The organism is Halomonas sp. B23F22_3 (assembly GCF_043496965.1).
In the GTDB taxonomy this organism is placed as follows: domain Bacteria; phylum Pseudomonadota; class Gammaproteobacteria; order Pseudomonadales; family Halomonadaceae; genus Halomonas.
On record NZ_JBIEKG010000002.1, the window covers coordinates 56,952 to 282,183 of the forward strand.

Annotated in this window: 193 protein-coding genes, 9 tRNA genes, 1 other RNA gene, 1 pseudogene and 3 riboswitches (2 of these 207 only partly in view); of the genes and pseudogenes, 103 read left to right on the forward strand and 101 right to left on the reverse strand. The window is 66.9% G+C overall.

Annotation, left to right across the window (positions count from 1 at the left end; all coding sequences use genetic code 11):
- Positions 1 to 314, forward strand: partial view of a hypothetical protein gene (locus tag ACGTNG_RS03925; RefSeq protein WP_394575623.1) — the 3' end only. 811 nt of this gene lie to the left of the window's left edge; the window shows 314 of its 1,125 coding nt (coding positions 812-1,125); its start codon lies beyond the left edge, outside the window; it ends in the stop codon at positions 312 to 314.
- Between the two features lie 20 nt (positions 315 to 334).
- Positions 335 to 1,114 carry a capsular polysaccharide synthesis protein gene (locus ACGTNG_RS03930; RefSeq protein WP_394575624.1) on the forward strand — a complete coding sequence of 260 codons (780 nt, stop codon included), beginning with the start codon at positions 335 to 337 and terminating at the stop codon, positions 1,112 to 1,114.
- Positions 1,115 to 1,148: 34 nt separating this feature from the next.
- Here the strand turns inward: ACGTNG_RS03930 and ACGTNG_RS03935 are convergent, their stop codons facing one another.
- A complete protein-coding gene (locus ACGTNG_RS03935; RefSeq protein WP_394576165.1) occupies positions 1,149 to 2,528 on the reverse strand; it encodes a glycosyltransferase family 9 protein in 1,380 nt (459 codons plus the stop codon).
- A gap of 833 nt (positions 2,529 to 3,361) precedes the next feature.
- On the opposite strand from ACGTNG_RS03935, the gene ACGTNG_RS03940 reads away from it, so the two are divergent.
- Complete coding sequence (locus tag ACGTNG_RS03940; RefSeq protein ID WP_394575625.1) at positions 3,362 to 3,541, forward strand: transposase; 180 nt, start codon at positions 3,362 to 3,364, stop codon at positions 3,539 to 3,541.
- Between the two features lie 157 nt (positions 3,542 to 3,698).
- Here the strand turns inward: ACGTNG_RS03940 and ACGTNG_RS03945 are convergent, their stop codons facing one another.
- Complete coding sequence (locus ACGTNG_RS03945; RefSeq protein ID WP_394575627.1) at positions 3,699 to 4,319, reverse strand: tyrosine-type recombinase/integrase; 621 nt, start codon at positions 4,317 to 4,319, stop codon at positions 3,699 to 3,701.
- A gap of 285 nt (positions 4,320 to 4,604) precedes the next feature.
- On the opposite strand from ACGTNG_RS03945, the gene ACGTNG_RS03950 reads away from it, so the two are divergent.
- Entirely contained in the window at positions 4,605 to 5,408 is an 804-nt protein-coding gene (locus tag ACGTNG_RS03950; protein WP_394575628.1) for a hypothetical protein, read from the forward strand.
- A 118-nt stretch (positions 5,409 to 5,526) separates the two neighbouring features.
- Entirely contained in the window at positions 5,527 to 6,051 is a 525-nt protein-coding gene (locus tag ACGTNG_RS03955; protein ID WP_394575629.1) for a hypothetical protein, read from the forward strand.
- A gap of 280 nt (positions 6,052 to 6,331) precedes the next feature.
- Here ACGTNG_RS03955 and ACGTNG_RS03960 read toward each other — a convergent pair whose 3' ends face one another.
- On the reverse strand, positions 6,332 to 6,670 hold the full coding sequence (locus tag ACGTNG_RS03960) for a hypothetical protein (protein WP_394575630.1): 339 nt from the start codon (positions 6,668 to 6,670) through the stop codon (positions 6,332 to 6,334).
- Between the two features lie 119 nt (positions 6,671 to 6,789).
- Entirely contained in the window at positions 6,790 to 7,239 is a 450-nt protein-coding gene (locus tag ACGTNG_RS03965; RefSeq protein ID WP_394575631.1) for a YHS domain-containing (seleno)protein, read from the reverse strand.
- A 162-nt stretch (positions 7,240 to 7,401) separates the two neighbouring features.
- Here ACGTNG_RS03965 and ACGTNG_RS03970 point away from each other — a divergent pair, with 162 nt between their 5' ends.
- On the forward strand, positions 7,402 to 7,842 hold the full coding sequence (locus ACGTNG_RS03970) for a YtoQ family protein (RefSeq protein ID WP_394575632.1): 441 nt from the start codon (positions 7,402 to 7,404) through the stop codon (positions 7,840 to 7,842).
- A 122-nt stretch (positions 7,843 to 7,964) separates the two neighbouring features.
- Positions 7,965 to 8,939: an alpha/beta hydrolase gene (locus tag ACGTNG_RS03975; protein ID WP_394575633.1), complete on the forward strand. Its 975-nt coding sequence runs from the start codon at positions 7,965 to 7,967 to the stop codon at positions 8,937 to 8,939.
- Positions 8,940 to 8,952: 13 nt separating this feature from the next.
- On the opposite strand, the gene ACGTNG_RS03980 is transcribed toward ACGTNG_RS03975, so the two are convergent.
- Positions 8,953 to 9,768 (reverse strand): peptidoglycan-binding protein, encoded by an 816-nt coding sequence (locus ACGTNG_RS03980; RefSeq protein WP_394575634.1) that lies wholly within the window; start codon positions 9,766 to 9,768, stop codon positions 8,953 to 8,955.
- 268 nt (positions 9,769 to 10,036) lie between these two features.
- Between ACGTNG_RS03980 and ACGTNG_RS03985 the strand changes: the two genes are divergently transcribed.
- Together ACGTNG_RS03985 and ACGTNG_RS03990 are read left to right on the forward strand one after the other, a co-directional pair.
- The gene (locus ACGTNG_RS03985) at positions 10,037 to 10,855 is read left to right on the forward strand and encodes a MotA/TolQ/ExbB proton channel family protein (RefSeq protein ID WP_394575635.1); all 819 of its coding nucleotides are present in this window, start codon (positions 10,037 to 10,039) and stop codon (positions 10,853 to 10,855) included.
- Positions 10,848 to 11,690, forward strand: a complete 843-nt coding sequence (locus ACGTNG_RS03990; protein ID WP_394575636.1) for a flagellar motor protein MotB — start codon at positions 10,848 to 10,850, stop codon at positions 11,688 to 11,690. Before ACGTNG_RS03985 ends, ACGTNG_RS03990 begins: the two co-directional genes overlap by 8 nt.
- On the opposite strand, the gene ACGTNG_RS03995 is transcribed toward ACGTNG_RS03990, so the two are convergent.
- The 4 genes from ACGTNG_RS03995 to ACGTNG_RS04010 are packed head-to-tail and all read right to left on the reverse strand — an operon-like array spanning position 11,672 to position 15,330.
- Positions 11,672 to 12,301, reverse strand: coding sequence for a response regulator transcription factor (locus ACGTNG_RS03995; protein ID WP_394575637.1), 630 nt, complete (start codon positions 12,299 to 12,301; stop codon positions 11,672 to 11,674). The two genes, ACGTNG_RS03990 and ACGTNG_RS03995, sit on opposite strands and share 19 nt — an antisense overlap.
- Before the next feature lie 49 nt (positions 12,302 to 12,350).
- Positions 12,351 to 14,045, reverse strand: coding sequence for a PAS domain-containing sensor histidine kinase (locus tag ACGTNG_RS04000; protein WP_394575639.1), 1,695 nt, complete (start codon positions 14,043 to 14,045; stop codon positions 12,351 to 12,353).
- Positions 14,045 to 14,713, reverse strand: coding sequence for a 2OG-Fe(II) oxygenase (locus tag ACGTNG_RS04005; RefSeq protein WP_394575640.1), 669 nt, complete (start codon positions 14,711 to 14,713; stop codon positions 14,045 to 14,047). The genes ACGTNG_RS04000 and ACGTNG_RS04005 overlap by 1 nt, the downstream gene beginning before the upstream one ends.
- Positions 14,710 to 15,330, reverse strand: a complete 621-nt coding sequence (locus ACGTNG_RS04010; RefSeq protein ID WP_394575641.1) for a CoA pyrophosphatase — start codon at positions 15,328 to 15,330, stop codon at positions 14,710 to 14,712. Before ACGTNG_RS04010 ends, ACGTNG_RS04005 begins: the two co-directional genes overlap by 4 nt.
- A 103-nt stretch (positions 15,331 to 15,433) precedes the next feature.
- On the opposite strand from ACGTNG_RS04010, the gene ACGTNG_RS04015 reads away from it, so the two are divergent.
- Positions 15,434 to 15,991: an NUDIX hydrolase gene (locus tag ACGTNG_RS04015; RefSeq protein ID WP_394575642.1), complete on the forward strand. Its 558-nt coding sequence runs from the start codon at positions 15,434 to 15,436 to the stop codon at positions 15,989 to 15,991.
- Between the two features lie 107 nt (positions 15,992 to 16,098).
- Here ACGTNG_RS04015 and ACGTNG_RS04020 read toward each other — a convergent pair whose 3' ends face one another.
- Positions 16,099 to 16,854: an SDR family NAD(P)-dependent oxidoreductase gene (locus ACGTNG_RS04020; RefSeq protein WP_394575643.1), complete on the reverse strand. Its 756-nt coding sequence runs from the start codon at positions 16,852 to 16,854 to the stop codon at positions 16,099 to 16,101.
- Positions 16,855 to 17,298: 444 nt separating this feature from the next.
- Between ACGTNG_RS04020 and dctP the strand changes: the two genes are divergently transcribed.
- The 3 genes from dctP (at position 17,299) to ACGTNG_RS04035 (ending at position 20,206) form a co-directional block, all read left to right on the forward strand.
- Positions 17,299 to 18,315: a TRAP transporter substrate-binding protein DctP gene (gene dctP, locus ACGTNG_RS04025; RefSeq protein ID WP_394575644.1), complete on the forward strand. Its 1,017-nt coding sequence runs from the start codon at positions 17,299 to 17,301 to the stop codon at positions 18,313 to 18,315.
- A 68-nt stretch (positions 18,316 to 18,383) separates the two neighbouring features.
- On the forward strand, positions 18,384 to 18,911 hold the full coding sequence (locus ACGTNG_RS04030; RefSeq protein WP_394575645.1) for a TRAP transporter small permease: 528 nt from the start codon (positions 18,384 to 18,386) through the stop codon (positions 18,909 to 18,911).
- Positions 18,911 to 20,206, forward strand: coding sequence for a TRAP transporter large permease (locus tag ACGTNG_RS04035; RefSeq protein ID WP_394575646.1), 1,296 nt, complete (start codon positions 18,911 to 18,913; stop codon positions 20,204 to 20,206). The genes ACGTNG_RS04030 and ACGTNG_RS04035 overlap by 1 nt, the downstream gene beginning before the upstream one ends.
- Positions 20,207 to 20,261: 55 nt before the next feature.
- Here ACGTNG_RS04035 and ACGTNG_RS04040 read toward each other — a convergent pair whose 3' ends face one another.
- Positions 20,262 to 20,573 (reverse strand): YqfO family protein, encoded by a 312-nt coding sequence (locus tag ACGTNG_RS04040; RefSeq protein ID WP_394575647.1) that lies wholly within the window; start codon positions 20,571 to 20,573, stop codon positions 20,262 to 20,264.
- A 240-nt stretch (positions 20,574 to 20,813) separates the two neighbouring features.
- Between ACGTNG_RS04040 and ACGTNG_RS04045 the strand changes: the two genes are divergently transcribed.
- Positions 20,814 to 21,344: a fasciclin domain-containing protein gene (locus ACGTNG_RS04045; RefSeq protein WP_394575648.1), complete on the forward strand. Its 531-nt coding sequence runs from the start codon at positions 20,814 to 20,816 to the stop codon at positions 21,342 to 21,344.
- 185 nt (positions 21,345 to 21,529) lie between these two features.
- Positions 21,530 to 22,366 (forward strand): fructosamine kinase family protein, encoded by an 837-nt coding sequence (locus ACGTNG_RS04050; protein WP_394575649.1) that lies wholly within the window; start codon positions 21,530 to 21,532, stop codon positions 22,364 to 22,366.
- Positions 22,367 to 23,115: 749 nt separating this feature from the next.
- Here the strand turns inward: ACGTNG_RS04050 and ACGTNG_RS04055 are convergent.
- Genes ACGTNG_RS04055 through ACGTNG_RS04070 form a run of 4 tightly spaced genes read right to left on the reverse strand, consistent with a single transcriptional unit; the run spans position 23,116 to position 26,679 of the window.
- On the reverse strand, positions 23,116 to 23,763 hold the full coding sequence (locus tag ACGTNG_RS04055) for an ABC-type transport auxiliary lipoprotein family protein (RefSeq protein ID WP_394575650.1): 648 nt from the start codon (positions 23,761 to 23,763) through the stop codon (positions 23,116 to 23,118).
- Positions 23,760 to 24,698 carry an MlaD family protein gene (locus ACGTNG_RS04060; RefSeq protein WP_394575651.1) on the reverse strand — a complete coding sequence of 313 codons (939 nt, stop codon included), beginning with the start codon at positions 24,696 to 24,698 and terminating at the stop codon, positions 23,760 to 23,762. The genes ACGTNG_RS04055 and ACGTNG_RS04060 overlap by 4 nt, the downstream gene beginning before the upstream one ends.
- Positions 24,699 to 24,700: 2 nt before the next feature.
- Positions 24,701 to 25,555 (reverse strand): ABC transporter ATP-binding protein, encoded by an 855-nt coding sequence (locus ACGTNG_RS04065; RefSeq protein WP_394575652.1) that lies wholly within the window; start codon positions 25,553 to 25,555, stop codon positions 24,701 to 24,703.
- Complete coding sequence (locus tag ACGTNG_RS04070; protein WP_394575653.1) at positions 25,552 to 26,679, reverse strand: ABC transporter permease; 1,128 nt, start codon at positions 26,677 to 26,679, stop codon at positions 25,552 to 25,554. The genes ACGTNG_RS04065 and ACGTNG_RS04070 overlap by 4 nt, the downstream gene beginning before the upstream one ends.
- Before the next feature lie 257 nt (positions 26,680 to 26,936).
- On the opposite strand from ACGTNG_RS04070, the gene ACGTNG_RS04075 reads away from it, so the two are divergent.
- Positions 26,937 to 28,490 (forward strand): phospholipase D family protein, encoded by a 1,554-nt coding sequence (locus ACGTNG_RS04075; protein WP_394575654.1) that lies wholly within the window; start codon positions 26,937 to 26,939, stop codon positions 28,488 to 28,490.
- A gap of 64 nt (positions 28,491 to 28,554) precedes the next feature.
- On the opposite strand, the gene ACGTNG_RS04080 is transcribed toward ACGTNG_RS04075, so the two are convergent.
- A complete protein-coding gene (locus ACGTNG_RS04080; protein WP_394575655.1) occupies positions 28,555 to 29,472 on the reverse strand; it encodes an alpha/beta fold hydrolase in 918 nt (305 codons plus the stop codon).
- Between the two features lie 226 nt (positions 29,473 to 29,698).
- Here ACGTNG_RS04080 and ACGTNG_RS04085 point away from each other — a divergent pair, with 226 nt between their 5' ends.
- The 4 genes from ACGTNG_RS04085 to ACGTNG_RS04100 all read left to right on the forward strand — a co-directional run bounded on the left by ACGTNG_RS04085 (position 29,699) and on the right by ACGTNG_RS04100 (position 36,562).
- Positions 29,699 to 31,141: a TolC family outer membrane protein gene (locus tag ACGTNG_RS04085; RefSeq protein ID WP_507161320.1), complete on the forward strand. Its 1,443-nt coding sequence runs from the start codon at positions 29,699 to 29,701 to the stop codon at positions 31,139 to 31,141.
- Between the two features lie 81 nt (positions 31,142 to 31,222).
- The gene (locus ACGTNG_RS04090; protein WP_394575656.1) at positions 31,223 to 32,479 is read left to right on the forward strand and encodes an efflux RND transporter periplasmic adaptor subunit; all 1,257 of its coding nucleotides are present in this window, start codon (positions 31,223 to 31,225) and stop codon (positions 32,477 to 32,479) included.
- Positions 32,476 to 35,667 (forward strand): efflux RND transporter permease subunit, encoded by a 3,192-nt coding sequence (locus tag ACGTNG_RS04095; protein ID WP_394575658.1) that lies wholly within the window; start codon positions 32,476 to 32,478, stop codon positions 35,665 to 35,667. The genes ACGTNG_RS04090 and ACGTNG_RS04095 overlap by 4 nt, the downstream gene beginning before the upstream one ends.
- A gap of 205 nt (positions 35,668 to 35,872) precedes the next feature.
- Positions 35,873 to 36,562 carry a hypothetical protein gene (locus ACGTNG_RS04100; protein ID WP_394575659.1) on the forward strand — a complete coding sequence of 230 codons (690 nt, stop codon included), beginning with the start codon at positions 35,873 to 35,875 and terminating at the stop codon, positions 36,560 to 36,562.
- 19 nt (positions 36,563 to 36,581) lie between these two features.
- On the opposite strand, the gene ACGTNG_RS04105 is transcribed toward ACGTNG_RS04100, so the two are convergent.
- Positions 36,582 to 37,205: a TetR family transcriptional regulator gene (locus ACGTNG_RS04105; protein ID WP_394575660.1), complete on the reverse strand. Its 624-nt coding sequence runs from the start codon at positions 37,203 to 37,205 to the stop codon at positions 36,582 to 36,584.
- Positions 37,206 to 37,379: 174 nt separating this feature from the next.
- Between ACGTNG_RS04105 and ACGTNG_RS04110 the strand changes: the two genes are divergently transcribed.
- A complete protein-coding gene (locus ACGTNG_RS04110; protein ID WP_394575661.1) occupies positions 37,380 to 38,411 on the forward strand; it encodes a succinylglutamate desuccinylase/aspartoacylase family protein in 1,032 nt (343 codons plus the stop codon).
- 87 nt (positions 38,412 to 38,498) lie between these two features.
- Here ACGTNG_RS04110 and dusA read toward each other — a convergent pair whose 3' ends face one another.
- Both dusA and ACGTNG_RS04120 read right to left on the reverse strand, forming a co-directional pair.
- Positions 38,499 to 39,494 (reverse strand): tRNA dihydrouridine(20/20a) synthase DusA, encoded by a 996-nt coding sequence (dusA, locus tag ACGTNG_RS04115; RefSeq protein ID WP_394575662.1) that lies wholly within the window; start codon positions 39,492 to 39,494, stop codon positions 38,499 to 38,501.
- A gap of 191 nt (positions 39,495 to 39,685) precedes the next feature.
- Positions 39,686 to 39,889: a cold-shock protein gene (locus tag ACGTNG_RS04120; RefSeq protein ID WP_089847775.1), complete on the reverse strand. Its 204-nt coding sequence runs from the start codon at positions 39,887 to 39,889 to the stop codon at positions 39,686 to 39,688.
- Between the two features lie 297 nt (positions 39,890 to 40,186).
- On the opposite strand from ACGTNG_RS04120, the gene ACGTNG_RS04125 reads away from it, so the two are divergent.
- The 3 genes from ACGTNG_RS04125 (at position 40,187) to ACGTNG_RS04135 (ending at position 41,657) form a co-directional block, all read left to right on the forward strand.
- On the forward strand, positions 40,187 to 40,426 hold the full coding sequence (locus tag ACGTNG_RS04125) for a hypothetical protein (RefSeq protein ID WP_394575663.1): 240 nt from the start codon (positions 40,187 to 40,189) through the stop codon (positions 40,424 to 40,426).
- 249 nt (positions 40,427 to 40,675) lie between these two features.
- A complete protein-coding gene (locus ACGTNG_RS04130) occupies positions 40,676 to 40,999 on the forward strand; it encodes a TraR/DksA family transcriptional regulator (RefSeq protein WP_394575665.1) in 324 nt (107 codons plus the stop codon).
- Positions 41,000 to 41,060: 61 nt separating this feature from the next.
- Positions 41,061 to 41,657, forward strand: a complete 597-nt coding sequence (locus ACGTNG_RS04135) for a hypothetical protein (RefSeq protein WP_394575666.1) — start codon at positions 41,061 to 41,063, stop codon at positions 41,655 to 41,657.
- Between the two features lie 9 nt (positions 41,658 to 41,666).
- On the opposite strand, the gene ACGTNG_RS04140 is transcribed toward ACGTNG_RS04135, so the two are convergent.
- Positions 41,667 to 42,254, reverse strand: a complete 588-nt coding sequence (locus tag ACGTNG_RS04140; protein WP_394575668.1) for a helix-turn-helix domain-containing protein — start codon at positions 42,252 to 42,254, stop codon at positions 41,667 to 41,669.
- Positions 42,255 to 42,357: 103 nt separating this feature from the next.
- Positions 42,358 to 43,098, reverse strand: a complete 741-nt coding sequence (locus ACGTNG_RS04145; RefSeq protein WP_394575669.1) for an SDR family NAD(P)-dependent oxidoreductase — start codon at positions 43,096 to 43,098, stop codon at positions 42,358 to 42,360.
- A gap of 158 nt (positions 43,099 to 43,256) precedes the next feature.
- Between ACGTNG_RS04145 and gltX the strand changes: the two genes are divergently transcribed.
- From gltX to ACGTNG_RS04160, 3 genes are all read left to right on the forward strand, one after another.
- A complete protein-coding gene (gltX, locus tag ACGTNG_RS04150; protein WP_394575670.1) occupies positions 43,257 to 44,738 on the forward strand; it encodes a glutamate--tRNA ligase in 1,482 nt (493 codons plus the stop codon).
- A gap of 57 nt (positions 44,739 to 44,795) precedes the next feature.
- A tRNA-Ala gene (locus ACGTNG_RS04155) sits at positions 44,796 to 44,871 on the forward strand.
- 38 nt (positions 44,872 to 44,909) lie between these two features.
- Positions 44,910 to 44,985: transfer RNA gene (locus ACGTNG_RS04160), tRNA-Glu, on the forward strand.
- A gap of 847 nt (positions 44,986 to 45,832) precedes the next feature.
- Here ACGTNG_RS04160 and gltA read toward each other — a convergent pair.
- Complete coding sequence (gene gltA, locus ACGTNG_RS04165) at positions 45,833 to 47,119, reverse strand: citrate synthase (protein WP_394575671.1); 1,287 nt, start codon at positions 47,117 to 47,119, stop codon at positions 45,833 to 45,835.
- Positions 47,120 to 47,563: 444 nt separating this feature from the next.
- Between gltA and sdhC the strand changes: the two genes are divergently transcribed.
- The 9 genes from sdhC (at position 47,564) to sucD (ending at position 59,089) form a co-directional block, all read left to right on the forward strand.
- Positions 47,564 to 47,941, forward strand: a complete 378-nt coding sequence (sdhC, locus tag ACGTNG_RS04170; protein ID WP_211310892.1) for a succinate dehydrogenase, cytochrome b556 subunit — start codon at positions 47,564 to 47,566, stop codon at positions 47,939 to 47,941.
- Positions 47,935 to 48,282, forward strand: a complete 348-nt coding sequence (gene sdhD / locus ACGTNG_RS04175) for a succinate dehydrogenase, hydrophobic membrane anchor protein (protein WP_394575672.1) — start codon at positions 47,935 to 47,937, stop codon at positions 48,280 to 48,282. Before sdhC ends, sdhD begins: the two co-directional genes overlap by 7 nt.
- A gap of 3 nt (positions 48,283 to 48,285) precedes the next feature.
- A complete protein-coding gene (gene sdhA / locus ACGTNG_RS04180; RefSeq protein WP_394575673.1) occupies positions 48,286 to 50,058 on the forward strand; it encodes a succinate dehydrogenase flavoprotein subunit in 1,773 nt (590 codons plus the stop codon).
- Positions 50,059 to 50,070: 12 nt separating this feature from the next.
- Positions 50,071 to 50,781 carry a succinate dehydrogenase iron-sulfur subunit gene (locus tag ACGTNG_RS04185; RefSeq protein ID WP_394575674.1) on the forward strand — a complete coding sequence of 237 codons (711 nt, stop codon included), beginning with the start codon at positions 50,071 to 50,073 and terminating at the stop codon, positions 50,779 to 50,781.
- A 222-nt stretch (positions 50,782 to 51,003) separates the two neighbouring features.
- The gene (locus tag ACGTNG_RS04190; RefSeq protein WP_394575675.1) at positions 51,004 to 53,832 is read left to right on the forward strand and encodes a 2-oxoglutarate dehydrogenase E1 component; all 2,829 of its coding nucleotides are present in this window, start codon (positions 51,004 to 51,006) and stop codon (positions 53,830 to 53,832) included.
- Between the two features lie 42 nt (positions 53,833 to 53,874).
- Positions 53,875 to 55,422, forward strand: coding sequence for a 2-oxoglutarate dehydrogenase complex dihydrolipoyllysine-residue succinyltransferase (gene odhB / locus ACGTNG_RS04195; protein ID WP_394575677.1), 1,548 nt, complete (start codon positions 53,875 to 53,877; stop codon positions 55,420 to 55,422).
- Between the two features lie 49 nt (positions 55,423 to 55,471).
- The gene (gene lpdA / locus ACGTNG_RS04200) at positions 55,472 to 56,911 is read left to right on the forward strand and encodes a dihydrolipoyl dehydrogenase (RefSeq protein WP_394575678.1); all 1,440 of its coding nucleotides are present in this window, start codon (positions 55,472 to 55,474) and stop codon (positions 56,909 to 56,911) included.
- Between the two features lie 139 nt (positions 56,912 to 57,050).
- Positions 57,051 to 58,217, forward strand: coding sequence for an ADP-forming succinate--CoA ligase subunit beta (gene sucC, locus ACGTNG_RS04205; protein WP_394575679.1), 1,167 nt, complete (start codon positions 57,051 to 57,053; stop codon positions 58,215 to 58,217).
- Positions 58,217 to 59,089 carry a succinate--CoA ligase subunit alpha gene (sucD, locus tag ACGTNG_RS04210; RefSeq protein WP_394575680.1) on the forward strand — a complete coding sequence of 291 codons (873 nt, stop codon included), beginning with the start codon at positions 58,217 to 58,219 and terminating at the stop codon, positions 59,087 to 59,089. The genes sucC and sucD overlap by 1 nt, the downstream gene beginning before the upstream one ends.
- Positions 59,090 to 59,198: 109 nt before the next feature.
- On the opposite strand, the gene ACGTNG_RS04215 is transcribed toward sucD, so the two are convergent.
- From ACGTNG_RS04215 to ACGTNG_RS04230, 4 genes and pseudogenes are all read right to left on the reverse strand, one after another.
- Positions 59,199 to 61,064, reverse strand: a complete 1,866-nt coding sequence (locus ACGTNG_RS04215; RefSeq protein WP_394575681.1) for a cellulose binding domain-containing protein — start codon at positions 61,062 to 61,064, stop codon at positions 59,199 to 59,201.
- A gap of 415 nt (positions 61,065 to 61,479) precedes the next feature.
- Entirely contained in the window at positions 61,480 to 62,502 is a 1,023-nt protein-coding gene (gpgF, locus tag ACGTNG_RS04220; protein ID WP_394575682.1) for a glucosaminyl phosphatidylglycerol flippase, read from the reverse strand.
- The gene (gene gpgS, locus ACGTNG_RS04225) at positions 62,499 to 63,623 is read right to left on the reverse strand and encodes an N-acetylglucosaminyl phosphatidylglycerol synthase (RefSeq protein WP_394575683.1); all 1,125 of its coding nucleotides are present in this window, start codon (positions 63,621 to 63,623) and stop codon (positions 62,499 to 62,501) included. The genes gpgF and gpgS overlap by 4 nt, the downstream gene beginning before the upstream one ends.
- Before the next feature lie 138 nt (positions 63,624 to 63,761).
- Positions 63,762 to 63,953 (reverse strand): annotated as a pseudogene (locus ACGTNG_RS04230) (hypothetical protein); the annotation flags it as partial.
- 124 nt (positions 63,954 to 64,077) lie between these two features.
- On the opposite strand from ACGTNG_RS04230, the gene ACGTNG_RS04235 reads away from it, so the two are divergent.
- A complete protein-coding gene (locus tag ACGTNG_RS04235) occupies positions 64,078 to 65,007 on the forward strand; it encodes an META domain-containing protein (protein WP_394575684.1) in 930 nt (309 codons plus the stop codon).
- The gene (locus tag ACGTNG_RS04240) at positions 65,004 to 65,717 is read left to right on the forward strand and encodes a hypothetical protein (protein WP_394575685.1); all 714 of its coding nucleotides are present in this window, start codon (positions 65,004 to 65,006) and stop codon (positions 65,715 to 65,717) included. Before ACGTNG_RS04235 ends, ACGTNG_RS04240 begins: the two co-directional genes overlap by 4 nt.
- Before the next feature lie 86 nt (positions 65,718 to 65,803).
- Here the strand turns inward: ACGTNG_RS04240 and ACGTNG_RS04245 are convergent, their stop codons facing one another.
- From ACGTNG_RS04245 to ACGTNG_RS04265, 5 genes are all read right to left on the reverse strand, one after another.
- The gene (locus ACGTNG_RS04245) at positions 65,804 to 67,744 is read right to left on the reverse strand and encodes an exoribonuclease II (protein ID WP_394575686.1); all 1,941 of its coding nucleotides are present in this window, start codon (positions 67,742 to 67,744) and stop codon (positions 65,804 to 65,806) included.
- 144 nt (positions 67,745 to 67,888) lie between these two features.
- Entirely contained in the window at positions 67,889 to 68,329 is a 441-nt protein-coding gene (locus ACGTNG_RS04250; RefSeq protein WP_394575687.1) for a universal stress protein, read from the reverse strand.
- 81 nt (positions 68,330 to 68,410) lie between these two features.
- Positions 68,411 to 69,484, reverse strand: a complete 1,074-nt coding sequence (locus ACGTNG_RS04255; protein WP_394575688.1) for a TIGR01620 family protein — start codon at positions 69,482 to 69,484, stop codon at positions 68,411 to 68,413.
- Positions 69,481 to 70,875 (reverse strand): YcjX family GTP-binding protein, encoded by a 1,395-nt coding sequence (locus ACGTNG_RS04260; protein WP_394575689.1) that lies wholly within the window; start codon positions 70,873 to 70,875, stop codon positions 69,481 to 69,483. Before ACGTNG_RS04260 ends, ACGTNG_RS04255 begins: the two co-directional genes overlap by 4 nt.
- A gap of 143 nt (positions 70,876 to 71,018) precedes the next feature.
- Positions 71,019 to 71,237, reverse strand: a complete 219-nt coding sequence (locus tag ACGTNG_RS04265) for a hypothetical protein (RefSeq protein WP_394575690.1) — start codon at positions 71,235 to 71,237, stop codon at positions 71,019 to 71,021.
- 82 nt (positions 71,238 to 71,319) lie between these two features.
- Between ACGTNG_RS04265 and ACGTNG_RS04270 the strand changes: the two genes are divergently transcribed.
- The 3 genes from ACGTNG_RS04270 to ACGTNG_RS04280 all read left to right on the forward strand — a co-directional run bounded on the left by ACGTNG_RS04270 (position 71,320) and on the right by ACGTNG_RS04280 (position 73,380).
- Entirely contained in the window at positions 71,320 to 71,868 is a 549-nt protein-coding gene (locus ACGTNG_RS04270) for a DUF924 family protein (protein ID WP_394575691.1), read from the forward strand.
- A 120-nt stretch (positions 71,869 to 71,988) separates the two neighbouring features.
- A complete protein-coding gene (locus ACGTNG_RS04275; RefSeq protein ID WP_138180586.1) occupies positions 71,989 to 72,231 on the forward strand; it encodes a GlsB/YeaQ/YmgE family stress response membrane protein in 243 nt (80 codons plus the stop codon).
- A gap of 81 nt (positions 72,232 to 72,312) precedes the next feature.
- Positions 72,313 to 73,380, forward strand: a complete 1,068-nt coding sequence (locus ACGTNG_RS04280; RefSeq protein ID WP_394575692.1) for an ion channel — start codon at positions 72,313 to 72,315, stop codon at positions 73,378 to 73,380.
- A 31-nt stretch (positions 73,381 to 73,411) separates the two neighbouring features.
- On the opposite strand, the gene ACGTNG_RS04285 is transcribed toward ACGTNG_RS04280, so the two are convergent.
- The 3 genes from ACGTNG_RS04285 to ACGTNG_RS04295 all read right to left on the reverse strand — a co-directional run bounded on the left by ACGTNG_RS04285 (position 73,412) and on the right by ACGTNG_RS04295 (position 77,010).
- Positions 73,412 to 74,026: a hypothetical protein gene (locus ACGTNG_RS04285; protein ID WP_394575693.1), complete on the reverse strand. Its 615-nt coding sequence runs from the start codon at positions 74,024 to 74,026 to the stop codon at positions 73,412 to 73,414.
- A 206-nt stretch (positions 74,027 to 74,232) separates the two neighbouring features.
- Complete coding sequence (gabT, locus tag ACGTNG_RS04290; protein ID WP_394575695.1) at positions 74,233 to 75,531, reverse strand: 4-aminobutyrate--2-oxoglutarate transaminase; 1,299 nt, start codon at positions 75,529 to 75,531, stop codon at positions 74,233 to 74,235.
- Positions 75,532 to 75,564: 33 nt separating this feature from the next.
- Positions 75,565 to 77,010, reverse strand: coding sequence for an NAD-dependent succinate-semialdehyde dehydrogenase (locus ACGTNG_RS04295; RefSeq protein ID WP_394575696.1), 1,446 nt, complete (start codon positions 77,008 to 77,010; stop codon positions 75,565 to 75,567).
- 203 nt (positions 77,011 to 77,213) lie between these two features.
- On the opposite strand from ACGTNG_RS04295, the gene ACGTNG_RS04300 reads away from it, so the two are divergent.
- The 3 genes from ACGTNG_RS04300 to ACGTNG_RS04310 all read left to right on the forward strand — a co-directional run bounded on the left by ACGTNG_RS04300 (position 77,214) and on the right by ACGTNG_RS04310 (position 81,771).
- Positions 77,214 to 79,676: a DUF1266 domain-containing protein gene (locus ACGTNG_RS04300; RefSeq protein ID WP_394575697.1), complete on the forward strand. Its 2,463-nt coding sequence runs from the start codon at positions 77,214 to 77,216 to the stop codon at positions 79,674 to 79,676.
- A 208-nt stretch (positions 79,677 to 79,884) separates the two neighbouring features.
- Positions 79,885 to 80,502, forward strand: coding sequence for an NlpC/P60 family protein (locus ACGTNG_RS04305; protein WP_394575698.1), 618 nt, complete (start codon positions 79,885 to 79,887; stop codon positions 80,500 to 80,502).
- Between the two features lie 9 nt (positions 80,503 to 80,511).
- On the forward strand, positions 80,512 to 81,771 hold the full coding sequence (locus tag ACGTNG_RS04310; RefSeq protein ID WP_394575700.1) for an MFS transporter: 1,260 nt from the start codon (positions 80,512 to 80,514) through the stop codon (positions 81,769 to 81,771).
- On the opposite strand, the gene msrA is transcribed toward ACGTNG_RS04310, so the two are convergent.
- Entirely contained in the window at positions 81,693 to 82,322 is a 630-nt protein-coding gene (msrA, locus tag ACGTNG_RS04315) for a peptide-methionine (S)-S-oxide reductase MsrA (protein WP_394575701.1), read from the reverse strand. The genes ACGTNG_RS04310 and msrA overlap by 79 nt on opposite strands.
- 206 nt (positions 82,323 to 82,528) lie before the next feature.
- Between msrA and ACGTNG_RS04320 the strand changes: the two genes are divergently transcribed.
- Entirely contained in the window at positions 82,529 to 84,778 is a 2,250-nt protein-coding gene (locus ACGTNG_RS04320) for a dihydrolipoyl dehydrogenase family protein (protein WP_394575702.1), read from the forward strand.
- On the forward strand, positions 84,778 to 85,440 hold the full coding sequence (locus tag ACGTNG_RS04325; protein ID WP_394575703.1) for a CDP-alcohol phosphatidyltransferase family protein: 663 nt from the start codon (positions 84,778 to 84,780) through the stop codon (positions 85,438 to 85,440). The genes ACGTNG_RS04320 and ACGTNG_RS04325 overlap by 1 nt, the downstream gene beginning before the upstream one ends.
- 178 nt (positions 85,441 to 85,618) lie before the next feature.
- On the opposite strand, the gene ACGTNG_RS04330 is transcribed toward ACGTNG_RS04325, so the two are convergent.
- On the reverse strand, positions 85,619 to 86,101 hold the full coding sequence (locus tag ACGTNG_RS04330; RefSeq protein WP_108444778.1) for an FKBP-type peptidyl-prolyl cis-trans isomerase: 483 nt from the start codon (positions 86,099 to 86,101) through the stop codon (positions 85,619 to 85,621).
- Positions 86,102 to 86,337: 236 nt separating this feature from the next.
- Here ACGTNG_RS04330 and ACGTNG_RS04335 point away from each other — a divergent pair, with 236 nt between their 5' ends.
- Positions 86,338 to 86,616 carry a hypothetical protein gene (locus tag ACGTNG_RS04335; protein ID WP_394575705.1) on the forward strand — a complete coding sequence of 93 codons (279 nt, stop codon included), beginning with the start codon at positions 86,338 to 86,340 and terminating at the stop codon, positions 86,614 to 86,616.
- A gap of 173 nt (positions 86,617 to 86,789) precedes the next feature.
- On the opposite strand, the gene ACGTNG_RS04340 is transcribed toward ACGTNG_RS04335, so the two are convergent.
- From ACGTNG_RS04340 to ACGTNG_RS04385, 10 genes are all read right to left on the reverse strand, one after another.
- Positions 86,790 to 87,257, reverse strand: a complete 468-nt coding sequence (locus ACGTNG_RS04340) for an outer membrane lipoprotein (protein ID WP_394575706.1) — start codon at positions 87,255 to 87,257, stop codon at positions 86,790 to 86,792.
- Between the two features lie 283 nt (positions 87,258 to 87,540).
- On the reverse strand, positions 87,541 to 89,139 hold the full coding sequence (locus ACGTNG_RS04345) for an isocitrate lyase (protein WP_394575707.1): 1,599 nt from the start codon (positions 89,137 to 89,139) through the stop codon (positions 87,541 to 87,543).
- A gap of 396 nt (positions 89,140 to 89,535) precedes the next feature.
- Complete coding sequence (locus ACGTNG_RS04350) at positions 89,536 to 89,970, reverse strand: GNAT family N-acetyltransferase (RefSeq protein WP_394575708.1); 435 nt, start codon at positions 89,968 to 89,970, stop codon at positions 89,536 to 89,538.
- Between the two features lie 267 nt (positions 89,971 to 90,237).
- Positions 90,238 to 91,413 carry a JmjC domain-containing protein gene (locus ACGTNG_RS04355; protein ID WP_394575709.1) on the reverse strand — a complete coding sequence of 392 codons (1,176 nt, stop codon included), beginning with the start codon at positions 91,411 to 91,413 and terminating at the stop codon, positions 90,238 to 90,240.
- A 228-nt stretch (positions 91,414 to 91,641) separates the two neighbouring features.
- The gene (gene purB, locus ACGTNG_RS04360) at positions 91,642 to 93,006 is read right to left on the reverse strand and encodes an adenylosuccinate lyase (RefSeq protein WP_394576167.1); all 1,365 of its coding nucleotides are present in this window, start codon (positions 93,004 to 93,006) and stop codon (positions 91,642 to 91,644) included.
- A gap of 63 nt (positions 93,007 to 93,069) precedes the next feature.
- A complete protein-coding gene (gene hflD / locus ACGTNG_RS04365; RefSeq protein WP_394575710.1) occupies positions 93,070 to 93,711 on the reverse strand; it encodes a high frequency lysogenization protein HflD in 642 nt (213 codons plus the stop codon).
- Positions 93,708 to 94,820: a tRNA 2-thiouridine(34) synthase MnmA gene (mnmA, locus tag ACGTNG_RS04370; protein WP_394575711.1), complete on the reverse strand. Its 1,113-nt coding sequence runs from the start codon at positions 94,818 to 94,820 to the stop codon at positions 93,708 to 93,710. The genes hflD and mnmA overlap by 4 nt, the downstream gene beginning before the upstream one ends.
- 280 nt (positions 94,821 to 95,100) lie before the next feature.
- On the reverse strand, positions 95,101 to 95,550 hold the full coding sequence (locus ACGTNG_RS04375) for an NUDIX domain-containing protein (protein ID WP_138180554.1): 450 nt from the start codon (positions 95,548 to 95,550) through the stop codon (positions 95,101 to 95,103).
- The gene (locus ACGTNG_RS04380; RefSeq protein ID WP_394575713.1) at positions 95,547 to 96,149 is read right to left on the reverse strand and encodes a pseudouridine synthase; all 603 of its coding nucleotides are present in this window, start codon (positions 96,147 to 96,149) and stop codon (positions 95,547 to 95,549) included. The genes ACGTNG_RS04375 and ACGTNG_RS04380 overlap by 4 nt, the downstream gene beginning before the upstream one ends.
- Before the next feature lie 135 nt (positions 96,150 to 96,284).
- Positions 96,285 to 98,522: an NADP-dependent isocitrate dehydrogenase gene (locus ACGTNG_RS04385; protein WP_394575714.1), complete on the reverse strand. Its 2,238-nt coding sequence runs from the start codon at positions 98,520 to 98,522 to the stop codon at positions 96,285 to 96,287.
- Between the two features lie 181 nt (positions 98,523 to 98,703).
- Here ACGTNG_RS04385 and icd point away from each other — a divergent pair, with 181 nt between their 5' ends.
- From icd to clpA, 3 genes are all read left to right on the forward strand, one after another.
- Positions 98,704 to 99,960: an NADP-dependent isocitrate dehydrogenase gene (gene icd, locus ACGTNG_RS04390; protein WP_394575715.1), complete on the forward strand. Its 1,257-nt coding sequence runs from the start codon at positions 98,704 to 98,706 to the stop codon at positions 99,958 to 99,960.
- A 229-nt stretch (positions 99,961 to 100,189) separates the two neighbouring features.
- Positions 100,190 to 100,549, forward strand: coding sequence for an ATP-dependent Clp protease adapter ClpS (gene clpS, locus ACGTNG_RS04395; RefSeq protein WP_394575716.1), 360 nt, complete (start codon positions 100,190 to 100,192; stop codon positions 100,547 to 100,549).
- 138 nt (positions 100,550 to 100,687) lie between these two features.
- Entirely contained in the window at positions 100,688 to 102,964 is a 2,277-nt protein-coding gene (gene clpA, locus ACGTNG_RS04400) for an ATP-dependent Clp protease ATP-binding subunit ClpA (protein WP_394575718.1), read from the forward strand.
- Positions 102,965 to 103,109: 145 nt separating this feature from the next.
- Here clpA and infA read toward each other — a convergent pair whose 3' ends face one another.
- From infA to aat, 3 genes are all read right to left on the reverse strand, one after another.
- The gene (infA, locus tag ACGTNG_RS04405; RefSeq protein ID WP_040185975.1) at positions 103,110 to 103,328 is read right to left on the reverse strand and encodes a translation initiation factor IF-1; all 219 of its coding nucleotides are present in this window, start codon (positions 103,326 to 103,328) and stop codon (positions 103,110 to 103,112) included.
- A gap of 135 nt (positions 103,329 to 103,463) precedes the next feature.
- On the reverse strand, positions 103,464 to 104,204 hold the full coding sequence (locus tag ACGTNG_RS04410) for an arginyltransferase (protein WP_394575719.1): 741 nt from the start codon (positions 104,202 to 104,204) through the stop codon (positions 103,464 to 103,466).
- A 45-nt stretch (positions 104,205 to 104,249) separates the two neighbouring features.
- Complete coding sequence (gene aat, locus ACGTNG_RS04415) at positions 104,250 to 104,984, reverse strand: leucyl/phenylalanyl-tRNA--protein transferase (protein ID WP_394575720.1); 735 nt, start codon at positions 104,982 to 104,984, stop codon at positions 104,250 to 104,252.
- Between the two features lie 153 nt (positions 104,985 to 105,137).
- Between aat and ACGTNG_RS04420 the strand changes: the two genes are divergently transcribed.
- Together ACGTNG_RS04420 and lolA are read left to right on the forward strand one after the other, a co-directional pair.
- Positions 105,138 to 108,467, forward strand: a complete 3,330-nt coding sequence (locus tag ACGTNG_RS04420) for a DNA translocase FtsK (RefSeq protein ID WP_444875019.1) — start codon at positions 105,138 to 105,140, stop codon at positions 108,465 to 108,467.
- 114 nt (positions 108,468 to 108,581) lie between these two features.
- On the forward strand, positions 108,582 to 109,211 hold the full coding sequence (gene lolA, locus ACGTNG_RS04425) for an outer membrane lipoprotein periplasmic chaperone LolA (protein ID WP_394575721.1): 630 nt from the start codon (positions 108,582 to 108,584) through the stop codon (positions 109,209 to 109,211).
- A gap of 86 nt (positions 109,212 to 109,297) precedes the next feature.
- On the opposite strand, the gene ACGTNG_RS04430 is transcribed toward lolA, so the two are convergent.
- On the reverse strand, positions 109,298 to 110,635 hold the full coding sequence (locus ACGTNG_RS04430; RefSeq protein ID WP_394575722.1) for a replication-associated recombination protein A: 1,338 nt from the start codon (positions 110,633 to 110,635) through the stop codon (positions 109,298 to 109,300).
- Between the two features lie 237 nt (positions 110,636 to 110,872).
- On the opposite strand from ACGTNG_RS04430, the gene ACGTNG_RS04435 reads away from it, so the two are divergent.
- The 4 genes from ACGTNG_RS04435 (at position 110,873) to ACGTNG_RS04450 (ending at position 118,648) form a co-directional block, all read left to right on the forward strand.
- Positions 110,873 to 111,424, forward strand: a complete 552-nt coding sequence (locus ACGTNG_RS04435) for a hemerythrin domain-containing protein (protein WP_394575723.1) — start codon at positions 110,873 to 110,875, stop codon at positions 111,422 to 111,424.
- 230 nt (positions 111,425 to 111,654) lie between these two features.
- On the forward strand, positions 111,655 to 112,446 hold the full coding sequence (gene murI / locus ACGTNG_RS04440) for a glutamate racemase (protein WP_394575724.1): 792 nt from the start codon (positions 111,655 to 111,657) through the stop codon (positions 112,444 to 112,446).
- A gap of 66 nt (positions 112,447 to 112,512) precedes the next feature.
- Positions 112,513 to 113,619 (forward strand): tRNA (uridine(54)-C5)-methyltransferase TrmA, encoded by a 1,107-nt coding sequence (trmA, locus tag ACGTNG_RS04445; protein ID WP_394575726.1) that lies wholly within the window; start codon positions 112,513 to 112,515, stop codon positions 113,617 to 113,619.
- A 190-nt stretch (positions 113,620 to 113,809) separates the two neighbouring features.
- The gene (locus tag ACGTNG_RS04450; RefSeq protein ID WP_394575728.1) at positions 113,810 to 118,648 is read left to right on the forward strand and encodes an NAD-glutamate dehydrogenase; all 4,839 of its coding nucleotides are present in this window, start codon (positions 113,810 to 113,812) and stop codon (positions 118,646 to 118,648) included.
- A gap of 117 nt (positions 118,649 to 118,765) precedes the next feature.
- Here ACGTNG_RS04450 and mgtE read toward each other — a convergent pair whose 3' ends face one another.
- Positions 118,766 to 120,118: a magnesium transporter gene (gene mgtE / locus ACGTNG_RS04455; protein ID WP_394575729.1), complete on the reverse strand. Its 1,353-nt coding sequence runs from the start codon at positions 120,116 to 120,118 to the stop codon at positions 118,766 to 118,768.
- Between the two features lie 257 nt (positions 120,119 to 120,375).
- Here mgtE and ACGTNG_RS04460 point away from each other — a divergent pair, with 257 nt between their 5' ends.
- A complete protein-coding gene (locus ACGTNG_RS04460; protein WP_394576169.1) occupies positions 120,376 to 121,401 on the forward strand; it encodes a quinone-dependent dihydroorotate dehydrogenase in 1,026 nt (341 codons plus the stop codon).
- Between the two features lie 112 nt (positions 121,402 to 121,513).
- Here ACGTNG_RS04460 and rmf read toward each other — a convergent pair whose 3' ends face one another.
- Complete coding sequence (gene rmf, locus ACGTNG_RS04465; RefSeq protein WP_089847892.1) at positions 121,514 to 121,720, reverse strand: ribosome modulation factor; 207 nt, start codon at positions 121,718 to 121,720, stop codon at positions 121,514 to 121,516.
- Between the two features lie 320 nt (positions 121,721 to 122,040).
- Here rmf and rlmKL point away from each other — a divergent pair, with 320 nt between their 5' ends.
- Together rlmKL and ACGTNG_RS04475 are read left to right on the forward strand one after the other, a co-directional pair.
- A complete protein-coding gene (gene rlmKL, locus ACGTNG_RS04470) occupies positions 122,041 to 124,287 on the forward strand; it encodes a bifunctional 23S rRNA (guanine(2069)-N(7))-methyltransferase RlmK/23S rRNA (guanine(2445)-N(2))-methyltransferase RlmL (protein WP_394575730.1) in 2,247 nt (748 codons plus the stop codon).
- Complete coding sequence (locus tag ACGTNG_RS04475) at positions 124,284 to 124,643, forward strand: glutaredoxin family protein (RefSeq protein ID WP_394575731.1); 360 nt, start codon at positions 124,284 to 124,286, stop codon at positions 124,641 to 124,643. Before rlmKL ends, ACGTNG_RS04475 begins: the two co-directional genes overlap by 4 nt.
- A gap of 18 nt (positions 124,644 to 124,661) precedes the next feature.
- Here ACGTNG_RS04475 and ACGTNG_RS04480 read toward each other — a convergent pair whose 3' ends face one another.
- The gene (locus ACGTNG_RS04480; protein ID WP_394575733.1) at positions 124,662 to 124,943 is read right to left on the reverse strand and encodes a hypothetical protein; all 282 of its coding nucleotides are present in this window, start codon (positions 124,941 to 124,943) and stop codon (positions 124,662 to 124,664) included.
- A gap of 115 nt (positions 124,944 to 125,058) precedes the next feature.
- Between ACGTNG_RS04480 and pdxB the strand changes: the two genes are divergently transcribed.
- Positions 125,059 to 126,234: a 4-phosphoerythronate dehydrogenase PdxB gene (gene pdxB / locus ACGTNG_RS04485; protein WP_394575734.1), complete on the forward strand. Its 1,176-nt coding sequence runs from the start codon at positions 125,059 to 125,061 to the stop codon at positions 126,232 to 126,234.
- 155 nt (positions 126,235 to 126,389) lie between these two features.
- On the opposite strand, the gene htpX is transcribed toward pdxB, so the two are convergent.
- From htpX to msrB, 4 genes are all read right to left on the reverse strand, one after another.
- Positions 126,390 to 127,295 (reverse strand): protease HtpX, encoded by a 906-nt coding sequence (gene htpX, locus ACGTNG_RS04490; RefSeq protein WP_394575735.1) that lies wholly within the window; start codon positions 127,293 to 127,295, stop codon positions 126,390 to 126,392.
- 113 nt (positions 127,296 to 127,408) lie between these two features.
- Positions 127,409 to 128,638, reverse strand: a complete 1,230-nt coding sequence (locus ACGTNG_RS04495) for a pyridoxal phosphate-dependent aminotransferase (RefSeq protein ID WP_394575736.1) — start codon at positions 128,636 to 128,638, stop codon at positions 127,409 to 127,411.
- A gap of 70 nt (positions 128,639 to 128,708) precedes the next feature.
- Complete coding sequence (gene ylqF / locus ACGTNG_RS04500) at positions 128,709 to 129,692, reverse strand: ribosome biogenesis GTPase YlqF (RefSeq protein ID WP_394575737.1); 984 nt, start codon at positions 129,690 to 129,692, stop codon at positions 128,709 to 128,711.
- A gap of 92 nt (positions 129,693 to 129,784) precedes the next feature.
- A complete protein-coding gene (gene msrB / locus ACGTNG_RS04505; RefSeq protein ID WP_394575738.1) occupies positions 129,785 to 130,186 on the reverse strand; it encodes a peptide-methionine (R)-S-oxide reductase MsrB in 402 nt (133 codons plus the stop codon).
- A gap of 195 nt (positions 130,187 to 130,381) precedes the next feature.
- Here msrB and ACGTNG_RS04510 point away from each other — a divergent pair.
- The 8 genes from ACGTNG_RS04510 to ACGTNG_RS04545 all read left to right on the forward strand — a co-directional run bounded on the left by ACGTNG_RS04510 (position 130,382) and on the right by ACGTNG_RS04545 (position 133,427).
- Positions 130,382 to 130,457, forward strand: a tRNA-Glu gene (locus tag ACGTNG_RS04510).
- A gap of 24 nt (positions 130,458 to 130,481) precedes the next feature.
- A tRNA-Gly gene (locus ACGTNG_RS04515) sits at positions 130,482 to 130,556 on the forward strand.
- Positions 130,557 to 130,575: 19 nt separating this feature from the next.
- Positions 130,576 to 130,651, forward strand: a tRNA-Glu gene (locus ACGTNG_RS04520).
- 39 nt (positions 130,652 to 130,690) lie between these two features.
- Positions 130,691 to 130,765, forward strand: a tRNA-Gly gene (locus ACGTNG_RS04525).
- A 23-nt stretch (positions 130,766 to 130,788) separates the two neighbouring features.
- A tRNA-Glu gene (locus ACGTNG_RS04530) sits at positions 130,789 to 130,864 on the forward strand.
- A 26-nt stretch (positions 130,865 to 130,890) separates the two neighbouring features.
- Positions 130,891 to 130,965, forward strand: a tRNA-Gly gene (locus ACGTNG_RS04535).
- A 248-nt stretch (positions 130,966 to 131,213) separates the two neighbouring features.
- Positions 131,214 to 131,307, forward strand: a riboswitch (TPP riboswitch).
- Between the two features lie 33 nt (positions 131,308 to 131,340).
- Positions 131,341 to 132,117: a 3-oxoacyl-ACP reductase gene (locus ACGTNG_RS04540; protein ID WP_394575739.1), complete on the forward strand. Its 777-nt coding sequence runs from the start codon at positions 131,341 to 131,343 to the stop codon at positions 132,115 to 132,117.
- Entirely contained in the window at positions 132,114 to 133,427 is a 1,314-nt protein-coding gene (locus ACGTNG_RS04545) for an LLM class flavin-dependent oxidoreductase (RefSeq protein WP_394575740.1), read from the forward strand. Before ACGTNG_RS04540 ends, ACGTNG_RS04545 begins: the two co-directional genes overlap by 4 nt.
- Positions 133,428 to 133,499: 72 nt before the next feature.
- Here ACGTNG_RS04545 and ACGTNG_RS04550 read toward each other — a convergent pair whose 3' ends face one another.
- Positions 133,500 to 134,942: a sodium:solute symporter family transporter gene (locus ACGTNG_RS04550; RefSeq protein ID WP_394575741.1), complete on the reverse strand. Its 1,443-nt coding sequence runs from the start codon at positions 134,940 to 134,942 to the stop codon at positions 133,500 to 133,502.
- A gap of 83 nt (positions 134,943 to 135,025) precedes the next feature.
- Positions 135,026 to 135,146: riboswitch (TPP riboswitch) on the reverse strand.
- Between the two features lie 281 nt (positions 135,147 to 135,427).
- On the opposite strand from ACGTNG_RS04550, the gene ACGTNG_RS04555 reads away from it, so the two are divergent.
- From ACGTNG_RS04555 to ACGTNG_RS04580, 6 genes are all read left to right on the forward strand, one after another.
- Positions 135,428 to 136,369, forward strand: coding sequence for an ABC transporter ATP-binding protein (locus ACGTNG_RS04555; RefSeq protein WP_394575742.1), 942 nt, complete (start codon positions 135,428 to 135,430; stop codon positions 136,367 to 136,369).
- Positions 136,366 to 137,139: an ABC transporter permease gene (locus ACGTNG_RS04560; protein WP_394575743.1), complete on the forward strand. Its 774-nt coding sequence runs from the start codon at positions 136,366 to 136,368 to the stop codon at positions 137,137 to 137,139. The genes ACGTNG_RS04555 and ACGTNG_RS04560 overlap by 4 nt, the downstream gene beginning before the upstream one ends.
- A gap of 1 nt (position 137,140) precedes the next feature.
- On the forward strand, positions 137,141 to 137,977 hold the full coding sequence (queF, locus tag ACGTNG_RS04565) for an NADPH-dependent 7-cyano-7-deazaguanine reductase QueF (RefSeq protein ID WP_394575744.1): 837 nt from the start codon (positions 137,141 to 137,143) through the stop codon (positions 137,975 to 137,977).
- 108 nt (positions 137,978 to 138,085) lie between these two features.
- Positions 138,086 to 138,646, forward strand: coding sequence for a nitroreductase family protein (locus ACGTNG_RS04570; RefSeq protein ID WP_394575745.1), 561 nt, complete (start codon positions 138,086 to 138,088; stop codon positions 138,644 to 138,646).
- Positions 138,647 to 138,650: 4 nt separating this feature from the next.
- The gene (locus ACGTNG_RS04575; protein WP_394575746.1) at positions 138,651 to 139,151 is read left to right on the forward strand and encodes a YiiD C-terminal domain-containing protein; all 501 of its coding nucleotides are present in this window, start codon (positions 138,651 to 138,653) and stop codon (positions 139,149 to 139,151) included.
- A gap of 122 nt (positions 139,152 to 139,273) precedes the next feature.
- A tRNA-Ser gene (locus ACGTNG_RS04580) sits at positions 139,274 to 139,361 on the forward strand.
- Between the two features lie 92 nt (positions 139,362 to 139,453).
- Here ACGTNG_RS04580 and ACGTNG_RS04585 read toward each other — a convergent pair.
- From ACGTNG_RS04585 to ACGTNG_RS04625, 9 genes are all read right to left on the reverse strand, one after another.
- Entirely contained in the window at positions 139,454 to 139,918 is a 465-nt protein-coding gene (locus ACGTNG_RS04585; protein ID WP_394575747.1) for a tyrosine-type recombinase/integrase, read from the reverse strand.
- A 27-nt stretch (positions 139,919 to 139,945) separates the two neighbouring features.
- Positions 139,946 to 140,473 (reverse strand): tyrosine-type recombinase/integrase, encoded by a 528-nt coding sequence (locus ACGTNG_RS04590; RefSeq protein ID WP_394575748.1) that lies wholly within the window; start codon positions 140,471 to 140,473, stop codon positions 139,946 to 139,948.
- 241 nt (positions 140,474 to 140,714) lie between these two features.
- Positions 140,715 to 141,068 carry a hypothetical protein gene (locus ACGTNG_RS04595; protein ID WP_394575749.1) on the reverse strand — a complete coding sequence of 118 codons (354 nt, stop codon included), beginning with the start codon at positions 141,066 to 141,068 and terminating at the stop codon, positions 140,715 to 140,717.
- Between the two features lie 528 nt (positions 141,069 to 141,596).
- Positions 141,597 to 142,316, reverse strand: coding sequence for a hypothetical protein (locus ACGTNG_RS04600; protein WP_394575750.1), 720 nt, complete (start codon positions 142,314 to 142,316; stop codon positions 141,597 to 141,599).
- A 150-nt stretch (positions 142,317 to 142,466) separates the two neighbouring features.
- Positions 142,467 to 143,477 carry a hypothetical protein gene (locus ACGTNG_RS04605; protein WP_394575751.1) on the reverse strand — a complete coding sequence of 337 codons (1,011 nt, stop codon included), beginning with the start codon at positions 143,475 to 143,477 and terminating at the stop codon, positions 142,467 to 142,469.
- 54 nt (positions 143,478 to 143,531) lie between these two features.
- Complete coding sequence (locus ACGTNG_RS04610; RefSeq protein ID WP_394575752.1) at positions 143,532 to 144,137, reverse strand: toll/interleukin-1 receptor domain-containing protein; 606 nt, start codon at positions 144,135 to 144,137, stop codon at positions 143,532 to 143,534.
- A gap of 69 nt (positions 144,138 to 144,206) precedes the next feature.
- Positions 144,207 to 146,309, reverse strand: coding sequence for a type IV secretory system conjugative DNA transfer family protein (locus ACGTNG_RS04615; RefSeq protein ID WP_394575753.1), 2,103 nt, complete (start codon positions 146,307 to 146,309; stop codon positions 144,207 to 144,209).
- Between the two features lie 93 nt (positions 146,310 to 146,402).
- Positions 146,403 to 147,083 carry a hypothetical protein gene (locus ACGTNG_RS04620; RefSeq protein ID WP_394575754.1) on the reverse strand — a complete coding sequence of 227 codons (681 nt, stop codon included), beginning with the start codon at positions 147,081 to 147,083 and terminating at the stop codon, positions 146,403 to 146,405.
- 285 nt (positions 147,084 to 147,368) lie between these two features.
- A complete protein-coding gene (locus tag ACGTNG_RS04625; protein ID WP_394575755.1) occupies positions 147,369 to 149,309 on the reverse strand; it encodes a hypothetical protein in 1,941 nt (646 codons plus the stop codon).
- 299 nt (positions 149,310 to 149,608) lie between these two features.
- Between ACGTNG_RS04625 and ACGTNG_RS04630 the strand changes: the two genes are divergently transcribed.
- Positions 149,609 to 150,283 carry a hypothetical protein gene (locus tag ACGTNG_RS04630; RefSeq protein WP_394575757.1) on the forward strand — a complete coding sequence of 225 codons (675 nt, stop codon included), beginning with the start codon at positions 149,609 to 149,611 and terminating at the stop codon, positions 150,281 to 150,283.
- On the opposite strand, the gene ACGTNG_RS04635 is transcribed toward ACGTNG_RS04630, so the two are convergent.
- Together ACGTNG_RS04635 and ACGTNG_RS04640 are read right to left on the reverse strand one after the other, a co-directional pair.
- Positions 150,284 to 155,464, reverse strand: coding sequence for an ankyrin repeat domain-containing protein (locus tag ACGTNG_RS04635; RefSeq protein ID WP_394575758.1), 5,181 nt, complete (start codon positions 155,462 to 155,464; stop codon positions 150,284 to 150,286).
- Between the two features lie 483 nt (positions 155,465 to 155,947).
- On the reverse strand, positions 155,948 to 159,556 hold the full coding sequence (locus tag ACGTNG_RS04640; protein WP_394575759.1) for an NAD-binding protein: 3,609 nt from the start codon (positions 159,554 to 159,556) through the stop codon (positions 155,948 to 155,950).
- Positions 159,557 to 160,112: 556 nt separating this feature from the next.
- Between ACGTNG_RS04640 and ACGTNG_RS04645 the strand changes: the two genes are divergently transcribed.
- Positions 160,113 to 161,132: an IS30 family transposase gene (locus ACGTNG_RS04645; protein WP_394575761.1), complete on the forward strand. Its 1,020-nt coding sequence runs from the start codon at positions 160,113 to 160,115 to the stop codon at positions 161,130 to 161,132.
- Between the two features lie 336 nt (positions 161,133 to 161,468).
- Here ACGTNG_RS04645 and ACGTNG_RS04650 read toward each other — a convergent pair whose 3' ends face one another.
- Positions 161,469 to 161,654 carry a DUF4113 domain-containing protein gene (locus ACGTNG_RS04650; protein ID WP_394575762.1) on the reverse strand — a complete coding sequence of 62 codons (186 nt, stop codon included), beginning with the start codon at positions 161,652 to 161,654 and terminating at the stop codon, positions 161,469 to 161,471.
- A 142-nt stretch (positions 161,655 to 161,796) separates the two neighbouring features.
- Here ACGTNG_RS04650 and ACGTNG_RS04655 point away from each other — a divergent pair, with 142 nt between their 5' ends.
- The gene (locus ACGTNG_RS04655) at positions 161,797 to 162,750 is read left to right on the forward strand and encodes a LysR substrate-binding domain-containing protein (RefSeq protein ID WP_394575763.1); all 954 of its coding nucleotides are present in this window, start codon (positions 161,797 to 161,799) and stop codon (positions 162,748 to 162,750) included.
- A gap of 3 nt (positions 162,751 to 162,753) precedes the next feature.
- On the opposite strand, the gene ACGTNG_RS04660 is transcribed toward ACGTNG_RS04655, so the two are convergent.
- Complete coding sequence (locus ACGTNG_RS04660) at positions 162,754 to 163,638, reverse strand: LysR substrate-binding domain-containing protein (protein ID WP_394575765.1); 885 nt, start codon at positions 163,636 to 163,638, stop codon at positions 162,754 to 162,756.
- 128 nt (positions 163,639 to 163,766) lie between these two features.
- On the opposite strand from ACGTNG_RS04660, the gene ACGTNG_RS04665 reads away from it, so the two are divergent.
- Entirely contained in the window at positions 163,767 to 164,927 is a 1,161-nt protein-coding gene (locus ACGTNG_RS04665) for a 2-aminoethylphosphonate--pyruvate transaminase (RefSeq protein ID WP_394575767.1), read from the forward strand.
- Between the two features lie 90 nt (positions 164,928 to 165,017).
- Positions 165,018 to 165,845, forward strand: a complete 828-nt coding sequence (gene phnX, locus ACGTNG_RS04670) for a phosphonoacetaldehyde hydrolase (protein WP_394575768.1) — start codon at positions 165,018 to 165,020, stop codon at positions 165,843 to 165,845.
- A gap of 66 nt (positions 165,846 to 165,911) precedes the next feature.
- On the opposite strand, the gene ACGTNG_RS04675 is transcribed toward phnX, so the two are convergent.
- From ACGTNG_RS04675 to ACGTNG_RS04690, 4 genes are all read right to left on the reverse strand, one after another.
- Complete coding sequence (locus tag ACGTNG_RS04675) at positions 165,912 to 166,499, reverse strand: HD domain-containing protein (protein WP_394575769.1); 588 nt, start codon at positions 166,497 to 166,499, stop codon at positions 165,912 to 165,914.
- Positions 166,500 to 167,633 (reverse strand): TauD/TfdA family dioxygenase, encoded by a 1,134-nt coding sequence (locus ACGTNG_RS04680; RefSeq protein WP_394575771.1) that lies wholly within the window; start codon positions 167,631 to 167,633, stop codon positions 166,500 to 166,502.
- Positions 167,634 to 167,801: 168 nt separating this feature from the next.
- The gene (locus ACGTNG_RS04685; RefSeq protein WP_394575772.1) at positions 167,802 to 168,452 is read right to left on the reverse strand and encodes a hypothetical protein; all 651 of its coding nucleotides are present in this window, start codon (positions 168,450 to 168,452) and stop codon (positions 167,802 to 167,804) included.
- A gap of 2 nt (positions 168,453 to 168,454) precedes the next feature.
- A complete protein-coding gene (locus ACGTNG_RS04690) occupies positions 168,455 to 168,670 on the reverse strand; it encodes a hypothetical protein (RefSeq protein ID WP_394575773.1) in 216 nt (71 codons plus the stop codon).
- Between the two features lie 172 nt (positions 168,671 to 168,842).
- Positions 168,843 to 168,920, reverse strand: a riboswitch (SAM riboswitch).
- A gap of 211 nt (positions 168,921 to 169,131) precedes the next feature.
- On the opposite strand from ACGTNG_RS04690, the gene ACGTNG_RS04695 reads away from it, so the two are divergent.
- Positions 169,132 to 170,250 (forward strand): alkene reductase, encoded by a 1,119-nt coding sequence (locus ACGTNG_RS04695; RefSeq protein WP_394575774.1) that lies wholly within the window; start codon positions 169,132 to 169,134, stop codon positions 170,248 to 170,250.
- A gap of 84 nt (positions 170,251 to 170,334) precedes the next feature.
- On the opposite strand, the gene ccoG is transcribed toward ACGTNG_RS04695, so the two are convergent.
- Positions 170,335 to 171,771: a cytochrome c oxidase accessory protein CcoG gene (ccoG, locus tag ACGTNG_RS04700; RefSeq protein WP_394575776.1), complete on the reverse strand. Its 1,437-nt coding sequence runs from the start codon at positions 171,769 to 171,771 to the stop codon at positions 170,335 to 170,337.
- 228 nt (positions 171,772 to 171,999) lie between these two features.
- On the opposite strand from ccoG, the gene mapR reads away from it, so the two are divergent.
- A complete protein-coding gene (gene mapR, locus ACGTNG_RS04705; RefSeq protein WP_394576170.1) occupies positions 172,000 to 173,409 on the forward strand; it encodes a GntR family transcriptional regulator MpaR in 1,410 nt (469 codons plus the stop codon).
- Between the two features lie 153 nt (positions 173,410 to 173,562).
- Here mapR and ACGTNG_RS04710 read toward each other — a convergent pair whose 3' ends face one another.
- The 3 genes from ACGTNG_RS04710 to ACGTNG_RS04720 form a co-directional block, all read right to left on the reverse strand.
- Complete coding sequence (locus ACGTNG_RS04710; protein WP_394575777.1) at positions 173,563 to 173,850, reverse strand: hypothetical protein; 288 nt, start codon at positions 173,848 to 173,850, stop codon at positions 173,563 to 173,565.
- A gap of 102 nt (positions 173,851 to 173,952) precedes the next feature.
- Positions 173,953 to 174,366: a hydroxyisourate hydrolase gene (gene uraH / locus ACGTNG_RS04715; RefSeq protein ID WP_394575778.1), complete on the reverse strand. Its 414-nt coding sequence runs from the start codon at positions 174,364 to 174,366 to the stop codon at positions 173,953 to 173,955.
- Positions 174,367 to 174,438: 72 nt separating this feature from the next.
- Positions 174,439 to 174,948, reverse strand: coding sequence for a GlcG/HbpS family heme-binding protein (locus ACGTNG_RS04720; protein ID WP_394575779.1), 510 nt, complete (start codon positions 174,946 to 174,948; stop codon positions 174,439 to 174,441).
- A gap of 135 nt (positions 174,949 to 175,083) precedes the next feature.
- Between ACGTNG_RS04720 and ACGTNG_RS04725 the strand changes: the two genes are divergently transcribed.
- Complete coding sequence (locus ACGTNG_RS04725) at positions 175,084 to 175,755, forward strand: heavy metal response regulator transcription factor (protein ID WP_394575780.1); 672 nt, start codon at positions 175,084 to 175,086, stop codon at positions 175,753 to 175,755.
- Positions 175,755 to 177,164, forward strand: a complete 1,410-nt coding sequence (locus ACGTNG_RS04730) for a heavy metal sensor histidine kinase (RefSeq protein ID WP_394575781.1) — start codon at positions 175,755 to 175,757, stop codon at positions 177,162 to 177,164. Before ACGTNG_RS04725 ends, ACGTNG_RS04730 begins: the two co-directional genes overlap by 1 nt.
- On the opposite strand, the gene ACGTNG_RS04735 is transcribed toward ACGTNG_RS04730, so the two are convergent.
- Positions 177,115 to 177,606 (reverse strand): universal stress protein, encoded by a 492-nt coding sequence (locus ACGTNG_RS04735; RefSeq protein WP_394575782.1) that lies wholly within the window; start codon positions 177,604 to 177,606, stop codon positions 177,115 to 177,117. The genes ACGTNG_RS04730 and ACGTNG_RS04735 overlap by 50 nt on opposite strands.
- A 110-nt stretch (positions 177,607 to 177,716) precedes the next feature.
- Positions 177,717 to 178,622: a LysR family transcriptional regulator gene (locus ACGTNG_RS04740; protein ID WP_394575783.1), complete on the reverse strand. Its 906-nt coding sequence runs from the start codon at positions 178,620 to 178,622 to the stop codon at positions 177,717 to 177,719.
- A 215-nt stretch (positions 178,623 to 178,837) separates the two neighbouring features.
- Between ACGTNG_RS04740 and cuyA the strand changes: the two genes are divergently transcribed.
- The 10 genes from cuyA to acuI all read left to right on the forward strand — a co-directional run bounded on the left by cuyA (position 178,838) and on the right by acuI (position 189,450).
- Positions 178,838 to 179,851 (forward strand): D-cysteate sulfo-lyase, encoded by a 1,014-nt coding sequence (cuyA, locus tag ACGTNG_RS04745; protein ID WP_394575784.1) that lies wholly within the window; start codon positions 178,838 to 178,840, stop codon positions 179,849 to 179,851.
- Positions 179,852 to 179,963: 112 nt separating this feature from the next.
- Positions 179,964 to 181,280, forward strand: coding sequence for a histidinol dehydrogenase (gene hisD, locus ACGTNG_RS04750; RefSeq protein ID WP_394575785.1), 1,317 nt, complete (start codon positions 179,964 to 179,966; stop codon positions 181,278 to 181,280).
- Between the two features lie 10 nt (positions 181,281 to 181,290).
- The gene (locus tag ACGTNG_RS04755) at positions 181,291 to 182,499 is read left to right on the forward strand and encodes a DegT/DnrJ/EryC1/StrS family aminotransferase (protein WP_394575786.1); all 1,209 of its coding nucleotides are present in this window, start codon (positions 181,291 to 181,293) and stop codon (positions 182,497 to 182,499) included.
- Positions 182,500 to 182,556: 57 nt separating this feature from the next.
- A complete protein-coding gene (locus tag ACGTNG_RS04760; RefSeq protein WP_394575787.1) occupies positions 182,557 to 183,540 on the forward strand; it encodes a TRAP transporter substrate-binding protein in 984 nt (327 codons plus the stop codon).
- A 76-nt stretch (positions 183,541 to 183,616) separates the two neighbouring features.
- Positions 183,617 to 184,171, forward strand: coding sequence for a TRAP transporter small permease (locus ACGTNG_RS04765; protein ID WP_394575789.1), 555 nt, complete (start codon positions 183,617 to 183,619; stop codon positions 184,169 to 184,171).
- A 5-nt stretch (positions 184,172 to 184,176) separates the two neighbouring features.
- Positions 184,177 to 185,457 (forward strand): TRAP transporter large permease, encoded by a 1,281-nt coding sequence (locus tag ACGTNG_RS04770; RefSeq protein WP_394575790.1) that lies wholly within the window; start codon positions 184,177 to 184,179, stop codon positions 185,455 to 185,457.
- A 21-nt stretch (positions 185,458 to 185,478) separates the two neighbouring features.
- Positions 185,479 to 186,228 carry a cysteate racemase gene (cuyB, locus tag ACGTNG_RS04775; protein ID WP_394575792.1) on the forward strand — a complete coding sequence of 250 codons (750 nt, stop codon included), beginning with the start codon at positions 185,479 to 185,481 and terminating at the stop codon, positions 186,226 to 186,228.
- A gap of 157 nt (positions 186,229 to 186,385) precedes the next feature.
- Entirely contained in the window at positions 186,386 to 187,420 is a 1,035-nt protein-coding gene (locus ACGTNG_RS04780; RefSeq protein ID WP_394575793.1) for a YeiH family protein, read from the forward strand.
- A 348-nt stretch (positions 187,421 to 187,768) separates the two neighbouring features.
- Positions 187,769 to 188,401, forward strand: coding sequence for an acrylate utilization transcriptional regulator AcuR (gene acuR, locus ACGTNG_RS04785; protein ID WP_394575795.1), 633 nt, complete (start codon positions 187,769 to 187,771; stop codon positions 188,399 to 188,401).
- A gap of 65 nt (positions 188,402 to 188,466) precedes the next feature.
- Entirely contained in the window at positions 188,467 to 189,450 is a 984-nt protein-coding gene (gene acuI / locus ACGTNG_RS04790; RefSeq protein ID WP_394575796.1) for an acrylyl-CoA reductase (NADPH), read from the forward strand.
- A gap of 132 nt (positions 189,451 to 189,582) precedes the next feature.
- Here acuI and ACGTNG_RS04795 read toward each other — a convergent pair whose 3' ends face one another.
- Positions 189,583 to 191,631 carry a diguanylate cyclase domain-containing protein gene (locus tag ACGTNG_RS04795; protein WP_394575797.1) on the reverse strand — a complete coding sequence of 683 codons (2,049 nt, stop codon included), beginning with the start codon at positions 191,629 to 191,631 and terminating at the stop codon, positions 189,583 to 189,585.
- Positions 191,632 to 191,805: 174 nt separating this feature from the next.
- Between ACGTNG_RS04795 and ACGTNG_RS04800 the strand changes: the two genes are divergently transcribed.
- Both ACGTNG_RS04800 and ACGTNG_RS04805 read left to right on the forward strand, forming a co-directional pair.
- Positions 191,806 to 193,023, forward strand: coding sequence for an MFS transporter (locus ACGTNG_RS04800; protein ID WP_394575798.1), 1,218 nt, complete (start codon positions 191,806 to 191,808; stop codon positions 193,021 to 193,023).
- A gap of 165 nt (positions 193,024 to 193,188) precedes the next feature.
- Positions 193,189 to 193,614, forward strand: coding sequence for a DUF3617 domain-containing protein (locus tag ACGTNG_RS04805; RefSeq protein ID WP_394575800.1), 426 nt, complete (start codon positions 193,189 to 193,191; stop codon positions 193,612 to 193,614).
- Between the two features lie 93 nt (positions 193,615 to 193,707).
- Here ACGTNG_RS04805 and ACGTNG_RS04810 read toward each other — a convergent pair whose 3' ends face one another.
- Positions 193,708 to 196,821 (reverse strand): efflux RND transporter permease subunit, encoded by a 3,114-nt coding sequence (locus ACGTNG_RS04810; protein WP_394575802.1) that lies wholly within the window; start codon positions 196,819 to 196,821, stop codon positions 193,708 to 193,710.
- A complete protein-coding gene (locus ACGTNG_RS04815; protein ID WP_394575803.1) occupies positions 196,821 to 197,915 on the reverse strand; it encodes an efflux RND transporter periplasmic adaptor subunit in 1,095 nt (364 codons plus the stop codon). Before ACGTNG_RS04815 ends, ACGTNG_RS04810 begins: the two co-directional genes overlap by 1 nt.
- A gap of 239 nt (positions 197,916 to 198,154) precedes the next feature.
- Here ACGTNG_RS04815 and ACGTNG_RS04820 point away from each other — a divergent pair, with 239 nt between their 5' ends.
- The 3 genes from ACGTNG_RS04820 to ACGTNG_RS04830 all read left to right on the forward strand — a co-directional run bounded on the left by ACGTNG_RS04820 (position 198,155) and on the right by ACGTNG_RS04830 (position 203,131).
- Positions 198,155 to 199,330, forward strand: coding sequence for a BaiN/RdsA family NAD(P)/FAD-dependent oxidoreductase (locus ACGTNG_RS04820; RefSeq protein ID WP_394575804.1), 1,176 nt, complete (start codon positions 198,155 to 198,157; stop codon positions 199,328 to 199,330).
- A 230-nt stretch (positions 199,331 to 199,560) separates the two neighbouring features.
- A complete protein-coding gene (locus ACGTNG_RS04825; protein ID WP_394575806.1) occupies positions 199,561 to 201,552 on the forward strand; it encodes a hypothetical protein in 1,992 nt (663 codons plus the stop codon).
- Positions 201,553 to 201,883: 331 nt separating this feature from the next.
- On the forward strand, positions 201,884 to 203,131 hold the full coding sequence (locus tag ACGTNG_RS04830; RefSeq protein WP_394576171.1) for an ATP-grasp domain-containing protein: 1,248 nt from the start codon (positions 201,884 to 201,886) through the stop codon (positions 203,129 to 203,131).
- Positions 203,132 to 203,264: 133 nt separating this feature from the next.
- Here the strand turns inward: ACGTNG_RS04830 and ACGTNG_RS04835 are convergent, their stop codons facing one another.
- From ACGTNG_RS04835 to ACGTNG_RS04855, 5 genes are all read right to left on the reverse strand, one after another.
- Positions 203,265 to 203,720: a CopD family protein gene (locus ACGTNG_RS04835; RefSeq protein ID WP_394575807.1), complete on the reverse strand. Its 456-nt coding sequence runs from the start codon at positions 203,718 to 203,720 to the stop codon at positions 203,265 to 203,267.
- A 121-nt stretch (positions 203,721 to 203,841) separates the two neighbouring features.
- The gene (locus ACGTNG_RS04840) at positions 203,842 to 204,120 is read right to left on the reverse strand and encodes a YqjK family protein (RefSeq protein WP_394575808.1); all 279 of its coding nucleotides are present in this window, start codon (positions 204,118 to 204,120) and stop codon (positions 203,842 to 203,844) included.
- The gene (locus ACGTNG_RS04845) at positions 204,107 to 204,502 is read right to left on the reverse strand and encodes a phage holin family protein (RefSeq protein WP_394575809.1); all 396 of its coding nucleotides are present in this window, start codon (positions 204,500 to 204,502) and stop codon (positions 204,107 to 204,109) included. The genes ACGTNG_RS04840 and ACGTNG_RS04845 overlap by 14 nt, the downstream gene beginning before the upstream one ends.
- Positions 204,502 to 204,834 (reverse strand): ElaB/YgaM/YqjD family protein, encoded by a 333-nt coding sequence (locus ACGTNG_RS04850; protein ID WP_394575811.1) that lies wholly within the window; start codon positions 204,832 to 204,834, stop codon positions 204,502 to 204,504. The genes ACGTNG_RS04845 and ACGTNG_RS04850 overlap by 1 nt, the downstream gene beginning before the upstream one ends.
- A 107-nt stretch (positions 204,835 to 204,941) precedes the next feature.
- Positions 204,942 to 205,988 (reverse strand): phospholipase A, encoded by a 1,047-nt coding sequence (locus tag ACGTNG_RS04855; protein ID WP_394575812.1) that lies wholly within the window; start codon positions 205,986 to 205,988, stop codon positions 204,942 to 204,944.
- Positions 205,989 to 206,240: 252 nt separating this feature from the next.
- Here ACGTNG_RS04855 and mscK point away from each other — a divergent pair, with 252 nt between their 5' ends.
- Positions 206,241 to 209,615, forward strand: a complete 3,375-nt coding sequence (gene mscK / locus ACGTNG_RS04860; RefSeq protein ID WP_394576172.1) for a mechanosensitive channel MscK — start codon at positions 206,241 to 206,243, stop codon at positions 209,613 to 209,615.
- A gap of 68 nt (positions 209,616 to 209,683) precedes the next feature.
- On the opposite strand, the gene ACGTNG_RS04865 is transcribed toward mscK, so the two are convergent.
- Complete coding sequence (locus ACGTNG_RS04865) at positions 209,684 to 210,448, reverse strand: TlyA family RNA methyltransferase (RefSeq protein WP_394575813.1); 765 nt, start codon at positions 210,446 to 210,448, stop codon at positions 209,684 to 209,686.
- 167 nt (positions 210,449 to 210,615) lie between these two features.
- Complete coding sequence (locus ACGTNG_RS04870) at positions 210,616 to 212,658, reverse strand: hypothetical protein (protein WP_394575814.1); 2,043 nt, start codon at positions 212,656 to 212,658, stop codon at positions 210,616 to 210,618.
- A 183-nt stretch (positions 212,659 to 212,841) separates the two neighbouring features.
- Here ACGTNG_RS04870 and ffs point away from each other — a divergent pair.
- Together ffs and ACGTNG_RS04880 are read left to right on the forward strand one after the other, a co-directional pair.
- An RNA gene (gene ffs / locus ACGTNG_RS04875) (signal recognition particle sRNA small type) lies at positions 212,842 to 212,938 on the forward strand.
- Positions 212,939 to 213,224: 286 nt separating this feature from the next.
- Entirely contained in the window at positions 213,225 to 213,962 is a 738-nt protein-coding gene (locus ACGTNG_RS04880; RefSeq protein WP_394575815.1) for a tellurite resistance TerB family protein, read from the forward strand.
- 145 nt (positions 213,963 to 214,107) lie between these two features.
- On the opposite strand, the gene nhaC is transcribed toward ACGTNG_RS04880, so the two are convergent.
- From nhaC to ACGTNG_RS04930, 10 genes are all read right to left on the reverse strand, one after another.
- The gene (gene nhaC, locus ACGTNG_RS04885; RefSeq protein WP_394575816.1) at positions 214,108 to 215,556 is read right to left on the reverse strand and encodes a Na+/H+ antiporter NhaC; all 1,449 of its coding nucleotides are present in this window, start codon (positions 215,554 to 215,556) and stop codon (positions 214,108 to 214,110) included.
- 123 nt (positions 215,557 to 215,679) lie between these two features.
- Positions 215,680 to 216,459, reverse strand: coding sequence for an amino acid ABC transporter ATP-binding protein (locus tag ACGTNG_RS04890; protein WP_444875020.1), 780 nt, complete (start codon positions 216,457 to 216,459; stop codon positions 215,680 to 215,682).
- Positions 216,460 to 216,471: 12 nt separating this feature from the next.
- Complete coding sequence (locus ACGTNG_RS04895; protein WP_138179859.1) at positions 216,472 to 217,125, reverse strand: amino acid ABC transporter permease; 654 nt, start codon at positions 217,123 to 217,125, stop codon at positions 216,472 to 216,474.
- Between the two features lie 45 nt (positions 217,126 to 217,170).
- The gene (locus ACGTNG_RS04900; protein ID WP_394575817.1) at positions 217,171 to 217,827 is read right to left on the reverse strand and encodes an amino acid ABC transporter permease; all 657 of its coding nucleotides are present in this window, start codon (positions 217,825 to 217,827) and stop codon (positions 217,171 to 217,173) included.
- Positions 217,828 to 217,904: 77 nt separating this feature from the next.
- Positions 217,905 to 218,708 (reverse strand): transporter substrate-binding domain-containing protein, encoded by an 804-nt coding sequence (locus ACGTNG_RS04905; protein WP_318723331.1) that lies wholly within the window; start codon positions 218,706 to 218,708, stop codon positions 217,905 to 217,907.
- 158 nt (positions 218,709 to 218,866) lie between these two features.
- Positions 218,867 to 220,045 (reverse strand): acetyl-CoA C-acyltransferase, encoded by a 1,179-nt coding sequence (locus ACGTNG_RS04910; protein WP_394575818.1) that lies wholly within the window; start codon positions 220,043 to 220,045, stop codon positions 218,867 to 218,869.
- Positions 220,042 to 221,325 (reverse strand): ArgE/DapE family deacylase, encoded by a 1,284-nt coding sequence (locus ACGTNG_RS04915; RefSeq protein ID WP_394575819.1) that lies wholly within the window; start codon positions 221,323 to 221,325, stop codon positions 220,042 to 220,044. The genes ACGTNG_RS04910 and ACGTNG_RS04915 overlap by 4 nt, the downstream gene beginning before the upstream one ends.
- Positions 221,325 to 221,978 (reverse strand): 3-oxoacid CoA-transferase subunit B, encoded by a 654-nt coding sequence (locus ACGTNG_RS04920; RefSeq protein WP_394575820.1) that lies wholly within the window; start codon positions 221,976 to 221,978, stop codon positions 221,325 to 221,327. Before ACGTNG_RS04920 ends, ACGTNG_RS04915 begins: the two co-directional genes overlap by 1 nt.
- Positions 221,968 to 222,669 (reverse strand): CoA transferase subunit A, encoded by a 702-nt coding sequence (locus ACGTNG_RS04925; protein WP_394575821.1) that lies wholly within the window; start codon positions 222,667 to 222,669, stop codon positions 221,968 to 221,970. Before ACGTNG_RS04925 ends, ACGTNG_RS04920 begins: the two co-directional genes overlap by 11 nt.
- Positions 222,670 to 222,674: 5 nt before the next feature.
- Positions 222,675 to 224,048: an aminotransferase family protein gene (locus ACGTNG_RS04930; RefSeq protein WP_394575822.1), complete on the reverse strand. Its 1,374-nt coding sequence runs from the start codon at positions 224,046 to 224,048 to the stop codon at positions 222,675 to 222,677.
- Positions 224,049 to 224,155: 107 nt separating this feature from the next.
- Here ACGTNG_RS04930 and ACGTNG_RS04935 point away from each other — a divergent pair, with 107 nt between their 5' ends.
- Both ACGTNG_RS04935 and ACGTNG_RS04940 read left to right on the forward strand, forming a co-directional pair.
- Positions 224,156 to 225,067 (forward strand): LysR family transcriptional regulator, encoded by a 912-nt coding sequence (locus ACGTNG_RS04935; RefSeq protein ID WP_394575824.1) that lies wholly within the window; start codon positions 224,156 to 224,158, stop codon positions 225,065 to 225,067.
- 62 nt (positions 225,068 to 225,129) lie between these two features.
- Positions 225,130 to 225,232, forward strand: partial view of a histone deacetylase family protein gene (locus ACGTNG_RS04940; protein WP_394575825.1) — the beginning only. Its footprint extends 929 nt past the window's final position; the window shows 103 of its 1,032 coding nt (coding positions 1-103); its start codon is at positions 225,130 to 225,132; its stop codon lies beyond the right edge, outside the window.

Here is a 225,232-nt window from a genome sequence, read left to right on the forward strand (position 1 = left end):
CTACAATCGAGGAGCGCCTAAATACGATGGTCATTAACAACCGTCTCGATGGTGATTTGGCCGCGCTTTTGTCCGAGGCGGATTACCAGCCGATCCTGCGGACGCTGCGTTTGGTATTTTCCGAAGTCAACAGGAAGGAGTTCGCAGCGTTCCTGCCTAGGGTGCCCATTATGAATTGGCTGAACCTGTACAAGTCCGCTTTGGGTAACGATTTTCTGAGACAGTCCGAGTGTGCACCGTCGCTGGCAATACTCAAAAGGCACCTCTCAGACGCTGGCCTATTAACCCCAGACGGAATGGCGGTCCAGTTTTGAACCGCTGTAAAGGGAATAAAGTGCGCTATGTGAGCTTTTGGGAGACGGCTCCGGGGCAGTCGATGCCACCCTATATAGCTTTAGCACTTGTTTCGATCAAGAGGGCCCTGGGCGACAATTTTCTTTTGTTGACGCCTCAAACAGTCCCGGAATACATCGACTCGAATATCTTAGGCAAGGATTGGGGGTTCGAGCCTCTAGCCTTCACGCTGGCAGAGGGCATCGAGGCGATAATTGCCAAGAGTGACTTCATTCGCATGGCTTTTGTCCACCGGCATGGTGGCGTTTGGGTAGACGCTGATACTGTTTTCTTTCGTGATCCGACGAGCTTGCTTTTTCCAACAGGACTCAGTTGCAAACTGCATTGGTTAAGTGAATGTATGTTCGCTTCGCGGGCGGGCAACCCCTTGCTTGCCAAGGCTCTGACCGCCGGGTTAGCTGGTGGGCCGCACTCTTGGGGAAACCCGGGAGGAATCAAAGAGATTGTGGAGCAAAGTGGCGAGGAATTGGTGCCGATTCCGCCAGCAATCGTCGACCCCGGCTACCGCCCACTCTACAACTTCAGCAGTTGTGATGTGATGCGTCGGTTGGATTTAGAACCCGCCGATTTTCTGGTAACTGATGCGGCCATGATCAAGCTTTACAACACGTACTTTACACGTACGACCAGCCGTGTCGTACCTGTTGCGGAGTTTCTTTCCGAAGGTACCTTGCTAGCCAAGCTGTTCCTCCACATCGAGCCTGAACTCTCTTATTGGCTTGACGAGACTGACCGACTAATCGAGTGGTTTGGACAATGATGGCCAAGGTGGCCAAGGCGAGTTTCGGAAGGCCTTAACACTCCGTTGGAGCCACTGCGCTTGCGCGGAGGTGAACACGGCAGCTTGATACGTCGGCTAGATCCATGGGGCCAGCAATCACCTCATGGATGGTCGGAGTATGCCTATGAGGGGAGGCATGGGCGATATATAGCCATGCCGGTAATATTTTTTCCTCGTGGTCGAACTCCAACCCAATTCTCACTAGGTCAAAAACCTCGGTTGTTCGGCCACTCGGTGTCCAAGCGAGTGGGGCAGTGCGGTGATCCGGCTTGTTTACGATCAGGGGGCGGTCAAGTTCCAGATTGACAGTTCCGGGATGACAGTCTTTGACTTCAGGAAAATTCAGGCTAATAAGGGGGAGCTGACGGGCCAGAGTCCTGGAGGCCACCCCCAAGCCAGGAACGATTCGCGCTTGAAACGAAAGCAATTCGTCAGAGTCGATATCGGTCGCCAACAGACTGTCTAAGCTCGCAATTACCTCCTCGACTTGAAATCCGTTCATTTCCTTCATTCCTGTACGGTGATACCGATGTACGTCTTGTTGACTGTAGACCACTGAGGTTCTTGGTGAGGGCGGTGGCAGCCACGGATTGTGTTCAGTTCCCATGGCTGGGTAAATGGCTACTAGCCTTGTTTCCAAACCGACCGCCATGTGTACGATGGCGGTATCAACACTGACCACCGCCTGCGCACAGCTTATGTATCCAGCAGCTTCTCCAGGCGTTGTCAAACTTTTAAGGGCATTGACATTTTTGCGTTTGACTTCAGCCTCTAGGTTCTGCGCGTCTGTGCGGGAAGAGGGGCTGCACATTATCCCGACCGATTTCTCTGGATAGGCGTCAGCCACGACGCGTAACAACAACACCGCTTTGGTAAAATCTAAGCTCTTGTCGGGACGGCTCGCATAGGGGTTTACCAGTATTTGCGGGGCATCAAAGGCGCAGTAAATCTGTGAAGGCCGGGGGACGATGTACTTCCGCTCGACTTCACTTACGCCTAGGTCCATGAGCACTCGCTCGAAACGTTCGGGGACACTGAGGCCAGCCGTTGCGGCACCGAACTTACGGTTGACGCACCGCAAGCCGTCATCGAATGAATAGACCCGTGCCGGTCTCAGAAAACGTAGAAATAGAATCTCTGCTGGCTGGATCCTTCCGACCAGATGGACTACGACATCCACACGGCCAAGTTGTCGCACGACCTTGAAGAGCTGTGCGGTGCCGGGATTCGCATCAGTTACAATGACCCGGTCAACTCCAAAGTCCTGCAAATGTAGTGGCGCAAGCTCCGGCACCGTCAATACAGTCACCCGCGCATTCAGCTTGCGCGCCTCCCGAAAGAAGAAGGATGAAACGATCGCATCACCCAGCTTGGCGTCCCACCTAGGAACCACGATGTGCAAGGGACCACTCGAAGCCGCAGATACTTGGTGTCTATCCGCTAGGCAGCGAATCAAAAAGCGCGCGATTACCTTCCAAGTTTTTTGTAGATTTAACATACTGGTTTAGCACACATGGAATAACCGGCTGTAATATTAATGATGGTTGCTCATTAGGTGTAAGCATAGCTCTGCACATCCCCGAAGCCAATGTCTATTATGCCTCTCTATCGTGGATGGTGCTCGATTCAGGCCCTAGGATGTGCACTTCTGACTTCAAATATGTCTCTTCGCCGTTGGGCGTGGAATTCTCCTAGCTAGGCTATGGCCTCCACGATGACTGTAGACATGACAAGGCCGCCATCAAGACGTTCATAGCCTTCCTAGCGGAGCATGGAGGCAACCCGGACAACGTGTGGAGGTCGTCTGGTAGATGTCTCAGGCCTTCCTGAGCAGGGTTGCGGATAGCTTTCCCAACGCCGACGTGACGTTCGACTGGTGTAGATCTTCACCAATGCGCTTGACGAGGTCCGAAAGAAAGAGCGCCTTGAGAGAGGTTGCCTAAAAGCCCTTCGGTGGGTGGTCTTGAAAAATCCGGATAACGGCAACCTGACGGCCAAGCAGGTCGCCGCTCTTCAGGAGTTTGTAGCTGACTAGTGGGCCACAGTCGATGCCTGGGTGATCAAGGAAAAGCTGCGCTGGACCCAGAAGGCACTGACGCCGCGTGCCGCCCTGTGACACATCACGATCTACCGCAAGTTCATGCGGTAGGACCGTGACCGGGCAGGCGTTACTCAAGCCCATGGCGAAGGCCCCCGACGACGCTGGAACGGTATTCCGAGCAGGTGGTGAGGCGGCGGATCTCCTGTCTTACCAACGCACATCTGGAAGGTGTGAACGGCCTGTGCCAGGTGGCCCAATCACGCGCGCGTGGTTACAGCAACGAGGCCAAATTCATCGCGATGATCTATCCTCATCGGCATTCCCGTGGGGCGCCTGCTCAATCAGGCCAAATTCACCTGATATGACGAAGAAGCTTACAAAGACAGGAAAACGGACTGCAAAGGCATTCAGTCGAGCTAAACGGGGGGCGCGTGGTGATGCTTACTGTGATAACAGTCGACTCTCCACGTCCGCATCTGGCCGATAGCGACAGCATAGAGACTATGCCGTCGCTGGCTCCTGCTAGACTTCTGTCTGCTCAGCCATGACCAATGCATCATCCACCTCAATACCAAGGTATCTGACGGTGCTTTCGAGTTTGGTATGACCTAACAGAAGTTGAACGGCTCTCAAGTTTTTCGTTCGGCGATAAATTAACGATGCCTTGGTACGTCGCAACGTGTGAGTACCATACGCCGAAGGCTCCAGACCAATAGCGGTCACCCAGGATTTAACGATACGAGCGTACTGCCGAGTAGACAAGTGACACGAGCTGCGCAGGCGACTTGGCAACAAATAGTCATCGTTATGGAGATGTGCGAGCTTCATCCACTCTTCTAAAGCTGTGCGGGTCTGCTCGGTTATCTCAAACTGTACTGGCCTCTTCGTTTTCTGCTGTGTGACGATGGCTCTTGAAGACACTTTGTTGCCATGGGATACATCTCGGACGCGTAACTTGACTAAGTCACAGGCTCTCAGCTTGCTATCGATCGCCAGCTCGAATAGTGCCAGGTCTCGGATCTTCTCAGCAAGCTGCAGCCTGACACGAATGGCCCAGATGTCTTTGAGGCGAAGCGGTGTTTTCTGACCGACCAGCTTGCCTTTGTTCCAAGGCTCGCGGATAGCAGGTGTTGAAGTATTCATGGCATGGACCTCCACGGATGGAATGTATAGGATGGTCCAGTACATGCTCGACGTGTGCTGGAGCCTCCAATCGATCGCAAACCGATACTAAGAGACCATGCCGGCAAAGGCAGCAAGCGTGCGCGTGTTAGATATATAGACTAATGTTAGTTAATAGTCGAAAGGATCAAAGGATTGCGAGAATCTTGGTAGGCAGCATTCGCTGGACAAACGTGCCGGCACGTTTGTCCAATCATAGAACGCGCCGTCTAATAATTGAAGCACAATCTGAAGTGAGGGGAATTTGTGGGTCAACTAACTAACTGGTTACCAGCACTGACAACTACTACGCTATTTGGTGGAGCCTTATGGTTAGCGAGATCCCTAATATCAACTCGCCTCACAAATAGTGTCAAGAATGAATTTGACTCAAAGCTCGAAATTCTTCGCGCCGAGCTCAAGTCAAAAGAAGCACAAATCGAGTCTCTTCGGTCAGGTGCTATGTCTGGGTTAATTACAAGACAAGAGGCCCTCTACCAAAGAAAATTAGAAGCGATAGATCAAATATGGGGAGCGGTGAAAGAACTAGATAAGGCGAAGCATGTGTCTTCAACATTGGCGATTTTGAAGTTTGAAACATGCGCAACGGAATCTGCTAAAAATCCTAATTTTCGAAATTTCATGGAAATTGTTAGCGGTAACTTCGATCCTGCAAACCTAGATCTATCAGGAGCAGCTTTAGCGAGGCCGTTCATAACTCCACTAGCTTGGGCATATTATTCAGCGTTCTCCTCAGTAATTATGTCTGCCGTTGCGAAGATGCAAATATTAAAAGTTGGCGTGGACGACGCAGAAAGATTTCTTAACTCTGAGCATCCAAATAAACTGCTAAAAACAGTTCTTCCTTCTAGGTCAGAGTATATAGACAAGCATGGGCATTCTGCCCATCACTACCTGCTTGATGAGATAGAGCAGCTTCTATTGATTGAATTAAAGAATATTCAAGATGGTAAAGAGTCTGACAAAGATAATGCGAAAAGGGCCGCTGAAATCACAAAAGAAGTTGAGAATATTACAAATGAAATGGCAAAAATGCAGGCAGTCGCTTAACAAATTTCTGCACACGGAAAATTACTCGCTGCGCTCCTAACTTCCCGGTGAGCAAAGCGTTAGTCAGCTTTCGTGCTTGATTATGGAATAAGCATGACTTGCCAATTTTGGAGTTTCTATGCACGGCTTTACAGAGCTCGTTGATAGGTGCGCAACGTTTACCCTTGAGGCTCTAAGGGAGGCGAACGAGAGTGCGATTGAAACACTCCAAACAAGCGGTGCTACCTCATTAGTAAAAACTCTTCAAATGATACAGCTTCAAAAAGCGATCTTGTCGGTTGGCATGTTTTCTATTTTTGAAGCCAATCTGCAAGATGGTCTGGGATGTTCTAATGGGTTTGGTAGGACCAAGAAAATATTGGTTGATAAAGGAGAGCTAGATACGAAAGAACGCTTTGATGATCTGTATTTGGCTATCAACGTGATCAAGCATGGACGTGGTCGCAGTTACGATGCTCTTGTTGCGAAGGCTAAAACGCTGCCTTTCAGAATAAAGCTACCTGACGAGTCCTTTTTATTCGAGGGTGATGTATCAGAGGTATCGACATTGGTCGAGGTTGACGATGCATTCGTTCAGTATTGCGGGGACGTGATTGGCGATGTGTCAGATGTGATACGCCGAGTACGCCCCGAGTTCATATAGATGTAAGTGACACAGCAGGCGGCTGGGTCAGATCCGGCAAACTAATTGTTTCAGGTGTTATCTGAACCACTTCGAGCCGGCATCAGCAACTCAGCCCAAAAGGCGTGAGTATATCAGTATTTACTGAATGGCAGCTTCTGGCCGTTTCCAGCCCTTCCCGATCGGGAGCTGTATGCGCTGCTAGCGCTAATCCGCCTGCTCAAGCTCCGGATAACAATCCTTCAACACGCAAAAGGGCCCGCGATATCGCGGGCCCTTTTCGTTGCGCTGCCGGTACGTCCTAGGCGACGTCGGCGGCCGTCTGGAAGTGCGCCCTGGCGTGGTGGTAGAGCACGCCGGCGTAGCCATTGCGCTGCATGACCTTGAGGATCTTCGCCGGGTTGTTGTCCTCCAGCGCCTTGTGCAATTTTGCCCGCTGCTCGGCATCGAGGTCTTCGTACCAGTGGAAGGGCTCGCCGCGCGCGTCGCCGTCCTCGGCCTTGGCGATGAGGTCCATCTCGACGCGACCGCCGTGGCGGTAGAGGATGTCGTAGCCCTCCTGCAGGAGAGTCGACGGCACGTCGCTCGGCTTCTCGAGACCTTCCAGCACGTTGTAGTAGTAATAGCTCAGCGGTTGCATTTGGCTTCTCCGGGGGTAGGCCATGGATCCGTCCCTGGCATGTGCTCCTGAACCTTCATCCTGCCTTAGCCATGGCGAGGCGCTCAACCGAAAAATGCACCCCCGGCGCTTCCGTCGCCTCACCCCTCGAAGATATCCGGCCAGTGCGCGTCAGCCGCCTCGATCTTGCCGGGAATGTCGCGCTCCCAGCGCCACTGGATCCACTTGCTGTAGTTCAGGTAGAGCCTGTCATCGACGATCTTCCACGCCTCGGGTACGGTCGAGGCGGCCTCGCCGTTGGCCGCCGCCCAGGCGCACCAGCCGCCGTACTGCGGGGCATAGGCCTCGGGGTCGGCCTGGAAGAGGTCGCGATGCTCGGCCGAGGCGAACTGCCAGGTGGCCTCGTGCCACTCCCACTGGAACTCGGGGGAGCCCGCCACCGGCTCGCCCTGGGTGAAGTAGGCCACCGGGTCGGTGCCGCCGATGGCCAGGCCATCGCTTGTGAAGATACGTCCGTCGGCGGCCGCGCCTAGCGACCACGCCAGGCCGATCGCCAGGGCGAGGGCCATCCACCAGCGTTTGAGATTCATGATCGGTCTCCTCTCGAGCCTGCGTTCATGGCGCTCTGTCGAGATGCGGCTCCCGGCCTTACAGGCGGGCTCGGTGAGGCGCCTCTCATATATGGAAGGGATTTCCACTCGCACCACGGCTGGGCTACCATGGCGGTCACATTTCCCTGTTCTGGAGCCCGCATGAGCTTTTACGTCTATCTCTCCGGCGAGATCCACACCGACTGGCGCGACGAGATCCAGCGCGGCGCCGAGGCCGCGGGCCTCGATGTCGTCTTCACCGCACCGGTCACCGATCACGACGCCAGCGACGCCGCCGGCGATCACCTGGGCCCGCAGAGCGAGGGCTTCTGGCGCGACCACAAGTCGTCCAAGGTGAACGGCATCCGCACCAAGACGCTGATCGAGCAGAGCGATCTGGTGGTGGTGCGCTTCGGTGACCAGTACAAGCAGTGGAATGCGGCCTTCGATGCCGGCTACTGCGCGGCGCTGGGCAAGCCCTACGTCACCCTCCACGGCGAGTCGATCATCCACCCGCTGAAGGAGGTCGACGCCTCGGCCATGGCCTGGGCCACCACCACCGAGCAGGTGGTCGAGATCCTGCGCTACGTGCTCAAGGCCTGAGGCGGCGGGCGCCGCGCGCCTGCGCTCGACCGGGCTCCCGCCCGCCTGGTCGGGCGGGGGCGCTGTGCTAGCTTGAAGGAACCGGGCAGGGCCACCTGCCGCTCACCGCGAGGTGGTCCTTCATGCTCTTCATCACCAATCGTTTTCCCACCCAGAGCATCCGCACCCGGGCGAACCGCCCCTTCGACTTCGACCTCAGGAACAACGCGGCCAGCAACTCCGTCTTCTACTGCGAGGAGGTCGGCGCGGGGCAGTACCAGGAAGTCGGCAGCACGGCCTTCCTGCGGCGCCTGAAGGAGTCCAATGCGCGGCAGGTGCTGATCTATATCCACGGCTTCTCCAACCTGCCCGAGGACGTGTTCGCCGCGGCCCGCGAGTTCCAGGACCTCTGCGATGCCGGTGACCCCGGCGAGGTGCTGGTGGTGCCGCTGATCTGGCCCTGCGACAACGACCTGGGCATCGTCAAGGACTACTGGGACGACCAGGAGTCCGCGGACCTGAGCGCCTTCTCCTTCGCCCGGGTGCTGCAGCGCTTCCTCGACTGGCGCGAGGGCGACCAGTTCGCGAAGGACCCCACGCCCTGCCTCAAGCGCATCAACGTGCTGGCTCACTCCATGGGCAACCGGGTGCTGCGCGAGACGCTGCGGCTGTGGCGCAAGTACTACCTGCCGGGCGGCGTGCCGCTGCTGTTCCGCAACACCTTCCTGATTGCCGCCGATATCGTCAACGAGTCGCTGGAGGAGGGGAACGCCGGCGAGCCCATCACGCATGCCTCGCGCAACGTCACCGTCTACTTCGCCTCCGATGACCTGGCGCTGCGCGCCAGCAAGGCCTCGAACCTGCGCAACCGCATCGCCTCGCGGCGCCTCGGCCACTCCGGCCCGGAGGACATGGCGAAGGTGGGGCGCAACGTCTTCGCCGTGGACTGCGACGACGTCAACACCCGCTACGACTACCCCAAGGGGCACTCCTACTTCCGCTCGGGCGAGGTCTTCGGCGAGCCCGGCGTGGTCTTCCTGCACCTCTTCGCCGCGCTGAAGACCGGCCGCGTCTTCCCCGAGGACGAGACCCGCCGCATGACCATACTGCGCGACTGACGCGCGCGTCGGCTCAGAGCTTGGCCGCCTGCACGTGCATCCAGTCGAAGTTGCGCGTGCGGCCGAGGCTGACCCAGCCCTCTTCCTCCCAGATTTGCCACCAGGTGTCATAGTCCGGCCGCGCCATTCGGGCGCGGTCGCGCCCCCACTTGAGCTTGTTATGGGCGGGGTCCCAGTCGATGGCGATGCCCCAGGCGTGGGTCGACCAGGCGGTGCCGCCCCGCTTGCGCCGCTTGTTGTAGCAGCCGCCGTAGCGGTGAAGCCCCAGTTCCCGGAGGCGCTCGGGGCCGTAGTGATCGTTCACTCGCGCGAGGATGCGCGTCAGGCTCTCCGCGACCCTCTCGTGGCAGCCGATCCCGCTCGGGTGGGTGCCGAGGTCCCAGGCGAGGCAGAGCTGCCAGGGGCAGGGGACGACCACCATCGGCGGCTTGCGAGTCGGTGAGCCGAGCGCCTGATGGAGCTCCGCCTCGCGGACCCAGCCGTTGGGGTTGGCCTCCAGCGGCTGCTGATCCCGCCAGGGGGCGGGCGGCTGGCCGGTCTCCTGGATGGTGGCCAGCACCTCGGCCGCGTACTCGCTCTGCGGGCCCCACAGGCCGTCGATCGGGCCGACCTCGATCTTCTTCAGGCGACAGGCGACCTGCAGGCAGGTGACGGCGCGCCGTCGGTCGCTCCAGGTGGCGGCCGCCGCCGGCACCAGGGCGGCATGGGCGTCGAGGGCGGTCTTCACCGCGGCGCGGGTCTTCGGGCCGCGCAGGCCGTCGATCTTGCCTCGGTAGCTGCCGCTCTTGGCGAGGAATCGCTGAAGGGTCCTGACGTCCGTCCGGTTCATCTCGACCTCCCCCCTTTACAGGCCAGGGCACCCGCGTTTCGCCGGGTGCCTGATGGCAGTGTAGGTAGGGATCTCGATGCCGACCTCGTCATGGCGAGCCGGGCTCGGGCCAGGGGGCCGCGGATCAACGGGGCCGATTCCCGCCGGGATGGCAGGCAGCACGTCAGGCCAGATAATGTATGCTGTGGTGCAGTAACAGTGGGTGTTAATTTAGGTTCTGCATCAGGCAACATGCGCCAGGGACACTAGAAGAGGCGGAGAAAAGGCCATGGATTTTGCAACCATCATCGGCATGCTGGGTGCCGTTGCCCTGATCTCGGGCGCGATAGGGCTCGGCGACTCGCCGATGATATTTCTCAACCCTGTCAGCCTGCTGATCGTGTTCGGCGGCAGCCTGATGGTGGTGCTGTCACAGCTGCGCTTCAGCGAGTGCCGCATGGCGCTCAGCGCGGCGAGCCGCGCCTTTCGCAATACCCTGCCGGATACCTCCGAGACCATCGAGGAGATGCTCGAGGTGTCGAAACTGGCGCGCAAGGGGGGCCTGCTGGCGCTGGAGGGGTTCGAGACGCGCTCGCGCTACCTCCAGCAGGGCCTGCAGATGCTGGCGGACGGGTTCGATCAGAAGGTGGTCAAGGAGATGCTCGACAAGGAGCGCCTGATGACCCTGGATCGCAACCAGACGGGGGCCAAGGCCTTTAGGCTCTTGACCGACGTGGCGCCGGCCATGGGCATGGTCGGAACCCTGATCGGCCTCATCCAGATGCTCTCCAACATGGACGATCCCTCATCGATCGGCCCGGCCATGGCCGTGGCGCTGCTGACGACGCTCTACGGTGTCCTGCTGGCCAACATCGTCGCCAAGCCGATCGCCGAGAAGCTGGAAACCCGCATGGATCATCAGGAGAAGCTCCAGTCGCTGTGGACGGATGCCCTGATGGCGATCCAGGACGGCAAGAACCCGCGGATCGTGGAGCAGATGCTGCTCACTTACCTGCCGGATGACGTGCGGGATCGGCGCAAGCAGGGCGGCGAAGGCGATGCGCCGTCGATCGAGGAGCCGGCCGAGCAGGGCGCGTCCAATGGCTAGGCAGCGATCGCGTAGCGGGAACGAGATTCCGGCCTGGATGGTGACCTACGCCGACCTGATGTCGCTGCTGCTCTGCTTCTTCGTGCTGCTGCTCTCCTTTGCCGAGATCGACCTGGAGCGCTTCAAGCAGCTGGCCGGGGAGATGTCCCGGGCGTTCGGCGTTCAGCGCGACGTGCCGGCAGAGACCATCCCCAAGGGCACCAGCGCGGTGATGGATCGCTTCTCGCCGGCCGAGCCCGAGCCGACCCTGCGAGACGAGGTGCGCCAGACGACGAGCCGTGAGCGCCCCCTGCTCGATACCCATCGGCTGCGGGAGCAGCGACTGAAGGCGCTGCAGCGACGCCTGGAGGAGCGGCTTCGCCCCGCCATCGCCGAGGGAGGCGTCAAGGTCGCGCGGGACGGCAGCAGCGTGGTGATTCGCGTCAACGAGCAGGGCTCCTTTCCCTCGGGCTCGGCGGAGGTGACGCCCTCCTTCGCCGCGCTGCTGGACGATCTGTCCGACACCCTGGCGGACGCTCCGGGAAGCATTGCCGTGCGCGGCCACACCGACAACGTGCCGGTTCGCAGCGCACGCTATGCCAGCAACTGGAATCTCTCGGCGATGCGTTCGTCGGTGGTGGCGAACCGGCTACTGGAGAACGAGGCGTTGGCGGCCGGACGGTTGACGGTGACCGGGCACGCCGACACGCGACCGATCGCCTCGAACGACACCGCCGAGGGGCGTGCCCGCAACCGCCGCGTGGAGATCATCATCCAGCTGGACGACGGCGAGGCGGCGGACATGCCGTCCTCGCTCTCGGGTCAGGCCGCCTCCCGTCAGCTCCCCTCGGGGTAGGGGCTCACCAGCTCCAGCGCCACGCACAGGCGCACCAGCTCGGCGAGGTTGGCCGCACCCAGCGCCTTCATGGCGCGCAGGCGGTAGACCTCCACCGTCTTGGCGCTGATGCCGAGCTCGGCGGCGATCTCGCGGCTGGTCAGCCCCTCGGCCACGTGCACGAGGATCTGGCGCTCCTTGGGCCGCAGGCCGGCATAGCGCTCGCGCAGCGCCTCGAGGCGGCCCTGGGCCTGGCGGTGGCGACGGTGCTGGGCCAGGGCCTGCTGCACGGTATCGATCAGCTGCTGATGGTTGAAGGGCTTCTCGATGAAGTCGCAGGCGCCCGCCTTGAGCGCCTGTACGGCCATGGGCACGTCGCCGTGGCCGGTCATGAAGATCACCGGGGTGTCGTCGCCGCGCTCGCCGAGCCGCTGCTGCACCTGCAGGCCGGAGAGGCCGGGCATGCGCACGTCGAGCAGGATGACGTTGTGGCGCCCGGGCTCGGCGTCGAGCAGCGCCTCGCCGTCGCCGTAGGCCAGGGTCGCGAGGCCCACCGAGTCGAGCAGCCAGGTGAGGGAGTCGCGCAGGGCCTGGTCGTCGTCGACCACGGCGATACAGGGCTTGTCGGGCACGGGCCCCTCCAGGTGGGGTGAGCGAAGGAAGTGGGGTGAACGAAGGCGCTCAGCGGGCCGGCGGCAGCGGCCCGGGTTCGGCGAGCAGTGTACCGGCAAAGGTGGCGCCGCCGGAACCGCCGGCCGGTGCCAGGACGAGCCGGCCGCCCATGGCCTCCATCAGCGAATGGCTGATGGCGAGCCCCATGCCGAGGCCCTCGGGGCGACCCGAATGGAAGGGCGCGAAGATCCGCTCGCGCTCGGCCTCGGGCACGCCGGGGCCGCGGTCGGCGACCGTGAAGTTCACCTCCCGCGGGCCACTCTGCCGGGCGCTGAGCGTCACCCGGTCGGCGCCGGGGTGGGGGCGGCTCGCCTCCAGGGCGTTGAGCAGCAGGTTGACCAGCACCTGCTCCAGTGCCACGGGATCGGCCTGCACCCGCGGCAGATCCTCGGGCAGGGCCTGATCCAGCGCGATGCCGGCCTGCTGGAACTGCCATTCGCAGAGCCGGCAGGCGGCCTTCACGACCTCGGAAAGTGCCACCGGCCGCGGCCGGGTCTGGCCCTTGCGCACGAAGGTGCGGATGTGGCGCAGCCGTTCGGCGAGGCGCTGCACCTGTTCGCTGATCCGCGCGAGCGGCACCGCAAGCTCGCCGGCCGGGCCCGATGGGTCGGCCTCGAGGCGCATCAGCGCGCCGCTGGCGTAGTTGGCGATGGCGCCCAGCGGCTGGTTGAGCTCGTGGGCAATGTTGGAGGCGAGCTCGCCGGTGGTCGCCAGGCGGTTGGCGTGGGCGATCTGCTCCTGGTGGCGGCGCTCCTGGGCCTCGGCGGCCTTGCGCAGGCCGATGTCGCGGTTGATCAGCGAGAGATGGTCGGGCGCGGCGGCGGGGCCGTGATGGGCCATCACCACGCTGAGCACCGGCACGGGGCCGCGCGGGCCCCGCATCGCGAGCTCGCCGCTCCAGGAACCGTAGCGCGCCACGGCGGGCAGCACGACCTCGCGCAGCACGGACAGCGACTCGGCGGTATAGGCCTGCTCGAGGTGCTGGGCATCCCCCTCCCGACGATTGCGGCCCGGGCGGTCGCGCCCCGGGTGCGCCAGCAGCCGGCGGGCCGCCTCGTTGGCGGTGAAGATGCGCTCGTCGCCGTCGAGGAACAGCACGTAGTCGGTGGTCGACTCCACCACCCGGGCGAGGCGCTCGCGGTGGGCCTCGGCCTGCAGGCGTCGGCCGACGTCCCGGGAGACGCAGAGCACGTCCAGAAGCTCCCCGGTGTCGGGATCGCGGCGGGTGCGGCTGGTGGTCTCGAACCAGACGTAGTGGCCATCCTTGGCCCGGAAGCGGTAGGTCTGCTGGTAGAAGCCGTCGTGGTAGTAGATGCGCGGCGACTTGTTGATCAGGTCGGCGAGGTCCGCCGGGTGGAAGAGGTCGTAGGCCGAGACGCCGATCAGCTCCTCGGGTTCGAAGCCGAGCAGCTCCCGGGCCGCCGCCGAGGCGTAGAGGAAGGTGCCGTCCCGGGCGTGGCGCGAGATCAGGTCGGTGGTGCTGTCGGCCAGCCACTGGTAGTGGCGCTTCTCGGCGTCCAGCGCCGCGTTCTCTGCCTCGAGGGTCGCGTTGTTCTCGATGAGGGCGGCGTTGTCGGCCTCCAGTGCCGCTCTTTCCGCTTCCAGCGCTGCGTTGTCCGCTTCGAGCTCGGCTTTTTCCGCTTCCAGTGCCAAGCAGCGCGCCCTGAGCCGCTCGTGCTCGTCCTGGTCGCCTGCACTCGCCATCAGCGTGCCGGGTCCACCAGGCCACCCAGCGAGGCGTTGCGCCGGAACCAGCCGGCGATGCTCGCGCGCGGCAGGCGGGTCGGCAGCACCTCGTGGGGCACGCTGTCGGAGAGGAAGCAGGCGAAGGTGCCGGCCTCCGGGCGCACCCGGGCCACCTCGCGCTCGGGGTCGTCGGCGGCGAAGATCACCATCTCGCCGCCGCCGTCCGCGGGCCAGTCGGGGTTCAGGTAGCCCACGGTGGAGATCACGCGGTTGGCGCGGCCGCGGAAGCTGTCGAGGTGGCGGCGATAGAAGGCGCCGGGCGGGTAGTGGGCGAAGTGCGCCTCGTACTCGAAGAGCCCCAGGAACAGCGCCCGGTTGAGCTCCTGCTGCAGCTCGGCCATGGCCTCCAGATACTGTCGCCGGGCCTGGCTCTCGCGATCCAGCCAGCGGATAGCGTCGCCGCGGATGTCCCGGCGCAGGGCGTGCTCCTGGCCGCGGCCGATGCCGGCGGCCTCCAGCACCTCGTGCTCGGCCATGGCGCCGAGCTCGTGGTGCAGCGTCGCGCACAGATCGGCGGGGATGAAGTCCTCGCCGACGTACCAGCCCTGTTCCACCAGGGCATCGACCAGCTCGGCCAGGCGGGCGCGGGGCAGGGCGGTGGCGAAGGCGTCGCGTGTCGGCATCATGGGCGGGAGACTCGGCGTTCGGGAAGGTGGATCAAGTCGCCCGACGGGCGCTCGAAGAGGCTGATCGGCATGGCGAAGCCCTCGGCGAGCAGCTCCACCAGCATCATCGCCGAGAGCCCCCAGATCACGTGGCCGTCGGCGCGGTAGCTGGGCACGTAGTAGTCCCGGCCGTCCACGCGGATCACGTCGGTGTGGGTGCGCTGGTCCTCGAGGAAGTGCGTCAGCGGCACCTCGAAGATGGCGTCGAGTTCGCCGGGGTCGGGGGTCAGCGGCAGGTCGGGCGGGATCAGCCCCACCCAGGGCGTGACCCGGATGCCATGCAGCGAGATCACGTCCGATAGCCGCCCGAGCAGCTCGACGCGCTCGGGGGGCAGGGCGATCTCTTCCCGGGATTCGCGCAGCGCCGTGGCCAGCAGATCGGCGTCGCCCGGCTCGCGCTTGCCGCCGGGAAAGGCGACCTGGCCGCTGTGGGTATTGAGGTGGCCGGCGCGTCGGGTGAACAGCAGGGTCGGCTCGGGGCGGTCGACGATGGGCAGCAGCACCGACGCCTCGGGCAGGCGCCGGCTGATCCGGCGCGGGCGGTGTGCTTGCAGGCGTTCACGAAGGTTCTCTAACATGGGGCTTCCATCGGGTTTGATTCCTTCTACTCGGCCGCCATGAGCGGCGTCAAGCCCTGACCGGGCGGCCGTCATGCCGCCCTCCGGCCTGCCAGGGAGCGCCATGAACTTCTGCAGTCACTGTGGCCATACCGTGCGCTTCGCGATTCCGGACGGGGACGATCGCCCCCGCCACTGCTGCGACGAGTGCGGCACCATCCACTACCAGAATCCGCGCATCGTCGCCGGCACCCTGCCGGTGAGCGGCAGCCGGGTGCTGCTGTGTCGCCGCGCCATCTCCCCGCGCAAGGGGTTCTGGACCCTGCCGGCGGGCTACATGGAGAACGCCGAGACCACCGTCGAGGCGGCGGCCCGCGAGACCCGCGAGGAGGCCTGTGCCGAGGTCGAGATCCATGGCCTCTACACGCTGATCAACCTGCCGCACATCGACCAGGTCTACATGATCTTTCGCGCCGATCTCGCCGGCGGCTTCGACGCCGGACCAGAGAGCCTCGAGGTGGCGCTGTTCGAGGAGCACGAGATTCCCTGGGACGAGCTCGCCTTCCCGACCATCGAGCGCACCCTGCGCCACTTCTACGCCGACCGGCGAGAGGCGGCCTTCCCCCTGCACGTCAGCGATATCACCGCCGAGGACCGCGAGCGCTATTTCGGCAGCGCCTAGCGGCGGCCGCCCTCGAGTTCGGCGGCCCTCATGCCCCCCTGAGCCAGCCCATCGACAGCGCCCCGACCCGGGGCGCTGCTCGTTCGTGTGGGTGCTGCTCGACGCTCTCAATCCCTTTCGACGTGGGTCGGCGACCAGCTCTGCCGCGTCGGCATGATCTCCAGGAAGTTGATGTTGATGTGCGCCGGCAGCGTCGCCACGTGGACGATCTGCTCGGCGACGTCCTCGGCCTGCAGCGGCGTGGTGTCCTGGTAGAGCGCCTCGGAGGCGGCCTCGTCGCCCTTGGTGCGCACTAGGGTGAACTCGGTCTCGGCCAGGCCCGGGGCGATGTCGGTGACCCGCACGCCGGTGCCCTTGAGGTCGCAGCGCAGGTTGTAGCTGAACTGCTCGACGAACGCCTTGGTGGCGCCGTAGACGTGGCCGCCGGCATAGGGCCACTTGGCCGCCGCCGAGCCGATGTTGATGATGCTGGCCCCCGCGCCGGTGGCGATCAGCAGCGGCAGCATGGCGTGGGTGACGTTGACCAGGCCGGTGACGTTGGTGTCGATCATGGTGTGCCAGTCGGCCAGGTCGACCTGCTGCGACGGCTGGGGCGCCAGCGCCAGGCCGGCGTTGTTGACCAGGCAGGTGACCCCGCGAAACGCCTCGGGCAGCGAGTCGACGGCCTGTTTCACCGCCTCGGCATCGCGCACGTCGAGGGTCAGGGTCAGCACCTCCACGCGCTCGGCAAGCTCTTGCTTCAGGGCCTCTAGCCGCTCCTGGCGGCGACCGGTGAGGATCAGCGACCAGCCGGCGTCGGCGAAGCGCCGGGCGGCGGCGCGGCCGAAGCCGGACGTGGCACCGGTGATCATGGCGATGGGCATGGGGAAACCTCCTGATCGTGAACGGGATATGCGGCCTCGCATCATAGGCCGGCTGGCCCGCTGTCTCCAGTGGCCGCGCGATCTCCCCGATACCCCCAGGGTCGCCGACACCGGCCGGGTAAGCATGATGGGCAGACAATGTCCATGATCCGGATCAGGTGTTGGGCGCCTCCAGGGCTGTCGCGCCATCTCGTGTCCCGTTACGACCTCCAGACGCGCGGCGGCGACACGCTCGAACGGTGGCCGCGAGGGGAGGTCGCTGGCAGGTGGCATGAAAACTGGTGGAATATCTCGGGAAAGCCTCTCAGCCAGAACAGAACCACAGTGTCATGCCTTAAAGAAGGCGAAACCTGCCAATTTGTCCTCCCTGGGGCGTCGATTGACCGGCTCTCTGGCGGGCGGTAAACAGTGCCTGCCAATCACAACAAGTCGCGAGATACCGCCATGACGCTTCTGCCGAAGGGGACCTGCCTTGTCCCTCTGACCGCTCTTTCCGCCGCCCTCCTGCTGGCCGGCGCGCCCCTCGATGCCGAGGCCGCCAAACTGCGCCTGGCCACCGATTCGGGCACCCAGGGATCACCGGCGGGCGATACCCTCGACGAGTGGAGTCGGCTGATCGAGGAGAAGTCCGACGGCGACCTCGAGGTCGAGGTCTACTACCAGAACGAGCTGGGCGGGCAGCAGGAGGTCTTCGACCTGCTGGTGGCGGGTGAGGTCGACATGATGCTCAGCTGGCCGATGACCTCCTACGACAAGCGCATCGGCGTCATCTACACCCCCTACATGACGCGCTCCTGGGACGAGGCCATCGAGGCCTACAGCCCCGGGGGCTGGGTCAACGACCTGCTGGGCGGCATCTTCGCCGACATCGGCCTGAAGTTCTTCGGTCCCTGGCCCGAGGGGTTCAACGGCGTGGCATCCCGCGACCAGTACGCGCTCGACATCGAGAGCGCCGAGGGGCTCACCGTGCGCACCATGCCGGTCTTCCCGGCACCGCAGACCATGCAGGCCCTGGGGTACCAGACCGCCGCCATCGACTGGGGCGAGGTCTATACCGCGCTGCAGACCGGCGTGGTGGATGGCGAGGCGGGCAACGTCATCTACTGGCCCTATGAATACTTCAGCGACACCCTGGATTACTACGTCCACACCAAGCACTTCTTCATGACCGGCATCCTGACCATGAACATGGACAGCTTTGATCGCCTGAGCGAGGAGCACCAGCAGGTGGTCAGCGAGGCGGCCCACGAGATCATGGAGCGGCAGTTCGTCGCCGCCCGTGAGCGGGACGAGCACTACATCGCCAAGGCGCAGGAAGACGGTATGGAGTACTTCGCCCTGCCCGAGGAAACCCTCGACACCTTCGCCCGCCGCGCCCGGGATGAGGTCTGGCCGCTCATGGAGGAAGAGCTGGGCGCCGAGATCATGAACACCATTCGCGCCAACGCCACGTCGCTGTGACGCTGTCCTCCTGAACCCTGGTGCCGGCCCGTCTTCGGGCCGGCATCACCCGTTGCGAGGGCCCTCCCATGCAACCCTTTTTCAAGACCCTGGACGAGAAGGTCGGCTGGCTGCTCGATGCCGTCGCCTTCGTGACGAGCCTGCTCGTCATGGGGCTGATGCTCTTCCTGATCCTGGCGCGCTACGTCTTCGGCTGGTCGCTGGTCGGCATCCTGGAGCTGGTGATGCTCGCCGGCATGTGGCTCTACATGACCGGGGCATTGATCGCCAGCCGTCGCCGTGAACACCTGGTGGTGGATTTCCTCGAGCTGCAGCTGCGCGATGCCCGCCTCCAGGCGCTGCACAAGACCCTGGTGGCGGTGATCGTGGCCATCATCAGCGCCTGCTTCGTCTGGTGGGCCCTGCGCATGCTGGCCTGGGGTGTGCAGCGTCCCCAGCACACCCCGGAGCTGTCGATTCCGCTGTGGGTCTCCCAGGCGGCCATCATGCTCGCCAGCATCGGCTGCTTCGTCTACGCGCTGCGTGATGTCTGGCAGGGCGGCGTGGCCATCCGTGCGGCCCGTTCCGGTCATTCGCTCGCCGAGGAGAGATCCTGATGGAAGGCTTGTTCGCGATCCTGCTGCTGCTGTTGCTGATGGGGCTGGGCGTACCCGTTGCCTGGTCCTTCGCCGGGGTGCTGGCCTACCTGGCGCTGGCCTACGATGCCAACCTCGATACGCTGATGATGCAGGGCTTCCGCTCGGTGGACTCGGTGATCCTGATCGCCTTGCCGCTGTTCGTGCTGACCGGCTACTTGATGCAGAGCGGCGGCATCGCCAGTCGCCTGGTGACCTTCATCGAGACGCTGGTCGGCAAGCGGCGAGGGGGCATGGGCGCCTCCATGGTGCTGGCCTCCGGGGTGTTCGGCGCCATTGCCGGCACGGCCACGGCGGCGGTGGCCTCCATCGGCACCATCATGATCGGCCCGCTCGAGGAGCGTGGCTACCCGCGCGGCTATTCCTCGGCGCTGCTCGGTATCTCCTCGCTGCTGGGCATCCTGATCCCGCCCTCCATCACCATGATCCTCTTCGCGGTCGTGACGCGGCAGTCGGTGGCGGCGCTGTTCGCGGCCACGGTGGGGCCGGCGCTGCTGCTGATCGTGGGACTCATCCTGGCCAACCGTCTGGCCTGTGGGCGACTCTTCCAGGAGGTGGCCGGCAAGCGCGAGGGCAGCGGCAAGCCCGTTTCCATGGGCATGGCGACCTGGCGGGCACTACCGGCGCTGAGCCTGCCGTTCATTATCCTGGGCGGCATCTACGGCGGGGTCTTCACGCCCACGGAAGCGGCGGCCGTGGCGGCCTTCGCGGCCCTGGTCATTGGCTTTCTGGTCTACCGCGACCAGTCCTTCACGCATTTCTCGCGCAGCGTGGTGGCCGCCGCCGAGACCACCGGCTCGATCATCCTGATCCTGCTCTTCTCGTTCATGATCGGCCGCATCCTGGCCTTCGAGCGCGTGCCGCAGGACCTCACCGAGCTGATCACCACCCTGATCCAGAACCCCTTGCTGATCCTGATCGCGGTGAACATCTTCCTGATCCTGGCGGGCGCCATCCTCGATGATGTCTCGGTGACGGTGGTGGTGGCGCCGCTGTTCCTGCCGTTGATGGTGGACACCGGCATTCATCCGGTGCACTTCGGTGCCATCGTGGCCTGTTCCGTGGTGATCGGAGCCAACAGTCCGCCCGTTGCCCCGATCCTCTACATGGCCTGCCGCATCGGCCGGGTGTCGATCCACAAGACCTTTGCCCCGGCGCTGCAGCTGATCGCCTTCGTGGGCATCCCGGTCATGCTGGTGACCACCTTCGTGCCCGAACTGTCGCTCTTCCTGCCACGACTGCTGGGCTTCATCTAGGGCCCTACCCCTCGGGACGACGACGCCACGGGCCGATGCGCCCGTGGCGTCGTCGTTAGAGGGCCTCGAGCCGCCAGGCATCGAAGGCCGGCTCCTCGTAGGGGTGGGCGGCCCTGAGGGCGGCCACCGCCTCGCGGATCAGCCCATCCTCGCAGACCAGCTCCACCTTCAGCTCCTCGACCCGTTCCAGGTCGCCGACCCGGCCGATGTGCGGGTCGGCCCCCGGCAGCGGGCGAAACTGCCCGGTGCCCGGGGTCTGGAAGCAGCACGCCTCGTAGTCGCCGATGCGTCCCGCCCCGGTGGCGAAGACGGCTTCCTTGACGGCCTCGGCATCCGCCATCGGCACGAAGAAGGCCAGCTTGTACATGGTCGACTCTCCTCTCTGGGCAATGTGCCTCTCGTTGTGCCATATCGCGCCGGCGGCGTCAGCCATGATGTTGCGGTGAAAAAGAGGCTGCGGAGAAAAATAATACTTGTCCAATATCTATACAGAGTCTAACTTCTGTACAGGTTGAGGCAGAGCGCCCTCCGCCGGATGTTGCAAGTCGAGCGCGACTCACTCTTCCGGACGAGATGCGTCCGCGGTTCTACAAGAGGAAAGTGCCCCATGAAGACCCTTACCACTTCCATCGCTGCCCCCTTCACCGCCCCCGTGACCCGTGCCCTCGGCGTCGGCATGCTGGGACTGATGCTCGCCGGCGGCGTCCAGGCCGATGACCACGGCATGAAGAAGGATATAGTCGACACCGCCGTGGGCGCGGGCCAGTTCGAGACGCTGGTCGCCGCGGTCAAGGCGGCCGAGCTGGTCGAGACCCTTAAGGGCGAGGGCCCGTACACGGTCTTCGCCCCCACCGACGAGGCCTTCGCCGCGCTGCCCGAGGGCACCGTCGAGGACCTGCTCAAGCCCGAGAACCAGGAGACCCTGCAGGCCGTGCTGACCTATCACGTGGTGCCCGGCAAGATCATGGCCGAGGACGCCATGTCCGCCGACAGTGCCACCACCGTGCAGGGCCAGGACATCACCATCACCACCATGGATGGCAGCGTGATGATCGATGACGCCACCGTCATCCAGGCAGACATCGAGGCGAGCAATGGCGTCATCCACGTGATCGATGGTGTGCTGATGCCGGAGTGATTCCCCAGCGATCCGCCTGACGAGCTCTGACGCATATATCTCCCGCTTGTGTTCCTTGGCCGCCCTACGGGGCGGTCTTTTTTTGGTTGATCGCCTGGTGTCGTCCGGCCCTCCCATCGCTTTGACAGCGCCGGCCGGAGTGGCGACCCTCGGGGGCATCGGTACGACTCGGGAGGCATGACCCCATGGAGCGAAGACTGGCGCGTCTGCTGGCCTCGGTGTCCCTGACGCCCCGGGGCGAGCCCGTTTCCCTCGGCGGTGGCGACATCGCCGAGGTCCGGCGCCTGATGACCGATCAGGGAGCGGTGGTGATCAAGCGTGACGATCCCGCGCGGTTGGCCGGCGAGGCCGACGGCCTGCGCGCTCTGCGCCAGGCGGGCACGCGGCTCATCGTGCCCGAGGTGCTGGCCGAGGGTGACGGCTGGCTGGTGATGGAGGCGCTGGAGCGCGGGCACGCGGGGGGCGATGCGGCGCGCCTGGGGGAGGGGCTGCGGGCGCTGCACGCCGATCTGGGCGACGCCCACGGCTGGCCGCGCGACAATGCCTGCGGCCACACGCCCCAGCCCAATGCGCCGCTCGTCGATGGCCGCGCCTTCCAGCGCGAGCGGCGCCTGCTGCCGCTCGCCGCGGCCTGCCAGGAGCGCGGGCTCATGGATGGCGGACTGCGCCGGCGTATCGAGGCCATCGCCCACGGACTCGAGGCGTGGCTGCCGGATGCCCCGGCGAGCCTGGTGCATGGCGATCTCTGGTCGGGCAACGTGCTCTTCACACCCGAGGGGCCGGCGATCATCGACCCGGCGGTCTATCGTCACTATCCGGAGGTCGACCTGGCCATGCTGACGCTGTTCGGCGCGCCGGGCGACGCCTTCTTCGAGGCCTACTGGAACGGCCGCGCCCCGGCCGACTGGCCGAGGCGCGAGACCCTGTTCCAGCTCTATCCGCTGCTCAACCACCTGCTGCTGTTCGGCGGCGGCTATCGCGCCGCGGTCGAGCGAGCGGTGGCGCGGCTGGAAGCCGACTGAGGCCGGAGAGTCAATGACTCCTGTCGAGGCCCCGGCGAAGGTCATCCGGCGTGGCCACGGAGAGGCCGGAGTGGGCGACGGGCCTGGGCGAGCGCATCCGTCGGCCGCCGACGCGCCGCAGCCTGGTCGGCTCGCCGAACGTCGACTCGTCCCACGTCATCCCATTCATGCCGCCGGCCTGGCGAGCGTGCCGCCCGGCCCGACCGGCAAAGGGCCTGGCCCTGGCCGCGGCTTGGGACGTGCCCCGGCCATCTTCCTTGAGGGGAGCGGATGAGGCGAGGGCCCCGGCGCCGACACGACGCACGGGCAGCCAGGCGGTGAGGGCGGCCACCAGCACCAGGCCCACGGCCAGCCTGCCGAATCGTCGTCGTGCTACGTCCGGCATGATCGGAGAGGCGATGCCCCGCACCGCGAGTGTTGGAGAGATGACCTGTTCGATGCGCTTGCAGAATGGATGTCCCATCGCGTGTACCCCTTGCGTGGTGGTGACACGGCCGGCCGACGGCCTCTGCCGAACGGTTCGGCGCCGTGCCTGGGATATCGTGCGAGCGGCGTGCCATTCCCACCGCGGTGCTGGGGAAACGAGAAGAGAACAGCACATTGAGATCGGCTATCGATCGTTTGTTTTTGCTCAAAATCGCCGATCATTGCGGGAAAATGCACGAAATGGACGCGTTTTGAGGGGTGGTTGCGACATGGAGGAGCATCGGCGCCGGCCTGCGCCATGCGATGCCCCGGCCGAGGCGTGCTCAGGACGAGGCGCGGGGCAGCTGCGCCAGCGTCCAGTCGACCACCTCGATGGCCAGCCGGTCGGCGGCGCGCCCGAAGGCCGCGACCACGGCCTCGAGGCCGTCGCCCTCGCTTGCCACCACCGCCTCGACGCGCCGGCTCGCGCGCACCTTGCGGCTGCTGTCGTCGAGCAGCTGGACATCCAGTCGCACCACCACCTCGGGCCTGCCCTCGCGATAGCGGACGTGGAAGGCCCCCAGGTGGCTGGTCAGGGCCGCGTCGCTCTGCGCCCGGCTGGTCTCGTCGATCACGGCGGCCAGGCGGCCGTCGCGGCGGAGGGCCTCGATCACATGATCACGCAGCAGCCGCGGGGCGTCGTCGCGCCAGCGCGCCCCGCCGTAGGCCTGGAACTCCCCGGGGGTCGGCTTGATCAGCAGGCGCCGACCGTCCAGCGGTGCGCCGGCAGCGGGCGTATCGACCCGCAGGGTCAGCGCGCGGGGGGCCTCGATGGAGGCCGGCAGCGTCGGCGCGGGCAGCGTGAACAGCCGCACCGGCTCGCCGTTCGGGATCACGCTGCACCCGGCGAGCAGCCCGGCCAGCATCAGGGGCGGCAGCCGGCTGAGACGTGAGGGGAGGGCGCGGTTGGCGTGCCGGCGGAACGGACTCATGGGCGGAACTCCTGGATCTCGTCACGGCCCAGCAGGGCCTCCGCGGGGTTCTCCTCGAGGCGCTGCAGCAGCCGGTTGAGGGTGCGCAGCGCGGCGTGCAGCTCGTGCATGGCGGGATCGATCTCGCCGACGCCCTGCAGGCCGCGATCCAGCGAGTCCGTGTGGCGTGCCGTCAGGCGGTCCAGCCGTGCGGCGGTGGCGGAAAGCGAGCGCATGGCCTCTCCGGCGTCCTGCAGCGCCGCGGTGCCCTCTTCGTCGAGCAGCCGGTTGGCCCGCTCGCCGAGGCGCTCGAAGCGCTGCAGGGTGGCCGTCGCCTGCTCGCCGGCGCGGCCGATCCCGGTGATGGCCTCGCCGACGCTGCCGCGCTGTTCGACCAGCGAGCCCGAGAGGGTCTCCAGGTGGCCCAGGGTGCGCGTCAGGTGCTCGGCGTTCTGCTCGGAGAGCAGCCGATTGGCATTGGTCAGCAGGCGGTCCACCTTGGTGAACAGCGCCTCGCTGCCGGAGAGCAGCGAACTCAGCGGCGAGGGCTCGGCCTGGATCAAGGGGGGATCGTCGATGTCGCCCTCGAGACGAGGACTCTCCGGGGTGCCGCCGGAGAGCTGCAGGTGCTTGGTGCCGGTGATGTTGGCCAGCGCCAGGCTGGCGCGGGTGTCCTGCCTGATCGGCACCTCGCTGTCGACGCGGATCAGCGCCCGCACCCGGCGCGGATCCTCGGGATCGAGGCGCAGCCGCACCACGTCGCCGACCTCGATGCCGCTGTAGAGCACCGCATTGCCTTCGGACAGCCCGCTGACGGCGCGATTGAAGCCGATCTCGTACCAGGCGTAGTCGCGATCGACGCTCGACTTGCCGAGCCACAGGGCGAACAGCAACGCGCTGCCCAGGGTGATCACCGTGAACAGCCCGATCAGGACATGGTGGGCGCGGGGTTCCATGGTCAGGCGTCCTCTGCCGGGTGGGCCGCCCGCCGGGCGGCGCGGCCACGGGGGCCGTGGAAATAGTCATGGATCCAGGCGTCGTCGGTGGCCTCGACCACCGAAAGGCGATCGGCGACCCGGACCTGTCGCCTGGCCAGCACGGCCACACGGTCGCAGGCGGTATAGAGGGTGTCCAGGTCGTGGGTGACCAGGAAGACGCTCAAGCCCAGGGCGTCGCGCAGGGTCAGGATCAGGCGATCGAAGGCCGCCGCGCCGATCGGATCCAGGCCCGCCGTCGGCTCGTCGAGGAACAGGACCTCCGGGTCCAGCGCCAGGGCGCGGGCCAGGGCGGCCCGCTTGATCATGCCACCGGAGAGTGCGGCGGGATACTGGGTCGCGGCCTCGACGGGCAGCCCGGCGAGGGCCAGCTTGACCCGGGCCAGGGCCTCGGCGTCACCGCGGGCCAGCCCGGCATGCTCGATCAGTGGCAGGGCGACGTTCTCCTCGAGGGTCAGCGAGGTGAACAGCGCGCCGCGCTGGAAGAGCACCCCGAAACGGCGCTCCAGCGCGGAGCGTTCCCGGGGGGCCAGGCGCTGGAGATCCTCGCCGAACACCTCGATGCGCCCCTCGCTTGGCCGCAGCAGGCCGACGATGCTGCGCAGCAACACCGACTTGCCGGTGCCCGAGCCGCCCACCACACCGAGGATCTCGCCCGAATAGAGGTCGAGGTCGAGATCCTCGTGGACGACGTGCTTGCCGAAGCGGTTGACCAGTCCGCGCACCCGAATCAGCGGCTCGGGCGTTGACGCGTCCTGGCCCTGTGCTTCCTGGCGCCTGGGCTGCTGAGGCCGTGATGCCCGCATCGACTCGCTCACCAGCCCATCTCCATGAAAAAGAGTGCGGCCACCGCGTCGAGCAGGATCACCATGAAGATCGACTGCACCACGCTCGAGGTGGTGTGCTCGCCCACCGACTGCGCACTGCCGCTGACCTTGAAACCCTCCAGGCAGCCGATCACCGCGACCACGAAGGCGAACACGGGCGCCTTGGCGAGGCCCACCAGGAAATGGTTGAGGGGGATGTCGCGCTGCAGGATGGAGACGAACTGGAAGAGCGAGATGTCCAGCGCCAGCCCGCAGATCAGGGCGCCGCCGAGGATGCCGCTGAGCATGCCCACGAAGGTGAGGATCGGCAGCGTCAGCATCATCGCCAGTACTCGCGGCAGCACCAGCAGCTCGACCGGATCGAGGCCGAGCGTGCGCACGGCATCGAGCTCCTCGTTGGCCTTCATGGCGCCGAGCTGCGCCGTGAAGGCGCTGGCGGTGCGACCGGCGAGCAGAATGGCGGCGAGCAGCACGCCGAACTCGCGCAGGAAGGCGAAGGCCACCAGGTTGACCGTGTAGATGGTGGCGCCGAAGTCGCGCAGCACCGTGGCGCCGAGGAAGGCCACCACGGCGCCGACCAGGAAGGTCAGCAGGGCGACGATGGGCAGGGCGTTGAGGCCGGTCTGGTGGAGCTGCGCCACCACCGAGGTGAGGCGCCAGCGGCTCGGCCGCCAGGCCGTGGCGGCCAGGGTGGCGAGCACCTGGCCGATGAAGCCCAGCAGCGCTCGCTGCTGTTGGTAGAGGCCCTCGACGTGCTGGCCGACCAGGGCCAGGCCCTCCCGCAGCGGCCGGCGGGGCGGGGCGGTGGGGGCCGGGCGGTCGACCATCGCCTCGCCCAGGGTGCGCAGCAGGGCGCGGCGGGTCGCCGGCAGCGTCGGCGCCCAGTCGTTGATCGCGGCGAGCCGCTCGGCGCCGGTCAGCTCCATCAGCAGCACCGCGCCGGCGGTATCCAGGGCAGCGAGCGGTGCCAGATCGAGCCCCTGGGCAGAGGGCTCGCGGCCCTGGGCCAGGCGCTCGACCTGGCGCTTCAGGCTCGCGTGGTGCTCGAGCGTCCAGTCGCCTCGGATGGCCAGGCGCTCGCCCTGAGGATCGATATGGCCGGGCTCTTTCTTCACGGGCTCTTCCTTCACGGGCTCTGTCGCAGTGGCGGTCATGGGCTCGGGCATGGCCTCGGGTCGTGGGGGCGAGTCTGGGGCTTCGATGGTATCAGTCCAGAAAACATTATATTAGCGTGTCCTGCTTTTAGCGCTGCCGCTCGCCACCGGGTGGCGATCCTAGCGTGATGATCGCGCAGTCGCCGGGTCCATGAGGCGTCGATCAACTACCATTATGGTCTCTCTCATGATTTCTACTGGCTGGCGGGATCGACACGATGACCTCACCTCTCTCCTTGGCCCGAGTCCTCCTGTGGCTGGGCCTGCTGGCGCTGCTCGGCGGCTGTTCCCTGCCGTCTCTCCAGGGGCGGCTCGAATCCTCGGCGCTGGATGAGGCGCAGAGTCGTGACACCTCCCTCGGCGAGGCCCTGGCACCCGCGGTCGACGCCCATCCCGGCCTCAGCGGGATCTATCCGCTGAACAATCCCATCGACGCCTTCGCGGCCCGGATGGTGATGGCCAATGCCGCCGAGCGTACCCTGGACGTCCAGTACTACATCTGGCACCCCGATACCACCGGGCTGCTGCTGTTCGAGGCCCTCTACGAGGCCGCCGACCGCGGGGTGCGGGTGCGCCTGCTGCTCGACGACAGCGGCACCGGCGGCATCGACGACGAGCTCGCCGCGCTTGCCGACCATCCCAATATCCAGGTTCGGCTGTTCAACCCGTTCGTGGTGCGCTCGCCCAAGTGGATCGGCTTCCTGACCGACTTCTCCCGGGCCAACCGGCGCATGCACAACAAGTCCTTCACCGCCGACAACCAGGCGGCGGTCATCGGCGGGCGCAACATCGGCGACGAGTACTTCGGCGCCACGGGGGACGTGACCTTCTCGGACCTGGACGTGCTGGCTGTCGGCGAGGTGGTCGACGACGTCTCGCGCGATTTCGATCGCTACTGGCAAAGCGCCTCCTCCTATCCTGCACAGCGCATCCTCCCGGCCGTCGGACCGGAGGGACGGGTTCGGCTCGAGCAGGCGGTGGCCGAGGCGATGCGCGATCCCGAGGCGGGTACCTATCTCCAGGCCGTGAGCGAGACGGAGCTCGTGCAGAAGCTGCTGGCCAAGGAGCTCGATCTGGTCTGGGCGCCGGTGCGCATGCTCAGCGACGACCCATCCAAGGGACTCGGCGAGGCGAGTGGGCAGGAGCTGCTCAGCCACGATCTCACGCTGATCTTCGACGACGCCGAGCGCCATATCTCCCTCGTCTCGCCCTACTTCGTGCCGGCCAAGGCGGGGACCGAGGCCTTCCGGAAGCTGGAACGAGACGGGGTCGATATCGAGGTGCTGACCAATGCCCTGGAGGCCACCGACGTGGCCGCCGTGCACGCCGGCTATGCCAAGCGGCGCAAGGCGTTGCTCGAGGCGGGCGTCAAGCTCTGGGAGCTGCGACGCGGTGCCCAGCATCAGGGACGCAACCTCAGCGCGGGGCCGTTCGGCAGCTCCGGCGCCAGCCTGCATGCCAAGACCTTCGCCGTGGATGGCGAGCGCGTCTTCGTGGGGTCGTTCAACTTCGATCCCCGCTCGGCCAACCTCAACACCGAGCTTGGGTTCATCATCGAGGATCCCTCGCTGGCCCAGCGGATCGATGACGCCTTCGAAAACGGGGTGCCGCTGCAGGCCTACGAGGTGCGTCTGGATCCCGAGGGCGATCTCTACTGGCTCGAGCGCCGCGACGGCGAGGTGATTCGCCACGACGTGGAGCCCAACACGGGGCCATTCCGGCGGCTGGTGGTCAGCCTGATCTCGCTGCTGCTGGTCGACTGGCTGCTGTAGCGTCGTGGTGATGGGCGGCGACGTGCGCGTTTGCGCCATGCGTGTCTGCGAGCGGGCCGCGAGGCTAGCGGCGGCCCAGGCGCCACAGCAGCCGCTGCCACCAGGGCGTGCTCGCCTGCTGGCCCCGAGATGCCGCTGCCCCCGCGGGCGATGCGGCCAGGAAGGCGGCGATGGGCGCGACCTGGTCGCGGCGGTCGAGCATCGGGGCGTGGCCGCAGCCCGGCACCTCGTGGCTGACGAGCGCGGGTTGCGCCTCGGCCATGCGCGTCACGCTCTCGGCCTTGAGCAGCGGCGAGTGCCGGCCGCGGACGACCATCAGCGGGCAGCGGATCGCGGCCCAGTCCGCCCAGGTGTCGCGCGGCGTGTCGTGGACGAATTGCTCGGCGATGCGCGGATCGAAGTGGTAGGTCCAGCTGCCGTCGGGCAGCCGGCGAGCGCTGTCCAGCGCCAGGCGTCGCCAGGCGTCGTCGCCCTCGATGCCGAAGCCGGTGTAGTGGCGGCGCAGCTCGGCCTCCAGGTCGCTGAAGTGCAGGAAGCGATGGGGCACGCCGAAGTAGCTGGCCAGCTCGGCCAGGCCCTCGGGAGCGAGTTCCGGACCCACGTCGTTGAGCACCAGTCGTTCGATGCGCGCCGCGCTCGCCGGCTCGGCGGCCAGCAGCATGCCCAGCAGGCCCCCCATGGAGGTCCCGACCCAGGGCACGCGCTCCAGGCCGAAGTGATCCAACACGGCGGCTGCTATGGTCATGTAATGGGAATATACATAGTGGCAGGATGGTGCCGACGACCAGCTCGACAGGCCCCGGCCCGGGGTGTCGGGCGCCAGGATCCGCCACTCGGGACCCAGCTCCCGGGCGAAGTCGGCGAAGTCGCCGCCGTGGCGGGCCAGGCCGTGCCAGGCGATCACGGTGCGTGGCGCCTCGGGGTGCCAGATTCGCACGGCAACCTCCAGCGCGTTCACCTTGACGAGTTCCAGGGCATCCATGGGCGGGCTTCCTGAGTAGGCCTGAAGAGTGGTCGACCGAGCCGCGGCCGCCCCGCGAGGGGGATCGCGCCGGTGGTTCTGCCGATGACGTATGTTGCAAGGCAGCATAGCGGACGGCTCCGTCCGGCGGCCAGTTTCCTTGGTCGTAGGCGAGGGCGGTGGACTCGACCAACAAACATGCGACAATGTATGTAAACATCACCATCACGACACCGAGGATCTACCGATGATGCGTCCCCGTTCCCTTCGCTGCACCGGCACGCGGTTCGCCCGCCGCGCCCTGCTGCCGGCCCTGGTCACGGCGGCCGTCGCCGCGCCGGTGCAGGCGGCGGACCTGCTGACCATCGCCCGCGATGCGATGCAGAACAATGCCGAGCTGGCCTCGGCCCGTTCCCAGACGAGCAGCGTGGAGGCGGGGCGTGACGTCCAGCAGGGCGACCTGCTGCCGCAGGTCGATGTGTCGGGCAACGTGACCCACAACCGCCAGTACGAGAGCCAGACGAGCGGTTTCCAGCAGGTCGGAGACGATAACTATACCGGCGCCAGCCTGACCCTGGAGGCCACGCAGGCGCTCTTCGACGCCCGCAATGCGCGGGAGGTCGAACAGGCCGAGCGCGAGATCGACCAGCAGCTCTACCGGCTGGCCGCCACCGAGCAGCAGGTGCTGATCGATGTCTCCTCGGCCTATTTCGAGATACTGCGGGCCTTTGAGGTGCTCGAGGCACGACGCGCCCAGGAACGGGCCATCGGCCGCCAGCTGGAGCAGGCGCGTGAGCAGTTCGAGGTGGGCCTGATCGCCATCACCGAGGTCGAGGAGGCCCAGGCGGCCTTCGACCAGGCGCGGGCGGAGCGCATCACGGCGCAGAGCAACCTGCAGGTCAACTTCGAGGCCCTGGAGCGGCTGACCGGGCAGCGCTACGCCAGCATCGACTCGCTGGGCGAGGAGATTCCTATCGCACCGCCGACCCCGAGCGATCGCGACCAGTGGGTGGCGCTGGCCATGGAGAACAACCCCCGGGTGCTGGCCAGCCAGGCCGGGGTCGAGGTCTCGCGCAGTGGCGTCGATATCGCCCGCGCGGGTCGCCTGCCCACGCTCAATGCCTTCGCCAGCTACAACTACGCCGACGATGATCGGGACGAGGTCGAGGGCCATACCTCGGCCAGCCAGGTGGGCCTCGGCGTGAGCATGCCGCTCTACACCGGTGGGCGCACCTCGGCCAGCATCCGCCAGAACACCTACCTGCTGGAGGCCAGCCAGTACGACTTCGAGTCCCAGCGTCGCGATACCGTCCAGCAGGTGCGCTCCTTCTATACCCAGGTCAGCAACGACGTCTCGACCGTGGAGGCGCGTGCCCAGGCGATCGTCTCCAACCAGAGCGCGCTGGACGCCACCCGTGCCGGCTACGAGGTCGGCACGCGCAACATCGTCGACGTGCTCAACGCCGAGCAGAACCTCTACAACGCCGTCGCCGACTTCGCCAGCGCCCGCTACGACTACGTGATCAACCTGCTGACCTTGCGCCAGCAGTCGGGGACCCTGGACGTCCCGGCGGTCGAGGAGGTGAACGCCTGGCTCGATGGCGGCAGCGTCTCCTTCACGCTGCCCGAGAATGCCGAGTCGCGGGATGCGGTCATGGATATCGGGGCGCCGCCGCGTCTCGAGGAGTAGCGCGCCGTCTCCGGAAATTTACAAACATTCATGAATGAATGTAAAATGCGTTCCCCCTCTGACGCGCCAATGGAAAACCCCATGATTACCATTATCAAACAAGGCCGCAGTGGCCTGGTGGCACTGGCTGCGGGTCTCGTGCTCGCCGCCTGCGGCCAGCAAGAGTCTTCCGAGCAGCAGGCGTCCGGCCAGGGTGAGGCGCCTCCGACGCCCAAGCCGGTCATGGAGATGGCCCGCCAGGACCTGCCGCTCGCCAAGTCCTACCCCTCCAAGCTGCGCAGTGACGACGAGGTCACCCTGGTGGCCCGCGTCACCGGCTTCCTCGAGGAGCGTCACTTCGAGCCGGGCGAGATGGTGGAAGAGGGCGAGAGCCTCTACTCCATTGAGCCGGACCTCTACGAGTCCGTGGTGGCCCAGCGCGAGGCCGACCTCGAGAGCGCCCGCGCCGAACTCGCCCGTGCCCAGCGCGATGCCGCCCGCTTCCAGCAGCTGCTCAGCCAGAACTCGGTGAGCCGCCAGCAGGTCGACCAGGCACAGGCCGAGCTGAACGTGGCCCGAGCCTCGGTCTCCCAGGCCGAGGCGGCGCTGGCCAACGCGCGCATCGACCTCGGCTACGCCGACGTCACCGCGCCGGTGTCCGGCATGATCGGCCTTAGTGAGGTGAACCTGGGCAACCTGGTGCAGCCGGGCAGCACGCTGACCACCATCACGCCGCTGGACCCGCTGGAGGTTCGCTTCCAGCTGCCTCAGGAAGACGCCTTCGCGCTGCGCCAGCAACTGCGCGACCAGCCCATCGATGAGATCAGTGCCTGGCTCGATCTGCCGGGTGGCGTCGAAGGCGCGGGCGAGCGCCTCGAGGGGCACCTGGACTTCCTCGGCTCCCGGGTCGACGAGGCCACCAGCACCGTGCAGGCCACCGCGACCTTCGCCAATCCCGATGCCCGGGTGCTGCCCGGCCAGTTCGTCCGCGTCCACCTCGAGGGCATGAAGCGCTTCGACGTGATGGCGGTGCCCGAGATCGCGCTGACCCAGGGCCTCATGGGCCCCCAGCTCTTCGTGCTCGACGAGGAGAACAAGGCCCGGGCGCGCACCGTGCAGCTCGGCGAGATCGCTGGCCCCTGGCAGATCCTGCGCAGCGGCGTCGAGCCCGGCGAGCGGGTGGTGGTGGGCGACCCCGCCGGCCTGCAGCCCGGCACGACCATCGAGCCGCAACCCTTCGAAGGCATCGAGCAGAACGCGGGAAAGCCCGCCGGGAATGCCGCTGAGCCGGGTGAACAGCAGGGCGACGAGGCGAGCGCCGAGCCTGCGGCCGACGCCGAGGGAGACGCCGGCCCATGAACTTCTCCAACTTCTTCATCAAGCGCCCGATCTTCGCGACGGTGCTGGCGATCATCCTGACGCTGATCGGGCTGATGAGCATGCGGGTGCTGCCCATCGAGCAGTACCCGAGCGTGGTGCCGCCCACGGTCTCGGTCAACGCCACCTTCCCCGGGGCCGACGCCGAGACCATGGCCCAGACGGTGGCCGCACCCCTTGCGGAAGCCATCAACGGCGTCGAGGACATGCTCTACATGACCTCGACCAGCGCCGACAACGGCTCGATGCAGCTGCAGGTGGCCTTCAATATCGGCACCGACGGCGACATCAACACCATCAACGTCAACAATCGGGTACAGGGCGCGCTGTCGCAGCTGCCCGAGGCGGTGCAGGCCCAAGGCGTGACCGTTGAACTGAGCTCCAGCTCGATCCTGATGCTGGTGGCGCTGACCTCGCCGGACGAGGACTACGACCGCATCTACCTGCAGAACTACGCCACCCTCAACGTCCTGGACGAGCTGCGCCAGGTGCCGGGGGTCGGCGACGCCGAGGTGCTGGGTGGCGGCGAGTTCGCCATGCGCGTGTGGATGGACCCGGACCGGCTGGCGCAGTATGACCTGACCCCCACCGAGGTCGCCGCGGCCATTCGCGCGCAGAACACCGAGGTGCCGGCGGGCAGCCTGGCCGCCACGCCGCAGTCGGAGCCGCGCGCCTTCACCTACACCATCACCGCCGGGGGGCGCCTCTCCAGCGCCGACGACTTCCGCGAGATCTTCCTGCGTACCAACCCGGACGGCTCGGCGCTGCGTCTGGCCGACGTAGCGCGCATCGAGCTCGGCGCCTCGTTCTACGGCGTCGAGGCGCGGCTCAACGGCGGCACCATGGCGCCGATCATCATCAACCAGCAGCCCGGCGCCAACGCCCTGGAGACCGCCAAGGCCGTCGAGGACGTGATGGCGGAGCTGGGGGAACGGTTCCCGCCGGGACTCGAGTACGTGGTGCCCTACGACACCACCCAGTTCATCGACGCCTCCGTGGAGACGGTCTTCCATACCTTCATCGAGGCCTTCCTGATCGTCGGCGTCATCCTGTTCATCTTCCTGCAGAACTGGCGCTTCACGGTGATCGCCATGTCGGTGGTGCCGGTCTCGGTGCTGGCGACCTTCGCCGGCTTCTACGCCTTCGGCTTCACCATCAACCTGCTGACGCTGTTCGCCCTGGTGCTCTCCATCGGCATCGTGGTGGACGACGCCATCCTGGTGGTGGAGAACGTCGAGCGGGTGCTCGGCGAGGACGAGGAGATCACCGTACGTCAGGCGACGATCCAGGCCATGAAGGAGGTCGGCGGGCCGGTTATCGCCACCTCGCTGATCATGGCGGCGGTGTTCGTGCCGGTAGCTTTCCTGGGCGGCTTCACCGGGCAGATCTACCAGCAGTTCGCGCTGACCATCGCCATCTCGGTGGGCTTCTCGGCGCTGATGGCGCTGACCTTCACCCCGGCGCTCTCGGCGATCTTCATCAAGCACGACCTGCACCGCAGGGAGACGGCGTTCAGCCGCGCGCTGCGCACGCCGCTGCGCCTGTTCGATCGCCTGTTCGCGGGCATCACCGCCGTCTACATGTGGGTGGTCAAGAAGCTGGTGCGCTTCTGGGGGCTGGCGCTGCTGCTGACCGGCCTGGTGGTCGGCGGCTCCTGGTGGCTCTATCAGGCCACGCCCTCGACCCTGGTGCCGGAGACCGACCAGGGGATCGTGCTCACCGCCGTGCAGCTGCCGGACTCCGCCTCGCTGTCACGGACCCGGGAGTACATGGGTGAGCTCAGCGCGGCCATCGAGGAGATTCCGGGCGTGCGCTTCTCCTCGGCGGTGGCCGGCTATGACATCCTGTCAAGCTCGGTGAACACGGCCCGCGGGATCATGTTCGTGACCATGGACCCCTGGGCGGAGCGCGAACTGACCGCCACCGACTTGATCGGTCGCATCATGCAGCTTGGCGCCCAGATCGAGGGCGGCTCGGCCATGGCCTTCAACATGCCGCCGATCATGGGGCTCTCGACGACCGGCGGCTTCACCGGCTACCTGCAATCCTTCGAGGGCGCGTCGCCCCAGGAGCTGTTCCAGGCGTCGCTGAAGGTGATGCAGGCGGCCGGCGAGCATCCGGCGCTGAAGCAGGTGTTCACCACCTTCAACGTCAACGTGCCGTCCTTCCGGGCCGAGATCGACCAGCAGAAGGCATTGAGCTACGGGGTCAGCCTGACCGACCTGAACGCCACCCTGTCGAATACCTTCGGCAACGGCTTCGTCAACTTCTTCAGCTATCAGAACCGCAACTTCCAGGTCTATCTGCAGAACCAGGAGGAGTTCCGCAAGACGCCCTCGGATGTCGCCAACGTCTTCGTGCGCGGCGGCAACGGCGAGCGCATCCCGCTCTCCGAGTTCGTGACCCTCGAGCGCCAGACGGCGCCCGCGGTGGTGACCCGCTTCGGCGTCTACACCGGGGCCCAGTTCCAGGGCGGCCCGGCGCCGGGCTACAGCTCGGGGCAGGCGATCGCCGCCATGGAAGAGATCGTCGCGGAAGAGCTCGGCGGCGGCTGGGGCATGGGCTGGACCGGTACCGCCTACCAGGAGAGCCAAGCGGGCAGTGCGGCGACCCTGGCTATCGTCTTCGGGCTGCTGATGGTGTTCCTGATCCTCGCCGCCCAGTATGAGAGCTGGTCGCTGCCGCTGGCGGTGCTGACCGCCACGCCCTTCGCTCTGCTGGGCGGGATCGGCGGCATCTTCCTGCGTGGCCTGGATGTCAGCGTCTACGTGCAGATTGGCATCCTGGTGGTGGTGGGCCTGGCGGCCAAGAACGCCATCCTGATCGTCGAGTTCGCCGAGCTGCAGCGCCGCGAGATGGGCAAGTCGATCCGTGAGGCGGCCATCACGGCGGCGGAGCTGCGCTTCCGGCCGATCGTCATGACCTCCCTGGCGTTCATCTTCGGCACTCTGCCGCTGATGCTCGCCACCGGGGCGAGTGACACCAGCAGCCACCATATCGGCACCACGGTGGCGATCGGCATGGCCTCGGTGGCGGTGCTCGGCAGTCTGTTCGTGCCGACCTTCTACGCCATGATCGCCGCGGTCTCCGCGCGGATGCAGCGCACGCCGGGCCGGGACGATGAGGCGACCGATGAGTCGGCCGAGGCCGAGCCCCGCGGCAACGCCTGATGCCGGCGTGATCCGGCGGACGCGATGTCCTGCCGAACGAAAAGGGGCGCCCCATGGGGCGCCCCTTTTCATGTCGAGGGAGGTCGGGTTTTTTATAAGGGTGTGCGAATGCATCCTTGATTCGGATCAGGAGCGGGCCGCCCCGATGGTCTAGGATGGGGGTAAGACTCATTCGTTGGCTAAGTGTTACCGGGAGGTACGCCGCATGGATACCCTCATCGAGCTCGCCCTGAGCTTCCCCGTGGTGATCTTCAGCGCCCTACTGGCGCTGGTCGCCTGCTACTGGTTGCTGGTGGCGCTGCGCCTGGCGCCGGTCGAGCTCTTCGAGCACGACAGCCTGCGCAACGACAACCTGGCCAGCGCGCTGGTCTCGCTGGGGTTCATCGGCGTGCCGGTCTCGCTGTCGCTGACCCTACTGATCGGCCTGGCGGGCGTGCTGACGCTCGCTGTGGAACTCGTCGTGCTGCGCTGGCTGCCGCTCGGTTTCTTCCGCATTCCGCTGGGGGTACTGGTGATCTGGGGCGCCTTTGCGCTGGCCTCGCCGCTCGCGGCCTGGCTCTGCCAGCGGCTGCATGGGCGACTCCATCGGCCCGGTGCGCCGGAGCGCCTGCCGCGCTGCCTGCTCGGAGAGCGCGTACGCATCACGGCCGCGCCGGCCGACGGGGAGCGAGTGGTCATGGCGGTGCTGGAGAGCGACCCGAACCACGAGGTGCAATTGGCCACCAAGTCGGGTGACGCGCCCGAGGTCGGGGAGCATCGGGTGCTGGTGAAGTACCTGCCGCGTGACGACCGCTACCGCGCCGTGCCCGAGAACGACTACCTGGATGCCCGCACGCGGCTTCGGCGCCTGCACCTGCTGCACGGCGCCAACCAGCACAACGGCTCGTCGGCCTGAGGCGCCGTCCGCCTCCTGATCAGGCCGCCTCGGCCTCGTCGCGGCGGATCAGCGCCAGCTGGGCATCCACCAGGGCCATGCCGCGCTCATGGATGGAGTAGGCATCGGGGTCGCGCAGCCAGTCGTGGAAGAGACCGCTGAGGATCGCCTGCATCAGGCGGGTGGCTATCTCGGGATCGAGCCCCTCCTTGAGCAGCCCCAGGCGGTGGGCATCGGCGAAGTAGCCGCTCAGCGCGTCCAGGCATTCACCGGCCATCTCCGCCTGGATAGCGCAGGGGTCGATGTCGCCGAAGAACTCACAGCGATGGATCAGGATGGCGAGGACCCGTCGATGGCGGGGCTGCTCCAGGCGTAGCAGGCTCAGCTGGAAGCCCAGCCTGACGGTCTCGAGCGGTGAGTCATGCGAGGCGCCGGTTTCCGCCACGAGTTCCTCGAAGGGCATGCGCACCCTGTCGAGCATGGCACGGAAGAGGTCGGCCTTGTTCTTGAAGTGCCAGTAGACTGCCCCGCGGGTCAGGCCGGCGTGGCGGGCGATCTGTTCCAGCGAGGTGCGAGCGACGCCATTATCGAAGAATACCTCCTCGGCGGCATCGAGCAGTGCCTCGCGGGTGGCTTCAGCTTCGGCCTTGGTGCGTCTGGCCATGGAGGGCTCTCAAAGTGTCACGATTTTCCATATTCTACCGGAGTGGCCCGCTTTTTACATTCATGTATGTATGGATATGTAATCGCGGGTGAGGGCCGCCGGGCTCGTCTTCCACGGGCCAGGAGCGTATAAGAAACGCCTGAAAACACCGTTTCGTGATGCAAGGAGCGCAGCATGGCCCGTTCCCCCTTCGAGATCGCCGGCACCCGGGTGGCGCCGGGATCGCGCACCCAGATCGACGTGCCCGTGGCGCGCCTCTATACCCATGCGCCGCTCTACATTCCCCTGGAAGTGGTCCACGGCCGACAGTCGGGGCCGGTGCTGCTGGTCTGCGGCGGCATCCACGGTGACGAGATCAACGGCGTGGAGATCGTGCGCCGCCTGCTGCGCTCCAAGCAGCTACAGGGGCTGCGTGGCACGCTGATCGGCGTGCCCATCGTCAACGTCTTCGGCTTCGTGCAGCACAGCCGCTACCTGCCGGACCGACGCGACCTCAACCGCTGCTTCCCGGGCAGCGAGTCGGGCTCGCTGGGCGGTCGCGTGGCGGCACTGTTTCGCGAGCAGATCGTCGACCAGGCCAGCCACATCATCGACCTGCACACCGGGGCGATTCACCGCACCAACCTGCCGCAGATTCGCGCTCAGCTCGTCCCCGGCGGCGAGACCGAGCGCATGGCCAACGCCTTCGGCGCGCCGGTGATCCTCAACGCCGACCTGCGCGAGGGCAGCCTGCGCCACTACGCGCAGAACCGGGGCATCCCGGTGCTCACCTACGAGGCGGGGGAGGCGCTGCGCTTCGATCAGTGGGCGATCACCCCGGGGGTGCGCGGGGTGCTGCGAGTGATGCGCCGGCTCGGCATGCTGACCGGCGAGCATCGCCGCCGCCCGGTCCCGGCCGCCGAGGTGGCCAACGGCTCGAGCTGGGCGCGGGCGCCCATCGACGGCATCCTGCGCCCGAAGGTGCGCCTCGGCGCTCGGGTGGCCAGCGGCGAGCTGCTCGGGCGGGTGGCCGATCCCTTCGGCAACGCCGAGGGTGAGGTACGCGCCGTGGCCGACGGCATCGTCATCGGCATGAGTCGACTACCGCTGGCCAACGAGGGCGAGGCGCTCTTCCATATCGCCCGCTTCGACGCCATCGAGGAGGCCGAGAGCGCCATCGAGGACTTCCAGTCCAGCCTCGAGCCGCCGCCCGACGCGCTTTACTGACGCGCTCTTCTCGCCTGACACTCAGGCCATACGACCACGGCGCCGATCACTCGGCGCCGTGGTCGCGTTCTAGGGAGCGAATGGAGGTTACGCCACCTCGGCCGTCTCGTGCTCCGCGACCAGGCCCAGGGCGTCATCGAAGACCTGCAGGGTCGCGCCTTCGCGATGGGCGTTCTCGGAGAGGTGGCGGCGAAACTTGCGCCCGCCCGGCTGGCCCTGGAAGAGGCCCAGCAGGTGGCGGGTGATATGGTTGAGCTTCGCCCCCTCGTCGAGGCGACGGGCGATGTAGGGGCGCAGCGCGCAGGCCGCCGCATGGCGGCTCTCGGCCGGGCCCGGCTCGCCGTAGAGGGCGGCGTCCACGCCGGCCAGCAGCCAGGGATTCTGGTAGGCCTCGCGGCCGATCATCACGCTGTCGACGTAGTCGAGCTGTTCGCGGCACTCGTCCAGGGTCTTGATGCCGCCGTTGATGCCGATGTGCAGCTCCGGGCGGCTCGCCTTGAGGCGGTGGACCCGCGGGTAGTTGAGCGGCGGCACGTCGCGATTCTCCTTGGGGGAGAGCCCCTCGAGCCACGCCTTGCGAGCGTGCACGATGAAGGTGTCACAGCCGGCGTCGGCCACCGTGGCGATGAAGCGCGACAGGTCGGCGTCCTCGTCCTGGTCGTCGATACCGATGCGACACTTCACGGTGACCGGGATCGACACCGCCGCCTGCATGGCGCGCACCGCGGCGGCGACCTTCTCCGGATGGCCCATCAGGCAGGCGCCGATCAGGTTGTTCTGCACCCGATCGCTCGGGCAGCCGACGTTGAGGTTGACCTCGTCATAGCCCCACGCCTCGGCGATGGCCGCGCACTCGGCGAGCTCGCCGGCGTCGCTGCCGCCGAGCTGCAGGGCGAGGGGATGCTCGACTTCATCGAAGCCGAGGAAGCGCGAGCGCGGGCTGCCGTGCAGGATGGCGCCGGTGGTCACCATCTCGGTGTAGAGCAGGGCGCGGCGCGTCAGGGTGCGGGCGAACGCGCGGTAGTCGCGGGTCGTCCAATCCATCATCGGGGCCACGGAGAAGGTGCGGTCGAGCGCTTGCATCGGCATCACGGGGTAGTGGTCGGAAGGGAGGGCATTCTACCAGCACCGGTCACTTTCTGCCCAACCCTCGAGGAGGTCGAGTCATGCGCAGGGCGCGTTAATCAACCGGATACGCAGAAACACCAAGGCCCGCATCAGCGGGCCTTGGTGCTCATAGCCTTGCGGCTAGAAGAGGTCTGTCTGATCGACGATCAGATGGCTTCGATGTTGGAAGCCTGCAGGCCTTTCTTGCCCTGAACTACGTCGAAAGAGACCTGCTGGCCGTCCTGGAGGGACTTGAAGCCTTCAGCCTTGATTTCGGAGAAGTGGGCAAAGAGGTCATCGCCGCCGTCGGTCGGGGTGATGAAGCCAAAGCCTTTTGCGTCGTTGAACCACTTAACAGTGCCAGTAGCCATGTCATGACTCCTTTCTTTGGCGCAGTGCGCCGGATACGAAATTACCGGGTGTAGCCCCGAATGCTAGTGGGTAAAACAAGGGGATATAACCAGACAACCGAAAGGATTCGACTACTACTGACAATATGCATCTTGCTAACCAACTGGACACACGGTGTCATGGTTAGCGGCCGGCGTCAACTCCCGTGACGGCTCGCATCGTTGCCGGTCGGCCGTCACGGGGATGCCGGCGAGGGGGTGTGCGCGTCGTCCATACTGGTCATACGCGCACGCGACCGTCGAACAGAAGGAGAGGCTATGAGCATTGATCTCACCGAATACCAGAGAGAGCTACTGGCCCGTGTGCTGCAGCACGGCGGCGTGCTGGCCGCGCCCTTCGGCCATCCCGGTGACGACAGCCTGGAGGAGGCGTTGCTGGAGGACATCGACGCCCTGGAGGCCGAGGGGTTGATCACGGTCGAGCGCACTCGGGGGCACGAGGCCCCCGAGCGGCTCTCGCTCACCGAGGCGGGCTATGACGCCCTGGGCATGGCCTAGGGGATAGACCGGTCGATGCCCGACGCGCCGGGGCCTGATCTTCGTCAGCCTCCTGGGCAGGAACGGTCTGCTATAAAGAAGGACTATCTTGAAGGGCCCTCTCACAGGGCTATCGACAAGCGGGAGCAGGGCGAACCATCACGATGCCGACCCGTCGAGCGTGTAGCCTGAGGATGGGCCTTGACGAAGGAAGCCGGGCGGTGCCGAGCGAGAGCGGTACGCCCTCGATGCAATGAAAGGAGAGCTGCCATGGCGGATCGCAAGCAGGTACTGGAAGGGCTGCGTGAGGAGCTGATCGAGCGGTTCGATCGCTACCAGGCCCACAAGGAGCAGAAGGGCGGTCCGCTGGACAAGGACACCGAGGACCAGTCGACCGAGCTTGCGAATGACGAGGTCATCGAGGCGCTGCAGCAGGAGGCGGAAGACGAACTTCGCCAGGTACTGCATGCGCTGAAGCGCATCGAGGCCGGGGAGGGCGATGCGTGTGAGCACTGCGGCGAGCCCATCGGGGAGGGTCGCCTGCAGGCGCTGCCCTACACGACGATCTGTCTCGATTGTGCGGAGCGCCAATGAGCCTACTCGCCAGGGCCGGGAATGATAGTCTGGTCATTCATCGACGAGGCGGGAGGCGTGCATGACAGCGTGGTGTCGAGCGATCGCAGCAGGCGTGCTGCTGATAGGGCTGGCGGGCTGCGGCGGCAGCGAGGAGGAGGCGGCCAGTTCGCCTGACGACCCGGCCCCGGTGGCCGAGATGGCCGACGAGGCGCCCGAGCCCGCGCCGGAGTCCACCCCCGAGGTGGCGCCCTTCGAGGAGCCGGTCGCGATCGATGTGTCGTCGCGCCTGGGCAGCGATCGGCGCCTGACGGTCGAAGGAGAGACCAACCTGCCCGCCGACACCCGTCTGCAGGTGCTGGTAGAGCGAGAGCTCAGCGGGGTGCGCTGGCGGGAGCGCGTGTCGGTGGCCGAGGGCGGCTTCGTGGCCGGGCCTTTCGGCCCCGGCAGCGGACTGCCCGACGGCGACTATCTCGTGGTGGTCGAGGTGCAGGAGGGCAGCGTTCAGCCGGCTGAGGTGCGCGGCCGGCTGGGTGAGCAGAACGAGCACCTGCAGGGGCCGCTGGTCGAGCAGTCGCGTCACGGCCTGGGCCAGGTGGCCCGCTATTCCAAGCGCTTCCTGGTGGGCGACGAGACGCGTCGTACCCAGGATCGGGTCGAGGTGATGGAGCTCGAGTAGCGCCTCGGATCAGAGCGGCTGGGCGCGCCAGTGCGCCACCAGCTTGCCGATCAGACGGCAGCTGGGCGCGTAGGGGATGAGCTCATCGCTGTCCTGACGCTGGAAGATCAGTTCACCGGTCGGGCCCTGGGTGACCCGGCGAATCGCCAGCTCGCCGTCGTCCTCGATGAGGTAGAGGCCCGGCTGGCGGAAGATGTCGCTGGTCGCGATGGCCACCAGGTCGCCTTCCATGAGGAAGTCGAACTGCTCGCCCGGCGCCGGCGTCACCAGGTGGCAGTCGCCATCCCAGCGCTGCCCGGGCACCATCTCGATTGGCAGCTCGATGACCCGCTGCTTGCCATCCTGCCAGGGCAGCGGCAGCCGGCGGCGCAGATAGAGCGGTGAGGCATGGGTGCCCTCGTCTTCGAGCAGTCGCGACAGCGGGCAGTTGAGTGCCTGTGCCAGGGCGACCAGGCGCTCATGGCCGATCTGCTTGATGGCACCCGATTCCCAGTAGGAGATCGTGACGTCTGACACCCCGACCCTGCGTGCCAGGGCCGCCTTGTTGAGCTTGGCCTCCAGCCGAAGTTTCTTGATGCGCGGGCCGAGTGTTTCCATTACGTCATCCTATGGTCAAAAAGCGTCGCGTAGATCTTCCTGGCTCGGGTTTTGCCGAGCAACGACGGGTATCAACGTTAATTCTGCCCTAATACTCGGCGCGTCACCATGCCACTCGCTCGCCGGCCCAGTCCAGAAAGATGCCGCTCTGGTCGGGGGTGCAGGTCTCCAGCACGTCCAGCAGGCGTTCGGCCACGAAGTCGGGGGTGAACAGCTTGCCCTCGGGCACCCGGGCCTGGAAGGGCGCTGACAGCGGCGTGTCTGTGGTGCCGGGGTGCAGGCAGGCGATCGCCGCCTGGGGATTGAGGCGGCGAAGCTCCACCGCGGCGGTCTTCATCAGCATGTTATGGGCGGCCTTGCTGGCCCGGTAGGCGTACCAGCCGCCGTGCCGGTTGTCGCCGATGGAGCCGACGCGCGCCGATAGGCTGGCGAACAGCGCCGGATGGCGGCCCTTGAGGCTCGGCTGCAGCGCCTTGAGCAGCAGCGCCGGGGTGATGGCGTTGACATGGTAGAGCCGGGCCATGGCCTCGGCGTCGAGCTCGTCGAGCTTCTTCTCCGGGGCGATGCCCCGGCTCTCGTCGTGCAGCATGCCGATGGCGTTGAACACCAGATGCACGGGGGCGTCGTCCAGGGCCTGGGCCAGGGCCGCGACGCCATCCTCGCTGCCCACGTCCAGGGCGAGGGAGTCGACGCGGGGATCCGGGTGCGGATGACCGCCGCGGCTGACGGCGATCACCCGGCCGGGACGGTCGCTCTCGAGCAGGGCCTCTACCACGGCGCTGCCGATGCCGCCGGAGGCGCCGGTGACCACGGCGGTGAAATCGTCGGGGAGTCGCGTGAGCATGGCATTCCTTGTTCGCTGGAGTTCGGATTCAGCGTGGACCGCGCGGCGGGGGAATGATTCCCGGCCACGGCTGCCCGGCGCTGGCCAGGTGCGTATAATGCGGCCATTCGCCCGCCATGTCAGGGCGGCCTCCCTCCATCGACAGGACCAAGGACGACATGACCGTACGCACTCGCATCGCGCCGTCACCCACCGGCGATCCCCACGTGGGCACCGCCTATATCGCCCTGTTCAATCTCTGTTTCGCTCGTCAGCACGGTGGCCAGTTCATCCTGCGCATCGAGGACACCGACCGGGCGCGCTCGACCCCCGAGTCCGAGCAGATGATCCTCGACTCCCTGAGCTGGCTGGGGCTCGAGTGGGACGAAGGTCCCGACGTCGGCGGGCCCCACGGCCCCTACCGCCAGAGCGAGCGCGGCGATATCTACGGCGAGTATGCCCGTCAGCTAATCGACTCCGGCCACGCCTTCAAGTGCTACCGCACCAGCGAGGAGCTCGACGAGCTGCGCGAGGCGCGCAAGGCGGCCGGCATGCACCTGGCCCTGAAGCCCGCCGATCTCGCGCTGCCCGCCGAGGAGCAGGCGCGTCGCGAGCAGGAAGGCTGGCCCTACGTGGTGCGCATGAATGTGCCGGCCACCGGCACCTGCGTGGTCGAGGACATGCTGCGCGGCGTCATCGAGGTCGAGTGGGCCCAGGTGGATGCCCAGGTGCTGCTCAAGTCGGACGGCATGCCCACCTATCACCTGGCCAACGTGGTCGACGATCACCTGATGGGCATCACCCACGTGCTGCGGGGCGAGGAGTGGATCAACTCGGCGCCCAAGCATCAGCTGCTCTATGAGTACTTCGGCTGGCAGATGCCGGTGCTCTGCCACATGCCGCTGCTGCGCAATCCCGACAAGTCGAAGCTCTCCAAGCGCAAGAATCCGACCTCCATCAACTACTATCGGCGCATGGGCTTCCTGCCCCAGGCGGTGACCAACTACCTCGGCCGCATGGGCTGGTCGATGCCCGACGAGCGCGAGAAGTTCAGCCTCGACGAGATGATGGCCCACTTCGACATCCAGCGGGTCTCGCTGGGCGGGCCGGTGTTCGATCTCGACAAGCTGACCTGGCTCAACGGCGTCTATATCCGCGAGGACCTCGACGACGCGGCGCTGCTCAAGGCGCTGATGGAGTGGGCCTTCAACGAGGAGTATGTCGGCCAGATCCTGCCCCAGGTGCGCCCGAGGGTGGAGACGCTCTCCCAGGTGGCGCCGTTGGCCGGGCACTTCTTCTCGGGCCTGCCGGCGATCGAAGAGGGCGATTTCGATGCGGTGAAGCTCTCCCGCGAGGAGCTGGTCAAGCTACTGCAGTTCCTGGTGTGGCGCTTCGAGCTCGTGCCGGCCTGGCACAAGGAGGCGCTGCTCGGCGAGGTCAAGGCGCTGGCGGCGCACTTCGACCTGAAGATGAAGGCCTTCCTGGCGCCGGTGTTCATCGCCGTCACCGGCTCTTCGTCGAGCACCTCGGTGATGGACGCCATGGCGATCCTCGGCTCCGATGTGACCCGGGCGCGCCTGCGCCACGCCATCGAGGTGCTGGGCGGCGTTTCCAAGAAGCAGGCCAAGCGCTTCGAGAAGGAATTTCGCGAACTCGCGTGATTCCCTGTTGACGAAGACGGGGCTTATCAGTAACATACGCCCCGTCTTCGAGAGATCGGGGCCTTAGCTCAGCTGGGAGAGCGCGACACTGGCAGTGTCGAGGTCAGCGGTTCGATCCCGCTAGGCTCCACCATCGACTCAGATGGCAGCCATCTCTTCGCAAGACGTTGCGTCCCATTCGTCTAGTGGTCCAGGACACCGCCCTTTCACGGCGGTAACAGGGGTTCGAACCCCCTATGGGACGCCACTTCCGATCTTTCCCCCTCTAATACTTTCTCATGACCAGCCGGCCCTATCGCCAGCCTGGCCGTTTTCGTCGTGTCTGCTCTTCCGGTGCCGTCCGAATGGCGAATCGTGCCGATTTCGACGCGAAATTTCCTTGACTTGTCCACCTTGCCCGCCTAGGGCGGCCGGGCTGTGCATAGGCGCGGCGCCAACCCGCCTGGTTGCTGGCTTTCTTATATAAGTCTTTTATTTCAATGACTTACGGTAGGTCAAAAAATGATCAATCTAAGGCGGTGCCGCTGTTCATGGCGTTCCAGCGACCTTTTCGAGAGGTTGTGAACAGGGTTATCCACAGAATGTGTGGAAAACGGGCGCCGCCCCCGAGGAGGCGCATGTCGCGGGATAAGTCAACCGGAAGTGATGAGAATTCTAGTTCCCAGGTATCAGGGCGATAGGGCGCCCCGCTGCGCCTTCGAGATCCGCCGTCCGCCGCCATCGCCTGTCGAGGCGGGGCGACTCCCGGGTGGCGCGATGGTCGCCTGAGCGGCTCTCTCGAGGCTCTGTGGGGATGTCTCGCGCTCTCGCTCCCGTGCCCTGTTCCGAGCCATCTGGTCCGAGCGCTTCGTTCCCGGTTCGCCGGTGCGTGGAGCGCTCTTTAGCGCCGTCGTCCGAAGGGTGTCGGCAGGCGTGGGGCGCCACGTGGCTCGGCGCCCGTAGGCGGACATTGGCCGGGATGATCGAAGGGGCGCTCTGGTGGCGTGCCTGGAGGGGGAGGGCGCGCAGAGCAGGTGCTCGGCCCGGGGTGCGCACGAAAAAGGCCGCCCTTGGGGCGGCCTTTCCTTTGGTGTCATCGATTAGCGTGCAGCGGCTCAGCTTGCCGGATAGTCGCGCTGGTCGTGGCCGGTGTAGAGCTGACGCGGGCGACCGATCTTGTAGCTGTCGCTGAGCATCTCGTGCCAGTGGGAGATCCAGCCGATGGTGCGGGAGACGGCGAAGATCACGGTGAACATGTTCTTCGGGATGCCCATGGCCTTGAGGATGATGCCGGAGTAGAAGTCGACGTTCGGGTAGAGCTTGCGCTCGATGAAGTACTCGTCCTCCAGGGCGATCTGCTCCAGGCGCTTGGCGATCTTCAGCTGCGGGTCGTCGGCGAGGCCCAGCTCGGCCAGTACCTCGTCGCAGGTCTCCTTCATCACCTTGGCGCGCGGATCGAAGTTGCGATAGACCCGGTGGCCGAAGCCCATCAGCTTGAAGGGATCGTTCTTGTCCTTCGCCTTGTCGATGAAACGCTGGATGTTCTCTTCGGAGTCGTCGCCGATCTCGTCGAGCATGTTCAGCACGGCCTCGTTGGCGCCGCCGTGGGCCGGGCCCCAGAGCGCGGCGATGCCGGCGCTGATGCAGGCGAAGGGGTTCGCCCCGGTGGAGCCGGCCAGGCGCACCGTGGAGGTGGAGGCGTTCTGCTCGTGGTCGGCATGGAGCATGAAGATGCGGTCCATGGCCTTGGCGTAGACCGGATTGATCCGGTACTCCTCGCACGGGTTGCTGAACATCATGTAGAGGAAGTTCTCTGCATAGGTCAGGTCGTTGCGGGGGTAGTTGAACGGCTGGCCGACGTTGTACTTGTGGGACATCGCCGCGAGGGTCGGCATCTTGGCGATCAGGCGCACGGCGCTGATCTCGCGGTCTTCCTGCTTGGTGATGTCCAGGTGGTCGTGATAGAAGGCGGCCAGGCCACCGACCACGCCGCACAGGATCGACATCGGATGGGCGTCACGACGGAAGCCCTTGAAGAAGTTGATGATCTGGTCGTGGACCATGGTGTGGTTGGTCACGCGCGCCTTGAAGTCTTCGTATTGCGCGTCGTCGGGCAGCTCGCCGAACAGCAGTAGATAGCAGGTCTCGACGAAGTCGGAGTGCTTGGCCAGCTGATCGATCGGGTAGCCGCGGTGCAGCAGCACGCCCTTGCCGCCGTCGATGTAGGTGATCGCCGACTGGCAGGAAGAGGTCGCCATGAAGCCGGGGTCGTAGGTGAAGAGGCCTTGGGCGCCGAGGCCGCGGACGTCGATGACGTCAGGGCCCAGGGAGCCAGAGTAGACCGGCAGGTCAATCGGGTCGTCCAGGCCGTCTACCGTCAATGTCGCTTTCCTGTCAGCCATAACTGGCCTCCTCTCGAGTTCATGGGGGGACGATATAGGGTGTTTTCGCTGCAGGTGCCGGCGAAAAGGTTCGCCCACTATAGAAGCGTCCTCGAGATTGTCAATTCCACCATTAGGCGCCCATGGCTGTACATTAAATGGTTTTGTGAATCATTTTTGTACAATAAATGGTGCCTTGCACCATTGCCGGGCGCGAGGCGTCCGGTCATCGCCTCCGACCCTGGGTCAGACCGCGCCAAGGCCGATAACTCGGCCTTCCACCATGGTCGACCCGGCCCTGCGTTCATTTGTCATGAAGGGGTGATGACCCTATAATCTCAGCGCGCGACTGGCAGGAGTCGGTGGTCGTGTCCAACTCGGCCACGATCGTGTCCCTTCCCGTAACCACCGCCCGCTCGGGCCTTGTCGGACGAAGAAGAGCGGGCCAAGAGAGTGTGTAGAGCCGTGAATAGCAAACGACCCGTAAATCTGGATCTGTCCACGATACAGTTCCCCCTCCCCGCCCTGACGTCGATCGCTCACCGCATCACCGGCGTCATCCTCTTCATCGGCCTGATCTTCGCCTTCTGGGCGCTGGACGCGTCACTGTCCTCGCCGGCGGGCTTCGCCGCCGTGAGCGATGCCCTGGCCCACAATTTCCTGGCCAAGCTGGTCGCCTGGGGCTTGCTCTCCGCGCTGGCGTTCCACTTCGTGGCCGGCATCAAGCACCTGCTGATGGACATGGATATCGGCGTGACCCTGGAGGGTGGCGTCAAGAAGGCACAGATCACCGTGGTAGTGAGTGCGGTCCTGATCATTCTGGCTGGAGTCTGGGTATGGTAACCAACATCACGAACTTCGGGCGCAGCGGCCTCTCCGACTGGCTGCTGCAGCGCGTCTCTGCCGTCATCCTGGCGCTCTACTCTCTCTTCATCGTCGGTTTCCTGCTGTTCAACCCGGGCCTCGACTACGCCGTCTGGAGCGGCCTGTTCGCCCAGACCTGGATGCGCATCTTCTCGCTGCTGGCCTTCATCTCGCTGGCCGCCCACGCCTGGGTCGGGCTGTGGACCGTGACCACCGACTATCTCAAGCCGACCGGTATTCGTATCGGTACGCAGCTCATCATCATCCTGGCCATCTTCGTGTTCCTGGTCTGGGGCATCACCGTTCTGTGGGGAGCCTGATTCATGTCCAACATGCGTAGCCTGTCTTTCGACGCCATCATCATCGGCGGCGGCGGCGCTGGCCTGAGGGCCGCCCTGGAGCTGGCCAAGTCCGGCAAGAAGACCGCCGTGCTGTCCAAGGTCTTCCCGACCCGCTCGCACACCGTCTCCGCCCAGGGCGGCATCACCTGCGCCATCGCCTCCGCCGACCCGAACGACGACTGGCGCTGGCACATGTACGACACCGTCAAGGGCGGCGACTACATCGCCGACCAGGACGCCTCCGAGTACATGTGTTCCGAGGGCCCCAAGGCGGTGTTCGAGCTCGAGCACATGGGCCTGCCGTTCTCCCGCTTCGACAACGGCCGCATCTACCAGCGTCCGTTCGGCGGTCAGTCCAAGGACTTCGGCAAGGGCGGCCAGGCGGCTCGCACCTGCGCCGCGGCCGACCGTACCGGCCATGCCCTGCTGCACACGCTTTACCAGAACAACCTGAAGAACAATACCACCTTCCTCAACGAGTGGTACGCCGTCGACCTGGTCAAGAACGCCAACGGCGACGTGGTGGGCTGCATCGCCATGGACATCGAGACCGGTGAAGTGGTGCACGTGAAGTCCAAGGCCACCGTAATGGCCACCGGCGGCGCGGGGCGCATCTTCGCCTCCACCACCAACGCCCTGATCAACACCGGTGACGGCATCGGCATGGCGCTGCGCGCCGGCTTCCCGATGCAGGACATGGAGATGTGGCAGTTCCACCCGACCGGCATCTACGGCGCGGGTACCCTGGTGACCGAGGGCTGCCGCGGCGAGGGTGGCTACCTGGTCAACAAGGACGGCGAGCGTTTCATGGAGCGCTATGCGCCCAACGCCAAGGACCTGGCCGGCCGCGACGTGGTCGCGCGCTCCATGGTCATGGAGATCCTCGAGGGCCGCGGCTGCGGTGAGAAGGGCGATCACGTCTTCCTCAAGCTGGATCACCTGGGCGAGGAAGTGCTCGGCAAGCGCCTGCCCGGCATCGTCGAGCTCTCCAAGACCTTCGCCCACGTGGATCCGGCCAAGGAGCCGATCCCGGTGGTGCCGACCTGCCACTACATGATGGGCGGGATCCCGACCAACGTGCACGGTCAGGCGATCATGCAGGACGCCGACGGCAACGATCAGATCGTCAACGGCCTGTTCGCCTGCGGCGAGGCGGCCTGCGTGTCGGTCCACGGCGCCAACCGCCTGGGCGGCAACTCGCTGCTCGACCTGGTGGTCTTCGGCCGCGCGGCCGGCATGTTCATCGAGGGCGCGCTCAACGAGGGCATCGAGTACCTCGAGGCCTCCGAGTCCGACGTTGAGTCGGCGATGAAGCGCATTACCCGCTGGAACGAGTCCGAGGACGGCGAGACCGTGCCCGACCTCAAGCGCGAGCTGCAGGACATCATGCAGACCTCCTTCGGCGTGTTCCGCGAGGAGAAGAACATGGTCGAGGGCGTCAAGCGCCTGGAAGAGCTGCGTGCACGCATCGACAATGCCTACCTGCCGGACAAGTCCAGTACCTTCAACACCGCGCGCGTCGAGGCGCTGGAGCTGGACAACCTGATGGAAGTGGCCGAGGCCACCGCCATCGCGGCCCTGGAGCGCAAGGAGAGCCGTGGCGCCCATTCCCGCTACGACTACCCGGATCGCGACGACGTCAACTGGCTGAAGCACTCGCTCTATTTCCCGGCCGACAAGCGTCTGGGCAAGCGCGACGTGAACTTCGCGCCCAAGACCGTCGAGATGTTCGAGCCGAAAGTCCGCACCTACTAAGGGGGAGTCACGATGTCCACGCTTCAGGTATCCCTGTACCGCTACAATCCGGAAACCGACTCCGCGCCCTTCATGCAGGAGTTCCAGGTCGACACCCAGGGTCGCGACCTGATGGTGCTCGACGTCCTGCACCTGGCCAAGGAGCAGGACAACGGCCTGGCCTATCGTCGCAGCTGCCGCGAGGGCGTGTGCGGTTCCGACGGCATGAACATGAACGGCAAGAACGGCCTGGCCTGCATCACCCCGCTCTCCGAGGTGGTCAAGGGCAACAAGCTGGTGCTGCGCCCGCTGCCGGGTCTGCCGGTCATCCGCGACCTGGTGGTCGACATGGGGCTGTTCTACAAGCAGTACGAGCGCATCCAGCCGTACCTGCAGAACGACGAGCCGGCGCCGGCCATCGAGCGCCTGCAGTCGCCGGAAGAGCGCGACAAGCTCGACGGTCTCTACGAGTGCATCCTGTGCGCCTGCTGCTCGACCTCCTGCCCGTCGTTCTGGTGGAACCCGGACAAGTTCGTCGGCCCGGCCGGCCTGCTGCAGGCCTATCGCTTCCTCGCCGACTCGCGTGACGGCGCGACCCGCGAGCGTCTGGCCGAGCTGGAGGATCCGTTCTCCGTGTTCCGCTGCCGCGGGATCATGAACTGCGTCGCGGTCTGCCCCAAGGGACTGAACCCGACGCGCGCGATCGGCAAGATTCGCGAGATGCTGCTGGCCGATGCCACTTAAATCGTGGCGTCCAGCTTGTTATCATGTGCTCCGCTCTCGGGCTGCGGCAAGCTGCCGCAGCCGAGTCCGGTGCGGAGCGTGATGGAAAGAGCCGGTGCCCTGGGCACCGGCTCTTGACCATGGAATTCAGGATGCTCTTCCTCCGGCAGGGCATCAGCGATGTCGATACGGTCGAGTCGTGTCGGCGCCGATACCACCCCATCAGTGCAGGGTGACCAAGAGATGCAACAAGGCATAATGGAGTTGATGTGGCGCTCCTCCCATGTGAGCGGCGGCAATGCCCACTATGTGGAAGCGCTCTACGAGCAGTACCTCGATGATCCCTCCGCCGTTCCCGACGAATGGCGCCAGTACTTCGACCAGCTGCCGCGGCCCGAGGGCGGGGCCAGCCAGGATGTTCCGCTCACTCCGGTTCGCGACCAGTTCTATCAGCTGGGCCAGCAGCGGCGTACCGCGCACGTGGCGGCCGAGAGCGGGGAGGGCAAGAAGCAGGTAAAGGTACTCCAGCTGATCAACGCCTACCGCTTCCGCGGGCACCAGAAGGCCGACATCGATCCCCTCGGCCTGCGCAGTCCCACCCCGGTTCCCGACCTCGATCTCTCCTTCCACCAGCTCTCCAAGGCGGATCTGGACACCGAGTTCCAGACCGGTTCCTTCTTCATGGGCCTGGACAAGGCGCCGCTGAAGGAGATCGTCGGTGCGCTGGAGCAGACCTACTGCCGCTCCATCGGCTGCGAGGTCATGCACATCGTCGACACCGAGGAGAAACGCTGGCTCCAGCAGCGCTTCGAGTCGGTGCGCAGTGCCCCGAACTTCAGCCCCGACGTGCGCAAACACGTGCTCGAGCGGCTGACCGCCGCCGAGGGCCTGGAGAGCTACCTGGCCTCCAAGTACCCGGGCACCAAGCGCTTCGGCCTCGAGGGTGGCGAGTGCTTCATCCCGATGATGGACGAGCTGATCCAGCGTGCCGGCAGCTATGGCACCAAGGAAGTGGTGATCGGCATGGCCCACCGCGGGCGCCTCAACATGCTGGTCAACATCCTCGGCAAGAACCCCTCAGAGCTGATCGACGAGTTCGACGGCAAGAAGGTGGTGGAGCGCGGCTCCGGTGACGTGAAGTACCACCAGGGCTTCAGCTCGAACGTCATGACGCCGGGCGGCGAGGTCCACCTGGCGCTGTCGTTCAACCCCTCCCACCTGGAGATCGTCGCCCCGGTGGTCGAGGGCTCGGTGCGGGCCCGTCAGGATCGCCGCAACGACCCGGTCGGCGACAAGGTGCTGCCGATCAACGTCCATGGCGACGCGGCCTTCGCCGGCCAGGGCGTGGTCATGGAGACCTTCCAGATGTCGCAGACCCGTGCCTACCGCACCGGCGGCACCCTGCACATCGTGATCAACAACCAGGTGGGCTTCACCACCTCGCATCCGGAAGACTCCCGCTCCACCGAGTACTGCACCGACATCGCCAAGATGGTTCAGGCGCCGATCTTCCACGTCAACGGCGACGACCCGGATGCCGTGCTGCACGCCACCCAGGTGGCGCTGGACTACCGTCAGCAGTTCAAGCGCGACGTGGTCATCGACCTGGTCTGCTACCGCCGCCGTGGCCATAACGAGGCCGACGAGCCGTCCGGCACCCAGCCGATGATGTACACGAAGATCAAGGATCATCCGTCCTCGCGGACCCGCTACGTCGAGCGTCTGGTCAAGGAGGGGCTGCTCTCCGACGACGACGCCAAGGCGATGATGGAGAAGTACCGCGACGATCTGCTGGCCGGCAACCACGTGGCCAACGCCCTGGTGCAGAAGCCCAACAAGTCGCTGTTCGTCGACTGGACCCCCTACCTGGGCCACGAGTGGACCGGCCATGCCGACACCCGGGTCGAGATGAAGCGCCTGCAGCGCCTCGCCGGCAAGATGTGCGAGGTGCCCGACGGCGTGACCGTGCAGCGCCAGGTGGCCAAGATCTACGACGATCGCCGCAAGATGCAGGCCGGCGGCATGGCCATCAACTGGGGCTTCGCCGAGACCCTGGCCTACGCCACGCTGCTCGACCAGGGCCATCCGGTGCGCCTCACCGGCCAGGACGTGGGTCGCGGCACCTTCTCCCACCGCCATGCGGTGGTGCACAACCAGAAGGACGGCAGCGTCTACGTGCCGCTGCAGCACATGGCCGACGGCCAGCCGCGCTTCACCATCCACGACTCCTTCCTCTCCGAGGAGGCGGTGCTGGCGTTCGAGTACGGCTACTCGACCACCGCGCCCAACGACCTCGTGATCTGGGAAGCCCAGTTCGGCGACTTCTTCAACGGCGCCCAGGTGGTGGTGGACCAGTTCATCTCTTCCGGCGAGACCAAGTGGGAGCGTCTCTGCGGGCTGACCATGCTGCTGCCTCACGGCTACGAAGGGCAGGGCCCCGAGCACTCCTCGGCACGCCTGGAGCGCTTCCTGCAGCTGTGCGCCGAGCACAACATGCAGGTCTGCGTGCCGACCACCCCGGCGCAGATCTTCCATCTGCTGCGCCGTCAGGTGATCCGTCCGCTGAGAAAGCCGCTGGTGGTGATGTCGCCCAAGAGCCTGCTGCGTCACAAGTCGGCGACCTCGAGCCTCGAGGAGCTGGCCGAGGGCAACTTCCAGATGGTGCTGCCCGACCAGGGCAACCTCGAGGCGCAGAAGGTCGAGCGCATCGTGCTGTGTGCCGGCAAGGTCTACTACGACCTGGCCAACTGGCGCGACGAGAACGCCCGCGACGACGTGGCCATCCTGCGCATCGAGCAGCTCTATCCCTTCCCCAAGGAGGAGCTCCTCGACGCCATCAAGGACTACACCAACGTCACCGACGTGGTCTGGTGTCAGGAAGAGCCGCTCAACCAGGGCGCCTGGTACTCGAGCCAGCACCACATGCGGGCCGTGGCCGACATGCTGCGCGACGGCCTGGGCGGCAAGCTCAAGTTCGCCGGTCGTCCGGCGTCGGCGGCTCCCGCGGCGGGCTACATGTCCGTGCATACCGAACAGCAGCGCCAGCTGGTGGAAGACGCCTTCAATCTGTAAGGCGTCCCACCGGGACGAGAAAGAACATACAAGGGATACGACATGGCTACCGATATCAAGGCACCCACCTTTCCGGAATCCGTTGCCGAAGGCAGCGTCGCCGCCTGGCACAAGAAGCCCGGCGACAGCGTCGAGCGTGACGAGCTGATCGTCGAGATCGAGACCGACAAGGTGGTGCTCGAGGTCGTGGCTCCCGAGGCCGGCACCCTGTCCGAGATCCTGGCAGAAGAGGGCGACACCGTGGAGTCCGAGCAGCTGCTGGGTCGCCTCGGCGCGGGTGAGGCCAAGGGCGAGGCGCCGGCCGACAAGCAGGACGAGCCGAAGAGCGAGGCCAAGGCCGAGGCGCCGGCCGCCGGCGGCGGCAAGACCCACGAGGTCAAGGCCCCGACCTTCCCGGAGTCCATCCAGGAAGGCACCGTGGCCAGCTGGTCCAAGCAGGTCGGCGACGCCGTCAAGCGCGACGAGGTGCTGGCCGAGATCGAGACCGACAAGGTGGTGCTCGAGGTCGTCGCCCCGGCCGACGGTGCGCTGACCGAGATCCAGGCCGAAGAGGGCAGCCAGGTGACCTCCGAGCAGGTGCTGGCGATCTTCACCGAGGGCGCCGGCGGCGGCGCCAAGCCGGCCACCAAGGGCGAGGAGAAGCCGGCGGCCTCCGCCGATGATGGCGCCAGCGACGAGAAGGTCGGTGGCAAGATCCTCGCGCCGGCCGCCCGCAAGCTGGTCGCCGAGCACGACCTCGACGTCGCCAAGATCGAGGGCACCGGCAAGGGTGGCCGGGTGCTCAAGGAGGACGTGCAGCGTGCCGTGAACGACGGTAGCGCCAAGAAGGCGGCCAAGCCGGCCGGCGGCGCCCAGGCCGCCGCGGCGGCGGCCCCGGTCGTGGAAGGCGAGCGTCCCGAGAAGCGCGTGCCGATGAGCCGCCTGCGCCAGACCATCGCCAAGCGCCTGGTCCAGGCCCAGCAGACCGCCGCCATGCTCACCACCTACAACGAGGTGGACATGAGCGCGGTGATGGAGCTGCGCGGCCAGTACAAGGAGACCTTCCAGAAGGCCCACGACGTCAAGCTCGGCTTCATGGGCTTCTTCGTCAAGGCCGCCTCCGAGGCCCTCAAGCGCTTCCCGGACGTCAACGCCTCCATCGACGGCACCGACATCGTCTACCACGGCTACCAGGACATCGGCGTGGCGGTCTCCACCGACCGCGGCCTGGTCGTGCCGGTGCTGCGCGACACCGACAGCATGAAGATCGCCGACGTCGAGAAGGGCATCGTCGACTTCGGCAAGCGGGCCCGTGACGGCAAGCTCGGCATCGACGAGATGCAGGGCGGCACCTTCACCATCACCAACGGCGGCACCTTCGGCTCGCTGATGTCGACGCCGATCCTCAACCCGCCGCAGACCGCGATCCTGGGCATGCACAAGATCCAGGAGCGTCCGATGGCGGTGAACGGCAAGGTCGAGATCCGCCCGATGATGTACCTGGCGGTCTCCTACGATCACCGCATGATCGACGGCAAGGACGCGGTCCGCTTCCTGGTGACCATCAAGGAACTGCTCGAAGACCCGGCGCGTCTGCTGCTGGACATCTGATTCGCGAAGCCGGCAACGTCTTCCAGCAACAAGCCACAAAGGAGCCAACATGGCTGACAAGTTTGATGTGATCGTGATCGGCGCGGGCCCCGGCGGCTACGTGGCCGCCATTCGTGCCGCCCAGATGGGCCTGAAGACCGCCTGTGTCGAGAAGTGGATCGGCAAGGAAGGCAAGGTCGTGCACGGCGGCACCTGCCTCAACGTGGGCTGCATCCCGTCCAAGGCGCTGCTCGAGGCCTCCCACAAGTTCGTCGAGGCCAAGCACGACTTCGCCGACATGGGCATCCAGGCCGGTGACGTCAGCATGGACGTCGAGAAGATGATGGCCCGCAAGGACAAGATCGTGAAGAACCTGACCGGCGGCATCTCCGGTCTGTTCAAGGCCAACGGCGTCACCGCGATCGAGGGCACCGGCAAGGTCACCTCCGCCAAGCAGGTCGAGGTCACCGACCGCGACGGCAACGCCAGCACCTATGAGGCCGACAGCATCGTCGTCGCCGCCGGCTCCGTGCCGGTGGAGATCCCGCCGACCCCGCTGAAGGAAGGCCTGGTGGTCGATTCCACCGGCGCCCTGGAATTCCAGGAAACGCCGAAGCGCCTGGGCGTGATCGGCGCCGGCGTGATCGGCCTGGAGCTCGGCAGCGTGTGGAACCGCCTGGGCTCCGAGGTCACCGTGCTCGAGGCCATGGACAGCTTCCTGCCGATGGTCGACGGGGCCGTCGCCAAGGAGACCCAGAAGCTGCTCAAGAAGCAGGGCCTGGACATCAAGCTCAACGCGCGGGTCACCGGCTCCGAGGTCAAGGGTGAGGAAGTCGTCGTCAAGTACGCCGATGCCGATGGCGACCAGGAGATCATCTTCGACAAGCTGATCGTCTGCGTCGGCCGCAAGCCCTACACCCAGGGCGTGATCGCCGACGGCGTGGGCGTCGACACCGACGAGCGCGGCTTCATCCACGTCGACGACCAGTGCCGCACCAGCGTGCCGGGCGTCTACGCTATCGGCGACTGCGTGCGTGGCCCGATGCTGGCCCACAAGGCCTCCGAAGAGGGCATCATGGTCGCCGACATCATCGCCGGCCATAAGGCCGAGATGAACTACGATGCTATCCCCAACGTCATCTACACCTTCCCCGAGGTGGCGTGGGTCGGCATGACCGAGCAGGACGCCAAGGCGGCCGGCATCGAAGTCAAGGTCGGCGCCTTCCCGTTCGCGGCGAGCGGCCGTGCCATGGCCAACAATGCGACCGAGGGCATGGCGCGCATCATCGCCGACGCCGAGACGGATCGCGTGCTGGGCGTGCACATCGTCGGTCAGCATGCCGGCGAGATGATCGCTCAGGGCGTGATCGCGCTCGAGTTCGGCTCCAGTGCCGAGGATCTGGCGCTGACCTGCTACGCGCACCCGACCATGTCGGAAGCGGTGCACGAGGCGGCGCTGGCCGTCGAGGGCCATGCCATCCACATGGCCAACCGCAAGAAGAAGAAGTAAGGACAACAAGCGCCACCGTCAGGTGGCGCATCGCTTCCGGCCATGTATCGGAAGCGAACGGTGGTGACACGACACCCGCCACCCCGAGGCGGCGGACCGTGTCACCGTTCGAGTCACATGCAACCAATGGCATGAATCGATGAACCTTCACGAGTATCAGAGCAAGCAGCTGTTTGCCGATTACGGCCTGCCGGTATCCAAGGGCTTCGCCGTCGACACCCCCGAGGAGGCCGCCGAGGCCTGCAAGAAGATCGGTGGCGACATGTGGGTGGTCAAGGCCCAGGTCCACGCCGGCGGCCGCGGCAAGGCCGGTGGTGTCAAGCTGATCAAGGATCCGGAAGAGGCCAAGACCTTCGCCGAATCCTGGCTGGGCAAGAACCTGGTGACCTTCCAGACCGACGAGAAGGGTCAGCCGGTCACCAAGATCCTGGTCGAGACCTGCACTGACATCGCCAACGAGCTCTACCTGGGCGCCGTGGTCGATCGCGGCACCCAGCGCGTGGTCTTCATGGCCTCCACCGAGGGCGGCGTGGAGATCGAGAAGGTCGCGGAAGAGACCCCCGAGAAGATCCTCAAGGCCGAGATCGACCCGCTGGTCGGCGCTCAGCCCTACCAGGCGCGTGAGCTGGCCTTCGCCCTGGGCCTCGAGGGTGCCCAGGTGAAGCAGTTCACCAAGATCTTCCTGGGCCTGTCCAAGCTGTTCCACGACAAGGACCTGGCGCTGCTCGAGATCAACCCGCTGGTGGTCACCGACGAGGGTAACCTCCACTGCCTCGACGCCAAGATCGGCCTGGACGGCAACGCCCTCTATCGCCATCCGGACCTGCAGGCGATGCGCGACCCGTCCCAGGAAGACGCCCGCGAAGCCGAAGCCGCGGCCTGGGACCTCAACTACGTGGCCCTGGAAGGCAACATCGGCTGCATGGTCAACGGCGCTGGCCTGGCGATGGGCACCATGGACATCGTCAACCTGAACGGCGGCAGCCCGGCCAACTTCCTCGACGTGGGCGGCGGTGCCACCAAGGAGCGCGTGGCGGAAGCGTTCAAGATCATCCTGTCCGACGACAACGTCAAGGCCGTGCTGGTCAACATCTTCGGCGGCATCGTGCGTTGCGACATGATCGCCGAGGGCATCATCGGTGCCGTCGAGCAGGTCGGTGTCAACGTGCCGGTGGTGGTGCGTCTGGAAGGTAACAACGCCGAGCTGGGTGCCGAGAAACTGGCCTCCAGCGGTCTGAACATCATCGCTGCTACCAGCCTGACCGATGCGGCTCAGCAGGTCGTCAAGGCAGCGGAGGGCAAGTAATGAGCATCCTGATCGACAAGAACACCAAGGTCATCTGCCAGGGCTTCACCGGCGGACAGGGGACCTTCCACTCCGAGCAGGCGATCGCCTACGGCACCCAGATGGTCGGCGGCGTGACCCCGGGCAAGGGCGGCCAGGAGCACCTGGGCCTGCCGGTGTTCAACACCGTCAAGGAAGCCGTCGAGCAGACCGGCGCCGAGGCCAGCGTGATCTACGTGCCGGCCCCGTTCTGCAAGGATTCCATCCTGGAAGCCGCCAACGCCGGCATCAAGCTGATCGTCTGCATCACCGAGGGCATCCCGACGCTGGACATGCTCGACGTCAAGGTGAAGTGCGACGAGCTGGGCGTGCGCCTGGTCGGCCCGAACTGCCCCGGCGTGATCACCCCGGGCGAGTGCAAGATCGGCATCATGCCGGGCCACATCCACAAGCCCGGCAAGGTCGGTATCGTGTCGCGTTCCGGCACCCTGACCTATGAAGCCGTCAAGCAGACCACCGACCACGGCTTCGGCCAGTCCACCTGCGTGGGCATCGGCGGCGACCCGATCCCGGGCTCCAACTTCATCGACGTCCTCGAGATGTTCGAGAAGGACCCGGCGACCGAGGCGATCGTTATGATCGGCGAGATCGGCGGCACCGCCGAGGAAGAGGCCGCGGCCTACATCAAGGAGCACGTCTCCAAGCCGGTCGTCTCCTACATCGCCGGCGTGACCGCTCCTCCGGGCAAGCGCATGGGCCATGCCGGCGCGATCATCGCCGGCGGCAAGGGCACCGCGGACGAGAAGTTCGCCGCCCTGGAAGCCGCGGGCGTCAAGACCGTGCGCTCCCTGGCAGAGATCGGCGATGCCCTGAAGGTCGCCACCGGCTGGTAAGCCGCGCGACTCTCAGCATCGAAAAAGGGCACCCCTCGGGGTGCCCTTTTTCGTGGGGGGCTCCCGGCCGTGGCGCCTCCAGGGCCGGCCCCTCATGCGGTCGCCGATGTCAGCCGGCCACTTCCTCCACGCTTGAGTTGCCGAGCCCCAGGACCTGCACCTCCAGGGCCTGGCCCGTCTCGTCCCTGGCCGTCATCTCGGCGGGCAGCTCGTCCTCGCCGTACGCCTTGAAGGCGAAGCGCCAGCTCTCGCCGGAGGCGAGGGTGTTGTCGCCGTTGTCCTTGACCCAGTAGCCGTCTTGGGTCTCGGAGAGATCGCCGTTCCACAGGGTGTCGATATCGGCGGGGAGATCGAAGCCGAGCTCCGGGTCGACGATGTCGTCATCGGAGACGTTCTCGACGAAGACCTCGGCCACATAGCCCGAGGACCACTGGCTGGTGACGTTGCCGGTGACCAGGAGTTCGGCATCGTCCTCCAGGATGGCCGGCGTCGTGCCGTCTCCGCCGAGGATCTCCTCGGGGCGGGGCATCGCCAGGGGCGAGTCATGGAAGGCGTTGCCCGAGGCGAGATGCAGGGTGACGCCGTCGTCGAACACCGCGAACTCCATGTCGGTCAGGGTGTCGTGGCTGCCCTGACCGGTGACGATGACCCCGTTCTCGGTGAACTGGATATTGTGATCCGCGAAGTCGCCGGCATAGCGCGCGGTATCGACCCCCAGGCCCCCGTCGAGCGTGTCGGTGCCGTCATACCAGTCGTCGCCGGGGCCGCCCTGCAGGACGTCATCGCCGCTGCCCCCCGACAGACTGTCATGTCCCAGGCCGCCATTGAGGTAGACGCCGTCGTCCGAGCCCTGGACGTCGTCATCGCGACGCGAGCCGATCAGGTAGTCGAACACCACCTCGTTGGCCTCGGGGTCGGTGGGGGCCCCGTAGCTCTCGCCGTTCTCGTTGACATAGAGGGACGGCGACATGGTATCGGCGTCCGGATCGCGGATGGAGCTCAGGACATGGATGCTGTTGTCGTGATCGCGGCCGCCATGGAAGTTGACGTCACGGTCGGTGGAGGCGATCTCGACCTCGTTGCCCATCGAGGAGCGCCAGGAGGCGAAGACCAGGCTGTGGCGCATGCCGCTGTCCTCGAGCCCGGTGAACCGTCCATCGTAGCTCTCGTGCAGCTCATAGGCATAGCCATTGCCGCCGCTGCCCTTGTTGAAGGCGCCATGGGCCTCGATGTGCTCGGCGACGGGATCCAGGGTCCTGGAGAACCGGAAGGCCGTGGAGGGGCCATCGTTGACCGTGATGTCGGCGAGCCGGGTATCCGTGGTGCCGGTCAGCAGGAGCGCGTTGTAGCCGGTCAATGTCTCCAGGGTGTTCTCGAAGACGCCCGGGTAGGGAGAGCCCAGCGCGAAGTCAAGGCTGAAGCCCTCCAGGGTAACGTCGTCCACGGTCTCCATGCGGGCGACCTGGGTCTTGCCGGCCGCGAAGTCGAAGCGTACGCCGCGGTCGAGGGTAATGGTGTCCCCCTCTACCGACTCGACCCTGGCCATGCTGGTGCGCAGCTCGGCATATTGCACCTTGCGCCAGGAGGTGTCGCCGATCTCGTCGAAGAAGGCGTCGTCATTGTCCTGCCAGATGCGCAGGGTGTCGCCGGCCTGGAGGTCGTGGCCGTCCGCGAGCGTCAGCTGGCGGCTGCCCTCGTTGACGTCGGTGGCCAGCTCTCCCGTGTAGGTCTTCTCCGTCCCGTCGAGCCGGATGGCGTAGTCGCTGCTCGACAGGGCCCGGTCACTGAAGGTCAGCACCGTCTCGCCGGCACCGGCGCCGATCAGGGAAATGTCGGAGCGGTCGATGGTGATGGCATCGTCGAACTCGAAGTCGCCGGCGGCGAGCTTCACCGTCGTGCCGGGAGCAGCCTCTCGGATCAATGTCTCGAGTTCATCGGCGGTGATGCCCGTGTCAACCTCGATGGTTGAGCTCATGCAATGTCTCCTTTCCGTCTTGAATTTGCGACAGGCTTTTCGGCCTATATGACCTTATTTTCTCGGGTAATTTTCCGATAAATCGGCTTGATCATGTCGTCGATTAGAGACGGCTATGGAAGGTTGAAGATGGAGGTGGTGGCAGTTAAGGTGCCGATCATTCCGTGAAAAGACACGGCGTTTTCAGTGTGGTGTAAGGCGTTGAAAGACGTCAACGATACAGCGGGACCATCAATGAGAACGCTGCCCGATTCGCTATCGCCGACAATGACGGGGTCATAGAAGAGATCACACGATGGGTCTCCGCCGATAGCGTCGAGGAGGAGGCCATGGAGGCGCTACGACAAGATGCATATTCGCGTGAACGAGGACGAGGTAGTAGCGGTGCTCGAGACGATGTGTCTTATGGCCGGGATCAGGCGGCTCGATCGCGACGCCGCAGCGCCTTGCCGAGCATGACCAGGAAGACCGGTGCCCCGGCGAGCAGGTAGAGGTGATAGCTGACCAGGCGCCAGATCAGCACGGCGGCGGCGGCCTGGTCGCGCTCCATCAGCGGCAGCAAGAGGGCGCCGACGCTGAGCTCGGCGGCGCCGGCGCCGCCGGGCAGCACGCTGAACTGGCTGGCCGCCATGGCCAGCATCTGCACCAGGAAGGTCCAGGCCCAGTCGGTCAGCGCCCCGCCCTGGCCGACGATGCCGAGCACGGCCAGGTAGAGCAGGCTGTAGCGCAACAGCCAGTGGAGGCAGCAGAGTCCGAAGATCGCCGCCAGCACCCGCGGCGGCAGGCGCAGGGTGGCGATCAGGGTGCGACGACCGCTCAGCAGCTGGCGGGCGAGGCGGCGCCGCCGCCCGGGGCCCGGCCAGGAGAGCCAGGGTCGGCGCCTCAGCAGCCGGGGCAGCCCGGCCAGGATGAGTCCCAGCCCGAGCAGCAGCAGGCCGAGGCCGAGCAGCGCGGCGCCGATCAGCGTGCGGTGCGGCCAGTCGATGGCGCCGACCAGAGTCGCGGCGACCAGCAGGGCGAGCATCAGGGCGAAGAACAGCAGGTCACAGCACTGATCGACCAGGTAGATGGCCGAGGCCCGCGCCGGTGAGTAGCCGCGCCTGGCCAGCAGCAGCAGGAAGGTGGCGGCACCGCCGGTCCCTCCCGGCGTGGCGCACAGCGCGAACTTGGCGGCCATCTCGAGGGCCAGGGCCCTACCCTGGCCCAGGCGTCCGGCGCGCCCGGAGAGCAGCAGCCGCCAGCGGGCGGCATTGAGGTTCCAGCACAGCACGGCGATGCCGACCATCAGGGCCAGCAGGGCGCCGGGGAAGTCGCCGAGCGCGGTGAGGGCTCCCTGGCCCCCCAGCCACCCGGTCACCAGCAGGGGCGCGAGCAGCGCCAGGCCCAGCGGGCCGACGTGGTGCCAGCGCCAGGAGATCGCCATGCCGGGCCGGGTCATGCCCGCTCGGCACGCGTGGCGGCCGCCCCGGCCTCTGCGTCGACCAGGCCGGCATAGTGCCGGCTCAGGCCGTCGATCACGTGCTCCCAGTGGAAATGGCGCTCCACGTGGCGTCGCGCATGACGCCCCATGGCGACAGGATCATTGAGGAAGAGCTCTTGCACGGCGCGGGCCATGTCGTCGGGGTCGCCCGGGCGGCAGAGGACCCCGGCTCCCAGCGGGACGTACTCCCTGAGGGCGCCGGCCCGGGCCGCGATCACCGGCACGCCGCAGGCCATCGCCTCCTGTGCCACCAGGCCGAAGGTCTCGCGGGTGCCGGCATGCAGCATGGCATCGGCGCTGGCCAGCGCCCGGGCCACCTCGGCGGGGGGGCAGTAGTGGGGCACCACGCTGACGTTCGCAGGCGCGCGGGTCGGCATGCCGGGCCCCATCAGCAGCAGGTGATACCTCGCTCCCAGGCGGGCCATGGTGGCCAGCAGCACGTCGACATGCTTCTCCGGGGAGTGGCGGCCGGCGAAGACCAGCAGCCGCTGGCGGTCGCACAGTCCCAGCGCCCGGCGCAGGCCGGGGTCACGATGCCGGGGGTGGAAGGCCTCCAGGTCGACCCCCAGCGGCTGCACCCGCACCCTCTCCACGCCCCAGTCGGCCAGCCGCTCCGCCATGGCGGTGCAGGGCGCCAGCACGCTGTCGAAGCGGCCGTAGAGCTCGCCCACGTAGCGCTGCAGGCGCCGGCGGACCGCGGCCCCGAAGCGATCCCCCATCAGCCTCGGCAGGTCGGAGTGGAAGAAGCCCACCGTGGGCACCCCCAGGGCCTGGCCGGCCTCCACGGCGGCCCAGGCGGTGACATAGGGATCGCCGGCCTCGATCAGGTCGGGGGCCATCGCCACCAGGGCCTCGCGCCAGGGGCGGCGGCGCAACGGGAAGCGGTAGCCCTGGCCCAGCGGGATCCGCGGGGCGGGGAGGGTGTGTACCCCGCCCAGTGAGCCGCGTTCGGCGCCGGGCACCAGCAGGCTGCCGCTCAGGCCCGGCCAGGCGGCCAGTACGCGATGCTTGGCCTCGAGGTAGGTGCGCACCCCGCCGCTGGCCGGTGCGTGGAACATGGTGACGTCGACGATGTGCAAGGAGCCCTCCTGGCGCTGGCGTGCCCTGCCAGCCTAGGGCGGCCCTGCGACAGTTTTGCGACAGGCACAACGCAGGACGGCGACCCGAGGGTCGCCGTCCTGATGCATGCCTGGCGGGTCACGCCGGCGGGCTGGGGCTCAGACGGCCGGGCGGCCGACCAGCGAGCGGGTCTCCTCGCGGGCCTCGGTCAGCGTCACGCGGATGACTTCGCCGAGCTTGAAGCGCTCCTCGCCCTCGATCTGGATGCGGCCATCCTTGTCGTCGATCGCCACCTTCTTGCGCTTGCTGTGCATCAGCGGGGCCGGGATGAAGGCGGTGGCGCCGTTGGCCTTGGTGAAGGCCTCCGCGTCGATGGTTTCCGGTACGGTTCAAGGGGGAGGGCTATTCTGCACCTTGAAGTCCGATGCACAAAGACGACCCTGCCCCCTCCCGAGACATGCTGGAGACTCGAAGGTGCGATTTCCGACGTTCATCCTGATCCTCCTCACGCCAGCACTCCTGCAGGCCGCGGAGAGTCCCCTTGACGATACTCATTGGCAACTGGTCGAAATTCAGTCCATGGACGATACGTCGCGCAAACCAGAGGATCCGTCTCGCTACACCCTGGACTTAAAGTCGGATGGCACCGCCCTGATCCAGTCCGACTGCAACAGCGCTACCGCCAGTTGGAAGGCCGAGGGCTCACAGCTTACCTTCGGACAGCTCTCGTCCACGCGAGCCCGGTGCCCGGACACGTCGTTGGACGAGGTCTACCGCGCCCAGTTCAAGTGGGTGCGCAGCTTTGTGACCAGGGAGGGCCACCTGTTCCTGGCCACTATGGCGGATGGCGCGATCATCGAGTTTCGCTCCACGACAGAACCGACGGCTAGCGCCCGTGTGCTGGGCGAGGACATCTCTTCCACGGACCCCCTGGAAATCCAGTCCACGGTACTGACGCGCCTGTTTGACGATTATGCGAATCACCACAATATTTCAGTATCGCAACAGGAGGTCGACGGCTACCTCGCGACCATGGACAAACGACTGAAGGCGGACCTCGGGGACGACTACGAGAGCCTGGAGGACTTCTCCCCGGCTGAGGCAGCGGAGGCCAGGGAGATGCGTGGAGCCATGGCTTCCTCGGTCATTCGCCAGTGGAAGATCAACCAGTCCCTGTACCAGAAAAACGGCGGGCGGGTGATCTATCAGCAACTTGGTTCTGAGCCCCTGGATGCCTACAGGCAATTCCTGGAGGAACGGCAGCAGGCCGGGGATTTCAGGGTCAACGATGCAGGGGCATGGCGCGCGTTCTGGGATGACTTCACCGACGCGGACCAACACCAGTTCATGGATGAAGATCAGGCGAAGAAGGCATTCAGCGACAACCCCTGGGAGGGCACATGAACATGAGCCCTGCGTTCGCGAGGCGCCGGGAGAATAACGACGAGGAGCGACATGGCATGAAACCACTATGTTCCGCACTGATGCTGGTCCTCGGCGCCGCCGTCGTTGCGGGTGCGTGTGCCGATTCTACGGACGCGCGTTGCGATATCTATCCCGCCGGTTCCGACCAGAGTGACAAGATGATCCCCTGTACCTTCAGCCAGCGCCAGGGCTACGTCACCATCAACCGCAGTGACGGGGTGGTCCACGATCTCTCGCCGGTGGGTGACACGCCCGGCAACTTCGCCGATCAGCACGGCCGCAGCGTCTATCGCCAGAGTGGCCTGGGCGACCAGGGCCTGATCTTTCGCTTTCCCGACGAAAGCGTTTTCGTCTACTGGTCTACGGACGCCCTGCATCCCGATTCCGACAGCCCCACCGCGCCCTTTTCGACAACGGATTACGACGCCACCACCTTGCTGCGCTGTCGCGCCGCGGGACAAGAGGATTTTGGTACCTGCCCCGCGGGCATCCTGCGCATGGAGGACAAACAGGCGAGTGTGGTAGTGCTCAGTCCGGCGGGTGCGAAATTCACCATCAATTTCATGAAGGACTATGTCAATGCGGCCAATCGTGAGGCCGAGGCCCGCCTCGAGGGGGATACTTGGATCGTGACCATTGACGGTGCTGACGTGTACCAGGTACCGCTGGCGGCTATCGAGGGGGGATGAGTAACGCCGGACCCGATACGACAACGGCGACCCGAGGGTCGCCGTTGTCGCGTGTCGCCAGGCGGGTCACGCCGGCGGGCTGGGGCTCAGACGGCCGGGCGGCCGACCAGCGAACGGGTCTCCTCGCGGGCCTCGGTCAGCGTCACGCGGATGACATCGCCGAGCTTGAAGCGCTCCTCGCCCTCGATCTGGATGCGGCCATCCTTGTCGTCGATCGCCACCTTCTTGCGGTCGCTGTGCATCAGCGGGGCCGGAATGAAGGCGGTGGCGCCGTTGGCGGTCAGGCGCACCCGCATGCCGCCGCGGTTGATGGCGATGATCTCGGCCTCGAAGGTCTCGCCGGCCTCGGCGGCGGGCGTCAGGTAGCGCACGTAGAGCCAGTCCTTGACGTCGCGCTCGGCCATGCGGTTCAGCCGGCGACGCTCGGTGAGCTGCTCGGTGAGCGCCTGGCTGGCCTCGGCCGGGGCCTGCTCGCCCTTGAGCACCCGCTTGATCAGGCGGTGGTTGACCATGTCGCCGTACTTGCGGATCGGCGAGGTCCAGGTGGCGTAGGCGGCGAGGCCGAGGCCGAAGTGCGGGCCGGGCTGCGCCGACATGCTGGTAAAGCCCTGGAAGCGGCGCAGGCGCGCGTCGAGCCAGGCGTCGTCGCGGCCCTCGAGCTCGCGCTTGAGCTCGGTGTAGCGGGAGAGCTCGGTGAGCTGCTCGTGCTCCACCTGGATGTCCTGCTCGGCCAGGAACTCCTGGGCGGCCTCGGCCTTCTCGGGCTCGAAGGCGCGGTGGACGTTGAAGATGCCGTGGCCGACGTGCTCGGCGAGCAGATGTGCGCAGCAGGCGTTGGCGGCGATCATCGACTCCTCGATCATGCGGTTGGCGATGCGCCGATGCTCGGTGCGGATGTCCAGCACGTTGCCGGCGTCGTCCAGGTCGAAGACGAAGTCGGGACGGTCCTTGAAGACCAGGGCGTGGGCCGCGCGCCAGGCGCTGCGCGCCTCGGTCATGGCCGCCAGGGCCTTGAGCTGTTCGCCGATCGCCGCGTCCGGCGCCCAGTCGCCCTGGCCCTCGAGCCAGTCGGAGACCCGGTCGTAGGCGAGCTTGGCGTGGGAGCGGGCGGTAGCGGCGAAGAAGCGGTAGTCGCCGAGGCTGCCGTCGGCGCCGATCTCCAGGGTGCAGGCCAGCACCGGGCGGTCCCGGTCCTGCCACAGCGAGCAGAGGTCGTCGGCCAGCTGCTCGGGCAGCATGGTCACGTTCTGGCCCGGCAGGTAGACGGTGAAGGCGCGGGTGCGCGCCTCCAGATCGGCGGCGTGACCCTCTTCCACGTAGGCGGTGGGGTCGGCGATGGCCACGGTCAGCGACCAGCCGCCGTCCTCGCGGGTGCGGATGCGCAGGGCGTCATCCATGTCCCGGGTCTTCTCGCCGTCGATGGTGAAGAAGGGCTCGGCGGTCAGGTCCTCACGCTCGAGGCCTTCGTCGCGCAGCGGCCAGTCGTCGCCGGCATCCGGGCACTCCTGCTCGAGGGCGTGGCGCGCCAGGGTCACGCGCCACGGCACGGCGGGATCGTCGGTCTTGGCCACCAGCTCATCGATCTGAGTGAAGAAGGCGCGATCGTCGGGCTTGAGGGGGTGGCGCACCAGGCGGGCCACCACCCAGTCGCCGTCCCCGATGCTCGCCTCGTCGAGGCTGCGCTTGATGCGCGCCTTCAGCAGGGTGTTCATCGTGGGATGATCGGGGATCACCGCCAGGCGACCGTCGCGCTTCTGCACGCGGGCGATGAAGCGCGCCATGCCGGTCTCGATCAGGGTATCGGGCTCCACCGACTTCTTGTCGCCCTCTTCGTGGAGGACGGCCGCGACGCGATCGCCATGCAGCACCTGCTTCATGGCGGGGGGCGGCACGAAATAGGAGTCACCGTCATCGGTCTCGAGGAAACCGAAGCCCCGGTCGGTGGCCTTGATCACGCCCTCTACGCGAGGGGTGTTGTCGCGGATCTGTTGCTTGAGCTGAGCAAGCGCCGAATTGTTCTGCAGCATGGTCACGATCGGTTGGCGAGTAGGGGGGCCACTATACGGATTCGCGACTCCGGCGCCAAACGCCGCGGGACCTGCCCACGGCGAATCAAGCGGTTGCGGCGGGGCGGCCGTCGCGTCGGCCCCGCTCGCTTTATCAGGCGCCGCTCAGCGCACGGTGATCACGGTGCAGTCGGCGGCGTGGCTGACCTTGTGGGAGACGCTGCCGACCACCAGCCCCTTGAGGTCGCCCAGTCCCCGGCTGCCCATCACGATGGCATCGACGTCGCGCCGCCGCGCCTCGTCGAGGATGGTGCGGGTCGGATCGCCCTGGGCGATCATGGCCTCGATATGCTCCACGCCGGCGTCGCGGGCCGCCTCGGTGGCCCGGTCCCTGATCTGGCGCCCGGCCGCCTCGAGCTCCTCCTGCGAGGCCTTCATCTCGACGGCGCCGATGCCCCAGACCAGCAGGGTGTCCTGGGCGAGTTGCTCGGGAATGTGCAGCAGGATCAGCGACGCCTGCTCCTGCCGGGCCAGCTGGCAGGCCACGGCAAGGGCCTTCTTGGCGTGTTCGGAACCGTCGATGGGCACCAGGATGGAGTGGAACATGACGCGGTCCTCCTTGCGAAGACGAGAGTGTCTACCTATCGATGAGCCTAGTCATCTCACGGTACGCTGTCATGATCCGGGTCAAGGGTGGTGGGGCTGCTCCCGGGAGCGCGGTTCGCTGGCCTCCAGGCGCCTGATCTGCCGCCACAGGTCGCGGCGCAGGTCGGCCAGGCGTGGCGTCTCGTCCGAGGTGAACTCGAGCGGGCGCGCCAGCCGCTGGGTGCGCAGCCCCAGCCGCGCCCCCAAAAGCCCGATGCCGAGCCCCTGGGCGGCGCGCGTCGAGAGCTTGCCGGCCAGGTTCATGGTCAGCATCTCCATGCTGGCTTCGCCGGCGATCTCGCTGGCGCCCGCGAAGGCCATCTGATAGAGCACGCTGCGCAGCAGCCGCAGGCGCGCCGCATAGCCGAGCTCCAGCCCGTAGAGCCGACACAGCCGGTCGACCATCGCCAGGTGACGCCAGGCCACCAGGGCCATGTCCACCAGGGTCAGTGGGCTGACCGCCACCATGATCGCCGTCTCGCCGGACATCCGCGAGATCAGCCGGCTCGCCTCGCGATCCCGGGGCGCGAGCAGGTGGTGGTCGAGCAGGGCGCGAACGTCGCGCCCGTCGTGGTGGGGCTCCCGGGCCGCCACAAAGGCCTGCCAGTGGGGGTGGTCGTCATCCAGGGCCAGCTCGCGTCGCAGCCGTTCGGCGAGCGTCTGCGCCTCGGCCGGGGTGGCCTCGGGCAGTGCGGCCAGGCGCTCGCGCAGCCGCGCGTGGCGGGTCAGGCGGCGCAGGCGCCAGAGTTCGCGCGCCAGCGCCGAGCCGCCGAGGCCAAGGGCCAGCAACAGCAGCAGGCTCCAGGCACCGGCCATCCAGTCCCCGCCGAGGCTCGCGGCATAGAGGGTGTGGCCGGCCTCCAGGGTGCCCAGGCCGAGGCTACCGCCGAGCAGCGCGGCAAGGCCCCAGCGACGCTTGCGCGGGCGCATCAGGCTCTCGTCCAGCGCCTGTGCTTCCCACCGCGTCTGGCGCTCGGTCTCGGCCGGCGGCCGGCTCGGCGTCTCGTCATCGAACTGCCGGCCGGGTTGCGGGTCGGCGGGGGCGACGTCGTCGTGCGCCTCGTCGAGGGAGAAGTGCTCCCCCGGGCGCGGGTCGGGCTCGCGGGGAGGCATCATGGCAGCTTGTCTCCGATCAGCCAGTCCAGGGCGGCGTCCATGCGGATATGCGGCAGCGGCGTGCCGGGCTCGCGGGGCAGGGGGCGAAAGGCGGTGAAGGCGAAGCCCTGGCGGGCCCAGAAGTCGGCCCGGGGCAGGCGGTCCGGCACCTCGCCGGGAAACAGCAGGCGCGACTCGCCGTCGAGAGTCGTGCCGCGCAGGGCCGGCGAGCGCTGCCCCTGCTGGTGGACCTCGCGGCTCTCGGTGGCGCGAATCGCCGCCAGCGACAGGGCCCGCACCGGCACGTCGGCGAAACGCAGGTCCTTGAGCGGCTCGGCCAGCAGCGCCTCGAGCAGCGCGACCAGCCGGCCGTGCTGCTCGGGGGTGACGTGATCGGCCTTGGTGGCGGCGATGGCCAGGCGGTCGATGCGCGGCGCGAAGAGGCGCGTCAGCAGGCTGCGCCGACCGTAGTCGAAGCTCTGCATCAGCCGCGACAGCGCCCGGGAGAGATCCTCGAAGCGCTCGGGTCCGGCGTTGAGGGCGCCGAGCACGTCGACCAGCACGATCTGGCGGTCGAAGCGCCGGAAGTGCTCCCGGTAGAAGGGGCGCACGATGTGCTGCTGGTAGTGGCGAAAGCGTCGCGCCAGGGTGGCGTAGAGGCTCTCGGCCGGCAGGGCGGCGAGCGCCTCGCGGTCGGACTCGGCGATGCCCGGCAGCGGGAAGAACTGCAGCACCGGCGCGCCCTCGAGCTCGCCGGGTAGCAGGAAGCGCCCCGGCTGCAGGTCGGCGAAGCCGGCCTCCCGGGCGGCCCGCAGCCCGATCGCGTAGCGCTCGGCGATCTCGGCCAGGCGCGCCTCGTCGACCTCCTCGGCGGGATCGAGATCGCCCACCGCCGCCTGCCAGTCGGCGAACAGCGCGGCGCGCTCGCTGCCGCCATCGTGGCGCTGGGTCTCGCTCCAGCTCAGGTAGTCGTGACCCAGCAGCGGCAGGTCGAGCAGCCACTCGCCGGGATAGTCGAACAGGTCCAGGGTCAGCTGGCGCGTCTCGCCGCCGAGCAGGCCGCTGCGCGTGGGCCGGTAGCGCAGGGTCAGGCGCAGCTCGCTGATGCCGCGGGTCGGCTCGGGCCAGCGCGGTGGCTGGGCGTCCAGCGCCGCCATGGCCTGGTCGTAGGGGAAGCGCGGCACGCCCAGGTCCTGCTGCTGGACCCGTCGGGCGCCGAGCAGGCGTCCTTCGCGGGCGGCGGGCAGCAGGTCGAGGCGCGCCTCCAGGCCGGCATGGCGCAGCTGATTGACCAGCGAGGTGAGAAAGGCCGTCTTGCCCGCGCGAGAGAGGCCGGTCACCGCCAGGCGCAGCTGGCGGTCGCGGCCGCGCTCGAGCAGGTCATGGAGTTCACGGGGCAGGGAGGGGCGCATCGGACATCCTGGCAGGCGGTTTTACGTCGCTCTAATGTGCGGGTCGGGACGGCACCTGACAAGGGACGGTGTGACGAAACGACGCCGTCTCGCCCGGCACGCGGCGGCGGACGGCCGGGCTCCGTCGCCGGCCGGCCACGCGACTAGCGCGGTGGCATGGCCCCCGCCGGGATCGGCTGCACCAGCCCGAACAGCTGCAGCAGTAGGGGAGTGGCGGCGATCACGAACCCCAGCACCGCCAGGCAGCGACCGAGCACGCGCCGTTCCGGGCGACGCGCCAGGGTCAGGCCCCCGATGCAGATCACTAGGCCGAGGATATTGAAGACGTAACCGAGCATCTGCAGCATCTCGAAGGTGGTCATGTGGCTCTCTTGTGGTGGGTGGGGGTGGGGACGGCTACCCTCTGATGGTACCAGCTTCATCCCGGTGCATGAGGAGGATCCCATGGAGGAGCGTCGTCCCGAGACGGTGATCGACTTCTGGTTCGGGGAGCTCAAGCCCGCCCAGTGGTTTCGCAAGGACGCGGGCCTGGACGCCGAGATCGCCCGGCGCTTCGAGGCGCTGCTGACGGCCGCCGGCCGCGGCGAGCTATGGCAGTGGCGGGCCTCGGCCCGCGGGCGCCTGGCCGAGGTGATCGTGCTCGATCAGTTTCCGCGCCATATCCATCGCGGATCGCCCTTGGCCTTCGCCTGGGACCCGCTGGCCCTGGTGCTGGCCCAGGAGGCCGTCGCCCACCAGTCGGACCGCCTGCTCGACGTGGCCTGGCGCGCCTTCCTCTTCATGCCCTACATGCACAGCGAGTCGCTCGTCATCCATGACGAGGCGCTGCGCCTGTTCGCCCAGCCGGGGCTCGAGGAGAACCTGCGCCACGAGCAGCGCCATCGCGACGTGCTCGAACGCTTCGGTCGCTACCCCCATCGCAACGCCTCGCTCGGACGCGACTCGACGCCCGCCGAGCGCGCCTTCCTCGACCGGCCCGGGTCGACGTTCTAGCGCCGGTCGCACGCCGCGGTTCGCGGCGGCGGCACGCCGGGCTTTTCTCTCGCGCGCCACCGAGGCACCATCGAGTCCTCGTGACCGATCGGGTCACCCCGCAAAAAAGGAGCGTGTTCCATGGGTATCATCGCCTGGTTGATCATCGGTGGCCTGGCCGGCTGGATCGCCGGCCATATCATGCGCGGCGGCGGCTTCGGCCTGCTCGGCAACATCGGCGTCGGCGTGGTCGGCGCGGTGGTCGGCGGCGGGCTCTTCAACCTGCTGGGTCTGCAGGCCGGGGGCTTCGTCGGCTCGCTGGTCACCGCCATCGTCGGTGCCGTGGTGCTGCTGTGGGTCATCGCCAAGGTCAAGAAGGCCTGACGCGCCTTCCGTCCGGCTCGCCCCCCGCCGCGCGGGGGGATCTCATGGCCCCGCCTGGCGGGGCCATCGCAAGGGACCCGCATGTACGTACTGAAACGACTCGGCGCCGTGCTGATCCGCGGCATCGCCGACATGGGCTGGGGCGTGCTCGGCCTGCTGCTGCTCGGCTACCTGCTGCTCGCCTGGATCGGCCTTACGCTTGCCGGTGAGACGGCGCTGGTCGCCTCGCCGACCGCCTTCCTCTATTACATGATCGTCACCACCTCCACCGTCGGCTACGGGGACTACTCTCCCGTGACGCGGGGCGGTCAGCTGATGGTCGTGTTCTTCATCATTCCGGTGGGGATCGGGCTCTTCGCCACCCTGCTGGGCAAGGCCTCCGCCTCGGTGATCTCGCAGTTCACCCGGCGCCTCAACGGGGAGCAAACGATCGTGCAGAAGGACCATATCGTCATCGTCGGCTACAACGCCTACACCGCGTCGCTGGTCGATCAGGTCCGCGAGGAGTCGCGGCCCGGGCAGGTGGTGGCGCTCTGCGTCGGCGGCGGTGCGCCGTCCCGCAACCCCTTCCTCGAGCAGGGCGTGGAGTACTTCCGCGCCGCCTCGCTGTCGGACGAGTCGCTCTACGAGCGGGCCGCGGTGAAGGATGCCTCCCTGGTGGTGGTCGACGTCGAGGACGACAGCGAGACGAATCTCGTCTGCATGCACCTCTCCGCTCTGGTCGACGCCGACTGTCGGATCACCGCCTACGTGAAGAACCAGATGGTGGGGCGGCTGCTCGAGACCCACTGTCCCACGGTGAACGTGATTCCCTCCCTGCACCAGCAGATGCTGGTCAAGGCCGCCGTCGATCCCGGCAGCGAGGAGGTCATGCGCCTGCTCGTCGATGCCGACCAGGCGCAGACCCAGTACTCGACCCGCCTGGCGGGACTCCCGGAGCCCCTGTCGGTGGCGCGGGTGACGAGCCGCCTGCGCGCTCGCTGCCGCGCCTCGCTGATCGCGATCCGTCAGGGCGACGCGCTCTACCCGGTGCTCAACCCCGATGACGACGTCCTGCTGGCGGCAGGGGACGAGGTCTTCTATATCGCGGGGCGCCGACTCTCCCCCGAGGAGATGGCCGAGCACCTGACCGCAGAGGTCATCGACTGAACGGGGGAGCGCCACGGCTCGAGGTTGAGCCTCAATCGGCCGGCCTGGGCAGGATGCGCCGATAGCGATCCAGGCAGCGATCCAGCCACTCGCCGTTCAGCGCGATGTCGCTGGCCGCGGCGGGCAGCCGGATCTCGAGCAGGAAGAGGCCGTGACGCTCGCTGCCTGACGCGGCGAGGCGCTGACCGAGCTGACCGGCGAGGTCCGGCGTCAGGGACTCGACGCGCCGCCAGGTGAGCCGCAGGGCCTGTCGCTCGACGAGGTACTGGAAGCGCGCCGCGTCCTTCAGCACCGCCATGCCGCCCTGTACCAGCCCCTGGGAGAGGCTCTCCAGCGTGCGATAGCCCGGGGCGCCGGCGGCCCGGCAGGCGTGGCTCCCCTCCACGTAGCAGCCTTCCCGCGCCTCGGGATCGTCTGGCCAGCGACCGCCGCGACACCGCTCGGGGGTAGCCACGAAGGGCACCACCACGGGAACGGCCGGGGTGCCATCGTCGAGTCTCGCCTCGCGGGCCGCGATCATCCCATGGGCCAGCTGACCCTTCAGCCAGCGGTAGTCGCAGGCCTGCTGGATCCTGGCCCTGGCATCCTGGGCCGTGTGATGGGCCCCCTGCAGGGAGCGCAGCAGGGAGAGGGTGCGAAAGATCATGGCGCCAATCCGGTGGGCAGCGAAAGGGGGGATAACGAGAGCGACGCGCGCCTCGCCGTGGCGACCTTAGCAGGGAATCGGCCCGATGGCGTCCCCCGACGCAGGCCACCATGCAAGCGCTAGCGTAACGCCCCGACGCAAGCCGCCCGGCTGTCTCCAGCCGGGCGGTCGGGTCATGCGCGATGTTGTACCGTCAGGGCCTTGCGTCAGGCGGTGGCGGCGCTCTTGCTGCCGACCAGCTCCCTGAGGGACTCCTCGACGATGGCCAGGCCTTCCTCGAGAACCTCGTCCTCGATGGTCACCGGCATCAGGAAGCGGATGGTGTTGCCGTAGAGGCCACAGGAGAGCAGGATCAGTCCCTTCTCGCGGGCCTTCTTGCACAGCGCGCCGGCCAGCTCGGCGTCCGGGGTGTGGTTATCCCGGTCGGAGACCAGGTCGATGGCGGCCATGGCGCCCATGTTGCGGCCGAAGTCGACGCACTCGAAGTCCTGCTGCCACTGGTCGAAGCGCTTGGCCAGCTTGTCGCCGAGCGCCTGGCTCTTGCCGAGGATGTTCTCTTCCTCGAACACCTCGAGCACGGCCAGGGTCGCGGCGCAGGAGACCGGGCTGCCGGTGTAGGTGCCGCCCAGGGAGTTGGCGCCGGAGGCGTCCATGACCGTGTCGGTGCCGACCACGGCGGAGATCGGCATGCCATCGGCCATGCTCTTGGCCATGGTCATGATGTCCGGCTCGACGCCACTGTGCTCGATGGCGAACAGCTTGCCGGTCCGCCCGAAGCCGGACTGCACCTCGTCGACGATCATCAGGATGCCGTGCTCGTCGCAGATTTCGCGGATCGCCTTGAGGAAGCTCGCCGGCGCCGGGTAGAAGCCGCCCTCGCCGAGCACCGGCTCGAGCACGATGGCCGCGGTGTCCTTGGGATTGGCATCGGTCTTCAGCGCCATCTTCAGGCCGCGCAGGGCCTCGTCCTCGCTGACGCCGTGGTAGGGCACGGGGTAGGGCGCGCGGAAGACGTTGCCCGGCATGCTGCCGAAGTCGGTGGCGTAGGGGGCGACCTTGCCGTTCATCGCCATGGTCATGAAGGTACGGCCGTGGTAGCCGCCGTCGAAGCAGATGACGTTGTTCTTGCCGGTGGCCGCACGGGCGACCTTGACCGCGTTCTCCAGGGCCTCGGCACCGGAGTTGGCGAGCATCACCTTGGCATGGCCGCGCACCGGGGTGACCTGGCTGAGCTTCTCGGCCACCTTCACGTAGCCCTCATAGGGCATCACGGTCTGGCAGGTGTGCATCACCTTGTCGAGCTGGTCCTTGACCGCCTGGACCACCTTGGGATGGCGATGGCCGATGTTGAGCACGCCGATACCGCCGGCGAAGTCGATGATCCGGTTGCCGTCGGCATCCCAGATCAGGGCGTTCTCGGCGCGGTCGGCGAACTGGGTGGCCGGGCTCGCGGCACCGCTGGCCACGTAGCGCTGCTTGAGTTCGTTGAGCTGTGCGTTGTTCATGGGTCCTGACTCCTAGTTAGACGCTGCGGGCGATCAGAGGCCGCCGACGCAGACGTATTTTAGTTCAGTGTACTCGTCCAGGCCGTGGCGCGACCCTTCGCGTCCCAGGCCCGATTCCTTCACGCCTCCGAAGGGGGCAAGCTCGGTGGACAGGATGCCCTCGTTGACCGCCACCATGCCATATTCGAGCCCTTCCATCACATGCCAGATACGACGATAGTCGCGGGCATAGAAGTAGGCGGCGAGGCCGAATTCGGTGGCATTGGCCATGGCGATCGCCTCGTCATCGGTCTCGAAGCGAAACACCGGGGCCAGCGGGCCGAAGGTCTCTTCGCGAGCCACGCGCATCGCGTCGGTGACGTCGGCGATGATCGTCGGCTCGAAGAAGGTGCCGCCCAGCGCGTGGGGCGCGCCGCCGCAGACCAGGCGTCCGCCCTTGTCGAGGGCATCGGCGATGTGCGTCTGCACCTTGTCGACGGCGGCGTCATTGATCAGCGGGCCCTGCACCACGCCCTCCTCGAGGCCGTTGCCCACCTGGAGTTCGGCGACCCGCGCGGCGAGCTTCTCGAGGAAGGCGTCGTAGACCCCGGCCTGGACCAGCAGGCGGTTGGTGCACACGCAGGTCTGGCCGGAGTTGCGGAACTTGGAGGCCACGGCCCCCTCGACGGCGGCGTCCAGGTCGGCATCGTCGAAGACGATGAAGGGCGCGTTGCCGCCGAGCTCCATGGAGGCCTTCTTCACCGTGCCGGCGCACTGGGCGAGGAGCCGCTTGCCGACCGGGGTGGAGCCGGTGAAGGAGATCTTGCGCACCCGCGGATCGGTGGTCAGCACCTCGCCGATCTCGGCGGGCTTCGAGGCGGTCACCACGTTGATCACGCCGGCCGGGAAGCCGGCCTCCTCGGCGAGCTTGGCCAGCGCCAGGGCGGTCAGCGGCGTGGCCTCGGCGGGCTTGATCACCACAGGGCAGCCGGCGGCGAGCGCCGGGGCGCACTTGCGGGTGATCATGGCCAGCGGGAAGTTCCAGGGGGTGATCGCCGCCACCACGCCGATCGGCTCGCGGAACACCAGGATGCGCTTGTCCGCGCCGTGGCCGGGCAGGGTCTCGCCGGCCACCCGCTTGGCCTCCTCGGCGTAGTACTCCACGAAGGCGGCGCCGTAGGCCACCTCGCCCCGGGACTCGGCGAGCGGCTTGCCCTGCTCGAGGGTCATCAGCCGCGCCAGGGCCTCCTGGTGCTCCATGATGCGATCGAACCAGCCACGCAGCAGGGCGGCGCGCTCCTTGGCGGTCTTCCGGCGCCAGGCCGGCCAGGCATCCGCGGCCGCGGCGACGGCCTCACGGGCCTGCTCGCCGCTGAGATCCGGGACCTCGGCCAGGCGTTCGCCGGTGGCGGGATTGGTCACGGCGAAACGGCGTTCGCCGTCTCGCCACTGGCCGGCCACAAAGGCCTTGTCGATCAGCAGCTCGGGGTGCGCAGACATCAGGGTTCCTCGTGATATGATCATCTTGTTTGACGAGTGTGCATTATTTAAAACATGTCGCCAAGCCCGCGTCCAGCGCGATTTTCTCGCGCGAGTCTCCCATGGCCATCGGCGCTGGCACGGCTTTCCGGTACACTATGCCGCCGACTTGCTGCGCTTGGCAGCACTGCACGTTCCTGTTCCGGATGATGGCGAGGTGAGCCTTGGTCGATCCCCTTAATGCCTGGTGGGCCCAGCAGCTGGTGCTGTGTGACTGGGCCTTCGCCCCCGATCCTCTCACAGTGGATGCCGAGACGGCGGTTGCGCGACTCTCGGCGCTCGGGGTCGTCGATCGAGGCGAGCTGGGCTGGTGCCTGCTGGAGACCCTCGGCACCGGGGGCCACCTCGACCCGGCGCGGCTGCTGGCCGGCCTGGAGATCATCGCCCTGGCCGGCGGCGCCGGCTGGCTCTGCGAGGCACGCGCCCGCGGCTGGGCCCAGCGGCTGGCCGAGGAGATCACCGCGCACCACGCGAGCCTAGATGCCTGGCTATCGGCGCTGCTGCATGCCCGCAGCGCCGAGGGCTGGGTGCGCGGTGACGACGGCTTCTATGAGGCCTGTGAGGCGCTGGCGGCCCTCGAACATGACGGCGCCGGAGTGACCTGGGAGATGCTGCAGGAGTGGCTCGCCCATCATCCCCGGGAGGCGGCGCTCTGGCCGACGCCCCCCGAGCATCAGGTATGGCGTCTGCGCGCCGCCTTCTCGCCGGTCCTCGAACTGCCGGCCGGCGCCCATGACTGGCAGCGCCTCGAGGCCTGGCTTGACGAGGCGTGGCAGATCCAGGGCCGTGACGACCTGGTGCGCAGCCTGCTGTGGCTGGCCGCCCAGGGCGACCGTCACGGCTGGGACCTGGACGCCTCGCGCCTGCTCGAGGCCGATGGCGCGGCGCGACGACAGTGGCAGGACGCGCTGGACGGGGGAGAGCGCGACTACGGCCGGGTGCTGCTCGGCTTCCTCGACCGCGGCGAGCCGCTGGAGTGGGCCGCCTGGGACTGGCTGCGGCTGGTCGACCTGGCCTGGGCGGGGGCCTGCCTGGGGTGGCTCGATACACAAGAGGCCCACGACTTCGCCCACCACGGGGCCGATCTGCTGCTGCGTCGCTACAGCGACTGGGCGGCCCTGGCGCGGGCCTACCAGCGCGGCCGCAGCCTGTTCGAGGGGCGCAACCTGCTGCCCTCGCTCGAGGCCGACTGGTCGCTGCTGCTGCAGTCGCCGGTCAGCCCCTGGAAGACGCCCCTGCAGGGGCTGGTCGCCGACGAGCTCATCGCGGCGTCGCGGGGCGCCCTGGGGGCCTGGCGCCGCGATCCGCGCCACTGGGTGCTGGCGCTGGCGACGGTGCGCGAGCCCGAGTTCGCCGCCCGCCAGGGCACGCCACCCGAGCTGCCGGCGGCACGGCGCGAAGAGGCGCGACACTACCTCGCCGAGACCCTCGACCTGCATGCCGACGAGGGCGTCGAGGCGCTCTCCCGCTACTGGCTGCCGGCCCAGGCCCATCACCTCAATCAGCTGGCCGCGGACGCCGCCCACGGGGCCCTGCCGATGGCCGAGACGCCCTTCGGCCATGCGCTGCCCAAGGAACTGGCCGCCCGCGACGGCCTGAAGCAGGCCAGCCGCCACGCGGCGACGATCCACATGGCCGAAAAGTTCGCCTTCCACCTGCAGATGGCCATGGACAGCGGCGACTTCGATGGGACCCGCCTGGCCGCGCTGGCGCGTGCCCTGCAGGGCTCGCTGTGCCGCTTCTATCCCGATGCCCGGCGCCTGCTGAAGGCCTGGGCCCAGTGGGAGAGCCTGCTCCCCGAGCCCGAGCAGGCGCCGATGGTCGCCGAGATCCGCTGGCACCTGGAGGATCCCGGCAGCCTCTTCCACTGGCTCGACTGGCGGGGCGGAGAGTGGCACGAGCCCGGTCCGCGGCCGACGCTCGTCCACTTCACGGCCATGGCCCTGGTGGGACCGCTCAACAGTCCGGCCTGGAGCCTGCCCCAGCCGGAGAGCGAGCGCGAGTGCGCGGCCATTCGCGAGTGGGTCGACGGCCACTACGCCCTGCACGGCGCGGCAGAGCTCACCGAGTTCCTCGATTACCTGATCGAGGCGGGCGATCGTCAGGAGTATCAGATCAACTACGCCCCCTACACCCTCAACCGGGGACGGCTCGCCTCGGAGATCGCGATCCTCGAGAGCGACGAGTGCAGCGAGGAGGAGGGCGCCCACCTGCTGCGGCTGAAGCGTGTCAGGGACGACGAGGACGGCTGCAACGACATCGACCTGGCGGCCTGGGACATCGCCCAGGCGGTGGACCTGGCCATCGCCGGCCGCCAGCTCGGCTGGCTCGAGCAGGACGCCTTCCTGCGCCTGCTCGAGCGGGCCCACGCCCTGGCCAGCGAGCACTACGCGGGCTGGGAAGAGTACGCCCGTGGCCTGCATGCCGGTTTCTCCTTCTTCATGGGCGAGACCCCCGAGCGCGAGAGCTTCCTGGCCGGTTTCCGCCAGGCGCTGGTGACCTGGCTCTCCGGCGCGCCGCCCCTGGCCGGCGCCTGGGCCAGCCTCGACTTTCCCGGGGCGCGGCCGCGCCACTGGGCGCCGCTGCATATCGATACGCTGCCGGGCGACCATCGCACCCTCCACTGAGGACTCGCCCTGCGAGGCGCCTTTGGTTTATAGTCGGTTCGGCGCAGCGCCGCTGCCGGGCCATGGACCCGCAGCGAGCCGCCGGGAGGCCGCTGTGGCAGTGCCCCCGAAGCATCAGGGAACACTGCCACAGCGACAATTCGCAGGAGCCGAGGAACGCACCGCATCGAAGGAGCAGATGCGGCTCCGTCAACTAGGTCGTTGCAGGATGCTGGACGCTCGCGCGTGTCGTGTGGGAACCCTGGGAGTCGCCCTGCTGATGCTGGCCGGCTGCGCCGCGCCGGGGCCAAGCGAAAAGCCGCCGGTCGGCGACTACTTCGCCCGCGACCTGCCGGGCCTGCCCGGCGATCCCCGCATGTCGCCGGTGGACAATCCCATCCTCGAGGCCCGAGGCCTGCGACACCCGCCCCCGCGGCTGATTCGACGCGCCCTGCTGGCGCAGCACGAGCGCTGGGTCGGCACCCCCTATCGGCTGGGCGGGGAGAGCACCCGGGGCATCGACTGCTCGGCGCTGGTCCAGAACATCTTCAGCGATACCTTCCGCTTCGACCTGCCGCGCACCACCGGCGAGCAGGTGCGCCAGGGGCTCGAGATCGAGCGTGATGACCTGCGTCCCGGCGACCTGGTGTTCTTCCGCCCCCCCGGCGCCTATCGCCACGTCGGCATCTACGTCGGCGAGGGCCGCTTCCTGCACGCCTCCACGTCCCGGGGCGTGATGATCTCCGAGCTCGATAATCGCTACTGGCAGCGCTACTACTGGCAGGCGCGCCGCACCCTGGAGCCGGTCCTGCTGGCCCGGCGTCTCGACGCCCTGGGCGAGGGCTGAGCGGACGGCATGCTCGCGGTGCGCAGCCCCGCCTGGTGGCGCACCACCCTGGCGCTCTGCCTGGGCTCCTTCCTGGTCTTCATCAACCTCTACGCTCCCCAGCCGCTGCTGCCGGCGCTGCGCGAGGCCTATGGCGTCTCGACGCTGGCCATCAGCCTGACGATGTCCGCCGCCACGCTGTCGCTGGCCGCCTCGCTGCTGGTGTTCGGTCCGCTTTCCGATGCCATCGGCCGCGGCGCCATCATGCGCCTGACCCTGCTGGCGTCGGGCCTGCTCTCCCTGGCGCTGGCGCTGGCGCCGACCTTCGAGGCCCTGCTGGCGTTGCGGGCGCTGCAGGGGTTCGTGCTGGGGGGATTGCCGGCGGTGGCCATCGCCTGGATGGGCGATGAGTTCGAGCGCCCGGCACTGCTCTCGGCGGTGGGGCTCTATATCGGCGCCAACTCGCTGGGCGGGATCGCCGGCCGAGTGGTCGGTGGCGCGGTGGCCGAGATCGGTGGACCCGCGGCGAGCTTCATGACCGTGGGGAGCATGACGCTGGTCGGGCTGGCGCTGTTCTGGAAGCTGTTGCCGCCGGCGCGCGCCTTCACGCCGCGTCGCTTCGCTTTGGGCGGTGCCCTGGCCGATCTGGGCGGGCACCTGGCGACCCCGCGGCTGCTCGGCGCCTACCTGCTCGGCGGGCTCAACTTCATGATCTTCATCAACCAGTACAGCTACCTCACCTTCCGCCTGGCGGAGGCGCCGTTCGGACTGGGGGCGCGGCTGTTGGGCCTGATCTTCCTGACTTACCTGGGCGGGACGCTCGGCTCGTCGCTCTCGGGGCGCCTGGCCGGGCGCTGGTCGCAGCCGACGTGCATGATGCTGGGGATCCTGATCTTCGCGGTCGGCACCACCCTGACCCTGGCCGGCTCGCTCGCCTGGATCATCGTCGGGCTCTCGCTCAACGCCTTCGGCTTCTTCCTGGCCCACTCCATGGCCTCGAGCTGGGTGGGGCGCCACGCCGGTCGGGCGCGGGGCAGCGCCTCGGCGCTCTACCTGGTGTTCTACTATGGCGGGGCGAGCCTCGGCGGCCTGTGGTTGGAGCCGTTCTGGCGGGCCGCCGGCTGGCCCGGCGTGGCGCTGGCCTCATGGCTGGTGCTGGGCGGAACCCTGGCGCTCGCCGCCTGGCTGTGGCGCGGCGAGCGCCGCGAGGCTCAGGGCGCGGTGCTGGCGCTGGCCTCCTCGCCCCAGACCTCCTCGAGCCGGTCGACGCGGCCGCAGGCCGACTTGTAGAAGTTGTAGCGCACGCGATTCTCGGCGTAGTAGTTCTGGTGGTACTCCTCGGCCGGGTAGAAGGCGTCGAAGTCGCTGATCTCGGTGGCGATCTCCCGGTCGAAGCGCTCGGCCATGGCCTCGCGGCTGGCTTCGGCCAGGGCGCGCTGCTCGGCGTTCATGGGGAAGATGGCGCTGCGGTAGGAGGCGCCCTTGTCGCAGAACTGGCGATCCTCGGCGAACGGGTCGACGTTGCGCCAGAACACGTAGAGCAGGGTCTCGTAGTCGACCCGCTCGGGGTCGTAGTCGACCTTGACCGCCTCGGCGTGCCCCGTGCCGCCGGCCGTGACCTGACGGTAGGTCGGGTTCTCGGTGTGGCCGCCGGTGTAACCCGAGGTGGTGGCGGTCACGCCGTCGACCTTGTCGTAGGCCTCTTCCACGCACCAGAAGCAGCCGCCGGCGAAGACCGCGCTGGCCGTCTCGTCACTGGCCTGGGAGGGGCTCCCCAGCAGGAAGGCGGCCGGCAGGGCCAGCAGCGCCAGGTGCCGAAGGGGAGGGGAGGGCAGTTTCATGGGTGGCTCCGTTGGTGAGAGGTGTTAGATTGGAGCCTATCGATTGCCTAGGGTTCCGTACAAGCTCTGTGCAATAATGTACGCCGTGTAAGGGACCCCGTTCCGCGGCGACAGAGGGGCGTTGCCGTGCTGGCATCCGCCCGGTTCGGGCCTCATCGGCCACGTATCGACTCGACCCTCACCCCTCTCGACCAGGAGCCCCTCCCTTGACTCGACGACGCCTGATACTCGCGGCCTTGATCGCCCTGCTGGTGGCGGCCTATTTCCTCACCGGTGCCGACGAGGTCCTGACGCTGGCCAACCTGCAGGCCGAGCAGGACCGCTTCCAGGCCTGGCTGGCCGCCGATCCCCTGACCGTCGCCGGCGGCTTCTTCCTGATCTACGTGGTCATCACCGCGGTCTCGCTGCCCGGGGCCACCCTGCTGACGCTGCTCGGTGGCGCGCTGTTCGGGCTCGGCTGGGGGCTCCTGCTGATCTCCTTCGCCAGCAGCCTGGGGGCGACGCTCGCCGCGCTGATCGCCCGCACCCTGGCGCGGGAGCCGCTGGAGCGGCGCTTCGCCACCCAGCTTGCGCGCATCAACGCCGGCATCGAGCGCGAGGGGGCCTTCTATCTCTTCACGCTGCGGCTGATCCCGCTGTTTCCCTTCTTCGTGATCAACCTGGTGATGGGCCTGACCCGCATGCGGCTGACGACCTTCTACTGGGTCAGCCAGCTGGGTATGCTGCCCGGCACCGCGGTCTACGTGAATGCCGGCCGGGAGCTTGGCAACCTGGAGTCGCTGGCCGGCATCCTCTCACCGGGCCTGATCGGCTCCTTCGTGCTGATCGGCCTCTTCCCCTGGCTGGCCCGTGGCCTGGTGGCCATCGGCAAGCGGCGCCAGCTGGCCCGTCGCTTCGCGAGGCCGGCCCGCTTCGACCAGGACATCGTGGTGATCGGTGGCGGCTCGGCGGGGCTGGTGGCGAGCTACATCGCCTCGGCGGTGAAGGCGCGGGTGGCGCTGGTCGAGCGCGACCGGCTGGGCGGCGACTGCCTCAACACCGGCTGCGTGCCTTCCAAGGCGCTGATCCGCGCCGCCCGCCTCGTAAGCGAGATCCGCGAGGCGCCACGCTACGGCGTCACCGCCGGCGAACCCGAGGTGGATTTCGCCGCGGTGATGGGGCACGTGCACCGGGCCATCCGCGAAGTGGAGCCCCACGATAGCCGCGAGCGCTACGAGGGGCTGGGCGTCGAGGTGATCGAAGGCGACGCCGTCCTCGACGATCCCTGGCGGGTGCGAATCCGGGAGGGCGCGACGGAGCGGGTGATCACCACCCGCCACGTGATCATCGCCAGCGGGGCGCGCCCGCGGGTGCCGCCGCTGCCGGGCCTCGAGGCCATCGAGGTGCTCACCTCGGACAACCTCTGGCAGCTCGAGACGCTGCCCGAACGGCTGGTGGTGCTGGGCGGCGGCCCGATCGGCTGTGAGCTCGGGCAGAGCTTCGCCCGGCTCGGCAGTCGGGTGTCGCTGGTGGAGATGGGCGAGCAGCTGCTGCCCCGGGAGGATCGCGACGTGGCCGGCGAGCTCGAGGCGCGGCTCGTCGAGGAGGGCGTCGCGGTACGCCTCGCCACCCGGGCGCGGCGGGTGATCGCTGACGACCACGGTGGCCATGTGCTGGAGGTCGAGCATGCCGATGAGCACGGCGAAGCGCATCTCGAGCGCCTGCCCTTCAGCCACCTGCTGGTGGCGGTGGGGCGCCAGGCCAACGTCCAGGGGCTGGGCCTCGAGGCCCTGGGGGTCGAGACCCGCGCCGATGGCACCCTGGCCGTGGATGAGACGCTGCAGAGCGTGCTGCCCAACGTCTGGGCCTGTGGCGACGTGGCCGGCCCCTACCAGCTGACCCATGCCAGCGCCCACCAGGCCTGGCATGCCACGGTCAATGCGCTGTTCGGCGAGCTCAAGCGCTTTCGCGTGAGCTATCGGGCCCTGCCGGCGGTCACCTTCACGGACCCCGAGGTGGCGCGCGTCGGCCTCAACGAGCGCGAGGCAGAGCGCCAGGGCGTGGGGATCGAGGTGACCCGCTATGCCCTGAGCGAACTGGACCGGGCCATCGCCGAGGGCCGAACCGAGGGCTTCATCAAGGTGCTGACCGTGCCCGGGCGTGATCGCCTGCTGGGCGCGACCATCGTCGGCCCGGGGGCGGGCGAGATGCTGGCCGAGTTCACCCTGGCGATGACCCACGGCATCGGGCTCAACAAGCTGCTGGGCACCATCCACCCCTATCCGACCCACAGCGAGGCGGTCAAGGCGACGGCGGGAGTGTGGAAGAACGCCCACAAGCCGGAGCGTGTGCTGGGCTGGCTGTCGCGCTACTTCGCCTGGCGACGCGGCACGTCGGACGCGGAAGCCGCCGCGCCATCGGTCGGACAGGCCGCGGATCGAGAGGCCGCACGAGCGACCGGGAAGGGGGGGCAATAATGCTCGATCGCTGGACCATGCCCCTTACCCAGGCGCCGCTGACGCGCCTGGCGCGGGGCCTCGCCCGCGGGCGGGTGCGCCCCGATCAAGTGACGGTGGCAGCCTTCCTGGTCGGCATGCTGGCGCTGCCCCTGCTGGCCCTGGAGGCGTACCTGCCGGCGCTGGTCGCGATCCTGCTCAATCGGCTCGGCGACGGGCTCGATGGGGCGCTGGCCCGGCTCTCCGGCCGGGCCAGCGACGCCGGCGGCTTCCTCGACATCGGCCTGGACTTCGTCTTCTACGGCGCGGTGGTGCTCGGCTTCGCCCTGGCCGACCCGGCCGCCCATGCCCTGGCGGCGGCCCTGCTGCTGTTCGCCTTCATCGGCACCGGGACCTCCTTCCTGGCCTTCGCCATCATGGCCACCCGTCACGGCCTGGAGCGGCCGCGTTTCCAGCAGAAGGCCTTCTACTACCTGCACGGGCTGACCGAGGGTACCGAGACCGTGCTGGCCTTCGTGGTGTTCTGCCTGTTCCCCGACCACTTCGCGCTGCTGGCCACGCTGTTCGCGGCGGCCTGCCTGCTGACGACCGCCACCCGGCTGTGGGGCGGTTACCGGACCCTGCGGGACTTCGAGACAGAGGAGGGGGAGCCGGCCCGGGTCGGGCAGCGGGTCACGCGCTGACGTCGCGAGAGCGGAGTCGGGCGGACGATGCGGCGGCGCACCGTCTCCGGGTGGAGCCGCATCCACTCGAACCGCGTGCGGTCGAACCAAAATGACGAAGGGGCAGCCAATGGCTGCCCCTTCGCGTCGCGTCATGCCGGATTCGCCGTCAGGCGGGGGCATGCTGTCGGCAATGCGATCAGTGCTCGTGACCACCTTCACCGTGCACGTGGCCGTGCTCGACCTCTTCCTCGCTGGCCTCGCGGACTTCGGCGATCTCGACGTCGAAGTTCAGGGACTGCCCGGCGAGCGGGTGGTTGCCGTCGACGGTGACGGTATCACCCTCGACCTGGGTCACGGTGACCATCAGCGGGCCGCCCTGGGTCTGCGCCTGGAACTGCATGCCCGGCTCGACGCTCTCGACGCCCTGGAAGGCATCGCGCGGCACTTCCTGCACCAGCTGGGGCTGAATCTCGCCATAGCCTTCCTCCGGGGCCACCTGTGCCTGGAGCTTGTCGCCAGCCGCGCGACCTTCCAGTTGCTTCTCGAGGCCCGGAATGATGTTGCCGGCGCCGTGGAGGTAGGTCAGCGGCTCGCGGCCTTCCGAGCTGTCCAGCACTTCACCTGCGTCGTTGGTCAGGGTGTAGTGGAACGCGACAACGGAATTCTGCGCAATCTGCATTGAAGAACCTTTCGGTGAGTGCATGTGGCCAGCCATGGTAACGCGCCGGTCAAGCGGCTGTCAGGGGCATTGAGGAAATTCAGGATGCGCCGGATGAGCCTGAGCGGCATTCACCCTGGCGCGGCCGCCGATCCGCCGCCGAGGGACGTTCGGACTGTTGCGTGGTCTATCGGGCAGGGATACCCTGACAGACCAAGATTTCTGCCCCTTACGTCCCCCCTGTCCTGGAGAATGCCATGACCCCGATCCTGATCTGGCTGATCGCCTTCGCCGTCGTCCTGACGCTCTTGCTCAAGCGCTGGGATGCTTCGATCAACCGCGGGCTCGATGGGCTGCTGCCCGCCGTGCTGCGCAGCGAGGACGACCGCTGGGTCTGGTGTCCGGCGCTGGCGGTGCTGGTCGCCACCGCCGTGGTCCAGCCGGTCGACCTGCTGCTCACCCTGATCGTCATCGGCGTGCTGGCGCTGGTCGGCGCCAAGCTGGCCGGCTGGGCCATGAACAAGGTGCAGCACTGAGTCCCCGGCAGAACCTGCTGCGAGGGGCGAGGCGCTCGCGCTGACACGCCCTCCGGCACCCCAGCATCGATGCATCGAAAAAGGCCCGCGGATCGCTCCGCGGGCCTTTTCTGTTCCGGTCGGTGTCTGGCCGATCCGTGCACGGCGATCAGGCCGCTCCGGCCTCGGTGCCCTCAGTAGGGAGCGACGCTGGCGCTGGAACCGCTGCCGATGATGCGCACGCGCTGGCCCACCTGGAAGTTCTGGTCGGCCTTCTGGACGATGACCACGTCCTGGGCGTTGTCCTGGCGGATCTCGATCTCCCAGGCCGGAATCAGGTTGCTGGACTCCTCGATCTTGGAGCCGGCCAGGCTGCCGGCGATCACCCCGGCCGCCGTGGCGAGGGTGCGGCCCGAGCCGCCGCCGACCTGGTTGCCCAGCAGGCCGCCGATCACCGCGCCGCCGCCGGTGCCGATCAGCCCGCCGGCACGGCTGTCGGCCTGGATCTGCACCCGACGCAGGGCGGTGATGGTGCCGAAGGTGACGGACTGGGCCGCCTTGGCCTGGTTGCCGCTATAGACGTTGCCGGAGTAGGGCGAGGTGTTGGCGCAACCGGCCAGCGTCAGGACGCCTAGGGCGAGAACGGGAAGAAGGCGCTTCATGAGGAGATCTCCTTGATGTCCTTGAGGAACACTCGGCCATGCGCGGACGGCCAAAGGTTAATGGACAGTGTTCGCTAATGAGTCTACCCATCGCGAGGGGGCTTGGCCAGCGTTCCGGCGATGATGATGGCGAGTGTAGCCCCGGGGCGAGGCGAGCAGTATGAAAACAATCAGCAGAAAACGGTCCGCATGAAAAAGGGGAGGCCGTGACGGCCTCCCCGGGATCAGCGATGAGGGGCCACGATCGGCCCGGGCATGGTCCCGGGCCGATCGCGCCGCCTGCTCAGCCGAACTGGTTCATGGTGTTGTCCTTGCCACCGGCCTTGAGGGCCGCCTCGCCGTGGAAGAACTCCTTGTGGTCGTCGCCGATGTTGGAGCCGGCCATGTCCTGATGCTTGACGGTGGCGATGCCCTCGCGGATCTCCTTGCGCTGCACGCCCGCCACGTAGGCCAGCATGCCCTCGTCGCCGAAGTAGCCCTTGGCCAGGTTGTCGGTGGACAGGGCCGCGGTGTGGTAGGTCGGCAGGGTGATCAGGTGGTGGAAGATCCCGGCCTCGCGGGCGCCGTCGCGCTGGAAGTTGCGGGTCCACTCGTCGGCCAGCCGGCCAAGCTCGGTCTCGTCGTACTTGGCGTTCATCAGGTCGGCGCGCTCGTAGGCGGAGACGTCCTTGCCTTCCTGTTCCCAGGCGTCGAAGACCTGCTGGCGGAAGTTCAGGGTCCAGTTGAAGGACGGCGAGTTGTTGTAGACCAGCTTGGCGTCCGGGCAGACCTCGCGGATGCGGTTGACCATGCCGGCGATCTGGCCGACGTGGGGCTTCTCGGTCTCGATCCACAGCAGGTCGGCGCCGTTCTGCAGGCTGGTGATGCAGTCCAGCACCACGCGGTCCTCGCCGGTGCCCGGCTTGAACTGGTAGAGGCCGGAGGCCAGGCGCTTGACCTTGACCAGCTTGCCGTCCTGCTTGATCACCACGTCGCCGTTGTCGATGTCGGAGGCGCTGTCGATCTCGTCGCCGTCCAGGTAGCTGTTGTACTGGTCGCCCAGGTCGCCCGGCTCGTTGGTCACGGCGATCTTCTGGGTCAGGCCGGCACCCAGGGAATCGGTGCGGGCGACGATCACGCCGTCCTCGACGCCGAGTTCCAGGAAGGCGTAGCGCACGGCGTTGATCTTGGCGATGAAGTCTTCGTGGGGCACGGTGACCTTGCCGTCCTGGTGGCCGCACTGCTTCTCGTCGGATACCTGGTTCTCGAGCTGGATGCAGCAGGCACCCGCCTCGATCATCTTCTTGGCCAGCAGGTAGGTGGCCTCGGCGTTGCCGAAACCGGCATCGATGTCGGCGATGATCGGCACGATGTGGGTCTCGTGGCCGTCGATCTTGGCGATCAGCTCATCGGCCTTCTTCTCGTCGCCGGCCTTCTTCGCCTCTTCCAGGTCGCGGAACAGGTGGTTCAGCTCCCAGGTGTCGGCCTGGCGCAGGAAGGTGTAGAGCTCCTCGATCAGCGACGGCACGCTGGTCTTCTCGTGCATGGACTGATCGGGCAGCGGGCCGAACTCGGAGCGCAGCGCGGCGACCATCCAGCCGGAAAGGTAGAGGTAGGAGCGCTTGGTGGTGTTGAAGTGCTTCTTGATGGAGATCAGCTTCTGCTGGCCGATGAAGCCGTGCCAGCAGCCCAGCGACTGGGTGTACTGGGAGCTGTCGGCGTCGTAGGCGGCCATGTCCTCGCGCATGATCTTCGCGGTGTAGCGGGCGATGTCCAGGCCGGTCTGAAAGCGGTTCTGTACCCGCATGCGGGCGGCGTGCTCAGGGTTGACGTTGTCCCACTTGCCTTGCTGGGCTTCGCGCAGTTGAGCCAGTGCCTTGAGTTCGTCTTTGAATGTCGTCATGGGGCCATCCTTCAGGTCAGGAGTGGAATCTCACGATCGCCGCCATCCGTCGCGGCGTGTCGCCAAAGTCGCCTGCTGCATCATTCGGCCAAGCCCGTGAATCCGGAAAGCCTTATGCTGCACCTGCGAAGTGTCTTCAGGTTCCACCAGGGCCGTGCGCTTGTCTCTACGGCCTTGGTCGAACTCCGGCGAGAGGAAGAGGGAGACCCTTGCGTGCCGCTGAGGCAGGTGATCGCCGGCCCGCTTCCCTCGCCATGGATTCCACTATGGCCCCGCATGACGGGCCTTCACCATTCCCCCTTGGGTGCACAAGGCGTTGTAACTCGACTACAGGAAGGCGGCGGGCGCCGCCTTTCGTGTAGTCGAATGCCGAGAAGGGGATGGTCGGGACGGGGTTCAGTCCTGGAGCGGGAGGTGCATGTTGCGGTGCGCAATGCCGGCGTCCATGAACTCGCCACCGACGGCCTCGAAGCCCAGTCGTTCATAGAAGGCCAGGGCATGGGTCTGGGCGGCGAGCTCCACCCGCGGATGGCCGTCACGACGGGCGGCCTCGATGGCGGCCTGCATCAGGGCCACCCCGACGCCGCAACCGCGTGCCTCATTGAGCACCGCCACCCGGCCGATGTGGGCGTCGGGCAGCAGCCGCGCGGTGCCGACTGGCCGGCCGTCCTGCACGGCCAGGAAGTGGCGGCAGTCGCCGTCGCGCCCGTCCCACTCCTCCTCGACGGGCACGCGTTGCTCCTCGATGAAGACGACCCGGCGGATCTCGGTGGCCTCGGGGCCGAGCGTCTCCCAGTCGCCCTCGCGAATCTCTAGCTTGGTTTTTAGCATGTCATCCCTTCCCATGCTCGGGGTTGATCCGGCGGCAGGCCCCGGGGCGCCGGACCGTCGAGGAGGCGCCATGAATACTTCCCTGTAGGCTACCGACGCCCTGCTTCGCTCTCGCGTCCCGTTCCGCTTGCAGGGCCAGTGCTGGCCATCCATGGCCAGCCCGTTCGAAGCAGTGCTTCTCACCCCTGGCGTAGGACCTCCGCTTCGGCCTGCCCCCGGCGCCCCTCGCGTGAAACTAACGAACCGAACTCCACTTTCTACTTGCGACTACTCCTCGAACTCGTCGGGCCAGGCGAGGCTGCCGGCGTCGCGCAGGGCGCCGAGCAGCGCGGGCGCCTCCGGAAAGGACAGCAGCGCCGCGTCCAGGGGCGCCTCGGAGGCCAGCGTGCGGGCCAGCGGCAGGGCGCACACCACGCCATCGCCGTCGGCGAACAGCGTCGCCCGCGTCTCGTCCAGGGCCCGCCAGGCGAAGCGGGAGCCGGGGCTGCGCACCAGCTGCTCGCCCTCCTGTAGTGCGGCGACAAGCGCCTCGGGCCCGGTCGGCGTCTCGGTGGGGACCAGCTGGTCGGCGTACTTGGGCTGGGTCATCACCCGGCCGAACCACTGGGCCAGCTGGGCCGGATCGTCGAGGGTGTCGAAGATCAGCCGGCGCATGCGGGCCACGGCAGCATCGTCGAGCTCGGCGGGATCCGCCGGAGGCGCCATGCCGGCGTCGGCGTAGCGGATGGATGCCGGCAGCTGCTCGCCGAGGTAGTCGGCGTAGGAGGTGATGGCCTCGTCCGCCGAGGGCGCACGGAAGCCCACCGAGAGCGTCAGGCAGTCGTCGGACTGGCTGACGCCGTGGTGGGCCCAGGCGGGGGGCAGGTAGAGCATGTCGCCCGGCTCCAGGACCCAGTCCTGGTCGGCCTCGACCTCGAAGGTCTCGAGGATGCGCAGGTCGATGCCGGCAAGGATCGGTGCCTCGTCGGGGACCTGGCCGCCGAGCTGCCAGCGCCGGGTGCCCTGGCCCTGGAGCAGGAAGACGTCGTACTGGTCGACGTGGGGGCCGACGCTGCCGCCGGGCGGCGCGTAGCTGACCATGATGTCATCCAGCCGCCAGCGCGGCAGGAAGGTGAAGTGCTCGAGCAGCGCGGCGACCTCGGGCACGTAGTGATCCACGGCCTGTACCAGCAGGGTCCAGTCGCGCTCGGGCAGCCGGGCGAAGGTGGCCTCATCGAAGGGGCCGTGGCTGACCTGCCAGGGCCCCTTGGGACCGCGCTCCTCGACCAGGCGCGCCTCGATGTTCTCCTCGCAGGCCAGGCCGGCCAGCTCATCGGGGGCGAGGGGGCACTGGAAGTCGGGGAAGGCGCCGCGGATCAGCAGCGGCTTGCGCTGCCAGTGATCGCGCAGGAAGTCGGTGGCAGAGAGGCCGCCGAGCAGGGTGAGGGGTTCGTCTGGTGACATGGTCTCGCGCTCGCGATGGGGTGAAACGGCGACAGGCGCCGGAGGGCGCCTGTCGGGATACTAGCATGTCGCGGGCCTGCTCTGCGCCGTCGCGGCTGTTCCGGCGACAGCTCTACGAGGAGGCGCTATGAACCCTTCCCTGGGCGCTACCGACGCCATCCCTGGCGTAGGACCTCCTCTTCGAGCTGTCCCCGGCGCCGCTCAGTATATTGCTCGGCGCTTGGCGCCTTACAGGTTGCGCGCCTGGGCCTCGGCGTTGCCGATGTAGCTTGCCGGGCTGAGTGCCTTGAGCTCGCTCTTCACCTCGGCAGGCAGCTCGAGGGTGTCGATGAAGGCGGCGAAGCCGGTCTGGTCGATGCGCTTGCCGCGGGTCAGCTCCTTGAGCTTCTCGTAGGGCTTCTCGATGCCGTAGCGGCGCATCACGGTCTGGATCGGCTCGGCGAGCACCTCCCAGCTGTTGTCGAGGTCCTCGGCCAGGCGCGCCGGGTTGGCCTCGAGCTTGGAGATGCCCTTGAGCGAGGCCTGGTAGGCGATCATGCCGTAGGCCAGGCCCACGCCGAGGTTACGCAGCACCGTGGAGTCGGTGAGGTCGCGCTGCCAGCGGGAGATCGGCAGTTTCTGGGCCAGGTGGCCGAGCACGGCGTTGGCGAGCCCCAGGTTGCCCTCGGAGTTCTCGAAGTCGATCGGGTTGACCTTGTGGGGCATGGTCGAGGAGCCGATCTCGCCGGCCACGGTGCGCTGCTTGAAGTAGCCCAGCGAGATGTAGCCCCAGACGTCGCGATCGAAGTCGATGAGGATGGTGTTGAAGCGGCACACCGCGTCGAACAGCTCGGCGATGTAGTCGTGGGGCTCGATCTGGGTGGTGTAGGGGTTGAAGGTCAGGCCCAGCCCCTCGACGAAGCGCCGGGCGTTGGCCTCCCAGTCCACCTCGGGGTAGGTCGCGAGGTGGGCGTTGTAGTTGCCCACCGCGCCGTTGATCTTGCCGAAGATCTCGACCGCCTCGATCTGCTTGAGCTGGCGGCGCAGGCGGTAGGCGACGTTGGCCATCTCCTTGCCGAGCGTGGTCGGGCTCGCGGTCTGGCCGTGGGTGCGCGAGAGCATCGGCTGGGCGGCGTGCTCCTCGGCCAGGCGGGCGACCTCGTCGGCGACCCGGTGCATCATCGGCAGCAGCGCCTTCAGGCCGTCGGTCAGCATCACGCCGTGGGAGAGGTTGTTGATGTCCTCGCTGGTGCAGGCGAAGTGCACGAACTCGGTGACCGCATGCAGCTCCGGCTGGTCGGCGATCTTCTCCTTGATGAAGTACTCCACCGCCTTGACGTCGTGGTTGGTGGTGCGCTCGATGGTCTTGATGCGCTCGGCATCCGCCAGCGAGAAGTCGCGCAGCAGGGCCTCGAGGTGCGCGGTGGCCTCGGCGGAGAGCCTCGGCACCTCGGTGATCTGAGGGTGCTCGGCGAGGCACTCGAGCCAGCGGATCTCGACGATGACCCGGGCGCGGATCAGGCCGAACTCGCTGAAGTGCTCGCGCAGGGCGGCGGCCTTGGACTCGTAGCGGCCATCCACGGGAGAGAGGGCGGTGAGGGCGGAGAGGGGCAGGGGAGCGGCTTGCATGGGTCGGGTTCCGATCGAGGAGTGGTAACGGGGTGATGAACAGGCGGATCAGCCCAGCTGGTCCAGGGCTTTCTTCAGGGCGCCGCGCTGGAAGACCAGCTTCCAGCGCCGGCCCCCCTGCTGGTGCCAGAGCAGGGCGAAGCGGATGCCGGCGAGCAGGATGGCGCGCACCCGCTCCGGCATCATGCGGCTCTGCAGCAGCGAGGGGTCGCCCTGGACGACGATGCGCGTCTTGAGCGTCGAGAGCGTCTCCTGGTAGGCCTCGCCGAGGCTCGAGATGACGTTCTCGTGGGTCTCGCCGAAGTGCTCGGCCTGACCCTGGATGCGCGTCAGGCGCGTCCCCAGATCGTCCATCATGGCGTCGTTGGTGCGCAGCTGATTCATCAGCATCAGCAGCGAGAAGCCGTAGCGCAGCACCACCGGATTGACCTGCTTGCGGCCGACCACGCCCTCGAGCACCTCGAGGCCCTGGCGCAGGTTGTTGGGGTGGCCGCCGTAGATCGCCTCGAAGCTCTCCGGGTTGGTGTCCAGGGTGGCGCGGATCAGGGTCTCCCAGGCGCGCTGGTCGGTCTGCCCGGTACGGGCGAGCTCGTCGACCAGGTGGGCGGCCTGAAAGACGCCGGCCAGGGCCAGGGCCTGGCGGGCGGCCGGCGTGTCCGGGGCGCGGTGGATCGGGGTCGAGGCGGTCATTGGCCGGGCTCCGTGGCGTTCCAGGTGGTGCGGATCACGCCGCCGCCGAGGCAGATGTCGCCGTCGTAGAGCACCAGCGACTGCCCCGGGGTCACGGCGCGCTGGGGATCATCGAAGCGCACCTCGACGCCGCCATCCTGCCGGGTGTGGAACCGGCAGGGCACGTCCTCCTGGCGATAGCGGGTCTTGGCGGTGAGGCGCCCCTCGGCGGCCGGTGCCTCGCCGGCCACCCAGTCCATGGCCTCGGTGGCCAGGCTGTCGGTGTAGAGCAGCGGGTGGTGCTTGCCCTGCACGGCGACCAGCACGTTGCGCGTGAGGTCCTTGGCGGCCACGTACCAGGGCGCATCGGGGTGGTGGGCGAGTCCGCCGATGCCGAGCCCCTGACGCTGGCCGAGGGTGTAGTACATCAGGCCCATGTGCTCGCCGATCACCTCGCCCTCGGGCGTCTCGATCACGCCGGGCTGGGCGGGCAGATACTGCTTGAGGAAGTCGCTGAAGCGGCGCTCGCCGATGAAGCAGATGCCGGTCGAGTCCTTCTTGCGCGCGGTGACCAGGTCGTGGCGCTCGGCGATGGCGCGCACCTCGGGCTTCTCGAGCTCGCCGACCGGGAAGAGGGTGCGGGCGATGGCGGCCTCCGGCACGGCGTGCAGGAAGTAGCTCTGGTCCTTGTTGGGATCGAGCCCCTTGAGCAGCCGCGGGCGTCCGTCACGTACCGCCTCGCGTACATAGTGGCCGGTGGCGATCTTCTCGGCACCGAGCATCTCGGCGTACTCGAGGAACACCTTGAACTTGATCTCGCGGTTGCAGAGGATGTCCGGGTTCGGGGTGCGGCCCGCCTGGTACTCGGCCAGGAAGTGCTCGAAGACGTTGTCCCAGTATTCGGCGGCAAAGTTGGCGGTGTGCAGGGTGATGCCGAGTTTTTGGCACACGGCCTCGGCATCCGCCAGGTCCTCCTTGGCGGTGCAGTACTCCGTGCCGTCGTCCTCGTCCCAGTTCTTCATGAACAGGCCTTCGACCTCGTACCCCTGCTCGAGCAGCAGCAGGGCGGACACGGAGGAGTCGACGCCGCCGGACATGCCGACGATCACCTTGCCTGTGGTGGCGGTCATGGGCGCTCTCGGATTGAGTGTGTCACAAATGGGCTGGGATTATACATGATGTGAGCGCCAGGCGCCGATAGGCCTTCGGCCATAGGCAAGCAACGCTCTTGGCCGAAATGCCCGAGGCTGCTGCGGTGACAGGCCTGCGGGGGGCGCTATGAATACGTCCCTGTAGGCTACCTCGGCCGTCCCTGGTCCTCGGACCCCCTCTTCGGCCTGCCCACGACGCCTCTCGCTCTGGGGGCTGCGGTCGTCCGGTGAGTGCGGGCATGCTGGGATGCTCTTGCCCCTACCTTTCGTGGATCACGTCCATGGGGTAGAAGCGGCTCGCCAGCGCATCGCGGATGCGCCGCATCACCAAGGGGCTTCTCAGGCGGCCCTCGCGCTCCAGCGCCTCGAGCTCCTCGAGGGTCAGCCAGTGCACGGCGAGGATGGCCGGGTCCAGCTCGTTGCCGAGGTGCGCCAGCGCCATGCCGAAGAAGCCGTGGCTGTGAAAGGTCAGGCCGTCGGGCGTGTGGTAGACGTACATGCCGAGGTAGTCGGTGATGCCGACCTGCCAGGCGGTCTCCTCACGCAGCTCGCGCAGGGCGGCGTCGCGGATGCGCTCGTCGGGTTCCAGGTGGCCGGCGGGCTGGTTGAACAGGGTCTCGGGCCCGCCGCGGTCTTCCTCGACGATGAGGAAGCGTCCGGCGCGTTCCACCACGGTGGCCACGGTGACGAAGGGGTGCCAGCGGCTCATGGGCGTCTCCTCGGCGGGCGGCGGCGCTGGGCCGGCGGCTTGGGGGCATGCAGGGTCTCGCGGCGCCACTCTCCGGGCGTCAGGCCGTCCAGCCGCCAGGGGCCGATGGCCACGCGGACCAGACGCAGGGTCGGATGGCCGACGTGGGCGGTCATGCGCCGCACCTGTCGGTTACGTCCCTCGCCGATGGTCAGCTCCAGCCAGGTGGTGACGGGGTGGCGCCTGGGATCCACCGGCGGGGTACGCTCGGCCAGCTCGCTCGAGGCCAGCCGGCGGACCTTCGCCGGCCGGGTCCGGCCGTCCTTGAGTTCGACGCCCTCTCGCAGGGCTCGGAGGGCCTCGTCGTCGGGCTCACCCTCCACCTGGACGCGGTAGGTCTTGGGCTGCTTGTGACGGGGGTGGCTGATGCGGTGGATCAGCGCGCCATCGTCGCTGAGCAGCAGGAGTCCCTCGGAGTCGTAGTCCAGCCGTCCGGCGGCGTAGATGTCCGGTACCGAGATGACATCGGCCAGGGTGGCGCGGCGCTCCGCCTCATCGACACCGCGGTCGGTGAACTGGGAGAGCATGCGGTAGGGCTTGTGCAACAGGTAAAGGTTCATCGTCTTCCCACTATACTGCGCGCCTGACGCCGAGCAATGCCCGATGCTACAACGCAACGGCTCCCCTCCGCCAAGGGCGGACGGGAGCCGGAGGGGCCGCCCGGGAAGGGCGGCGGGTCGCCTCGGGGGCTGCCTTCAGCCCTGGGCGACCAGCGCCAGGGCGTCGTTCAGGGTCTTGCTCGGACGCATGACGTCACGCGCCAGCTCGGCGTCGGCATGGTAGTAGCCCTTGATGTCCACGGGCTGTCCCTGCACGCCGTTGAGCTCCTCGAGGATGGTCGCCTCGTTGGCCGTCAGGGTCTCGGCCAGGCGAGCGAAGAGTGCCTTGAGGTCCGCGTCCTCGTCCTGCGCCGCCAGGGCCTGGGCCCAGTAGAGGGCCAGATAGAAGTGGCTGCCGCGGTTGTCCAGCTCGCCGGCCTTGCGCGACGGCGACTTGTTGTGCTCGAGGAACTCGCCGGTGGCCTTGTCCAGCGCCTCGGCCATCAGGGCGGCCCGCGCGTTGTCGAAGGTCTTGGCGAGATGCTCCAGGGAGGCCCCCATGGCGAGGAACTCGCCGAGGCTGTCCCAGCGCAGGTGGTTCTCCTCGAGGAGCTGCTGGACGTGCTTGGGCGCCGAGCCGCCGGCGCCGGTCTCGAACATGCCGCCACCGGCCATCAGCGGCACGATGGAGAGCATCTTGGCGCTGGTGCCCAGCTCCAGGATCGGGAACAGGTCGGTGAGGTAGTCGCGCAGGATGTTGCCGGTCACCGAGATGGTGTCGAGGCCGCGCACGACGCGCTCCAGGGTGTAGCGCATGGCCCGGACCTGGGACATGATCTGGATGTCGAGACCCTCGGTGTCGTGCTCGGCGAGATAGGTCCTGACCTTCTTGATCAGCTCATTCTCGTGCGGACGGTAGGGATCGAGCCAGAACACGGCCGGCATGCCGGAGTCGCGGCAGCGCTCCACGGCGAGCTTCACCCAGTCGCGGATCGGCGCATCCTTGACCTGGCACATCCGCCAGATATCGCCCTCTTCGACGGTCTGGGAGAGCAGCACCTCGCCGGTCTCCAGGTCGGTGATGTTGGCGACACCGTCTTCCGGGGCCTCGAAGGTCTTGTCGTGGGAGCCGTACTCCTCGGCCTTCTGGGCCATCAGGCCGACGTTGGGCACGGTGCCCATGGTGGCCGGGTCGAAGGCGCCATTCCACTTACAGAAGTTGATCATCTCCTGGTAGATGCGCGCGAAGGTTGACTCCGGCATCACCGCCTTGACGTCCTTGAGGCGGCCGTCGGCGCCGTACATCTTGCCGCCGGCACGAATCATGGCCGGCATCGAGGCGTCCACGATCACGTCGCTGGGCGAGTGGAAGTTGGTGATGCCGCGGGCCGAGTCGACCATCGCCAGTTCCGGCCGCTGGTCGTGACAGGCGTGCAGGTCGCGGATGACCTCCTCGCGCTGGGTCTCGGGCAGGGTATCGATCTTCTCGTACAGGTTCGCCATGCCGTTGTTGACGTCGACGCCCAGCTCATCGAACAGCTCGCCATGCTTCTCGAAGGCCTCCTTGTAGAAGATCTTCACGCAGTGGCCGAAGACGATGGGGTGCGAGACCTTCATCATCGTCGCCTTGACGTGCAGGGAGAACATCACGCCGGTCTGGCGCGCATCCTCGATCTCCCGCTCGTAGAACTCGAGCAGCGCCTTCTTGCTCATGAACATGCTGTCGATGACCTCGCCCGCCTGCAGCGAGACCTCGGGCTTGAGCACGTGGGCCTGGCCGCTCTTGGAGATCAGCTCCATCTTGACCTTGCGGGGGCGGTCCAGGGTCATCGACTTCTCGCCGTGGTAGAAGTCGCCGCCATGCATGTGCGAGACGTGGCTGCGCGAGGCCTGGCTCCACTCGCCCATGTGGTGCGGGTACTTGCGGGCGTAGGCCTTGACGGCCTTCGGCGCACGGCGGTCGGAGTTGCCTTCGCGCAGCACCGGGTTGACGGCACTCCCCTTGACCTTGTTGTAGCGCGCCTGGATGTCGCGCTCTTCGTCGTTCTTCGGCTCGTACGGGTAGTCCGGCAGGGGGTAGCCCTGTCCCTGCAGCTCCTTGATGGCCTCATGCAGCTGCGGCATGGAGGCGCTGATGTTGGGCAGCTTGATGATGTTGGCTTCCGGCGTCTTGGCCAGGGCGCCCAGTTCGGCGAGGTGGTCCTCGACGCGCTGGTCTTCGGCCAGATAGTCGGGAAACAGCGAGAGGATGCGGGCCGCCAGGGAGATGTCGCGAGTTTCCACGTCGATGCCGGCGGCGTCGGTGAAGGCGTCGATGATCGGTAGCAGCGAGTGGGTCGCCAGCGCAGGCGCTTCGTCGGTGAACGTGTAGATAATCTTCGGCGTTTGGGACATGGGGCGTTGATCTCTCTGGTCGCTGCGGTGGCATGGAGTGGGGGTGCCAGGCGCGGGCGCCCCGGCGGATGGCGGCGAGTCTAGCAAGATTGTCGACAAATGTCCCGCGAAGCTTACTCCCCGTGGAGCGGAGTGCTACACTCCGGGCTCCATTGAACAGTCCAAAAAAGGGGAGTTCGCCATGGGGTTCAATAAGATCGTCGTTCCTGAGAGTGGCCAGAAGATCACCGCCAACGCCGACAACACCCTGAACGTGCCGAACAATCCGATCATCCCGTACATCGAGGGTGACGGCATCGGCATCGACGTGACCCCGGCGATGATGATCGCCATCGATGCCGCCGTGCAGAAGGCCTATGACGGCGAGCGCCAGATCCACTGGATGGAAGTCTACGCCGGCGAGAAGGCCACTCACGTCTACGATGCCGACACCTGGATGCCGGAGGAGACCCTGGAGGCGGTCAAGGACTACGTGGTCTCCATCAAGGGCCCGCTGACCACCCCGGTGGGGGGCGGCATTCGCTCCCTGAACGTTGCCCTGCGTCAGAAGCTCGACCTCTACGTCTGCCAGCGCCCGGTGCGCTGGTTCGAGGGCGTGCCGAGCCCGGTCAAGAAGCCGGCCGACGTCGACATGGTCATCTTCCGCGAGAACTCCGAGGACATCTACGCCGGCATCGAGTGGAAGGCCGGCACCCCGGAGGCCGACAAGGTCATCAAGTTCCTGCGCGAGGAGATGGGTGTCCAGAACATCCGCTTCCCGGAGAACTGCGGCATCGGCGTCAAGCCGGTCTCCGTCGAGGGCACCAAGCGCCTGGTGCGCCAGGCCCTGCAGTACACCATCGACAACGACCGCGAGTCGCTGACCCTGGTGCACAAGGGCAACATCATGAAATTCACCGAGGGGTCCTTCAAGGACTGGGGCTACGAACTCGCCAAGGAGGAGTTCGGTGCCGAGCTGCTCGACGGCGGCCCCTGGATGACCATGAAGAACCCCAAGACCGGCAAGGAGATCGTCATCAAGGACGTCATCGCCGATGCGATGCTGCAGCAGATCCTGCTGCGTCCTGCCGAGTATGACGTCATCGCCACCCTGAACCTGAACGGCGACTATCTCTCCGACGCCCTGGCGGCCGAGGTGGGGGGCATCGGCATCGCGCCGGGCGCCAACATCTCCGACACCACCGCCATGTTCGAGGCCACCCACGGCACCGCGCCGAAGTACGCCGGTCAGGACAAGGTCAACCCGGGCTCGCTGATCCTCTCCGCCGAGATGATGCTGCGCCACATGGGCTGGACCGAGGCCGCCGATCTCGTGCTCAAGGGCATGGAAAAGGCCATCTCCAAGGGTGAGGTCACCTATGACTTCCATCGCCTGATGGACGATGCCAAGCTGCTCAAGTGCTCCGAGTTCGGTCAGGCCGTCGCCGACAACATGTAAGTCGCGATGCCGAACCCGGGGCCCCCGTCCGCCGCCAGGCGGGCGGGGGCCCTTTGCATTCGGCTGTTCCAATAACGAACGATGGTGATGAACCCTGCCCGCGCGGCGGCGTCCAATCACGGTTGAGATGATCGCCGCGTGCGGCTTGTCGAGATGGATAGTGGCTCTTATGTTCAGTAGAGACGATGAGATATCAGGGCGAGCGTGGCTGGCCTTCCCGATGGCCGGCATGACGCGACCGCCGGGACCGGAGACGCCTGGCCCACAAGGCCCTGGCAGCCCCGAGGAGGAGGATGGCGACCTGGCGGTGCAGCATGCCGACCCCGAGGTCGCCCGCCCCTCGATGTACAAGGTGGTGCTGCACAACGACGACTTCACGCCCATGGAGTTCGTGGTCGAGGTGCTGCAGACCTTCTTCCATATGGACAGCGAGACGGCGGTGCAGGTCATGCTGACCGTTCACACCCGCGGCAAGGCGACCTGTGGCGTCTTCACTCACGACATCGCGGAAACCAAAAGCCATCAGGTCAATCAATATGCAAGAGAGTGTCAGCATCCGCTGCTGTGCGACATCGAGGCGGCGGACTGAGCGGCATGGTCGAGGAGGGCGTACGACGGTCAAGCGTTGACGGGAGACTTGCAACGGTGCCGTTTGTACCCGAATGTTGATGATGCCGGACCATGAACGATCCGACGCGAAGCCCTGAGCGGCGAGAAGGGGACTGCCATGCTGAGTAAAGAACTTGAACTGACCCTGAACACGGCTTTCACCGTGGCTCGCTCCAAGCGCCACGAGTTCATGACCGTGGAGCACCTGCTGCTGGCGCTGCTCGACAATGCCTCGGCGGCGGATGTGCTGCGCGCCTGCGGGGCCAACCTCGACAAGCTGCGGTCCGACCTGCAGGATTTCATCAATTCCACCACGCCGCTGATTCCCGAGGATCAGTCCGACCGGGAGACGCAGCCGACCCTGGGGTTCCAGCGCGTGCTGCAGCGCGCGGTCTTCCATGTTCAATCGTCCGGCAAGAGCGAAGTCACCGGCGCCAACGTGCTGGTGGCGATCTTCTCCGAGCAGGAGAGTCAGGCGGTCTACTTCCTCAAGCAGCAGAACGTGGCCCGGGTCGATGCCGTCAACTACATCGCCCACGGCATCTCCAAGGTGGCCGGTCACGGCCAGAGCCAGGCCTCGCCCTCACCCGAGGCGGAGGAGGCCGAGGACGGCGGCGCCGAGACGGCCTCCAATCCCTTGACCAGCTACGCCACCAACCTCAACGAGCAGGCGCGGATGGGCAAGATCGATCCGTTGATCGGTCGCGACCATGAACTCGAGCGCGTGGTGCAGATCCTGGCGCGGCGTCGCAAGAACAACCCGCTGCTGGTCGGCGAGGCCGGGGTCGGCAAGACCGCCATCGCCGAGGGGCTGGCCAAGCGGGTCGTCGAGGAGGACGTGCCCGAGGTGATCAGCGACGCCGTGGTCTATTCGCTGGACATGGGCGCGCTGCTGGCCGGCACCAAGTACCGCGGCGACTTCGAGAAGCGCCTGAAGAACCTGCTGGCCGAGCTGCGCAAGCAGCCCAACGCCATCCTGTTCATCGACGAGATCCATACGGTGATCGGCGCGGGCGCCGCCTCCGGCGGGGTGATGGATGCCTCCAACCTGCTCAAGCCGTTGCTCTCCTCGGGCGAGCTGCGCTGCATCGGCTCCACCACCTTCCAGGAGTATCGCGGCATCTTCGAAAAGGACCGGGCCCTGGCGCGGCGCTTCCAGAAGGTCGACGTGATGGCGCCCTCGGTGGAGGACACCACGCGGATCCTCAAGGGGCTGCGCTCGCGCTTCGAGGAGCATCACCAGCTGAAATACACCGACGCGGCCCTGGAGAGCGCGGCTCGGCTGTCGGATCGCTACATCAATGACCGGCACCTGCCCGACAAGGCCATCGACGTGATCGACGAGGCGGGGGCCCATCAGCGGCTGCTGCCGCCGGAAGTGCGCGTCGACACCATCGACGTGGATCAGGTCGAGGCGGTGGTGGCCTCCATCGCGCGGATTCCGCCGAAGAGCGTCTCGAGTTCCGATCGCAAGCTGCTGGCCAACATCGATCGTGACCTCAAGATGCTGGTGTTCGGCCAGGACGAGGCCATCGACAGCCTCGCCGCGGCGATCAAGCTCTCCCGGGCCGGCCTCAAGTCACCGGACAAGCCGGTGGGCAGCTTCCTTTTCGCCGGTCCGACCGGGGTCGGCAAGACCGAGGTGGCCCGTCAGCTCTCGCACATCATGGGCATCGAGCTGGTGCGCTTCGACATGTCCGAGTACATGGAGCGCCACACCGTGTCACGGCTGATCGGCGCCCCTCCCGGCTATGTCGGCTATGACCAGGGCGGTCTGCTCACCGAGGCGATCACCAAGCAGCCGCACTGCGTGCTGCTGCTCGACGAGATCGAGAAGGCGCATCCCGAGGTCTTCAACCTGCTGCTGCAGGTGATGGATCACGGTCGCCTGACCGACAACAACGGCCGCGAGGCGGATTTCCGCCACGTGATCCTGATCATGACCTCCAATGCCGGGGTCGAGCAGGCCACGCGGCGCTCCATCGGCTTCCAGAGCCAGGACCACTCCACCGATGCCATGGAAGTGATCCGCAAGACCTTCTCGCCGGAGTTCCGCAACCGCCTGGACGGCATCATCCAGTTCCACGCCCTGCCCACCTCGGTGGTGCGCAACGTGGTGGACAAGTTCCTGGTGGAGCTGCAGGCGCAGCTCGACGAGAAGCGGGTCCAGCTGGACGTGGACGATGCGGCACGGGAGTGGCTGGCCGAGAAGGGCTACGATCCCGACATGGGGGCACGCCCGATGGCTCGCCTGATTCAGGAGAAGCTCAAGAAGCCGTTGGCCGAGCTGATCCTGTTCGGGGAGCTCGCCGAGCACGGCGGCGTGGTGCACGTCAGCGTGGAAGACGGCGAGCTGCACCTGGCCACGGAGTCGGAGCTGGCCGACGCGCCCTGACGGGAGTTCGGTCGGCTAATCCAGCACAGCGCCCTGTCTTCGGACGGGGCGTTGTTCGTTCGGGCGTGATGCAGAAGGAGGTGGCGGACGCGAAGGCGGCCGACACGAGCGAGCGGCGTCCGGGCCCTGGCGGCCCGTTCGGCGCTCAGCGGGCGCGGTAGACGATGCGGCCCTTGGACAGGTCGTAGGGGGTCAGCTCGACCTTGACCTTGTCGCCGGTGAGGATGCGGATGTAGTGCTTGCGCATCTTGCCAGAGATATGGGCGGTCACCACGTGGCCGTTCTCGAGCTCGACGCGGAACATGGTGTTGGGAAGGGTATCGACGACGACGCCTTCCATTTCGATATGGTCTTCACGTGCCATATAGGCGGTTCCTCGCTGATGATGACAAAAAACAGGCGGCGCGATGTCACGGCTGGACCACCCGTGCCGACAGGATAGCGCGATATTGTGCCGCATGCCGCCCGTCATGGCAAAGGAACCCTGGCTCGCCTGCGCCTATCGGGTGGTGATCAGGCGTCGCCAGTGGCGACCGTCGAGCATCTCCAGCGGCTGAAAGGCCTGCTTGTAGGTCATCTTGCGACATTCGCGGATCCAGTAGCCGAGATAGACGTGCGGGAGCCCCTGATCGAGGGCGCGCCGGACCAGCCACAGCACGGCCAGGGTGCCCAGGGAGCGGCGCTCCAGCTCGGGGGCGGGATCGAAGAAGGTGTAGATGGCCGAGAGGCCATGCTCGAGCTGATCGAAGGCCGAGACGGCCACCAGCCGACCGTCGAGTCGAAACTCCAGCAGCCGGGCGTAGGGCTGGTCGAGGGTCAGGAAGGTGCGGTACTGCTCGTGGCTCGGCGGGTACATGTCGCCATCGGCGTGGCGGGTCCTGACGTAGTGCGCATAGAGGGCATAGTGCTCGGCATCGAAGAGGGCGGGGCGCACGTGCAGGCTGAGGTCGGCATTGCGGTTCATCAGCTTGCGCTGGGTCCGGTTCGGCGAGAACGCCTCTACCGGGATGCGCACCGAGATGCAGGCGTTGCAGGCATCGCAGTGCGGACGGTAGAGGTGGCGGCCGCTACGACGAAAGCCGAGCAGCGCCAGGGCATCGTAGACGCCCTGGCCCGGCGCCTCCTGGGGGTCGAGAAACAGCGTGGTCGCCTCACGGCCCGCCAGGTAGCTGCAGGCGTGGGGCACGGTCAGGAAGAAGCGCAGGTCCCTGACCGGCTGTCGGGGGGCGTTACTGCTCAAGGCTGCCATCTCCTCTGCGTCATGCTCCCGGGAGTCCCGGCCCGGTCATCCTGCGGTGCCGATCATATCGAAGGACCAGGTGGGTGCCGGCACGTTCGTGGCGGCTTCCCGGCGGCCATGCGCGGGTTCACCCAACCACTGATCAAGATAGTCGATGAACTCGCGGCGGGCGATGTCCCGGGCGCCCAGGCTTGCCAGGTGGCCGGTGTGCATCTGGCAGTCGATCAGCCGACCGTCGCCGGCGGCCATCACGCGGGCCAGCTGCACCAGGGCGACCTTGGAGGCATCCGGTACTCGGGAGAACATCGATTCGCCGAAGAACACCGGTCCCAGCGCGATGCCGTAGAGGCCGCCGACCAGGGCATCGTCGCGCCACACCTCCACCGAGTGGGCCGCCCCCAGCGTGTGAAGTTGCCCGTAGGCCGTGCGCATCTCATCGGTGATCCAGGTGCCCGGCTGGTCGTCGCGCGGGGCTGCGCAGGCCGTCATCACCGCCTCGAAGGCGCGGTTGGCGGTGATGGTGAAGCCGGCGTTGCGCAGCCGCTTGGCCAGGCTTCGCCTGACGCGGATCTCGCCGGGCACCAGTACCATGCGGGGGTCCGGGCTCCACCAGAGGATCGGCTGGTCGTCGCCGAACCAGGGAAAGATGCCGTGGCGATAGGCGGCCAGCAGCCAGGCCGGCGTCAGGGCGCCGCCCGCGGCCAGCAGGCCGTCGGGGTCGCGCAGCGCGGACTCGACGGGGGGGAAATGGACGGCATGGGCGGGGAGCCAGTGCAGCATGGGGCCTCTTCCTCGTTGGCGGCTCGCCCAGTCTGCCGGGCCGGGGGGCAGGGCTCAAGGCGCGCGGGCCCCTGTGATGGTGAGCGCTTGCTCGGTATGATTGATCTCCATGACAACCGCAACACGCCATGTGGGCGCAAGGGAGGTGGCCGCTTGAGTGACAAAAAGAGGACCTCGTCGCGTCGGGCGACGGCGGCGAATGCCAGGGAGACGGCCAAGCGCTTTGGCTTGCGGCTGCAGGGCGCGACCCGCGAGGGTGTGGTGATCCTGCTGCTGGCCGCCTGCGTGTTCCTGCTGCTGGCGCTCTACAGCTTTCGTGGGGACGATCCGGGCTGGTCGAGCAGTGGCCCGGAGACCGAGGTCACCAACTGGATGGGGGCCATCGGCGCCTGGCTCGCCGATGTGCTCTATTCGCTGTTTGGCGTGAGCGCCCTGTGGTGGCCCGGCATGCTGGGGTTCGCCGCCTGGTGGCTGATCCGTTCGCGGCAGGTACGTTTCGAGTGGGATCCCACCGCCCTGGCGGTGCGCTGTGGGGGTCTGGTGCTGCTGTTGCTGGGCACCACCACCCTGGGCGCGCTGCACTTCTATCGCCCGGATGGCCCCTTGCCCTACTCGACGGGCGGGATCCTCGGGGAGGGGCTGGTCGGTGCGCTGCTGCCGCTGGTGGGGTCGGGCGGCACCGGGCTGCTCTCGGTGGCGGCGATGCTCTGCGGCTTCCCCCTGTTCACCGGGCTCTCCTGGTTGACGGTGATGGACGAGCTGGGCCGGCGCAGCCTGATGGGATGGCGCTGGGTGGTCGACCGGTTCGGACTGTCGCGGGAGCGACGCGCCGAGCAACGCGACCTCGACCAGCAGGCCCGCGAGACGACGGCCGCCGAGACGACGCCTGCGGCCTCCGATGAGGACGAGTACGGGGACGAGGAGCGGCCGCCCTGGTGGCGGCGGCTGGTCGGAGGTCGGCGTCGCGATGAGGCGCCGGTCCTGGCCACCGGCCAGGACACGCGTCGCGCCCCCGGCTTCGGCGACGACGGCGAGACCGATATTCCCTGGGAGGTGCCCGCGCGCACGCCGTCGGCCAAGCGCCCCGAGGCCGCCTACACGGCGCGCATGGCGCAGGAGCCGCGGGTCGACGTCACTCCTCCCGAGGCGCCACGCCGCGAGACGCCGGTCTCGCGGGCCCCCGCCGAGGTCGAGGCGACCGAGCGCCCTCGCGGGCCGCGCGGGCCGCGCGACGAGCTCGCTGCCGCGCCTCGCGAGCAGGATGAGCGTCACGATGCGCGAGGCCAGGCTGCCGAGGTGCCAAGCGCGCGTCGGCCGGAGACGATCCCTGAGCCGGTGCTGCCCGATGACGACGAGGTGATGCCGGCCTGGCAGGGGCCTGCCCTGCGGGCGCAGCGCGACGACGATCGCCTGGACGCCCCGCGCGAGGCGCCCGGCGATGCCCGGGACGATGCCGTCGGCGAATCACGCGGCGACACCCGGCAGGTCGCCGACGATCTCGATGCGCCGCCCGTGGCGCGTGCCTCCTCGGGCGCCTCGCCGCACTCGCCTGCTCGCGAGTCCCGGCGGCACGAGCCGCGGCTCGCCGACTGGCAGGGCGACGGCGACGAGTTCGACGAGCCGGCCGCGGAGCCGTACCTCGCCTCTCCGTCGGTTCATGACACTCCCGAGCCGGTTCGTGAAGCTCCCGAGACGACTCGCGACGCCTCTCGAGCGGACCACGAGGAGGAGGCGCAGGAGGCCCCGGCCGAGACGCCGCTGCGGCGGGATCCCGCCGTGGCGCCCCCCGAGCCCGCCGAGGAGGAAGATGAGCCGGTCGTGGGCGACCTCGCGCCGGCCGCCCCTGACGAGCCCCGGGTGGCGAGCGCCGAACAGGCGCGCCAGGCCGCCGACGAGCCCGAGGGCCCGGCGCTGTGGACCGTGGAGCACCTGCAGAACCAGCGGCCGATGTTCGACGATCTGCCGGAACCCGACGGCGAGCTGCCGAGTCTGCGCCTGCTGACGCCGCCGGAGCCCCAGCAGCGCAACTACTCCGAGCAGCAGCTGGCCGAGATGGCCGAGCTGCTCGAGACGCGGCTGCGCGAGTACGGGGTCCGGGCCGAGGTGGTCGATACCTGGCCGGGGCCGGTGATCACGCGCTTCGAGATCAAGCCCGCCGCCGGCGTGAAAGTCTCCAAGATCAGCAACCTGGCCAAGGACCTGGCGCGCTCGCTGATGGTCAAGAGCGTGCGGGTGGTCGAGGTGATCCCGGGCCGCCCCACCGTGGGCATCGAGATTCCCAATCCCCACCGGGCGATGATCCGCCTGCGCGAGGTGATCGATTCCGACCGCTACCAGCACGAGGCCTCGGCGCTGACCCTGGCCCTGGGCCAGGACATCGGTGGCGGCCCGGTGGTGGCCAACCTCGGCAAGATGCCCCACCTGCTGGTGGCCGGTACCACCGGCTCGGGCAAGTCGGTGGGCGTCAACGCCATGCTGATCTCCATGCTGCTCAAGGCGACGCCCGACGAGGTGCGCATGATCATGGTCGATCCCAAGATGCTGGAGCTGTCGGTCTACGACGGCATCCCGCACCTGCTGGCGCCGGTGGTCACCGACATGAAGGAGGCGGCCAACGCCCTGCGCTGGTGCGTCGCCGAAATGGAGCGTCGCTACAAGCTGATGGCCGCCATGGGCGTGCGTAACATCGCCGGCTTCAACGCCAAGCTCGACGAGGCCGAGCGGGCCGGAGCCCAGGTCGCCGACCCGCTGTGGGAGCCCCAGCCCTGGGAGATGCATCAGGCGCCGCCGGTGCTCGAGAAGCTGCCCTACATCGTGGTGGTGATTGACGAGTTCGCCGACATGTTCATGATCGTCGGCAAGAAGGTCGAGGAGCTGATCGCGCGCCTGGCCCAGAAGGCCCGGGCCGCCGGTATCCACCTGATTCTCGCCACCCAGCGGCCGTCGGTGGACGTGGTGACCGGCCTGATCAAGGCCAACATCCCCACCCGCATGGCCTTCCAGGTCTCCTCGCGGGTCGATTCGCGCACCATCCTCGATCAGGGCGGCGCCGAGAACCTGCTGGGACACGGCGACATGCTCTACCTGCCCGCGGGCTCCGGCATGCCGACCCGCGTACACGGCGCCTTCGTCGACGACGACGAGGTCCATCGGGTGGTCGAGGACTGGAAGCGCCGCGGCGAGCCGGAGTACATCGACGAGATCCTCTCCGGCGGCGTCTCCGCCGAGGCCCTGGCCGGGCTCGAGGCCGAGGGAGGCGGCGGTGGCGACGGCGACGCCGAGCAGGACGCGCTCTACGACGAGGCGGTGGCCTTCGTCACCGAGAGCCGGCGTGCCTCCATCTCGGCGGTCCAGCGTCGCTTCAAGATCGGCTACAACCGCGCCGCGCGGCTGGTCGAGTCGATGGAGATGGCCGGCGTGGTCTCCACCATGGGCACCAACGGCGCCCGCGAGGTGCTGGCGCCGCCCCCGGTGAGTGACTGACGCGCCGCAATCATGCACCAATGATGGAAGCCCCGGCGGGGATGCAACCCGCCGGGGCCTCCCCGGTCCGAATGGCAGGATGTCAGGATGGACCCGTCCAGGGAGACAGAGACGATGAGCATCAAGAAGACCCTCGCCGCGCTGACCATGTCGCTTGCCGTGCCGATGTCGGCGCTGGCCAGCGAAGGCGCCGATCGCCTGGCGGCGATCCTCGAGCCGCTTGAGACCTACGCGGCCGATTTCGAACAGCAGATCCTCGACGGCAGCGGCCAGCGCCTGCAGGAGGCGCGCGGACGCATGTGGCTGTCGCGTCCCGGCAAGTTCCGCTGGGAAGTGGAGGCGCCCTACGAGCAGCTGGTGGTCTCCGGCGGCGAGGAGGTCATCCTCTACGACCCCGACCTCGAGCAGGCCACGGTGCAGCCCCTCGACCAGCGTGTGACCCATACCCCGGCCCTGCTGCTCTCCGGCAGCGCCGATGAGCTGACCGACAGCTACGAGGTCACCCGCCAGCAGCAGGGCGCCAGCGAGACCTTCATCCTGGTACCGAAGGATCCCGACACCCTGTTCGAGGAGCTGAAGATGACCTTCCGCGGCGAGGCACTGGCCATGCTGCAGATGACCGACAGCACCGGGCAGCGCACCGCCATCGGGTTCGATAACGTGCGCATGAACGAGCGGCTGGAACCCGGTCGCTTCGACTTCGCCATCCCCGACGGCACCGACGTGATCCGCGATACGCAGTGACGCGCCGACGCCAACGCAGCAGCGAGGCCCCCGCCGGAACGCATCCCGGCGGGGGCCCTTGCTTGGGCGATACTTGAGCGTCTGCGTTACGCGTCGCCGTCCGCTTCGGCGTCCCGCTGTGCCCGCCAGGCCATGATCTGGGCGTAGCGCTTCTCCTGGCCGTGGGCAGTGGGCTCATAGAGCGAGCGGCGGGGCACCTCGTCGGGCCAGCAGTCGTGGGCGCTGCCGGCCGGATAGCCGTCGGGCTCGCTGTGCGCGTAGCGATAGCCCTCGCCGTGGCCCAGCGACGCCATCAGCCTGGTCGGGGCATTGCGCAGGTAGGTAGGCACCTCGAGCCGCGGCTGCGAGGCCGCGAACTCCTTGGCCTGCTTCCAGGCGCGGTCGATGGCATTGCTCTTCGGGGCCACCGCCAGGTGGATGGCGGCATGGGCGATGGCGCGCTGGCCCTCGTGATCGCCCAGGCGCAGATAGGCATCCCAGGCCGCCATGGTGAGCGGCAGGGCGCGCGGGTCGGCATTGCCCACGTCCTCCGAGGCGATGGCGGTGAGGCGGCGGATCACGTCCAGGGGGTCGCCGCCGCCCTGCATGAAGCGCGCCATGTAGAGCAGGGCGGCGTCGGGGCGCGAGGAGCGGATCGACTTGTGGATCGCCGAGAGCAGGTCGTAGTAGTGGTCGCCCTGCTTGTCGAAGGCGCTGGCGGTGTGGCCGATCACGTCCTCCAGCGCCTCCCGGGGCAGGCGTTCGCCGTCCCCCTCGGCCAGCGTGAAGTCGCAGGCGGTCTCCAGCAGGCCCAGCGCCCGGCGGGCATCGCCGGCGGCGGCGCGGGCCAGCAGTCCCAGCACCTCGTCGTCCACCCGAATCCGTCGGGCGCCCAGGCCGCGGGTCTCGTCCTTCAACGCCCGCTGCATGACCTCCACGAGCTCGCCCTCGGTGAGCGACTTGAGCACGTGGACCCGGGCTCGGGAGAGCAGCGCCGAGTTGACCTCGAAGGAGGGGTTCTCGGTGGTGGCGCCGATCAGCGTCAGCAGTCCCGACTCCACATGGGGGAGCAGGGCGTCCTGCTGGCTCTTGTTGAGGCGGTGGATCTCATCGAGAAACAGCAGCGTGGGGCGCTCCCTGGCCTGGTAGTCGCGGGCGCGATCGACCGCGGCGCGGATCTCCTTGACCCCCGCCATCACCGCCGAGAGGTGCTCCAGATGGGCGCCGGAGACCTCGGCGAGAATCTCGGCCAGGGTGGTCTTGCCGGTGCCGGGAGGCCCCCAGAGGATCATCGAGCGCACCACTCCGCTCTCGGCCATGCGCGCCAGCGGCTTGCCGGGGCCGACCAGCGCCTGCTGGCCCACGTAGTCCTCGAGGCGCCGCGGGCGCATGCGAAAGGCCAGGGGGGCCGCGTCATCGGCGGCGTGGCGCTGGAAGAGATCCATGTCTGACTCCTTGGCGCGTGGCTGCTAGAGTGGATGTGTCGTCGCAGGCAATACGACCTTGGATGACAGGCAAGATTCGCCCTGGGGGGCTAGCCTGAGGCAGTCTGCTCTGCTGGAGCGCCTCATTCGCCCGGTGAACCCGACACGCCGTGGCGAATCCAATGTTGATACGCCTCTGCCCCCTACGTCTTCTGATCCACCGCTCGTGTCCATATCGCCATGGAGGAGATCACCGCCATGCCCAAGCTGAACCAGTTGCGTCAGGATCATGCCAACATGGCGCGCATGTTGCACGTTCTGCAGCTCAAGCAGAAGACCCTGGCCCAGGGGGAGCGCCCCAACTTCCAGCTGGTCAGAGAGGTCGTGGACTACATCCTCGACTACCAGGAAGGTTTCACCCGGCCCCTCGAGAAGGTCTGCAGCGAGCGGCTCAAGGAACTGGATCCGTCGAGCGCCGAGGTCACCGATCAGCTCGCCAAGGACTATCGCTCGCTGAAGTCGCGGCTCGCGCGTCTCTCCAATGACCTCGACATGATCCTCATGGATTCGGTCGTGCCGATGGACAAGTTCGCCGAGGATCTCAAGTCCTACCTGGAGAGCCACCGCGCCTACCTCCGCGAAGAGCGGGAAAAGCTCTTCCCGCTGATTCGCGAGAACTTCAGCGACCAGGACTTCAAGGCCCTGGAAGACGCCCTGCCCGAGGGCGCCCAGGATCATGTCGCGCGCCTGGAAGAGGCCTATCCCGAGCTCTATCACGAACTGCGCGACGCTCCCGTCCCCGAGACCTGATCCCCATCGGCCCTCGCTCGACCCGTTCTCCTTCCGGCCCCGCGAGGGGAGGGCCGGGAGGAGGCCATATGGCAGACAGGGAGCCTCGCCATTTCGGCTCGGCCACGACTCTGGGGTAGAATGGCCGGCATCGCCCGCGGTCACCTCCCCGTCATGCCTCTGTCTTCTCCACACGCTACGTCGTTGTTCCCCTCGTCGCTGCCGGCGCGTCCGTCAGGGATGCGCGGCTGATGGCGGCACCGATCCTGGTCTTCGATTCCGGCGTGGGCGGGCTCTCGGTGGTGCAGGCGCTGCGCCACCGGCTGCCCGGGGTCGCCCTGGCCTATGCCTGCGATAACGCCATGCTGCCCTACGGGCGGCGTGAGGATGCCTGGCTGGTCGAGCGCATCCAGTCCGTCTGTCAGGCGGCGGTGGCGGCCAGCGGCTGTCGGGCGCTGGTGGTGGCCTGCAACACGGCCAGTACCCTGGCGCTGGATGCCCTGCGCCAGCGCCTGTCCATTCCCGTGATCGGGACCGTGCCGGCCATCAAGCCGGCGGCCGCCGTGAGCGCCACGCGCCACATCGGCCTGCTGGCGACCAGCGCCACCGTGTCGCGCCCCTATACCCTGCGGCTGATCCACGACTTCGCGGCCGACTGCCGCGTCACCCGGGTCGCCGCCGATGCCCTGGTGGGCGAGGCGGAGCGGCTGGTGGTCGGGGGGCCGCCGGATCGTGCGGCGATTCGCCGGGCCCTCGCGCCCCTCTGGGAGGCCTCCTCGGCCGCGGAGATGGCCCTGGATACCGTGGTGCTCGGCTGTACCCACTTCCCGCTGCTGCGACGCCAGCTGATCGAGGCGGTCCCCCGCGAGGTGGCCTGGGTCGACTCCGGGGAGGCCATCGCGCGCCGCGTGGCCCAGGTCGTGACGGCCCCCGATCGCTGCCAGCGGGCCGGGCCGAGCTTCGTCACGGCCCCCGATGAGCGCCTGGGCAGGGGCCTGGCCGCCTTCGGCTTCGCCCCGCCGCGGCGGCTGCAGCCGGGCTGAATCGCCCGCGTTCGCCCTATTCTCGCTTTTCTCTCTTCACCATCGATCTTCACCACAGGAGCCGCCGTGGCCATTCCCGTCGTCGACCCCGCCCGCTATGACCAGCAGCTCGAGGCCAAGCGCGAGCGCATCACCCGCGACTTCGCCCGCTTCGCGCCGCCGTCGCTGGAAGTCTTCCCCTCGCCGCCGAGCCACTATCGCCAGCGCTGCGAATTTCGCCTCTGGCACGAGGGGGACGATCTCTTCTACGCCATGTTCGAGGTCGACCCCGAGGATCCCAAGAACAAGACGGTGGTTCGCCTGGATGAGTATCCGGTGGCCAGCCGGCAGATCAACGAGCTGATGCCGCGCCTGCTCGATGCCCTGCGCGACAACGACCCGCTGCGCCGGCGCCTGTTCCAGGTCGAGTTCCTCACCACCCTGACCGGCGAGGCGCTGGTGACGTTGATCTACCATCGCCGCCTCGACGAGGCCTGGGAAGCCGAGGCGCGTGCCCTGCAGGAGGTGCTCGGCATCATGATCATCGGCCGGGCCCGCAAGCAGCGCCTGGTGCTTGCGCGCGACCACGTCTGGGAGCGCCTGGCGGTGGGCGACGATACGCTGGTCTATCAGCAGGTGGAGAACAGCTTCACCCAACCCAACGCCGAGATCTGCCGGTCGATGCTCGCCTGGGCGAGGGACGTCACCCGGGGCAGCCAGGACGGCGATCTGGTGGAGCTCTACTGCGGCAACGGCAACTTCACCGTGGCGCTCGCCGGCAACTTCCGGCGGGTGCTGGCCACCGAGATCTCGCGCACGTCCGTGGCCAGCGCGCGGATCAACCTCGAGGCCAACGGCATCGACAACGCCGAGGTGGGGCGCATGTCCGCCGAGGAGTTCTCCCAGGCCCTGAAGGGCGAGAAGGGCGGTCGGCGCGTCAGCGAGATGGCCCTCGACGACTACGCCTTCTCCACGGTGCTGGTGGACCCGCCGCGGGCCGGCCTCGACGAGGCGAGCTGCCAGCAGCTCAGCGACTATGAGCGCATCGTCTATATTTCATGCAACCCCGAGACCCTGGCCGAGAATCTCGACACGCTGACCCGTACCCACGAGATTCAGCGCTTCGCGCTCTTCGACCAGTTTCCCTGGACCCACCACTGCGAGTGCGGGGTCCTGCTGGTGCGTCGCGACTGATTCGACCTTGGTCGAAGAAACGGCGGCGTTGTCAAGCGGCGATGCGTAACCGACATGCTCCATGAGCGAAGAGGCATGTGGTTGGGGGCGGCTCGGGAAGTGACGTAAGCTGGACGGCGATGCGGCCAGGAGGCCGCCACGTCAAGTTCTCCCGGCCGCTCCCGGCGGCCGCTGGCAGCCGAGGTGATGGATGCAACATGTCGCACACGAGGAGACCCGCGAGGATCTGCTCAAGCAACTCGAGGAGCGGCTGCAAGGCCGTCTGGACGAGGACAAGGCCGCCCAGGTCCATGCCTTCGCCCGCCACTTCTATGCCACGATCCCGCTCGATGACCTGGCCGACCGCCGTCTCGACGACATCTACGGCGCCACCCTCTCCGTGTGGCACTTCCTGCAGCAGTTCGATCCCGCCGATCCCAAGGTGCGGGTCTTCAACCCCGACTTCGAGCAGCACGGCTGGCAGTCCACCCACACCTTCATCGCCGTGCTGCACCAGGACATGCCCTTCCTGGTCGATTCGGTGCGCATCGAGCTCAACCGCCGCGGCATGACCGTTCACGCCATCCATAACGCCGTGCTGGCCACCCAGCGCGATGGCGAGCATCGCCTCGAGCGGGTCACGCCGACCCAGCAGGCCGATGCCCCGGAGCATCGCGAGTCGCTGATCGCCATCGAGGTGGATCGCCACTCCGACCCGGCGGTACTCGAGGAGATCGAGGCCAGCCTGCAGGAGGTGCTACGCGACGTGCGCACCGCGGTGGCCGACTTCGAGCCTATGCGCGACCAGGCCCGGGCGGCCCTGGCCGAGCTCAAGGCCTCGCGGCCCGAGCAGGTCAAGGCCGAGGACCACGAGGAGGCCACGGCCTTCGTCGAGTGGCTGCTCCACGACAACTTCACCTTCCTCGGCTACGACGAATACGCCGTCCACGAGGAGCAGGGACGCCAGCGTCTGGATCGCGTCGAGCAGAGCGAGCTGGGGGTCTTCCGCCTCGATCAGCCTCGCTATCAGGAGCGCATCCGGACCGATCAAGGCGTCGAGGGCGACCGCTTCGTGCTGGTCCCCCAGCTGCTGTCGTTCGCCAAGAGCGCCCACCACGCGCGGATCCACCGTCCCACCTATCCCGACTACATCTCCATCGATCGCTACGATGATCAGGGGCGGGTGATCGGCGAGCGGCGCTTCCTGGGCCTGTTCACCGCCACGGTCTACAACGAGTCGCCGCGCAACGTGCCGATCCTGCGTCGCAAGCTCCAGACCGTGATGGCCAACTCCGGCTTCAACCCCAAGGGCCACAACGGCAAGCACCTGCTGCACATCCTCGAGGTCTATCCCCGCGACGACCTGTTCCAGATCGACACCGACGAGCTGACGCAGACGGCGCTGGGCATCCTCGACATGCGCGAGCGCCGCCGGGTGCGGCTGTTCATCCGCGAGGACCGCTCCGGGCGCTTCTACTCCTGCCTGGCCTTCGTGCCGCGGGACGTCTTCTCCACCGAGCTGCGTCAGCGCATCCAGCAGATGCTGTGCGAGGAGCTCGACGCCACCTTCGGCGACTTCAACACCTACCTCTCCGAGTCGGTGCTGGCGCGCATCCAGTTCATCCTGCGCTTCAAGGGCGACCGGCCGACGGAGTACGACCTGCGCCGCCTGGAAGCCAAGCTGGCGACGCTGGCGCGCAACTGGCGCGACGATCTGCAGGGCGCCGCCATCGAGGGCTTCGGCGAGGAGCAGGCCAACCTGCTGATGGACCGCTTCCGCGACGCCTTCCCGGCGAGCTACCGCGACGACTTCTCGGCGCGTACCGCGGTCTATGACCTGCAGCACATCAGCGAGCTGGACGCAGGGGCCCCGCTGGCCCTCTCCCTCTATCGCCTGGTCGAGGAGGAGGGCAGCGGCGTCAACCTGAAGCTGTTCCACCGCGACCGGCCGATCCCGCTCTCCGACGTGCTGCCGATGATGGAGAACCTGGGGCTGCGCGTGCTCGGCGAGCGCCCCTACGAGGTGCAGGCCAGCGACGGCAGCTACTGGATCCACGACTTCGACCTCGAGCATCACACCAGCAACGAGGTCAACCTCCAGGAGATGCGCGAGCCCTTCATCGAGGCCTTCCAGCGCATCTGGATCGGCGAGGCGGACAACGATCCGTTCAACCGGCTGATCATCGGCGCCAACCTCGACTGGCGCGAAGTCGCCATGCTCAGGGGCTATGCCCGCTACCTCAAGCAGATCCGCTTCGGCGTCTCCCAGGACTACATGGCCACCACCCTGGTCAATCATCCGGAGATCACCCGCGAACTGGTGACCCTGTTCGAGCTGCGCTTCGATCCCAGCGAGCGCCCGCCGGAAGGCGAGGTCGAGGCCTGCACCGCGCGCATCCTCCAGCTGCTCGACGACGTCGCCAGCCTCAACGACGACCAGCTGCTGCGACGCTACATGGAGATGATCCAGGCGACCCAGCGCACCAACTACTACCAGAAGGGCCCCGACGGCCGTCAGAAGGACTACATGGCCTTCAAGATGGAGCCCTCCAGGATCACCGGCATGCCCAAGCCGCGGCCGGCCCACGAGATCTTCGTCTGCTCGCCGCGGGTCGAGGGCGTGCACCTGCGCGGCGGCAAGGTCGCCCGTGGCGGGCTGCGCTGGTCCGATCGCTTCGAGGACTTCCGCACCGAGGTACTGGGGCTGGTCAAGGCGCAGCAGGTCAAGAACGCGGTGATCGTGCCGGTGGGCGCCAAGGGCGGCTTCGTCTGCAAGCGGATGCCCGAGGGCGCCGATCGCGACACCACCCAGCAGGAGGGCATCGCCTGCTACAAGATCTTCATCCGCGCCCTGCTCGACGTCACCGACAACCGAGTGGGCGGCGAGATCGTGCCGCCCGAGGACGTGGTGCGCCACGACGATGACGATGCCTACCTGGTGGTGGCCGCCGACAAGGGCACCGCGACCTTCTCCGACATCGCCAACGAGATCTCCGCCGAGTATGGCCACTGGCTGGGCGATGCCTTCGCCTCGGGCGGGGCCAACGGCTACGACCACAAGAAGATGGGCATCACCGCCAAGGGCGCCTGGGAGTCGGTCAAGCGCCACTTCCGCGGCCTGGGGCTCAACACCCAGCAGGACGAGTTCTCGGTGGTCGGCATCGGCGACATGGCGGGCGACGTGTTCGGCAACGGCATGCTGCTCTCCGACAAGATTCGCCTGGTGGGGGCCTTCAACCACCTGCATATCTTCGTCGACCCGAATCCGGACGTGGCGGCGAGCTTCGCCGAGCGCCAGCGCCTGTTCGACCTGCCGCGCTCCAGCTGGCAGGACTACGATGCCACGCTGATCTCCGAGGGCGGCGGCATCTTCAGCCGCGCCGCCAAGACCGTGCCCATCTCCCGGCAGATGAAGACGCTGTTCGGCATCAAGGAGGACAAGCTCTCCCCCAACGAGCTGATCCGCGCGATGCTCAAGTCGCAGGTCGACCTGCTGTGGAACGGCGGTATCGGCACCTACGTGAAGTGCAGCGAGGAGACCGATGCCCAGGTCGGCGACAAGGCCAACGATGGCCTGCGCATCGATGGCCGCGAGCTCAACTGCCGGGTGGTCGGCGAGGGCGGTAACCTCGGCCTCACCCAGCGGGGTCGCATGGAGGCCGCCGCCAAGGGCGTGCGGGTCAACACCGACTTCATCGACAACGCCGGTGGAGTCAACTGCTCCGACCATGAGGTCAACATCAAGATCCTCATCGACGAGGTGGTCAAGCGCGGCGACATGACCGAGAAGCAGCGCAACAAGCTGCTGGCCGACATGACCGGCGAGGTCTCGGACCTGGTGCTCAAGGACAACTATCGCCAGACCCAGGCGCTGGATCTCGCCGAGCGCCTCTCCAAGCAGGGCATCGGTCCCTTCCGACGCTTCGTCAGCGAGCTGGAGGCGGCCGGCCAGATCGACCGCGAGCTGGAGTTCCTGCCCGACGACGAGCTGCTCCAGGAGCGGGCCGCCAACGAGCAGGGGATGCTGCTGCCGGAGCTCTCGGTGCTGATCTCCTATGCCAAGAGCGTGCTCAAGGGCGACCTGATCGCCTCGGATGTCCCGGACGACCCGACCATCGTCAAGTTCGTCGAGCGGATCTTCCCGAGCGTGCTCGTCGAGCGCTACCGCGACGAGGTCTACGACCACCGGCTGACCCGCGAGATCGTCGCCACCCAGGTCGCCAACGACCTGGTCGACCACATGGGCATCGTCTTCGTGCGCCGGCTGATCGACTCCACCGGCGCCGACCGTGCCGCGATCGCCCGGGCCTACGTGATCGCCCGCGACAGCTTCCAGCTGCCGCGCCTGTGGGAGCAGATCGAGGCGCTGGACAACCAGGTGGCGAGCGCCGTGCAGTACGACATGATGCTCGACCTCATGCGCATGCTGCGCCGCGCCACCCGCTGGTTCCTGCGCAACCGCACCGGCATGAGCACCCAGGAGGCGATCGACTTCTTCGCGCCGCGCCTGGCGCAGCTGCAGGAGAACATCGGCAAGCGCCTGCGGGGCGAGGAGCACGAGGCCTGGGAGGCCCGTCGCAAGGCGCTGGTCGAGGCCGGCGTGCCCGAGGCCCTGGCCGCCACCGTGGCCGCCGCCAACAGCCTTTATGCGGCGCTCGGCATCATCCAGACGGCGCGCCAGACCCAGGAGAAGCCCCAGCGCGTGGCCGAGGTCTTCTACGAGATCGGCGACCGCCTCGAGCTGCCGTGGATGATCCAGCAGATCACCGAGCTCAAGGTGCGCGACAGCTGGCAGGCCCAGGCCCGGGAGACCTTCCGCGACGACATCGACCGCCAGCAGCTGGCGCTGACCACCAGCGTGCTCGGCATGGAGAACGGTGCCAAGGACTCCACCGAGCGGGTCAGCCAGTGGCTGACGCTTCACCAGGCCATGCACCAGCGCTGGTGCCGCCTGGTCGAGGAGGTGGGCAGCGGCACCCACGGCGGCTTCCCGCTGTTCGCGGTGGCCGTGCGTGAACTGGTCGATCTGGCCGAGAGCAACCGTGCCTGATCGGCTCCATCGCGCCTGACCTCCAGGCCCCGAAGACACGAAACCCCGCCATTGGCGGGGTTTCGTGCATCTGGGGTGCGTGCCTGGCGGCGAAGCGGCACCCCTTTGGCAGGGTGCCTAGAGCAGGAACACGGTGGCGAGGCCCAGGAAGGACATGAAGCCCACCACGTCGGTCACCGTGGTCAGGATCACCGAGCCCGACAGGGCCGGGTCGATGCCCGCGCGCTTGAGCATCAGCGGGATGACGATGCCGGCGATGCCGGCCGCCAGCATGTTGATCACCAGGGCGGCGGCGATGATCACGCCGATGGCGACGCTTTCGAACCACAGCACCGCGAGCACGGCCACCACCAGCGACCACAGCACGCCGTTGAGGGCGGCGATGCCGATCTCCTTGCGCAGCAGCCACTGGCTGTTGGTGCGGCTGATCTGCCCCAGCGCCAGGCCGCGGATCGCCAGCGTCAGGGTCTGGCTGCCGGCGATGCCGCCCATGCTGGCGACGATCGGCATCAGCACCGCCAGGGCGACGATCTGGTCCAGGGCCGCCTCGAAGCGCCCGATCACCCAGGCGGCCAGGAAGGCCGTCAGCAGGTTGATGCCGAGCCACACGGCGCGGCGCTTGGCGCTGGGCATCACCGGGGCGAAGAGGTCTTCCTCCTCGTCCAGGCCCGCCATGTTCATCAGCGCCTGCTCGGAGTTCTCGCGGATCACGTCGACGATGTCGTCGATGATGATGCGCCCGAGCAGCAGGCCCGACTCGTCGACCACCGGGGCGGAGGTCAGGTCGTGGGTCTGGAAGAGGGTGGCCACGTCGGTCGACTTCATGGTCACCTGGATGCTGTCCACTTCACTGTCCATCAGGTCGGCCACGGCCATCTCGGGGTCGTTGGCGACCAGCCGCGCCAGGGGCAGCACGCCGACGAAGCGGCCATCACGGTCCACCACCATCAGCATGTGGGTGTTGTCGGGAACCGCCTCCTTCCAGCGCAGGAAGCGTCGCACCGTCTCCAGGCTGACATCGGCGCGCACGGCGATGGTGTCGGTGCGCATCAGGCGCCCGGCACTGTCCTCCTCGAAGGAGAGGGTCTCCTGGAGGCGTGAGCGCTGCAGCTCGTCCATGGAGCGCAGCATGTCGGCGGCGACCTGCTGGGGCAGGTCCTCGAAGATCTCGGCCAGGTCGGTGGTATCCAGGCCGGTGGTGGCGGCGACGATCTCGGCGTGATCCATGTCGTCGATCAGGGTGCCGCGCACCTCGTCGTGCACGTGCAGCAGGACCTCGCCGTCGATCTCGCCCGGCACACGCTCCCACAGGCTGATGCGCGCCGCCGGCGGCAGCGACTCCAGCAGCAGGGCCACTTCCGCGGGTTCGAGGTCGGAGAGTACGTCGTCGACCTTCTCCAGTTGCTCTTTCTCCAGCGCCAGGTGGATCCGCGACAGGCGGTGCTCGAGTGTCTCGGTGGTATCGGTCATGGGCGCTTCCTGGCAATGGTGCATCGAGGCGGGCCGGCCGCCTCGTGGTGTCCTGGGTAAGGAACTCGTCGAGGGAACAGTAGAGCATAAATGGCGCGGATGATGGAGCCGTGACGCGCCGAGCCATCCGGTCGGGCCCCGGCGCCGGGCGCGTCGTCTCGGGGTGGCTCGACTGGTATACTCTCGCCCCGCTCGCCGCCGCACCGTCGGTGGAGCCGCGCCAGACCCTCTCCGCTCGCCACTGCCCAGGAGCCGCCATGTACTCGCTTGCCCGTTCGCTGCTGTTTCGTCTCGATGCCGAGACCGCCCACGGCATGGCGCTCTCCGCCCTGGACCTGGCCGGCCGTGTGGGCCTGGCCTCGCGACTGGGCGGGGGCCGGATCGACGATCCGATAGAGGTGATGGGGCTGCGTTTTCCCAATCGGGTGGGGCTCGCCGCGGGGCTCGACAAGAACGCCGACCATCTCGACGCCCTGGGGGCGCTGGGGTTCGGCTTCGTCGAGGTGGGCACCGTGACGCCCAGGCCCCAGGACGGTAATCCGAAGCCGCGGCTGTTTCGGCTGCCGGAAGCCGGCGCCATCATCAATCGCATGGGCTTCAACAACGCCGGGGTCGACCATCTCGTGGCCCGGGTCATGGCGAGCCGATACGACGGCGTGATCGGCATCAACATCGGCAAGAACCTGACCACTCCGGTGGAGCAGGCGGTGGATGACTACCTGACCTGCCTTGGCAAGGTGCACGCGCATGCGCACTACATCGCGGTGAACATCTCTTCGCCCAACACCCCGGGGCTGCGCAACCTGCAGTTCGGCGAGCATCTCGATGCGCTGCTCGGCGCCCTGCGCGAGGAGGGCCACCGTCTCGATCGCGCGTCCGGGCGGCGCGTGCCCCTGGCGGTGAAGATCGCCCCGGACATGAGCGTCGATGAGGTCGGCCTGGTCGCCGGTGCGCTCGAGGCCAACGCCATCGACGCGGTGATCGCCACCAATACCACTGTCTCCCGCGAGGCGGTGGCGGGACTCGCCCATGGCGACGAGCATGGCGGACTCTCCGGGCGACCGGTGCTCGAGCCCTCCAACGCGGTGATCCGCGAGCTGCGTCGCCGTCTGCCCGACATGCCGATCATCGGCGTGGGCGGCATCGACAGCGGCGAGGCGGCGCTTGGCAAGGTGGCGGCCGGGGCCGATCTGGTGCAGCTCTACTCGGGCTTCATCTATCGCGGTCCCGCGCTGGTGGGCGAGTGCGCCCGGGCGCTGCGCGACCAGGCGGGCAAGGCCTGAGGACAGGCAGGTGGCCCGGCGAGCGGGCACGAAAAAGCCCATGGCAGGGCCATGGGCTTGAGAGGTTCGTCGTCATCGCTGACGAAGGGTTGATGACCCGGGGGAGTCGGGGTCACACGACCATGGGGTTCTTGTGAATTCCTGAGACACCCGTCATGCCGGACCATTGATCCCCACGACCTTCACGCCAACCGCTCATCCAGTACTCGCGTAGATTGATATCCTGGCTGGGACACTCATCGCGGGAGCGACCCGAGAGACCCGCCTTGTACCCATGAACATAGGCACGCTGGAAGCGATCACGTTTCTGTCGTTTCATTGGACTACCTCTTGATGAAGGTACCGACGAGAACCCGGTCTCGAGACCGGATTCGTATTGCTCGGGAGATGTTGATCATTGCGCGACCACCATGTTCTTCATTGATGTTCTTCTCAGACTCCTTTCTGCGAAGATCCATACCGTGCGAACACAGCTGCGAAAAGACATCACCCGATGACAGGAACGCATGCGTCATTCAGTAGCTACTCAGTCATTGATAGCCCAAGATGACGACGATTGTCGACCGATGATTTGTAACAAGGCGTTCACCTGACCGTCACGCCTTCACTCCGGCCAGGCGCCGCGCCGATGGATACTCCATGACCGAACAGCAATCCCCAGACTCCCTTCATTTCCTGGCGACCTGCCCCAAGGGCATCGAGCTGCTGCTGGCCGACGAGCTGGCCGCGCTGGGCGCCATCCCCGGCAAGACCACGGTCGCCGGGGTGTTCTTCCAGGCCAGCCTCGAGAACGCCTACCGCGCCTGCCTCTGGTCGCGCCTGGCCAATCGGGTGGTGCTCTGCCTAGCCCGGGAGGAGGGCATCGAGACCCCCGAGGCGCTGCGCGTCGCCGCCGCGGCCATCGATTGGCGCGACCACCTCGCGCCCGGCAAGACCCTGGCCGTGGACTTCCACGGCCGCTCCGAGGAGATCCGCCACACCCGCTTCGGCGCCCAGACCGTCAAGGATGGAGTAGTGGATCGCCTCCACGCCGATTCGCGACCGCGGCCGGATATCGACACCCGCCACCCCGACCTGCGCCTGTATGCCCACCTGCATCGGGGCCGACTGACACTGGGGGTGGATCTCTCGGGCGACAGCCTGCACCGCCGTGGCTACCGGCGCGACGTCGGTCACGCCCCGCTCAAGGAGAACCTGGCCGCGGCCCTGCTGGTGCGTGCCGGCTGGCCGGCGCTGGCCCGCGACGGGGCGCCGCTGGTCGATCCGCTGTGCGGCGCCGGCACGCTGCTGATCGAGGCCGCCCTGATGGCCGCCGACATCGCCCCGGGCCTCGCCCGGGAGCGCTTCGGCTTCCACGGCTGGGCCGGCCACGACGAGCGCTGCTGGCGCGAGCTCAAGCGCGAGGCCGAGGCCCGGGCGAGCATCGGTCGCAAGCGCTGCCGCTCGCGGCTCTACGGTTTCGACGAGAGCCCCCCTGCGCTGGCGGCGGCCAAGGCCAACGCCATGCGTGCCGGCGTGCCGGCGCTGATCGAGCTCGAGGGCGCCGCCCTGACCGGGCTCAAGCGCCCCGAGGGGCTGCCTGACTCGCCCGCGGGGCTGGTGATGACCAACCCGCCCTACGGCGAGCGCCTGGGCGAGCTGCCGGAGCTGGTGCAGCTCTACGCCCAGCTCGGCGAACGGGTCAAGGCGGCCTTCCCGGGCTGGCAGCTGGCGGTGTTCACCGCCAATCCAGATCTGGGGCATCGCATCGGGCTGCGCGCCCACAAGCACTACTCGCTGAAGAACGGGCCGCTGGATGCGCGCCTGCTGCTGATGGCGATTCCCGAGCGGGGCGAGGGCGCTGCGGCGGCGCATGGCCATGGAGCGGGCCCGGGCGACCCGGCCGCCGCCGAGGCGCCCCCGGCGCGCTCCGAGGGCGCGCAGATGTTCGCCAACCGCCTGGAGAAGAACCGCAAGCGGTTGAAGAAGTGGCTCAAGCGCTCCGGCGAGCCGTGCTACCGGCTCTATGACGCCGACATGCCCGAATACGCCCTGGCCATCGATATCTACGGCGATCGCGTGCACGTCCAGGAGTACGCGCCGCCCCGCTCCGTGGATGCCGCCCAGGCCCAGAAGCGCCTGTTTGAAGCGCTGGGCGTGATTCCCGAGGTGCTCGGCGTCGACCCGAGCCGCGTCGTGATCAAGCGCCGCGAGCGCCAGAGCGGCAAGGAGCAGTACCGCAAGCAGGCGGCCAGCGGCGAGCGCTTCGAGGTGCGTGAGGGGCGGGCGCGGCTGTGGGTCAACCTGCGCGACTACCTGGACACCGGCCTGTTCCTCGACCACCGGCCCGTGCGGCGCATGCTCGGCGAGATGGCCGTCGGCAAGCGCTTCCTCAACCTCTTCTGCTATACCGCCACCGCCACCGTGCAGGCGGCGCTGGGGCCGCAGAAGGAGGGCGCGGAGCAGGGCGGCGGCGCCAGCGAGAGCGTCAGCGTCGATCTCTCCAACACCTACCTCGAGTGGGCACGGGACAACTTCGCCCTCAACCGGCTCGATCCGAGTCGCCACCGGGTGGTGCGCGACGACTGCCTGCGCTGGCTTGCGACCGCCGGCGGCGAGTTCGACCTGATCTTCATGGACCCGCCGACCTTCTCCAACTCGAAGAAGATGGCCGATACCCTGGACGTGCAGCGCGATCACGGCCGACTGGTGCGCCTGGCCATGGCGCGTCTGGCGCCGGAGGGCACCCTGGTGTTCTCCAACAACCAGCGGCGCTTCCAGCTGGATGCGGACCTGGCCGAGCAGTATCGGGTCGAGGATATCTCGGCGAAGACGTTCGATCCGGATTTCAACCGCCGCCCGGACCTGCACCACTGCTTCCTGATCCGTCATCGGGAGGACGCATGATCCGCCTCAGGCTCTACACCACCCTGGGCTGTCATCTCTGCGAGCAGCTCGAGGCGCTGCTCGCGACCCTCTGCGCCGAGCCGTATCGGCTCGAAAGGGTCGAGATCAGCGACGATGACGCCCTGGTCGAGCGCTACGGGGTACGGATTCCGGTGCTGGTGGACGAGGCGGGGCAGGAGCTCGATCGCGGCATGGAGCCCGAGCGTCTGGCCGCCTGGCTGGCGGCACGGGGCTGGCGGGACGAGTCGGCCTGGCAGGCGCTGCAGCGACAGCTGAGCGGCGAGGCGATGCCCGAGGCGGCGCGGGGAGAGGCGAAGGGCGCGACCCTGCGCGGCGGGCGCCGCTACCTGGGGTGAAGTGCGGGCTGAGCGCGCCTAGAGCGAATCCAGCAGCGAGAGCTGGCTGACGGCGTCGCGCCCCTCGGCGCTCTCGGCCTCCACCTCGAGCACCTTGTGGAAGCCGCGGGAGCTGAGGATGGTGGACTCGTCGGCCAGCCACATCATCGCCTGGGCATGGTCATCGGCCAGGCGGTGCTTCAGGCCGCCGAACTGGGTGCCGATCTGGCCCCAGGCGCGGCTGAAGATCCAGTCGCCGAACATGTCCTGATGGACATGCACCAGCACATAGTCATGGTCGGTTTCCCAGCGGACGATCACGGCAGCTCCAGAAGTGGCGGGCGGCGTCGCTGCCGCCCTGTATGGCGTATGGCGGTATTGTAAGGGCTTGGGCACACTGAACAAGTCGCAGCGTCCCGGAAGTCAGGAGTCCCGCATGAAAATCGTCGTCGATGCCAACGTTCCCGCCGCCGAGGCCTGCTTCGGCGCCCTGGGCGAGGTGGTCCGCGTGCCGGGGCGCGAGATCGCCCCGGCCACCCTCGCCGCGGCCGATGCCCTGGTGGTGCGCTCCATCACTCGGGTCGATGCGGCCCTGATCGCCGAGGCGAAGTCGATGGGCTCGCCGCTGCGCTTCGTCGGTACCTGCACCATCGGCACCGATCACGTCGACCGCCGCGCCCTGGCCGACCACGGCATCGCCTTCGCAAGTGCGCCCGGCTGCAACGCCGAGGCGGTGGTGGACTATGTGCTGTCGAGCCTCTCGACCCTGGCCGAGCGCCAGGATTTCCGGCTCGCCGAGCGCCGCATCGGCATCGTCGGCGTGGGCAACGTCGGCGGGCGGCTGCTCGGGCGGCTCACCGCTATGGGCATCGACTGCCTGGCCTGCGACCCGCCCAGGGTGGAAGCAGAGAGCATCGAGGCGGAGGGCCTGGCCGGCTTTTTTGACCTCGACACCCTGATCGACGAGTGTGACGTGCTCTGCCTGCATACGCCGCTGGTCAGGGAGGGCCCCCACGCCACCCGTCACCTGCTGGATGCCCAGCGCCTCGCGGCCCTGGCGCCGGGCACGCTGCTGCTCAATGCCGGGCGCGGCGACTGCGTGGACGGCCGGGCGCTGCGCCAGCGCCTGGCGGGGCAGGGCGATATCACGGCGGTGCTCGACGTCTGGGAGCAGGAGCCCGCCATCGACGCCGCCCTGGCCGATCTCGCCGAGATCGCCACGCCGCACATCGCCGGCTACAGCCTGGACGGCAAGCTGCGCGGCACCCATCACATCTACCGCGCCCTGGCCCATCACGTCGGCCTGCCCGCGCGCCTGACGCTCGAGGACCTGGCGCCGGCTCCGCCCGTCGCGCGCCTGGTGCTCGAGGCCGGCTTGTTGCCCGAGGAGGCGCTGCGGCTCTGCCTGCGCGCCGTCTACGACCCGCGACGCGACCACGACAGCCTGCACCGCGAGGCGCGCCGCCAGGGCATGGCCAAGGGCTTCGACGGCTGCCGGGCGCGCTATCCGCTGCGCCGGGAGGCCGCCTCCCTCGAGCTCGTTCTGGGCGAGGGCGCACGGGAGCTCGAGCCGCTGCTGGCAGGGGCCGGGTTTCGCATCGCCGCCCGCTGACCGCGACCCCGGCCCGAACGACAGCAGGCCCGCCAATCGGCGGGCCTGCTGTCGTCTGCATAGTGCTGCCTAAGCGGCGTTACTGCCGGTAGGCGGCTTCCTTCTGTGCTCTACCATTCACTGCCGGTAGGCGGCTTCCTTCTGTGCTCTACCATTCACTGCCGGTAGGCGGCTTCCTTGAGCGCGCGGATACGATCATCCAGCGGCGGGTGGCTGGCGAACATGCGCTCCATCAGCGAGCGGGTCTGGCCCTTGGTGATGGCCATGGCGCGCAGGGTATCCGGCATCTGGTCGGGCATCTCGGTCTCGGCCTTGAGCCGCGCCAGGGCATTGATCATGGCGCCGCTGCCGGCGAGGCGGGCGCCGGCACTGTCGGCCCGGTACTCCCGGAAGCGCGAGAACCAGGCGACGATGGCCGAGGCGATCAGGCCGAAGACGATCTCGGCGACGATCACCACCGCGAAGTAGCCCATGAACCCGAGGCCCCCCTCGCCGTCGCTGCGGCTCTTCAGGAAGCCGTCGACCAGGTGGGCGACCACTCGGGCGAAGAACATCACGAAGGTGTTGAGCACGCCCTGCACCAGCGCCAGGGTCACCATGTCGCCGTTGGCGACGTGGCCGATCTCGTGGGCCAGCACCGCGCGCACCTCTTCGGGGCGCATGCGGTTGAGCAGGCCGGCGGAGACCGCCACCAGGGCATCGTCCTTGTTCCAGCCGGTGGCGAAGGCGTTGGACTGCTGGGCGGGGAAGATGCCGACCTCCGGCATCTTGATGCCGGCCTCGCGGGCCAGCTCACCCACCGTGTCGAGCAGCCACTGCTCGGTGGAGTTGCTCGGCGTCTCGATCACCACGGTGCCGGTCGAGCGCTTGGCCATCCACTTGGAGATGAACAGCGAGATCATCGAGCCGGCCATGCCGAAGATGAAGCAGAAGATCAGCAGGGCATTGAAGTTCATGCCCTGCTCGTTCAGGTAGCTCTCCACCCCCAGCAGGCGCAGGGTGATGCTGGCGACCAGGATCACCGCCAGGTTGGTGCCCAGGAACAGCAGGATTCTCATCATTGCCGGAACTCTCCAGTCGTCGATAGGGGCGCCGCGGTCGCGGCGTAGACAAGCTGTTGCTTAGATACGGGCTGGCCCGTCGGGTTTCAAGCGGCGGGCCGGCGTCGCCCCGGCTACTGGCGATAGCGCGACAGGAAGCGCGCGAAGCGGTCCAGGGCGTCCTCCAGCTGGTCGGCCCAGGGCAGGGTGACGATGCGCACGTGATCGGGCTCGGGCCAGTTGAAGGCCGTGCCCTGGACCAGCAGGATCTTCTCCTGGAGCAGCAGATCGAGCACCAGCTGCTGGTCGTCCTGGATGTTGAAGACCTGGGGGTCGAGCTTCGGGAAGGCGTAGAGCGCCCCCTTGGGCCGGGTGCAGCTGACCCCGGGAATGGCGTTGAGCTTCTCGACGGTGATGTCGCGCTGGGCGAGCAGGCGCCCGCCGGGCAGGATCAGGTCGTTGATCGACTGGTAGCCGCCCAGCGCCGTCTGGATGGCGTGCTGGGCCGGCACGTTGGCACACAGGCGCATCGAGGCCAGCATCGTCAGCCCCTGGATGAAGTCGGCGGCGCGCTGCTTGGCGATGTTGCCCGAGAGGATCATCCAGCCGCTGCGGAAGCCGGCGCAGCGATAGCTCTTCGAGAGCCCGTTCATGGTCACCACCAGCTGGTCATCGCCGGCCAGCGCCCCGGTGGAGACGTGCTCGACCCCGTCGTAGAGGATCTTGTCGTAGATCTCGTCGGAGAACACCACCAGGTCGTGCTCCCGGGCTATCTCGAGGAGCTCGCGCACCACCGCCGGCGGATAGACGGCGCCGGTGGGGTTGTTGGGGTTGATGATCACGATGGCCCGGGTGTGCGCGGTGACCTTGGCGCGGATGTCGTCCATGTCCGGCGCCCAGTCGGCCTGCTCGTCGCACCGGTAGTGCACGGCGTGGCCGCCCGAAAGGTTGGCGGCGGCGGTCCACAGCGGGTAGTCGGGCGCCGGTATCAGCACCTCGTCGCCGTCGTTGAGCAGCGACTGCAGCGCCATCACGATCAGCTCCGAGACGCCGTTGCCGATGTAGATGTCTTCGATGCCGACGCCGGGGATGTCCTTGCGCTGGCACTCCTGCATGATCGCCTTGCGCGCCGAGTAGAGCCCCTTGGAATCGCAGTAGCCCTGGGCGGTGGGGAGGTTGCGCATCACGTCCTGGAGGATCTCCTCCGGCGCCTCGAAGCCGAACGGCGCGGGATTGCCGATGTTCAGCTTGAGGATGCGCTGGCCTTCTTCTTCCAGCCGCTTGGCGTGCTCGAGCACCGGGCCGCGAATGTCGTAGCAGACGTTCTCGAGCTTGTGCGATTTCCTGATCGGGGGGGTATCCATGGGCGCTGAATCCAGTGATGTCCGTGTGCCGCCTTGGGCGGCGATCGTTGTTCGTCGGCGTCGCCTGCGATTATGCGGGTTCGGCGCCGTCGCCACCATCCTCGGGGCGCGGTTCGTCCGGCGCCGGCTCCTCCGGTTCCGGCGCGACCGGGATGTCGGCCGGGGTCTCCAGGGTGAGGCGGCCGAGCTTGCCGTCGCGAAGCTCGTGGAGCAGCACTTCCGCGCCCCGATGCAGGTCGATCTCGCCGCCGGCGCGCAGGCCGCCGCGCTTGGACGCGATCTCGCTGAGGATGGCGTGGCCGTCGTAGCCGCTCAGGGCCAGCAGGTCGACCCGCACGGGGCCGTCGGCATCCACCTGGTCGGCGTCGGGGTGCGCCGTGTAGGCCGGCAACGACTTGAGCTTGTAGCGTGCGCTGAGCGCCTCGGGATAGCGCCTGGCCAGCTCGGCGGCGGCGACCACGGCCACGTCGACGTAGTCGATGGCGGTATCGCGGATGGCGCCGCTGGCCGCCAGGCGGTGGGCGCTGGCCTGATCCTCGATCTTCGGCCACAGCACCCCGGGGGTGTCGATCAGCGCCACGCGGCCGCCGATGCGCACCTTCTGCTGGCGCTTGGTGACGGCGGGCTCGTTGCCGGTCTTGGCGATCGTGCGCCCGGCCAGGCCGTTGATCAGGGTCGACTTGCCGACGTTGGGAATGCCCATGACCATCACCCGCACGTCGCGGTCGGCGCGCACCTGGCCGGCCAGCTCGTGGCACAGCTTCGGGATGCGCTTGAGCTCGCGGGCCTGGGTGGTGGTCACCGCGAGTGCCCGGGTGTCATCCTGGGCGTCGAAGAAGGCCGTCCACTCGCGGGTCCGCTCGGGGTCGGCCAGATCGGCCCGCGAGAGGATCTTGAGCACCGGCTTGTGGCGCGTCAGCTCGGCGAGCATGGGGTTGGCGCTGGAGTAGGGGAGACGGGCGTCGAGCACCTCGATCACCACGTCGATCTCCGGCAGCGCCTCGAGGATCTGCCGGCGCGCCTTGTTCATGTGTCCCGGAAACCAGCCGAGCATCGAGCCTCTCCTGCATGAGCGTGTAGAAAAATGGCCGCCCATCATAGCAGATGGACGGCCGTCGCCGAGCGGGGCGGTGGCGGGTCGTGCGGCTACTCGCCGGCGTGGAAGGCGATCGCCACCGAGTTGATGCAGTAGCGAAGCCCGGTGGTCTCCGGCGGGCCGTCGGTGAAGACATGGCCGAGGTGGGCATCGCAGCGGGCGCAGGTCACCTCGCTTCGCTGCATGCCGTGGCTGGTGTCGGTCTGCTCCTCGACGCACTTCGGCGTGAAGGGTCGATCGAAGCTCGGCCAGCCGCAGCCGGCATTGAACTTGTGCTCGTTCTCGAACAGCGGCGCATTGCAGCACACGCAGTGATAGATGCCGTGCTCGTCGCTCACGTTGTACTTCCCGCTGAAGGCCGGTTCGGTGCCCTTCTCGCGGGTGACGCGGTACTGCTCCGGCGTCAGCTGCTCACGCCACTCGGCGTCGCTCTTCTGGATCTTGCTGCGCATGGCCTCTTCTCCTCATTGCGTCGTGGAGCCGGCGGCAGGCTCGGCGTCTCGCCCTCATTCTGACATCTCACCGGGTGGGGGTTTCCAGTGGCGGCCCCTGGCAGGTCACGCGGTATCAACGAGCGATGAGAGGCGCTTGACAGCCCCCGGGAGCGCCGGTAATATTCGCCGCACCTCGACGAGGCGAGCCAATGCGTCCCATTCGTCTAGTGGTCCAGGACACCGCCCTTTCACGGCGGTAACAGGGGTTCGAACCCCCTATGGGACGCCACTCGATTCGTTAAGGTGCCGGAGTGCGGGAATAGCTCAGTGGTAGAGCATCGCCTTGCCAAGGCGAGGGTCGCGAGTTCGAATCTCGTTTCCCGCTCCAGTTTGAAGGTAAAAATTGCGTCCCATTCGTCTAGTGGTCTAGGACACCGCCCTTTCACGGCGGTAACAGGGGTTCGAACCCCCTATGGGACGCCACCTTCGACAGCCGGTAGCAACACGGTGCGAGAAGACCAAGCGGGAATAGCTCAGTGGTAGAGCATCGCCTTGCCAAGGCGAGGGTCGGGAGTTCGAATCTCCTTTCCCGCTCCATTCGCTCCTTGAGCGATGATTGCGTCCCATTCGTCTAGTGGCCTAGGACACCGCCCTTTCACGGCGGTAACAGGGGTTCGAACCCCCTATGGGACGCCACTTCTCACAAGCACGCCTCCAGATAAGCGGGAATAGCTCAGTGGTAGAGCATCGCCTTGCCAAGGCGAGGGTCGGGAGTTCGAATCTCCTTTCCCGCTCCAATCTCCTACGTAGTCACTATCGACACGCCAAGGCTCGGGTCATGATCCGGAGTGCCGGCGCAGTCGATCTCCTTTCCCGCTCCAATCTTGCATCACCTTCCTAGATGCCAATCATGAGCCAAGGCGCCAGCCCGGCTGATGTCGTTTCCTCGTATCTCGTTATCCGCTCCAGATTGACGTCCCCCTTGCGCCGGCCTGTTCCCGAACGGTTCCCCGGCTGTTGCTGCCTACCCGAATGCGCTATGGTGGCCTGAGACACGGGGTGCGGCTGCGGCCGCTGAGATAATACCCGTCGAACCTGATCCAGTTCACACTGGCGAAGGGATGTCGGCCGGCTCCAGCGCGGCGTCCTTTGCCGCGTATCAAGGAGTTCTCATGGCCGTTTCCTCTCTCCCCCTCGACCAGCAGGTCGTACTCGTCACCGGCGGCGCGCGCGGTCTTGGCGCCCACCTGACCCGAGCCTTTCTCGACCAGGGCGCCCGCGTGGTGGTCAACTACTACCAGAGCCGTGAGGCCGCCGAGGCGCTGGTGAAGGAGGCGCCGCAGCGGGTCCTGGCCGTTCAAGCCGACGTGCGTGAGGCCGAGGCGGTGCAGGCGCTGTTCGAGCAGGCCCGCGTCCACTTTGACGCGCCGATCACCACCGTGGTCAACAACGCCCTGCCGGAGTTCACCTTCAACGGCGATGCGCGTCCCGACGCCGACGCCCTCGACTGGGCGCACCTCCAGCAGCAGCTGGAGGGCGTCAACCGGGGTGCGCTGAACACCATCCAGGCGGCGCTTGCCGGCATGCGCGAGCAGGGCGGCGGGCGGATCATCAACGTCGGCACCAACCTGTTCCAGAACCCCGTCGTGCCCTATCACGACTACACCGCCGGCAAGGCCGCGCTGCTCTCGCTGACCCGCACGCTCTCCAACGACCTGGGGCCCGACAACATTGCCGTGAACATGATCTCCGGCGGGCTGCTGCGCACCACCGATGCGTCCAGCGCGACCCCTGAGGCGGTCTTCGACCTGATCGCGCAGAACACCCCGCTGCGCCGGGTGACCACGCCGGCGGAGTTCGCCGACGCGGCGCTGTTCTTCGCCTCGCCCTGGGCGCGGGCGGTCACCGGCCAGAACCTGATCGTCGACGGCGGCCTGGTGAAAGGATGATGACGCCGCGCCACCCCGACGAGACACTGCACCTCAACCTGTTCGTGATGGGTGCCGGCCACCACCGCGCGGCCTGGCGGCACCCCGACTCCAGCGCCGAGCGGCTCGGCGACATCGCCTACTACGAGTCGCTGGCCCGCACCGCCGAGCGCGGCAAGCTCGACGCTGTCTTCTTCGCCGACGGCATGAGCGCCGGCAGCGTGGAGGACGGCTTCAACTGGCATCTCGAGCCGCTGACCGCGCTCTCCGCAATGAGCCGGGCCACTCGGCACATCGGGCTGATCAGCACGCTCTCGAGCACCTTCTATACCCCCTTCCATGCGGCCCGGCTGGTGGGCTCGCTGGACCATATCTCCGGCGGGCGCGTGGGCTGGAACGTGGTGACCTCGATGTTCGACAGCGAGGCGCGCAATCACGGCTACCAAGCCATGCCTGCGCATGCCGAACGCTACGCCCGGGCCGAGGAGTTCGTGCAGACGGTGCTGGCGCTTTGGGACAGCTGGGCCGATGATGCCATCGAGCGCGACCGCCAGGGCCGCTATGCCGACCCGGACAAGGTGCGCAAGATCGACCACCACGGAGAGCACTTCCTGGTGGACGGGCCCCTGAACCTGCCGCGCCCGCCCCAGGGGCATCCGGTGCTGGTGCAGGCGGGCGCCTCCTCCCAGGGGCGCGACCTGGCGGCGCGCTACGCCGAGGCGATCTACGCGGTCGCCTATGACCTCCCGACCGCCCAGGGCTACTACCGGGACATCAAGTCGCGGGTGGAGGCGGCCGGGCGCAGCGCACCGGTGCCCATCCTGCCGGGACTCGTCACCTATGTCGGTTCCACCATGGAGGAGGCCCGGGCCAAGCAGCGTGCGTTGGATGAGTGCCTGCCGGTGGCGGCCTCGCTGCGCCAGCTGGGGCTCTTCATCGAGCAGGACTGCAGCGACTGGGAGCTCGATGCGCCGGTGCCGCCGCTGCCGCCGCTGGCCGAGTTCCGCGGCCCCCAGGGGCGCTATGCCACCATCCTGCGCATCATCGAGACCGAACGGCCGACCCTGCGCGAGCTGCTGGGGCGGCTCGCCGCCGGCGGCGGCCACTGCACCATGATCGGCACCCCGGAGAGCATCGCCGACGAAATGGAACGTTGGTTCCACGGCCGCGGGGCGGACGGCTTCAACCTGATGCCGCCCTCGTTGCCCGGCGGGATCGAGGACTTCGTCGACCAGGTGGTCCCGGAGCTGCAGCGCCGCGGGCTCTTCCGCGAGGAGTACACGGCGACGACGCTGCGCGGCCACCTCGGCCTCGAGCGGCCGGCGGGCTGACACTCCTGGCGATCCGCTCACGGCGCCCCAGAACGCAAAACGCCCCCAAGAGGGGCGTTTTCGTGTTACCCCTTACCCCTCGAAGCGTCGCGCGCCGGCGCTCAGCACCGCGAAGTCGAAGCGTTGCTTCGCCGGCAGCAGCGCCAGCAGCGCCAGGCCCGTCACGACCGGCATGAAGGTGGCGAGCAGGAAGGACTCCATCAGGGTGGTCAGGGCATCGCCCGGGGCCGGGAAGAGGGTCAGGCCGGCGACCAGGCCGCTGAGGGTGGCGAGCACCGCGGCGCGCCCGTCGAAGCGGCGGTTGAACAGCCCGAAGAATACCGGGAAGGCCGCCGCGCAGCACAGCAGGTCGGCCAGCAGGAAGAGATACAGCACGCTGTAGCCCTGGGCGGCGACGAAGGTCACCGGCAGCGCCAGCAGCAGGATCAGCCAGCGCGACAGGCGCATCAGCCGCGGGCCGCTGGCGCCGGGCAGCAGGCGCCCGCCGTCCAAGGCGATCATGCTCGAGGCGGCGCTGATGGTGGTGTCGGCGCTGCTCATGACCAGCGCCAGGCCCAGGAAGATCAGGCCCACCGCGAACCAGCCGGGGATGTCGGCGAGCAGCACGCTGAACAGCGCGACCGAGCCGTCGCCGGGCAGCCCCAGCCCCACGAACGCCAGGCCGAACAGGCCCATCACGAAGATCATCGGCGCGCTCAGCAGGCCCCCGAGCAGGAAGCCCAGGCCCACGGCGCGGTTGTTCTGGGCGGCATAGACCCGCTGCCAGTTGCCCTGGTAGAAGAGCCCGGTCAGCATCACGGCCAGGAAGAAGGTGAGACCGGCCTTGAGGCCCCCCAGGTCGGTGATGTCCAGCAGCTGCGGTGCCGCCGCCTCGAGCCCGGCGAGGGTAGGGCCGACGCCGCCCGCAGCCTGCCAGCCGACGATCAGCAGCACGGCGAGCAGCGGCATGATCACGATCATCTGCACCTTGTCGGTGAAGATCGAGGCGCGCAGGCCGCCGTAGAGGGTGTAGAGCAGGGTGGCGGCCATCACCACCGAACTGGTCGCCCACAGAGGGACCGGTGCCAGCAGGGCGACCATCTTGGCGATGGCGGTGATCCCCGCGGCCAGGGAGATGAACAGGTAGAACAGCATGATGACCAGGGTGAAGGCGTACATGGGGCGCCCGTAGCGGCTCATCACGAACTCGGTGAGCGAGTGGCCGCCCGGCGAGAGCTCGCGCAGGCGCCGCCCCAGCGGAATCATCACCAGCCGCGGTGCCAGCGAACCGAGCGCATAGCCGGCGATGGCGCCCAGGCCCCCCCAGGTGGCCGCCTGGGCGGGGCCGAACAGGATCCAGGTGCCCAGCGTCGAGGCCATCAGGGTCAGCACCGTGGCGGTGGCCCCCTGGCTGTTGCGGGCGATGATGAAGTCCTCGAGGCTCTCGTTGTGGCGGCGGGCGTAGAGCAGGCCCGGCACGGCAAACAGCGCCGCGAAGGCGACGAGCCACCAGAAGGCGTGAGCGGTGGACAGCATGGCGTTCTCCCTAGCATGAAAAGGCCCGGCGCGATGCCGAGCGTCGCTACGAGAGGACGCAATTGCGTTGGGTGAGAAGCGTGGCCGGATGGCACTTCCTTCCCTTCGCCGGCATGATCCGGATCAGGTTCGAAGGGTTACCGGCCGTGCCGTGTGTGCACGGTGCCGGAATCTCAGTCCGCAAGGACTCCCCCAGGAATTCGCCCCAGCCTAGGGCCCCGGCGTCATCGGGTCAACACGGCGCGCGATGCCCGCGGCAACGATGAGCATGCGAACTGTCACCTCGGTGGCGTAAGATGGGAGGTCGCGACCGGGCGGACAGGCCCCGAGCACTGCGCGACGTACGGCTCGAAGTGCGGCTCGCGCGGCGGCTTGAATTGCGCCGCGGCGCCCCCATCTCAGCGCCCCGTGTGCCGCGCCTCGCGCGTGTTTTTTCTGGCGAGTGCCGCCACGGCACCCCATTCATCTTCTGTACGGGATCTTTCATGGCCGAACCGGCTCTCTCCATCCGTGGGTTGACCAAGGTCTACGGCAATGGCTTCGAGGCCCTCAAGGGCATCGACCTCGACGTCGCCCAGGGCGACTTCTACGCCCTGCTGGGCCCCAACGGCGCCGGCAAGTCGACCACCCTGGGCGTGGTCTGCTCGCTGGTGCAGAAGACCGCGGGGAAGGTCTCGATCTTCGGCATCGACATCGACACCGACTTCGCCCGGGCCAAGTACCACCTCGGCGTGGTGCCTCAGGAGTTCAACTTCAGCCAGTTCGAGAAGGTCATCGACATCGTGCTGGCCCAGGCGGGTTACTACGGCATGTCGCGACGCGAGGCGCTGCCGCGCGCGGAGGAGCTGTTGCGCGACCTCGGCCTCTGGGACAAGCGCAACGGCAGCGCGCGGATGCTCTCCGGCGGTATGAAGCGCCGGCTGATGATCGCCCGGGCGTTGATGCATCGCCCCAAGCTCTTGATCCTCGACGAGCCCACCGCCGGCGTGGACATCGAGCTGCGCCGCAGCATGTGGGAGTACATGCGCCGCATCAACCGGGAGGAGGGCACCACCATCATCCTCACCACCCACTACCTCGAGGAGGCCGAGAGCCTCTGTCGCCGCGTGGGCATCATCAATCATGGCGAGATCATCCGCGACACCAGCGTGCGGGAGCTGCTCGCCGAACTCGATACCGAGACCTTCCTGCTCGATCTCGCCCATCCGGTGGAGGCGGCCCCGGAGGTCGAGGGCTTCGAGATCCATCGCGTGGACGACGCCCAGCTGGCGGTGGTGGTGCACCGCGGCCAGCGGCTCAACGACGTCTTCGAGGCGCTCACCGAGCAGGGCATGCAGGTGATGTCGATGCGCAACCGCGCCAATCGCCTGGAGGAGATGTTCGTCTCCATGGTGGATGACGGCCAGCAGAAGGAAGTGCGCACATGAACCCCAAGCAGATCGCCATCGCCCTCTGGACCCTGGTGGTCAAGGAGATCAAACGCTTCACGCGGATCTGGCCGCAGACCCTGCTGCCGCCGTCGATCACCATGACGATGTACTTCATCATCTTCGGCAACCTGATCGGCTCGCGGATCGGCGAGATGGACGGCTACAGCTACATGGACTTCATCGTCCCAGGCCTGATCATGATGGCGGTGATCACCAACAGCTACTCCAACGTCGCATCATCCTTCTTCTCCAACAAGTTCCAGCGCTCCATCGAGGAGATGATGGTCTCGCCGATGCCCAACTGGGTGATCCTCTCCGGCTTCGTGCTCGGCGGCATGGTTCGCGGCCTGGGCGTGGGACTGATCGTCACCGTGGTGTCGCTGTTCTTCACCCGCATCGAGGTGGCCCACCCGCTGCTCACGGTCTTCGTGGTGGTGCTCACCGCGGCGCTGTTCGCCATCGGTGGCTTCATCAACGCCCTGCTGGGCAAGAAGTTCGACGACATCTCCATCGTGCCGACCTTCGTGCTGACGCCGCTGACCTACCTGGGCGGCGTCTTCTATTCGATCTCGCTGCTGCCGGACTTCTGGCAGGGCGTCTCGATGCTCAACCCGATCCTCTACATGGTCAACGTCTTCCGCTACGGCTTCCTCGGGGTCTCCGACATCCCGGTGGGCTGGGCGCTGGCGGCCGTGCTGGCCTTCATCAGCGTGCTCTACGGCGTCGCACTGTGGATGCTGAAGCATGGCAAGGGCATCAGGAGCTGACATGACCCAACACCGACCCGACACCCTCACCCACGCCCCGCTGGGGCGTGAGTCCGCCTATCCCGAGCACTACGATGCCGGGCTGCTCTATCCCATTCCCCGGGCCGCCAACCGCGCGCCGCTAGGCATCGAGGAGGGCGCCTTGCCCTTCGTCGGCGAGGACGAGTGGCACGCCTTCGAGGTCTCCTGGCTCAACGCCCGGGGCAAGCCTCTGGTCGCCGTGGCGCGCTTTCGGCTTCCGGCCGAGTCGCCCTACCTGATCGAGTCCAAGTCCTGGAAGCTCTACCTCAACGGCTTCAACCAGACCCGTTTCGAGAGCCGCCAGGCGGTGATCGACACCCTGCTGCGCGACCTGGCCCAGGCGGCCGGCGCGCCGGTCGCGGTCGAGCTGCTCGACGTGGACGACGCGGCGCTGGCGGTGAAGTGCCTGCCCGGCGAGTGCCTGGACGACCTGGACATCGAGGTGACCGACTACACCCCGAGCGCCGAGCACCTGGCGGTGGGGGAGGCGATCGTCGAGGAGACGCTCTACTCGCATCTGCTCAAGTCCAACTGCCCGGTCACCGGCCAGCCCGACTGGGGCAGCGTGCTGATCCGCTATCGGGGCCCGAAGCTCGACCGCGAGGGTCTGCTGCGCTACCTGATCGGCTATCGCCAGCACCAGGACTTCCACGAGCACTGCGTGGAGCACATCTTCACCGACCTGATGGCCCGTGCCCAGCCGGAGCGGCTGCTGGTGCTGGCGCGCTACGTGCGCCGCGGCGGGCTCGACATCAGCCCCTGGCGCGCCACCCCCGGCGAGCGGCCACCCGAGCCGCTGCGGCTTTCTCGGCAATAAGGGCGCGCGGCAGTGAGGGAGGGGCGGGTGACCGGCACGACAGGCGCCTGGGCAGCTGATAGAGTGACGAGAAAGATTCTCGTCTGAAAAACCCAAGGGAGAGACTCAATGGACGCGCTGACGCTGCTGCACGAACGCAGTTCCATGGGCAAGCTGATGGGCCCGCCGCCGAGCCCCGAGCAGCTCGAGGCGATCTACCGGGCGGCCCTGCGCGCGCCGGATCACAAGGAGCTGCGCCCCTGGCGCTTCATCGAGTTCTCCGGCGAGGGCCTCGCGCGGCTCGGCGAGCTGTTCGCCGAGGCCGAGTTCCGCGAGGATCCCCACGCCTCGGATGCCACCCTCAACGCGGCCCGCAAGAAGCCGCTGCGCGCGCCGATGATCATCGCGGTGATCGCTAAGGTCACCCCGGACGAGCCCAAGGTGCCGAAGATCGAGCAGGTGATCTCCGCCGGCTGCGCCGCCCACGGCATCCTGCTCGCCGCCCACGCCCAGGGGCTCGGCGCCATGTGGCGCAGCGGCAAGTACGCGTTCGACCCCACCGTGCGCAAGGGGCTGGGGCTCGCCGAGGACGACGAGGTGGTGGCCTTCCTGTATCTGGGCACCATGGGCGGGCGCCACAAGCCGCTGCCCGAGCACGACATCGACGCCTTCGTCGAGCGCTGGGACTGAGCCCATGCGCGAGATCGGCGTTCCCCACCCGCGCTTGCCGCTGCCCGCCGGCGGCCAAGACGACATGTCCGCGTTCCTCGTCTGGCTGGGCGGGGCGATCCCCATGGTGGGCGCACTCGGCATCCGCGAGATGACCCGCGACGACAAGCGCCTCACCTGGCAGCTGGCGCTCACGCCCAGCCTCAACGACAAGGGCACCGGCTTCGGCGGCGCGCTCACCGCCCAGACGACCCTGCTAGGCTGGTGCTGGACCACCCTCTGGCTGCGCCGCCGTGGCCTCGCCCGGGACGTGGTGGTGGCCGAGGCCACCCAGCGCTTCCTGGCGCCCGTGACCGGCGACTACCGCCTGGTCTGCGAGCCCGAGGCGGACGACGGCCCTGCGAGCCTCGCCGAGCGGCTGGAGCGGCGCGGCAAGGGGCGCATCGCCCTGGTCCAGCGGCTCTGGTGCGGCGACACCCTCTGCCTGGAGGCCCGGGGCGACTACGCGGTGTTGCCAGAAGCCTGAGCCGGGCGGCGTGGGGCCGAGTGAAAACCGCGAAACCGGCTTGCATTCGCGGACTTAAGTCGTTAGTATATGCGCCGTTCTTGAGCAAAAGGCCACGCGCCGAAGCGATAGAACCACAATGCGGAGGGGTGTCCGAGTGGTCGAAGGAGCACGCCTGGAAAGTGTGTAAGTCGAAAGGCTTCGAGGGTTCGAATCCCTCCCCCTCCGCCAACGAATTTTAAAGGGGAATCAACACCTTATGTTGATTCCCCTTTTTCGTTTCTGGCCGTTGGGAAGGGTTTTGGGAACAATCCTGGGAACGGTCAGAGTTCGAGCAGCTTCTCGATCATGCTGGGCACGTCCTGGCCGTCGGACTTGAACCATTTGCCGTAGCGGCGCTGGATCATGTTGATGGTGGAGTGACCGACATGGTTCGAGATCCAGTGCAGCGGCACCACGCCCAGAGACAGCATCTGGCTGATGAAGGTGTGCCGGCACTGGTTTGGACTGCGGTATCTCACCCCGGCCTTCTCCAGGTGGGGCTTCCAGAAATGTTGCCGGATCGCGTTCGCGTAGAACGGTTTACCGCTCTGGGAATTCAGGAACACCAGCCGCAGCTTCTCCTTGCGCACGGTGCGGTTGTCACGATCGACGATCTCGTAGGGCTGCGCCGGTAGTTTGCCGGTCAGCGCGTACTGCTCCTGGAGCGCTTCCCGCGCCGGTTTCAGCAGGTGGCGGACTCGCGTCGATCGCTTGGTCTTCGTCACCTTGAATCGTCCGCGCACCACTGCGCGCCGGTACCGAATGATGCCTTTCTAGACGTCGAGCACGTCTTCCCACGCCAACGCCTGGGCTTCGGAGATCCTGAGGCCATCGTAGAGCGCGAACTGGATCAGGTTGAGCTCCTGGACGCGCTTCGTCGGCGTGGTCAGGATCTTTTCGATCTCGCTGCGGCTGAACGGGTCGGGATCCTCGTCGTCCGGCAGGCGGATGGTGATGCCCAGCGTTGGGTCGAAGGCCTTCTTGTTGCGGGTGGCGTAGAGCCGGAAGGTCTGCCGCATGATGCTGACGATCTCCTTGATCGTCTTGTTCGACAGGTGCTTCGCCAGTTCCTTCTGGATCCAGTCCTGGAGCTCTATGTGGTCGATCGCATCGGCCTGTTCATTGCCCCAACGCGGGCGAACGTGCGTCTCGGCCTTCGACTTGATACCTCGAAAGCTGGAGTAGGCGAGCTCGTTCTCCTTGATGGCCAGCCACAGGTCCAGGTAGTAGCCGAACTGGCTCTCGTGAAGGCGCTTCGATTCCGGGAAGTGGCGGGCATAGTCGAAGGTGGGCGGTCTCAATGACCAAGCGCAACACCGTACCTGATGGGTCACGTGTTGCGCTTGGTCATTGAGACCGCCAACCCTGAATTTAATCAGATTAAATCAGAATATTACCACGACTTTGGGCACCGAGACCCAAAGAAGGGAGACGCTAACAACAATTCAATCAAGCGGGTGACCAATCATACGGTCCCGACAGGTAACTGAAGCTGGAGACTACCGTGAAGCAACAAAAAGGCCCTTACATTGCCCCACCCCGCTAATCTTTCTGGTAAAGATTGACTAATCTGGGGCAGACCTTGTCTTTGAGAAGAGCCACTAATTCCGGATCGCCGCGCACGTACACGTCGGGTATGTGCAACGTAATTATCCGGTTGTCCGGTGGGCGCTTCTTGAATTTCTTACGAATGCGCTCGCGGTGATGGCTCTCCATCGCGAAGATCATGTCGGCGGATGCCACTAACTCTTTGGTCAGAGGACACGGCGCATTCACGTTCGTGCCCGCTGAAATCGCTTCAACGCCTGGATAGACGCTAAAGACATCCTCGGCTGTCGGGCTTCTCAGCTTGTTTGCGGTACAGACAAAGAGGATGAGCATAATGCGTTTTTCCAATTACAAGCTCTTCGGACTTCACGGCCAGGGCTTGTTCCCGCGTGGCCACTTTGCCATTGCTGGGCATTGGCGCGCCACTGCTAGAACGGGCTCGGCTCTGGGGCGGTGGCGCTGATGCCGACACGGCCCATGTCGCAGGTCTTGGGGGGCGCCAGGGGACCGAGGGCTCATCGACTGGGCCGTTCCCGCCCGAGGCTATCGCGCTCATCCGGCCCCGGATAGCCCCGGCGCTGGAGGTGACTGCGAGGCTCAAGCACGAGCCCGGCGCCCGCCTGACAACCCTGACACTTCAAAGCGCGGCCACATACTGAGGCTCAGCTCAGTCCACTACGAACCCGAAGACGTACTTGGCACGGCAACTGGATAGGACGAGTCCAGCAGCCAATAGTGACAAGAACAAGAACTGAGGAAACCGGCTTGCGTGCTGCTGCGAAAAATGCGGTCTCCGTTCGCGCCTGGTGGCCCGACGCTTTTTCCAGTAATCGCCACAGGCAGCCGGACTTAGCTCCGCGACACCACCACAGATCACTACAAACGCCTCTCCCCGGCTTCCAATTCCTCGACGAGCGCTCTGATCTCCCAGAGATCAATGTTGCGCGTGCGCCACCAACCGAAACCGCGACGAAGCTCGATATTCAGCCCTATTAGAGAAACAAGACCCATCGGTACCGCCAGGATCAGTGCCCAGATCGACCATGCGGCTAAAGCGGTGGCGCCAAACGCGAGACCGATGGCTAGCCACAGCCTGCGTGGGAAGAGATGCCCGGACGAAAGCCAAAGCAGCGACCTTAACTTCATCTCTTCCATTTTGTCCTCCTGGGCAGACAAATATCGCCCCAGCCGTGTAGCGAGGTTGCCGCGGCCCGCCGCAAGCAGGCCCATGCACAGAGCGCGCCGGCTACGATCCAAATCCGGCCCGAACTCGCCCTGCCCGGCCTCGACCAGACAGCGATAGATGCGCTCGGTCTCGGCGTAGGACTCGAGCGCTTCGCCCGCGCGGTGGAGGGCTTGGAGCGCGTTGCCCTTGTTGTAGAGCGTCATGGTGAGGTCGGGCTCGACCTCGCCCTGCCAGGCCTCGATCAGGCGGCGATAGATGTCCACCACCTCGGTATGGGCCTCCAGCGGCTCGCCCGCGCGGCATAGCTCAGACAGGCAAACTCCCAAATTGGACAGAAGAGCCGCCTTTCTCTCCATCCGAGTTTTGCGCGTGACCAGAGCAAACGCGAGCCTCACGAGCGGCAATAGCATCCAACGCAAGTCCACTCGCTCGAGATTGCGGAGCGCCGCCTCCCGAGAGAAGGCGTTATCGATTACAGCTTCCTCCAACCTCTCTACTCGTTCTCCCGCCTCCTCCCTCAGAACCGCCCCGAGCAGCCGATGAAATCGCCCCAGGCGGCCCTACCCCTCGCCCGCGTCCGTCGGCGTCAGCAGGCGTAGCGCCGACAGGCGGGCGATCAGCTTGTTCCACGCGTCAGCCGTTCCCGTGGCCCCCTCCTCGAGGAGCGTCGAATGATCCTTTCCGGCGAACTCGCGCAGCATCGGCAGAATCACCTGCTCGGCATCCATCAGCGCCGCGTAGTCAAGGACCAGCCGCTCCTCGGCGTGGAGCTGGGCGAAGGCGTGGCGGAGCAGCTCGGTGATTACCGATTGGTCGTGGCGGCTGAGCGTAACCGCTCCACCGGCCGCATCGAGGGACAGAGTGAGCCCCTTGGCCTTGATCTCGTGCTCGTAGAAACTACGATAGGTTGTCGCCTGGTTTGCATCGAGCGCGAGGAAGGCGCCGACGACCTCGAGCGAGAAGGGATGGCTGGCGAGAGCCTCCGCGATGGCGCGAGCCGCGGCGCGCTCGTCGCCGCCGTCCGGCCCGCGGTACCTCTCGAGCAGCCGCAGCCCGTCCTCGATCGACAGTGCGCCCAGCGGCAGGAATTCGAAGTCAGTACCATTGGTGGGCCAGAGGTCGCGTTCGAGCCGGGGCGTGGCCAGGATATGGGCACGATCGGCGTCCGGCAGCGCGCGATCGCCCGTAAGCTGGAAGAGGTCCGGTCGGTCCACATTATCGAAGACGAGGAGGCACCCACCACTCTCCTGCAGCTCGGCGCGCACCTTCCGAAATGCCTGATCCGGGTCCGCCTCGTCGCGCTCCGTGATGTCCATGCCGAGATCGCGCCCGAGTCGGATGAAGGCGCGCGCCATGTCCGAGACGCCCTCGGCCCGCACCCGCCAGCGCCCGCCGGGATAGTTGTCGCTGAACACATGCGCATACTCGAAGGCGAGCGCGGACTTGCCAATCCCGGGGAAGGCGCTCTGCACGACGGCGACCGTGCCCTCGGGCCGGTCGATGGCGAGGACATTGCGCAGCTCGCGCAGCTCGGCGACGCGTCCGACGAAGGAAGGGGTGTGATGGGGCACCGTGTTCGGAGATAGGCGGCGCCGCTCGGCCCGGCCGGCGACGCGTGAGAGACGCTAGGTCAAGAGCTTCATGCGCTTACGAACGACGTTATCCTTGAGGGCGTCGACGCCCTTGTCTCGCCACGAATGGAGTTCGACGCGCTGTGGGCGCCGCAGGAAGGCAGCCCAGTTCGCGAGTTCTTCGGCAATGCCCGGCTCGGCGATGGGCGTCCGCTCCGGCGGCGCCGCTCGCTCCTCCGCCAACAGGACGAGTCGCTGGGCCAGCTCGGCAGCTGTAAGCTGCTCGGAGGCGTCGAAGGGTGGGCACGGCTCAATATAGATCGTGGCACAATCACCCAAAATGTTCGCCAGCGCCTCCTCGCTTCCAAGCCGTGTGAATTCGAGCCACTCGCGCCAGCAAAACGGGCTCAGGAAGTAGTTCGGCGACAGGACCGCGAGGAGCAGTCTCGAGCTGCGCAAGCCGGAGAGGATTGTCGCCTCCTCCCAGTCGGCCATCGTCCGGATATGGCTCTTGTCGAAGAAGCAGACGTCGACACCGCGTTCGACGAACGCGGTCACCTCCGCCTCGATCGTATCGCGTAGCGCCGAGATGAAGCCGTCGCGGTCGTCCGCATGCGCATAGCTGATGAAAATATCGTATGAAGCGTCCCGCTCTCCCATCACGATGCTCCAGTGTATTCGCCCAAAAAACAGCTCTCATCCTGTCGAGAATGCCGATGACTTCGTGCATTAGCTGTCGCTACGGGCTGCTTTGAACGCGCCATCGGAATCGACGGTGCCGATGTAGCGCAGCCTGGCGAGGTCCGGGATCAGGGGCAGATCCGCTGCGATTACCGAATCCTGGATCATCGCCACGCTACCGTCCGTCCCGATCTGAAAGCGTGCGGAGACTATCAGGTCGCTGTACACGGTGGTTGCGTTCAGAATCCAGCCTTGCTCAGACGAGGGTTCGGAACGGTCTGGCCTGGGAGGATGAAGGTTTTCCTGGAGAAACTGCCTGAAGCTCGGTTCCGGCTCTTCCTGCCACTCGAGCTCGTCGGCGGACTCCACGACGAGAAAGCGGCCCTCGGAAGCGTACATCGAGCTGCAGAAAAACCGCAGGTAACGGATCAGGTTGTTCTGCGTCAGGCGGATAGGCGCCATGGCATTGATAGCGTGGATAGTCTCCGACTGCCCATCCAGCCAACTCCAGTGTTCCTCGGAGGCTACGAAATAGGCGTGCAGCGTGGGAGATTGGCGATGGAAGCGCAGATCGTACCAGTCGAGGTCGGCGTAGAAGGGAAGCGCGCATCGAAACAGCGCGACCTCAGAGCTGTCGAGCTTGTCCTGAAGTGCCATCTGGCTGAGGTGATGCTGCTTGTCGTCTTCTCCCAGCTCGATCCAGTGCGCGCTGGCTACCGGATGGAAGATCCGCTGGCTCAAGGCCATTGCTTGCTTGGCCATGTGCCGCTCACGAGCGGTCGTCGGCGCTTCGCTGCGCCGAAACACGGCGCGCGTCTGCGGTTGTGTGGGCCGCCGGGTTTGGTCGTAGAACGGGTTTTGTGTGTAGAGATCCCTGAATGGCGGATCGATAAGATAATTGGGCCTGCGCACAACGACCGGCTCGTCGCCCGCGACATTGAGAATGAGTTCATCCGGCTCGAGTTCCAGCACCGCCTCGCGTGGGCCATAGCCGGACACATCGGCAACCGCTTCGGCAGCCATTCCCGTCGTGGCGCCAAAGAATTGCTGGATACGGCAGTTGTTCAGAATGGTCTCCCAGTCGCTCGGATACAGGCGCCGCAGTTGGCTTAGGTCCTGCCAGAAGCTCCACACCCGCACGCCGTAGCCGCGCAGCAGCGTGATGGCGCTGCGCAACTGTGGCAGCTCGCCGAGCTGGGCGGCCTCGTCGACCAGCATCAAGGTCGGCCGTCGCGGCTGCCTGGTGCGCCGGGATAGAACGCTGACCAGACTGCCGATCCACAGGCGCAGCAACGGAGAGTGACTTTCCAGCTTGTCCGGTGGCAGCACCAGGTAGATGGACACCGGGTCGCCGCGGTAGACGGTGTTGAGGTCAAGATCCGAGCCACTCAGGTGATCACTGACGAGGTCGCCCTTGAGAAAGTCGAGCTGGTTCATTGCCAGTGCCCAGTACCCACCCATGGTGGTCTCCGCGGGGTTGCCAAGCAGGCCGGCCATCTGGCGCAGTTCGGTGTTGTCCGCCTGTTGCCACTGCTTGGCGCGCTCAGCGAGTTGTTCGAGGGTCTGGTTGAGCAGGGCGCGCGCCGCGGGCAAGGTGGCAGCCGCCGAATCGGGCATCGTCAGCACGTCAAGGATCGCCGCGGTGACCAGGACCCGACCCATCTGTGGCCAGAACGGATCATGCCGCATGCCTGTCTCGCCGGTGTTCTTCGAGGCCAGCGTGGCGAGCGTGCTGACGTCTTCGACGAAATGGCGAGATCCGGGGTCCGCGAGGTCCATGGGATTGAAACGCTGGCCCGAGGCGTCCGGAGTCACTTCGAACGGATCGAACAGGACCACATCCTGCCCCATCTGCCGCCGCCTGGCGGCGGTCACCGCGTAGTTCTCACCCTTGGGGTCGACCACTACGACAGGGCCAGTGTAGCGCAGCAGTGCAGGAATGATGCAGCCCACACCCTTGCCGGCGCCGGTGGGCGCGATGGAGATCAGGTGGCCCTCCGAGCTGTCGAGGATGGGCTCCAGTGTCTTCGCCGGCGAGTCGTACTCGGCACCGGGCGCGGTGAACCCGATGGCCGGTTTGCGCCGCCTCGCCTCCAGGGACCATCCGACCAGGAGCCCTTCATCCGGAAGTGTTACGGGCAATCCACGCATCACCGGCCTCCCTTGCTCGATCAAACAGAAGTTACGTTTCTCGGACCGGCATCGCCAAGACTGGCGGCCGCCTGCCGGCATCGAATGCGCCGCTCAGAATCCCGGCGCCAGATCACGTTCACTGTAGACCATGCTCCATATCTTGAGGTCATACGATAAGCTGCGGCTCAGCTTGCCGAGCAACTGCACCACGCGAGCGCGGTCAGCCTGTTCCAGGGCTGCCTCGAGCTCTCCGCCAAGGTCGTCTAGTTCCGTAGTCATGCGTTCGGATTGCCGGATAGCCGTGCGAAAGTCCGCAGTCGCGCGTATGCCGAATATGGCCGCCCCGATGACCGGCAATACGCCTCCCAGGAAGGTGGCCAAGGGCTTGTAGACCTTCACGATGGCCTCAGCGCCAGGGTCAGGATGTTCAGACGGGTGCGGTGCTCCTGGTGAGTACACGCTTCCGTCCAGGTCGAGCCGGCAATATGGGTGGTGGCTGGCATCGACGAAAGGAACGATCGCGTAGCACGCCTGCAGCAGGGCGGAGGGCGACAGGTCGCACGGATCCTCGGGCATCCGCGCGCGCTTGGGAGAGAAGAGGTCGACGCCGTATTGCTCACGGTAGGATAGGTGTCGGGGCTTTACGCCCGCGGGCACTTTCCCTCGCCAGAATGTATGCACGGATTTGAGGACCGGAGCGAGATCGTCAGGGTCGAGAGTCAGGGTATGGTCCACCCGATTGAAGGGCGACGGTATCTCGCCCAGCGTGAATTCCGGGGTCCGGAGATTCACCAGCTTGCGACTGGTGCGTGCCCGTTTGGCCTCGGCCTTGACCTAGTAGGAATACGCTGCCCCTCGCTCCAGATCACGACCACGGCGCAGCGTCCTGCAGCGCCTCGCGGATCTGTTCCTCATAATCGCCCCACGCCTCCAGGACGCGATCCCACCAGACGTCGTAGCCCTCAGTCTCCAGGGCCGAGGCGAAATCTGCGGTAAGGCCCCTCCCCTTGGCGCGAGGAATAGCTGATGAAGATGTGTGCCATGCGTTCTTTTCCCGTTCAGCCCCGGGCCACCAATTCAGAAACCCGGTTCGAGTGCGCGTTCGCTGTAAATCACCCCCCAGAAATGCAGATCGTCGGCCAACGTCCGCGTGACCCGTGCGAGGGTCCGGTGCAGCCTGGCCCGGTTCGGCGCGGCCCTTTGGCCCTGCAAATGGGTTTTCAACACCCCCAGTTCGTCGATCATGCGTTCGGATTGCTGAACCGAGGAACGGAAATCCCCCGTTGCACGAATGCCGAACAGCGCCGCGCCGTAGACCGGCAGCACACCCCCGAAGAAGGTCGCCAAGGGCTTGACCACCTCCTTGACCAGCGCCTTGTCGTGGGTGACCACCACATAGCCATAGGCGGCCAGATAGAACGCGCCTGCCAGCAGCGTGCCGAGCAACAGCCTGACGGCTGTGTTCTCCATCCGGTCATCGAGCGCGTGCAATCTATCGGCATTACTCTGGTGATAGGCGATTTGGTCGTCGATCTCGCAGTCGATCGCGACATCTATGACCGAACCAAGTGCGTCTGGTCCGATCACCGCCGTGGGGGGTGTGATTTCACGCAGGCTGGCGCGCACGTACCAAGCGACCCAGGCCTCGCCCGGCGTGGCCCCGGTCAAAGAACCGGGGCCAATTGGCGAGCTGCCCATCAGGATTGGCAGCCGCGCGGGTCGCAGCGCCTCAGCGATGTTGCGGTAGTCAAGCCAGCGCTGATGCCAGCAGTCGCGGTTACCGCGCCACGTAATCCACAGGATCATCCCGATGAAAGCGAGTTCGGTCACGACAAGCCATGCTTTCAGCCAGAGGATACTGTCGTAGAAAGGGACAGCCAGCGGCAGCACCAAAAGGCCGGCAGTCACCGCCAACGCAGCCAAGGTGAAATTGAGCACGTAGGCGCTGCGGTACATGTGGGCATAATGGTTCGCGACGTTATCCGCGCGTCGCCAGCGTTCCTGAAGTTTTGTCTCGATAGCGGTGGCGAACGGCTCTCCGCCAATCTCTCTCGCGATGTCGCCCACGCGCGCCCAATGCGGCCCTGCGTGGGCTTCGGACGCGGTGTAATCCACCCAAGGCCGCAAGGGCGGCGACAAGCGGAACAGCCAGTGCAAGCAGTTATAGGCACAGGCGAATGCGTACGTGCGCAGCCGCGTCTCGCGGAATTCAACCAGACAGATTTGCGGCGACCAGGAATCTTTCGAACTGTCGCCGTGGCGTTTACTTACGGCCTCCGGCAGTCTGAGCAGATGGCGGACACCTGCGGCAAGCGGATTTGAACAGGGATCGCCAGTCTCCTCGATCTCGAGTTCACGCCAATGGCCTTCGCCAGCGGGGTCCGTTGTGCCCGGCTCGGTCGTCCACAAGCGCAACGCCCCGTCGAGCGCCAGCCAGACGACGACCAATCCTAGTTGCTGCGCTTCAGCGACGATCTCAGCCGTGCCGCCTGTACCGGCGGCGGCCTCGCCATCCCAGACCGCAAGCAGCACATCGCTGTGCGCGAGCACCAGTCGCCCCGCCGCGCGGTAGGCTTCGTCATCGCCTGGCCGGTTGGCGACATCGAGTTCGGTGCGTGTCGTGCGCTCCGGCGCATGCGCCCATAGCCGGTTGAAGGTGGTGCGCTCGTTTCGGGTGAAATCCTGCGCCGCGACGTAGGCGGCATGTGGAAACGGCAGGACTATGTTGAGGTCATAACCCGCCACGATGGCCGCATCAGCCGTGAAACTGTCCGCACCCGCGGCAATGGCCGTGGCGAAGCGCAGGTGCGGTGCGACACCGGTTGCGAATGGCGCCGCGGCCCCAGCGGCATCGCTCTCAGCCTGAATGCGGCGGGCCACCTCTGCCAGACATCCCAGCACTGCGCCGGCACGTTGTTGTAGAAGATCGGTGTCTGCTTCCGCGAGCTTGTTCGGCCGATGGCCGGTCACCCCAACGCGCAGGGTCAGACGGGGCGGGAGGAAAGGGCCTTCGGACATGGGAAATAACTCGTTGAAATAGGCGGTCGGCTTGGTACATTCCCTTATGGCGTCTGTGTCGGTTGTTTATTGTCTAAAAGGCTGGATTATAAACGATATTCATTCGCTTTTATTGCGTTTCTAATTAAATATCCGGGCTGGACTAGTCAGCCGTCTGCATCATATAAGCTAGGATCAAGAAATGGTAACAGTGGTTGGTATTGGTCCCGTCACACCCAATGTCGTCAGTTTGGCTAAGAACCAAGTAACATGCAAACAGATAAGACGAAGCTGAAAATTTTAGCGAGGAGGACAAGATTATGCTGGATTTAAGGCTAGGTCTTTCGACCCCACCCGACCCTTACACGGACTGCGGGTGTTTTGATGACGTGTCGACCGCCGTGCCCAGCCCTGCCGCACAAGCGGCCCAGCGGCGCGACGATTACGTCTGCCAATTCTGTGGGTTCCAGAGCGCGAAATACCAAGTGTGCCACGGGTCGGAAGCGAGCGGAGCCGACGCGCTTGTGACCGCATGCATCTTCTGCAAGCAGGTAATGGAACTCGACCTAGTTCTGAAGATGCGCTCGGCAGTGCTCATCTGGCTTCCAGAACTCAGCCAAGTAGCGATTAACTATTCAATGCCCGAGGTCTACGTCAACCGGCTTGCTCGGGGCGCCACTGGTGGCCGCGCGCGCGATCTGCGCGACCGTCTAATTGCGCGCAGGGAGCTAGCAAAAGCGCGATTTGGATCCGACGAACCGGCGGAGCTCATTCGCCGACTGCGTGCAGCAAGTGATGACCGGAGCGAGATCGATAATGCACTCGCGGATGGGCTACGGATACTTCCGCTCGACCGAAGAATCATTCGCTCTGGACAGTTGGAGTTCAACCAGTTTCCCCAGATTCTCGCTTTCTGGCGATCACGAAGCGGTCCATTTGCAACCGGCCGGACACGCAGTTTTGAGCGGCTTGAACTCGATCTCGCCGGGCTCTAATCAGCTTAACCGCCAACTGACGCGCCCGGGTAGGTCTGTGGCGATCGGTTCATCATTCAACATTTCGAGCATCCCAGTTGGTTGGACAGCGAAATTGGCGATGAAGATCGCGTTGCTATAATTAACGACTGAACTGCAGATAAAATGGCCATGCTGATTTTTGCCATCAAAACTCGCTGGGCGTACCGTGCCTTCGAGTACGGACTGCGCAGCCTCTTCGGTAAAGCGCGGCAGGAGTGGATCATCCGCATCCTCGGCTATATAAAAAGGCCCTTCCTCGCCGCGTACAAAGAAGCAAAAAAACCGCAAGTAGTCTAGAACATTGTCCTCGTTAATCTTGATCGGCGCTTTTGCATTCACTTCGTGTATTGGCGGCGACGTTCCATTGAGCCGAAAGAGTTTCCCTTGGTCTGTCAGATAGAAGAGCCGCGTGTTGCGCTCGTCAAGTTCGCTATTGCGAATGCTTATGAGCGCTACGCTGTCGTAGAAGGGTAGTTGGCGCCAGGAGACGATCGCTGTTTCAGTGTCGAGAGGCCACTTCCCGTCGACTGGAGAAATCTGCTCCAAGAACCCCGCGCGTTCCTTGTCGGGCACCGCTGTCCAAGCATCGGCGCCACCCTTCGGCATGAACTCTGGAAAGAACCCGGTCGCGCCGGGCGTGGTCGTCACGAGACGAGAAGTTGCAACGCGATCGCGCTCAACACGTTTGCGTGAAGGCGGTGGGGCGGTTTTCGGATTCGTAAATGGTTTGAGTGTAAGCGCGAAGCCTGCCTCCTGCAGCGCAGTTTCTAGCCCTTCATGGCGACGATCGTACAATCCGTATGCGTCCGCCTGGTGGATCTGGCGAGTATAGAGATCGGCGATTGTCAGCCCGGTTTCGGAATCAGGTGGTTTAGGGTCGGCTCCAGCTCGGATCAGGCGCTCGGCGATGGCGTAATGGCGGTAGGCGATCGCCGTCAGAAGCGGGGTGCGGCCTTGGGGCGGAACGGAATTAGGCTGCAGACCAGGCTGAGCCAATAACCAGTCCACGATTTCTAACGACCCGGCTCGAGCAGCTAGCATCAGCGCCGTATGCTGGTGGTTCTCTGCGGGTGCAATCAGGCTCGCGCCCGCTTCGAGGAGCTGTTGGGCGACGCGTAAAGATCCCGCCTCGATTGCCCGGTGGAGAGGTGTGTACCCGAAGGCGTCCTGCGCGTCCGTGTTCCACCCCTGGTCGATGATCCGCGCGACTGCGTCTTCCTTGCCCGCTCGGGCGGCCAGATGGAGTAGGGAGGGTGCCGCTTCTGCGCCCAGAGGCTCGGAGGTTTCCGCGTTCGCGAGTAGTTCCCCCAATGCAACCGCATCCCCCCGCCGTGCCGCGTAATGCAGCGGCGATAGGCCTCTCTGATCGAGCGCGAAAGGGTCGCCCCCGGCTTCATAAAGATCCCCGATCGCCGCCGGTTCCCCGACGATCGCAGCAAGATGCAGGGCCGTGCGCCCTAGTGGGCCGGGCGAGTTCACCGTATTTGTCAGGTTTTTAGCATTGTGCAGGGCGAAACGTAATGCTTGCCTGTTTCCGGTGGCCGCGGCATGTTGAAGGAGGGTCATTTCCACCTCCTCGCCTCCGACCGTCTTGCAAACGAGCGCGCCGGCGCCAAGCGCGGCGCTTTGCTGCATCACTCGTGCGGTCGTCCAGTGCCCAGCCTCGATCGCACTCTGAAGCGGGCGGTGGCCATAGGCGTCTCGGTGCTCGGTTGCGCACCGTCCACTCTCGATCAGCAGACGGGCAATCTCCGTGCGACCGTGGGAAGCGGCGACATGCAAGGCTGTCGCACCCGATCCCGTCATAGCGTTCGGATCGGAAAAGGGCAACAGAAGGCGAACAATCGCGGTCTGTTCATGGATGATCGCGAGATGGAGCGGTGTGATGTCGAAGTGGCCATTGCCGGTGTGCGGCTCGCAGGTCTTGCGATCTTCAATCCGCTTGACGATGTTCTGAGTTCTACCTTGCCAGTCGTCGCATGCGGGCTGATCGACTGAGTGGCCCGCTTTGCGGAGCGCTGTGACGAGCGCACCCGCGATCTCAACTTGGCCTTCTCGCGCCGCAATGTGCAGCGGAGTGAAGCCATTCTTCAGCACAATCGTTGGATCAAGCTCTTTCTCTAACAGTGCCTCGATCGCCCTAACCGCGCCTGCGTTTGCTGCGACATGTAGGGGACTCCAGCCAAAATCTAAAGGGGTGTCGTGGTGCACGGTCCGGTCGATCTGCGCTCCAAGCTCAATGAGCGTTTGAAGCGCCTCGACTGCATCTGCGGAGACGGCTCTCAGGAGCGCGGTTTGGCCGTTTGAATCCACCGCTTCGAGATCTACCCCCTTTTCTTTCACCAGATACCGGACGAGATCGAGATGCCCTCCGGCGGCCGCTAGTTGCAACGGACTGGTACCGCCCGGCGCACCTTGGCCGGTCAGCACCACGTCTTTCTGCGCAAGCCGTTTCGCCGCCGCTAACGCGCCCTTTGTTGCCGCCGCATGGATAGGGCGCCAGCCCTTTTCGTCAGGGGTATCTGCTCCTGCGCCGTGGGCGAGCAGAAGCTCCAGCATCGGCAAATCGTCGTAGAAGGCCGGGACGAAGATTGCGGTTCGGCCATCCGTTTTGGGGATGTCTACCACGCCGGGATCGACCTCTAGCATCCGGCGGGCGATATCGATCCGCCGATATGCGACAGCGAGCAGGAAATGCGTTGGTTTTCGGGCCGACTCCTCCACCCTTTCTCGCGGGACGCCGTACTTCGAGAGAGCGTCGAGGGCGAAATCGCGCATCGCGGCCTTGTGTTCGGGGTCCGCCTCCGGATCCGCGTCGATCAACAACTCGTAATGGGAAGCAAGAAGGCGAAACGCGGCATCCTGAAACCGATTAGTGATCATTTCGACGGCATCAGCGGGCTTACCTTCGTGACTCCAATCTTCAGCGAGGGTTTTGAGGGCGGGAAGGCGCTTGAGGAGCGGGCGCTCATAATCCAGCCATTGGCGCGCCTCGGGCCAGTGGGTGATGACCGCCTCGTGGATGAGGCGGATCCTTTCCCCGTCTTCCGGAACGATCAGGCGCCGCGCCTTCATCGCCCGTGCGAGCGTCAACGTAGTCGTGGATGTTGGCCACTCTGCCGCCGGAAGACTGAACGGCTGCTCGGGGCTACCGGCCCAGGAAACAAGACGGCGCAGCAGTGCAGAGACTTCGAGATCGTCCCAGTTCGGTCCCGATTCATCCCGCGCTTCTGCGACAGCCTGCTCCGCCAGCACAGTGATGGCGTTCTTCACGTCAAAGTAATCGTGTGGCTGGTCGTTCTCTTTGCTCCTATAGGCTTTGCAAAGATCAACGGTGAGACGCGCGGCGGCCGGCGCCTCCAGGTTGCGACCGGCAACCCGGCCAAAGCTGTTCTCGTGTTCGCCCCTGGCGCTGGTCTCGTCCGGATCGCCATCCGATTCATACGCGCCAAAATTCCGGAAGGTTTCAATCTCCGTTTTTGCGACTTCCCGGTAGAGGCGGTCGAGAGATAGACTGATAAGCGGGAGAAGGCTCGCCGGGTGCGCATTCGCGTCGCCGGGGCGCCGTGCAAATGTTTCTACATCCGCGATCAGCGTATCGATTAGGTCGTCGTCGAGGACGAGATCGCGCACGAAGGTAAAAGGCTTGCGCACGATCTCCGATAGGTCGGCACCGGACGGCAGATGCAACTTAGGCGAGCCCGTCTTCGTAGCGGTGTAGACTTCTTCGAGCGCCGGATGAAGGGAGAGTGCGACGGCGCGGTCATCTCGCATCGTGGCGATGACGAAGATATTAGGGTTCTCCACGAGCCGAAGCAAAAGGGAGATCAGTGCTGACCAAGCCGGCTCCTGGCGGGCGTCTTCCATTAGGTCGACTGCTTCTTCAAACTGGTCGAAGCCTAGGACTAGGCGACGGGAGTGATCGGTTCCTTCCGAACACTCGCCCAGCACCTCGCCGATGATGCCGGCGGCACGCTCCACCGTGTTGCCTTGAGCACTATCGAACTGCTCTAATGCGGTGATGAGTCGAGTATCGCCGTCAGGCAGCGATTGCAGAACTGCCGCGAGGCAACGGAGCAAGAGCTGGCGCGTCGGACCTTGCTCGGGTCCGCTAGTGCTGGAAGGGTTGGGCTCGGTAAGTGAGTTGGGTCGAACCACGAGTTTTGCGGGCGTAGGAGTCGAAGACCCCCGCGTGCCAATATTCGCTATCAGTCCCGCGCGCAGGAAGGACGATTTGCCGGAGCCGCTCGGACCGCGCACCCAGTAAATGCGTGGCTGCTCGGGCCGTTCCCAGAGCGCGTCGATCCGGGCGAGGGCGTCGGCAACCTCACTTTCGCGCCCGAAAAAGACAGACCGATCTCCCACGTCGAAGACGCCGAGCCCCTTGAAGACGTCGTCTGGGTCGGCCTGCGGGTTTTCTCCGATCACCCTGTCGAAGAAGCGTCGCATGTGCTGCTCCGCCGCCTCTTCCGTATCGACGATCTTTGATACCAGGCCGCGCACTTCGTCGAGGTAACGGTTAAAGTTTTGCAGCATCCGCAAATGAGTATCGATTACGTCTAAACGCCGATTCATCTCCGCGCGCTTCGTTCGATAGTCGTACGTAATTTGGTCCCGCAGCGCACGGTTGCCCCAGTCCGCCGCAGCTGCGTTAGGCTCGTCAGTGATGCTGGGCGGCCCGATGAAGAGGATAAGCAGGGGCGGCGCGCTTCGCCCGTTGGTTTCCGATGCCGCAAGGGCAGTGAGTACCTCGAAGGTGCTGCCTGTGAGGGGAAAGCCGCCGGTCTCCTCTGCGCCCTCCTCCCAAGGGTGAACGAGCCGGAAGCGTTTTTCCTCGTCTTGGGCGCTGAGCAAGTCGAACGGCGAGGTGTCCCAGTTGGCCGGGAGCGTGCGCCCGATCCACTCCCCGAAAACCGCCACCGTTCCCGCGCAGAGCGGATCTTGCGGCGAGGGAATTTGCTGTTGCGCCGGAAGCCGATCGTCGAACGGGTCGTCCTTGATCGCGTCTTCATAGGCATATAATGCTACTGCGTCCGGACGTGTCGGTTCGCCGACCCGTTCCTTATATATGCGCTGTGCCGCCTGACGGTATACACCAACATCCCACGGAGAGGAGAGGATGATCGTCCGGCGGTGGAACGGTGGGTATAAAGTGGTCATAGCATCGTTCCTCACAGAGTAACTGGTTTCTTGGGGCCGCAAGGAATAGTCTCACTTTTCTTCATCGCGGGCATGCCGCTGAATGCAACAACAATGCGACATTGGCGTACTGCCCGGCTCTAATGTTGAGTTGCACCTCTTCAGTTGATGGTATGTGGCCTTAGTCTGAGGCTGCCGCATGCTATCGCTATTAAACTGGCAATCAAATAGGTTGGACACAATGCTTCTCATGGCCCATGGATGCAGGCTTTGAGGCATATATGAAAGGTTGCCGGGTTAATAAAAATGGATAGGACTGGCATAGCCAATCGCCGAGTGTCGGCGATGTGGGTTGCAAGTGCCTGATCTGATGTTTTCGAGTATCATCCACCTCAGCATCATAGTGCTAATGTATGAGACCGCCGAGCCTTCTTGTGCTTCTGCCGTGCAATAGAATTCTTGCAGCCAAGCAAAATAAAGAACTTTTTGAGGTCAGCTGCGTTTCTAATCCACCCTGCCATCCTTGGAGCCGCTGACGGTGAGCATGATCGGCTCACGCAATGATGCCGGAGCAAACCAGCGCTCATGCCACTTCAGCTTATCCGGAATTTCTGAATCTCCTAGACTCCATCGCACCACTTCATTGAGCGTAGCAGCACCTGCTTGACTGACAGGTCGTTCGACACAGACCAGAGCGTCGCAACGCTGCACCAGCCAGGCATCGCCAAGCTGGTACTGCCGGTAGTGCGGGGTTTGCCGGTATGCTTCCAGATCACTGGTCAAGTCAACCTTGGCACCCAGCGCCTCGAGATTGCCGAAGCGCATGGGGAGTTCGAGATAGTGCACGGCCCCTGCCACCAGTTCGGCATACTCCTGAACCGACCGCCAGCGCGCCTGTGCCTGGGCATCGCGAGGGGCTTGAACACTGCCTGCGTAAAAATCCATATAGAAGAGTTCGAACGGCACCGGCAGTATCACGATCAGATCGGCACCGAGCCTGTCGACGAGGGCTTTGGCCACCTGGCGTTCGGGGCCGTCGGTCAAGGCGCTGACCACCGTGAAGCGGATAGGCATCCCCCGTGCCGCCTCCTCCGCTTGCGCCCGCAGGCGATTCACTACCTCGGCTAGCGCCTGCTCGTCGACCTGCCCATCACCAGATGCGGCTTCCCGGCCACGCACCCCTGCTGTTACCCCGACCAGAAAGCGACGGCAGACCGTTTCCTTAGCGGCACCGCTGGCGTTTGCCGTTGCCGCGGTCAACAGGAAGGGCAACTGGGCTATGCCCTTGCGATCGAACCGACGGGTGCCCTGGGTGATCTGCTCCCAGGGCAGCAGATCGTCATGGACATGGGCCGGGTCGACCCGATGCTTACCGTAGCGCCAGCCACCGATCCAGTGGGTGGCATTCCAGCGGTCGTGCTCGATTCTGGCAAGCCGCTCCCAGGCGGACTCTTCTCTATCCGGATGGCCATGAAGTAGCCGGTGCCAGGGTCCGGCAACGATGCGTTGCCGTTGGCCATCGGCGGTCGACTGCACTGTCTGCACGCAGCCATTCTCCCAGCCCACGGCGATGATCCACGCCTGTTCGCCCTGAGGCTGAACGGCCAGCGCCGAGATCAACTCGTCATTATTGGGCCGTGGCTCCACTGTCACGGCGCGGCCTTGACCCTGTTCCAGCAGCACAACCTGAGGGCAAGTCGCATCGTCCGTCACGCTGGCTGTCACTCGCAGTTTGCCGCATGCCGATACTTCACGGATCTCCGTATTCCCAACAATGGCAACGGGGACTTGTCGCCTGAACACAGAGAGCCGAGTCTTCCCCTTCCCCCTGGCTGTCAAATACCAGCAAGACTCCTTCGCCACCCATTCCCCACGATAGTCCCACTCGTCGTCATAAGAGGTGGGTTCTCCATTGAGGATGGTGACCAGCAGTTGGTTGTCGGCCAGTCGGCGAACCACCAGATCGGGCGGAATTGCCCGTTGCTCGTAATCCTGCTTGCCGTGGACGCTGATCAGTGCGCCCAACTCCGGCCAGAACTGCAGTGCCAGCACCGGCTCCGACTGAATCTCGGTTTCCCGGGCCGCCTGTGCGATCAAGGCATTCGTGCGCTCCCTGGGCTCCGAAGGCCGAGGCGATGGTTTGGCATCCACGCAGCGTAGCGCCCTGAGCTTGACCCGCACATGATCGGCCTGAGCCCGATTGGACTGTTTGAGGAAGAGGTTCAGATGCTCCCAGCTCACGTCGCTGGCCTTGCGCCAGGCATTCAGGGCGGGCCGTTGCTGGCGGACGCTACGATACCCCGATTCATGGAAGGTCCGCGCCAGCCTATCTCGTCGCTCGTCCAGCAGTTCGGTGTACTGCACGACGTCGTCCAGCATGCCGAACGCATGGAGGTTATCGGGTGACTCCATGCGGCTCCTGGCATCCCCCGGAAGCCGCTCGGCCACATCGAACATGCGCGCCAGGCCCGCATGCCGCTTGAGACGGATGAACACCGGCGCGTTCCAGGCCAGGATATGGCCTTGACTGATCACCGGCGGCTGATCGCGCAGCAGGTCTCGCAGCTCCAGAGCAAAGCGGGTCGTCAGGGCGTCATCGTCGAAACAGACAAAGTGCTGGGTAGGTGGCGTCAGCGACTCGATACCGTTTCGCGCACACTCATGCAATGCCTCCCGGTCGATGCACTGCTGCCCAGCCATGGGCAGCAAGCGAATCTCGGCTCGCCTCGCCAGATCGCCCAGGCGAGGATAGCGCTGCGCAAAAACGCTGCGGCCGTCGTCAGTGAGAAAGTCTGGATCGAAGAGGCTGATACGCAGCATCGGGGCATCGCGATCGAAGTGAGATAGCCGAACCGCTTGCTCGAGAAGGGCCTCAGCCATGGCGTTATAGCCGTAGAGGGCAATGTGCACGCAGTCGGCATCCGCCGTATCGGCATACCAGTCAGGGCCATACTCCGCGAATACCTTGCGTGCGCTGGTTTCATAGAGGTTGAAGAAGCGAGTCTCGGTACTCTGCTCAGGCCCGAGCCGACTGTTGTCCTCCGCTCTGCGAGCGATAAGCGGGTCATTCACATGGATCAACAGCTTCGGCACTTGGGCCGCCGGCCGATTTGCCACCTGGCCAGGGAGTGGTCGCCATCTCAGCCTGCTCATCAGTGGCTTCAGAAGGGCCAGTCGGCTATTCCATGTCGGATAAGAACCCTGGATCGTTTCTTCACACGTGCTGCGAATGCTGATGGCCAATTCAACATTTCGGGTATCGTCCGGGAGCGCATGGATGACGTAGTCGGAGCGGTGGACACGGGCTCGCAATTGAACCTCGGGGTCGAAAACATCCCGGACTAGCACGGGGTAACCTTTATCAAGACAGGACTCGATATGGGGATTCCCAGGATCCTGCTCGATGATGATCAATCGATAATGGCTGCGGAGCCATCGAAGAAAGTTCAGCTTCGACTGGCCTGCCATGTGCTGGTAATAGGCTTGTACAAACTGCATACCGAGCTCACCCAACCCGCAAAGGACGATCCGCTTGTTGGGGGCCAAGAGTCGAGAGGAGAGCTGGAGCAAGGCACCATGCAGGTTACGAAATAGCGACACGATCAGGGCAAAGGTGGCCAGTATGCCCAGCAGCCGTACCAGGTGGGTAAAGTTCACCAGAAGCGCATCATCCCGCCGATCCATATGGGCCAGCACCTGCTTCTGGGTCCAGTCTGCTTGCCCCGCGAACAGTTGCAGGGTGCGATAGACATTGGTCAGGGTGGGCTCATCTTCATGCACATAGGCCGCCAGCGCCCCCCCGAGGAACAGAACCAGCAATGCCGCTACGGCAGGCACGCGAGCCAACCACCTTCGCCGCAGTTGCAACACCAGGACGAGAAAACCAAGCAGAAAGGCAAGAATCAGAAATGTGATCCATGTAGCGCAGGCAGAGAGGCCAATTTCTGCCAACTGCTCCAGACCGACAAACCGAGCCATCAGCAGAGCCGTGATAACGAAGCCAGTGGCCAGTATGAAGCTGCGCAGCAGCCAGGCCGCGATGATCAGGGCCAACGCAATGGCCCATAGACCCGCCGATGGCGTGATACCACACAGCGTGGTAGGTATGGACATGACAAGGGCTCTCGGTGCTCGTCAGATAGAAATACAACCTTCTGATTTATTTGAAAAAAATCTTCATATTTTATACTGCAAGCGTGTTGAAGCACTCTTAACAGATCAGTCACCTTGAAGATCTGCTTATGGCAATTTTAGCTTAATATTTAAATATATCGAACGTCTATATAGGAACAGAACACGCGGGTAGGCTGACAACAGGCTCTATTCGGCGACATCGAGTTATAGACAACTCATCCCCCGACATCTTGATTTCACTTAATTTATCTCTATTACATCCGGCCAGAAAGCCAGCAACACCTGATTATCGAGGAAAAAAACCTGAAGCAGCCCAATTGGAGAAGACACTCCGAATAACCTAATAATAGAGGTAATGGAGTGTTCATGATCACAAGACTCGACGTCGGCATTCAGGTGAAATCTAGGCTGATGCGGAGAGCCTGATGAACGAGCAAGGGTATTCCGTATCCGAGGCTGCCCAGTGGCAATCAATCGAGAACCGGCGGTCTCAATGACCAAGCGCAACACGTGACCCATCAGGTACGGTGTTGCCATGAACCACTGCTATCGCCATCTTTCTGCTGAAGACCGGGCCGCCATCATGATGATGCGAGCCACGCATTCGATCCGGGCCATTGCCAATCACCTGGGTCGTGCGCCGAGCACCGTGTCGCGAGAAATCGCTCGCCATACGGTCGACCCCATCAAGGGCTACGATGCCGGCCTGGCAGGCTATCGGGCTCGTATGACGCGACATCGGCCACGTCAGCGTCCCAAGCTGCACCCAGACGGAGAGCTCTTCGAGGTGGTGGTCCACCTGCTGCGCACGCACTGGTCACCGCAACAGATAGCCCGCACACTGAAGCGCATGTCTCCCAACGATTCACGTCGGCAGGTCTCGCATGAGGCCATCTACAACACGCTCTATGTGATGCCCCGCGGCAGTCTCAAGAAAGAGCTCATCGCCTGCCTGCGGCAGGGCAACGGCAAGCGTCGCTCACGCAGTCGTGGCAAGGATCGTCGCCAGCAGATTCCCGATCTGGTCAGCATCCACATGCGCCCGCCTGAGATCGAAGACCGCTTGATGCCTGGCCACTGGGAGGGCGATCTCATCATTGGCGCCAACAATCGCTCCGCCGTCGGTACGCTGGTGGAGCGCACCACACGCTTGGTGATCTTGGCGAAAGTGGATGGCACCACGGCCACGGCGGCGGCCGTTGGCTTCAGCGATAAGCTCAATGAGGTGCCGCGAGCCCTGCGTCTCTCCATGACCTACGATCAGGGCAGAGAGATGGTGAAGCATGCCGAGATCACGCAGAAAACCGGTACGGCGATCTACTTCACTGACCCGCATAGCCCATGGCAGCGGGGCTCCAACGAGAACACCAACGGGCTGTTGCGGCAGTATCTGCCAAAGGGAACGGATCTCTCCGTTTACAGCCAGGAAGAGCTCGACGAGATCGCCGACTCACTGAACACACGGCCTCGCCAGACGTTGGACTGGCGAACCCCACTGGAAGTCTACGCCGAGATGCTCAAGAAATCCGTCGGCGGACCGAGCACCCTTCAATAGCGTTGCACTTGGAACTTGAGACCGCCGAGCCCATCTCTGCTTGAGTTGAGTTCTGCTCCATAAAGTGGCCGCAGTCTCTGCAGATGATTCGATAATGACTGCTGTCGATTTTTTCCAGATGAAAGGCTGCCCACTTCGGCCCATCCTCCGCGCGGATCTCCGTGGCGCCACACGTGAACATCATGGCCCAGCGCCCGCTGGGCACTGGCATCGATGTGATCTCTGCCATGGCTTGACCCTCCCTGTTGTGCATCAAGGTAGGTACTGCGGGTAGGAGGGGATGTAGGAGATCGACGACAGGGGGCAGGGTGAAACGCTGAAGATTGTGTCAGGTTCTCACCATTGGCAGCTCCGGCCACTGCGTGTTCCACTTCGGCGTACGTGCGCGCAGCGAAGGTGCCAGGCGGCATTGCTGCGTGGCACGCCCAGTCGAACCGTACCCTTGCCTATCTTCTCGTTGAGCTCGTCCAGGGTGGCCATCAACTGGTGGGCGCGCTCGCGCTGGGCGACCCGCTTAGGCATGTCGAGCAGCGAGATTCTGGTGGTGGCGTCGTTGGCTCAGGAAAGCGTCGCGTTCATCGGGTTGCTCGTGTTCCCGACACCACGGCATGTGAGAAAATCCCGCCTAGACCCCTGAAAAAAACCACCAAGCCAAGGCCCACCCGTGAGCCACCAGCCCCCCTCCATGAAGTCGCTGATCGCGTTCGAGGCCACCGCGCGCCTGGGCACGATGACGGCGGCGGCGGATGCCGAGCGCACCAGCCAGCCGACCATCTCCCAGCGGATCCGGGCGCTGGAGGAGCGGGTCGGGCTGCCGCTGTTCGATCGCCAGGGCGGGCGGCTTTCGCTAAACGCCCAGGGCGAGCGCTTCTATCGGGAGGTGGCGCCGGGCCTCAAGTCGGTGCGCGAGGCCTGCGAGCGGGTGATGCAGGAGGGGCGACGGCCGTCGCCCTCGGTGGTGATCGCCGCCGGCTCCGGCTTCACGCACCTCTGGCTGCTGCCGCACCTGCCGGCGCTCAAGCGGGCCTTTCCCGAGGTCACCTTCCAGCTGATGCCGATCGACCGCGCCGACGACCCGGAGCTGCAGGCCGCCGACATCGCCATCCGCTTCGGGCCCAGAACGCCAAACGCCGAGGCGCGCCTGGTGGCGAGCGAAGCGGTCTTCCCGGTGTGCAGCCCGGCCTATGCTGACCAGCACGGCCTGGCGGATACGCTGAGCTCTAAAGCGCTGCCCGCCCTCGCGCTGCTGCACCAGGACATCAAGGACCCGCGCTGGCTCGACTGGAGGCAGTGGTGCCACACCGCCGGGCTGAGCCTCGCGCCCCGCGATGACCTCTTCGCCTACTACAACTACGCGCTGCTGCTGAACGCCGCGCTCGCCCACCAGGGCGTGGCGCTCGGCTGGTCGATCCTCGTCGAGGAGCACCTGGCGAACGGCCAGCTGGTCGCGCTGGGACCGCGGGTCACGCGGCGCGACTACGGCTACTGGCTCAGCGTCAAGCACCACCGCAGCGCGGTGCTCGAGCCGATCGGCGACTGGCTGATCGAGGCGGTCCACCGCCGCCGGCCCGGCGCCGCGGCGTCTCAGGCCCCCCAGGACACGAACACGACGGACTGAGCCTCACCCCTCGGGCTCGGCCAGGGCCTCGCGCACCTCCTCCAGGAAACCCGCCACCAGGTGCCGCTCGCTCTGCTGATGCAGGCAGACCAGGGTCTCGGTCATGCAGTGGCCGCTATCCTCGATGGCGAGCCGATGCATCCCGGGATGGTGGCCGGCCTCGGCGGCCGAGACGATCCCCACGCCGAGCCCCGCCGCCACCAGCTCGAAGACGGCCTCGCGGCCCTCGGCCTCGATGGCCGGCGTGAGCGCCATGCCCGCCGCGCGGAGCTCCGCCTCCAGGGCCTGGCGGGTCATGGAGCCGCGCTCGCGCAGCACCAGCGAAGCCCGGGCGAGGTCGGCCAGGCGGATCGAGCGCCAGCGGGCCCAGGGGTGGTCCGCGGGCACGAAGGCGATCAGCGGGGCGCGGCTCAGTTCCACGCTCAGCAGGCGCGGATCCTCCACGGTGCGGCCCAGCACGGCGAAGTCGGCGCGGTGCTCGAACAGCCGCGAGAGGGCCTCGTCGGTGTTGCCGGTCATCAGCTGGAAGCGCACCCCGGGATGGCGCGCCTGGAAGCGGGCGATGAAGCGCCGCACGTGCATCGGCGAGTCCACCGCCAGGGTGAGCTTGCCCGACTGCAGGTCCCGGGCGCCGGCCAGCAGCGCCTCGGCCTCGTCGGCGGCGGCGAACAGCCGCTGGGTGATGCCGAGCAGCCGCTCGCCCAGGTCTGTGAGCACCACCGCGCGCCGGCTGCGGCGCAGCAGGCTGACGCCGAAGCGCTCCTCCAGCTTGCGCACCTGGTCGGAGACCGCCGGCTGGCTGAGGCAGAGGCGCTCGGCGGCGCGGGTGAAGCTGCCGTGGACGGCCACCGCATGGAAGGCGCGCAGCTGCGCGTGGGAGAGGGACATGGTTTCACTATAAGTTCAGGTTGTATCGAAGATACGATAAATCGATTTTATCTATGGTCAAGCGGCTGGTCTGATGGGCACCACTTTCCTTTGATCCACTTCCCTTTGATACATAGCCGGAGCCGCCCATGTCCCTCGCCACCACCACGACCCCCGTCGATGCGCCCGGCCGGCACGCCCCCTACCTGCTGACCCCCGGCCCCCTGACCACCAGCCACACCATCAAGGCCGCGATGCTCCACGACTGGGGCTCCTGGGATGACGACTTCAACCGCCTGACCGCCGAGGTCCGCGCGCAGCTGCTCGAGATGGCCGGCGCCTCGGATGACGCCTACGCCTGCGTGCCCCTGCAGGGCAGCGGCACCTTCGCCGTGGAGGCGGCGCTGGCCACCGCTATCGCTCGCCACGGCAAGGTCCTGGTGCTGGCCAACGGCGCCTACGGCCAGCGCGCCGCCAAGATCCTCGATTACCTGGGCCGCGCGCACGCGGTGCTCGACAAGGGCGACTATCTGCCGCCCCGGGGCGAGGAGGTGGCGGCATGGCTCGATGCCGACCCCGAGATCACCGACGTCTTCCTGGTCCACTGCGAGACCAGCTCCGGCATCCTCAATCCGCTGGCCGAGATTGCCGAGGTGGTCAAGGCCCGGGGCAAGGGGCTGATCGTCGATGCCATGAGCTCCTTCGGCGCGGTGCCGCTGAGCGTCGAGGCGCTGCCCGTCGACGTCCTGGTCTCCTCGGCCAACAAGTGCCTCGAGGGGGTGCCGGGCTTCGGCTTCGTGATCCTGCGCCGCGACCTGCTCGAGGCCAGCGCCGGCCGCGCGCACTCGCTGAGCCTCGATCTCTTCGAGCAGTGGCGCTATATGGAACGCACCGGCCAGTGGCGTTTCACGCCGCCGACCCACGTGGTCGCCGCCTTTCACACGGCGCTGGCCGAGCACCGCGCCGAGGGCGGGGGGGCGGGGCGCCTGGCCCGCTACACCCGCAGCCGCGAGCGGCTGGTGGCCGGCATGCGCGAGCTGGGCTTCGCGACCCTGCTCGAGGATCGCTGGCTGTCGCCGATCATCACCACTTTCTTCAGCCCCGGCCATCCGGCCTTCGATTTCGGCCGCTTCTACGCCGAGCTCAAGGCGCGGGGCTTCATGATCTATCCGGGCAAGCTGACCGAGGCTGAGAGCTTTCGCATCGGCTGCATTGGCCGCCTGGATGTCGCGGTAGTCGAGCACCTGCTCGGCGCCGTGCGCGAGGCGCTCGACGCCATGGGTGTCGACGACGGCCGCCCGGCGGCCTGAGCCGCCACTTTCCTTTGCAACCAACCACTGAACACACGCCACGCTTCAGTGAACACATGCCACTGCCCCGACAACAACGAGGAACGCCCCATGCACTACAACGCCCCAGACCGCCTGCAGGCCGCGATTCACGACTGGGCCGGCACCGTGGTGGACTTCGGCTCCTTCGCGCCGACCCAGATCTTCGTCGACGCCTTCGCCGAGTTCGGCGTCGCGCTCAGCCTGGAGGAGGCCCGCGGCCCCATGGGCATGGGCAAGTGGGACCACATCCGCGCCCTGTGCGATATCCCCGAGATCGCCGAGCGCTGCGCCGAGGTGTTCGGCCATGCGCCCACCGATGCCGACGTGACCGCCCTCTACGAGCGCTTCATGCCGCTGCAGGTCGAGAAGATCCCCGAGCACTCGGCGCTGATTCCCGGCGCCATCGAGGCGATCGCCGCCATGCGCGCCCAGGGCATGAAGATCGGCTCCTGCTCCGGCTATCCGGCCGTGGTCATGCAGCGGGTCGTGGAGATGGCGGCGCAGCACGGCTACCAGGCCGACCACGTGGTGGCCTCCGACGAGGTGCCCAACGGCCGCCCGCATCCGGCCCAGGCGCTGGCCAGCGTGATCGCGCTCGGCATCGAGGACGTGGCCGCCTGCGTAAAGATCGACGACACCACCCCGGGCATCCTCGAGGGGCGCCGCGCCGGCATGTGGACGGTGGCCCTGACCTGCTCGGGCAACGCCCTGGGCCTGACCCTCGAGGAGTTCCAGGCGCTCACGCCCGCGGCCCTGGCCGAGGGGCGTGCCCGGGTCGCCCGGGAGTTCGAGGCCTCGCGGCCCCACTACCTGATCGACACCATCGCCGACCTGCCGGGGGTGATCGACGACATCAACGCCCGGCTGGCCCGCGGCGAGATGCCCCAGGCCTGCTGAACGGCAGCCGTCTCGATAAGCGCAACGACCGGGCCTAGGCCCGGTCGTTGGCGTTCGGGAGGGGGATCAGAGCTCCAGCGGGAACTCCGTGCCGATCACCGCCGGGTCGAAGGGCGTGCGCGAGAAGACGCGGCGGAGCATCGGCTCGAAGTGCTCGAGGGGCGGGGTCGGGTAGTCCGGGTCGAAGGAAGCCTGGTCGTAGCGCTCGCAGAAGTCGACGCAGGCCTGGTAGCAGGGGTGGTCCCGATAGCGGTCGCGCGCGTGCGGGTCCATGCCGAAGTGGTGGGCGAAGTAGTAGGTCTGGAAGAGGCCGTGGTGGTGGACCACCCAGGTCACCTCGCCGCGCACGTAGGGGCGGATGATAGAGGCGGCGAGCTGGGAGTGGTTGTAGGGCGCCAGATCGTCGCCCAGGTCGTGCAGCAGGGCGGCGACGATCATGTCCTCATCGGCGCCGTCGGCCTCGGCGCGGGCCGCCGACTGCAGCGAGTGCTCCAGCCGCGTCACCTGATAGCCGCTAAGGCTGTGCTCGAGCTGGCGCAGAGCGTCCAGCAGGCGATCCACCAGCCCCTCGTTGAACTGCGCCTCCAGCCCCTCCAGGAAGAGGTACTCTTCCCGGGTGCCGTCCTTCATCTGGCGAAATGCGACCTGTTCCATTCAGGCGACCTCCTCGATCGATTCACGGTGTTTCATGAGACTGGCGAAGCGCTCCCGCGGGCCGTCGCTGTCGAGATAGCAGCCCTGCAGGTGGCGACGCCCCTCGTGGCTGTCGTAGCCGGTGCGCCCGTGGAGCACCCGGCTGTTATCGAACAGCATCAGCTCGCCGGCGTCGAGGGCGAAGCGCCGCTCATAGGTGGGGTCCGAGAAGAGCTCGCCGAGGCGCTGGCGGGCAGCGTGGAAGACTCGGGTGTCGGTATCGGAGAGCAGCGGCAGGGCGTCGAGGCGCGGGCTGTAGTGGACCCCGGTCGGATGGCCATCGTCGTCGGTCTGGATCATGGCGCGCTGGGTGACGAGCTCGGTGCCGGCATCGACGAAGCGAAAGCGCACCGGGGTGGTCTTGAGCAGCGCATAGCCCTCGGGAGACTCGCAGCGCAGCTGCTCGAGCACCTTGAGGCTGTCGACCAGGGTCGAGAGCCCGCCTTGGGTCTCGTTGATCAGGCAGTGCAGCAGCTGGATGCCCGGCACCGGCGTGCGGTAGGGGTTATCGGTGTGGGGGCCGAGCGCCACGCTGCGATAGGCCAGGTCGTTGCCGCTCGGCCGCGAGTAGACCTCGAAGTAGCGGCCGAAGTTGGTCTCCTTGACGTAGCCGAAGTGGCGGCCGACCTCGAGGATGCGCTCGGGGTTGGTGGGCACGCCGGTGAGCACCAGGTGGCCCAGGCGCAGGTAGGCGTCCAGTGCGGCGCGGAAGTAGGCCGGCTCGTCGCGCACGCGGCTCCAGTCGAAGCGCACTCGCGCCGGGTCCAGGCGGGCATCCCAGGGCTCGGCGGCGGGAAAGGCGGCACCGTCGTCCAGCTCGTCGGCCAGCACGCGCAGGTCATAGGTCTCGCGGTGGCCGTCGCTGAAGGCGAGCGCCGCGTGGTGCTCGTCGACCCGGACGACCTCGGTCAGTGTCAGGTCGGTGTCGATGGCGTGGGAGTCGAACAGGCGCTGCCGGGTCATCGGCTCCAGCTGGTCGGGCGACTGGGTGCGCTCGCGCAGCCACAGCGGGCTGAGCTCTCGGGTGGTGTCGCCGTCCTCGAGGCACACCGAGGGCGGCTGTTCGTGAAGGACGAACGCGGGGCGGGTGGGCATGACGGGCATCCTCGTATGGCGTCGATCATCGGGCTGTCGATCACCGGCATGGTGGGCGTCGCGCCGCCCGCGGGGTAGGGCCGCGGCCTTATCGCCCACCATGCACTTTTCTTATGCCCGTCACGTTCCTTCGTCGCCGTCAGTCGGACCGCGCCGTCTCGACGCGCCTCACTCCCGGTCAGGGGCGAAGAGGTCGCCCAGGTTCTCGTTGCTGCCTTTCAGCCCGAAGGTGGCGCATGGAGGGTCGAAGCCCTCCTGCTCGCCGATCACCTCTCCACGGGTCGAGATGACGATGCTGCGCTGCTCCGCGAAGCAGTAGTGGTAGCGCTGGATTTCGCCCCAGGTGACCAGCCTGCCGCCGCTCTCCTGCCAGTGGTCGCGGGCCTTCTGACAGGCCGCCGCCAGGCGCTCCGCCCAGGGCAGGCGCCAGAAGCCGAGGGGCAACTTCAGCCGCCGGAAGTGCTCGGTGAAGGCCATGGCGAAGATCGGCGTGCCGGGGCCGCGCACATAGTCGGTATCGGCGAACAGCCAGTGGCGAAAGGCCGCGCGGTCCTCGGCCAGCCGCTCGAGCACGCCCTCGATGGCGGGGCCCGCATCGGCCTCGGGAATGCCCACGCAGCGACAGAGCGCCTCGAGAAAGCCGCGTTCGCCGTAGCGGCTATCGCGATGCTCTCGCTCCAGCCCCAGGTAGGGCCCCTCGCGAAGCCGCTGGTAGTGCGCCAGGGCGTCGGTGTCGTCTGGGTCGTAGCCCAGGTGGGCGAGCACGTCCGCCGGGTGCAGGTGCTGGGTGCGCAGCTGCAGTTCCTGGTTCAGGTTCATGGTCACGCCCTCCCTGCCGGCTGGCGGTGGGGCCGCGGCGCGCCTGAGCGGTTCCGAGCGCCGCGCTGCGCCTCGAGGATGGCGTCGTTGCGCAGTTCCGGGCGCACGATGTCGTCCTCGGCGAGCAGGGCGGCCAGGGTGTGGCGGCGAGTGACGGCGCCGGCAGCGGCGGCCGAGGCGTGAGTGGTGGTGTGAGCGGTAGTAGTGCGGTGGGTCATGATCGTCTCCCTTTCCCCTGGATGCTTTGGATAGAGTGGTTCGGCAAGCGCCGACCCAGGGGAGTGGAGTCGCACGCCGCTTTAGCTGCATTTCTATGCCGCCCGCAAGTTGGTGCTTAAATCGGCGGCGGCCCGAGGGCCAGGCAACAAAAAACCCGCTTTGTGAGTGCTAAAGCGGGCCTCTGAGAGCGCTTTAGCGGCATTTGTAGAGCGCCCGCAAGCTGGTGATCAAATCGGCGCTGAAGACAGCATAGGCCCCGCCGCGCCCGGATGTAAAGCCCTGTCCCGGGCCCGGTTCTAGACCCGTGTGTCGCAGGCACGATGCCGCCTCGAGTCTTGATTAACGCGTTAATCATTAGCGGGGGTAGCCAGCGCTCGGATGTTACTAGTAAACTGGTCTAATCAGGTCGGGCGCAGAGGCGCCGACCCCGGATTCGAACCATCGAAGAGGACGTTACCGCATGGCGTACGAGACCCTGCTGACACCGACCCGCCTGGGCAGCCTGACGCTGCCCAATCGCATCCTGATGGCGCCGCTGACCCGGGCCCGCACGCCCGACAGCGTGCCGGGCAAGCTGCAAGAGGCCTACTACGGCCAGCGCGCCGGCGCGGGGCTGATCATCAGCGAGGCGACCAACATCTCGCCTACCGCGAGGGGCTACGTCTATACCCCGGGCATCTGGACCGATGAGCAGGAGGCCGGCTGGAAGGGCGTGGTGGAGGCCGTGCATGCCAAGGGCGGGCGCATGGCGCTGCAGCTGTGGCACGTGGGGCGCGTTTCCCACGAGCTGGTACAGCCCGAGGGCCAGGCGCCGGTGGCCCCGAGCGCCCTCAAGGGCGAGGGCGCCAAGTGCTTCGTCGAGTTCGAGGACGGCAGCGCCGGCCAGCACGAGACCAGCACCCCGCGGGCGCTTGCGACCGATGAGATCCCCGGCCTCGTCGAGGACTATCGCCAGGCGGCGATTCGCGCCAAGCGGGCCGGTTTCGACATGGTCGAGGTGCACGCGGCCAACGCCTATCTGCTCAACCAGTTCCTGGCCACCGGCACCAACCAGCGCACCGACCAGTACGGCGGCTCGCTGGAGAACCGTGCGCGGTTTCCGTTGGAAGTGGTCGATGCGGTGGCCGAGGTGTTCGGCCCCGCGCGCACCGGCATTCGCCTGACGCCCTTCATCGAGATCTTCGGCCTGACCGACGAGGAGCCGGAGGCGATGGCCTTCTACCTGATGGAAGAGCTCTCCCGGCGCGGCCTCGCCTATGTGCACGTCAACGAGCCCGACTGGGCCGGCGGCGATATCCAGTTCAGCGATGACTTCCGTCGCGGCCTGCGTGAGCGGTTCAGCGGCAGCCTGATCTTCTGCGGCCACTACGACGCCGAGCGCGCCCAGCGGATCATCGACGACGGCATCGCCGATGCGGTGGCCATCGGGCGCTCCTACATCGCCAACCCGGACCTGGTCGAGCGCTTCCGCGTCGGCGCCGCGCTCAACGAGCCGAACCCCGAGACGTTCTACGGCGGCGACGAGACGGGATACACCGACTATCCGTTCCTGGACAACGGTTTCGATCGTCACGGCTGATCGCCGAGCCTTGCGATGTCCCATGCTTTGCTGTTTGGCCCCCTCGCTGAGGGGGCCTTTTTTGTGGGTCGCCGCAAGCTGCCCTCAGCGCGGGTCGGCCGGCCCCAGGAAGCGGGTCTCGCGCTCGATCGCCAGGGCGGCGTCGCGGGCGGCCACGCGCAGCGTGACGGGGAGGCTCGGTCGGGTCAGATCGGCGGTGTCGGCCTCGAGCGCGACGCGCCAGCGCTGGGTGGCGTTCGCGCCCACCTCCATGACGTCGGGACCGACCAGGGAGAGGGCCGGGAGGCCGGTCGCCTCGAGGCGGAAGCGATGCGCCCGGTCGTCCTGGTTGCGCAGGGTCAGGGTGTAGTGGTTGACGACGCGCCCCTCCGCGACCTGGGTGAAGAGTCGCTGGCGGTCCCGTTCGATCTCGAACTGCAGGGGCGTGCGTTCGACCATGAACGCCACCATCAGGGCGATCATCACGGCGAGCCCAATGGCGTAGCCCACCAACTGGGGGCGCAGGATGCGCGAGGCCTGGCCGCCCAGGGCCCGCTCGGTGGTGTAGCGCACCAGGCCGCGCGGCTTGCCGATGCGCTCCATGACGTCGTCGCAGGCATCGATGCAGGCGGCACAGCCGATGCACGCGTACTGCAGACCATCGCGAATGTCGATACCGGTGGGGCAGACCTGGACGCACAGCTCGCAGTCGATGCAATCGCCCATCGGCTCGCTCGGGCCGTCGGCCTTGTGCCGGCGATCGCGGCGCGGCTCGCCCCGGGCGGCATCGTAGGAGACGATCAGCGTGTCGGCGTCGAACATCGCCGACTGGAAGCGGGCGTAGGGGCACATGTGCAGGCACACCTGCTCGCGCAGCCAGCCCGCGTTGAGGTAGGTGAAGAGCGTGAAGAAGCCGATCCAGAACAGCGCCCATGGGCCGACGTCGAGGGTCGCCAGGTCGATGACCAGGTCGCGGATCGGCGTGAAATAGCCGACGAAGGTCAGGCCGGTGACGAAGGCGATGGCCAGCCAGGCACCGTGCTTGGCGACCTTGCGCCACAGTTCATCGAGGCGTCGAGGCGAGCGGTCGCGCCGCATTCGCCGGTGGCGCGGGCCCTCGAGGCGATGCTCGAACCAGATGAACAGGAAGGTCCAGACGCTCTGTGGGCAGGTGTAGCCGCACCAGACGCGCCCGGCGAGCACGGTGATCAGGAAGAGGCCGAAGGCGCAGACGATCAGCAGCCAGGCCAGCAGGATGAAGTCCTGGGGGTAGAAGGTGGCGCTGAAGAGGTGGAACTCGCGGCTCGGCAGGTCGAACCAGACGAGGGGGCGATCGCCCCAGGGCACCCAGGGCAGCCCGACGTAGAGCGCCATCAGCACCCAGTTCGCGCGCCGGCGCAGGCGCTGGAAGACCCCCCGGATCTCGCGGACGTAGAGGCGCGAGCGTGGGGCGGATCTCGTCGGCGGCTGGCTCGCGGCGGGAGCGTTGCGACCGACCCCGGCGTCGGTCGCCAGGTCGTGCAGGGGAATGCGTTGCGTCATATCGGTATCCAGGAGAGGGCAGGCGGGCAACGCCCGCACTATGCGCGCCGGATACTTGGCATAACAGGTTCAGTTGTTGAGCAAAAAACCAGATCAGATGTTCTGCGCCTGGCGTGTTCAGGCGCTTGGCGCTGTGCGGCGGTCCCGCCCATCGGGCGAGCCTGTTTTCGCGGCGAGCGCCCCGGCTGGGGTATGCTGACGCCCCTCGACTCGCCGGAATCGACGCCGATGAAGCGCTACGAGCAGTTTGCCGACACGATTGCGACCCTCATTCGACAGGGGGTGCTGGCGCCCGGCGAGCGTATCCCCTCGGTGCGCCAGGCCAGCCGGCACCACGGCATCAGTCCCTCGACCGTGTTCCAGGCCTACTACCTGCTGGAGAACCGAGGGCTCATCACCGCGCGGGCCCGCTCGGGCTATTTCGTGCGCGAGCAGGCCCGGCGCCTGATGGAGGAGCCTCGGGTCTGCGTGCAGCGGGCGGATCCCGCCGAGGTGGAGGTCAGCGAGCTGGTCTTCTCGGTACTCGACTCCCTTCAGGACACCCGCACGGTGCCCTTCGGCTCGGCCTTCCCGAGCCCCGAGCTCTTTCCCCTGTCGCGCCTGGCCAGCAGCATGGCGCGAGGGCTGCGCGAGCTGTCGCCCCATGCGGTCATCGCCGACATGACCGCCGGCCATCCCGACCTGTGTCGTCAGATCGCCCTGCGCTACATGCTCGGCGGCATGCAGCTTCCCCTGGAGGAGCTGGTGATCACCAATGGCGCCATGGAGGCGCTGAACCTGGGCCTGCAGTGCGTGACCCAGCCCGGCGACCTGGTGGCCATCGAGGCGCCGGCCTTCTATGCCAGCCTCCAGGTGCTGGAGCGGCTCGAGCTGAAGGCGGTGGAGATCCCGGTGCACCCGCGCGAGGGCATCGACCTCGATATCCTCGAGGCGCGCCTGGCGACGCTGCCCATCAAGGCCTGCTGGTTCATGAGCCACCTGCAGAATCCGCAGGGCGCCAGCCTCAGCGATGCGCGAAAGCGTCGCCTCTACGCGCTGCTGAAGCGCCATCGGGTGCCCATGCTCGAGGACGACGCCTACGCCGAGCTGTACTTCGGCACCACGCCGCCGACGCCCGTGAAGGCATTCGACGACGAGGGCCTGGTGATGCACTGCGGCTCCTTTTCGAAGTGCCTGGCGCCGGGCTACCGCGTCGGTTGGGTGGCGGGCGGCCGCTTCGCCGCGGCGATCTCGCGCCTCAAGCTGATGACCACCATCTCCCCGTCGATACCGGCCCAGGCGGCCATTGCCGACTACCTGCAGCGCGGCGGCTACGACCGCCACCTGCGCACGCTGCGCCATGCCCTGGAGGCGCAGCAGGCCGCCATGCTGGCCTCCGCCGACCGGCATTTCCCCACCGGTACCCGCATCACCCGGCCCGACGGCGGCTACTTCCTGTGGGCCGAGTTTCCAGAACGCGTCGACTCGCTGCGCCTTTTCCGCATGGCGCTGGATCAGGGCGTCAGCCTGGCACCGGGCCCCATCTTCTCGGCCACCCAGGGCTTTCGCCACTGCGCGCGCTTGAGCTACGGCCATCCGTGGACGGCGCGCAGCGAGCGGGCCATGGAGACGCTGGGGCGGCTGCTCGCCTCGTTCTGATTCTCGGCTCCGCCCCAGGCTCGCGTGTCCCGAATCACGTGCCCCACACGCCACGATGCCCATCGGCTCGGGCCGACGGGCATCTTCGCTATGACTCTATTGCTTCATGGCACTCGGCACTCGGCACCCGGTGGCCGGGTGCGTGGCGGGGCGTCAGCTGCCCGTCGCCTCGCGGGCCGGGGACAGGCCGCTCGGCATCAGGGCCAGGTCGCGGGTCGTCCCCTGGTGACTCTGGAGGCGCTGGCGCGCCTGCATCATGGCCGTGGAGTCGCCGAGCATGCCGCCGGCGAAGACCTCCAGATCGGTCATGGCCATCGGCGCGGCGTAGGAGATCGTCGCCTCGTTGAGGCTCAGGGCGCGCTCGGTGGCCGGGTCGGCCTGGGCGGTGCCGGCGAGCAGGGCCGTGGCCAGCATCAGGCCGGCAAGGGACTTGGACAGCATGGTAAACCTCCCGCAATAGCGATATTCGGACGTATCTGAACGGACCGGGATGCACTCACTGGCGTGACTCGACCCGGACGGGCCGATCCACGCCGGCGCTCCTCAGTTGCCGCGGTAGGTGGAGTAGCCGTAGGGGCTCAGCAGCAGCGGCACGTGGTAGTGCTGCTCGGTGTTCTCTACCTGGAAGGGCACCGGGATCTCCGGGAAGAAGGTGGCGGTGTCGCGCTCGGCGAACCACTCGCCGGTCTCGAAGGTCACGCGGTAGACGCCGGCCTCGAAGGCTTCGCCCTCGGGGTACAGGGCCGAGACGCGGCCGGCCGCGTCGGTGGTCGCGGTGGCCAGGGATTCCCAGCCCGCGTCGGTGCGACGCTCGAGCTCGACCTCGACGCCCGGCGACGGCTGGCCGCTCTGGATGTTGAGCACATGCACGCTCAGCGGGTTGTCGGCGGCCATGGCGGTGGCGGCGGCGCTGCTGAGGGCGATACCGGCGGCGACGGAAGTGAGGATCTTTTTCATGGATGACTCCTTTAGGGGGTTGTCGAAAGCGTGGTGGAAACGGGTTTCGTGCGCGTTGGGAAGAGTGCCGGCTTACTGGTCGGCGCTGGACTGGGGCAGTACGTCCTCGATGGCGCTGAGGGCACAGCCTTCATCGATGGCGGAGCCGCCGGCGCCGGCCACGCCCAGGGCGCCGATCACGTCACCGTCGACGGTCACCGGCACGCCACCGCCGAGCAGCAGCAGCTCGTCCAGGGTATTCAGGTTGGCCGACTCGGGGTCGTCCCGGGCGATCTTGGCCAGCGCACGGCTGCTGGTGCCGGTCGAGAGCGAGGTGAAGGCCTTGCGCTGGGCGGCCACGGTGTTGTGCGGGCCGATGTTGTCGTCGCGCTGCAGGGCCACCAGGTTGCCGCCGCGGTCGACGGCCGCCACCACGGCGGTGCGGTCGTCGGCGTGGCAGGCCTCGAGCGTGGCGTCGACCAGGCGATTGGCCAGCTCCAGCGACAGGTTCTGCTGGGCAAGACCCACGCCGGTGTCGGCGACGACGCTGCCGGCCAGCAGGGCGGCGCCGAGCAGGGGTAGGCGAGCCAGTCGTGATGTCATGAGCACCTCCTGATGAATGGACGAGGCCATCTTGACACCCTGGCCTCGTCAGACCCCTGACGGCAGGATTACAGCTTTGTAATGGGCACGGGGGCCGGGGGCGGCTACTCTGTGCCGATTTCGCAGAGGGGCGGTATGCGTATCCTGGTGGTGGAGGACGAACAGAAGACGGCCGACTACCTGTGCAAGGGGCTCGGCGAGTCGGGGTATCGCGTCGAGGTGGCGCGTGACGGCTTCGACGCCCAGCATCTGTTCACGGAGGGGGAGTTCGACCTGATCATCCTCGACGTGATGCTGCCGGGCCTGGATGGCTGGCAGCTGCTGCAGCTGATCCGCCGCCGCAGCCAGGTGCCGGTGCTCTTCCTGACCGCCCGCGACGCGGTGGAGTATCGCGTCAAGGGCCTCGAGCTCGGCGCCGACGACTACCTGGTCAAGCCCTTCTCCTTCGTCGAGCTGCTGGCGCGGGTGCGCACCCTGCTGCGCCGCGGCCCGCCCCGGGAGACCGAACACTTCCGCGTGGCCGACCTGGAGATGGACGTGCTGCGCCGCCGGGTGACCCGCCAGGGCGAGCGCATCGCGCTGACCAACAAGGAGTTCGCGCTGCTGGAGCTGTTCCTCGACCGCGAGGGGGAGGTGCTGTCGCGCACCTACATCGCCTCCAGGGTCTGGCAGATGAACTTCGACAGCGACACCAACGTGGTGGAGGTCGCGGTACGCCGGCTGCGCGCCAAGGTCGACGACCCCTATACCCCCAAGCTGATCCACACCGAGCGCGGCATGGGCTACGTGCTGGAGGATCGCTCCTGATGCCGGTGCCGAACTCCCTGGCGATGCGCCTCTCGCTGCTGTTCGCCCTGGTCAGCGTGCTGCTGCTGGGCAGCATCGGCGCCTACCTCTACCACTCGCTGCAGCGGGAGATCGCCTGGCGCGACGACCAGATGCTGCGCGGCCGCCTGGAGCGCATGGAGGCGCTGCTCGACGACGGCGAGAGCGTCGCCGCCCTGCGCGAGCGCCCCCAGCTCTACGCCAACATGCTGGGCAACCGCGACAGCCTGCTGTGGATCCTCGACCCGCAGGGTGAGGTGCTGATCGAGGTCAATCCGGGCCACCTGGCGGTGCCCACGCTGCCGGAAAGCCGCGAGGTGCGCCTCGACGACGTGGCCGGGGCGGTGCCGGCGCGCCTGGCCTGGCAGACCCTCGAGCAGGGCGGGCGGCCGCTGACGCTGGTCGCCGGCAAGCTGCTCGAGGAGCGCCGGCAGATGCTCGCGGCCTACCGGCTGCGGCTGTGGCTGGCACTGGCCGCCGGCGCGCTGCTCGCCTTCCTGCTGGGGTGGGGCGTCAGCCGCCGGGGGCTTAGACCGCTGCGTCGCCTGGCCGAACAGGCCAACCGCATCGACGTGCGCCACCTCGATCGGCGCCTGAACGCCGCGGGTGAGACCGAGGAGATCGGCGCCCTGAGCCTGGGGCTCAACAGGATGCTCGATCGCCTGGAGGAGGGCTTCATGCAGCTTGCCCGCTACTCCGCGGACATGGCCCACGAGATGCGCACGCCGCTGACCAACCTGCTGGGGCAGACGCAGCACACCCTGCGCCGGGAGCGCGGCGCCGAGGAGTACCGGCAGGTGCTGGAGTCGAACATCGAGGAGTACGAGCGGCTGTCACGGATGATCGACAGCATGCTGCTGCTGGCGCGCACCGAGAACCCCTCGAAGGAGATACCGCGCGAGGAGGTCGACCTGGGCCTGCTGGTCGAGCAGCTCTGCGAATACTTCGAGGGCATGGCGGAAGAGGACGGTCGCGAACTGATCCATCACGCCAGCGGGAGCGTGGTGGCCAACTGCGAGCTGCTGCGCCGGGCGCTGGCCAACCTGCTGGCCAATGCCCTGCGTCACGGTCGCAGCGGCACCCCGATTCGCGTCAGCACCGTGACCAAGGAGGAGTGGGTCGAACTGCGCGTGCAGAACCAGGGCGAGGTGATCGCGCCGGAGGACCTTTCCCGGGTCTTCGAGCGCTTCTATCGCTGCGACCCGGCGCGCACCGGCGCCGTGGATTCCGGCGGGCTGGGGCTCGCCATCGTGCGCTCGATCGCCCAGTGGCATGGCGGCGAGGTCGGCGTCGAGAGCAGCGCCGAGCGCGGCACCACCTTTACCCTGTCGCTGCCGCGGGTCAGTCGCGACGCGGCGGCACCACCACCACCGGCACGTGAGACCGCTTGATCACGCCCTTGGTGATCTTGCCCGCATAGGTGGCCGAGAAGCTGCGCTTGTTGGCCGCCATCACGATCATGTCGCTGCCGCTGCGATGGGCGTAGTCGGTGATCACCACGGCCGGATAGCCCTCCAGCACGCTGCGCTTCATCTCGCGGGCGCCGAAGGCGTCACGCAGCTCGGGGTGGCCGGCCCAGAAGGTCTCGATCTTCGTATCGAGCACCTCGGCGGCCTCCTTGAGGCGCTGCCCCCGCAGGGTCTCGAGGATCTCCCGATCCGGGATGTTGACCCGCAGCGTGTTCACCACGTCATCGGAGAGCGACTTGACCGCGTGCAGCACCTCCAGCTCGGCGCCGGTGGCCACCGCCAGTCCCACCGCGTGCGCCAGCACCGGGTTGCAGTCGATCTTCAGCCCCACACAGCACAGGATGCGACGGATACCATGGCTCATGATGCCTCCTTGGACGGCGCGGCCACTCGGTGCCGCGTCGCGCGATCGGTGTTGGGTAGTACCCACTAGCTTATCGCACTGGGCCCATGACGCCGAACGCTGGGGGTGCGTCAGATCGTCGGGGGCCGGTCGTGCATCAGCTGCCACAGCGTCTCCACCGAGGCGGACTCGACGTCGGGCTGGCGGTAACAGGCCACCACCAGCTTCGGGCCGCCCAGGGTGTCCCGCAGCGAGACCAGCCGGCCTGCCATCAGGTCCTCCTCGATCAGGCCGTGGGGCAGCCAGCCGATCCCCAGCCCCGACAGGGTCAGCTCGCGGATGCCGATCGTGAACGAGGTCTCGCACACCAGCTCGGTATCGAAGCGGCGCTGCAGGTCGAGCAGATAGGGGCTCGCCAGCACCCCGCCGAGAAAGCTGTCCGGCTCGTAGCCGATCAGCGGCAGGTGGGCCCGCCCCTCGAGATCGAACAGGGCTTGCCCCTGCTGGTCCGCGGCGCAGACCGGGATCAGCTGCTCGACACCCAGCGGGACGCGCTCGATCTCCTCGCGATCGAGGAACAGCGGTGTGCCCTCGAGCTCGCTGCACAGCAGCAGGTCGGCCTCGCCGCGCTGGAAGTTGCGGATGCAGTCGCTGCGATCCGACGACCTGACCTGCAGGCGCGCCTCGGGCGCCTGCTGACGGAAGTGGCGCAGCAGGCGGGGAAGGTAGCTCACGGTAAGGGTGTGCTGGGTGGTCAGGATCGCCCGGGGGCCGTGCATCGCATCCGCCCGGATGCGGCTGCGCATGGCATAGAGGCGCGCCAGCCAATCGCGCATCGACGGCTCGTAGGCCCGGGCGTGGGGCGTGAGGGCGAGACGCGGCGAGTGGCGATCGATCAGCTCGACCCCCAGCCACTCCTCCAGCTGGCGGATGCGCCGCGAGAACGCCGGCTGGGTGACGTGGCGCACCTCCGCGGCCTGGGAAAAGGTGCCCGCCTCGATCAGGGCAAGAAAATCTTCAATCCACTCGATCTTCATCACAACCTTCCAGCGATCAATGCCATTTCAGTGGTATTTGTTGAGTATGCAAAAAAGTAACCGCTCACGAGCATCTTGGCATTGGTCTGCATCGGCGTGCAGGGATTAGTTTGATTCCAGACCGGTCGGTGGCAAACGGTGATTCGCCGGCCCGTTGACCGTCTCACTTCGAGAGCACGCTTATGCCACAACAAATTACCCGCCTGGAGGCTCGTATGCATCTTTCCCGCTTTCCCCGTGTCCGCCTCGGCCACATGCCGACACCGCTCGAGCCGATGGACAACCTGAGCCGCCTGCTGGGTGGCCCGCGCCTGTGGATCAAGCGCGACGACTGCACGGGGCTCTCCACCGGCGGTAACAAGACCCGCAAGCTCGAGTTCCTGATGGCCGATGCCCTGGAGAAGGGCGCCGACACCATCATCACCCAGGGCGCGACCCAGTCGAACCACGCCCGCCAGACCGTGGCGGCGGCCTGCAAGCTGGGCCTTGGGTGCCACATCCTGCTCGAGGATCGCACCGGCAGCCACGACCCGGCCTACAACTACAACGGCAACGTCTTCCTCGACCAGCTGCACGGCGCCACCGTCGAGAAGCGCCCCGGCGGCGCCGACATGGCGGCCGAGATGGAGACCCTGGCCGAGACGCTGAAGGGGCAGGGCAAGACCCCCTACATCATCCCCGGCGGCGGCTCCAACGAGATCGGCGCCCTGGGCTACGTCAACGCCGCCCTGGAACTGCTGGCCCAGGCCAACGAGATGGGCCTGCAGATCGACCACCTGGTGCATGCCACCGGCAGCGCCGGCACCCAGGCCGGCCTCGTCACCGGCCTGTCCGCCTGCAACTCGGGCATCCCGGTGCTCGGCGTCGGCGTGCGTGCGCCCAAGGACAAGCAGGAGGCCAACGTCTTCGCGCTGGCCCAGAAGACCGAGGCCAAGCTCGGCCTTTCCGGTGTGGTGTCCCGCGAGGACGTGGTGGCCAACTGTGACTACGTCGGCGAAGGCTACGGCATCCCCACCGAGAGCATGGTCGAGGCCGTCACCCTGATGGCCCGCCACGAGGGCATCCTGCTCGACCCGGTCTACTCCGGCAAAGGCATGGCGGGCCTGATCGACCTGATTCGCAAGGGCCAGTTCAAGGAAGGCGAGAACGTGGTGTTCCTGCACACCGGCGGCAGCGTGGCCCTGTTCGGCTACCCGGATGCCTTCGGCTTCCCCGACTACCAGGCGTGACGACAGGCTCCCGGCCCTCGCTGGGCCGCAAGGGGGCGAGTCGTCCTCCCCGGGCTGCGCCCCGGGGAATTCATCAGAGATTTGAGCCGTTAGCGCCATTGCGGAGCACACAATGACAATTCGACATCTCAAGCGGGCGGAGGGCGCCGAGGGCGTCGCCGCCGAAGATCAACGGGTCACCACCGCGGTGCGCCAGATGCTCGACGACATTCGCGAGCGTGGCGAGCCGGCCGTGCGCGAGTACGCCGAGAAGTTCGACGGCTGGACCGGCGACTTCGTGCTCAGCGACGAGAAGCGCCAGCGCCTCATCGACGGCGTGCCGCAGTCGGTGAAGGACGACATCGACTTCGCCCATCGCCAGATCCGCCGCTTCGCCGAGGCGCAGCGCGACAGCCTGACCTCCTTCGAGATCGAGACCGAGCCCGGCGTGCTGCTCGGCCAGCGGGTGCTGCCGGTCGACTGCGCCGGCTGCTACATCCCCGGCGGCCGCTATGCCCATGCCGCCTCGGCGCTGATGAGCGTGGCGACGGCCAAGGCGGCCGGCGTGCCCCACGTGGTGGCCTGCTCCCCGCCCCGCGGTGACAGCATCAACCCGGCGGTGGTCTACGCGCTGCACGTGGCCGGTGCCGACATGATCCTCGAGATGGGCGGCGTGCACGCCATGGCGAGCATGGCCTTCGGCCTGTTCGGCGGGCGTGAGGCCGACATCCTGGTCGGCCCGGGCAACGCCTACGTGGCCGAGGCCAAGCGCCTGCTGTTCGGCCAGGTCGGCATCGACGTCTTCGCCGGCCCGACCGAATCGGCGGTGATCGCCGACGACTCGGCCGACCCGATGACCATCGCCGTCGACCTGGTCTCCCAGGCCGAGCACGGCACCAACTCGCCGGTGTGGCTGTTCACCACCAGCGAGGCCCTGGGCCGGAAGGTCATCGAGCTTGTGCCCCAGGTCGCCGACGACATGCCCAACGCCGACGTCATCCACGCCGCCTGGCGCGATCACGGCGAGGTGATCCTGGGCGACAGCCGCGAGGAGGTCGTCGAGGTGAGCGATCGCTACGCCTGCGAACACCTGCAGGTGCTGTGCGAGGACCTCGACTGGTGGAAGGAGCGCCTCGGCAACTACGGCTCGCTGTTCCTCGGCGAGGGCAGCACCGTGACCCACGGCGACAAGTGCTCGGGCACCAACCACATCCTGCCGACCAAGCGCGCCGGTCGCTACTCGGGCGGCCTGAACGTGCACAAGTTCATGAAGGTGCTGACCACCCAGCAGCTCAGCGAGGAGGCCAACCGGACCTTCAGCGCCGTGGGCTCGCGCATCTCCCGCGTCGAGGGCATGGAAGGGCACGCCCGGGCCTGCGACTGGCGCCTGACCAAGTACTTCCCCGACGAGCAGTGGGATTTCCCCGTCCATCACCAGCAGCGTTATTGAGGTAGGTGCCATGCGCCGTTTCTCGAAATCCTTTACCCAGCAGGAGCCGATCGCCGAGGCAGCGATCGAGGCCGCGGTGGCGGTCCTGCGCACCGGTCGCCTGCACCGCTACAACCTGGTCGAGGGCGAGAAGGGCGAGACCGCCTTGCTGGAGCAGGAGTTCGCCGCGAGCCTGGACGTGCCCTATGTGCTGGCCTGCGCCTCCGGGGGCTATGCGCTGCAGCTGGCGCTGCGCGCCTGCGGGCTCGAGCGGGGCGAGGCGGTGCTGTGCAACGCCTTCACGCTCTCGCCGGTGCCGGGCAGCATCCACGCTGCGGGCGGCGAGGCCGTGCTGGTGGACATCCGTGAGGACACCACCGTCGATCCCGACGACCTGGCCGCCGCGGCGAAGGAGAGCGGGGCGCGTTTCTTCCTGCTCTCGCACATGCGCGGCCATATCGGCGACATGGACGCCATCGTGGCGGTCTGCGAGGCCCACGGCATCACCCTGATCGAGGACTGCGCCCATACCATGGGGGCCAGCTACGACGGCCGGCCCAGCGGCACCTTCGGCAAGGTGGGCTGCTTCAGCACCCAGACCTACAAGCACCTCAACTCCGGCGAGGGGGGCCTTTTGAGCACCGACGATCCCGAGGTGATGCGCCGCGCGGTGATCATGTCGGGCTCCTACATGCTCTACGACCGCCACCTGGCGGCGCCGCCCGCCGAGACCTTCGACGAGACCCGGCTGGTGACACCCAACATGAGCGGGCGGATGGACAACCTGCGCGCGGCGATCCTGCGTCCGCAGCTGGCCGAGCTGCCCTCGCGCCGAGAGCGCTGGAACGTGCTCTATCGCCGCCTCGAGGCGGGCCTGGCCGAGATGGCCCCGGTCGAGACGATTCCGCGGCCCGCGCGGGAGGAGTTCGTCGGCAGCTCGATCCAGTTCCGGCTGCCGTCGCTTACCCACGATGAGATCGCCCGGTTCATCGCCGGCTGCGAGGCGCGCGGCATTCCGCTCAAGTGGTACGGCAAGCCCCAGCCCGAGGACTACACCAGCCGCTACGACAGCTGGGGCTATCTCGGCGCGACGCGTTCCTTGCCCAACGCCGATCGCCTCCTGGCCACGCTGTGCGACCTGAGGCTGCCGTTGACCTTCGACGAACACGACTGCGACGACATCGCCCTGCTGATCGGCGATGCCCTGGCGCAGGCCACCGACAAGACTACCCGCGGGTAGTGCGTACCTCGCGTACGCAGTAGCAGCACCCACCCGATGAAGAATGGAGTGACAACAATGTTCAAGAAAACTCTCTTGGCTTCCGCCGTGTTGGCCACACTGACCGCCCAGGCTGCTCAGGCCGAGACCTTCAAGGTCGGCATGGGCGATCCCATGGAGTCCGACCAGGGGGCCCTGGCCCAGCGCTTCGAGGAGCTGGTCGAGTCGCTCTCCGGCGGCGAGATGCAGGTCGAGCTGTTCCCCGGCGGCCAGCTCGGTTCCGAGACCGGCATGATCCAGGACACCCGCATCGGCAAGCTCGACTTCGCCCTGGTCGGGGTGGGCAACCTGACCCCCTACGCGCCGCGTCTCGGCGCCCTGACCATGCCCTACGCGATCCGCAGCCATGCCGATGCGGTCAAGGCGACCACCGGCCCGCTGGCGGATCGCTGGAACGCCATCGCCGAAGAGGAAGCCGGCGTGCACATCGTCAGCTGGCTCTATTCCAACTTCCGCTACCTGACCAACTCCCAGCGCCCCGTGACCACCCTGGAGGACATCGACGGCCTCAAGGTGCGGGTGCCGCAGAACGAGCTGATGCTGTCCACCTACGAGGCCTGGGGCGCCAGTCCGATCAGCATGTCCTGGCCGGAGGTCTTCACCGGCCTGCAGCAGGGCGTGATCGACGGTCAGGACAACCCCTACATCGTCAACTACACGATGAAGTTCCACGAGGTGCAGGACTACCTCACCGAGATCCACTACCAGTACTCCCTCCAGCCGATCGTGATGGGCGTGCGGACCTACGAGAAGCTCTCCGACGAGGAGCGCGAGATCATCGACCGGGCGGGGCTCGAGGCCCAGCTCTACGCGCTGCAGTTCCAGCTGACCGAGGCCTCCAAGGCTCGCGCCGGCATGGAGGCCGAAGGCGTCGAGGTCTCGACTCTCGAGGACGAGGAAGAGTGGGTGCGCATCGCCAAGGAGCAGGTCTGGCCGGAGTTCTATGACGAGATCGGCGGCCAGGAAGCCTTCGAGGAAATGCAGAAGGCATTGGGCCACTGAGTGAGGCCGGGCCGGGCGACGCCGCGTCGCCCGGTCCATCGCGCTTCTCGCACTCCCACCGGGGAAGGAGGCTTTCGTGTTAGCCAAGCTCAACAATATCGAGGATTACGCCTGCCGCTTCCTGCTCGGGTTGTTCGTCGTGCTGCTGTTCGTGCAGGTGGTCATGCGCGTGACGCTGGGCATCGGCATGGCGTGGATCGAGGAACTGGCGCGCTACGCGTTCATCTGGTTCGTCTTCCTGGGGGCGGCCCATGCGGCCCACCTGGGGGCCCATAACCGCCTGCAGACGCACATCAAGATGTTGCCCAAGCGCGTCGCCAACACCGTGCTGCTGCTGGTCGACCTGATCTGGGTGGGCTTCTGCCTGGTGCTGGCCTGGAAGAGCCTGGATCTGATCGGGCTGCTGCTGGAGTTTCCCTACGACTCGCCGGCCCTGGGCTGGTCCTTGGCCTACGTCTACTTCGTGTTCCCCATCGCCTTCGTGCTGATGGCCTTTCGCGTGCTGCAGGTCCAGTACCTGAAGCTGGTCAAGGGCATCGAACCCGGCGACGTGGAGCAGCAGGAAGTCAGCAAGATTACCGAAGGGGAGTCCAACACCACCGGAAACTCCTCCTCCAACGGCAAGGGGTAAGCCTGATGGCCGCAACGGTTCTGTTTTCCATGTTCGGGGCGCTGCTGTTCTTCGGTGCGCCCATCGTGGTGGCCCTCGGGGTCGCCTCCATGGCGGTCTACGTCCTCAACGGCGACGACATCAGCTCGCTGATCGAGCTGGCCTTCTCCGCCATCAACTCGTTTCCGCTCATGGCGCTGCCCTCGTTCATCCTGGCCGGCGCCCTGATGGGCGACGCCGGCATCGCCCGGCGCCTGATCCATATCGCCGAGGAGCTGGCGGGTCCCGCCGCCGGCGGCCTGGGCGCCGCCGCGGTGATGGCCTGCATGTTCTTCGGCGCGATCTCGGGCTCGGGGCCTGCGACCACCGCCGCGGTCGGCATGCTGGTGATTCCGGCGATGATCGAGCGGGGCTACGGGCGCAGCTATCCGGCGGCGATCACCGCCACCGCCGGGGGGCTCGGGGTGGTGATCCCCCCCAGCATGCCGCTGGTGATCTACGGCGTCACCGCCAACGAGTCCATCTCGGGGCTGTTCATGGCCGGGGTGTTTCCCGGCATCATGCTCGGCGTGGGCCTGATCGTGGCCAACTACATCACCGCCAAGCGCAATGGCTACCAGACCGAGGGCTCGGGCTATGATGTCAAGCGCATCGTCAAGGTCCTTAAGGAAGGCTTCTGGTCGATCATGGCGCCGGTGGTGATCCTGGGCGGCATCTACTCCGGGATGTTCACGCCCACCGAGGCGGCGGTGGTCTCCATCTTCTATGCCCTGTTCGTCGGCATCTTCATCCACAAGGAGTCGTCGCTGCGCGGGCTCAACGAGGCCTTCCAGAGCACCACCTGGCTGACCGGGCGGGTGCTGATCATCATGTTCACCGCCACCGCCTTCGGTCGCATCCTGGTCGAGAACCACATCCCGGCGATGATCGCCCAGGGCATCCTCGAGATCACCGACAGCCTGTGGCTGGTCTGGATCCTGGTGATCGGCTTCCTGCTGATCGTCGGCATGTTCATAGAGATCCTCGCCACCATCATGATCGTCACCCCGGTGCTGCTGCCGGTGATGGTGGAACTGGGCGTCGATCCGATCCACTTCGGGATCGTGCTGGTGGTGAGCCTCGGCATCGGCTTCTCCACGCCGCCGCTGGGCGAGAACATGTTCATCAGCTCGAGCATCGCCAACGTCTCCATCGAGCGCATCTCGGTCCGCGCCATTCCGCTGGTCGGCTCCATGGTGGTGATCGACCTCATCCTGGCGTTCTTCCCCCAGATCACCCTGTGGCTGCCCACGGTGCTGGGCTTCTGATCACCCATGAATAGGCAAACGATGACGATTGACGACCGCGACCACCAGGCTTCCTCCCGCGACCCGCACACCATGGTCGGCGTGCTGGGGGGCATGGGGCCCGATGCCACCGTGACCTTCATGCAGCGGGTCATCGACGCCACGCCCGCCGAGGACGACATCGACCACGTCCATCTGCTGGTGGACAACAACCCCAAGGTGCCGTCGCGGATCAAGGCGCTGATCGACGGCGACGGCGAGAACCCGGGGCCGGCGATCGCCGCGATGGCCCGGCGCCTCGAGCGGGCCGGCGCCGCCTTCCTGGTGATGCCGTGCAACACCGCCCACTACTACTGGCAGGACGCCCAGGACGCCGTCGACATCCCGGTCTGGCACATCGTCGAGCGGACCCTGGATACCGTCGCCCGGCGCGTGCCCGGGGCGCGGGTCGGCATGCTCTGCTCGCCGGCGCTGCGCAAGATCGGCCTATACGAGGGCTTCGTCGAGGCGCGCGGCCTGTCGCTGGTCTATCCCGAGGACGAGGACGCGGTGCTCGAGGTGATTCGCGCCGTCAAGCGCGGGCTGGGGCGTCATCCCGACACCCGGGCCGCCTTCGCCCGGGCCGCGGACCATCTCAAGGCGTGCGGGGCGGACGTGCTGGTACTGGCCTGCACCGAGCTCTCGGTCATCGACGACGCCCTCGACGGCTCGCTGCCCGTGGTGGATAGCGTGCGCGTGCTGGCCGAGCAGGTGGTGGCCGCCGCCGAGGGCGTCGAGCCCGTCACGCCCTGACCTTGATGGCTTAGGCGCCACGCCTCAGCCGTCCGACCATTCGGTCCGAGCGACGCTCGGACCCCCTTTTCCCGCCTCGCCGGGCCGTGTCGTCCCCGCCCACTGCGGCGGGGAGCGGCGCCGCGCGTCCGCAAGGCGGCTTCAGGAGATCCGCGACATGAAAACCACGCTCTTCGACATGCCACTCGCCGAGCGAGTCGGCAGGGCCCGCCCCATCGGCCGCGGCCTGCTGGTGTGCGTCACCATTGCGCTGGCCACCACCTTCATCGCCGATCACTACGGGGGCCCCACGCTGCTCTATGCCCTGCTGTTCGGCATGTCGCTGCACTTCCTGAGCGAGGAGGGGCGCTGCCGAGAGGGCATCGAGTTCGCCGCCCGCACCGTGCTGCGCCTCGGCGTGGCCCTGCTGGGGGCGCGCATGACCCTCGCCCAGGTCGGCGACCTCGGCATCGGCCCCGTGCTCACCGTGGTGGTGGCCGTGGCCCTGGTCATCGCCATGGGCTCGGTGCTGGCCCGGGTGCTGGGCCTGGATCGCGATCTCGGGCTCCTGACCGGCGGCGCCGTCGCCATCTGCGGCGCCTCGGCGGCGCTCGCCCTGTCGGCGGTGATGCCGCGCCACGAGACCCACGAGCGCAACACCATCCTCACCGTGGTCGGGGTCACCACGCTCTCGACCATGGCGATGGTGATCTACCCGCTGATCGCCGGGGCCCTGGAGCTCGCCAACGCCCAGGCGGGGATCTTCCTCGGCGGCACCATCCACGACGTGGCCCAGGTGGTGGGTGCCGGCTACATGATCTCGGAGCAGACCGGCGACATCTCGACGCTGGTCAAGCTGGTACGGGTGGCCATGCTGGTGCCGGCGGTGATGGTCTTCATGTGGCTGTTCCGGGCCTCGCGCCAGGAGGAGGGGGCGACGACCAAGGTGCCGATGCTGCCGAGCTTCCTGGTGGGCTTCGTGGTGCTGGTGCTGGTCAACAGCCTGGGGCTGATTCCCGAGGTGGTGAACGAGGGGATGTCGACCCTGTCGCGCTGGTGCCTGGTCACCGCCATCGCCGCGCTCGGTATCAAGACCTCGTTCCAGAAGCTCGCGGTGGTGGGCTGGAAGCCGGTGATCCTGATGGCGCTGGAGACCCTCTTCCTGCTGGTAGTGGTGCTGGGCGTGGTGATGATCGGCGGCCTCGGCACCTGATCGCCCGGGCTATTTCAACGGGGCTAACGCAGATAGCGGAGTTGCTGGCGCTGATTCGTTGACAGGTCTTCAGGGGGCGCTGTGAACCCATCCATGGGCGCTACCGACGCCATCCTTGGCGTAGACCCCCTTTCGACCTGTCCCCGACAGCTTCATCCATACCAGTGGCCACTCTGGTCACCCCGAGCTTCTCGCGCAGAGTGCGTGAAAGAAGAAGCGGCCAGTCGGCCTTCGTCAACTGGCCGCCGGCGTGTGTGAGGGGAGGGGAAGGCGGGCGAGATACGGGGTAATCGACGTGTCGCCGATTCTCGGCTTGATTTTATAGACAGTCGGTCTATATTAAACGGCATGACCAACACGACCTCCAAACCCCGTCGCGGCCGCCCCCCCAGGGTGCCCCGCGACGACCCGGATACCCGGGCGGCCCTGATTCGCAGCGGCACCGAGGTGCTGACCGAACAGGGCTTCACCGCCTCGGGCATCGACGGCATCCTCAAGCGCGTCGGCGTCCCCAAGGGCTCGTTCTACTACTACTTCGACAGCAAGGAGGCTTTCGGGCGTGCCGTGATGGAGCACTATGGCGCCTACTTCGCGAGAAAGCTGGATCGCCATCTGCGGGACGCCGCTCGCTCGCCGCTTGCGCGCATCGAGGCCTTCGTCGCCGATGCCCGCGACGGCATGGCCCGCCACGACTTCCGCCGGGGCTGCCTGGTCGGCAACCTGGGGCAGGAGGCCGACGGCCTGCCGGAGGGGTATCGCGAGTGGCTGCGGGCGACACTCGACGACTGGCAGCAGCGCCTGGCGCGCTGCCTCGAGGAGGCGCAGGCGGCCGGTGAACTCGCCAGGAGCGCCGATGGCGAGCGGCTCGCCGAGGCCTTCTGGATCGGCTGGGAGGGGGCCGTGATGCGCGCACGACTCGAGCGGCGTGCGCGTCCCCTGGAAGTCTTCATCACCACGTACATGGAGGGGCTTCCCCGCTAGGGGCGATCCTTTATGCCATTCCATAGACACTCGGTCTATAAGTGTTCAACAACACGAGGTGCACGATGTTCAAGGCCATTCTGATCGACAAGAACGACGATGGGCAGCGGGTCGCGGTAGAGACGCTGGAGGAAGCCCGCCTGCCGGAGGGTGACGTCACGGTGCGGGTCGACTGCAGCACCCTCAACTACAAGGACGCCCTGGCGATCACCGGCAAGGGGCCGGTCGTGCGCCAGTTCCCGATGGTGCCGGGGATCGACCTGGCAGGCACGGTCGAGCACTCCACGGCTGATGCCTACCAGGCGGGCGACGCCGTGCTGCTCAACGGCTGGGGCGTCGGCGAGAAACACTGGGGGGGCCTTTCCGAGAAGGCGCGCCTGGACAGCCGCTGGCTGATTCCCCAGCCCGCGGCCTTCACGGCCCGCCAGGCCATGGCCATCGGCACCGCCGGCTACACCGCGATGCTCTCGGTGATGGCGCTGGAGCAGCAGGGCGTGACGCCGGAGCAGGGCGAGGTGCTGGTGACCGGCGCCAACGGCGGCGTGGGCAGCTACGCCATCGCGCTGCTCGCCCGGCTCGGCTACCGGGTCGTCGCCTCCACCGGACGCCTCGAGGAGACGGACTACCTCAAGGGGCTCGGCGCCGAGTCGGTGATCGATCGCGCCGAGTTCTCCGAGCCCGGGCGTCCCCTGGCCAAGGAGCGCTGGGCGGGCGCCGTCGACTCGGTGGGCAGCCATACCCTGGCCAACGTGCTGGCCTCGACCCGCTACGGCGGCGCCGTGGCGGCCTGCGGGCTGGCCCAGGGCATGGACCTGCCCTCGAGCGTCGCGCCCTTCATCCTGCGCGGCGTGACCCTGGCGGGGATCGACAGCGTGATGCGCCCCTATGCCGATCGCGTCGAGGCCTGGCGCCGGCTCGGCGAGCTGCTCTCGCCGGAGCAGCTGGATGCGATCACCCGCACCATCGGCCTGGACGAGGCGATCGACACGGCGGGCGAGCTGCTGGCCGGCCGGGTGCGCGGTCGCGTGGTGGTCGACATGGCCCGCTGAAGCGAGGCCGAGCCGCCGCCGGTGGCCAATCGATCGACAGGGGGCACGCCAGTGGCGTGCCCCCTGTTTTCGTTGTCTCGCCGGACACGACCGGCGGGTCGAAGGGGCGTCCATCCAGGGGCGGCCGGAGGCTCATTGCCCCGCCTGGGGCGTGAGGTCGCGCGGCAGCTCCCGGGGCCGATCGCCGCTCACGCAGTAGCGATGGCGCCCGGCCTGCTTGGCCCGATACATGGCCGCGTCGGCCGCCTTCATCAGCGTGTCGGCGCTGTCGCCATCCTCGGGGTAGAGCGCCGCCCCGATGCTGGCGCCGATGGGCAGGGTGGCGTCGCCGATCGTCAGCGGATCGCCCAGGCGGGCCAGCAGCAGCTGGGCCACCCGCGCCGCGTCCTCGGGGGCGTGGAGCTCGCCGAGCAGGATCACGAACTCGTCGCCGCCCTGTCGGCTGACGACGTCCGTCTCGCGGGTCACCTGCAGGAGCCGTTTCGCCACCTCCTTGAGCAGCGCATCGCCGGCCTCGTGGCCATGGGTGTCGTTGATCGCCTTGAAGTGGTCGAGGTCGAGGAAGATCAAGGCCATCGAGCGCCGGTGTCGCCGGCAGGCCGCCATGGCGAGTTCGAGGCGCTCGAGCAGCAGCCGGCGGTTCGGCAGGCCCGTCAGGGTGTCGTGATAGGCCAAGTGGCGAATGGCGCGCTCCTGCTGGAGGCGTTCGGTGATGTCGCTGAAGGCCACGATGATCGCGCTGACGTCGCCCTGATGGCGCAGCGGGGCGGCGCTCACGTCGACCGGCAAGTGAGCGCCATCCCGGCGCACGAAGCTCACCTGGTCGCTGCGGTAGGGCTCGCCCGATGCGGTGATGCCCTGAAACCGGTCACACTGCTCCCAGAGGCTGGGCATGACGCGTCGCGCGTGCTCGCCGAGCAGCGCCTCGCGACGCCAGACGAGCAGCCGCTCGGCCTCCGGGTTGGCCTCCTCGATCTCCCCCTGGCGATCGACCACCAGCAGGCCCTCGGCGAGGTGGTCGGTGATCTGGCGGTGGCGATACGCCTCCTGACGGGCCTGGCGCTGGGCCTCGCGGCGCATCGCGAAGAGCCAGGTGGTGGCGCCCGAGACCAGCAGCGTCACGGCCAGGCCGAGCAGGTAGACCAGGCGTCGCACGGGGCTTGCAAGCAGCGCGGCGCTGGGTAGGGCGTCGCCAGGCACCAGGGCGCCGACCCGCCAGACGTAGGCGTCGTGCGTGAGCCTCTGCTGACTGCGGCCGAAGGCCAGCGCCGAGCCGGTCGCCGAGAGATGGCCCGGCGACAGCGGGGTGACGGTGCTGTAGGTCAGCAGGCCCTCGTCGGTCGATACGTGGCCCGAGCCCTGCTCCCTCATCGTCTGCCAGGCATCGGGATGGCGCCGGGCAAAGGCCCCGGGCGTGCCGAACATGAAGCCCCACTCCTGCTCCGCGGGGCCCACCAGCCAGTCCCCCTGCCAGTTGAGCAGCATCGGCCGGGTCGTGCCGCCGAGGATCTGGCGGAGCCGGTCGAGCAGGGTGGTGGCGTCGAAGTTGATCACCAGGCTCCCGCGGCGCTCGCCATGGCGGTCGAACAGCGGCGTGCCGGCGCGCAGCATGGGGCGATAGGGAACCTCGATGAGGAAGTTCTCGATGTTCAGGTCCAGCGGCGAGAGATACACCTCGCCGGCGGCGAGCTCGGCGATGTCCTGCACGTAGTAGCGACCGGATTTGTCCTGGAGGGTCGCGGCCGGCACGGCCGTCGTTCCGGCTCGCTCGACCCTGACCCGCTCGCGCCCCTGCTCATCCAGCAGGCGCACCTGGGCGTAGCTGTCGCGGGAGTCCATGAGGGCGAGAAACAGCGCCTCGACACGCGGCAGGCTCCCTGCCTCCCAGGACGCCTGGGCCGCCTGGGCCGCCTGCTTCACGGCGGGAGCCCGGGAGAGGAAGAGGGTGACCATCTCGAGGATCTCCAGGCGATACTCGAGCATGCCGGCCGCCGTCTCCACCCGGGCCTGTTCCCTCGTCTTCAGGGTGCTGATGTCCTGGGCGGAGGTGCGCAGCAGGACGAGCTTGACGATCAGGGTGAACAGCAGCGCGCAGAGGCCGGCGATGGCCAGGGTGCGCAGCAGGAGTGCGCGACGTGAGGCGATCTTCTGGCCCATGCCTCGGCCAGGGAATGGCATCATGGAGGATCCTCGTGCAGGGGGGACGGGCCGATGGGAGGGCGTCTCGGACGCCTAGGCCGTGGTCTTTTTTTGCTAATATACCAGAGGCCATCCACCAGTGACCCGATGCTCGGCCCAGAACTCGCGAGCATCGGCCGGGCTGGCCGGGGCATCGATCATCGTCGAGGAGTCGCCATGAGGGCCGCCAGCCGCCTGGAGAAACGCAATGTTGCCATCCTGGTCGCCGGCCAGACGCTCTACATGGTCGCCACCATCACCGTGATGACCCTGAGCGGGGTGGTGGGCCACCGCCTCACGCCCGCGGCGGGGCTCGCGACGCTGCCCGTGGCCATGATGATGATCGGGACCCTGCTCGCGACCCTGCCGGCCTCGCTCTACATGAAGCGGGTGGGGCGCCGGCGCGGTTTCATGGTCGGGGCGCTGTTTGGCGGCGTGCTCGGCGGGCTGGCGGCCTTCGCCGCCATCGCCCTCGAACACTTCTGGCTGTTCTGCCTGGGCAACCTGCTGCTGGGCAGCTACCAGGGCTTCGCCATGTACTACCGTTTCGCCGCGGTCGACGTGACGCGCCCGGCCTTTCGCAGCCGCGCCATCTCCCTGGTGCTGGCCGGCGGGGTGGTGGCGGCCTTCCTCGGGCCCTGGAATGCCAGCCTGACCAATGACTGGATCGCCGCGGTGCCGGATGGCGGGCCCTACCTGATGATCGCCGGCCTGGCCCTGCTGGCGATGCTGATCCTCGGCGGCCTGCGCGTGCCGGCCAGTGGCGAGCCCGCGCCCGGCGAGTTCGCCCGGCCGATGGCCGAGATCGGCGCCCAGCCGCGCTTTCGGGTCGCGCTGGTCGCCGCGGCCACGGGCTACGCCATCATGGGGCTGGTGATGACCGCCACGCCGCTTGCCATGCGCGCCCTGGGCTTCGAGATGGGGCAGGTGGCCTTCGTCATGCAGTGGCACGTGCTCGGCATGTTCCTGCCCTCCTTCTTCACTGGGGGGCTGATCGCCCGCTTCGGGGTCACGCGTATCCTTCTGGTCGGCACCGCGACCCTGGCCGCCTCGAGCCTGCTGGCGGCCACCGGCACCGGACTCGCCCAGTTCTGGGCGGCGCTGCTGCTGCTCGGCGTTGGCTGGAACTTCCTGTTCATCGGCGGCAGCACCCTGCTCGCCGGCACCCATGGGGAGGCCGAGCGCGGCAAGGTGCAGGGCATCAACGATCTGGTCATCTTCTCGCTGGTGGCGGCGGGCTCGCTGCTGTCGGGGAGCCTGCTGCGACAGCTCGGCTGGACCGGGCTCAACCTGGCGATGCTGGGCCCGATCGTGCTGGTGGCTGCACTCACCGCCTGGCTGGGGCTCAGCGAGGCGCGTGTCCGCCCGTCACCACTGGGTGGCGAGCGGCGATAGATCGGTGAGACGTCGGCGATAAGTAGGCAAGAAACCGGCGCCGGGTGCGCCCGGTGGTCGTCGCCCCGGGGCATATCGCGCCCGATTGGGAGGCGGAGCCGATTGGGATATGCTGATGGAGATGCCGAAGGCCTGGCAGATCATTCATTCCCAGGGAGAGTCCCCATGCCGTTTCGACCCCTTCTTGCCAGCCTGCTGCTGGCCGTGCCGCTCGCGGCCGTCGCCGAGGCCCCCAATATCGTCCCGGGCCAGTGGGAGTTCACCAGCACCACCGCCGTCGGTGGGGACCTGCCGATCCCCGATCAGACCGAGAGCTACCAGGAGTGCATCGCCCAGGGCGACCTCGAGGACGAGTCGTTCAGCTTCATCGAGGAGGAGGAGGGCTGCGAGCTGCTCGAGCACGAGGTCACGGTCGACGGCATGGACTACCGCATGGTCTGCCGGGCCGAGGGCGGCGAGGCCAGCATCATTGGCCGCATGGATTTCCTCGGCGAGCGGGTCGAGGGCAACGTCGACATCCTGGTCGACTCCGCCGCGGGCGAGCTCAAGATGACCACCGTCGTGGAGGGCCAGCGCCTCGGCGACTGCTGAGCCGCACGGGCGCCGTTCGCCGTCTCCCGGCCCTCGGCGCCGATTCCCTGACGCCATCTCCCCGCCGCCGGGCCCCGGCGGCGTCGATTCCCCTCAGTGCGCGGCGGGCTCCTCGCCCATCTCGTCGGACAGGCGGCAGGCGACATCGCCGGGCGAGCCGGTGCGCCGGGCCAGCAGGTCGTAGGCCACCGGCACCACGAACAGGGTGAACAGGGTGGCCGCGGCCAGGCCGCAGAGGATGACGGTGCCGATCACCAGGCGGGTCTCGGCGCCGGCGCCGCTGGAGACGATCAGCGGCACGGCGCCCGCCATGGTGGTCACCGCCGTCATCACGATGGGCCGCAGGCGGGTCACCGAGGCCTCTACCAGCGCCTCGTGGAAGGCCACGCCGCGATCGCGCAGCTGGTTGGCGAACTCCACGATCAGGATGCCGTTCTTGGCCGCCAGCCCCACCAGCATCACCAGCCCCACCTGACTGTAGATGTTCAACGACTGGCCGGTGAGATAGAGCCCCAGCAGGGCGCCGCAGATCGCCAGCGGCACGGTGAGCATGATTACGAAGGGGTGCACGAAGCTCTCGAACTGCCCGGCGAGCACCAGGAACACCACCAGGATGCCCAGTCCCAGCAGGAAGGCGGTGGCGCCGCTCGCTTCCTGGTAGTCCCGCGAGGCGCCCTTGACGTCGGTCTGAGCCGCCGGCGGCAGGATCTCGTCCACCGTCGCCTCCAGGTAGGCGAGCGCCTCGCCCAGCGGGTAGTCGTCCGCCAGGTCGGCCTGGATGGTGACCGCCCGGACGCGGTTGAAGCGGTTCAGGGTGCTGGGGCCGGCGAAGTCGGACAGCGTCACCAGGCTCGCCAGGGGAATCAGCTCGCCCGAGCGGTCGGAGCGCACCCGCAGGCTCTCCAGGGACCTGGGGCTCGGCCGGGAACCGGGGGCGCCCTCGAGGATGACGTCATACTCCTGGCCGTCGTCCACGTACTGGGTCACGGTGCGCCCGCCCAGCAGGGTCTCCAGGGTGCGGCCGATCTCGGTGACCGTCACCCCCAGGGCGGCGGCACGGGTGTAGTCGATGTCCACCCGCAGCTGCGGCTGGTTCTCCTCGTAGTCGCTCTCGAGCCCGGTCAGGCGCGGGTTGTGCTCGCGCAGGTGAGCCAGCAGGGTGTCGCGCCACTCGGCCAGCTGCTCGAAGGTGCCGCCGCCGAGCACGAACTGCACCGGCTTCTCGACTCGCGACCCGAAGCCCTGCCGCATCACCGGAAAGGCCCGGATGCCGGGCAGGTCGGCGAGGCGGCCGCGGATCTCGTCCATGATCGTCCACGCCGACCGGCGCTCGGCCCAGTCGGCGAGGGTGACGATGACGAAGCCGCTGTTGAAGTTCTCGATGTTGCCCCAGCCCATTGGAGCGCGCACCAGGATGCGCTCGACCTCGCCCTGTTCGGTCATCGGCAGCAGGCGCGTCTCGATCTCGTCCATGTAGTCGAGCATGTAGTCGTAGGTCGCGCCGGGCGGGCCGTTGACCAGTACGAAGAAGTTGCCGCGATCCTCCTTGGGGGTGTACTCGTTGGGCAGCTCCCCGTTGAGCCACACCATGGCGCCGACGATGCCGAGAAACAGCGCCAGCACCAGCAGACGCAGCCCCAGCACCCGCTCGAGCAGGCGGCGATACCCCTGGCGGGAGCGATCCAGGCCCCACTGCACGGCCTGGGCCAGGCGGCCCTCGTGCATGTCGGCCTTGAGGATCTTGGAGGCCATCATCGGTGTCAGGGTCAGCGCCAGCAGGCTGGAGATGACCACCGCGGCGGCCAGGGTGAGGGCGAATTCCGAGAACAGCCGGCCGATGTCGCCCTGCAGGAAACTCAGTGGTACGAACACCGCCACCAGCACCAGGGTGGTGGCGATGACCGCGAAGGCGATCTGGCGGGTCCCGCGAAAGGCCGCCACCAGCGGCGTCTCGCCCAGCTCCTGCATGCGCCGGTGGATGTTCTCCAGCACCACGATGGCGTCGTCGACGATCAGCCCGATGGCCAGCACCAGGGCCAGCAGGGTCAGCAGGTTGATGGTGAAACCCAGCACCGCCAGCGCCGCGAAGCTGCCGACCAGGGCGATGGGCACGGTCACGGCCGGGATCAGCGTGGTGCGCACGTTGCCGAGGAACAGGAAGATCGCGACCACCACCAGGCCCATGGCGATGAACAGCGTCTGCACGACCTGGCCGATGGCGCCGGAGACGAACACCGAGGAGTCGAAGTTCAGCGACAGCTCCATGCCCTCGGGCAGGGTCTCCTGCAGGCGCTCCATCTCCGCCTTGGCGCCCTGGGAGATCTCCAGCACGTTGGCGGTGGACTGCTTCATCAGCCCCAGCCCGACCATCGGCACGCCGTTGCCGCGAAAGACGGTGCGCTCCTCCACGGCGCCGATCTCCACCCGCGCCACGTCGCCCAGGCGGACCAGGTAGCCGTCGGCGCCCTCGTCCAGCGCCAGCAGGCGGAAGTCCTCGGGGGTGGCGAAGCTTCTCGGCAGGCGCACGATGAACTGGCGCGCCTCGGAGACCAGGGCGCCGCCGGGCAGCTCGACGTTCTCGTCGCGCAGGACGTCCTCGACGTCGCCCACCGTGAGCCCGCGCGCCGCCAGGGCGTCGGCGTCCAGCCAGACGCGCATGGCGTATTCCCGGCCGCCGCCGATGCGCACCTGGGCGACGCCGGGCAGCACCGAGAAGCGGTCCACCAGGTAGCGGTCGGCGTAGTCGGTGAGCTCGGCCACGTCGTAGCCGCCGCCGCTCAGCGAGAACCAGATCACCACCTCGGAGCTCGAGTCGGCCTTCTGTACCTCCGGCGGGTCGGCCTCCTCGGGGAGGTTGTCGCGGGCCCCGGAGATGCGGTCGCGGATGTCGTTGGCGGCCGCGTCGATGTCGAGATCCAGGCCGAACTCCACGTTGATGCTGGAGCGGCCGTCCTCGCTCGAGGAGGAGATCACCTCGATGCCCGCCACCCCGGCGATGCGATCCTCCAGCACCTGGGTGACGCGGGTCTCCACGATGCTGGCCGAGGCGCCGGGGTAGCGGGTATCGATGGAGACCACCGGCGGGTCGATGGCGGGGTACTCCTGGAGCGGCAGCCGCTCCAGGGCCAGCAGGCCAAAGGCCACGATCAGGGCGGCCATCACCACGGCCAGCACCGGGCGCTGGACGGAGAGGTCGGAGAGGCGCATCAGCCGTTCACCTCGGCGGCGTTGCGGCTGCGGCGCAGCAGCTGGGGCACGGTGGTGTCGTCGTCGAGGATGCCGAGCAGGCGGGTCGGCTGGCCGTCGCGGACCCGCTCGGTGCCGTGGGCGACCACCAGGTCATCCTCGGCGAGCCCCTCGAGGATCTCCACCTCGCCCGCGCGACGCGCGCCGATGCGCACCTCGCGCTCCTCGACCCGGTAGGCCTCGCCGTCGCTCTTGAGCGTCAGCACGAACTGGCGCTGACCTTGCGGCAGCAGCGCCTCCTCGGGAATCACCAGCGCCTCGCGGGGGGCGCTCTCGAGCGTCACCTGCATCAACATGCCGGGGCGCAGCGCGAGTTCCGGGTTGGCGAGCTTGGCGCGCACCGTGATGCTGCGGCTGATCGGGTCGATGCGCGTGCCGATGCTGGCGATCTCGCCGCGAAACGGGGTGTGGGGCAGGGCCGCGCTGGTCGCGGTCAGCGCCAGGCCCGGCGCGACCTGGCCGAGGGCCCGTTCGGGGAGGGTGAAGTCGAGCTTCATGACGTCGAGCCGATCGAGGGTGACGAGCTCGGTGCCGGGGGTCACCAGGGTGCCCACGCTGACGTTGCGAAAGCCGACGATGCCGCCGAAGGGCGCCTGGATGCGGGTGTCGGCCAGCCTCGCCTCCAGGGCCTGGATTTCCGCCTCGGCCTGGCGCAGGCGGGCCCGGGCATCCTCCACGTCGGCCCGCGGTGCCAGGTTGCGGCTCTGCAGCTGGGCGAGCCGGTTCACGGCGTTGCGCCGCTCGTCGCGCAGCGCCTGGGCGACCCGCAGGTCGGCGCGCTGCTCGTCGTCGGCCAGGCGCACCAGCAGCTCGCCGGCCTCGACGCGCTCGCCGCCCTCGAAGGTCAGCTCGGCGATGGTCTCGGTGACGGTGGCGGAGAGGGTCACGCTCTCGTCGGCGCGCAGGGTGCCCAGCGACTCCAGCGGATCGGACCAGGCGGCGAGGCTGGCGCGGGCGGCGATCACCGCGGTGGGCTGCTGGGCGATGACCAGCGGCGAGAGCACCAGCAGGGCCAGGCCGATCAGCAGGGTCAGGCGTTGTCGCGATGAGATCATGGCGGGCTTCTTGTCGGTGGTCGATGAGCGGGAGCCCGTTCCGTCGGGCCCGTAGCAGCTTGGAACTCGGTTGGAGCCGAGTGTGGCAGCGCAGTGTGGAAGAAATGCACAGGTGGCTCGCTATCGTCTAAATGTACAATTCTTGTACAGAAATGACCACTCCCCGGGCATGCTCGGCGCCGGGCCGGCGGGCTGCTAGAATGCGCGGCCCGACTCGATGCCCTCAGGAGGCCCTGGCCGTGACGTATGACGTGGTAGTGATCGGCGCCGGCGCCGCCGGCCTGATGTGCGCGCTGACCGCCGGCTATGCCGGACGGCGCGTGCTGGTGGTGGATCATGCCAACAAGGCCGGCAAGAAGATCCTGATGTCCGGCGGGGGGCGCTGCAACTTCACCAACCTGGCCTCGGGCCCGGCCAACTTCTATTCGGACAACCCCGCCTTCTGTATCTCTGCCCTCAAGCGCTACAGCCCCGAGCACTTCGTCGAGCTGGTGGACCGCCACGGCGTGGACTACGTGGAGAAGGCGCCGGGCCAGCTGTTCTGCGCCGACTCCGCGAAGGAGATCCTGCGGGTGCTGCTGACCGAGTGCGACTGGGCGGGCGTCGAGATCCGCCTGAAGACCTCGATCGAGGCCGTGGAGCGCGCCGGGGAGGGCATGCGGCTGTCGACCTCGGCGGGGCGCATCGACGCTGGTGCCGTGGTGGTGGCGAGCGGGGGGCTCTCCATTCCGACCATGGGCGCCACGGGGTTCGGCTATGAGCTCGCCCGGCAGTTCGGCCTCGCGGTCACCGAGACCCGGGCCGCCCTGGTGCCCTTCACCCTGACCTCGCAGTGGAAGGCGCGGGCTGAGGCCCTGGCCGGGGTCAGCGTCGAGGTCGCGGTGAGCTGTCGTGGTCGTCGCTACCGCGAACCGATGCTCTTCACCCATCGTGGCCTGTCGGGCCCCGCCATGCTGCAGATCTCCAGCGTCTGGCAGCCGGGCGACACCCTCTCCATCGACCTGCTGCCCGGCCTCGATGCCTTCGAGGCCCTGGCCTCGGCACGCCGGGAGACGCCCAGGCGTCGGCTCTCGACCTGGCTTGGCGAGCGGCTGCCGAAGCGACTCGCCCAGGCGCTGATCGAGTGGCATGGCGACGACGGCGTGCTGGCCGAGTACTCCAATGAGCGTCTGGCGGCCTGGGCCGAGCGCCTAGGCGACTGGCGGGTCAAGCCGGCCGGCACCGAGGGCTGGCGCACCGCCGAGGTGACCATGGGCGGCGTCGACACGCGCGCGATCTCCTCGAAGCACTTCGCGGTCACGGGGCTACCCCAGCTGCGCTTCATCGGTGAGGTGCTGGACGTCACCGGCGAGCTCGGCGGCCACAACTTCCAGTGGGCCTGGGCATCCGGCGTGGCCTGCGGCATGGCGCTGTAGCGCCACTCGGATATAGCCGGCGCCACTCATGCAGCCACTCACAGCAAAGCCCCGCCTCGCCACGGCGGCGGGCATCGCCAGTGGATTCCCTGGGCGGCGCTGCCACGCCTGACGGGTCGGTGAGCCCCGAGGACGCGCGCCTTTGGGGCCATATCTTGGACACTGAGCTCCCGGCTCTGGGCTTACCCCACGCGTTTGACATGTCTCGAGGGAGGATTGACAGTGGTTGCATGAGCCCAGGCACCCACGATTCCCGCCCCCACGACGACCATGCCTCGATCGCCGCCTCCGTTGAGCAGCTCGACGCGGCCATCGAGCGGCTTGCCGTCGCCAATAGCGTCGCGGGCGTCTCGCCCGTGTTCGAGGTCCTTGAGCCGGCACGCGCCTTGATGCTCGATCCCGAGGGGATCGATCTCGTCTACGCGAGGGTGCCGGCGCTCGAGGCGGCCGGCTTCTTTCGCGGCAGCGACTGGCATTATCCCCAGACGCTGGTGCCTTCCCTGGCCGTGCGTACGGTGCGGCATGGCGATCCGGTCGCCACCCTGGTGGAGAGCCTGAGCCAGGTCCGGCTGCTGGCGGTGGCCAGCGGCGACTTCATTCATCCCTCCATCTCCGCTGAGCATGCCCATCACTTCCTCGCTCAGGTGATGGCGATGAATCTCGACCTCGTGGTCAGCGACCTGCAGGAGGGCGATCGCCTGCGGCCCGAGAGGCTGGGCGTCCTGGTTCAGCATCTCTATCACTACCTGCTGCACCATCTCGGCTACGAAAACCTTCTGGAACACCTGGTCGCCGAAGTGTGGCGGGTACTGGCGCAGCGTCCGGTCCAGGTCGATGGCGTCAAGCACATGGTGACCCAGATCGCGGCCTGCCTGAACAAGCCGGACGCGACGCTCGGCGAGGTCGGGGATGATGCGCTGCGGCTGATCAATGCCGTGTTCAGCCCCACGGCAGGGTGCCGCGAGGATCCCGGCTTCGACGTCTATGCCGAGCGGCTGGCGCTCATGGACGATGAGGCGCTGTTGCAGGAAGCCATTGCCTTCGCCCAGGCCATGCACGGCACCGGCCTGGTCTCGCCCTACATGCCGGGGTTCATTCGTTACCTGCGCACCCGCTGGAATGCCTTGATTCCCACGGCGCTGGGACTCAGCTACACCGGGGCAGACGCCTTTCACTGCTACCCGGCATTGATCCATACCCTGATCGACGAAGCCCTGTTCGCCGAAACCAGTCAGGCGGTCTACGGCCTCGCCATGATGCTCGAACGGGGCATTCTCTATGCGCCACCGGTGGCTCCGTCGCTGTGGCGGCAGGTGCGATTGACGCTGTGCGATGCCGCGGCAGAGAAGATCGTCAGTGTCTTCGGGAACCGCCGCTCTCCGGAGAGCTTCCTGCTGGCCGACGTCCTCAACGTACTCGGCCATCCCCTCGGCGTAGGGCAGGGCAACTATCCTACCTGCCAGTCCACGCGTGCCCTGTCCATGTGGGCCTATGGTGCGCCGGCCGACCTGCTGCGCATCGTCGCCTGGGCCGCGCGCGATGACGAGATCGTGATGCGCTTCGAGGGGGATAACGTCTCCTCGCGTGAACTCGGCACCGGTCTGGCGAGCGAGCCTCCCGTCGATGTGGACGCCGTCTCACTGCTGACCGTCCCGCACCTCGACCGCATCTACTTCGAGATGGGGCGTCGCAGTGCCGGTCGCGGAGAGGATCCGCACAAGTGGGTCAATGCCGAGTTCCATGGGGAGCAGGTCGGCCACGGATTTCGCATCGCCGTCGATGTCTTTACGGGCGGCCTGAAGGATTTCGAGGGTTTCATCCGCGATTTCTATGCGGCTTATCACCCTTATTACAATGGCAATATTCCGGTCATCAATCCGCAGCCTGCGGGCATTGCCGTGACCGATAGTGCCACGCGCTTTCTCGGCTGGCATGCGATCACGATTCAGCGGCTTGCTCTCGATAAAGTCGGTGTCATGCGGGTGTATTTCTTCAATCCCAATAACGACAGCGGGCAGAATTGGGGGCAGGGGATCATCACCTCAACTCAGGGCCATGGCGAACTTTATGGTGAGGCATCGCTACCCGTGTCCGAGTTCGTCTCACGGCTCTATGTCTTCCACTATGACCCCCTGGAGAAGGGGGATCCTGCGTCGGTGCCGGCGGATGAGGTGCAGGGTGCCATGCGCCTTGCGCAAGCGAGCTGGGCATCGGGCCGCTAAGTGGGGGTGGGCGGATACTGGTTGTTCGTCATCTAACCGTTTCAGGGCTATCGCCCGGATTTCCTATTCAATGGCAGAGCCGCTACACTGATTTATACGATCGGAATTAAGGGTTCACGCACACATTTGTGATTTTTTCTGATTCGCATCGCACACGCTGCCGGGTGGCATGATTGCTGTGAAATAGCACTGCCCGACGGCTCACTTCACCGAGCCCGCGCTCCGATCCGAGTGCACGCTTTCCGTACAACCCCAAGGAGAATGTCGAATGACGACGCCAGAAACAGAAACTGAACTGCCCCCGGAGGTTGCAGCCTGGACCGATCCTTCGATGGATTCGGTTCGCGGAACGGAAACGCCCAAGGATCCCAACAAGGGGTATATCGCCCTGCTTGGCTGGAGCGTCAATGCCATCAAGGCGGCCCAGAAGTTCGACCGTCGCTACGTGGTCGTTGCGCCCGAATGGGCCGAGGATTTCTGCACGGCCAACAAGATTCCCTACATTCCGTGGGACTTCATTCGCCTGAACGATCGTTCCATGGAGATCGCCCAGCGGCTCAAGGATGAGGGCGTCGACGTCGCCATCCCGCTGTTCGAGGAGACCGTGGAGTGGTCGGGCGCGATCAACTCCGTGTTGCTGGATAACCCGCGCATGTACGGGCAGTCCATCCTGTTCCGCGACAAGGCGCTGATGAAGCGTCGTGCCCAGCTGGGCGGCATCCGCGTGGGGATCTTCGAGGAGGCCCACGAAAAGGAAGACGTCGTTCGCTTCATGAAGCGCGTCAACCAGACGCTGCTCAAGCTCGACGGCGACCCCGATGATCCGATCCACGTCAAGGCCTTCGACAAGGCCGGTTGCCTCGGCCATCGCATGATCCGCACGATGGAAGAGATCGAGCATATTCCGGATGAAGAGTATCCGCTGTTGATGGAAAGCCACCTCGATGGCTGGGAATTCGCCGTCGAGGCCTGGATCCATGATGGCAAGATCCAGTTCCTCAACATCTCCGAATACGTGACGCTCGGCTACTCGGTCTTCGTTCCCGCGACCAACGAGCTCGAGAGCTGGCGCGATGCCATTACCAAGCAGATCGAGAAGCTGATCAAGACGTTCGATATTCAGTTCGGCCTGATCCATCCCGAGTATTTCGTGACCGCCGACGGCGAGATGTACTTCGGCGAAGTCGCCTATCGCCCACCCGGGTTCAAGGCCTTCGAGCTCATCGAGCGTGCCTACGGCTTCAACGCCTATCAGGCATCGATGATCGTCTTCGATCCCAAGAGCACCAAGGAAGAAGTCGCCAACTTCTTCCCGCGTGAAGTGGTTGATGCGAAGGGCTATGCGGGCTGCTTCGGCGTCTATCCGCGTCGTCGTGTCGTCAGCAAGCTGGAGATGCCCAAGGAAACCATCGAGCATCCGTATTTTGATTTTCACGAGCTGACGCCGCCCGCCGAGGAGACGGTGCCGGATCGCTCGGCCTTCGGTACCCACTGGGGGCTGGTGTTCTTCTTCGGTGATGATCCGATCAAGATGCGGGATCTGCTCAAGGCTCAGGAAGACCTGGATTTCTATGTCTAGTGATGCGAGCTAGCCCGCCCTCTAGCGGGCGGTAGCACGAAGAAAGGCAGGGCTTTGGCCCTGCCTTTTGCATTGGTGTCTGCCTCGCATGGCGCCGACGTTACATCGCCTCGACAGCTTGTCGCGGCCTGGATTACAGGTAGCGGCCAGCGGAAGCGATGGCGACCGTTGCCAGTCCCAGTATCAGGTTGATGCCGATCAGCCTACGGATCTGCGCCAGCTGCTGACCGCCGGTGGGCCAGTCCTCGCCGGCCACGGCCCGACCCAGCCGGGCAAACGGTGCGAACCAGATGTGCAGGAAGATCGCCATCATGGCGAGCCCCGTCACCAGCATCAGGTGAACATGCACGCCGGCGCCGGCCATGCCGCCGAAGATTCCGAAGAGCATCCACAGCCCCGTCACCAGCAGCGTCACCACGCAGCCCCATACCCAGGGGAAGAAGCGCTGGAAGACGTGATACCAGAGCGTCAGCCGCTGGGGCGGCGCGAGCAGCTCTCCAGCGACCCGGCGCAGGATCATCCAGGCGAAGAACATGCCGCCGACCCAGATCACGGCGGCGAGAAGGTGCAGGCTGATAGCAAGGGGCATGGTAGGGCTCCATGGGCGCTGTTTCGGGGCTTGCGGGGCCCTTGAGGGGGCCAGCGAAGGGGGGAGGGTGCCGGGGGGAGGCCGCACGCTTGGGGTAGCCGCCAGCGGGCCGCGGCGTGGCTCAGCGCAGCAGGTCGCGAGCCTTCTTGGCGAACAGCGCGCCGGCGGTCAGCCGACGTGCCAGGCGCGCCGCGCCGCCAGGGTGGCGCAAGCCGCGGTAGGCGAGCAGTCCGCCCGCCATGAGCAGCGGGGTCTTGAAGCGCACGAGAAACTGCCAGCCCTGATCGATGGCCCGTTCGGCCGTACGCCAGCGATGGGCGGCCACCAGCAGGTCGATGCGCTGCTGTTCGATGGCGTGCTCGAGCTCTTCCCGGCGGGCGAGGCGTTCAGCGCGGTTCACGGCTTGCCTCCACCAGGTCGCGATCCGTGGCCAGGTGGCGCAGCGTACCGGCCAGCAGGGTGCGGCGGCGGGCCAGCTGCATCACCCGCAGGGCCAGCAGCAGGCCGCTGCCCAGTAGCACCACCGCGCTTGCGCCGATGGCGGTCAGGCGGTGGGTCTCCCAGAAGGCGACGATCACCAGGGTGGTAAGGACGCCGATGCCCAACAGCAGCAGGATCAGGCTGAGGCCGGCCAGCAGCAGGAGGCCGAAGAGGCGCGCGCGCTCCTCTTCCAGTTCGAGCACGGCGAGGCGCAGGCGCGTCTCGCCGGTCGCCAGCAGGCTGCCGAGCAGACGCTTGCCTGCTCCGAACAGCCGTTGAGCCGGTCCCTGGCTCGCCGCCATCAGCGCCGCCCGATCAGCATGCCGACCACCACGCCCACGGCGGCGCCGATGCCGATGCTGGTCCAGGGGTTGTCGTGGACATAGCGGTCGCAGGCGTCGGCCTGCTGGGTCACGTTATCGCGCGCCTCGCCGTAGAGGCGCTCGCCACGCGCCTCGAGGCGCTCCCGGGTGTCCTTCATCCGCTTCTCGGCGCGCTCGCGGAGCTCCTTGATATTGCTCCGGGAGTCGTCGGCCGTGGCTTCGACCAGCTCCTCGATGGTCTTGGTGAGGTGTTGCAGGTCTTCCTTGAGCTGCTGTGTGGATTCGCTGGTGCGGGAGTGTTGGCTGGCCATCGGGTCTTCCTTTGACGGTGAATGACAGGGTCAGCATAGCAGTCGACGGAGTGACTTCAATCCATCCGGGCGGTCTGCCCGGGCTTTCACCCGGGTTCTTGGCCCGCTCAGCGCTCGAGGCTGCCGGAGGAGAAGATCGGGTTGAGACTGAACCCCAGGCTCAGCCGATTGGTGCGCTGATCGTAGTCGATCAGGCTCTCGCCATAGCCGTAGTAGTACTGCAGGTGGCCGCGAATGCTGCCGAACAACGGCCAGGAGTAGTCCACCTGGGTACCCAGGTTGCCGTCGCTGGGATTGCCGCGCAGCATCAGGCTCAGTTCGTTGTCATCGTTGACGCGCCGGGCCACGGTGATGTCGCCATAGCCGAGATACTTGTGGATGTCGGGGTTGTCGTCCTCGCCCTCGGATTCCGGAATGCGCCAGTGGGGCGCCAGCACCAGGGTCCAGTCATCGTTGACGAAGCTGGACTGGAGGATGAGCCGGTTCCAGCTGCGCGATAGCGTCCCGGAACGGCCGTTGGACTGGTGGTTGAACGACAGGCGATTTTGGATGTTGGTCCAGCCCAGCAGCGAGGCGCTGTTGTCGAAGTCGATGAACACCTCGGGCTCGTAGTTGGTCTCGCGAAACGGCGAGGAGGCATCCGCGTTGTAGGCCTGCCACCAGCTGCGCTGGGTATAGCCGAAATGCAGATCGCCACCGAAGTCGCCGAAGAGATCCTCGACCAGGTTGAACTTGACGCTGAACTGGAACTTCATCTCCGCCCGGTCGGCGTCGTTATCATCGCTGACGTCGCGAAAGACGCCCTCGTTCGGCGAGCTGTTATAGCTCAGCGGGAACCAGTAGTTACGCCGGTGGGTGGTGATGGCATAGGGGTTCTTCGCCGAGGCGCGCTCGAGCTCGCGGCGTTCGTCCACCGCCTCTTCGAGCTTCGGCTCGGTGTCGTCGTCGGCGGCGACAGCCGCGGTGGCAGATGGTGGGGCCTCGGCCGTCTGCAGCCGTTGGCGCAGCGCGCCCATCTCATCCTCGAGTTCGGCGATGCGGGCCTCGATGGCCTGTCGCTCGTCCTCGCTCAGCGATTCGGCGGCCAGGGTCGTGCCGCTGAGGCTCGCCAGCAGCAGCGACGCAGCGCACAGGGAAAATCGAGCAGACATCATGGTCAGGCACCTTGTGGAAGATCACGGGCGTTTCTATCACGCCAGCCCGGCAAGTCAACTGTGCTCCCGGGGCGACAGGCGGCCATTGCCCGGCGACCGGCGGTCATTGCCTTGTTGCCCCGCGGGGCCGAGAATCACGCCATGCACCATCATAACCGAGGCTGCCCCTTGAACGCCTATCATCGTGTTGGCCGTTGGCGCGCTGTCGTGTGCTATGGCCTGCTGCTCTTGCTGTGCCTGCTGGTGGGATCGATGTCGGCGCCCTCGGCGCTGGCCCAGGAGGACGTCTCGTCGGCGGCGGCCGACCGGCCGCTCCCCTCCCGCGAGGAGATCGAGGCGCGCCTCGAGGAGCGCCAGCCGGCCGAGGGCGAGACGCCCGCCGAGGGCGCGGAGCGGGAGAACGAGGCACTGCGTGCGGCCCTCGATGGGATGGAGCGACTGGCCACGGTGAAGGAGCAGCTGGCCGAGCTCGAGGCACGGGTCGAGCGGGCGCCCCAGGCACTTCAGCGATTTCAGCAGGCGCTTGACCAGATCGAGCAGACCGATCGGCAGACGACCCTCGAGGAGCTGGAGAAGCTCTCCCTCAAGGCGCTGGAGGCGCGCCGCAAGAATGCCCAGGAAGCCCTGTCGTCGTCTCAGGACACCCTCGCCGAGGTCTCCTCTCGGCTGCTCAATTCCCAGACCCTGCCGGAGCGCGCCCAGCAGGCCATCGGCGAGGCGATGCAGCGGGCCGACGAACGGCGTCGCCAACTGGAGGAACTGGCCGATGCCGAGGTGGCGGCGGACTCGCCCAGACGTTGGCAGCTGCGCGTCGAGCGCGCGCTGGCCGAGCAGACCCTGGCACTGCATCAGCGACAGCTGGAGACCAACAGCCGGCTGCGTGAGCTGGATCAGGAGCACCGTGACCTGCTCGAGCGTCAGGTCGCTAGCCAGGAGGCCCAGCTGACCATGCTCCAGGCGGTCATCGACCGCCGCCGTCGTGAGCAGTCCGAGCAGGCCATCGCCGAGGCGGTCAGCGAGGAGGGAGAGGGAATCGTCGGTCATCCCCTGGTGCGCCAGGCCCGGGAGATCAATCGCACCATGAGCCTCGAGCTGCTGCGCGCCACCGATCGGGCCAATCGCCTGGTTCGCGAGAGCTCCGAGGTGCGTCGTCAGTTCGACCGGGTCCGCCAGCTGCAGCGCAACCTCAACGAACAGATCGATGCCGTCCGCGGCAGCATGCTGCTGTCGCGGATCCTGCGCGAACAGCGCCTGACGCTTCCCCGGGTAGAAGAGCGGCCCGGCCTGCAGGACGAGATCGCCGACCTGCACCTCAAGCAGTTCGAGCTCGGGCGTCACCACGATCAGCTACGCGAGGGCAGGAAGCTGGCGCGTCAACGGATCGAGGAGGCCGACGCCGAGTCATCGCCGGCGCTGGTCGAGTCGCTGCTCGATCTGTACCAGGCGCGGCGTGAGCTCGTCGATCAGCTGGAAACGACCTACGGTGAGATGCTCAGCGCGGCGATCGACCTGCAGCTCAACCAGCAGCAGCTGCTGGATACCAGCCAGGAACTGCGTAACACCATCGACGAGCAGCTGTTCTGGATCGCCAATACGCGCCCTCTGAGCCTCGCCTGGCTGGGCAACCTGCCGGAGAACCTGGCCGTGGAGTGGCGCGAAGGGGAGTGGCGTACCTTGCTGCCGGCGAACTGGCGGCTGCCGAGCGCCCGTGCGCTGCTTGGTGTGCCGATCATCCTGGTGGCGCTGGGGCTGATCGCCTGCCGCCAACGTTTCCGGGCGCGGCTGTTGCGGCTGCATCAGGAGGTCGGCCATCTCAAGCGTGATTCCCAGGGGCATACGCCCCAGGCGGTGGCGCTCAACGCCCTGCTGGCCCTGCCCGGTCCGCTCTGTCTGCTGGCGGCCGGTGTCGCGCTTATCGCCGGCACCGAGGGCCTCGGGCAAGGCATCGGCCAGTCCCTGCTGCACCTGGCGCTGGCCTGGGCCGTGCTCACCTGGGCCCGCAACCTGCTGGTTTCGGGCGGCGTGGCCACGCGTCACTTCTACTGGCCCGCCGGCTATGCCGCCGCCCTGCGCCGCTGGCTGCTGTGGCTGGGCGTGGCGCTGGTGCCGGTGCTGCTGATCGCCCCGCTGGCCCTCGAGGCGGCCGTCGCGCTTAACCAGCGCCCGGTCGGTCTGCTGCTCATGCTGGTCGGCCTGCTGGCCATGAGCCTGGTACTGACCAAGCTGATCCTGGCCCACGTGCCCTTCTTCGGGGTCAAGCTGTTTCGCCTGCTGCTGGGACTCGTCATCGCGCTGGTGCCGCTAGCGATGGCGGGCCTGATCGTCTACGGGTACGAATACACCGCGCTCAGCCTCATGGGGCGCTTCGTCATCTCGCTCTATCTGCTGGGCCTGTGGATCCTGGTGGAGGCCACGGTGATTCGCGGCCTGGCCGTGGCCGCCCGGCGCCTGGCCTACCGCCGTGCCCTGGCCAGGCGTCACGCCCAGTCCCAGGAGGGCGTCGAGGGCCTGGAGGTCGTCGAGGAGCCGCCGCTGGACATGGAGCAGGTCAACCAGCAGTCGCTGCGCCTCTCCAAGCTGATCCTGATGATCGGCTTCATCCTGGTGCTCTACCTGGTGTGGTCGGACCTGCTCTCGGTGTTTGGCTACCTCGAGCAGGTCACCCTGGTGGCGCCCGGCGAGGGGGAATCCCCCGAGGCGCTCGGCGGCATGGTCTCGGTGGCCGACATCATCACCGCCCTGCTGGTGGTGGTGCTCACCCTGATGATGGCGCGCAACCTGCCGGGCCTGCTCGAGGTGATGGTGCTCTCGCGGCTGGAGCTCAAGCAGGGCAGCGCCTACGCCATCAGCTCGCTGCTCGCCTACACCATCGTCGGCGGCGGCGTGGTCGCGGCGCTGGGCACCCTGGGGGTCTCCTGGAGCAAGCTGCAGTGGCTGGTGGCGGCGCTGAGCGTGGGTCTCGGTTTCGGCCTGCAGGAGATCTTCGCCAACTTCGTCTCGGGCCTGATCATCCTGTTCGAGCGGCCGGTGCGCATCGGCGACACCATCACCCTGGGTAACCTCACCGGCACGGTGAGCAAGATCCGCATCCGCGCCACCACGGTGACCGACTTCGACCGCAAGGAGATCATCATCCCCAACAAGACCTTCATCACCGATCAGCTGATCAACTGGTCGCTCTCCGACACCATTACCCGGGTGGTGCTCAGCTACGGGGTCGCCTACGGCTCGGATCATCGCCTGGTGCACCGCCTGCTGCGTGAGGCCGCCGACGAGAACGCGCGGGTGCTGGCCGACCCCGAGCCCCAGGTGTTCTTCATGAACTACGCCGAGAGCACCCTGGACTTCGAGCTGCGCATCTTCGTCAACAGCCTCGGCGACCGACTCTTCGCCACCGACGAGATCAACTGCCGGGTGGGTGAGCTGTTCGCCGATCATGGCATCGATATCGCCTTCAACCAGCTCGACGTCTGGCTCCACCGGGCCGGCGGTCAGGCCAGCAGGGTGCAGAGCGTCTCGTCACGGCGGCTCGCAGAGCCCGACCGCCCGGCACCGGGCGCCAAGGGCGATCCGGGCAATCTCGATGCCGGGGGCGATGGCGACGGGGGCGGTGACGCCGGGCGCTGACGGGCACCCGGCAGGGGAGGCAGACCCCCGGCCAGACCGACGCCTGGCAAGAGGGCAGCGGCGGGGCGTCAGCGCCGCACGGCGTGGAGCAGGAACTCCCGGTTGCCATCGCCGCCGAGCAGCGGGCTCGGCCGCCAGTGCAGGATCTCGAAGCCGAGCTCGGCGCAGCCCCGGCGGATGCGCGCCTCCACCTCGGCGAAGCGGCGCTCGTCCACCACCAGGCCTCGCGCATTGACGCCCCCCGGGCCCACCTCGAACTGCGGCTTGACCAGGCTCAGTAGCTCGCTTCCGGGGGGCAGCAGGGCGGCGAGCTCGGGCAGGATCAGCGTCTGCGAGATGAAGGAGACGTCCATCACCGCCAGCTCCGGTCCCTCGATCTCGAGGGCCGCGAAGGCCGCCGCGAGGCGCGGATCGCTCGCCATGGCGCGCGCATTGAGGCCCTCCAGGCAGGTCACCCTGGGGTCGTGGCGCAGGCGGGCATCGAGCTGGTCGTGACCGACCTCCACGCCGATCACGTGTCGGGCACCGAAGTGCAGGGCGCAGTCGGTGAAGCCCCCGGTGGACTGGCCCACGTCGAGCACCGGGCGCCCCGAGAGCGATAGCCCGAGCGCCTCGATCAGCGCCTCGAGCTTGAGTCCGGCCCGGGAGGCGTAGCGCTCCTCGGGATCGTCTTCCACCGTCAGCTCGGTCGCCTCCGGCAGCTTCTCGCCGGGCTTGGTCAGCGGGGTGCCACCCGTCGCCAGACGCACGCGGCCATGGCGGATCAGCCGCTGGGCGCGGGTGCGGGAACGGGCCAGGCCCTGGGTGACGAGCAACTGATCGAGACGTGGCATGGCGGCTCCGGCGGGGGTGTACGGAGGCGCCATTATGGCATATCGCGTCACTCGCTCGAGGCGCCAGAGGCGGGCGGTGGGCCGTTCTCATGCACGATGCCCCCGCACCAGGGGGTACGAGGGCATCGCGTCGGGCGGTGATCGCGGTCGGCGACCGGGCTGCTGGCCTAGGGGCCCTCGTCGGCCTGCAGGCCGACGGCCGGGATCCGGTCGCTGCCCCAGCTGCGGTGGATATAGCCCGTCACCCGGTCGAGCTCCTCCTGGGTGATCTTGGCCAGCTCGCCGCGTTCCAGGGGGTCGTAGTGGTAGATGTAGAGGCGTGAGGCGAACTGCTCGAAGGGCAGCGAGGACTCGCCGAAGCGCTCGCCCTGGTCTGCCGTGCTCACCTTGATGCCATCGCCCCAGTCCTGGCCGCTGTCGTTGTTGGGGTTGAAGAAGTACACCCGCATGACGTCGTTGGGGTCGAGGTTGACCCGCAGGATGGTGATGGCGTGCCAGCCGATGAAGCGGGCGGCGCTGTCGGTGACGGCGATGCCCGCCGGCTGGGGGTGGATCAGCGGCTGGTTGCCGTTGTAGTAGGGGTGGTAGCTGGCATAGAAGTGGCGCAGGAAGTCGTCCAGCTCATGGAGCTTGCCGGTCGCCACGTCGACATTGATGCGAAAGCCCCGGCCCGACCACCAGCCGTGGAACTCCGGGTTGACCCAGCGGTGCGGGTCGCCTTCGCGGCCGATGCAGCGCCGGATCATCTCCGCATAGATGCGGTCCAGGTGCGGGACCACGATCAGCGATACCGGATCGAGGTCCATGGGCAGTGCCTGGGCGACGCCGGAGAGGCTCGCCATGGAGGAGAGCGGCATGCCCTCGAAATGGATGATGATGTCGTCGTCACGGGCCGCCCAGGTCACCATCTGCAGCAGGTAGTCCGGGTCGTTGTAGGCCCACATGGAGAGGGCGCGCGCCGACTGGCAGGTGGGGTTGTTGCCCTGGCCCACGCCCAGCGGCAGGCCCAGCATGCACAGCACGCCCTCCAGCAGCCGGGCGCGGGGCGACACGGTCTCGCCGAAGGCCAGGTTGAGGCGTGCCTGGGACCACTCCGACAGCGAGAGCCCCAGCTGGCGCCACATCGCCGGGGCCACCGGCGGCTGATAGAGGATACCGCGCTCCAGCATCAGCGCCAGGCCATAGGCGGCCTGCGGGGTGGTGGGATAGATGCCCCCGCGGATCAGCGCATGGACCAGCTCGCGGTAGCAGAGCAGGCAGTCACGACCGGTGGACGAGAGCCCCAGCGCTTCCGCCAGCAGGTGGTCGCTGTGGTCCAGCAGATGGCGCAGCAGCACCGGGTGGTAGGCGGAGACCAGGCCGGTGTCGTGCATGGCGCGGGCGAAACCGGTGGCCTCGCCCTGAAGCGCGGGGGTGTCCATGCTCGACAGCCGTTCGCGGTAGATCTCAAGCCCGGGGTCTTCACGGCTGGCCCGGGTCGGCCCGAACAGCGAGCTGACCAGGCGGTCGGCCCCCTGGCCGCTGGCGCCCAGGTCGATGTCGGGGTTGGCCTGGCAGACGGCGATCTGGGTGATCATCTGCTTGACCGGCTCGACCTGGATGGGGCGCTGCTCGATGATCCGCCAGATCTCCTCGATCAGCCGGTCGATGATGTGCTCGTAGCCGATGCGATCGGCCAGATGGCCGAACAGCTGTCGCGGCACCAGCGCCAGCTGTCCCTGGGACTCGCGTTCCGCTTCACTGGGCGTGCCGAAGAGCAGCCAGAGATTGATGGCCATCACCTGAGTCAGGTAATGGTGTGCCTGTTCCATCGAGATATGCGGGTGCAGGTAGTCACCCTTGGCCACGGCCAGCAGCCGGAGCTCGCTGAGTGCCTCGATCGCGACGGTATTGGGGTCGGGACTCTTCAGCGCATGCGGGGTGAGGGAGGGCACGAGGTACTGGGGCGTCTCCCAGTCGGACCCGAGGAAGGCCCCGGCCTCCTCGAAGGCGCGGGCGCGTTGCTCGATGGCGTCGCAGCCCCCCTCCTGAAGCATCACTTGTCGGGCGATATCGAGAAGGTCGGGCAGCACGCCCGGCTTGGAGAGGTCGCTTGCATCGCGGAGCAGGCTGACGGTGTCATCGAACGTCTCGAGCAGCCCGGAAAGTTCGCCGCTGACTCTCGTCACACCACGGCGGGTGCTGTCTGTCGTGTCACGTGGGCTCGTCACACGGACTCCTTGTCGTCAGCTGTCATGGCCTCTATGACGCCTGCATTGAGCGGAGAAATCAAGCGTCCGATTCCCGCATCGGCCCTTGTTGCCGGCAAGGCACATTGGTATAGTGCCCGCCGATCGACAGGGGCGTGTCCCGCGTCGGTCGAGGCGTCTTCGAGACGCATGTCGTGGTGGCCTCGTTGGTCCTCCCGCAACGCTAAGTCGCAAACCCCGCCAGGCCCGGAAGGGAGCAACGGTAGTGATGGACGCGTGTGCCGGGATGTGGCTTTCGGGGCCGCCTCTCTTTGTGGCCTCGGTGGCTCTTCTGTGCCGCGCCCGGCTCGCCTTACGCCTTCCCAGGCGGCCTTTATCCCGCTGTATATCTCCCGCTGCTCGCTTGCGTCCTCGACGTTATTTGCCGCCCGTTGGTGTGCCTGCGCGTGTTCGCCCGTCCGGATTCTCAGTGCGTCTTTCGCTCGTGATGTCCCGCATGATGCTCCCGGCATAAAGAGTCGGCCGGCCGCGAAACCTATTGCGGTTCCGCCTATCGAATCCCATGCGATTTTCACAAGGAGCGCGACATGAACGCCAAGAGCATTCTCGAGCAGGTCATGAAACAGGCCAGCGGCAGCCAGAAGGGCGCCGGCGGCCTGGACGTCCAGGGCATGGTGAATCGGGTCTCCTCGGCGCTTGGTAGCGGCGGCGGGTCACGGGGCGCCGGTGGCGACGCGCAAGGAAGTGGCGTCGACATGAAGAGCCTGCTCGGGGGCGGCGCCCTGGGGCTGCTGGTCGGCTCCAAGCGCGGCCGCAAGATGGGCGGCAAGGCACTGAAATACGGGGCCATCGCCGGCGTCGGCGCGCTGGCCTGGAAGGCCTGGCAGAATTCCCGCGGCGATCGTGGTGGAGAGAGTGGCGGCGATGAGGCGACGGAGGGGCGTCCCATGGAGCGCCTCGAGGGCGTCTCCCAGGAGCAGCGCAGCCTGGAGCTGCTGCAGGCCGTGATCATGGCGGCGCGCGCCGATGGCCACATCGACGACCGCGAGCGCGCCCTGCTGACCGAACAGATCGATGCCATGGGCGCCGACGCCGAGCTTCACGACTGGGTGGAGCAGCAGCTCTCGGCGCCGCTGGACGCTGAGGCCCTGGCCCGTCAGGCGGATTCGCCCCAGGCGGCGCGGGAGATGTACCTGGTCAGCGTGGCGGTGATCGACGAGCAGAACCCCATGGAGCGCGCCTGGCTCGATCAGCTGGGCGGCGCCCTGGGACTGGACGACGGCATGCGACAGGAACTCGAGCGCCAGGCGCTGACGGCGGGCTAGGCGCCGTCGCCGCGCTCTCCGCCGGGAGCGAGGGCGAGCCGAGCCGCCGGAGCAGTGGCCATAGACGTCGAAGGGGGCGCCGTGTCGAGCACGGCGCCCCCTTGCGTTGCGCGGGTGGTTCTGGCTGCGGTCAGCCGGGCTGCGGTCAGCCGGCCTGAACCTCCGGCTCACGGTAGGTGTAGACGTCGTTGCGCTCCCCCTCACGCCAGATGAAGAGGTTGAACATGGCATACAGGACGGCGATCACCGGGGTGATCAGGGCCAGGAAGGTCCAGCCCATGTAGTCCCAGGCCGACACGTCCAGCACGCCCATGTAGTAGGCGCCGCCCAGGCCCCAGGGCACCAGGGGCGAGGTCACGGTGGCGGAATCCTCGCAGGTGCGCGAGCACACCGACGGCAGGATCCTGAGCTTGCGATAGGCCGGCACCAGCATGCGCCCGGGAATGATGATGGCGATGTACTGGCTGGCGGAGAACAGGTTGGTGGCCAGGGAGGCGACGACGTGGGTCACGATCAGCCCCCGCGAGTGGCTCACCAGCCGGCCCATCTTCTCGAGCAGCACCTCGAGCATGTGGGTCTTTTCCAGCAGGCCGCCGAGGCTGAGGCCGATGAAGCCCAGCGAGATCGTCCACATCATCTCCTGCAGGCCGCCGCGGCTGAGCAGGCTGTCCACCGACTCGATGCCGGTCTCCGAGACATAGCCATAGTTCATGAAGTTCATCATGTCGCCGATCGCCACGCCCTGGACGGCGACCGCCATGGCGGCCCCGACCAGGCTGCCGATCACCATGACGGCCAGGGCGCTGACGCGACGATAGGCCAGCACGAGCACGACCAGTGGCGGCAGGAAGGCGAGCAGGCCGACCGAGTAGTTCTCCCGGATGCCGGCCAGCAGCCGGTCGGTGCGGGAAGTGTCGACGCCGCTGCCGTCGAAACCCATGCCGATGACGAAGAACAGCACCGCCGAGATGATCAGCGCGGGACCGGTGGTGTAGAGCATCGAGCGGATGTGATCGAAGAGGTCCGCCTCGGCGACCCCCGCCGCCAGGTTGGTGGAGTCGGAGACCGGCGAGATCTTGTCGCCGAAGATGGCACCCGAGATCACGGCGCCGGCGGTCATGGCGGCGGGAACGTCGAGGCCCGTGCCGATGCCCATGAAGGCGACGCCGAAGGTCGCGGCGGTGGTCCAGGAGCTGCCCGTGACCAGCGAGGCGATGGCGCAGACGATCACCGCGGTGAACAGGAAATAGGTCGGATTGATCAGCTGCAGGCCGTAGTAGACCAGCGAGGGGATGGTGCCCGAGGCGATCCAGCTGGCGACCAGGACCCCGACCATCATCAGGATCAGCATGGGCAGCATCGCGATCTCGCAGCCATAGAGGATGCCCCGCTGGATGTCGTGCCAGCTGAACCCCGACAGCATGGCGATGATGGCCGTGACCACGATGGCGAAGATCAGCGAGATATGGGTGACCCAGTCCTCACCGAGGAGGAAGATCTGGGCGAACATCATGAAGCAGAGAAAGCCGATGCAGCTCGCGGCCCCCAGGAACGAGGGACGAGTGGATGCATCTTGGGGTGTCGTGCCGTGCAAGGTGTGGCTCCTTCGAGGATGATTGTTATTGGCCGGTCCCGTGACCGCCGTGACCGCCGTGACCGCCGTGAGCGCCGTGAGCGGCTCGCGGAGGATTCGCGGCCGGGTCGGGGGCTTCACGGGTCAGGCGTGTGCGCCCAGGTGCTTGCGCAGGAAGTGTTGGGTGCGTTCCTGGTCCGGATGACTGAACAGGTGGTCGGGGGTATTGGCCTCGACCACCACGCCGCCATCCATGAACATCGCCCAGTCGGACACGTCGCGCGCGAAGGCCATCTCGTGGGTGACGATCAGCATGGTCATATGCTCCTCGGCCAGCCCCTTCATGACCCGGTTCACCTCCTCGACCAGCTCGGGGTCGAGCGCCGAGGTGGCCTCGTCGAAGAGCATCACCTTGGGCTGCATGGCCAGGGCCCGGGCGATGGCCACCCGCTGTTTCTGGCCCCCGGAGAGGGAGCTGGGATAGGCCTGCGCCTTGTCCGCCAGGCCCACGCGCTCGAGCAGTTCCATGCCGAGTTCGCGGGCGCTGCCGGTGTCCATGCCCTTGAGCTTTCTCGGCGCCAGGGTCACGTTTTCCAGCGTCGAGAGGTGGGGGAACAGATTGAAGTGCTGGAACACCATGCCCATGTTCTGGCGGATATGGTTGATGTGCCGCTCGTAGGCCAGGCCTCTCAGGTCGGGCCGGTTGACCTGGACGCCATCCAGCAGGATGGTGCCCTCGTCGATCGCCTCCAGGTTGTTGACGGAGCGCAGCAGGGTGCTCTTGCCCGAGCCCGACGGGCCGATGATGGAGATGATCCTGCCGCGATCGACGCGCAGGTCGATGCCCTTGAGCACTTCCAGGTCACCGAAGCGTTTCTTGACCCCCTTGAGCTCGACCATCGGGGTCTCTGTCGACTGTGTCATGTCACGTCCTCGTTAGCGGCGATAGGCGGCGCGACGCTCGATCCACGTCTGGCCGGCTTCCATCATCAGGTTGATCAGGTAGTAGATGACGGCGATGGTGATGTAGAACTCGAAGGGTCGGAAGGTCACGCTGATGGCGTACTGCGAGACATACACCATCTCGCCGATGCCGATGGCGGAGAGCACCGAGATGTCCTTGACCATGATGATCATGTTGTTGCTCAGCTGCGGCAGGGCCCGATAGAAGGCCTGGGGAAGGATCACGTAGAACAGCGTCCTCAGGTGCCCGAAGCCCAGCGAGCGGGAGGCCTCGTACTGGCCGCTCGATACCGACTTGATGGTGGCGATGAAGATGTCGGCGTTGTAGGCCATGTAGTGAAAGCCCAGGCCCAGCACCCCGACCACGATGGCCGGTATCAGGATCAGCTCGCCGAGGCCGAAGTAGAGAAAGTAGAGCTGCAGCAGCAGCGGCGTGGTCATGAAGAGCCAGATGAAGAAGCGCAGCGGCCAGTTCACCATCTTGCGGGTATACAGGGTGATGACCGCCACGATCTGGCCACCCACCACCGACATCACGGCGACGGCCAGGCCGATCAGCAGGGTGACGCCGACGCCTTGAAGCAGCGTGGGCAGGTAATCGATGACGGGACTGAAGTCGAATTCCATGGGGCTATCCTGGTTGTTGTGGCCCGGTAAGACGCCCAGTGAGGGTTACAGGAAGGCGTAGCGTGTGGCCCGACGGTAGAGAAACTCCACGATGCCCATGACCGCGTAGATGATGACGATGTACATCAGGGCGCTGAGCGTGAAGACCTCCAGGGGCTTGTAGGTGGAGCCGATCAGTCGCTGGGCCTGATAGGTCAGCTCGATCACCGAGATGATGGAGACCAGCGACGAGTTCTTGACCAGGATGATGGCCAGGACGCCCACCGAGCGGATCATCAGGCCGGCTGCCTGGGGCAGGACGATGTGCTGCAGGGTCTGCAGGCGACCGAAGCCCAGGGAGCGCGACGCCTCGTTCTGGCCACTGTCCACCGACTCGATGGCGCCGCGAATGGCCTCGCTCATGTAGGCGCCGATATTGAAGGCGCCGACCACCACACCACAGGTGAAGGGGTCCAGGCGCAGGCCGACGGCGGGCCCGCCATAGAAGACCAGCAGCAGCTGCACGAAATAGGGCGTGCCGCGCACCACGCTGATATAGGCACGGGCGAACCAGCGAATGGGGGGGATGCGCGAGGTGCGCATGGCCACCAGCACCGAGGCGATGAGGAAGCCGAAGAACAGCGCACGCGCGGAGATGTCCACGGTGACCCACGCCGCCTTCACCAGCAGCGGCGTGATATCAATCATCAGTTCGAAGTCCATGATCCCTTCTGTCCTATTGTCGTATTGTCAGGAAGGGGGGAGGGCAGCAGGGCGTATGCCCTGCTGTGTCGTTCCCATCAGTTGAATTCGACGCCTTCGCCGATCCACTTGTCGACGATCTCCTGGTAGGTGCCATCCGCCTTGATCTCGGCCAGCGCCTCGTTGAGGGCCTCCTTGAGCTTCGGCGAGCCTTTCTGGACGGCAATGGCGGCCGGGAAGCGCGGCAGGTCGCCGACGTCGACCTGCTTGATGGCGATATCGTCCTCGTTGAGCGCGACATAGACGGGGATGTCATCGGCGACCATCACGTCGATGCGACCGGTGGTGAGGGCATTGAGCATGTCGGGCAGCCCCTGGAAGGTCTGGTTGCGCCAGCGACCGTCGGCCTGTTCGGTGGCCCACTGGTTGCCGGTCTCGCCGAGCGTCGAGCCCACGCGCTTGCCCTCGAAGTCGGCGATGCTTGAGACGTCATCGGTCTCTTCCTGCACCCAGATGGAGAGTCCCGAGCGGTAGTAGGGGTCGGTGAAGTCGACGGCCTTCCGGCGCTCCTCGGTGGCGCTCATGCTGCAGATGCAGGCGTCGAAGCGTCCGCCCGCGAGGGCGGCGACGATGCCGTTCCAGGGTGAGGTCTGGATATTGACCTCGACGCCCATTTTCTCCGCCAGCGCCTCGGCGATATCCACGTCGAAGCCGACCACGTTGCCGCTCGTGTCGACGTAGCTGAAGGGCGGGTAGGCGCCGGAATTGGCGACCTGGAAGACATCCTCCCGGATCTCGGGAAGATCCCGGGCCTGGGCCGGCACGCTGGCCAGGGAGAGGGCGCCGAGCAGCGCCAGGGCGCCCATGAGGGAACGAGAGAAAGGCTTGTTGTGATTTGTCATGTTGATGCCTGCCTGTGGTGGGTTGCCGTTATCAGTTTATAAGGTGATTCAGATTTGGGGCTGCGGGATTGCGTTATCGACGTGATCGATGCCTGGTACCGCCATGTCCTCCTGATGTGGTGGGGGAAAATCCGGCGCAGGACGCCGTGCCTTTAGGGTCATGCGCGCTCGAGGATCATCGCGATCCCCTGGCCGCCGCCGATGCAGGCGGCGGCGCAGCCGTAGCGCCCCTGTCGATGCTGCAGGAGGCGGGCGAGGGTGCCGGCCAGCCGGATGCCGGTGGCCCCCAGCGGATGGCCCAGTGCCAGGGCGCCGCCGTGGACATTGACGCGCTCGGGGTCGAGGCCCAGCGAGTCCATGGCGTAGAGCGGCACGGCGCTGAAGGCCTCGTTGATCTCCCAGGCGTCGATGTCATCGACGTGCAGGCCGGTGGCGGTCAGCGCCCGGGCGATCGCCTTGGCCGCGCCGGCGCCCATGCGCTCCGGCGTCACGCCGACGTCGACCACCGCGACGACCCGCGCCAGGGGCGAGAGGCCGTGGCGGGCGAGGCCGGCCTCGGACATCACCAGCGCCGCGCCGGCGCCGGAGGTCAGCGGCGAGCTGTTGCCGGCGGTGATCCGGCCGCCCTCGACAAAGGCCGGGTCGAGGCCGGCCAGGCGCTCGAGGCTGGTGTCGGGGCGGATGTTGGCGTCGGTGGCGACCGTCTCGCCGGCCGGGTTGGAAAGCGCCAGGCGTTCGCCCTCGAACCAGCCCTCCCGTTCGGCCTGGGCGGCGCGCTGGTGAGAGCGCAGGGCGAAGGCGTCCATGGCCTCACGGGTGATCCCGCTCTCCCGGGCCAGGCGCTCGGCGGTCAGTCCCATGTTCATGGCGACGCCGAGGTCGAGGTCGTCACGGCCCTCCAGGGCCTCGGGGATCGTCAGCACGCCCTCCTGAAAGAGGCTCGGCCCCATCGGCACCCGCGACATGTTCTCGAAGCCGCCGGCCACGCCGGCCTCGATCGCCCCGACCTGGATCTCGCGCACCGTGGCGCGCAGGGCCGCCAGGCTCGAGCCGCACTGCTGGTCGATCTGGCGCGAGGCGCAGCTCGCTCCCAGCGCCGAGAGCCACTGGGGATAGCGTCCGCCGAAGCTCCACTGCTCCTTGACCGGCAGCGCACAGCCGACGCTCAGGTCCTCGATGCGCTCGCCCTCGATCCCGCGGCGGCTCAGCAGGGCATCGATCACCCGGGCCAGCAGGGCGTCGCCGCGCTGGCCCGACCAGGCGTCGACCTCGGGCTTGCGGGGATGGGCGCGGGTGAAGGCGCTGCGCGCATAGTCGACGAGATAGGCGTCGTTCATGAGGCGCTCCTCGGGGTGGCGTCGCCGCTGGCCCAGCGGTGAATGAACAGGGCGTAGGTGGTCAGCACCCGGCGGATGGAGTCGATCTCGACGCACTCGTCGACGCCGTGGATGCGCTGGGCGACCGGGCCGTAGCAGGTGCCGTTGATGCCGCCCGCGACGTGGAAGGCGCGCAGGTCGGTGGTGCAGGTCGAGAGATAGTGGGCCGGCGGCTCGCCGGCGAGGTCCTCGTGGCAGCGCGACAGCAGGCGGATGCCCGGCGTCTCCAGGTCCACCAGGTGGCCCTCGGAGCGGAAGCCGTGGAACTCGACCCGGGGCGCGGGCGAGCCGTCATCCATCGCCTGGTGATGGTCGGCGATGACCCGGCGGACCCGCGCCATGATCTCGTCGGCACTCATGCCCGGCGGGAAGCCGACGCGTCCCTCGAGCAGGGCATGGGCCGGCACGCTGGAGGCCCAGTTGCCGCCCTCGATCTTGCCGATGCTGAGATTGAAGGGGTGCTCCAGCGCCTCATAGGGTGCGGGGCGGGGCAGGGCGTTGATCTCTTCCTCCAGCGCCTTGAAGGCCGGCAGGTAGCCCTGCAGGGTCTCGATGGCGTTGCGGCCGGCGCGGGTGTCGAGCACGTGGGCCGGCACGCCGTCCAGGCGCATGCGAAACCACAGCACGCCCACTTGGCCGCTGTAGATCTGCGCGCCGAAGGGCTCGGGGATCAGCACGAAGTCGCCGCTGTAGCCCTGGTGCAGGCAGGCCAGGGCGCCGTTGCCGGTGCACTCCTCCTCGATCACCGTCTGCAGGGTCAGCGGGAAGTCGATGGCCACGCCGGCCTCGCGCACCGCCTGCACGGCCATCACCATGGCGGCGATGCCCGCCTTCATGTCGCCGGCGCCGCGGCCGTAGAGCCAGCCGTCCTGCTCCCAGGGCTCCCAGGGGGGGCGCGTCCACATGTCGGTGGGCTCGGCGGGCACCACGTCCAGGTGGCCGTTGAGCACCAGGTGGGGCTTGTCGCTCTGGGGATTGAGCCGGCTGACCAGGTTGTAGCGCCCCTCGCTCGACCATTCGGTGGGCGCGCGGTGGGGGTGGTCGGCGAAGCCCGGCGCGTCGAGACCGACGCGCTCGGCCGGCAGGTCCAGGCGCTCGAGCCAGCGCTCCATGGTGTCGAGTGCCCCGCGCTCCTGGCCCAGCACGCTGTAGCCGCGCACCAGGTCCCGGGTCAGGTCGAGGGTGGTGCCCATCAGTTCCTCGCAGCGCGCGAGGATGCGTTGTTCCGTGGCGTCGAGCATCAGAATCTCCCCAGCCGGTCTTCATCGATGATCAGGTCGGCCTCGGTGGCCGCGCGCAGCGTGGCCACGTCGAGCCCCTCGGCGATGTCCAGCACCTCGAGGCCCGCGTCGGTCACCTGCATCACCGCCTTCTCGGTGATGATGCGGGTGACGCAGCGCGGCGCCGTCAGCGGCAGGCGGCACCGCTTGAGGATCTTGGGGTTGCCGTGCTTGTCGTTGTGCGAGCAGAGCACCACCAGGGTCTCGACCTTCTGGGCGAGCTCCATGGCGCCGCCGATGCCCGGCGAGAACTTGCCGGGGATCTTCCAGTTGGCGAGGTTGCCCTGCTGGTCGACCTCGAAGGCGCCCATGAAGGTGACGTCCACACGGCTGCGGCGGATCATCGCGAAGGAGAGGGCGCTGTCGAAGACGCTGGCGCCGGGGCGCGCACCGATGTAGGCCCCGCCCGAGTCGATCATCTCGAGGTCGGGCGCGGCGTCGTCATCGAGAGGTTGGCAGCCCAGCACGCCGTTCTCGGAGTGCACCAGCACCTCCATCTCCGGCGGCAGGTAGTGGAACAGCCGGGTGGGCAGGCCGATGCCGAGGTTGACGATCTGGCCGGCGGTGACCTCCCGGGCCGCGCGGGCGAGGATGCGCTCTTGATCAGACGGCATGGGCGCGTCTCCCCTGGTCGCTGGTGGCGGGATCGACCTCGACGATGTGGTTGACGAAGGCACAGGGCGTATGGATGCGCTCCGGCGCGAGCCGGCCGGGGGCCTCGACGCGGAAGGCCTGGGCGATCACGCGGTCGGCGGCCATCGCCATCAGCGGGTTGAAGTTGATCGCGGTGCCGCGGTAGACGAGGTTGCCGTAGGCATCGGCCAGGTCGGCGTGGACCAGGGCGACGTCGGCGTGGATGGCCGGTTCGATGGCCCAGGTCCGGCCGTCGCACTCGATCTCGCGGCGCCCCTCGGCGACCTCGGTGCCGAGCCCGATATCGGTCAGGAAGCCGTAGTGGCCGGCGCCGGCGCAGCGGATCTTCTCGGCCAGCAGCCCCTGGGGGTGCATCTCCACCGCCAGGCGGCCGGCGTTCATCTCCTCGATGGCGATCCGGTTGAGGCCGATGTGCGAGGTGATCAGCTTGTCGACGCGGCTGGCGCGGATCAGTCGGCCGATGCCGATGTCCGGCTCGTTGGCGTCGTTCTTGATCAGCGTCAGGCGCGTCTGGCCCTGGGCCAGCAGCTCGTCGAGCAGCGCGAAGGGCGTGCCCGGCGAGCCGAAGCCGCCGACCATGATCGAGGCCCCGTCGGGGATCTCGGCGATGGCCGCCTCGAGCGTCGCGTGTTTCTGGTTGAGCAGTGTCATGGGTCTCAGCCTGTGATGCCGTGTGCGGGGGAGGCGCTGGCGTCGTCGAGCAGCGGGGTCACCACCTCGCGGTCCAGCCGGTCCAGGGCGCGGCCGAGCCGTTCGAGCAGCTGCTCGACCTCGTGCTCGGTGATGGTGAAGGGCGGGCTGACCAGGAAGTGATCGCCGGCCAGGCCGTTCAGGGTGCGCCGGGGATAGATCAGCAGTCCCTCCTCTTTGGCCAGCGCCGTCACCCGGGCGAAGAGGTTGGCCTCGGCGGGGAAGGGCGTCTTCGCCACCGGGTCCATGACCAGCTCCACGCCCCACAGCAGCCCCAGGCCGCGCACGTCGCCGATCCAGGCGTGGCGTGCCTGGAGCGCCTCGAGACCGCGCCTGAGCTGCTCGCCGCGGGCGCGCACGTTGTCGAGCAGCCCCTCGCGGCGGATCGCCTCGATGGCGGCCAGGCCCGTGGCGCAGGCCAGCGGGTTGCCGGCGTAGGTGTGGCCGTGCTGGAAGCCGCCGGCGGCCATCACCGTGTCGACGATCTCCTCGCGGGCCAGCAGCGCCCCCACCGGGTAGTAGCCGGCGCCCAGCCCCTTGGCGGTGATCAGCAGGTCCGGCGTCACACCCCACTGCTGGTAGGCGAACCAGGTGCCGGTGCGGCCGATGCCGCAGAGCACCTCGTCGAAGATCAGCAGGCAGCCGAACTCGTCGCACAGCGCGCGCAGGCCCTCGAGGTAGGCCTGGTCGACCAGCCGCGCCCCGGTGCTGGCACCGCCGACGGGCTCGAGCACGATGGCGATGACGCTCTCGCCCCCGGCCGCCTCGATCGTCGCGCGGGTCTCGGCGAGCACGCGCTGGACGTGGGCGTCGCGATCGCCGTCCCGCTGGCGGTAGAAGTCCGGGCCGGGCACCTTCAGCGAGCCGGCGGTGATGTCGGCGAAGGGCGCCTCCAGGGGCTGGTAGCCGGTGACCCCCAGCGCGCCGAGCGTGCTGCCGTGATAGGAGGGGCGCAGCGACACGAAGTGGCGACGACGGGACTCGCCGCGGGCCACGAAGTACTGGCGCGCCAGCTTGAGGGCGGACTCCACCGCCTCGGAGCCGCTGGAGACGAAGAACACCTTATCGAGCGTGCCCTCGGTCATCTCGACCAGTGCCTCGGCCAGCGCCACGGCCGGGGCGTTCTCGAACTGGGTGCGGTAGGTGAAGGCGACGCGGTCGAGCTGGGCCAGCATGGCGTCGCGCAGGTCCTGCCGGCCATGGCCGAGGTTGCAGGAGATGGCGCCGGAGCAGCCGTCGAGGTACTCCTTGCCGTGGGTGTCCCACAGGAAGACGCCATCGCCGTGGCTGACTTCCGGCATCGCGGGACCGGCCTGATAGAAGAGGGGGGAGGACGTCATCGTGTCGATCCGTTGTGGTGGTGTTGTTCGGATGGTTGTCAGTCTAGGTAGCCGCGATAAGCTATTTCAAGATATGATGTTTTTACCGTATTCGATGACTTTTAATCATGCCTGACGTCAATATCCATTCGCTCAAGGCGCTGGCCATCTTCAAGACGCTGTTCGAGGCGGGCAGTGCCTCCCAGGCGGCGCGGACGCTCGGCATCACCCAGTCGGGCGTCAGTCGCTCGCTCTCCCAGCTCGAGCAGAATCTCGGGCTCGAGCTGTTTCTGCGCGAGAAGAACCGCCTGGTCGCCACGCCCGAGGCGCGGGAGCTCTACGAGGAGATCCTGCGGCTGATGGGCAATATCGAGGAGCTGCGCCACAGCGTGCTGGCGCTCAAGGAGTTCGGCACCTCTCGGCTGCGCATCGCCGCGATCCCGGGGCTCGCCTTCGGCTTCGTGCCGCGCCTGATCGCCACGCTGCTGGAGGACAATCGCGGGTTCAGCATCAGCTTCGACATGATGTCGAGCCACGAGGTGCTGCGCGAGGTGGAGTCCGGCCATGCCGACATCGGCTTCGTGACGCTGCCGGTCAGCTCCCGGGTGCTGCGCGTCGAGGAGTGGCTGACCACCCAGGCCCGCTGCCTGGTGCCCGGACGGCACCCCCTGAGCGGCCGCGACGCGGTGAGCATCGACGACCTCAGGGACCAGTTCCTGGTGATCGGCAACCAGCCCAACGTGGGCGCCGACCCGCTGCTCCATCTGGCCACCGCCCACGGCATTCAGATCGCCGGCAAGACCGAGGCCAACATCGGGGCCATCACCTCGCTGGTCGCCAACGGGGTCGGGATCAGCGTGATGAATCCGATCACCGCGACCGACCAGCTGGTCGGGCGGGACGAGGTGGTGGTGTTGCCCTTCACCCCGTCGATCGATTTCAGCTTCGGGCTGGTGTATCGCGAGGACTGGAAGCATGCTCGTGCGCTGGAGTTCATCCGCGCCAGCGGCCGTGACCTGCTGCGGGAGTACCCCGCCTGATCTCGCCCGGCCCGCCGCGGCGCCTGTTTGCCCCTATCTGACCGACGAGGATCCTGATCGCGATGCTGACCTTTCACAGTGAACGCACCAAGCTGCGCCGTGCCCGCACCGAGCTGGACGGCGGACGGCTGGTGACGCCCTACGAATGCCCCGAGCGGGTCGACC

What these genes read in the sequence shown, in the direction of transcription:
- ACGTNG_RS04625 (WP_394575755.1), bottom strand. Translation starts at nt 149,309, where the DNA reads ATGTCCGAAGGCCCTTTCCTCCCGCCCCGTCTGACCCTGCGCGTTGGG.
- mnmA (WP_394575711.1), bottom strand. Translation starts at nt 94,820, where the DNA reads ATGACCGCCACCACAGGCAAGGTGATCGTCGGCATGTCCGGCGGCGTC.
- ACGTNG_RS04305 (WP_394575698.1), top strand. Translation starts at nt 79,885, where the DNA reads ATGCTGGACGCTCGCGCGTGTCGTGTGGGAACCCTGGGAGTCGCCCTG.
- ACGTNG_RS04600 (WP_394575750.1), bottom strand. Translation starts at nt 142,316, where the DNA reads ATGCTATTGCCGCTCGTGAGGCTCGCGTTTGCTCTGGTCACGCGCAAA.
- ACGTNG_RS04005 (WP_394575640.1), bottom strand. Translation starts at nt 14,713, where the DNA reads ATGATGCCGACACGCGACGCCTTCGCCACCGCCCTGCCCCGCGCCCGC.
- ACGTNG_RS04280 (WP_394575692.1), top strand. Translation starts at nt 72,313, where the DNA reads ATGTACGTACTGAAACGACTCGGCGCCGTGCTGATCCGCGGCATCGCC.
- ACGTNG_RS04640 (WP_394575759.1), bottom strand. Translation starts at nt 159,556, where the DNA reads ATGTCCATACCTACCACGCTGTGTGGTATCACGCCATCGGCGGGTCTA.
- clpA (WP_394575718.1), top strand. Translation starts at nt 100,688, where the DNA reads ATGCTGAGTAAAGAACTTGAACTGACCCTGAACACGGCTTTCACCGTG.
- uraH (WP_394575778.1), bottom strand. Translation starts at nt 174,366, where the DNA reads ATGAAAAAGATCCTCACTTCCGTCGCCGCCGGTATCGCCCTCAGCAGC.
- ACGTNG_RS04800 (WP_394575798.1), top strand. Translation starts at nt 191,806, where the DNA reads ATGAGGGCCGCCAGCCGCCTGGAGAAACGCAATGTTGCCATCCTGGTC.
- hisD (WP_394575785.1), top strand. Translation starts at nt 179,964, where the DNA reads ATGACAATTCGACATCTCAAGCGGGCGGAGGGCGCCGAGGGCGTCGCC.
- gpgF (WP_394575682.1), bottom strand. Translation starts at nt 62,502, where the DNA reads ATGACCCGGCCCGGCATGGCGATCTCCTGGCGCTGGCACCACGTCGGC.
- ACGTNG_RS04130 (WP_394575665.1), top strand. Translation starts at nt 40,676, where the DNA reads ATGGCGGATCGCAAGCAGGTACTGGAAGGGCTGCGTGAGGAGCTGATC.
- ACGTNG_RS04760 (WP_394575787.1), top strand. Translation starts at nt 182,557, where the DNA reads ATGTTCAAGAAAACTCTCTTGGCTTCCGCCGTGTTGGCCACACTGACC.
- lpdA (WP_394575678.1), top strand. Translation starts at nt 55,472, where the DNA reads ATGGCTGACAAGTTTGATGTGATCGTGATCGGCGCGGGCCCCGGCGGC.
- aat (WP_394575720.1), bottom strand. Translation starts at nt 104,984, where the DNA reads ATGCTGCACTGGCTCCCCGCCCATGCCGTCCATTTCCCCCCCGTCGAG.
- ACGTNG_RS04330 (WP_108444778.1), bottom strand. Translation starts at nt 86,101, where the DNA reads ATGCAGATTGCGCAGAATTCCGTTGTCGCGTTCCACTACACCCTGACC.
- ACGTNG_RS04145 (WP_394575669.1), bottom strand. Translation starts at nt 43,098, where the DNA reads ATGCTCACGCGACTCCCCGACGATTTCACCGCCGTGGTCACCGGCGCC.
- ACGTNG_RS04030 (WP_394575645.1), top strand. Translation starts at nt 18,384, where the DNA reads ATGCAACCCTTTTTCAAGACCCTGGACGAGAAGGTCGGCTGGCTGCTC.
- ACGTNG_RS04810 (WP_394575802.1), bottom strand. Translation starts at nt 196,821, where the DNA reads ATGCGCCTCTCCGACCTCTCCGTCCAGCGCCCGGTGCTGGCCGTGGTG.
- ACGTNG_RS03955 (WP_394575629.1), top strand. Translation starts at nt 5,527, where the DNA reads ATGCACGGCTTTACAGAGCTCGTTGATAGGTGCGCAACGTTTACCCTT.
- ACGTNG_RS04865 (WP_394575813.1), bottom strand. Translation starts at nt 210,448, where the DNA reads ATGCCACGTCTCGATCAGTTGCTCGTCACCCAGGGCCTGGCCCGTTCC.
- murI (WP_394575724.1), top strand. Translation starts at nt 111,655, where the DNA reads ATGGCGGCACCGATCCTGGTCTTCGATTCCGGCGTGGGCGGGCTCTCG.
- ACGTNG_RS04255 (WP_394575688.1), bottom strand. Translation starts at nt 69,484, where the DNA reads ATGATGCCTCCCCGCGAGCCCGACCCGCGCCCGGGGGAGCACTTCTCC.
- ACGTNG_RS04675 (WP_394575769.1), bottom strand. Translation starts at nt 166,499, where the DNA reads ATGGAACAGGTCGCATTTCGCCAGATGAAGGACGGCACCCGGGAAGAG.
- ACGTNG_RS04135 (WP_394575666.1), top strand. Translation starts at nt 41,061, where the DNA reads ATGACAGCGTGGTGTCGAGCGATCGCAGCAGGCGTGCTGCTGATAGGG.
- gltA (WP_394575671.1), bottom strand. Translation starts at nt 47,119, where the DNA reads ATGGCTGACAGGAAAGCGACATTGACGGTAGACGGCCTGGACGACCCG.
- ACGTNG_RS04610 (WP_394575752.1), bottom strand. Translation starts at nt 144,137, where the DNA reads ATGGGAGAGCGGGACGCTTCATACGATATTTTCATCAGCTATGCGCAT.
- ACGTNG_RS04755 (WP_394575786.1), top strand. Translation starts at nt 181,291, where the DNA reads ATGCGCCGTTTCTCGAAATCCTTTACCCAGCAGGAGCCGATCGCCGAG.
- ACGTNG_RS04090 (WP_394575656.1), top strand. Translation starts at nt 31,223, where the DNA reads ATGATTACCATTATCAAACAAGGCCGCAGTGGCCTGGTGGCACTGGCT.
- ACGTNG_RS04325 (WP_394575703.1), top strand. Translation starts at nt 84,778, where the DNA reads ATGCTCGATCGCTGGACCATGCCCCTTACCCAGGCGCCGCTGACGCGC.
- sdhD (WP_394575672.1), top strand. Translation starts at nt 47,935, where the DNA reads ATGGTAACCAACATCACGAACTTCGGGCGCAGCGGCCTCTCCGACTGG.
- ACGTNG_RS04125 (WP_394575663.1), top strand. Translation starts at nt 40,187, where the DNA reads ATGAGCATTGATCTCACCGAATACCAGAGAGAGCTACTGGCCCGTGTG.
- ACGTNG_RS04930 (WP_394575822.1), bottom strand. Translation starts at nt 224,048, where the DNA reads ATGACGTCCTCCCCCCTCTTCTATCAGGCCGGTCCCGCGATGCCGGAA.
- ACGTNG_RS04555 (WP_394575742.1), top strand. Translation starts at nt 135,428, where the DNA reads ATGGCCGAACCGGCTCTCTCCATCCGTGGGTTGACCAAGGTCTACGGC.
- odhB (WP_394575677.1), top strand. Translation starts at nt 53,875, where the DNA reads ATGGCTACCGATATCAAGGCACCCACCTTTCCGGAATCCGTTGCCGAA.
- ACGTNG_RS04575 (WP_394575746.1), top strand. Translation starts at nt 138,651, where the DNA reads ATGCGCGAGATCGGCGTTCCCCACCCGCGCTTGCCGCTGCCCGCCGGC.
- ACGTNG_RS04550 (WP_394575741.1), bottom strand. Translation starts at nt 134,942, where the DNA reads ATGCTGTCCACCGCTCACGCCTTCTGGTGGCTCGTCGCCTTCGCGGCG.
- ACGTNG_RS04890 (WP_444875020.1), bottom strand. Translation starts at nt 216,459, where the DNA reads ATGACACAGTCGACAGAGACCCCGATGGTCGAGCTCAAGGGGGTCAAG.
- ACGTNG_RS04185 (WP_394575674.1), top strand. Translation starts at nt 50,071, where the DNA reads ATGTCCACGCTTCAGGTATCCCTGTACCGCTACAATCCGGAAACCGAC.
- sucC (WP_394575679.1), top strand. Translation starts at nt 57,051, where the DNA reads ATGAACCTTCACGAGTATCAGAGCAAGCAGCTGTTTGCCGATTACGGC.
- ACGTNG_RS03975 (WP_394575633.1), top strand. Translation starts at nt 7,965, where the DNA reads ATGCTCTTCATCACCAATCGTTTTCCCACCCAGAGCATCCGCACCCGG.
- ACGTNG_RS04345 (WP_394575707.1), bottom strand. Translation starts at nt 89,139, where the DNA reads ATGACGACATTCAAAGACGAACTCAAGGCACTGGCTCAACTGCGCGAA.
- queF (WP_394575744.1), top strand. Translation starts at nt 137,141, where the DNA reads ATGACCCAACACCGACCCGACACCCTCACCCACGCCCCGCTGGGGCGT.
- ACGTNG_RS04815 (WP_394575803.1), bottom strand. Translation starts at nt 197,915, where the DNA reads ATGATCTCATCGCGACAACGCCTGACCCTGCTGATCGGCCTGGCCCTG.
- ACGTNG_RS03960 (WP_394575630.1), bottom strand. Translation starts at nt 6,670, where the DNA reads ATGCAACCGCTGAGCTATTACTACTACAACGTGCTGGAAGGTCTCGAG.
- ACGTNG_RS04080 (WP_394575655.1), bottom strand. Translation starts at nt 29,472, where the DNA reads ATGGATGCCCTGGAACTCGTCAAGGTGAACGCGCTGGAGGTTGCCGTG.
- ACGTNG_RS04850 (WP_394575811.1), bottom strand. Translation starts at nt 204,834, where the DNA reads ATGGCCAGCCAACACTCCCGCACCAGCGAATCCACACAGCAGCTCAAG.
- ACGTNG_RS04100 (WP_394575659.1), top strand. Translation starts at nt 35,873, where the DNA reads ATGGATACCCTCATCGAGCTCGCCCTGAGCTTCCCCGTGGTGATCTTC.
- ACGTNG_RS04830 (WP_394576171.1), top strand. Translation starts at nt 201,884, where the DNA reads ATGGATTCGGTTCGCGGAACGGAAACGCCCAAGGATCCCAACAAGGGG.
- ACGTNG_RS04630 (WP_394575757.1), top strand. Translation starts at nt 149,609, where the DNA reads ATGCTGGATTTAAGGCTAGGTCTTTCGACCCCACCCGACCCTTACACG.
- ACGTNG_RS04435 (WP_394575723.1), top strand. Translation starts at nt 110,873, where the DNA reads ATGCCCAAGCTGAACCAGTTGCGTCAGGATCATGCCAACATGGCGCGC.
- ACGTNG_RS04795 (WP_394575797.1), bottom strand. Translation starts at nt 191,631, where the DNA reads ATGATGCCATTCCCTGGCCGAGGCATGGGCCAGAAGATCGCCTCACGT.
- icd (WP_394575715.1), top strand. Translation starts at nt 98,704, where the DNA reads ATGGGGTTCAATAAGATCGTCGTTCCTGAGAGTGGCCAGAAGATCACC.
- ACGTNG_RS04035 (WP_394575646.1), top strand. Translation starts at nt 18,911, where the DNA reads ATGGAAGGCTTGTTCGCGATCCTGCTGCTGCTGTTGCTGATGGGGCTG.
- ACGTNG_RS04645 (WP_394575761.1), top strand. Translation starts at nt 160,113, where the DNA reads ATGAACCACTGCTATCGCCATCTTTCTGCTGAAGACCGGGCCGCCATC.
- ACGTNG_RS04350 (WP_394575708.1), bottom strand. Translation starts at nt 89,970, where the DNA reads ATGCTAAAAACCAAGCTAGAGATTCGCGAGGGCGACTGGGAGACGCTC.
- ACGTNG_RS04310 (WP_394575700.1), top strand. Translation starts at nt 80,512, where the DNA reads ATGCTCGCGGTGCGCAGCCCCGCCTGGTGGCGCACCACCCTGGCGCTC.
- ACGTNG_RS04685 (WP_394575772.1), bottom strand. Translation starts at nt 168,452, where the DNA reads ATGAACCTGAACCAGGAACTGCAGCTGCGCACCCAGCACCTGCACCCG.
- ACGTNG_RS04545 (WP_394575740.1), top strand. Translation starts at nt 132,114, where the DNA reads ATGATGACGCCGCGCCACCCCGACGAGACACTGCACCTCAACCTGTTC.
- rmf (WP_089847892.1), bottom strand. Translation starts at nt 121,720, where the DNA reads ATGAAACGACAGAAACGTGATCGCTTCCAGCGTGCCTATGTTCATGGG.
- ACGTNG_RS04385 (WP_394575714.1), bottom strand. Translation starts at nt 98,522, where the DNA reads ATGTCCCAAACGCCGAAGATTATCTACACGTTCACCGACGAAGCGCCT.
- ACGTNG_RS04895 (WP_138179859.1), bottom strand. Translation starts at nt 217,125, where the DNA reads ATGGAATTCGACTTCAGTCCCGTCATCGATTACCTGCCCACGCTGCTT.
- ACGTNG_RS04015 (WP_394575642.1), top strand. Translation starts at nt 15,434, where the DNA reads ATGAACTTCTGCAGTCACTGTGGCCATACCGTGCGCTTCGCGATTCCG.
- gltX (WP_394575670.1), top strand. Translation starts at nt 43,257, where the DNA reads ATGACCGTACGCACTCGCATCGCGCCGTCACCCACCGGCGATCCCCAC.
- ACGTNG_RS04730 (WP_394575781.1), top strand. Translation starts at nt 175,755, where the DNA reads ATGCCGGTGCCGAACTCCCTGGCGATGCGCCTCTCGCTGCTGTTCGCC.
- ACGTNG_RS04920 (WP_394575820.1), bottom strand. Translation starts at nt 221,978, where the DNA reads ATGCCGTCTGATCAAGAGCGCATCCTCGCCCGCGCGGCCCGGGAGGTC.
- ACGTNG_RS03945 (WP_394575627.1), bottom strand. Translation starts at nt 4,319, where the DNA reads ATGAATACTTCAACACCTGCTATCCGCGAGCCTTGGAACAAAGGCAAG.
- ACGTNG_RS04050 (WP_394575649.1), top strand. Translation starts at nt 21,530, where the DNA reads ATGGAGCGAAGACTGGCGCGTCTGCTGGCCTCGGTGTCCCTGACGCCC.
- ACGTNG_RS04265 (WP_394575690.1), bottom strand. Translation starts at nt 71,237, where the DNA reads ATGACCACCTTCGAGATGCTGCAGATGCTCGGTTACGTCTTCAATATC.
- ACGTNG_RS04460 (WP_394576169.1), top strand. Translation starts at nt 120,376, where the DNA reads ATGTACTCGCTTGCCCGTTCGCTGCTGTTTCGTCTCGATGCCGAGACC.
- ACGTNG_RS04375 (WP_138180554.1), bottom strand. Translation starts at nt 95,550, where the DNA reads ATGAGCCGCTGGCACCCCTTCGTCACCGTGGCCACCGTGGTGGAACGC.
- ACGTNG_RS04690 (WP_394575773.1), bottom strand. Translation starts at nt 168,670, where the DNA reads ATGACCCACCGCACTACTACCGCTCACACCACCACTCACGCCTCGGCC.
- ACGTNG_RS04735 (WP_394575782.1), bottom strand. Translation starts at nt 177,606, where the DNA reads ATGAGCCATGGTATCCGTCGCATCCTGTGCTGTGTGGGGCTGAAGATC.
- ACGTNG_RS04275 (WP_138180586.1), top strand. Translation starts at nt 71,989, where the DNA reads ATGGGTATCATCGCCTGGTTGATCATCGGTGGCCTGGCCGGCTGGATC.
- ACGTNG_RS04770 (WP_394575790.1), top strand. Translation starts at nt 184,177, where the DNA reads ATGGCCGCAACGGTTCTGTTTTCCATGTTCGGGGCGCTGCTGTTCTTC.
- ACGTNG_RS04720 (WP_394575779.1), bottom strand. Translation starts at nt 174,948, where the DNA reads ATGACATCACGACTGGCTCGCCTACCCCTGCTCGGCGCCGCCCTGCTG.
- mscK (WP_394576172.1), top strand. Translation starts at nt 206,241, where the DNA reads ATGTCGGCGCCCTCGGCGCTGGCCCAGGAGGACGTCTCGTCGGCGGCG.
- mgtE (WP_394575729.1), bottom strand. Translation starts at nt 120,118, where the DNA reads ATGACCGATACCACCGAGACACTCGAGCACCGCCTGTCGCGGATCCAC.
- ACGTNG_RS04835 (WP_394575807.1), bottom strand. Translation starts at nt 203,720, where the DNA reads ATGCCCCTTGCTATCAGCCTGCACCTTCTCGCCGCCGTGATCTGGGTC.
- ACGTNG_RS04085 (WP_507161320.1), top strand. Translation starts at nt 29,699, where the DNA reads ATGATGCGTCCCCGTTCCCTTCGCTGCACCGGCACGCGGTTCGCCCGC.
- ACGTNG_RS04335 (WP_394575705.1), top strand. Translation starts at nt 86,338, where the DNA reads ATGACCCCGATCCTGATCTGGCTGATCGCCTTCGCCGTCGTCCTGACG.
- ACGTNG_RS04190 (WP_394575675.1), top strand. Translation starts at nt 51,004, where the DNA reads ATGCAACAAGGCATAATGGAGTTGATGTGGCGCTCCTCCCATGTGAGC.
- ACGTNG_RS04680 (WP_394575771.1), bottom strand. Translation starts at nt 167,633, where the DNA reads ATGCCCACCCGCCCCGCGTTCGTCCTTCACGAACAGCCGCCCTCGGTG.
- ACGTNG_RS04725 (WP_394575780.1), top strand. Translation starts at nt 175,084, where the DNA reads ATGCGTATCCTGGTGGTGGAGGACGAACAGAAGACGGCCGACTACCTG.
- ACGTNG_RS04140 (WP_394575668.1), bottom strand. Translation starts at nt 42,254, where the DNA reads ATGGAAACACTCGGCCCGCGCATCAAGAAACTTCGGCTGGAGGCCAAG.
- clpS (WP_394575716.1), top strand. Translation starts at nt 100,190, where the DNA reads ATGACGCGACCGCCGGGACCGGAGACGCCTGGCCCACAAGGCCCTGGC.
- ACGTNG_RS04925 (WP_394575821.1), bottom strand. Translation starts at nt 222,669, where the DNA reads ATGACACTGCTCAACCAGAAACACGCGACGCTCGAGGCGGCCATCGCC.
- dctP (WP_394575644.1), top strand. Translation starts at nt 17,299, where the DNA reads ATGACGCTTCTGCCGAAGGGGACCTGCCTTGTCCCTCTGACCGCTCTT.
- ACGTNG_RS04260 (WP_394575689.1), bottom strand. Translation starts at nt 70,875, where the DNA reads ATGCGCCCCTCCCTGCCCCGTGAACTCCATGACCTGCTCGAGCGCGGC.
- ACGTNG_RS04615 (WP_394575753.1), bottom strand. Translation starts at nt 146,309, where the DNA reads ATGCGTGGATTGCCCGTAACACTTCCGGATGAAGGGCTCCTGGTCGGA.
- pdxB (WP_394575734.1), top strand. Translation starts at nt 125,059, where the DNA reads ATGAAAATCGTCGTCGATGCCAACGTTCCCGCCGCCGAGGCCTGCTTC.
- mapR (WP_394576170.1), top strand. Translation starts at nt 172,000, where the DNA reads ATGAAGCGCTACGAGCAGTTTGCCGACACGATTGCGACCCTCATTCGA.
- ACGTNG_RS04285 (WP_394575693.1), bottom strand. Translation starts at nt 74,026, where the DNA reads ATGATCTTTCGCACCCTCTCCCTGCTGCGCTCCCTGCAGGGGGCCCAT.
- ACGTNG_RS04855 (WP_394575812.1), bottom strand. Translation starts at nt 205,988, where the DNA reads ATGATGTCTGCTCGATTTTCCCTGTGCGCTGCGTCGCTGCTGCTGGCG.
- ACGTNG_RS03980 (WP_394575634.1), bottom strand. Translation starts at nt 9,768, where the DNA reads ATGAACCGGACGGACGTCAGGACCCTTCAGCGATTCCTCGCCAAGAGC.
- ACGTNG_RS04915 (WP_394575819.1), bottom strand. Translation starts at nt 221,325, where the DNA reads ATGCTCGACGCCACGGAACAACGCATCCTCGCGCGCTGCGAGGAACTG.
- ACGTNG_RS04340 (WP_394575706.1), bottom strand. Translation starts at nt 87,257, where the DNA reads ATGAAGCGCCTTCTTCCCGTTCTCGCCCTAGGCGTCCTGACGCTGGCC.
- acuI (WP_394575796.1), top strand. Translation starts at nt 188,467, where the DNA reads ATGTTCAAGGCCATTCTGATCGACAAGAACGACGATGGGCAGCGGGTC.
- infA (WP_040185975.1), bottom strand. Translation starts at nt 103,328, where the DNA reads ATGGCACGTGAAGACCATATCGAAATGGAAGGCGTCGTCGTCGATACC.
- ACGTNG_RS04270 (WP_394575691.1), top strand. Translation starts at nt 71,320, where the DNA reads ATGGAGGAGCGTCGTCCCGAGACGGTGATCGACTTCTGGTTCGGGGAG.
- msrA (WP_394575701.1), bottom strand. Translation starts at nt 82,322, where the DNA reads ATGAAACTGCCCTCCCCTCCCCTTCGGCACCTGGCGCTGCTGGCCCTG.
- ACGTNG_RS04245 (WP_394575686.1), bottom strand. Translation starts at nt 67,744, where the DNA reads ATGCTGCAGAACAATTCGGCGCTTGCTCAGCTCAAGCAACAGATCCGC.
- ACGTNG_RS04880 (WP_394575815.1), top strand. Translation starts at nt 213,225, where the DNA reads ATGAACGCCAAGAGCATTCTCGAGCAGGTCATGAAACAGGCCAGCGGC.
- ACGTNG_RS04060 (WP_394575651.1), bottom strand. Translation starts at nt 24,698, where the DNA reads ATGGAACCCCGCGCCCACCATGTCCTGATCGGGCTGTTCACGGTGATC.
- ACGTNG_RS04665 (WP_394575767.1), top strand. Translation starts at nt 163,767, where the DNA reads ATGTCCCTCGCCACCACCACGACCCCCGTCGATGCGCCCGGCCGGCAC.
- ACGTNG_RS04635 (WP_394575758.1), bottom strand. Translation starts at nt 155,464, where the DNA reads ATGACCACTTTATACCCACCGTTCCACCGCCGGACGATCATCCTCTCC.
- ACGTNG_RS04650 (WP_394575762.1), bottom strand. Translation starts at nt 161,654, where the DNA reads ATGCCTAAGCGGGTCGCCCAGCGCGAGCGCGCCCACCAGTTGATGGCC.
- ACGTNG_RS04540 (WP_394575739.1), top strand. Translation starts at nt 131,341, where the DNA reads ATGGCCGTTTCCTCTCTCCCCCTCGACCAGCAGGTCGTACTCGTCACC.
- lolA (WP_394575721.1), top strand. Translation starts at nt 108,582, where the DNA reads ATGAGCATCAAGAAGACCCTCGCCGCGCTGACCATGTCGCTTGCCGTG.
- msrB (WP_394575738.1), bottom strand. Translation starts at nt 130,186, where the DNA reads ATGCGCAGCAAGATCCAGAAGAGCGACGCCGAGTGGCGTGAGCAGCTG.
- ACGTNG_RS04905 (WP_318723331.1), bottom strand. Translation starts at nt 218,708, where the DNA reads ATGACAAATCACAACAAGCCTTTCTCTCGTTCCCTCATGGGCGCCCTG.
- sucD (WP_394575680.1), top strand. Translation starts at nt 58,217, where the DNA reads ATGAGCATCCTGATCGACAAGAACACCAAGGTCATCTGCCAGGGCTTC.
- ACGTNG_RS04215 (WP_394575681.1), bottom strand. Translation starts at nt 61,064, where the DNA reads ATGAGCTCAACCATCGAGGTTGACACGGGCATCACCGCCGATGAACTC.
- acuR (WP_394575795.1), top strand. Translation starts at nt 187,769, where the DNA reads ATGACCAACACGACCTCCAAACCCCGTCGCGGCCGCCCCCCCAGGGTG.
- htpX (WP_394575735.1), bottom strand. Translation starts at nt 127,295, where the DNA reads ATGATGAGAATCCTGCTGTTCCTGGGCACCAACCTGGCGGTGATCCTG.
- ACGTNG_RS04475 (WP_394575731.1), top strand. Translation starts at nt 124,284, where the DNA reads ATGATCCGCCTCAGGCTCTACACCACCCTGGGCTGTCATCTCTGCGAG.
- ACGTNG_RS04910 (WP_394575818.1), bottom strand. Translation starts at nt 220,045, where the DNA reads ATGAACGACGCCTATCTCGTCGACTATGCGCGCAGCGCCTTCACCCGC.
- ACGTNG_RS04040 (WP_394575647.1), bottom strand. Translation starts at nt 20,573, where the DNA reads ATGTACAAGCTGGCCTTCTTCGTGCCGATGGCGGATGCCGAGGCCGTC.
- ACGTNG_RS03970 (WP_394575632.1), top strand. Translation starts at nt 7,402, where the DNA reads ATGAGCTTTTACGTCTATCTCTCCGGCGAGATCCACACCGACTGGCGC.
- ACGTNG_RS04020 (WP_394575643.1), bottom strand. Translation starts at nt 16,854, where the DNA reads ATGCCCATCGCCATGATCACCGGTGCCACGTCCGGCTTCGGCCGCGCC.
- ACGTNG_RS04825 (WP_394575806.1), top strand. Translation starts at nt 199,561, where the DNA reads ATGAGCCCAGGCACCCACGATTCCCGCCCCCACGACGACCATGCCTCG.
- ACGTNG_RS04695 (WP_394575774.1), top strand. Translation starts at nt 169,132, where the DNA reads ATGGCGTACGAGACCCTGCTGACACCGACCCGCCTGGGCAGCCTGACG.
- ACGTNG_RS04935 (WP_394575824.1), top strand. Translation starts at nt 224,156, where the DNA reads ATGCCTGACGTCAATATCCATTCGCTCAAGGCGCTGGCCATCTTCAAG.
- ACGTNG_RS03990 (WP_394575636.1), top strand. Translation starts at nt 10,848, where the DNA reads ATGGCTAGGCAGCGATCGCGTAGCGGGAACGAGATTCCGGCCTGGATG.
- ACGTNG_RS04055 (WP_394575650.1), bottom strand. Translation starts at nt 23,763, where the DNA reads ATGAGTCCGTTCCGCCGGCACGCCAACCGCGCCCTCCCCTCACGTCTC.
- ACGTNG_RS04105 (WP_394575660.1), bottom strand. Translation starts at nt 37,205, where the DNA reads ATGGCCAGACGCACCAAGGCCGAAGCTGAAGCCACCCGCGAGGCACTG.
- ACGTNG_RS04845 (WP_394575809.1), bottom strand. Translation starts at nt 204,502, where the DNA reads ATGGCGGCGAGCCAGGGACCGGCTCAACGGCTGTTCGGAGCAGGCAAG.
- dusA (WP_394575662.1), bottom strand. Translation starts at nt 39,494, where the DNA reads ATGCAAGCGCTCGACCGCACCTTCTCCGTGGCCCCGATGATGGATTGG.
- hflD (WP_394575710.1), bottom strand. Translation starts at nt 93,711, where the DNA reads ATGACCGCCTCGACCCCGATCCACCGCGCCCCGGACACGCCGGCCGCC.
- sdhA (WP_394575673.1), top strand. Translation starts at nt 48,286, where the DNA reads ATGTCCAACATGCGTAGCCTGTCTTTCGACGCCATCATCATCGGCGGC.
- ACGTNG_RS04045 (WP_394575648.1), top strand. Translation starts at nt 20,814, where the DNA reads ATGAAGACCCTTACCACTTCCATCGCTGCCCCCTTCACCGCCCCCGTG.
- ACGTNG_RS04740 (WP_394575783.1), bottom strand. Translation starts at nt 178,622, where the DNA reads ATGAAGATCGAGTGGATTGAAGATTTTCTTGCCCTGATCGAGGCGGGC.
- ACGTNG_RS04240 (WP_394575685.1), top strand. Translation starts at nt 65,004, where the DNA reads ATGAACATGAGCCCTGCGTTCGCGAGGCGCCGGGAGAATAACGACGAG.
- ACGTNG_RS04710 (WP_394575777.1), bottom strand. Translation starts at nt 173,850, where the DNA reads ATGCTGTCCAAGTCCCTTGCCGGCCTGATGCTGGCCACGGCCCTGCTC.
- ACGTNG_RS04010 (WP_394575641.1), bottom strand. Translation starts at nt 15,330, where the DNA reads ATGTTAGAGAACCTTCGTGAACGCCTGCAAGCACACCGCCCGCGCCGG.
- ACGTNG_RS04660 (WP_394575765.1), bottom strand. Translation starts at nt 163,638, where the DNA reads ATGTCCCTCTCCCACGCGCAGCTGCGCGCCTTCCATGCGGTGGCCGTC.
- ACGTNG_RS04560 (WP_394575743.1), top strand. Translation starts at nt 136,366, where the DNA reads ATGAACCCCAAGCAGATCGCCATCGCCCTCTGGACCCTGGTGGTCAAG.
- ACGTNG_RS04570 (WP_394575745.1), top strand. Translation starts at nt 138,086, where the DNA reads ATGGACGCGCTGACGCTGCTGCACGAACGCAGTTCCATGGGCAAGCTG.
- ACGTNG_RS04110 (WP_394575661.1), top strand. Translation starts at nt 37,380, where the DNA reads ATGGCCCGTTCCCCCTTCGAGATCGCCGGCACCCGGGTGGCGCCGGGA.
- phnX (WP_394575768.1), top strand. Translation starts at nt 165,018, where the DNA reads ATGCACTACAACGCCCCAGACCGCCTGCAGGCCGCGATTCACGACTGG.
- cuyB (WP_394575792.1), top strand. Translation starts at nt 185,479, where the DNA reads ATGACGATTGACGACCGCGACCACCAGGCTTCCTCCCGCGACCCGCAC.
- ylqF (WP_394575737.1), bottom strand. Translation starts at nt 129,692, where the DNA reads ATGCTCGGCTGGTTTCCGGGACACATGAACAAGGCGCGCCGGCAGATC.
- ACGTNG_RS04900 (WP_394575817.1), bottom strand. Translation starts at nt 217,827, where the DNA reads ATGGACTTCGAACTGATGATTGATATCACGCCGCTGCTGGTGAAGGCG.
- cuyA (WP_394575784.1), top strand. Translation starts at nt 178,838, where the DNA reads ATGCATCTTTCCCGCTTTCCCCGTGTCCGCCTCGGCCACATGCCGACA.
- ACGTNG_RS04295 (WP_394575696.1), bottom strand. Translation starts at nt 77,010, where the DNA reads ATGTCTGCGCACCCCGAGCTGCTGATCGACAAGGCCTTTGTGGCCGGC.
- ACGTNG_RS03985 (WP_394575635.1), top strand. Translation starts at nt 10,037, where the DNA reads ATGGATTTTGCAACCATCATCGGCATGCTGGGTGCCGTTGCCCTGATC.
- ACGTNG_RS04805 (WP_394575800.1), top strand. Translation starts at nt 193,189, where the DNA reads ATGCCGTTTCGACCCCTTCTTGCCAGCCTGCTGCTGGCCGTGCCGCTC.
- ACGTNG_RS04450 (WP_394575728.1), top strand. Translation starts at nt 113,810, where the DNA reads ATGCAACATGTCGCACACGAGGAGACCCGCGAGGATCTGCTCAAGCAA.
- ACGTNG_RS04780 (WP_394575793.1), top strand. Translation starts at nt 186,386, where the DNA reads ATGAAAACCACGCTCTTCGACATGCCACTCGCCGAGCGAGTCGGCAGG.
- ACGTNG_RS04430 (WP_394575722.1), bottom strand. Translation starts at nt 110,635, where the DNA reads ATGGATCTCTTCCAGCGCCACGCCGCCGATGACGCGGCCCCCCTGGCC.
- ccoG (WP_394575776.1), bottom strand. Translation starts at nt 171,771, where the DNA reads ATGACGCAACGCATTCCCCTGCACGACCTGGCGACCGACGCCGGGGTC.
- ACGTNG_RS04355 (WP_394575709.1), bottom strand. Translation starts at nt 91,413, where the DNA reads ATGTCACCAGACGAACCCCTCACCCTGCTCGGCGGCCTCTCTGCCACC.
- ACGTNG_RS04095 (WP_394575658.1), top strand. Translation starts at nt 32,476, where the DNA reads ATGAACTTCTCCAACTTCTTCATCAAGCGCCCGATCTTCGCGACGGTG.
- ACGTNG_RS04495 (WP_394575736.1), bottom strand. Translation starts at nt 128,638, where the DNA reads ATGGATACCCCCCCGATCAGGAAATCGCACAAGCTCGAGAACGTCTGC.
- rlmKL (WP_394575730.1), top strand. Translation starts at nt 122,041, where the DNA reads ATGACCGAACAGCAATCCCCAGACTCCCTTCATTTCCTGGCGACCTGC.
- ACGTNG_RS04000 (WP_394575639.1), bottom strand. Translation starts at nt 14,045, where the DNA reads ATGGCGAGTGCAGGCGACCAGGACGAGCACGAGCGGCTCAGGGCGCGC.
- ACGTNG_RS03965 (WP_394575631.1), bottom strand. Translation starts at nt 7,239, where the DNA reads ATGAATCTCAAACGCTGGTGGATGGCCCTCGCCCTGGCGATCGGCCTG.
- ACGTNG_RS04075 (WP_394575654.1), top strand. Translation starts at nt 26,937, where the DNA reads ATGACCTCACCTCTCTCCTTGGCCCGAGTCCTCCTGTGGCTGGGCCTG.
- gabT (WP_394575695.1), bottom strand. Translation starts at nt 75,531, where the DNA reads ATGAACAACGCACAGCTCAACGAACTCAAGCAGCGCTACGTGGCCAGC.
- ACGTNG_RS04250 (WP_394575687.1), bottom strand. Translation starts at nt 68,329, where the DNA reads ATGTTCCACTCCATCCTGGTGCCCATCGACGGTTCCGAACACGCCAAG.
- ACGTNG_RS04120 (WP_089847775.1), bottom strand. Translation starts at nt 39,889, where the DNA reads ATGGCTACTGGCACTGTTAAGTGGTTCAACGACGCAAAAGGCTTTGGC.
- ACGTNG_RS04380 (WP_394575713.1), bottom strand. Translation starts at nt 96,149, where the DNA reads ATGAACCTTTACCTGTTGCACAAGCCCTACCGCATGCTCTCCCAGTTC.